Source organism: Plantibacter flavus, assembly GCF_051487245.1.
In the GTDB taxonomy this organism is placed as follows: domain Bacteria; phylum Actinomycetota; class Actinomycetes; order Actinomycetales; family Microbacteriaceae; genus Plantibacter; species Plantibacter flavus_B.
Map to the genome: position 1 here is coordinate 285,260 of NZ_JAHVDH010000002.1, position 230,686 is coordinate 515,945.

Here is a 230,686-nt window from a genome sequence, read left to right on the forward strand (position 1 = left end):
CGCGGGCGTACATCCAGGACGCCTGACGGTCAGGCTCGTTGACGGCCCGCTTGGCTTCAGCGGAGAGCACCTCGGCGAGGGTCTGCTGGCGGACGTCGGCCTGGTACAGGAGGTCGAGGGCGCGCTTGCGCGCCTTGGTACGAGCGCTCACTCGTTGACGCGACCGAGGTAGTCACCCGTGCGGGTGTCGACCTTGACCTTGGTGCCGGTCTCGAGGAACAGCGGGACCTGGATCTCGTAGCCGGTCTCGACGGTCGCAGGCTTCGTGCCACCGGTCGAGCGGTCGCCCTGGAGCCCAGGCTCGGTGTAGGTGACCTCGAGGATGACCGAGGCCGGGAGCTCGACGTAGAGCGGGTTGCCGTTGTTGAGGGCGACCGTGACGTCCTGGTTCTCGAGGAGGAAGTTCTTCGTGTCGCCCACGATCACCGCGGGGATCGTGATCTGGTCGTAGTCGCTCTTGTCCATGAAGACGAAGGCGTCGCCGTCGGCGTACAGGTACGTGAAGTCGCGGCGGTCGACGTTCTCGACGTCGATCTTGGTACCGGCGTTGTACGTCTTGTCGACGACCTTGCCGGTCATGATGTTCTTCATCTTCGTGCGGACGAACGCGCCACCCTTGCCCGGCTTCACGTGCTGGAACTCGATCACCGTCCAGAGCTGCCCGTCGATGTTGAGGACGATGCCGTTCTTGATGTCAGCGGTAGAAGCCATGCGCGAAAGTGTCCGTTCGTGGAAAAGTGTGCGGCCGGATGCGACCCAACGAACGAGTGTAACCGCTGCAGCCGTAGCTCACCAACGCGACCGCTGTGAGCAGGCTGTCCTGGACGGGTTCAGATCGTCGTGCGGCGGACGATGAGGTCGAGCGCCAGCCGGTAGGAATCGAAGCCGAAACCGGCGATGACGCCCGTAGCCACGGCTGAGATGACACTCGTGTGCCGGAACTCCTCGCGCGCATGCGGATTCGAGAGGTGCACCTCGACGAGGAGGAGGCCCGCCTTCGTGACGAGTGCTGCTGCGTCCCGCAGCCCGTAGCTGTAGTGCGTGAACGCCGCAGGGTTCAGGATGACCGGTGTGCCGGCGTCCACCGCGCCGTGCAACCAGCCGATGAGCTCGCCCTCATCGTCGGTCTGGCGCAGGTCGATCGTCGTACCGGAGGGTGCCGCCGCCTCGAGCGTCGTGCGCAGTGCCGCGAGGTCGGCGGAGCCGTAGACGTCTGGTTCTCGGCTGCCGAGGCGTCCGAGGTTCGGTCCGTTGAGGACGAGCACGGTGGTCATGGTGTCGAGGGTATCCGTTCGGGACGGGTGCGCGTCAGGCGCACCGGCATCGGTCAGGAGCCGATCTCCTGGTACGCGGCGAACAGCAGTGAGGTCTCTGGGCCCTGCAGCACGGTGGGCTTCGCGATGTCGTCGAGGACGATGAATCGGAGCATGGACCCGCGCGTCTTCTTGTCGCGCTGCATGGTGGCGAGCAGGGTGTTCCACCGACCGACCGGGTAGGCGGTCGGCAGGCTGAGCAGTTCGAGCACCCGGCGATGACGGTCGACGACATCGTCCGACAGGCGTCCGGCGAGACGGGACAGCTCGGCGACGTACATCATGCCGATGGCCACCGCGGCGCCATGGCGCCACTGGTAACGTTCGGCGTGTTCGATGGCGTGGCCGAGGGTGTGGCCGTAGTTCAGGATCTCGCGGAGGCCCTGCTCGGTGAAGTCCTCGCTCACGACGTCCGCTTTCATGCGGATGGCGAGCTCGATGCACCGGCGGAATTCGGCAGTCGTCGGATCGGTCGCACGGTCCACGTCGGCCTCGATGAGGTCGAGGATCTCCGGGTAACGGATGAAGCCGGCCTTCGCCACCTCGGCGAAGCCTGCCAGAATCTCGTTCTTCGGCAGGGTGTCGAGCGAGTCGAGGTCGGCGATCACGGCGGCCGGAGCGTAGAAGGCGCCGACCAAGTTCTTACCCTCCGCGGTGTTGATGCCGGTCTTGCCTCCGACAGCGGCGTCGACCATGCCCAGGACGGTGGTCGGAACCTGGACGAGGCGGACGCCACGCAGCCAGGTGGCGGCGACGAAGCCCGCGAGGTCGGTGACGGCGCCTCCGCCGAAGCCGATGACGGCATCCGACCGCGTGAAGTCGGCCTGGCCCATGACGCCCCAGCAGAACGCGGCGACCTCGACCCGCTTCCCGGCCTCGGCGTCCGGGACTTCGGCGAGGAGGACCTCGTACCGGTCGATGAGTGACTCGCGGAGCTTCGCCGCTTTGTCGCCGAGCGTCGACGGGTGCACGATGAGGACGCGCTGCACACCGGTGCCCAAGGCGTCGACGAGTTCGGCGTGCAGTCCGCGTCCGATCGTGATCGTGTACGGCGAGGTGCCGGTGACCTCGATCGATGTGCGGTCGGGTGCGGTCTCGGTCGGTTCGGTGCTCATGCTGGCTCCTTCACCCAGGCGACGAGCTCGTCGACGATGCCTGAGATGGGTCGATGCGAGGTGTCGAAGTCGACATCCGCGAGTCGTTCGTAGATCGGGCGTCGGGCGGTCGCGATGCGGGCCCAAGCGCCGGGGTCGTCACGCAGCAGCGGACGTTTGTCGAGGTTGGCCCGTGCAAGCACAGCCTCCTCCGTGACGGTCAGCAGGACGACGCGCACCGCCAGGAGGTCCGCCTGGGTGTCGGTGTCCAGCACCGCTCCCCCGCCGAGCGACACGATCGCCGGCTCAGCGAGTGCTGCGACGACGGCGGCGCGCTCCAGGGCACGGAAGTGCGGCTCACCGTGCTCGTCGAAGATCGCTGCGATCGGGCCGTGTTCGGCCGACACCACGTTGTCGGTGTCGATGAACCGGACGCCGAGGCGTTTCGCGAGCTGCTTGCCGACCCGCGACTTCCCTGAACCCATCGGGCCGATCAACACGACCGGGAGGCGCAGTGGCGTCTCAGCGTCAGGCATCGGTGCTCGAGGCGTCGTCACCCCTGGTGCGGAGGTTCGCGGGAATGGCCGCGAGGTAGCCGTCGAGGTTGCGCTTCGTCTCCTGGACGGAGTCGCCACCGAACTTCTCCAGCACGGCCTCCGCCAGCACGAGCGCCACCATCGCCTCGGCGACGACGCCGGAGGCCGGCACCGCGCAGACGTCGGAACGCTGGTGGTGGGCCGTGGCCGCCTCGCTCGTCGCGACGTCCACCGTGCGGAGTGAACGGGGCACGGTGGCGATGGGCTTCATGCCGGCACGGACACGCAGGACGGTGCCCGTGGTCATGCCGCCCTCGGTTCCACCGGCGCGGTCGCTCTGGCGGGCGATGCCGTCGACCTCCTGAACGAGCTCGTCGTGCGCGGCGGAACCGCGACGGGTGGTCGTCAGGAAGCCGTCGCCGACCTCGACACCCTTGATGGCCTGGATGCCCATGAGCGCCGCAGCGAGTCGGGCGTCGAGGCGGCGGTCCCAGTGCACGTAGGAGCCGAGGCCCGGCGGCAGACCGTAGGCGAGGACCTCCACGACGCCGCCGAGGGTGTCGCCGTCCTTCTTGGCGGCGTCCACCTCCGCCACCATGAGCTCTGAGGTGGCAGGGTCGAAACAGCGCAACGGATCGGCGTCGAGCGTGTCGACGTCGGACGGCACGGGGAGTGCGCTGTCTTCCGGGACGCGGACCGGACCGATCGCGAGCGTGTGGCTCACGAGCGTGATACCCAGCTCGCTGAGGAACGCGCGAGCGACCGCACCGAGAGCGACCCTGGCGGCCGTCTCACGAGCGCTCGCCCGCTCGAGGACGGGACGGGCCTCGTCGAAACCGTACTTCTGCATGCCTGCGAGGTCGGCGTGTCCGGGGCGCGGTCGAGTGAGGGCTGCGCTCCGGCCGCGTGACTTGTCGGAGATCTCCGCGGGCTCTGGGCTCATCACCTCGACCCACTTCGGCCACTCGGTGTTGCCGATGCGGATCGCGACGGGGCTGCCCATCGAGAAACCGTGACGAACGCCGCCTGACAGGTTGAGCTCGTCCTGTTCGAACTTCATCCGCGATCCGCGACCATAGCCCAGCTTTCGGCGGGCGAGGTCGGCACGGATGCCGTCCATGGAGATGGGGACGCCGGACGGGAGTCCCTCTATGACGGCGATGAGTTCCGGGCCGTGAGACTCTCCGGCAGTGAGCCAACGAAGCATGGTCCTATCCTTCCATAGTGCTGGGGCGCGCTCGCGCGCGGGCAGAGCGCCGTCCGACGGACGGCGTCGAGACGTGGGTCAGCGGTGGGCACCCGATCGGTCGAGGCCGACGGCGTCGAGCATCGCGTCGAGGACCGCCTCCTCGTCGTCGAGGGGGACGACGGGATCGCCGCTGACGAAGATCCGCACCTGGAGCAGCGCCTGGTGCACCAGCATCGCGAGGCCGCTGAGCACCTGACCACCCTCCGAAGTCCATTCGGTCGCGAGGACGCTCGGCCAAGGGTCGTACGCCACGTCGAGGAGGAGCGCCTGCCGAGTGAGCGCCAGCACCGGGCCAGGTTCAGGGAGGGATCCGCCGGGGAGGGTGCTGATGACGAGTTGCGCCTCAGGCACCGTCTCGTCGAGACGTCCGACCACGAGTCGGAGACCGAGTCGCGTCGCGAGCGGTCCGAGGTGGGCGGCTCTCGCTGGCGTCCGGACGGCTACGTGCACGTCTTCCGCGCCGAGTTCGGCGGCCGCCATCAGAGCGGACGACGCCGTCGCTCCCCCGCCGAGCACCACGACATGGCGTACGCGTTCGAGCCCGCGGGCCCCGACCGCCCGGACGATCCCGCCGACGTCGGTGTTGAATCCGTCCAACCGTTGGGAGCCGTCAGGGGTGTTGTGCAGTCGCAGGGTGTTCACCGCTCCGGTCTCGACCGCCGTGCGATCGAGCGTGTCGGCGAGTTCGAGCGCACGCTGCTTGAGTGGCATCGTGAGCGAGAGACCGCGCCACTCGGACCCGAGCCCGTCGAGCACGGCGTCCAGAGCTGCAGCGTCCACCTGCTGTCGACCGTACTCCCAGTCGAGGCCGAGCACGCGGTACGCGGCCGCGTGCAACGCCGGTGACTTCGAGTGCTCGATGGGGTCGCCGAACACCGCGAGGCGTTGGCGCTGTCGGGGTCCGGTCACCTTGGGATCCGTGCTCGCTTACTGGTACTCGGGGTGGTCGTCCATCCAGGACAGCCACTGTTCGACGGCGGCCTCGTGTTCGGCCTGGGTGGTGGAGAAGATCGTCTCACCGGAGTCGAGGTTCCAGGTGACGAAGTACAGCCACGGTCCGTCGGCCGGGTGGAGGGCGGCGTCGATGGCGAGGTCGCCGGGGTTCGAGATCGGACGGACGACCATGCCCGGGTGGACGTACGTGTTGTACGGGTTGGACGCGTCCGCGCGCTCGGCGTCGGTCGTGGACACCCGGTGCGTGTTGCCCGTCCCGTAGGCCACCGTGGCGTCGGACTGCAGCAGGCCGCTCTCCCATTTCGCCGGATCGAGGCGGTTGAGGAAGACGCGCGAGACTTTGTAGTAGTCGTCCTTGAGGCCGGCTTCCTTCTGGATGAGGGATGCGAGCACGATCGTGCTCCAGCGGTTCTCGGGGGCGACCCCGGCTTCGTCGAGTGCCTGGAAGGAGCGGTCGACGAGGGTCTGGAGGACAGCGTGGGCATCCCCGCCATCGGGCAGGCTGTACGTCGCAGGGAAGAGGAAGCCCTCGAGCGAGGTCGCCTCGGCGGGCAGACCGAAGGAGGCGACGTCGGCTGCCGCCGCCTGCAGTTCCTCGAGCGGGATGCCCGTGCCCTCGGCGATCGCGGGGAGTGCGTCCTGCTCTGCGGTGCCTTCGGGGATGACGAACGTGTCCTCCATGCGGTTCGCCTCGTCGGTCAGGGCCGCGAGGGCGGACTTGGCGCTCATACCCAGCTTCAACTTGTACGCACCGGGGAAGAACTCCGGCTGGGTGCTCTGCGCCAGGAGGAGGTCGTAGAACGCCTCGAACGACTTCGTCACGCCGGCCTCGTGCAGTGTGGTGGCGATGTCCTCGCCGATGTCGCCCTCGTGGATCATGACGACGGCCTCGCCGGTACCGGTGCCCTCGAAGTCGTTGGGCTCCTCCCAGCCCAGCACCTTGCGGATCTGCGGCTCGTAGCTCGTCCAGACCACACCGGCACAGGCGACCAGTCCGCCGACGACGACCAGCGAGACGATGAGGGCGATGAGACCGCGGCGACGGCGACGTGGTTTCGGAGGCTCTCCACCGGCGAGGGATCGTCGTCTGCCCCGGTGGATCGGCTGCGGCCCGCTGTCGCCCTCGTGGTCGTCGGAGGCCATGAGGTCCTCGAACGCGGGGATCGTCATCGTGCGGGCGGGCGTCGCTGCCTGCTCGGCTGCGGCCGGGGTGTCCGCTGCGGGCTGCTCGGCTGCTGCCGGCGCGTCCGCTGCGGGCTGCGGTGGAGGAGCGGAAGCGCTCGGCGGCTCTGTTGGGACGGGTCGACCAGGCGCGGGAGTATCAGCCCCTGTCTCGGCGGCTGCGGCAGCCTCCCGTTGCTCACGCGCCTCGCGACGGGACAGCGGCGCAGGAGGCTCGGGCTCGACCGTGCCACGCTCCGAGGTGAAGAGCTCGGAGAACGGATCGTCTTCTGGGCTGTTCTGGGGTGTCAGATTCGACACAGGCACGTCCTGTTCACGGTTCGACGGGGGTTCCGGGGGGACGCCCCGAACCGCGTTCGGCGTCGAGGGCGTACTGCAACAGTATGACGGCAGCGACCTGATCGACAATCGAACGCGTCTGCTTCTGTCGTTTCCCAGCGGACCGCAAGGCGCTGTGAGCCGTCACCGTCGTCAGCCGTTCGTCGACGAGCCTGGCCGGGAGCGCGGTCGCCGTGGCGAGCCGCCGCGCGAAATCCCTGGCATCCTGCGTCGACGCGGTGTCCTTGCCGGAGAGCGCGATCGGCAGGCCGACGACGAGTTCCACAGCACCGAGCTCCGACGCGATCGCGCCGATGACTGCGATGTCCGAGTCGCCACCGAGGTCGCGCGGCACGGTCTCGACCGGGGTCGCCAGGAGGCCGTCGGGGTCACTCCTCGCGACCCCGACCCTGGCCTTGCCGACATCGATGCCGAGCCGGACGCCGCGGCGGAAACCCTCCGACATGTCAGCCGATCTCGCGAGCGATGGCGGCGAGGGCATCGCCGAGCGCAGCGGCATCCACGCCGCCGCCCTGGGCCATGTCGTCCTTGCCTCCACCGTTGCCGCCGAGCACACCGGCGGCGATGCGCACGAGCGCACCCGCCTTCTGTCCGGCGTCGCGTGCACCCTGGTTCGTGGCCACGACGATCGCGGGCTTGCCTGCGACCACCGCACCGAGCGCGACGACCGCAGGAGCAGCGCCGAGTCGCTCGCGCAACTGGGTGACGAGGGTGCGGACGTCGTTCGGCGAAGCCAGCTCCCCCAGCTGCTCAGCGACGAGGGAGACGGGGCCCACCTGGTGCGCTGTCTGGACGAGCGCCGGAATCCGGTCGCTGAGGCCGCGCGCCTCGAACGCCGCGATCTTCTTCTCGGCTGCCTTCAAGTTGGCGACCAACTCCGCGATGCGTTCCGGCAGCTGTTCCTTCGGCGTCTTCAGGCTGCCCGAGAGCTGCGACACGAGCGCGCGCTCGGCGGTCAGATCGCGGAACGCCTCGAGGCCGACGAGCGACTCGACGCGTCGGTTGGTGGAGCCGACCGAGGACTCGCTGATGAGGTTGATCATGCCGATCTCGGCGCTCGAGCCGACGTGGGTGCCGGCGCACAGCTCACGCGACCAGGGACCGCCGATGTCGACCACTCGGACGGTCTCACCGTACTTCTCACCGAAGAGCGCCATGGCGCCGAGGGCTTTCGCGTCGTCGAGGGCCATCTCCCGCGTGTTCACGAGCAGGTTGTCGCGGATCGCGTTGTTGGAGATCTCCTCGATCTCGGACTTCGTCGCCGTCGAAAGCGCCTGGTTCCAGGTGAAGTCGAGGCGCAGGTAGCCCGCCTTGTTCGAGGAGCCGGACTGGTGCGCGCTCTCCCCGAGCACCTGCCGCAGCGCGGCGTGGATGATGTGGGTTCCGGAGTGCGCCTGCTGCGCACCACGACGGTAGCTCGCGTCGACGATCGTGGTCGCCGGCGAATCGACGCCGACCTCCCCCTGGCTCACCTGCACCTTGTGTGCGATCAGACCCTTGACCGGCTTCTGGACGTCGAGGACCTCGAGTTCGTAGCCGGGACCGACGATGACGCCCTGGTCGGCCTCTTGTCCGCCGGACTCGGCGTACAGCGAGGTCTCGGCGAGGATCACCTCCGCGATGTCGCCGGCGACGGCCCGTTGGACCGGGTGACCGTCGACGATGATGCCGAGGATCCGCGACTCCGTCTCGAGGTCGGTGTAGCCCGTGAAGACCGTCTCGCCCTTGGCGCGGATGTCGCTGTAGACGGAGAGGTCCGCGAGGACGCTCTTCTTCGCCTTCGCGTCGGCCTTCGCCCGTGTCCGCTGAGCGGTCATGAGCTCGTCGAACGCGACGCGGTCGACGGCGAGTCCTGCCTCCTCGGCGATCTCGAGCGTCAGGTCGATCGGGAAGCCGTAGGTGTCGTGCAGAAGGAATGCGGAGTCGCCAGGCAACTTGTCCTGGCCGGTCTCCTTCGTCTTGTTCAGCGCGAGGTCGAGGATGGTCGTGCCGCTCGCGAGCGTGCGGAGGAAGGTCTCCTCCTCGGCGAACGCACTCTGTGAGATGCGTCCGTAGTCCGTCTCCACCTCCGGGTATGCCGCCTTCATCGCGTCACGCGAGGCGGCGAAGAGCTCGGGGAACGTGGCCGTGTCGACGCCCAGCAGACGCATCGCTCGCACCGACCGGCGAAGCAGGCGACGGAGGATGTAGCCCCGGCCTTCGTTCGACGGCGTGATGCCGTCGCTCATGAGCATGAGTGAGGAGCGGACGTGGTCTGCGATGACGCGCATCCGGACGTCGTCCTCGTGGTCGGCGCCGTACCGTCGGCCGCTCAGCTCGGAGGCACGATCGAGGACCGGACGGACCTGGTCGATCTCGTACATGTTCTCGACGCCCTGCTTGAGGAAGGCGACCCGCTCGAGCCCCATCCCGGTGTCGATGTTCTTCTTCGGCAGTTCGCCGACGATGTCGAAGTCGACCTTGCTCGTCACGTTCTGGATCAGGTACTGCATGAAGACGAGGTTCCAGATCTCGACGTAGCGGTCGTCGTCGGTCGCGGGACCGCCGTCGATGCCGTATGACGGGCCTCGGTCGAAGAAGATCTCCGAACATGGGCCGGCGGGGCCCGGCTGACCGGTGGACCAGTAGTTCGTGTCCTTGTCGAGACGCTGGATGCGGTGCTCTGGCAGGCCTGCGACGCGCTTCCACAGGTCGATCGCCTCGTCATCGTCCTTGTAGACGGTGACCCACAGGTCCTTTTCGTCGAAGCCGAGGCCGCCGGTGGACTCACTGCCGGTGAGGAGCTCCCACGCGTACGTGATGGCGCCCTCCTTGAAGTAGTCGCCGAAGGAGAAGTTGCCGTTCATCTGGAAGAACGTGCCGTGACGCGGCGTCTTGCCGACCTCTTCGATGTCGTTGGTGCGGATGCACTTCTGCACACTCGTCGCGCGATCGAAGGGCGCAGGGACGACCCCGGTGAGGTACGGCACGAAGGGCACCATGCCGGCGACGGTGAAGAGCAGAGACGGATCGTCGCTCACGAGGGAGGCGGAGGGGACGACGGTGTGCCCCCGATCGCCGAAGAAGGTGAGCCAGCGGGAGCGGATGTCAGCGGTGTCCATGGTGTCCGTACGTCGGGGGTGTGCGTGTGTCGGTGTGCGTGTTGCGGTGTCGCGCTCGGCGACGGGTTACTTCGTGAGGTCGTCGATGACGTCCTCGGCGCGCTCGGCCACGGCCTCGGCGGTGTCGCGGAGCTGGGCTTCGCGTTCCTTGTAGGCGTCACCGACCGTGTCGGTGAACTCCTTGATCCGCGAGTCGAGTTCGGTGAAGAACCGCTTGCCGGACTGCGTCTTGTTGACCTCGTGCGCGACGACGAAGCCGGCGCCGATTCCGACGATCAGCCAGAACACGTTCTTCATGGGGACTCCTCATCTCCGATGCGACCGCCCGAGCACTGCAGACCGGGCCAAGCACCCATCGTAGTCGAGCGCAGTGGTCGCACGCCGCTCCGGAGCCGCCCGACGGAACGACGAAGGGGCACCGGCGTAAGCCGATGCCCCTTCGTGCTGCGCCCGGAATCGGGCAGAGTGCTAGCGGGCCGCGTAGTACTCGACGACGAGCTGCACTTCACAGGTCACGGGGACCTCGGCGCGCTTCGGACGACGCTCGAGACGAGCCTGGAGCTTGTCGAGCTCGACCGAGAGGTACGCGGGCACCTTCGGCAGAACGTCGACGTGCCCGCCGGCAGCAGCGACCTGGAAGGGCTCGGTGCCCTCGGAGCGTGCCTTGACGTGGATGAGCTGACCCGGCTTCACGCGGAAGGACGGGCGGTCGACGAGCTGGCCGTCGACGAGGATGTGACGGTGCACGACCATCTGACGAGCCTGCGCCGTGGTGCGGGCGAAGCCGGCACGCAGGACGAGTGCGTCGAGACGGGTCTCGAGGATCTCGACCAGGTTCTCACCGGTTAGGCCCTGGGTGCGACGTGCCTCCTGGAAGGCGATCTTGAGCTGAGCCTCGCGGATGCCGTACTGGGCGCGCAGGCGCTGCTTCTCGCGAAGACGGACGGCGTAGTCGCTGTCTGCCTTGCGCTTGGTGCGGCCGTGCTCACCGGGAGCGTAGGGACGCTTCTCGAGGTACTTGGCAGCCTTCGGGGTGAGGGCGATGCCGAGGGCCCGCGAGAGGCGGGTCTTGCTGCGGGTACGTGACTTGGTAGACACGGTTTCCTTTCAAATGAAGTCTCAAACGATGAATGACCGGCGAGAGAACACGCCGGTGATCCGGAATCACACCGGACAAAGTCAGAGGGGTCTGCCGGGGCTGTTCGGCTACAGAACACGCCCGTCGAACCCGGTGATCGAGCAGCCGCGCAGTCACACCGGTTCTAGGCGGATCAATACTAGCACGACAGGCGGTGCGCGGCCGGTCTGGGCCGTGGCCGCATCACTCGCCGCGCACGATCTTCCGGAGCTTGTCGAGGCGAGCGGAGATGTCGCGCTCGTTCCCGTGGTCCGTCGGCTCGTAGTAGCGGACGTCGCGGAGTTCGTCCGGCAGATACTGCTGGGCGACGACGCCGATCGGGTGATCGTGCGGATACCGGTAGCCCTTGCCGTGCCCGAGTCGCTTGGCGCCGGCGTAGTGCGCGTCCCGCATGGGCTTCGGGACGCGCCCGAAGGCGCCAGCTCGGACGTCCGCGATCGCTCTGTCGATCGCGGTGTAGGCGGCGTTCGACTTCGCGGCCGTCGCGAGGTAGACGACGGCCTCGGCGAGCGGGATCCGCCCCTCCGGCATTCCGATGAACTGGACGGCGTCCGCGGCGGCGACCGCGATCGGGAGCGCCTGGGGATCCGCGATGCCGATGTCTTCTGCTGCCGAGATGATGATGCGACGGGCGATGAACCGTGGGTCTTCGCCTGCTTCGATCATGCGTGCGAGATAGTGCAGGGCGGCGTCGACGTCGGACCCTCGGATGCTCTTGATGAACGCGCTGATGACGTCGTAGTGCTCGTCGCCGTTCCGGTCGTAGCGGAGCAGTGCACGGTCGACGGCCTGTGACACCAGTTCGTCGGTGATGACGGGTCCGCGCGGAGTGGTCTGCCCGTGCGATGCGTCGTCATCATCTCCGTCGCCGGTGTCGTCCTCCGCCTCCGGATCGTCGTCCTCGTCCGCGCCGAGGTCGAGCAGACCGGAGTCGTCGAGGTCGAGCTCGCCGTCTGCGACTCCCCGGCCGGTGCCGAGGTCGGCGTCGGCCGCGATCGCCGCGGCCTCGAGGGCGGTGAGCGCGCGCCGGGCGTCGCCCGACGAGAGCTGGATGAGAGCTGCCCGCGCCTCGGGCGTGATGGTGAACCGCCCGCCGAGCCCTCGTGGGTCGGTCGCAGCACGGTCGAGGAGGACGCCGAGGTCGTCGTCGCTCAGCTGCTCGAGCGTGAGCAGCAGGGAACGCGACAGGAGTGGCGAGATGACCGAGAAGGACGGGTTCTCAGTAGTGGCGGCGACGAGGATCACCCAGCCGTTCTCGACGCCGGGAAGCAGGGCGTCCTGCTGTGCTTTCGTGAAGCGGTGGATCTCATCGAGGAAGAGCACGGTCGAGCTGCCGTAGAGGTCGCGGCTCGACATCGCCTCGTCCATGACCTGTCGAACGTCCTTCACGCCGGCCGTCACTGCGGAGAGCTCGACGAACCGACGGCCTGAGCTGTGGGCGATCGCCTGTGCGAGCGTGGTCTTGCCGGTGCCCGGTGGACCCCACAGGATGACGGACACGGCCGCCTGGGTGCCCTCGCGGTCGCTTGCGAGGCGCACCAGCGGTGAACCCGGCCGCAGGAGATGCCGCTGTCCTGCCACCTCCTCGAGGCTGCGAGGGCGCATGCGCACGGCGAGCGGTACCGGTGCGCCGGCGATGCCGGGTCCTCGACTGAACATTCCTCCAGGCTAGCCGCAGCGTGTGACACCGCACGCCCTGCGGAAGGACTGCGAACGGTGGCGAGCCGTTTGCCGCCGGTCGAGCCGTCCCCGTAAGGTTCTCCTTGGTCGTCCGCTTCGATGCGGGGCGGCTATGACAGCGCGATGCCGCCGCTCACGGGCCGCGGCACCTGGAGGGAACGACGTGGCAACGAGCAAGGGTCCGGACAAAGAGGCGCGCGCGGCGCGCGCGCGGCTGCGCGGCTACAACGCCAGGCGCACCGTGCACGAGCACCGCGCGAAGCGCCGTGTCCGCGACAACGTGATCGCCGCAGCCGCGCTCGTCGTGATCCTCGCCGGAGCGACCGCCGCGCAGGTCTTCTACTTCTCAGGGGGCCCTGGCACTCCCGTCGCCACGCCGACCGCGACGGCTGAGGCCGGTGCCTGTGGGATCACGGGAGCCACGGACGGCGCCAACACCGGCGACGTTCCCGCGACGACCGTGGCCGAGGACCGCGACTGGACCGGCGAACTCACGATCAACGACGTGGTCATGAACCTCACGCTCGACGGGGCGTGCGCACCACAGGGCGTCTCCTCCTTCATCTCGCTCGCGCAGTCGGGCTTCTACGACGGCGTGACCTGCCACCGTCTCACCACGAGCGGCATCTACGTGCTGCAGTGCGGCGACCCCGACGGCACCGGAACGGGCGGACCGGGCTACAGCTACGGCCCGGTCGAGAACGCCCCGACCGACGACGTCTACCCGGCGGGAACGATCGCGATGGCGCGACAGGGTGGGAACGGGTACAGCAATGGCTCGCAGTTCTTCCTGGTCTACCAGGAGTCCACCATCCCGTCGGACGCTGCGGGCGGCTACACCGTGCTCGGTCAGATCACGAGCGGCCTCGACGGTCTCCTGTCCTCGGTCGTCGCCGGCGGCGTGGCCGACGGCTCGGGCGATGGCAAGCCGGCGGTGCCCGCGACGATCACCTCGGTGACGGTGCAGTAGGGGCGTGCAGTAACCTGCACCAGACGGATACGACCGAAGCAAGCCGTCTCCCGTGCTGAGCCACGGGGTAATAGGCTTGTGGATCGATCACGATCGCCGTGAGAGGCGATCAACACACAGCAAGGGTGATGCGCGTGACGAGTTCAGAGATCGAGCCGTGGGGCCGAGTGGACGACGACGGAACCGTCTACGTCCGCGAGGCGGACGGTGAACGAGCGGTCGGGCAGTATCCCGACGGCTCGAAAGAGGAGGCGCTCGCCTACTTCGAACGCAAGTTCACGGATCTGGCAGGTCAGGTCACGCTCCTCGAGCAGCGCGCGAAGCGCGGCGCACCGGCGTCAGACGTCGCCAAGGCGGTCAAGTCGATCACTCGCCAGGTCGAGTCGGCGAACGCCGTGGGCGACCTGCAGGCGCTCCTGACCCGTCTCGGCAAGCTCGACGGAGCGGTGAGCGAGCTCACCGAGGCGCAGACGCAGGAGGCGAAGGCAGCGCTCGACGAGGCCGTCCGCTCACGCGTCGCGATCGTCGAGGAAGCCGAACAACTCGCTCAGCAGGACCCGGCCAGGGTGCAGTGGAAGCAGACCTCGACTCGTCTCGACGAGCTGTTCGCAGAATGGCAGCGCCAGCAGCACGACGGTCCTCGACTGCCGAAGAACGACGCGAACGAACTGTGGAAGCGATTCCGCACCGCACGCGCCACGATCGAGCAGCACCGCCGGGCCTTCTACACCGAGCTCGACTCCGTGCACAAGGAAGCCCGTGGCATCAAGCAGAAGCTGGTTGAGCGCGCAGAGGCGCTCATCCCGAAGGGAGCCGACGGTGTGCCCGCTTACCGCAGCCTGCTCGACGAGTGGAAGCACTCGCCGCGCGCCGGCAAGCGGCAGGACGACGCGCTGTGGGCGAAGTTCAAGGCGGCAGGCGACGCGATCTACGGCGCGAAGGCCGAGATCGACGCTCGCGACAACGAGGAGTTCCAGGGCAACCTGGAGCTGAAGCTCGCCGTCCTCGCCGACGCCGAGCCGATCCTCGCCGACACGAACCGCGATTCGGCACGGAAGTCCCTTTCGGACATCCAGCGCCGCTGGGACGAGATCGGCAAGGTGCCGCGTGAGCAGGTCCGCGTCGTCGAAGACCGCCTCCGCAAGATCGAGACGCATGTGAAGCAACTCGAGGACGAGCACTGGAAGCGCAACAACCCGGAGACCAAGGCCCGGACCGAGGGGCTCGCGAGCCAACTGGCAGACGCCATCGCGAAGCTCGAGGACGAGGTCGAGGCAGCCCGGGCGTCCGGTGACGCCGACCGCCTCACCGCGGCGGTCGAGGCGCTCGACGCGCGGAAGGCCTGGCTCGGAGCGATCCGCTAGCCGACCGTCCTCCACCCGCGGTCCGACGACCGCGTTTCTCCACAGATCCGACGAACGATCCTCCTGGGGCCGCTGGCTGCAGGAGGATCGTCGTATGTCCAGCCCCTCGTACCGATACGCTCCCCCGGCGGCGGATGCCACCCCGCCGACACCCCACCGACTCCCCGCATACCTGCAGCCGCCGCAGCTCTCGATCGCGGAGTTCGCGGCCGCGCGGCTCGACGGTGAGGTCTTCGCGTACGAGGACGGCTACTGCAGCGTCGACGAACCCGACACGGTGAGGTTGCGTCGCGATGTCCTCGCGAACCTGCCCGGACTCAGACGGGCCACCATCGCCGAGATGAGCGCAGCCTGGCTGTACGGCGCGGTGCTGCTCGCGCCGCGAATCCATACCGGATACGTCGCTGCGACCGGGCGCAGCGCCAACTCGCCGCGGCTCCGACTCAGACAGGTGGGGCTGCGCACGGACGACACCGAGGACTGCGGCGGCCTCCAGGTCACGACGCCGACGCGCACCGTCGCAGATCTCGCGCGACGTACCGGGTCCGACGCGGGGCCGGCGCTCGAGGCGATCCGAGGCCTCTTCGTCCTCGGGCTCTCGTCTCCCCGGGAAGTCATCACCTGGGTCGACGACCGGCGACGGGTGATCGGCGGTTCGCGCATCCGCCGAGTCGTGGAGTCCGCCGCCGAGGTTCCGCTCCCAGGTCTCGAACCCGGTCGCAGCGAACTGGAATCGTGGGCGCTGCCGCTCAGCCGCCGTTGACGCGGTACACGTCGTACACCGTGTCGATCCGCCGCACCGCGTTCAGCACGCGGTCGAGGTGCGTCGTGTCTCCCATCTCGAAGACGAACCGGCTGATCGCGAGCCGATCGCTCGAGGTGTTGACCGTTGCCGAGAGGATGTTCACGTGGTACTCGGACAGCACACGGGTCACGTCGGACAGCAGTCCTGCACGGTCGAGTGCTTCGACCTGGATCTGCACGAGGAACACACTCTTCGATGAGGGCGCCCACTCGACGTCGATCATGCGCTCGGGCTCCTGGAGGAGGCTCTGCACGTTGTGGCAGTCGGAACGGTGCACGGAGACACCGGAGCCTCTGGTCACGAATCCGACGATCTCGTCGCCAGGCACCGGTGTGCAGCATTTCGCGAGCTTCACGAGGATGTCGGGAGCCCCGAGCACGAGGACGCCCGAGTCGCTGTTCTGCAGACGTTCGCGACGACCGCCGCGGACGGGCAGCGTGAACTCCGTGTGCTCGCTGTCGGCGTCCTTCTGGAGCAGGGCGACGACCTTCTCGAGCACCGACTGCGTCGAGACATGTCCCTCGCCGACGGCGGCGTAGAGCGCCGTGACGTCCTCGTAGCGCAGCTGAGCTGCGACCTCCGCGAACGAATCCTGGTTCATGAGCTTCTGCAGCGGCAGGTTCTGCTTGCGCATGGCGCGCGCGATCGCGTCACGGCCCTGCTCGATGGCCTCGTCGCGTCGCTCCTTCGTGAACCACTGCCGGATCTTGTTCCGGGCTCTCGGGCTCTTGACGAAGTTCAACCAGTCCTGGCTCGGACCGGAGTCAGGGTTCTTCGAGGTGAACACCTCGACGACGTCGCCAGTGTTCAGCGAGCTCTCGAGGGGCACGAGGCGTCCGTTGACGCGCGCACCCATCGTGCGGTGACCGACCTCGGTGTGCACGGCATACGCGAAGTCGACCGGGGTGGCACCGGCGGGCAGGCCGACGACCCGACCCTTCGGAGTGAAGACGTAGACCTCCTTCGCGCCGATCTCGAAGCGAAGGGAATCGAGGAACTCCCCGGGATCGGCCGTCTCGGCCTGCCAGTCGGAGATGTGGGCGAGCCAGGCCATCGAACCGTCGGGCTCTGCTGACGACGTGGCCTTCCCGCCGTTCATCCGCTCCTTGTACTTCCAGTGCGCGGCCACGCCGAACTCGGCACGCTGGTGCATCTCGTTGGTGCGGATCTGGATCTCGACCGGTTTCCCACCCGGGCCGACGACCGTCGTGTGCAGTGACTGGTACAGGTTGAACTTCGGCGTCGCGATGTAGTCCTTGAAGCGTCCGGGTACGGGTGTCCAGCGCGCATGGATCGAACCGAGCACGGCGTAGCAGTCACGAAGCGAGTTCACGAGGACGCGGATGCCGACGAGGTCGTAGATATCGTCGAACTCGCGTCCGCGGACGACCATCTTCTGGTAGATCGAGTAGTACTGCTTCGGCCGCCCGGCGACCTTGCCGCGGATCTTCTGAGCCTTGAGGTCCTCGTTGACCGAGTCGATCACCTGCTGCACGTACTCTTCGCGTTGCGGCGTGCGCTGCTTCACGAGCGACTCGATCTCCGCGTAGAGCTTCGGGTAGAGCACGGCGAAGGAGAGGTCCTCGAGTTCCCACTTGATCGCCTGGATGCCGAGGCGGTGGGCGAGCGGAGCGTAGATCTCGAGCGTCTCGGTCGCCTTCTTCGCGGCCTTCTCGGCCGGCACGAACCCCCAGGTGCGGGCGTTGTGCAGACGGTCGGCCAGCTTGATGATGAGTACTCGGATGTCCTTCGACATCGCGACGATCATCTTGCGGACGGTCTCAGCCTGCGCGCTGTCGCCGTACTTGACCTTGTCGAGTTTCGTGACGCCGTCGACGAGCATCGCGACCTCGTCGCCGAAGTCGGCGTGCAACTGATCGAGGGAGTAGTCGGTGTCCTCAACGGTGTCGTGGAGAAGGGCTGCGACGATCGTCTTGGGGCCGATACCGAGATCCGCGAGGATCTGCGCGACGGCCACCGGATGCGTGATGTAGGGCTCGCCGCTTTGACGCTTCTGGCCGGAGTGAGCCCGTTCAGCCACCGTGTAGGCGCGCTCGATGAGCGCGAGGTCTGCTTTCGGGTGATGCTGCCGCACCGTCCGCATGAGGGTGTCGACCGCCCCCGCGGGCTGGGCCTTCGAGAAGATCCGAGGCACCAGACGGCGCAGGGAGGCCGTCGAGGATGTCGTGGTGTCCGCCATCTCAGGCCTCCCTGCGTTCGTGCACGCGGTTGTTCGTCTCTATCGGGTCAACGCGCCAGGGGCGCGTCTGCTTCCGTGAGTTCGCCGTCGGCGTCATCCGAGCCCTGAGCCCGCTCACGGGTCTGGAGGACGCGCTTGTCGTGCTTGGCGATCCGAGGCTCGCTCTGACGGAAGTTCGCGTACAGCGGTGCCGCAACGAAGATCGTGGAGTACGTGCCGACGAGGATACCCACGAGGAGCGCGAGCGAGATGTCACGGAGTGTGTCGGCGCCGAGGACGAAGGCGCCGAAGAACAGGATGGCCGCGACGGGCAGTGCCGCGACGACTCCCGTGTTGATCGACCGGACGAGCGTCTGGTTCACCGCGAGGTTCACCGACTCACCGAAGGTACGCGAGGCACCGTCGGCGTCGAGCGTGGTGTTCTCACGGATCTTGTCGAAGACCACGACGGTGTCGTACAGGGAGAACCCGAGGATCGTCAGGAATCCGATCATCGCGGCAGGCGTGATCTCCCAGCCGGTCGCAGCGTAGACACCCGCGGTGATCAGGAGGTCGTGGACGAGCGCGAGGAGCGCCGCGACCGACATTTTCCAGGTGCGGAAGTACAGCGCCATGAGGATCGCCGCGAGGATCAGGAAGACGACGAGGCCGATGATGGCCTGTTTCGACACGTCCTGACCCCAGGACGGACCGATGAACGAACTCGTGATGTCGGACTGCTGGACGCCGTACGCCTTGGCGAGGGCGGCCGAGACCTCCTGGGTGACCTTGTCGTTCTCGAGCTGGTCCGTCTGGACACGCACCGAGCTCCCACCGACCACGGTGACGTGGGTCGTCGCGCCGGGGACGACTGAGGAGACGGCCTGCTCGGCGAGAGCCTGGTCGGTGCTCTGCACGTCCGCGATCTGGAACTGCGAACCGCCGCGGAACTCGATGCCGAAGTTGAAGCCGCCCTTGACCACGGGGATCAGGATGGAGAGCGCGATCGCGACGATGGCGATCGTGTACCAGATCTTGCGCTTGCCGACGAAGTCGTAGGAGCGCTTACCGGTGTAGAGCTCGTTTCCGAACCGTGCGAACGCACCCATCAGGAGTCCTTCCCATCGGTCGGCAGATCGTCTGATCTGGTGTCGGAGCTGCCGCCCACGAGGGCCGCCTGCTTGCGTTCTGCGATCGTCTGACGCTTGGCCGCCTCACGGCTGCTGGAGGCCGCCTTGCTGCCGGCTGCCGCAGACGGCTTCCGGAACTCGGCCCGGCCGCGGTAGATGGCTCCGAGCGCCGACGGGTCGAGGCCGGTGAACGGCTTGCCGCTGTTGAAGAGCTTGGTCTGGCCGAGCAGCTGCATCATCGGGTGGGTGAACAGGAGCACGACGATGACGTCGATGATCGTCGTCACGCCGAGGGTGAGCGCGAACCCGCGCACGTTGCCGATCGCGAGCACGTAGAGCACGACAGCCGAGAGCAGGTTGACGCCCTTCGCCGCATAGATCGTGCGCTTCGCACGCTTCCAGCCGGCCTCGACGGCGGACTCGAGGCCACGGCCGTCGCGGAGCTCGTCCTTGATGCGCTCGAAGTACACGATGAACGAGTCGGCTGTGAATCCGATCGCCACGATCAGGCCGGCGATGCCGGCGAGCGACAGTCTGAACCCCTGTCTCCAGGACATCAGCAGGATCACGATGTAGGTCAGGACGGCGGCCGCCACGAGCGACGCGATCGTCACGGTACCCAGCAGCCGGTACTGGAACAGCGTGTAGATGACCACGAGGATGAGTCCGATGAGACCGGCGATCAGGCCGCTCTCCAGCTGGGTCGAGCCGAGGGTCGCTGAGATCGTGTCCTGGCTCTGCACCACGAAGCTGATCGGCAGTGCGCCGAACTTCAACTGGTCGGCGAGCGTCTTGGCCGAGTCCTGCGTGAAGGAGCCGCTGATCTCGGGCTTGCCGTCGGAGATGACGGCGAGCGACTGCGGAGCGGAGATGACGTTGCCGTCGAGCACGATCGCGAACTGGTTCTGTGGGCTCTGCAGCGAGGTCAGGCGACCGGTGACGTCTGCGAAGAGCTTGGTGCCCTTCTCGTTGAAGACCGGGTAGACGGCCCACTCGCCTGTGCTGGCTCCGGAGCTGGTCGTCTTGATGCCGGCGCTGGCGTCGGAGAGGTCCTCGCCGGACACCTCGACCGGGCCGAGGATGTACTTGAAGCTGCCGTCGACCTCACACGTGATGAGCGGTTCAGCGGCAGGCGCAGCGGTTGCGTCGAGCGAGTCCGCCTCTGCCGCGCAGTCGTACGCCTGGAACGCGGCGTAGAGCGCAGGGGTGACCTGCGACAGGTCGCTGGCGTCGGTGGGTGCTGCGGTCGGCGTGCTCTCGAGGCCCGGATCGGGCGTCGGGTACGGTGTGGACGAACCGTCTTCACCGATGAAGGTGTTCGAGGGCTGCCCCGGGGTCAGCTGCTGCGAGGTGAGCACCGGGCGGAACTCGAGCTTCGCGGACGACTGGATGCGGTTCAGCGTCGCCTCGTCGGGCGTGCCCGGGATCGCGACGACCACGTTCTGGCCCTGCGTCGTGATCTCGGCTTCGGAGACACCGGAGGCGTCGACGCGCTGGCGGATGATCGCCACAGCCTGGTTCAGCTGTTCGTTGGAGACCGTCTGCCCGGATTCGAGCTTGGGAGCCAGGATGATCTGGGTCCCGCCTTCGAGGTCGAGAGCGAGTTTCGGCGTCCAGGAGCTGTTCCCCCAGAGGACTCCGGCCGCGTTGATCGCGAACAAACCGATGAGGATTACGCCAAGCCAGGTGAGCGAACGCCACGCTTTCTTGACCGGAGTCGACTTTGCCAAACTCGGAACTCAGCTTTCTCTGCCGGTGATGGCGGCGACGCCATCACCCGGGAAGGGGTTGGGACTAGTCGTCGCTCTTCTTGGGCTTCGAGGAGTCCTCGACCCGCTGACCGAACTCAGGCTCTGCGTCGAGCGCCGAGGCGTCTTCCGGGATGGACTCGACCGCGGGTGCCTCGTCGACCGTCTCAGCGACGACCGGCGGCACGACGGCGCCTGCGTAGCGGGGGTCGATGGTCACGATGACGCCGGGAGCGATCTCGACGTCGGCCTTGCGGGCGTCGCGGTCCATCGAGATGAGCGTGCCGTACACACCGAAGCCGGTGAGCACCTCAGCACCCGGTACGAGCTTCTGCTCGGTCACCGCAGCCTGCTTCTTCCGCTTGTTGTTGCTGACCATCATGAACACGATCATGACGCCGGCGAGGCCGAACAGGACGAGGGTCATTGCATCCACGATGGGAACCTTCCAGAGGAGATTGGGGACGGGAGACGTTCAGAACGCACCGCCAAAGGGAAATTATAGGCCATCGAGGGTGGAACCATGCTGAGAAGGTGTCCGCCCGAAGTGTCGCCAGGCAGCCGGCGTCGCGATCCGTCCGCGAGGGGTGCGGGTGATCAGGCCGATCCTGACCAGGAACGGCTCCACGACCGACTCGATCGTCTCCGGCTCCTCGCCCACCGAGACGGCGAGCGTGCTGAGTCCGACAGGACCCCCGGCGAACCGGTCGAGCATGCCCTCCATGACGGAGCGGTCGAGCCGATCGAGCCCGAGGGCGTCCACGTCGTACAGGTCGAGTGCAGCTCGGACCGTGTCGAGATCGGCGCGGCCGCCGTGGACGAGCGCGTAGTCGCGCACGCGGCGCAGGAGCCGGTTCGCGATGCGGGGCGTTCCTCGACAGCGACCGGCGATCTCGGCGACGGCGCGACCGTCGATGTCGAGCCCGAGCAGATCCGCGGTGCGGTGCAGCACCTGCTCCAGCTCCGCCTCGTCGTAGAACTCGAGGTGGGCGGTGAAGCCGAATCGGTCGCGCAACGGGTTCGGGAGCAGACCGGAACGGGTCGTCGCGCCGACGAGCGTGAACGGTGCCAGCTCGAGCGGGATGCTGGTCGCACCGGCGCCTTTGCCCACCATGATGTCGATCCGGAAGTCCTCCATGGCCAGGTACAGCATCTCCTCCGCCGGCCGGGCCATGCGGTGGATCTCGTCGATGAAGAGCACCTCCCCCGGTGTCAGCGAGGACAGCACGGCCGCGAGGTCTCCGGCGTGCTGGATCGCCGGGCCACTCGTGAGCCGCAACGGTTTGCCGGTCTCGTGGGCGATGATCATCGCGAGGGTCGTCTTGCCGAGCCCGGGAGGACCCGCGAGCAGGATGTGGTCGGGCGTGCGGTTCTGCATGCCCGCTGCGGTGATGAGGAGCTGCAGCTGCCCTCGGGCTTTGGACTGCCCGACGAACTCGGACAGGGAACGGGGACGCAGCGCACCCTCGAAGGCCAGCTCCGAGTCCGACTCGGAGGCCGGGTTGGTGAGGTCGTCGGAGAAGTCGGTCACGAGGTGCGGCCTCCGGCGTGTGCCGGGCCGAGCCTGCCGAGGGCGAGACGGATGAGGGAAGGCACCGTCGAGAGGTCGGCGGATGTCGCGTCGGCGGACGCCTCGACCACGGCCTGGGTGGCCGTCTTCTCAGGCCAGCCGAGCCCGATGAGCGCCGTGACGACCTGGTCGGCGATCGCAGCGGCGTTGACGGTGGTGGCGGGAGCCTCGGGGCTCGTCCTCGTCACCTTCAGCTTGCCGGCGAGTGAGACGGTGATGAGCTTCGCCGTCTTCGGACCGATCCCCGACACCTTGCGGAAGGGTGCGTCGTCCTCAGCCGAGATCGCTGCGGCGATCTGCTCGGGCGTCAGGGCCTCGAGCACTCCGAGCGCCGACTTGGGACCGACCCCGGTGACGCTCGTGAGGAGTTCGAAGACCGAGAGTTCCTCTGTGGAGCGGAAGCCGAACAGCGACAGCGAGTCCTCGCGGACGATCAGGATCGTGGAGAGGCGCGCCTCCTCGCCGACACGGAGCGACAGGGCCATCGCTGGCGTCACCTGGACGGAGAAGCCGACACCGCCGACCTCGATGACGACGTGGCTGCCGACGGCGCTCAGGACCGTGCCGCGGAGGGAGGAGATCATGCTTCCAGCCTAGGGCTCTGCGCAGCGCGCCCTCGTCCGGCGGAAGCGCGTGAGGCGCCCCCGCGTTCGGCGGCGGCCCAGGCTCGCTGGGCGGGCGTGAGGCCGGCGCTGTCCTGCTTCGACGGCTGGGAGGGGGCGACGGCGGTCGACACCGTCGGCCGCCACGCGTGGCAGATCGCGAGGGCGAGCGCGTCCGCCGCGTCAGCGGGTTTCGGGAGTTCCGTGAGGCCGAGGATGCGGGCGACCATCGTCTGGACCTGGAGCTTGTCGGCGCGGCCGTATCCGGTGACGGCGGCCTTCACCTCACTCGGCGTGTGCAGCCCGACGGGGATCCCGTTGGCTGCGGCCGCATGCAGCGCGAGGCCGCTGGCCTGTGCCGTGCCCATGACCGTGCGGACGTTGTGCTGGGCGAACACGCGCTCGACGGCCATCGCGGTCGGCGACGTCCGATCGATGGCTGCGGAGATCCCTTGAGCGATCTCAAGGAGCCGTTGTTCGAGCGGTGCGTGCGCGTGGGTCGTGATGACGCTGTACTCGACAAGTGTCGCTTGGCGCCCCGGAAGGACGTCGACGACGCCGACACCGCATCTGGTGAGGCCGGGATCGATGCCGAGGACGCGCAGAGTCATGATCCGACCCTAGGCGCGTCCTTGTCGACGGCACCGCGCGCCGTGCGGAGTGTCGTACATTCGTTCGAACCGATGTCGCTCCGCAGCGCAGGGGCGACTACTCGTCGTCGGCTTCGAGTTCCGCCTGCACCTCGGGAGACAGATCGAAGTTGCTGTAGATGTTCTGCACGTCGTCGTTGTCCTCGAGGGCGTCGATGAGCTTGAACACCTTGCGCGCGGTCTCGGCGTCGATCTCGACCTTGAGGCTCGGCACGAATGCCACGTCGGCGGAGTCGTAGTCGATGCCCGCCTCCTGGAGCGCCGAACGCGTCGCGACCATGTCGCTCGGCTCGGTGAGGACCTCGAAGGTGTCACCCTCGGTGTTGACCTCCTCGGCGCCGGCTTCGAGGACCGCAGCGAGGATGTCGTCCTCGCTGGTGCCCTCCGCCTGGACGACGATGAGGCCCTTCCGGTGGAAGTTGTACGCGACGGAGCCCGGATCGGCCATCGTGCCGCCGTTCCGCGACATGAGCGTGCGGACGTCGGCTGCTGCGCGGTTCTTGTTGTCGGTGAGGCACTCGACCAGCAGCGCCACGCCGTTGGGGCCGTAACCCTCGTACATGATCGTGGTGTAGTCGACGACCTCGCCTGTGAGGCCGGCACCGCGCTTGACCGCGCGGTCGATGTTGTCGTTCGGGACCGAGGTCTTCTTCGCCTTCTGGATGGCGTCCTGCAGGGTCGGGTTGCCCGCGAGATCTGCACCGCCCATCTTGGCGGCGACCTCGATGTTCTTGATGAGCTTGGCGAACGACTTCGCGCGGCGACCGTCGATGACGGCCTTCTTGTGCTTGGTCGTTGCCCACTTGGAGTGTCCGGACATGTGCTCCCTAACTGCGTGAAAAGAACCTGACCAGTCTAGGCCAGAGCTCGCATGCTCGCGATCGAGACTGGGCGGTCGTGTCAGGGCGGGTCAGAGCGCCATTCGGACCTTGTCCAGGAAGTAGGCGTGGAAGCGGGTGTCCCCCGTCACTTCCGGGTGGAACGAGGTGCCGAGCAGGTTGCCCTGCTCGACCGCGACGAGGCGTCCATCGTCGAGCGTCGCCAGCGCGGTGACCGCGGTACCGGCGCGCTCCACCACGGGAGCACGGATGAACACGGCGTGGACCGGCGGATCGCCGAGGACCGGGATCGCGAGGTCGGTCTCGAAGGAGTCGAGCTGCGAGCCGAAGGCGTTCCGCCGCACGGTCACGTCCAATCCCCCGAGGCTCTCCTGTCCGGCGATGCCGTCGACGATGTGGTCCGCGAGCATGATGAGCCCGGCGCAGGTCCCGTAGACGGGCAGTCCGTCGCGGATGGCGGATCGCAGCGGATCAGCGAGGTCGAACGCGCGCGCCAGTTTGTCCATCACGCTCGACTCTCCGCCCGGCAGGACCAGTCCGTCGACGGCTTCGAGCTCCGCCGGCCGTCGGACGAGGGTGACCTCCGCGCCGAGCTGAGCGAGGACCGCGGCGTGCTCGCGGAAGTCCCCCTGGAGTGCAAGCACCCCGACGCGGGTCCGGCCGGTCATGAGTCGACCGGCCGGAGCACGTGGGTGACGGTGCGGTGGCTACCAGCCACGCTCGGCGAGCCGGTGCGGGGCGGCGAGGTCTGCGACGTTGATGCCCACCATGGCCTCCCCGAGGCCGCGCGACACCTCCGCGATCACCGACGGGTCGTCGTAGAACGTCGTCGCCTTGACGACGGCGGCGGCACGCTGGGCCGGGTTGCCGGACTTGAAGATACCTGAGCCGACGAAGACGCCGTCGGCGCCGAGCTGCATCATCATCGCGGCGTCGGCCGGGGTCGCGACGCCACCGGCCGTGAACAGGACGACCGGCAGCTTGCCCGTCTCGGCGATCTCGACGACGAGGTCGTACGGAGCCTGGAGCTCCTTGGCGGCGACGTACAGCTCGTCCTTCGACATCGAGGACAGGGCGGCGATCTCGGAACGGATCTTCCGGATGTGCTTGGTCGCCTCGGAGACGTCGCCGGTGCCGGCCTCGCCCTTCGAACGGATCATCGCGGCGCCCTCGTTGATGCGGCGGAGTGCCTCACCCAGGTTGGTCGCGCCGCAGACGAAGGGCACGTCGAAGCCCCACTTGTCGATGTGGTTCACGTAGTCGGCGGGGCTCAGCACCTCGGACTCGTCGATGTAGTCGACGTCGAGCGCCTGCAGGACCTGGGCTTCGACGAAGTGTCCGATGCGGGCCTTCGCCATCACCGGGATCGACACCTCGGCGATGATCGACTCGATGAGGTCGGGGTCGCTCATGCGGGCGACGCCGCCCTGCGAACGGATGTCGGCGGGGACGCGCTCGAGTGCCATCACGGCGACGGCTCCTGCGTCCTCGGCGATACGGGCCTGCTCGGCGGTGACGACGTCCATGATGACACCGCCCTTGAGCATCTCGGCGAGTCCGCGCTTCACACGGTTCGAGCCGTGTTCTCCAGTGGTGGTGCTGCGTTCGGTCATGGGCGCGAGCCTAGTTCCGAGCACCCTCGCCCTGCTCCGTCCACAGGCCAGAAATTGGACTTGTGGTCTGCGGACGAAGGACGGGGCCGAGCCGGGTCAGGCCGGTTCGGGCCAGGCGTCGGCGATGGCCTTGCGAACGTCTCCGAGGAGCTGTGGCAGTGCCTTGGTCTGCGCGATGATCGGGAAGAAGTTCGCGTCCGTCGCCCACCGCGGCACGATGTGCTGGTGGAGGTGTGCAGCGATCCCCGCCCCGGCAACGGCTCCCTGGTTCATGCCGAGGTTGAATCCGTCGTTCCGAGAGACGCCGCGGACGACCTTCATCGCCGTCTGCGTGAGACTGCCGATCTCCGCGACCTCCTCCGGCGTCGCGTCGTCGTACATCGCGACGTGACGGTACGGGCAGACCAGCAGGTGTCCCGAGTTGTACGGGAACAGGTTGAGGAGCACGAAGGCGTGTCGACCGCGGTGCACGATCAGCGCCGCCTCGTCGTCGAGCGTCGGGGCGATGCAGAACGGGCAGCCGTCGTCCGACGGCTGGCCCTGCGTGATGTAGACCATCCGGTGGGGCGTCCACAGACGCTGGAACGCATCAGGGACGCCCACCAGATGAGAGCTGTCGATCGACTCGATCGACTCCGGCTCAGTGCCCGAGGTCATGCGGGCAGATCCGTTGCTGTGTTCACCTGCACCTTGGCGGCGATCGCAGCCTGGATGCGACGGACCGCGTCAGCCGCGGGCACGCCGTTCTCCTGCGTGCCGTCACGGAAGCGGAAGCTGACCGCGCCATTGGCCTGGTCCTCTTCGCCGACGATCAGCTGCACGGGCACTTTCGCCTTGGTGTGGTTGCGGATCTTCTTCTGCATGCGATCGTCGGAGGCGTCGAGTTCTGCTCGGACGCCGTTCGACCGCAGTTGCTCGACGACCGTGCCGAGGAAGTCCTCGTACTGTTCGGACACCGGGATACCGACGACCTGGACCGGTGCGAGCCACACGGGGAAGGCACCGGCGTAGTGCTCGAGGAGGATCGCGAAGAACCGCTCGATCGAGCCGAGGAGCGCGCGGTGGATCATCGCCGGACGCTTGTGCGTGCCGTCCGAGGCCGTGTACTCGAGCTCGAAGAGCTCGGGCAGGTTGAAGTCGAGCTGCACCGTGGAGAGCTGCCACGTGCGACCGATCGCGTCGCGTGCCTGCACGGAGATCTTCGGGCCGTAGAAGGCTGCACCGGCGGGGTCGAGGACGAGCTCGAGGCCGGAGTCGATCGCGACCTGGCGCAGGGTCTCGGTCGCCTCGTCCCACACCTCGTCGGTGCCGACGTACTTGTCGGGGTCCTTCGTGGACAGCTCGAGGTAGAAGTCGTCGAGCCCGTAGCCCCGCAACGTCTCCAGGACGAACTGCAGCTGACGGGCGACCTCGTCCTTGACCTGCTCGTCGGTGACGTAGATGTGTGCGTCGTCCTGCGTCAGCCCGCGGACGCGGGTGAGCCCGGACAGCGTGCCGCTCTTCTCGTAGCGGTAGACCGTACCGAATTCCGCGAGGCGGAGGGGCAGCTCGCGGTAGCTGCGTCCGCGCGCGCGGTAGATCAGGTTGTGCATCGGGCAGTTCATGGGCTTCAGGTAGTAGTCCTGGCCCTGGCGCGTGACGTGACCGTCGGCGTCGACCTCCTGGTCGAGGTGCATGGCCGGGAACATTCCGTCCTTGTACCAGGCCAGGTGCTGGCTGACCTCGAACAGGTGCCCCTTGGTGATGTGCGGGGTGTTGACGAGTTCGTATCCCGAGGCGAGCAGTCGCTGGCGCATGTAGTTCTCGATCTCGTTGCGGATGATGCCACCCTTCGGGTGGAACACCGCGAGACCGGAACCGATCTCCTCGGGGAAGCTGAAGAGGTCGAGCTCGGCGCCGAGTTTGCGGTGGTCGCGCTTCGCGGCCTCCTCGATCCGGGTCTGGTACTCGCGCAGCTCGTCCTTCGTGGGCCACGCCGTGCCGTAGATGCGCTGCAGCTGCGGGTTCTTCTCGCTGCCCCGCCAGTAGGCGGCAGCGAGCCGTGTCAGCGCCCAGCCGTTGCCGATCATGCGGGTGTTGGGCAGGTGCGGCCCGCGGCAGAGGTCCTTCCAGACCGTCTCGCCGGTCTTCGGGTCGACGTTGTCGTAGATCGTGAGCTCGGCGCCACCGACCTCGACGCTCTCACCATCGGCTCCCGAGCCACCCTTGAGCCCGATGAGTTCGAGCTTGTAGGGCTCGCCGGCGAGTTCCGCACGGGCCTCCTCCTCGGTGACCACACGTCGCACGAAGCGCTGCCCCTGGCGGATGATCCGTTCCATCGCCTTCTGGAGCACCTTGAGCGCTTCGGGGGTGAACGGTGCGGCGACGTCGAAGTCGTAGTAGAAACCGTCGGTGACCGGGGGGCCGATGCCCAGGTTGGCATGCGGGTCGACCTGCTGCACGGCCTGCGCGAGGACGTGGGCTGCCGAGTGGCGAAGGATGCTGAGACCGTCGGGTGAATCGAGGTGGACCGGCTCGACGGTGTCGGTCTCCGTCACCGTGGCGGCGAGGTCCTTCAGTTCGCCGTTGACGCGCATGGCGACAACGGATCGATCGGTGAACAGTGCGAACCCGTCACTCACGGATGATCCCTCTTTCTCAGCTGAAACCTAACCGTGCAAGCCTACCGTCGTCGGCAGCTCGCGGCACTGCGCGCAGTACGCACGACGATGGATCATCCGGAAGCCGCTCGGTAGAGTTGACGGCACACGACGCTCCGGGGGTGGCGGCATGACGACGGTACGCAGATCCACAGCCGCGACGGCACTGTTCGCCGCGTTCCCGGCCATCGCCGTCGTGCACATCTCCGCGCTGGCGCTGGACGTGGAGTGGTTGTCGCTGGCGACGAAGCCCTTCCTGATGCTGATCCTGGCCCTCGCGCTGCTCTGGTCGATCCACCGGTTGAGCACCGCCGCAGTGACCGCACTGGTGGCAATCCTGTTCAGCTGGCTCGGCGACGTCGTCCTGATGGTCCCGGGCGGGGTGCCCTTCGCGATCGGGATCCTCTGCTTCATGCTCGCCCAGGCGGCCTATGTGGTCCTCTTCCTCCGTCGGCTGCGGACGCGACGCCGCCCGCCGTGGTGGGCCCTCGTCTACCTCGTCTGGCTCGTGGCCGGCATCGCGCTTCTGAGCCGGCAGGACATGGGTGCGTTGTACCCGGCAGTCGTCCTCTACGGCGTGGTCATCGGTGCGATGGCCACCTCGGCGACGATGACCACGCCGACCATCGCGGTCGGTGGGGCGCTGTTCCTCATCTCCGACTCGCTGATCGCGATCGATCGATTCGTCCCAGCGGTCAGCGTGTGGGCCGCCGACGAGATCATCATGGCGAGCTACGCGCTCGGCCAGGGGTTGATCGTGTGGGGTGTCACCGAGGTGCTTCGTCGGCCTCAGCCGGTCGCGGTCGGCATGTGAGCGTTCGAGCACCTGCGCCGGAACGACGAAGGGCCCGAGCTGTACGCTCGGGCCCTTCGTGTTTCTGGTGGGCGATACTGGGATCGAACCAGTGACCTCTTCCGTGTCAGGGAAGCGCGCTACCGCTGCGCCAATCGCCCAGATGAGTGGTGTCCTTGCGAGGTGGCGACGGGATTCGAACCCGTGTGGACGGCTTTGCAGGCCGCTGCCTAGCCTCTCGGCCACGCCACCACGTGTGAAGAAACACACGGTCGAATGGGCCATCGTGCTGCTGACCCATCGACACTCGAGCGGATGACGAGATTCGAACTCGCGACCCTCACCTTGGCAAGGTGATGCGCTACCACTGCGCCACATCCGCATTCGTACCCGTTTCCGGGTGCTTGGAAACTCTAGCCGATGTTCCGATGAGATGTTGACACGCTGCGGTGCGTTCCCGCCGCGAACCCTTGACGTTCCGCGGAAAAACCGCCTGAAAATGATTCTTCCCGGGCGCGTCGCCGACTCGAGGGCGGTGTGGATGGAAACGAGAAAAGCCCCGGACGGTCTCGTCCGGGGCTTTCAACGTGGTGTAGAACGTGGGCGATACTGGGATCGAACCAGTGACCTCTTCCGTGTCAGGGAAGCGCGCTACCGCTGCGCCAATCGCCCGGGTCGGCATCTGTGGAGACACTCCGCCGGGATGTTGCTGTGATGCTGAGTGGAGGTGGCGACGGGATTCGAACCCGTGTGGACGGCTTTGCAGGCCGCTGCCTAGCCTCTCGGCCACGCCACCACGTGTGAAGAACACACTGCCGCGCGAAACTGCCGTAGAGACAGTGTCACTGACACTCGAGCGGATGACGAGATTCGAACTCGCGACCCTCACCTTGGCAAGGTGATGCGCTACCACTGCGCCACATCCGCATTGTTGCCCGCATTGCTGCGTGCTCGAACGACTCTAGCCGATAACCGGACCGATGTTCAAACCGGCGTGTCGACGGCGTGGCACATCGGCTCGATGTGCGTTCGGCCCCCGCGATCGGCTAGTATCGTGACTCGCGGCTGTTCGACACCTTCGAGGTTCGGATGTCCTGCGGGCGATTGGCGCAGTTGGTAGCGCGCTTCCTTCACACGGAAGAGGTCATCGGTTCGAGTCCGGTATCGCCCACTCCACTCCCCCGAGCCAGCTCGGGGGTTTTTCCATGTTCGGACCTGACGAGGAGCGCGGTGGGAGAGATCGACGGCGAGTTCGGCCGCGTCCGCGACGCGCTCGAACGCCCGGCGATCCGGCTGCTGAGCAGGCCGACGGCACCGGCGGTCGTCGCGATCTTCCGCACGACGTTCGGACGTGAGGTCCAGTTCGTCGCCGCAGACCGCTTCCACCTGCAGGTCGAGGAGTACCTCGCCGAACTCGCCGCGCGCGGAGCCCGCATCCCCGCCGGTGGGGACGAGCGCGGCGGTGGTCGGACACTCTGCCGCGAGTGGGTGCACGACCAGTGGCTCGTCCGGACGAGCACCGACGACGGTGAGGAGCAGTACTCGCTGACCTCGCACGCGCTCGAAGCGGTCTCGCTCGTCGATGGACTCGCGCACGACCGTGCGCTCATCAGCGAGTCGCGCCTGACGATGATCCTCGACTCCGTGCGCCGCTGGGCGCTGCAGGCCGATCCGGATCCCGACGAGCACCTCCGCAGGATCGACGCCCAGATCGCGGAGCTCACAGCGGAGCGCGAACGCGTCGCGCGCGGTGGGGTCGTCGCCGCGGCGAGTGACGACCGCATGCATGACGGGTACGCGAACATCGCAGATCTGATCCGCCAGCTGCCGAGTGACTTCCGGCGCGTCGAGGAATCGGTCATCGCGATGCACCGGCGCATCGTCGAGGACTTCCGCAACGACACCCGGCCGATCGGTGAGATCCTCGACGACTATCTGCGGCGAACCGACGAGCTCATGACGGCGACGGCCGAAGGACGGGCGTTCGAGGGTGCGTTCGAGCTCCTGCGGAACGACGCGCTCCTCCAAGACCTGAAACACGACCTCTCGACGATCCTCGACCACCCCTTCGCCTCGCGTCTCGGTGCGAACGAGCTCCGCGGTTTCCGTGGGGCCGTCGGCATCATCCGGCAGGGCATCGACGACGTCCTCGCACAGCGTCGACGCCTGACCTCGACGCTCCGCGATCACATCGTGCACCACGACGTGGTGCAGGACCGCGAACTCGACACCACCCTCCGAGCGCTGAACCAACGCCTCGGTATCTGGATGCGCACCGCAGGTCCGCGGACGACCGTGGACGTCCAGCTCCTGCCGGCGTCCATCGACATCGAGCACCTGCGCGAGCGCTTCCACGATCCGGACGTCGACACCGCTCCCCCGCCCATCTCGAGTGCGGCGACCCGTGCCGACGGCCCCGCGATGTCGCTCGACTCCCTCCGCTCCCAGGGCGGTCCGCTGCTCGAGGAACTCCGGGCAGGGCTGATCGCCGGCACAGCTGCCGGCGCATCGGACGCGCACACGGTCTTCTCCGGGCTCGATGAGGAACTGCGCCGCCCGGTCGAACTCTTCGGCCTGGTGCACCTGATGTCCGGGCTCGGCGCCTACGACGAAGCCGCTCCCCGCCGGCGCTACGAGACGGTCCGCCCGGACGGTACGACCGCGGCGTTCGAGCTGCCGGCCTTCCCGCTCGCGGGGGCCGCGCTCGAGAGACTGTCGCAGACCGCCGCCAGCAGCACAGCAACCGGCCACAGGCCAGACAACGGAACGGAATGACATGACTGCAGAACAGGACATGGTCGCCGAACAGGACGCCGCCCTCGCAGCCGGGGCACACATCCCGACGCTCGTCGATCCATCCGGGGCGGCGGCATCGGACGGACCGGCCGATACCGCTGGTCAGGACCGCGCGGCGGGCGCCGATGCGGACGAGCTCGACGATCGTGAGTCCTTCGCGCTCTTCGAAGGCGACACGGGCCGTCTCGACGGCGCACAACGACGCGCGCTCCTCGCCCTCCTCAAACACCGCTATGTGAGCCCCGCCCTGCACCCGACCGAATGGCGCACCATCCTCGACGCCGAGGATCTGCTGCGTTCGCGGCTCAACGACCTCTTCCTCGAACTGGCGGTCGACCGCACGGCCGAGGTTGCGTTCAAACGGCAGGCGAGCTCGGAGAGCGGCCGTCGCCCGTTCCCCACCCTGCTGCACGACACGGCCTACACGCGAGAGGAGACGATCCTGCTGGTCTACCTGCGGACGCGTTTGCGAACGGAGCAGGCCAACGGCGCGCGCGCCGCGATCGTCGAACACGATGAACTGCTCGGCTTCGTCGCCAGTTTCCGTCCGGAGCACGCCACGGACCGAGCGCGTGACGACGGCCGGGTCGAGCGTGCCATCGAGAAGCTGTTGACGGCACGCGTCCTCCTTCGGACGAAGGACCAGCGTCGCCACCGCATCGCGTCGGTGGTCGAGACGCTGCTGCCACTCGAACGTCTGCAGGAGCTCCTCGAGTGGCTCGAGACGCAGACGGCCGTGGAGCCGGCGACCGACGCGCTTCCGCCAGAGCTGCTCGACGACGACTCAGACGAGGTGGCGACGGCCGAACCCACGCCGTCGACACCAGCAGCGGAGGATGAGCGATGAGCCGCACCATCGAGACGGACACCCTCCTCGACGTGGTCGAGCAGTGGCGCGTCGAGCGCATGCAGCTCATCAACTGGGGTGGCTTCGACGGATATCGCAGTGTCGACTTCGCCTCCCGAGCGACCCTCATCTCCGGTGCGTCCGGCACGGGCAAGAGCTCGCTCATGGACGCCTACCTCGCCGTCATGATGCCGTCGGACGTGCCGTTCAACGGAGCGTCGAACGATGCGACGGTCGGCCGTGCCCGAAACCCCGACCAGCGCAACCTGCTCACGTACCTGCGAGGCAAGGTCGACTCGACCCGCGACCCGCAGACCGGCGCGATGCGCGACATCAACCTCCGCGGTTCGGACCAGCTGACCTGGGGCGCCGTCGCCGTCACGTTCGTGAACGACGACGAGCGCAGGTTCACCGTCGTCCGCGCCTATCTCGTGCCGCGGCGCGCCATGCGCACCGGCGACCTCTCCATGACCATGGCGACCGTCGACGGTCCCTTCGAACTCACCGAGCTGGAGGCGTTCGTCCCGAAGCGCTTCGACGCCGGCGAACTCCAGGGCCGGATCCCCGGCTTCGTGGTCCGCGACACCTACGCGGAACTCTCCTACACGCTCCACACCCGTCTCGGGATCGGCGCCGGTGGCGACGGTGGTCGTGCGATGCGTCTCCTCGCGAGGATCCAGGCCGGACAGCACCTGCCGACGGTCGACGGTCTCTACAAGTCGATGGTGCTCGAGCGCCCTGCCACCTACGACGCCGCAGACCGCGCACTCGCGCATTTCGAGGCCCTGGACGAGGCCTATCTCGCAATGGAGACCGAGAGCCGGAAGGCCCGGGTGCTCGATCGCCTCGGCGAGCTGCACAGCGACTACGAACAGGGACACCGGGCCGCTGCGGAGCTCGAGCGTCTCGGTTTCGCCGAGGATGGCGCGACCCCGTTCAACGTGTGGCGCAGCCGCGCGCACGAGACCCTGCTCGACGAGGCGGTCACGCGCAACCGGCGCGAGAAGTCGGAAGCGAGTGCGACGCTCGAAGCGGCGCGGGCGCGGGCGGCAGCAGCCGGCGTCAGGCTCCGCGAACTGGAGCGCCAGGTCTCCGAACAGGGCGGCAGCGCGCTTCGACGGGCCGAGGAACGCCGAGAGGCCGCGGACGTCGCGCACAGCGAGGCGCTCCGTGCCCGGGCCCTGTTCGACGAGCGCACCGAGGACCTCGGCGACGTGATCGACGACGAGGACGCGTTCACTGCTGCCCGCAGCGACAGTGAGGCCTTCCTCGAGGCGTACGAGACGGCGCTCGAGACGATCGAGGAGGAACGCTCGGAACTGCACCGTGAGGCGTACCCCCTCGAGGAGCGGAACACCGAACTGCGCCTCGAGCTCCAATCGCTCCGCGGCCGTGACGGTGCGGTCCCTGACCGGCTCCACCGGGCCAGACTCGCCCTCGCCGAGGCCGTCGGTCTGGATGCGGAGCAGCTGCCGTTCGTCGCCGAGCTCATCGAGGTGCCACCGGCGCACAGCGCCTGGCGTCCGGCGATCGAGATCACGCTGCACGGGCTCGCCCGCACCCTGCTGGTCGACGAGGCGCACCTCGACGCGTTCGGCAGGGCGATCGACGACGTCCGTATCCCGGTGCGCCTGCAGTTCGAAGGCGTCGCGCTCAGTGCCAGTACGGTCCCGGCGGCCGGGGATCCGGCATTCGTCTCCGGTCGTATCGCCTACAAGGCCTCTCCGTTCAGCGCTTGGATTCAGGAGAGGGTCTCCTCCGATCGCATCGACGCACGGTGCGTGGACTCGGCCGCCGAGCTCTCCGGCCCCGGCCGGCGTGTCACGGCGAGCGGGCAGCTCCGTGACGGACGTAGAGGCTCGCACGGTGATCCGGGCGGCGCGTCCATCCTCGGGTTCACGAACGATGCGCGGATCGCCTCGATCGAGCAGGAGATGGCCGAGTTGCGCGGACGACTCGAGCGGATCGCCGGACGTCAGGCGGTCGTCCAGGACCGCTTGGCGCGTCTGGAGTCGGAACGTCTCGCGCACCGGTTCCGCCTCGACACCGAGTGGTCGAAAGTCGACGTCGTCGGTGCCGCAGAACGACTCACCACGGCTGGAGCCGAGCTGGAACGACTGCTCGACTCGAACGACGTCCTCCAGGAGCTCCAAGGGTCCGTCGCGGCTGCCCAGCGCGAGCTGGATGCAGCGAACGCTGAGCGGTTCCCCGCCGAGGACCGGGTCAGGCGGCTCGACGAGCAACACGGCACCCTCGTCGACGAGCAGGATGCCGCGACGACGGTGATCGACGACTTCGAACGATCGGATGCGGCTGAGGCGCTTCCGTCGGACGTCGAGCGCATCGAAGCTGCACTCGCCGCCGTCGGTGGCGCGGATTCGTTGGGTGGCTTCACCGATGCCGTGAAGCGCGTGCGGGCCCGGCTCGCTGAGGAGCTCGCTGGCGCGCTGCGGCAGGCCGAACAGGCCGCGCTGGCGCAGGTGCACATCTTCGAGAGCTACCAGTCGATCTGGCACGACCCGAACCTGGGAACGACGCTCGAGTCCTACCCGGACTACCGCGCGATCCTCGACGGGATCCTCGGTACCGGTCTGCCCGAGCGGCGCCAGGAGTGGCGTCGGCGCCTCTCCCAGTGGAGTGGCGAGGACCTCGTCCCGCTCAGCAGCGCGTTCGAGAGTGCGGTCGAGGAGATCGAGGACCGCCTCGTCCCGGTCAACGACATCCTGCGCGACCTGCCGTTCGGACCCGATCACGACCGTCTGAAGATCGTCCTGCGTCGAGGGAGCCGCGAAGAGCTGTCCGCGTTCCGCCGCGAGCTGCGGGCGCTGTCGGGCCAGGTCTCGGCTGAGCTCGACGACAGTGCGCTCGAGGCGAGGTTCCAGCGCCTCCGTCGGTTCATGGACTCCATCCGCGACACCGCCGGCTCCGGCGCGGCCACCTCGGCCCGCGACCAGCTGCTCGATGTCCGCCGCCATGTCGAGATCACCGCGGTCCGCTACGACACGCAGGGACGCGACGTGAGCGTGTACTCGTCGCTCGGTGACAAGAGCGGTGGTGAGACGCAGGAACTCGTCGCGTTCATCGTCGGCGCCGCCCTCCGTTACCAGCTCGGTGACGAAGCCCGCCCACGTCCGCGGTTCGCGCCCGTGCTGCTGGACGAGGGGTTCATCAAGGCCGACTCCGAGTTCGCTGGACGCGCCGTGGTCGCCTGGTTGCGGCTTGGTTTCCAGCTCGTGATCGGTGCCCCGCTCGACAAGGTCACCGCGCTCGAACCGTATATGGATCGACTGCTCTCGATCCGGAAGGATCCAGAGACGCGCCACGCCTGGGTCGCCGAGATCGAACGCGTCACAGAGCCCGAGCGGATTCCTGAGCCGACGCGCTAGCATCGAGCCAGTTGCGGCCGGGCGGCCGTCGGAGGGGATGGACATGTTTGCAGGCAACGGGTCCGGTCGGGGACGCACCGCAGCCTTCGGTGTCATGGGCGCAGCGCTGCTCGTGCTCGCCCTCTCGGGATGCGCGTCAGGAGCCGATGGCGGTGCAGGCGCCTCGACCACGGCACCAGCCGCCGAGTCCGGCGACGCGGTCGGCATCGTCGGTGTCTGGGGTGATCCCGACACCCAGGACGCCCCGTCGCTGGTGTTCGCGGAGGACGGCAAGGTGACGGGGACCGACGGGTGCAACCGCCTCATGGGCTCCTGGACGGCCGACGGCGACACGGTCGAGTTCGCACCGCTCGCCTCCACGCGGATGGCCTGCGAGGGTGTCGACACCTGGTTGTCGCTCGGCGCGTCCGGCACGTGGACGGACACGAGCCTCGTGGTCCTCGACGAGAGCGGCGCGGAGATCGGCACGCTCGAGCGTTCGGAGTGAGGAAACCCACGGCCGAGGTCTGGTCGCCGGTTCTGCCGATCGAGACGGATCGGCTCATCCTCCGCGGTCACCTCCTGACCGATCTCGACGACCTCGTCATCTTCCACGGTGATCCGGAGGTCACCCGCTACATCCCGTGGCCGGTGCGCACCCGAGAGCAGACCGCGGCGGCGCTCGAGCTGAAGCTCGCCCAGACGGTGGTCACTTCGGAAGGAGGCTGGATCGTGCTCGCGGTCGAGGAGCGTTCTTCGGCAACGGTCATCGGTGAGGTGCTTCTGAAGCGCGCTGATGACGCTGCACGCACCGGTGAGGTCGGCTACGCCTTCGCGAGGTCTGCGCAGGGCCGGGGTCTGGCGAGCGAGGCCGTCCGGGCGATACTGGAGCTCGGGTTCGCGACGTTCGGGCTGCGGACGATCGTGGCGCAGGTGGAACTCGGCAATGCGGCGTCAGCGCGCCTCCTGGCACGCCTGGGCTTCGTGCGCGATGCCGAAACCGTCAACGCAGCGGACGGCATCGAGCTCGCGGTGTTCCGGCGCACGATCCCGACTTGACGCGCATCGCGTTCGAACATATGTTCGATACATGTCCGATCGTGCCGTATCCCCGCCGATCCGCATCGGCGAAGCCGAGTGGATCGTCATGCGAGCTGCGGTCGATCGACCGGCGGCCGTCGTGCGGTACTTCGCGCCCAGCGGAGCGCCCGCCTACTTCCGCTGCGTGAGCTGGGCGCCTCGCTCTGAGGACCGCCGACTCATCGGCCGCTTCGCGACGCTCGCCGAAGCCGAGCGCGCGGTACCGGCGAGCGATGCCGCTCCCCCGCCCGGCTCGACCAGGCAGGGCGGCGCTGCGCCCCCAGCAGATGCCTGGGAGCGCGGCCAGATGCCCTGGGACGCCGCTCCGCGCCGCAGCAACCGATACGACGGGGCTCAGCGCCAGCCGTAGCGCGCACGGAGGGCGGCGGCAACCGGGCTGAACCGCTCCGTCGGCAGCTGGGCGGCTTCGCGTCGCATGCCGGCGGGGTGCACCCGGAACACCCGGTCGAGGTTGGCCCAGCTCGGTCGCCCGGCACTGTCCCATGTTCCGGTACCGAGCGGCACGAAGTCGCCCTCGTGCGAGTGGTCCTTGCTCGTGAGCTGGACGACGAGCACCCATGCGTCGTCTGCGCGAGCGACGACGAGGACGGGACGGTCCTTGCCGCGACCGTCGCGTTCCTCGAAGGGCACCCAGGTCCATACGATCTCTCCCGGGTCGGGATCGCCGTCGACGACCGGGTTGTAGCTGAGGGACACCGCGCCGACGCGTCGTGGGTCGACCTCGATCGTCGCTGTCGCGCCATACTGCCCTGGGGAGCCGCCGCTGGCCGACGGACCGGCGGTCGGCGCGGACCGGACGGTCGGGGGTCCTGTCGGATCCTTCGTCGAACTGAGGAACGCGTTCGCGACGCGACGGAGGATCGAGGTGAAGGTTGCCACGTCGCCACCCTACCGCCGTCCGTGCACGACGAACGGGCGCCGTCCAGTGGACGACGCCCGTTCGGGAGATCTGGTCGACGCTCGGGTCAGTCGACCAGGGCGTAGCCCTCCTCGCCGTGGACCGTGGTGTCCACGCCGGCGATCTCGTCTTCGTTCTTGATGCGGAAACCGATCGTCTTCTCGATCGCGAAGCCGATGACGAAGGCGACGATGAAGGAGTAGATGAGGACGGCGAAGGCTGCGATCGCCTGGACTGCGAGCTGCTCGATGCCGCCACCGACGAAGAGGCCGGTCTCGGTGGCGAAGAAGCCGAGGTACAGGGTGCCGATGAGGCCACCGACGAGGTGGATGCCCACGACGTCGAGCGAGTCGTCGAAGCCGAGCTTGAACTTCAGTTCCACGGCGATCGCGCAGACGGCACCGGCGACGATACCGAGGAGGAGTGCCCAACCGGGCGTCAGGTTGGCACACGCCGGGGTGATGGCGACGAGACCGGCGACGGCACCCGATGCGGCGCCGACCGAGGTGGCCTTGCCGTCCTTGAACTTCTCGACGACGATCCAGCCGATGATGGCCGCGGCGGTCGCGCCGAGCGTGTTGACGACGATGAGGCCGACGTTCGCCATCTCATTGAGCCACTCGGCACCGGCGTTGAAGCCGAACCAGCCGAACCACAGGATGGCGGCACCGAGGAGCGTGAGCGGCACGTTGTGCGGCTTCGTGATGCCCTTCTGGAAGCCGATGCGCTTGCCGAGGACGAGTGCGAGCGCGAGTGCTGCCGCACCGGCGTTGATGTGGACGGCGGTACCACCGGCGTAGTCGATGACGCCGATGCCGGCCTCCTCGCCGAAGAGCGTGGTGCCGAGGTTCATGATCCAGCCGCCGCCCCAGACCCATGCGGCGATCGGGAAGTACGCGATCGTCGCGAAGAGACCCGCGAAGATCATCCACGAACCGAACTTCGCACGGTCGGCGATGGCACCGGAGATGAGCGCGATCGTGATGATGGCGAACGTCGCGCCGTAGGTCACGCCGACGAGGTCGGTGTTCGCCGTGTCACCGCCCGCGAGTGCGGTGAGGCCGAAGTCGGAGAACGGGTTGCCGGCGAACTCCATCGGGCCGCTGACGGCGGACATGTTGAAGCCGTAGAGGATCCACAGCACGCTGATGAGGCCGAGCGCACCGAAGCTCATCATCATCATGCTGACGACGCTCTTGGCCTTGACCAGACCGCCATAGAAGAATGCGACGCCGGGGGTCATGAACAGCACCAGAGCGGTGGCTGTGATTCCCCAAGCAATACTGCCTGTGTCCATTGGGTTTTCCTCACACATCGTGATCTTGCAAAGGATGTCCGAGGTGGTGAGGACTCGCGGAGCTAGGGCTCGCCGTCCGACTCGGTACAGCGACCAGTCTGGGGAGTGGACGTTTCAGCGCGACTGTTTGCGTGTTTCCGGGGTGTTACGCGAGTGGCTCCCAGGTAAAAAGCGTGTTTCGTGACGCAGGATCGATGCGTCAGGCCATCGCGGTCAGCGCGATCATGCGTGACATCGCGCGCAGGTACTTCTTTCGATACCCGCCGTTCAGCATGTCGCCACCGAACACCTCGTCGAGTGCGGTCCCTGTCGTGACGACCGGGATCTGGGCGTCGTACACGCGATCGATGAACGCGACGAGCCGCAACGCCTCGCTCTGCCCGGTGAGTTCGTGCACATCACGCAGGGCGATCATGTCGACGCCCGCGATGAGACCGAGGAAGCGGGACGGGTGGACGAGCGCGAGGTGCGCGATGAGGGCGTCGAACCCGTCGACGGTGACCGTGTCCCCCGAGGCGAGTCTGGCCGCTGTCCGCTCCTCGAACTGAGCGTCCGTGCTGACGACGGCGTGCCCCTCGATACTGCGGCGACGGTAGTCGGTGCCGTCGATGCGCAGCGTCTCGAAGTGGGCGCTCATCGCGTGGATCTCGCGGAGGAAGTCCGCGGCGGCGAAACGGCCCTCGCCGAGCGCGTTCGGCGGAGTGTTCGACGTCGCCGCGATCTTGGTGCCGGTTGCGACGAGTTCGCTGAGCAGTCGCGTCATCATCATCGTGTCGCCCGGGTCGTCGAGCTCGAACTCGTCGATGCAGATGAGGGATGACCCCTTCAACTGTTCGACGGTCGCTGCATAGCCGAGTGCGCCGACGAGTGCCGTGTACTCGATGAACGTCCCGAAGTACTTCTTCCGGCCCGGAGCCGCGTGCCAGAGCGACGCGAGCAGGTGCGTCTTGCCGACGCCGAAACCGCCGTCGAGGTAGACGCCGGGCTTCGCGGCTTCCACCTTCGGCTTGCGACGACCGAAGAAGCCGCCGCCTCCGCCCGCGGTGGGCGCGAAGAACCCTCGGAGTTTCTCGACGGCCGCAGCCTGCCCCGGGAAGTCCGGGTCCGGGCGATAGGAGTCGAAGCTTGCCTCGTGGAACTGGCGAGGCGGTGTGAGGCTTGCGACGATCTCTGCGCCGCTCACCGTCGGCACCCGATCGGTGAGGCTCGAGAATCCGGTCGGGACGGAAGACGTGGACACGGCGATACCTCTGGCTCGGGGGTGGGCTCTCAGATGACGGAGTCTGACACGACGGTGCAGTGTCGCGGCGCGGACCGCGTACATTCGAAGGACAGGCTTCCAGCCTAGATGCACGACACCCGAGCCCCATCGCAGCCTGCTGCACAACCGGAGGTATCCATGACCGTCGACGCCGATTCGACCTCTTCCAAGTTCACCGCCTACGCCCACCCCGAGCGCCTGGTCACGGCCGAGTGGCTCGAAGCGCACCTCGGCGAACCGGGCCTCGTGGTCGTCGAATCCGATGAGGACGTGCTGCTGTACGAGACCGGCCACATCCCGGGTGCGGTCAAGGTGGACTGGCACACCGATCTGAACGACCCGGTGCAGCGCGACTACATCGACGGAGCCGGTTTCGCCGCGCTGCTCGGTTCGAAGGGCATCTCGCGCGATGACACCGTCGTGATCTACGGCGACAAGAACAATTGGTGGGCGGCCTACGCACTCTGGGTGTTCAGCCTCTTCGGTCATGAAGACGTCCGCCTCCTCGACGGCGGACGCGACAAGTGGATCGCCGACGGACGCAGCGTCACCCGCGACGAGACCGATGTCACCCCCGTCGAGTACCCCGTCGTCGAACGCGACGACAGCGTGCTCCGCGCCTACAAGGACGACGTTCTCGCGCATCTCGGCAAGCCGCTCATCGACGTGCGCTCCCCCGAGGAGTACAGCGGTGAGCGGACCACCGCGCCCGCCTATCCCGAGGAGGGTGCACTGCGGGCCGGACACATCCCGAGTGCGCAGAGCGTCCCGTGGGGCAAGGCCGTGGCCGAGGACGGCACGTTCCGACCCGCCGAGGAACTCGACGCGATCTATCGCGCCGGAGCGGGCCTCGCCGAGGGTGACGAGGTGATCGCGTACTGCCGCATCGGTGAGCGTTCGAGCCACACCTGGTTCGTCCTGCAGCACCTGCTCGGCTTCGAGAACGTGCGGAACTACGACGGCTCGTGGACGGAGTGGGGCAGCGCGGTCCGCGTCCCGATCGTGCAGGGCGCAGAACCGGGTGAGGTCCCGGCGCGCTGACCGCAGCATCGTCGATGATCGCCTCCGTGCACGGTCCACGGGGGCGATCCTGCGTCTGGCGGCTGCGATACTGGAGGCATCATGACCGATGCCCCCCTCGCCCCGAACCTCGCTGACATCCGCGACGAATTCCTCGCCGTCGAGGAACGCGCCAGACTGCAGCTGCTGCTCGAGTTCAGTGACGAGCTGCCTGAGCTCCCGGAGCGCTACCGCGACCATCCCGACCTCATGGAGCGCGTCCTCGAGTGCCAGGCGCCGGTGTTCTTCTTCGTGGAGGTCGACGGCGGCGGCATCGTGCACCTCTTCGCCACCGCTCCGGAGGAGGCACCGACCACGCGCGGGTTCGCGAGCATCCTGGTGCAGGGGCTCGCCGGCCTCACCGTCGACGAGGTGCTGGCCGTGCCGGACGACTTCCCGCAGATGATCGGCCTCTCCCGCGCCGTGTCCCCCCTGCGCCTGCGCGGGATGTCCGCCCTCCTCGGACGGGCGAAGCGCCGCCTGCGAGAGTTGGGCTGACGCCGGGCGGACACCGTCGGCCGACGACCGGATCAGTGCCCGGGTGGCAGCGGGACGAGTTCTTCGAGCCAGTCGGACACCGCAGCGGTCCACCGCTCGGGGTCGTAGTTCCACAGTTTGGTGTGGCGGGCGACCGTGAACGGGACGAAGGTCACGATGTCCGGCCTCGCGAGGGCGAGCGCTCTCGACGGGCCGGCCGGAACGTAGCCGTCGTCGTCGCTGTGCATCAGCAGGATGGGCAACGCGAGGTCGGCTGCGTTCGCCACGTAGTCGAGCCGTGCGAGGTCGATACTCGTCGCCTGCCCGGTGAGCAGGCGACCCCATCGACGGCTGATCGCAAGCAGCGCGACGCGGCCGACGAGTCCGGGGATCCGGTTCTCTCGCGCCTGGTGTTGCAGCACGTCGACCCAGTCGATCACCGGCGAATCGAGCGCGATCGCACGGAGGAGTTCGGGGTGACTGGTGCGGCGAGAGGCCTGCAGCACGATCGCACCGCCCATGGACCAGCCCATGAGCACGACGTCGGCTGCACCCTGCTCGCGGACCCACCCGATGGCGGCGTCGACATCGCGCCACTCCTCGTCGCCGAGCGCGTAGCGGAAGTCCGCGGCCGGCGGCGCGTCTCCGTCGTTGCGGTAGGACACGAGGAGACAGGAGTACCCGGCGTTCCGGAAGCTCGGAACCGCTCGGAGGGCCTCGGAGCGCGTCGTCCCCCGGCCGTGGACGAGCACGGCCCAGCGCGACGACTGGCCGGCCTCAGGATGGATGGCCCAGGCGGGAGCCGGACCGAGCGGTGTCGGGACGAGGACCTCCTCCGAGGGCAACCCCAGCTCCTCGGGCCTGCGGAAGAACCATCCGCTGAACTCCGCCTCTTGGCCGACGCGCAGCGCCTCGATGTCGCCGCCGAGGAGCGTGCGGACGACCGTGCGCTCGCGGACCTCGACGATGTCCCCCAGTTGCACGTACGCTGCTCGCCGGGTCACCCAACTGCCGTAGCGGCCGGGCACGATCGTGTCGGGGGTCGAGATGAGTTCGATCGTCCCGGCTGAGCGGTCGATCCGGACGATCCGTGCCTCGCTCGGGCGGTCCCGTGCCGGGACGACGACCTTGCGGGCGACCGTCGCGACCACGGCGAGGCCGAGCGCTCCCACTGCAGCGGCGCCGACACCGGCGATCATCGCCGCATCGGCGAGCGTCGATCCCCGTGTTCCGACTCCGCGTCCACTCCCGGCGTGCCTCTGCGCTTTCATCGGGATGTAACTCTAGTCTTCACACGTGGTAGAGAGTCCGACGACGGCCAAGGTTCCCGAAGAGTTCGCCCGCGCGGTGGACGCTGTTCGTGCTGCGGCCGTGCGGCCAGATCTCAGAGTCACCGAGATCCCGGCCCCGAGCAACCTCGCGCCCTATGCGATCGCGCTGGCGGCCGATGTCTCGCCGAGCCGTCACGACGCGGATTCCGAGCTCGGCACCGGACGTTTCGTCCTGCTCTACGACCCTGAGGGGTCTGACGCGTGGGGTGGCCGCTTCCGGGTGGTCTGCTTCGCGCAGGCACCGCTCGAGACGGAGATCGGTCTCGACCCCTTCCTCGCCGAAGTGGCCTGGTCGTGGCTCGTCGATGCGCTCGACGCGCGGGGTGCGGAGTACGACGCCGCCTCCGGCACCGCCACGAAGATCATCTCGAGCGGATTCGGCGAACTCGCCAGACAGGGCGATGGGGCGCAGATCGAGCTTCGGGCGTCCTGGACCCCGCTCGAGAGCGACGTCGCGGCGCACGTGGAAGGATGGGGAGAGCTGCTGTGCATGCTCGCCGGCCTGCCTCCGACCACCGAAGGGGTGACCCTGTTGTCCGTCAAACGAGCTCATCGTGAGTGAGCCGGGCGCCGAAGCCGCTCCACTGACCTCGCCGCCCGCCCCCGCTCAGCCGCGAGTCGTCACCGACACCCGTGAGGCGTACCTCGCTTCGCTCGAGGTCCTCGCCGCCGGCCACGGCCCGTTCGCACTCGATGCCGAGCGCGCCTCCGGGTACCGCTACTCGCAGCGCGCCTACCTGATCCAGGTCTTCCGTCGCGGAGCCGGCGTGTTCCTCTACGACCCGCCGGCGATCGGCTCGATGAGCGAGCTCGGCGAGCTGATCCAGGGCGAGCAGTCCATCCTGCACGCAGCCAGTCAAGACCTCGCCTGCCTCCGTGAGGTCGGCATCGACCCGAGCGAGCTCTTCGACACCGAGCTCGGAGCGCGCCTCCTCGGTCTCCCCCGCGTCGGGCTGGGAGCCGTCGTCGAGGAACTGCTCGGTATCCACCTCGCGAAGGAGCACTCCGCCGCCGACTGGTCGACGCGGCCACTGCCGGCAGCCTGGCTGGAGTACGCGGCGCTCGACGTCGAGCTGCTCGTCGACACCGCGGAGCGACTCGCCGAGCGCATCGAGGAGGCAGGGAAGACGGACATCGTCCGCCAGGAGTTCCAGGCCACACTCGACCGCGAGGCGAAGGCCCCTCGTGCCGAACCGTGGCGACGACTCTCCGGACTGCATGCGGTGCGGGGCCAGCGCAACCTCGCCGTGGCCCGTGAGCTGTGGCGAGCGCGGGACGAGCTCGCGCAGCGACGTGACACCGCGCCCGGCCGCCTCATCCCAGACGCCTCGATCACCGCCGCTGCCAGGGTCAACCCCGCGACGAAGCGCGACCTCGCCTCCATCTCCGACTTCCGCGGGCGTGCAAGCCGCACGGAACTCGACCTGTGGTGGGCCGCCATCCAGACCGGCCAGACGACCGACGACCTCCCCGGGGCTCGTCCGAGCAGTGACACGCTGCCGCCCCCGCGCAGCTGGGTCGACAAGAACCCGGACGCGCACGCGCGGTACACCGCTGCCCGCACCCGGATCCTCGCGACGGCCGAATTCCTGACGATGCCCGTCGAGAACCTCCTGACGCCTGAGACGCTGCGCCGTCTCGCCTGGACGCCGCCGCAACCGCTCACGGTGGAGACGGTCTCCGCTGCCCTCGAACAGCACGATGCGCGCCGATGGCAGATCGATGCGACGGCGACGGCCATCGTCGACGCCTTTGTGGAGTCCGCCCAAACGTCGGAGGACACTCCCCCCGACGCTTCGTAGGAAGCGCTGCACCCCGGCCGGTGCCACACCTCGCCGCCTAGGATCGGGGCGTACCCCGAGAATGAGGAGGCAACGTGGCCGAACAAGCCGACGTCGTATTCGTTGATGGAGTCCGGACACCGTTCGGACGCGCCGGCGAGAAGGGCATGTACTGGAACACTCGAGCCGATGATCTGATCGTCAAGGCGATCATCGGACTCCTGGAACGGCACCCCGGCCTCCCGCTCGAGCGCATCGACGAGGTCGCCATCGCGGCGACGACCCAGCAGGGTGACCAGGGGCTCACCCTGGGCCGGACGGCCGCACTCCTCGCGGGACTCCCGAAGTCCGTCCCCGGGTTCGCGATCGACCGCATGTGTGCCGGTGCGATGACCTCGGTCACGACGCTCGGCAGCGGCATCGCCTTCGGTGCGTACGACCTGGCCCTCGCCGGCGGCGTCGAACACATGGGTCGTCACCCGATGGGTCTCGACGCAGACCCCAACCCGCGCTTCCTGGCGGAGCGCCTCGTCAGTGAGGACGCGCTCAACATGGGCAAGACGGCCGAGCGCATCCATGATCGCTTCCCGCAGCTCACGAAGGAACGCTCCGACCGCTTCGGTATGCGGAGCCAGCAGAAGGTCGCCGCCGCCTATGAGGCCGGACGGATCCAGCCGGACCTCGTGCCGGTCGCCCTGCGCAGTGACAGCGGCTGGGGACTCGCCACAGGTGATGAGGGACTCCGCCCCGAGACGACGATGGAGGGCCTCGCGGGCCTGAAGACGCCGTTCCGTCCGCACGGCCGAGTCACCGCCGGAAACGCGTCCCCGCTCACCGACGGTGCGACGGTCAGTCTCCTCGCCAGCGCCTCGACGGCCAAGGAGCTCGGACTCGCCCCGAAGATGCGGATGGTGAGCTTCGCCTTCGCCGGCGTCGAACCGGAGATCATGGGCATCGGGCCTGTGCCCTCCACCGAGAAGGCCCTCCGCAAGGCCGGCCTCACCATCGAGGACATCGGGCTGTTCGAGCTCAACGAGGCGTTCGCCGTCCAGGTGCTCTCCTTCCTCGACCACTTCGGGATCGACGACGAGGACCCCCGCGTCAATCCGTGGGGCGGCGCGATCGCCATCGGTCACCCGCTTGCGGCTTCCGGCGTGCGGCTCATGATCCAGCTCGCGGCGCAGTTCGCTGAGCACCCCGAGGTCCGTTACGGCCTCACCGCGATGTGCGTCGGACTCGGCCAGGGCGGCACCGTGATCTGGGAGAACCCACACTTCACCGGCAAGAAAGGGCGCAAGTAGATGACCGACTACACGACCATCGACTTCTCCGAGCTCGTCGCGATCAGCGGCGACGACGAGGTCGTCACGCACTGCTTCGTGAAGGATGCGAAGCTCGCCAGCGGCCGCACCATCGCGCTCATCACGCTCGACAACGGTCGCGACCACACCCGTCCGAACACGTTCGGGCCGGTGACCTTGCTCGAGCTCGACGGTGTGCTCGAAGCCCAACGGGCTCGTGCGGCTGCGGGCGAGATCGACGGTGTCGCGATCACCGGCAAGCCGTTCATCCTCGCGGCGGGTGCCGACCTCAGCAAGGTGGGCGACATCCCGTCCCACGCGGTCGCCACGAAACTCGCGCAGCTCGGGCACCATGTGCTCGGCAAGCTGGAGGACCTCGGCGTCCCGACGTTCGTGTTCATCAACGGGCTCGCGCTCGGTGGCGGTCTCGAGATCGGCCTCAACGCGAACTACCGGACGATCGACGCGTCCGCGCCGGCGATCGCGCTTCCCGAGGTCTTCCTCGGACTCATCCCCGGGTGGGGCGGTGCCTACCTGCTGCCGAACCTCATCGGGATCGAGAACGCCCTGAACGTCGTCATCTCGAACCCGCTGAAGAACAACCGCATGATGAAGGCCCCCGATGCGCTCGGTTACGGCATCGCCGACGTGATGTTCCCCTCGGCCAACTTCCTCGAGGACTCGCTCCGCTGGGCGGACGGTGTGCTCGGCGGCACGGTGAAGGTCGAGCGCAAGAACGTGCCAGGCAAGATCGAACGCACCATCAAGTGGCCGGTCGCGATCAACACCGCGCGCAAGATGCTCGAGAGCCGGATCGGCACGGTCGCGAAGTCGCCGTACACTGCACTCGCCCTCCTCGAGGCCGCGCGCAGCGGCACGAAGGCGGAGGGTTTCGAGCGGGAGGACACGGCCCTCGCGGAGCTCATCGTCGGGGACCAGTTCCAGGCCAGCATGTACGCATTCGACCTCGTGCAGAAGCGTGCCAAGCGTCCTGCCGGAGCGCCGGACAAGCAGCTCGCGCGCCGGGTCACGAAGGTCGGCATCATCGGCGCCGGCCTCATGGCGAGCCAGTTCGCCCTGCTGTTCCTTCGTCGTCTCCAGGTCCCCGTGGTCATCACCGACCTCGACCAGGGCCACGTGGACGCGGGTGTTGCGCGTATCCGTGGCGAGATCGACGCCCTGCTCGGCAAGGGGCGCATCTCCCCCGACGAGTCGAACCGGCTGAAGGCACTCCTGTCGGGCACGACCGACAAGGCGGACTTCTCGGATTGCGATTGGGTGATCGAGGCCGTGTTCGAGGAGGTCGGCGTGAAGCAGACCGTCTTCGCGGACGTCGAGCAGTACGTGTCAGCCGAGACGGTGTTGGCCACCAACACCTCGTCGCTCTCCGTCGAGGAGATCGGCGCGAAGCTCGCCCACCCTGAGCGTCTCGTCGGTTTCCACTTCTTCAATCCGGTGGCGGTCATGCCGCTGCTCGAGGTGGTCAGGACGCCGTTCACCGATGACGCGACGCTCGCGACGGCGTTCGCGACCGCGGCGAAGCTCAAGAAGAGTGCCATCCTCACCGCAGACGCCCCGGGATTCATCGTCAACCGCCTGCTGGCGAAGGTCATGGGTGAGGCCGCTCACGCGCTCGATGCCGGTACGCCACTGTTGACGGTGGAACGCGCCTTCGCGCCGATCGGGCTCCCGATGACGCCGTTCCAGCTCATCGACCTCGTCGGCTGGAAGGTCGCAGCCCACGTCCAGGACACGATGGTCGGGAAGTTCCCGGAGCGCTTCTTCGCTTCGGAGAACCTTCACCGGCTTGCGGCGCTCGACGCCGTCGTCGAGAAGGACAAGGGTGGCAAGGTCACGGGGTTCACGAAGCAGGCGCAGAAGGTCCTCGCCACGGGCGACACACCGCTGACCGAGGCAGAGATCCTCCGTCGCGTCGAGGACGGCCTCGCCTCCGAGATCAAACTCATGCTCGACGAGGGCGTGGTGTCCGCCGCGGAGGACATCGACCTCGGGCTCATCCTCGGCGCCGGCTGGCCGTTCCAGGACGGTGGGGCCACTCCGTACCTCGACCGCGTCGGCGCGAGCGAACGTGCCTTCGGTGACACGTTCCACCACCCGCCGATCCGTGGCGTGCAGGCCTAGTCAGCGCCGCTCAACGATGCAGGGGCGTCCTCCACCTCGGGGTGGAGGACGCCCCTGCATCGTGTGTTCAGCGGTTCACGCTGCTCATGTCCGGGTAGCGGTCACCGGCCGGCACCCGGAGCGCATCCAGTCGCGAGAGCGCCTCGGCGGACAGGACGAGATCGTCGGCGCCCAGGTTCTCCTCGAGGTACGTGATGCGCTTGGTGCCGGGGATCGGTGCGACGTCGTCTCCCTGTGCGAGCAACCACGCGAGCGCGACCTGCGCCGGTGTCGCGTCGAGGGATGCGGCGATCTTGTCCACTTCCTCGACGATCGCGATGTTCTCACGCAGGTTGTCTCCCGCGAACCGGGGATTCGCCCGTCTGAAGTCGCTCTCATCGAGCGCGTCGAGCGACCTGATCGACCCGGTGAGGAAGCCTCGACCGAGCGGCGAGTACGGCACGAAGCCGATACCCAGCTCCCTGACGGTCGGCAGGATCTCGGCTTCGGGATCACGGCTCCACAGCGAGTACTCGGTCTGCAGGGCGGTGATCGGGTGCACGGCGTGTGCCCGGCGGATCGTCTCCGGCGCTGCCTCCGACAACCCGATATGACGGATCTTCCCCTCGGCGACGAGCTCGGACAGTGCACCGACGGTCTCCTCGATGGGCACCCCCGGGTCCACCCGGTGGAGGTAGTACAGGTCGACGACGTCGGTCCCGAGTCGTCGCAGCGACCCTTCGATGGACAGCCGGACGTTCGCGGCACTCCCGTCGGGACCGTACTTCCCGTCGCTCGTGTTGCGGATGGTGCCGAACTTCGTGGCGAGCGTCACCTCGTCCCTGCGAGACCCGAGTGCCTTCCCGAGGAGCTCCTCGTTGAGGTACGGACCGTACATCTCCGCGGTGTCGAAGAAGGTGACGCCGAGGTCGAGCGCGCGGTGGATGGTGGCGATCGATCCGGCGTCGTCGAGCGCCGCCCCGGTGTAGAACGCCGACATCCCCATGCAGCCGAGGCCGATGCGGGCGATGTCCGGTCCGTGTGTTCCGAGCGTGATGTGCTTCATCGTGTTGCCACCTGTTCTGTGTAGAGTTCGATCTTGCGATCGATGACCTCCAGCGAACGCTGCATCTCCTCGAGGCGCGCCACGAACGTGATCCGATGGCGGAGCAGCAGCTCGAGCCTCGCCTCAGCCGTGTCGTCGCCGCGCTGCACGAGCTCCGTGTATTCACGGAGGGTCGCGATCGGCATCCCCGTCGACCGGAGTCGGGTCAGGAAGACGACCCAGTTCACGTCGCCGTCGCTGTACCGGCGGTGCGTTGACGAACTGCGGTCGATCGGGCGGGGCATGAGTCCTGCGCGCTCGTAGTAGCGAAGCGTGTGGACGCTCACTCCGGTCCGGATCGACACGTCTGAGATGGCGTAGCCCTCGTGGAGAGTGGTCATGGCCTCACGATACGACTTCGAGTGCACTCGAGGTCAAGCGCCTCGCAGCCGGCGTTCAGCCGCCGTGCGAACCCGTTGTCGTGGGTTCTGAGGCCGAGGCATCTTCCGACGTCTCGCCGGGCAGCGGGCGCGCAACCGGAATGCGGCTGCCGAGCACCTGGGCGACCACGTCGCGGGCGATCTGTTGCGCAGTGAGACCCGCGTCTTCGAGGATCTGCTCTCGCGACGCGTGCGGGATGAACTCGTCCGGGACGCCGAGCTCGTCGACCGCGGTGTCCACGCCCGATTCGCGCAGCGTCTGCCGAATCCGTGTGCCGATGCCGCCGACGCGGATGCCGTCCTCGATGGTGATCACCAGGCGATGCTCTGCGGCGAGGCGCACGACGGATTCTGCCACCGGGACGACCCAGCGCGGGTCGATCACGGTCGCGCCGATCCCCTGCCGCTCGAGTCGTTCCGCGACGTCGAGCGCGATGGGTGCCATGGGACCGACCGCGACGAGGAGGACGTCTCGGCGCTCCGCCGCTCTGAGGACGTCGACGCCGTCGATGAGTCGTTCGACCGCGGGAAGCGGTTCGGGGGCGTTCCCCTTCGGGAAGCGGATGACCGTGGGAGCGTCGTCGATCTGCACCGCCTCCCGGAGTTCCTCGCGGAGTCGTTCGCCGTCTCGGGGCGCAGCGATCCGGATACCAGGGACCACCTGCAGGATCGCGAGGTCCCAGATGCCGTGGTGGCTCGGACCGTCGGGCCCGGTGACACCCGCACGGTCTAGCACGACGGTGACGCCGGCGCGGTGCAGCGCGACATCCATCAGCAGCTGGTCGAACGCTCGGTTCACGAACGTCGCGTAGACGGCGACCACCGGATGCAGTCCGCCGAAGGCGAGGCCCGCCGCCGACGTGAACGCGTGCTGTTCGGCGATGCCGACATCGTGGACGCGCTCGGGATACTTCTCCGCGAACGCGTGCAATCCGACGGGGCGGAGCATGGCGGCGGTGATTCCGACCACGCGCGCGTCGGCGTCGGCGACCGCGACCATCTCCTCGCTGAAGACCCCGGTCCAGGACTGACTCGTCGGGCCACCGACGGGTTCACCCGTCTCCGGGTCGATGCGACCGACCGCATGGAACTGGTCCGCCACATCGTCTCGCGCCGGCTGGAAGCCTCGACCCTTCTCGGTGATCGCGTGCACGATGACCGGCGCACCGAAGTGCTTGGCCTGCGTGAGCGCCTCCTCCATCGCGTGGAGGTCGTGGCCGTCGACCGGGCCGATGTACTTGATGTCGAGGTTCGAGTAGAGCGCTTCGTTGTTCGTCAGCCGGGACAGGAACCCATGGGTGCCTCCGCGAACGCCGCGGTAGAGCGCGCGACCGGGCGCCCCGAGCAGGTTGAACGCCCGCTGGCTCCGCTCACGGAGGTCGCGATAACTGCGGCGGGTGCGGACACCGCTCAGAAACCTCGCCATACCGCCGATCGTCGGTGCGTAGGAGCGGCCGTTGTCGTTCACGATGATGATCAGCCGACGGGTGTTGTCGTCGCTGATGTTGTTGAGCGCCTCCCATGTCATGCCGCCCGTCAAGGCGCCGTCGCCGACGACGGCCACCACATGGCGTTCGTCCTGGCCCGTCATCTGGAAGGCTCTCGAGATGCCGTCGGCCCAACTCAGAGAGCTCGACGCGTGGGAGCTCTCGACGATGTCGTGCGGCGACTCGGAGCGCTGGGGATAGCCGGCGAGTCCGTCACGCGTCCGAAGCTGCGAGAAGTCCTGCCGGCCGGTGAGGAGCTTGTGGACGTAGGACTGGTGCCCGGTGTCGAAGACCATCGGGTCGTTCGGCGAGTCGAAGACCCGGTGCATCGCGATCGTCAGCTCGACGACGCCGAGGTTCGGGCCGAGGTGCCCACCCGTCTTGGAGACGTTCGCGATGAGGAAGCCGCGGATGTCTCCCGCAAGTTCGACCAGCTCCGCCTCGGAGAGGGCATCGAGATCACGCGGGCCGTTCAGGTGCTCGAGTACGGTCATGCTGTCGTCCCTCCACGGTGCTCCGGCACCGATCGCTCGGCGCCTGTCATCGAGTCTACGCGCCGTGGTCCGAACGTCGCCCGAACGGCTTCGGCCGGTCCCAGCACGTTCTGCTGGAACCGGCCGAGCGGTCGTGCGTGAGCCCTAGACGAGGCTCCGGAGCACGTACTGCAGGATGCCGCCGTTGCGGTAGTAGTCGGCTTCACCCGGCGTGTCGATGCGGACGACCGCGTCGAACTCGATCGGTGCCTTGCCCGCGGCGGAGTGCTCGCTCGGGACCGCCGTGACACGGACCGTCTTCGGGGTCGTGCCCGCGTTCAGTTCCTCGAGGCCCGCGATCGACACGATCTCGGTTCCATCGAGGCCGAGCGACGCCCAGCTCTCGCCGGCCGGGAACTGCAGCGGGACGACGCCCATGCCGATGAGGTTCGAGCGGTGGATCCGCTCGAAGCTCTCGGTGATGACCGCCTTGACGCCGAGCAGGCTCGTGCCCTTCGCCGCCCAGTCGCGGGACGAACCGGAACCGTACTCCTTGCCACCGAAGATGACGAGGGGGGTGCCCGCCGCCTGGTAGTTCTGCGATGCGTCGTAGATGAACGACTGCGGAGCGTCGGCCTGGGTGAAGTCGCGCGTGTAGCCGCCCTCGACACCGTCGAGGAGCTGGTTCTTCAGACGGATGTTCGCGAAGGTACCGCGGATCATGACCTCGTGGTTACCGCGACGCGAGCCGTAGGAGTTGTAATCCTTGCGCTCGACACCGTGCTCATCCAGGTAGCGACCCGCGGGCGAGTCCGCCTTGATGTTGCCGGCCGGGCTGATGTGGTCGGTCGTGACCGAGTCACCGAGCTTCGCGAGGACGCGGGCTCCGGCGATGTCCGAGACCGGCGTGGTCTCCATGGTCATGCCGTCGAAGTACGGGGGCTTCCGGACGTAGGTGGACTGCTCGTCCCACTCGAAGGTCGAGCCTTCGGGAGTCTGCAGCGAACGCCACCGCTCGTCGCCGTCGAAGACGCCGCTGTACTCGTGGTCGAACATCTCCTTGTTGATGGAGGAGTCGATCGTGTCCTGCACCTCTGCGGCGTCGGGCCAGATGTCCTTCAAGAAGATGTCGTTGCCGTCGGCGTCGACACCGAGCGCGTCGACCTCGAAGTCGAAGTTCATCGATCCGGCGAGAGCGTAGGCGATGACGAGCGGCGGGCTCGCGAGGTAGTTCATCTTCACATCGGGGTTGATGCGACCCTCGAAGTTGCGGTTACCCGAGAGCACCGCGGTGACAGCCAGGTCGTTGTCCTGCACAGCGGTCGAGATCTCGTCGAGCAGCGGGCCCGAGTTGCCGATGCAGGTGGTGCACCCGTAGCCGACCGTGTAGAAGCCGAGGTCCTCGAGGTACTCGGTGAGACCGGCCTTCGCGTAGTAGTCGGTGACGACCTTGGAACCCGGTGCCAGTGTCGTCTTGACCCACGGCTTGGCCTTGAGGCCCTTCTTGCTGGCGTTCCTCGCGAGCAGCCCGGCTGCGAGCATGACCGAGGGGTTCGACGTGTTCGTGCACGAGGTGATCGCGGCGATCGCGACGGCACCGTGGTCGAGCGTGAAGTCGACACCGTTCTCGGCGAGCGTCACCGGAGTGGGCTTCGACGCCGTCTTCGGTGCGTGGCTCCGGTGCGTGTGGTGGTGGTGGTTGTTCTCGTCCTCGTCCTGCGGCGTCGTGCCGGCCGGGTCGGAGGCGGGGAACGACCCGGCGCCGACGAGGTCGACGATGTCGTGCTCGACCGTGGTGTAGTCGTTGAGGTCGCGCTCGAACTGCGTCTTCGCGTCGCTCAGCTCGATGCGGTCCTGTGGACGCTTCGGGCCGGCGATCGACGGGACGACGGTTGCGAGGTCGAGCTCGAGGTACTCGCTGAACACCGGCTCGGTGTCGGCGTCGTGCCACAGCTTCTGGGTCTTCGCGTAAGCCTCGACGAGGGCGATCTGCTCCTCGCTGCGACCGGTGAGGCGCAGGTAGTCGAGGGTGACGTCGTCGATGGGGAACATGGCGGCGGTCGAGCCGAACTCGGGGCTCATGTTGCCGATCGTGGCACGGTTCGCGAGCGGGACCTCGGCGACGCCGGCTCCGTAGAACTCGACGAACTTGCCGACGACGCCGTGCTTGCGAAGCATCTGGGTGATGGTGAGGACCACGTCGGTTGCGGTGACGCCGGTCGGGATCGAGCCGTTGAGCTTGAACCCGACGACCTTCGGGATGAGCATCGAGACGGGCTGGCCGAGCATGGCGGCCTCTGCCTCGATACCGCCGACGCCCCAGCCGAGCACGCCGAGGCCGTTGACCATCGTCGTGTGGGAGTCGGTGCCGACGCAGGTGTCGGGGTAGGCGCGGAGCACGCCGTCGACCTCACGGGTCATGGTGACGCGCGCCAGGTACTCGATGTTCACCTGGTGCACGATGCCGGTTCCCGGCGGGACGACCTTGAAGTCGTCGAAGGCCGTCTGGCCCCAGCGCAGGAACTGGTAGCGCTCACCGTTGCGCTCGTACTCGAGCTCGACGTTGCGCTCGAGGGCGTTCTCGCTGCCGAAGAGGTCGGCGATGACGGAGTGGTCGATGACCATCTCTGCGGGTGCGAGCGGGTTGATCTTGTCGGCGGAGCCGCCGAGCGCTTCGACGGCTTCACGCATGGTGGCGAGGTCGACGATGCAAGGGACGCCGGTGAAGTCCTGCATGACCACGCGCGCGGGCGTGAACTGGATCTCGGTGTCGGGATCGGCCGTCGGGACCCAGTCGCCCAGTGCGCGGATGTGCGCCTCGGTGATGTTCGCGCCGTCCTCGGTGCGAAGCAGGTTCTCGAGGAGCACCTTCAGGCTGAACGGCAGCTTCTCGTGGCCCTCCACCGTGTCGATGCGATAGATCTCGTAGTCGGTCGTCCCGACAGTCAGGGTGTCTTTCGCCCCGAAGCTGTTCACGGTGGACATAACGTCTTCTCCTTCATTGGCGCCGGCGGATTCTCACGTGCGTTCGGACCAATCTTGCTGCGGCCGGGTACTCCGCGGCTAGCAAGGCTTGCCTAACTACATGTCGGAAGACGTCGTGTCATCTCGACGGTGCGCATGTATCTTGATGTCGAGACAATTCTAGCACTGCGAACACCGTGCTCCCGCCATGCGACGAACCCGGTGCGGCGCCGTTCGGCACCGCACCGGGCTCGAGGTGTCGATCAGGCCGAAGCCTGCTGGAGCGGTTTCGGGAAGACGGCTCGGACGACCAGCCAACTGAGGACGAGGAGGGGCGCGTAGAGCGGAATACCCATGAGGAGCCGCAGCGTGCCGAGCATCTCGACGTTGCCGCTGAAGTAGAGCGGCAACTGGACGATGAGCCTCGCCGCGAACATGGCGACCCAGACCAGTGTGAGCCAGCGCATCGCGCGGCGCTGGCCGGGGTGACTGCGCCAGCTCGTGCCCGATCCCATGAGGTAGCCGGCGATCAGCCCGATGATGGGCCAGCCGACGACGACCGAGACGAGCAGTGCTGCTGCGTAGGCGCCGTTCGTCCAGAACCCGACCACGTAGTAGTCCTCTGCGCGCCCGGACAGCAGGGCGAGCACTGCGGAGAGCGCGATTCCGAACAGTCCACCGACGGCCTGGGTCACCGGCTGCCGCTGCACGAGCCTGGCGACGGACAGGATCACGCCGAGTGCCACCGGGGCGATGATCGACGGGATCACGTCGAGCGTGATCGTGTAGACGACGAGGAACAGCAGGCCGGGCAGGATCGCCTCGACGAGCCCTCGGACGCCACCCATGGCGCTGAGCAGGGCCTTCCCCGTCGGTGCGTCCCCGTCCGCCACGGCGCCGAGGCCGGACTTGCGTGCGGCAGCGCCGAACGCCGCGCTCACCGAGTCTCCGAGGGACTGCCTGTCGTCCACGCTGGGCGTCTCTTGGCCCGTCACGCCTGCACCGGACGCTGCAGGGGTCGGCTCAGACGCCTCGTCGTGTCCTCGTGGATCGGTCATCGATCAGACGCTCGTGGCCGTCGGCATGCGCAGCGGGATGAGGTCGCGCGGAGGCATCGGGGTGCTCCCGCGGACCACGACGAGGCTGCGGAAGAGGTCGTCGATGAGGGCTGCCGCGTCGGGCTTCGAAGCCCCTTCGCCGGCGACGACGCCGCGAAGGAACCAGCGAGGACCGTCGACACCGATGAACCTGGCGAGGTGGGTCGCCTCAGTTCCGGCCGCACCCCCGGTGGGCACCTCTGCGACGAGCTCGGGTCCGAACTCGCCCTCGCGCTCGGTGACGGTACCTCCCTGCTGCGCGATCTGCTCAGCGATCTGCGCGCGTGTCTCGTTCCAGAGGCCGGTGGAACGCGGTGCGGCGAACGGCTGGACCTGGAGGGTGGAGCCCGCGTAGTCGAGACCGACGGCGACGACGCGCTTGGTCGCCTCTTCGACCTCGAGGCGAAGGTTCAGGCCCTCACGAGGCAGCACCTTGACCCCGCCGAGGTCGATGTACGGCCGCACCGGGTTCGCCTCGCTCTCGTCGAACGGGCCGGCGGACTCGCGGTCCTCCGGTGCGGACTTCGCGTCGTCGGGCAGCTCTGCGTCGAGGTCGAGGTCTGGGAGGTCTTCGAGTTCACTCATGCGAGGGTTCCTGTCTGGGCGGTTGAGTCGGAGGCTGCCGGCGCCGAGCCGATGCCCGTGGAGCCGAAGCCCCCGGCACCTCTCGCGCTGCCGGGGAGCTTCTCGACCGGGATGAAGTTGGCACGGGCGACCGGCATGACGATCATCTGGGCGATGCGGTCGCCGGGGGCGATCGTGAACGCCGCAGTGCGGTCCGTGTTGAGGAGGGTGACCTTGACCTCGCCGCGGTAGCCCGCGTCGACGGTGCCCGGTGCGTTCACGACGGTGATGCCGTGCTTCGCCGCGAGCCCGCTCCGTGGGACGACGAAGGCGGCGTACCCGTCGGGCAGCGCGATGGAGACGCCCGTGCCGACGAGGGCTCGCTCCCCTGGCTCCAGCACGACGTGCTCTGAGGACACCAGATCGGCGCCGGCGTCGCCGGGGTGTGCATAGCCGGGAAGATCCGGCGCGATAATGAGTACGTCAACGCTTTCGGTCACGAATCGAGGGTAGTGCAGTTCTCTGAGACAAGGCAGACATGCAGCCGTACCGTGAAACACTCTGGCCAGCCCTCTGGGTGGTCATCGCCCTCGCCCTCGTGGTGCCGGCGACCCTGCTCGTCCTCGCACCCGTGTCGCTCGCGGCCGGGATCATCGGGGCCGTCGTCCTGTACGGCGGGTGCCTCGCGCTCGCCTTCGGTGGCGCGCCGCGGATCGAAGTGGCGCAGGGTCGGCTCTCTGCGGGGAAGGCCTCGATCCCGCTGGAACTCATCGGTGAGGTGACGGTCTTCGAGGCGGACGAGGCGACTGCGCAGCTGCGCACGAAGCTCGACGCCCGTGCCTGGCTCCTGATCCGCGGCTGGGTGCACACGCTCGTCAAGGTGGAGATCGTGGACCCGGCCGACCCGACGCCGTACTGGTTGCTGTCGTCGCGCCGTCCGCACGCGCTGGCCGATGCCATCGCCGCGGCTCGCGCAACGGCGTGAGCGAGCGCAGCAGGACATGAAGAAGCCCTCCGGATCTCGATCCGGAGGGCTTCTGTGCTGAGGTTCTCAGCAGGTTGTCAGGCGGCGCATTCCGCGCAGATCGGACCGATCTTGCCTTCGTGGTCGAGCTGCGAGCGGTGCTTCACGAGGAAGCACTCCATGCAGGTGAACTCGTCGGCCTGGGGCGGGAGCACGACGACGTCGAGATCGAGGTCCGAGAGGTCGGAGCCACCGAGGTTGTAGTCGCCGGGGTTGTCGGCATCCTCGGAGTCGACGACTCCGGACAGCTTGTCTGGAACGCGCTCCTTCAGTGCCTCGATCGACTCGGAATCGTCGTCGGTCTTGCGGGGAGCGTCGTAATCAGTTGCCATGCCTATCCACTTCTCGATGCCGCCGGAACAAAATCGGCGGGCACAGTTTGCATCAGTTCCGCATGAATTGCAAACCGCATTCGGGATGGTGTGCGGAACCTCCCCGTGCAACTGACGGCACGCCCGGTGTATTCCCTCGATCCGCGAGGGATCCATGAGAACGTGGACCAATCACGTGGCGCGCTGAGAGGCATTCATCATGCAGGAACTGAAGGTAGTCGGAGCGGAGCTCGGAGCTCTGATCGTTGCAGATCGGAACGAGGAGGAGTACCGCCTCATCGTCGACGACTCGTTCCATGTGCACCTGCGGCGCGCGAAGCCTGCGGGTGCTCCGATCGCGGGCTCGGCGAAGATCAGTCCTCGCGAGGTCCAGGCGCACATCCGAGGCGGACTGTCCGCGGAAGACGTCGCTGCCGTGACGGGCGCCTCGCTCGAGTACGTCCAGCGCTTCGAGGGACCCGTGATCGCCGAACGGGAGCACATCGTCGGCACAGCGCTCGGCGTCGCCGTGCTCCCGACCACGGACACTGGCGCGGACGACATCGAGGCGACCTTCGGGAACGTCATCCGGGCCCGCCTCGAGAAGCTCGGTGCGACGGACGAGCGCTGGACCAGCTGGAAGGAACCGGAGGGCGGCTGGATCGTCAAACTCGCCTTCACGGCCGACCAGGTCGACCACGATGCACGCTGGGCCTTCGAGCCGAAGAAACTCGCACTCACACCGATCGGCAGCGAGGCGACCACGTTGTCCCGTCAGGGAGACCTCCCCGCGGCACTCATCCCGCGCCTCCGAGCCGTCGGGCCGGACGACTCCCCCGACACCTCGCGGTTCGACAGTGGTGCGTTCTCGTTGGATCGGGGGTCGAACGAGGCTCAGCCCGAGGCTCCTCGACTCGCGGAGACCCGACCGATCGATCCTCTCCCGTTCGCCAGCGACACCGGCTTCGGACGCGCGCCGTCGTCGAAGGCCGCCACGCAAGCAGCCATCAACCGTGAGGCGGCGAGCCCTGAGCAGCCGAACCAGACAGCGGACCTCCTCGAGGCGCTCCGGAAGCGCCGCGGTGAGCGCGAGGCCGCGCCCACCGAGCCGGAGCCGGTCGAGCAGCCTGCGGCGCCGCAGGCCGTCCCCGACCAGCAGACGCCGCTCGCGGTGTTCGACACCGGCGAATTCGAAGCCGCTCAGCAGCGGCGGAATGACGCCGGACCGTCTTCGTCAGACGCGACGCCTGCGGGCGCCAAGGCACGGAAGGGACGAGCCTCCATGCCGTCCTGGGACGAGATCGTCTTCGGCGCGAAGTCGGACGACGATCCGGTCTGATCCGGACGGCTGCACTCGGACCGAGGTCAGCGCTCGTAGCGGCCGAGAGTGATCAGGGGGATGCGGCGCTCGTCATCGGTGAGCGAACCATGCTGTCCGATCATGCCGCGCGCGCTCTGATCGCTGGGCCGTGAGTCGTAGTAGGCGATCCGCTTGCGCGCCGCCACGATGACGTCACCGATCCGCGGCAGGACCTCGTCGTCCACGGGCCCAAACCACCCGTGGTCGATGGCCTGTTCGCGGGTGGCGATCCATGCTCTGGTCCCCTCGTGCTGCATCCACGCTGCAGCCAGTGCCTCACGGTCGTCCGCACCGGCATCCGCATCCAGATAGAGATGCAGGCAGCGCGGTTCCCCACCGACGTGCCGGACACCTGCGACGAGGGCGGGCTCGTGATCGAACAGGACGTGCTGGTGGTGCGGGACGTCGATGACGCCGTGGTCGGCGGTGACGAGCACGCCGGCGGTCGACGGGAGCCGGTCGGACCAGCGCTTCAGATCGCCGTCGAGTTCCTCCAGCAGTGCCGCCCAGCGTCCGGACTCCCAGCCGTACTCGTGCGCGGTCTGATCGAGCTCCGGTACGTAGACGTAGCTGAGGGTCGGGCCGGAGCTCGACGACGCGACAGCCCGGGCGGCCTCGAGTCGATCAGCCATCGTCCGGCCGGCGCGGTACTCGGCGCCGCGGAGTACCGCTCGGGTGAACCCTGAGCCGCGATAGCGCTCCTGGCCGATCACCGTCGTCGTGATCCCCTGAGCCCGAGCCTGCTCGAAGACCGTCGGCAGGCGCTGCCACGTCTCCGGCACCATCGCGTCGTCCCAACCGCTCAGCTGATTCACGATGCGGTCGCCGGCGAGGTCGCGGACCTTGTAACTGACGAGGCCATGCCGACCAGGCAGTGCACCAGTGGTCAGCGTGGCGATGCCTGCGGCCGTCGTGGAGGGGAACGCCGACGTGGTCGTCGTCCGTGGGCCGAGGCGGGGTGCGAGGAATCGGGCGTGCGCCGCAGCGCCGCGGAGGTTCGCCGCCCCGAGTCCGTCGACGAGGACGACGATCGCGTGGCCGGCCGCGGGCAGGTTGCCGCCGGCCGTGGTCAGGGATTCGAGGCAATCCGGGAGGACATCGGCAAGGCTGCGCGACTCCGGATTCACCGTCGGTAGCATGGTGGTCATCGGGCACAGTCTCGCACAGCGCGGACGACGACGCCCGGCGATCCCCGTCGGGCCCAGGCTCGGCGTCCCACAGCAGAGACACGGAATGACCCGCCAACAGCACAACCCGCCGATCGATTCCACTGGCGAGCGCATCGAGGACATCGATGTCTCGTCGGAGATGCAGACCTCGTTCCTCGAGTACGCCTACTCGGTCATCTACGCACGCGCGCTCCCTGACGCCCGTGACGGACTGAAGCCCGTCCAGCGACGCATCCTCTACCAGATGAGCGAGATGGGTCTGCGGCCCGACCGAGGGCACGTGAAGTCCGCGCGCGTCGTCGGCGAGGTCATGGGAAAGCTGCACCCCCACGGCGACACCGCGATCTACGACGCCCTCGTCCGACTCGCGCAACCGTTCACCCTCCGTGTGCCGCTCATCGACGGGCACGGCAACTTCGGCTCCCTCGACGACGGACCCGCAGCGCCCCGATACACCGAGGCGCGACTCGACGCGGCCGCGCTCGCCCTCACGAGCGACCTGGACGAGGACGTCGTCGACTTCGTCCCTAACTACGACAACCAGTTCATGCAGCCGGAAGTGCTGCCGGCAGCCTTCCCGAACCTGCTCGTGAACGGTGCGAGTGGCATCGCCGTCGGCATGGCGACGAACATGGCGCCGCACAACCTCGTCGAGGTCATCGGCGCCGCACGTCATCTGATCGCGCACCCGCAGGCCACGCTCGAAGACCTCATGGAGTTCGTGCCTGGCCCCGATCTTCCCTCCGGCGGCACGATCGTGGGGCTCGACGGCGTCAAGGACGCCTACGCGACCGGACGCGGCTCGTTCAAGACGCGCGCGAAGGTCGCGGTCGAGTCGGTGACCGCCCGCAAGACCGGGCTCGTCGTCACGGAACTGCCCTACCTCGTCGGCCCAGAGAAGATCATCGAGAAGATCAAGGACGGCGTCAGCTCGAAGAAGTTGAGCGGGATCTCGGACGTCACCGACCTCACCGACCGCATCCACGGCCTTCGCCTGGTCATCGGGATCAAGACGGGCTTCTCCCCCGAGGCGGTCCTCGAGCAGCTCTACCGCTATACCCCGCTCGAGGACTCCTTCAGCATCAACAACGTCGCACTCGTCGACGGCGGACCCCAGACGCTCGGACTGCGCGAGCTGCTGCAGGTCTACGTCGACCACCGGATCAGCGTCGTCACCCGCCGGAGCCAGTTCCGTCTCGCCCGCCGCAAGGAGCGCCTGCACCTCGTCGAAGGTCTGCTCATCGCGATCCTCGACATCGACGAGGTCATCCAGGTCATCCGGGCGAGCGACGACTCGGAGCAGGCGCGTGCGAAGCTCATCGACGTCTTCGACCTCTCCCAGCTGCAGGCCGAGTACATCCTCGAACTCCGTTTGCGCCGCCTGACGAAGTTCTCTCGGATCGAACTCGAGACCGAGCGTGACAAGCTCCAGGCCGAGATCGCCGAGCTCGAACGGCTCCTGGGCAGCCAACGCCTCATCCGCGCTGCGGTGTCGAGCGAGCTCGCCGAGGCCGCCGACCGGTTCGGCACCCCCCGTCGCACGATGCTCACCAATGCCAAGCCGAGCGTCGCGACCACCGGCCGAGGGAAGAACGCTCCCGTCCTGGAACTCGCGGACACGCCGTGCCGCGTGTATCTGAGCACGACCGGCCGTGCGCTGCGGGTCGACCTCGGGGAAGACGCTCCGGCGCCCCGCGCTGGTCGTCGCAGCAAACACGACGCGATCCTGAGTGCGATCGACACGACGAGCCGGACGGAACTCGGCGCGGTGACGAGCACGGGACGCCTCATCCGCTTCACCGCGCTCGACCTTCCGGCCGTCCCGTCGGCGTCGATCCAACTCGCGGCCGGGGTGCGCATGGGCGAGTACCTCTCGCTGCCGAACCGCGAGGAGCGTGTGCTCGCGATCGTGTCACTCACCACCGACGAGCCGATCGTCCTCGGGACCGCGGCCGGAGTCGTCAAACGGGTGATCCCCGGCGATCTCCCGAACAAGCCCGACTTCGAGGTGATCACGCTGAAGCCCGGCGACCAGGTGATCGGTGCGACCCAGGTCGGCGACGAGGCCGAGCTCGTCTTCGTCGCGTCCGACGCGCAGCTCCTCCGATTCCCGGCGACCTCTGTGCGCCCGCAGGGGCGTGCCGCCGGCGGCATGGCGGGCATCAACCTCGCGGCGGGCGCGAAGGTCATCTCGTTCACTGCCGTGCGACCAGGCGAGGACGTCGTGGTCGTGACGATCGCGACCTCGTCGCTCACCCTCGCAGGGACCGACAGTGGCAGTGCGAAGGTGTCGGAGTTCGCGGAGTTCCCGGCGAAGGGACGCGCAACCGGCGGTGTCCGTGCGCAGCGCTTCCTGAAGGGCGAGGACCAGTTGGCCGTCGCCTGGGTGGGCGCGTCGCCCGCGCACGCCGTTGGAACCGACGGCAGCCCACGAACCCTCCCGGACGTCGGAGCGAAGCGCGACGCCTCCGGCACGCCGCTGGACGCACCGATCGGCTCGGTGGGCAGGCCCATCGTTGCTCCGGTCGCCGAAGCGACGCCGACTGCCGACGATGCCGGGACTGAGGAGACCACCGACTAGCGCGTCAAGCGCACCGACGGCGATGGCCCGGATCGAGCACCATGCTCGGTCCGGGCCATCGCCGTGTGTTGTGCGGAGCCGACTCAGACGTCGATGCTCTCCCGCGAGAGGCGGTCGGAGCTCTCGACGATGAACTCCTTGCGTGGGGCGACGTCGTTGCCCATGAGCAGTTCGAAGATCCGACCAGCGGACTCCGCGTCCTCCACCCGCACGCGGCGAAGTGTCCGGTGACGGCGGTCCATCGTGGTGGTCGCGAGCTGATCCGCGTCCATCTCACCGAGACCCTTGTACCGCTGGATCGGTTCCTGGTGCTTCCTGCCGCTCCGCTTGAGGTCGCTCAGCACGGCGTGGAGCTCGGCTTCCGAATAGGTGTAGATCGTCTCGTTGGGCTTCGACCCCGGGTTGATGACGATGACACGATGCAGTGGTGGCACCGCGGCGAACACCCGACCGGCCTCGATGAGAGGTCGCATGTAGCGGAAGAACAGGGTGAGCAACAGCGTGCGGATATGGGCCCCGTCGACGTCGGCATCGCTCATCAGGATGATCTTGCCGTAGCGCGCAGCGTCGAGGTCGAACGACCGACCCGATCCAGCACCGATCACCTGGATGATCGAGGCGCACTCGGCGTTCGAGAGCATGTCCGAGACGGATGCCTTCTGCACGTTGAGGATCTTGCCCCGGATGGGCAGTAGGGCTTGGTAGGAGCTGTCGCGGGCGAGCTTCGCTGTCCCGAGAGCCGAATCGCCCTCGACGATGAACAGCTCACTCGCCTCGAGGTTTCCGGAACGGCAGTCGACCAACTTGGCCGGGAGGGACGAGTTCTCGAGTGCGTTCTTCCGACGCTGCGTCTCCTTGTGCGTGCGTGCGGAGATGCGTGACTTCATCTCGGCGACGATCTTCTCGAGCACGAGAGCGGTCTGCGCCTTGTCGTCGCGCTTGGTGGACGCGAAGCGCTCCTTGAGTTCCTTCGTGACGACGTTCGCGACGATCGCGCGGACGGCCGGCGTACCCAGGATCTCCTTCGTCTGACCCTCGAACTGCGGTTCGGCGAGGCGGACCGTGAGCACGGCGGTGAGCCCGGCCAGCACGTCGTCCTTCTCGAGTTTGTCGGACCCGACCTTCAGACGGCGTGCGTTCTGCTCGACCTGGGCGCGCAGGAACCGCAGCAGACCCTGATCGAAGCCGAGCTGGTGTGTTCCGCCCTTCGGCGTCGCGATGATGTTGACGAAGCTGCGCATGACCGTCTCGTAGCCGGTCCCCCAGCGCAGGGCGATGTCGACCTCGGCCTCGCGCTCGACCTCGGTCGCCACCATGGTTCCGGTCGGCGAGAGCACCGGGACCGTCTCGGTGAAGGTCCCGCTGCCGGTGAGCCTCCAGGTGTCGGTCAGGGCGGTGTCGCCGGCGAGGTAGTCGACGAACTCGGAGATGCCGCCCTCGTAGCGGAAGGTGGCCTCCGTGGGCTCGTCGACCGTCTCGTCGCGGATGACGATGCCGAGGCCCTTGATCAGGAAGGCCGTCTGGCGCGCACGGCCGAGGAGCTCCTCGGCTTGGAACTGGGCGCCCTTCGTGAAGATCTGGCGGTCCGCCCAGTACCGGATACGCGTCCCGGTCACGCCCTTGCGCGTCTTGCCGATGACACGGAGTTCGCTCTGCTTCTCGAACGGTGTGAACGGCGCGTCCGGCGTCGGCTCACCCGTGTCGGCGAAGATGCCGGGCTCTCCGCGATGGAAGGACATCGCGTACGTCTTGCCCCCACGGTCGACCTCGACGTCGAGCCGCTCCGAGAGCGCGTTCACCACCGATGCACCGACTCCGTGCAGACCGCCGGAAGCCGCATAGGACCCGCCGCCGAACTTGCCGCCGGCGTGGAGCTTCGTGAACACGACCTCGACACCCGACAGGCCGGTCTTCGGCTCGATGTCGACCGGGATGCCTCGGGCATGGTCGCGCACCTCGACGCTCTGATCGGCGTGCAGGACGACCTCGATCTGATCGCCGAACCCGCCGAGGGCCTCATCGACCGAGTTGTCGATGATCTCCCACAGGCAGTGCATGAGGCCCCGCGAGTCGGTCGAGCCGATGTACATGCCGGGACGCTTGCGCACCGCCTCGAGGCCTTCGAGGACGGAGAGATGTCGGGCGGAGTAGTCGCTGCTCACAGCTCAAGCGTAGTCGGCACGACCGACGCGGCCCCGGTGACACTCGGCGCTCGACGCGCCCGGGCACGCATCGTCGCGAAGATCGTCACCCGGACCCATCTCCTTGGCGTTCCGGTCCGAATTATCTACGCGCACAGCGAAAACGGTGCACAATGGCACTCCGTTGTAACAAACGCGTGCTTTCATAAGTACTACGAGTTTCGTAGCCGCAGAGTCAGGAGGAGCACATGTCACAGACTGCCACCGAGAGCACCCCCAGTGACCTCGACGCCCAGCAACTGACGGCCGCCGATCGCTGCGATCTGTGCGGTGCCCAGGCCTACATCCGAGTGCAGATGAACAGCGGCGAGCTGCTGTTCTGCGCGCACCACGGCAAGAAGTACCAGGAGAAGCTGACGCAGGTCGCGACCAACTGGCACGACGAGTCCAGCCGTCTCTTCGACGAGCAGCGCGCGTAGTCACTGAGATTCCACGACGGGCCCCGGATCATCGATCCGGGGCCCGTCGTCGTGTGCCGTGCGCGATGACACTCAGCCGAGCGAGGCGAGGACGGCGTCCCGTGCGTTCGCGGCGATCTCGTCGAGGCGATGGAGCGCGGGGGCCTCGTCGAGCATGATCGTGCCGCCGGCGAGTTGGATCGCCTGGAGCAGCAGGCGGTCGGCGAGCTCGGGGTTCTTCGCGAGGACGGGACCATGCAAGTGCGTGCCGACGAACGGCCCGACGAGGGCGCCTTCAGTACCGTCGCCGTTGCCGCGTCCGTGCTGAGTCACGCCGAGCGTCTGCACGCCGGTGCCGGGTCGGAAGTCGCGGGCGTGGTTCTCATAGCCGACGAGGAGCGGCGTCTCGAGCTCGAGTCCGCGCGTCGGCACGACCACGAGGTCGTCACTCGCCCGCGCCATGCGGAGCGGAGCGTCCCCCTCGATGATCGAGAGCCCGTCGATCCATTCCCCGGGCTCGAGTTCGAAGCGTCGGCCGAGGAGTTTCCAGCCGTTCGCGACCGCGAGCACCGGGACCCCTCGCTGCAACCACGCGGCCAGTGCGTCGTGGAACGGTCGCAGTTCGTCGAGGGTGTCGAGGAGTGACGGATCGTCGCAGGAGCCGAGCACGACAGCGTGGACCGTCTCCGGCAATGCGTCGACGGAGTCGACGAGCACGAGGTCGACCGAGAGCCCGCGGGCCGTCGCACGTCGCGCGAGCACCGCACCGTTCTCCGCGTCTCCGTTCACATTGCAGCGGGATGGCAGCAGGACGGCGATGGTGAGGGTCGGCTCGATGGTCATGAGGCGTCCTGATCGTTCGTGGCGAGGCCGAGATGTGCTCGCGTACGGCGCATCGAATCCGCCGTGAAGACGACGGTCTTGCGGCCGCTCTGCGGGGCCGGCAGCGCGAGGAAGTCGTCGAGGGCTGTTGCGAGGTCTGGTTCGACGCGGTCGACCTCGACACCGTCGTACCCCAGCAGGAGCGCCGCCTCCCACGCCTTCGATCCGGAGACGATCGCCACACGCCCGAGGCGCGAGGTGTCGACAGGCCAGAGGTAGGAGGGGTCGCGCACGTCGCTCCCGATGGCCACGAGGAGCTGCTCGGTGTCGGCGTCGAGGCTGTCGACGTTCAGCTGGAAACTCGCCGGGTTCTGCACGAGCACGAACTCGACCTCCTGGCCACGCACCGTCGTCACCTCGCCACGTCCGAACACCGGCGTGAGGGCCGCGAAGGATTCGGCGGCCACTGGGAGCCGGAACTCCGGGCCCAGGATCGACGCGGCGCCGGCGATCGCCGCTGCGGCGTCGACGGCGTAGTGCACACCGCGTGCAGGCAGCCGGAAGGTGGCCTGGTCGCCGTGATGCGTGATCGTGACGTCGGCGCCGTCGAGACGTTCGACCACCGTGCCGTTTGCCGCGTCGACGCGTGCGGTGCCGGTGCGGCTGTATCCGAGTCCGCGCGGGCTTGCGGAGAGCACGTCGGCCGAGACGCCGTAGCGTCGGCGCAGCGCAGCGCTTGACGGCGCCAGAGCGTCGATCAGTGCATCGTCGCCGTTCAGGACGAGCGAACCGGTCGAGCGATCGGCGATGGTGCCGAGCATCCGCTCCACCATCGCCGCGTCATGGAACCGGTCGATCTGGTCGACGGACACGTTCGTGAGGATGACGTGGGCGGGCGTCAAGCGCGGCGCGATGAGCGCACCGTGTCCCTCGTCCATTTCCAGGACACCGAGGTCGGCGTCGATCCGACCACGCAGATCCGCCCGCTCGAGCAGGGCCGAAGTGAGTCCCTGCGAGATGTTGGCGGTCGACGGGTTGGTGAACACCGAGACGCCGTGCGCACGCAGGATGCCCACGAGCATCTTCGTGGTCGTCGACTTGCCGCTCGAGCCGCTGACGATCACGAGGCCACGCGGGAAGGCGTTCAGCGTGTCAGGCAGGAAGCCGGGCGCGATGCGGTTGACGACCAGGCCGGGGACGGCCGAACCCCCGCCCGGCTTGCGCAGCCGGGCGAGGAAACGGACGAAACGACCGGCGAGGATGGCCGGGGCGTAGCGCATGCTCCTACTCGAGGTAGTCGCGGAGCGACTGGGATCGGCTCGGGTGGCGGAGCTTCGCCATCGTCTTCGACTCGATCTGCCGGATCCGCTCGCGCGTCACGCCGAAGGTGTCGCCGATCTGGTCGAGGGTCTTCGGCATGCCGTCGCCGAGACCGAAACGCATGCGGATGACGCCGGCTTCGCGCTCGGACAGCGAATCGAGCAGCGACTCGAGCTGCTTCTGCAGCATCGTGAAGCTCACGGCGTCCGCCGGGACGACAGCCTCGGTGTCCTCGATGAGGTCACCGAACTCGCTGTCGCCGTCTTCACCGAGCGGCGTGTGCAGGGAGATCGGCTCGCGACCGTACTTCTGCACCTCGATGACCTTCTCCGGGGTCATGTCGAGTTCGCGGCTCAGCTCTTCCGGCGTCGGTTCGCGACCGAGGTCCTGGAGCATCTGTCGCTGCACACGAGCGAGCTTGTTGATGACCTCGACCATGTGCACCGGGATGCGGATGGTGCGGGCCTGGTCCGCCATGGCACGCGTGATGGCCTGACGGATCCACCAGGTGGCGTAGGTGGAGAACTTGAAGCCCTTCGTGTAGTCGAACTTCTCGACAGCACGGATGAGGCCCAGGTTGCCCTCCTGGATGAGATCGAGGAACTGCATCCCTCGGCCCGTGTAGCGCTTCGCGAGGCTCACGACGAGTCGGAGGTTCGCCCCGAGCAGGTGGCTCTTCGCCCGGGCACCGTCCTTCGCGACCCACTGGAGCTCGCGGCCGACCTGCGAGCGCTTCTCGAGGTCGCTGAGTGCGGACAGCTTGTCCTCGGCGAAGAGACCCGCCTCGATGCGCATCGCGAGCTCGACCTCTTCGGCCGCGTTCAGGAGGGCGACCTTGCCGATCTGCTTCAGGTAGTCCTTGACCGGGTCTGCCGTCGCACCGGTGATCGCAGCCGAGTAGACCGGGATCTCGTCGTCGTCACTGTTGGACAGCACGAGGGCGTCGGTCGGGAGGGTGATCTCTGGGACGGACTTGTCGTCCTCTTCCTCGGTGGTCTCCGTGGCGTCCTCGACCGGAGTCTCGGCGACGGTGTCGTCAGTGGGCGTCTCCACGGGCTCGTCGTCGTCCTCCTCGCCCTCATCCGGGGTGGAGCTCGACTTCGTGCCGGCCTTCGCGCGGGTCGCCTTCGCCTTCGGGGCGGCCTTCGCGCGGGTCGTGGTGGCCTTGGTGGTCCGAGCCTTCGCTGCGGGAGCCTCCGTGGCCTCGTCTGCCGGCGCTGCTTCGTCTGCGCGAGCGGTCTTGGTGGCCATAAGGTGCACCTTCCTGTTCGGACCCGGGAACGGTGAGCCCCGGATCGTCCGTGATTTCGGACATTACGAGGACCCATGTCAAGTCTTGGTGCTGTACAACCCACAGGGGGTCGTCGACATTCCGAAGAGGTGAACGGGTCCGGTCTCCATTATAGCGCGGCCGGGAAGGCTGGAGAGCCACAGGCCGTTTGTCAAGACCTGGAACAGCGGACCAGGCGAACGCTCAGCGACGTCGACCGAGCCGTGCACGGACGGCGATCCACAGCGGGCCGACCGCGATACCCTCGTCCTCCGCGTAGCGCTTCCTCGTGCGAGAACGGGCGAGCAGCAGCATCGCCACCCCGAAGCCGATGACGAGGTACTGGACGGAGAACGCGATCCGGAAGCTGTCCATCGAGTAGACAGCCCGGGAACCACCGCTGACCGCGTCGATGATCACACCGATCAGGAACATGATCACGAAGCTCGCGAGGAATCCGCCGACGTTCACGATGCCGTTCGCACCGCCCAGTGAACGAATGGGGTTGAAGGTGCGGGCGAAGTCGAAGCCGATGAGCGAGCCAGGACCACCGACGCCGACCACGACGAAGAGCGCGATGACGAGCCACATGGGCGGGACACCGGGCCACAGCAGCAGGACCGCCCACGCAACACCCATGACCGTCACGATCAGGAGGACGAGGTTGCTGCGTCGGTACGGGAAACGCGCCGTCAGGATGCCGATGATCGGCCCGGAGACCATGCCGGACACCACGATGACGATCAGGAGCGAGGCTGCCAGCGGTTGCGAGTAGCCGAGGGCGTAGACCATGAACGGGAAGCCCCAGAGCAGGGTCAGCACCGTGCCGGAGGACTGCGTGACGAAGTGCGACCAGAAGCCGAGGCGAGTTCCTGGACGGCGCAGGCTCACGGCGACCTCGCGCACCACGTGTCCCCAGGTCTCCGGACGGGGAGGTTCCTCAGAACCGACCGGGCGGTCGCGCACGACGATGAGGACGCCGACGAGTGCGAGGAGGACGAGGCCGGCTGCGCTCAGGAACGCCTGGGACCAGCCGAAGGCGTGCAGCACGAACGAGAACGGCACCGCCGAGAGGATCTGTCCGACCTGGCCGATGTTGCCGACCCATTGCGAGACGATCGGGACCCGCCTCGTCGGGAACCAGGAGTTCACGAGCCGGAGGACCGAGGTGAAGACCGCTGCGTCGCCGAGGCCGACGAGCATGCGCCCGACGATCGCTCCGCCGAGTTCGGTCGTGAGTCCGAGCCAGATCTGTCCGCCCATGACGACCGTGAGGCCACCGGCGATCAGGATGCGGGGCCCGAGCCGGTCGATCAGGACGCCGACGGGTACCTGCATGGCCGCGTACACGACCAACTGTGCGACGGCGAGCGTCGACAGGGCGGCAGCGTCGATCTGGAATCGTTCGGTCGCATCGACTGCGGCGACCCCGAGGGTCGATCGCTGCATGACCGTGATCAGATAGGCGAACACTCCGACGCCGAAGACCCACCAGACGCGTCGAGATTGCACCGGACCAGTTTAGGTGCTGGAACGATCGTCGTCGCCGTGCCGTCGACTGGCCAGGAACTTCTCGAGCTCGGCGGCGATCTCGTCGGCCGACGGAAGCTCGCCGTCGATGTCGGTGAGTGGCGATCGGGGGGTGTTGTCGGCCATGTAGGCGTCGTATCGCTCTTCGAGCGTCGACACGAGCTTGCCGAGTTCGTGGTTCGTCCCGAGCTGCTCGTCGATCTTGCCGATGAAGTCGCGGCCCTCCTCGCGGAGGCGGTCGGTGGGGAAGATCAGCCCTGTCGCGGCACTCAGGCTCTCGATCGAGGCGATCGCCGCCGACGGGAACTCTGTGTCGGCGAGGTAGTGCGGCACGAGCAGGACGAACCCTGCGACACTGTCACCCCGCTCGTACAGGCGGTACTCCAGAAGATGGAGCACGTTGGACGGGACCTGGGTGTGCGGCCTCCAGACGGACAGCGATTCGATGAGGTCGAACCGGTTCCCGCTCACGGTCACCCCGATGGGCCTCGTGTGCGGGACAGGCATGGGGATCGAATGGACCCACGTGGTGTCGCTCACCTGGAAGCGCTCCACGAGGTCGAGCACCGCCGCGACGAAGCGCCCCCACAGGAAGTCGGGTTCGAAACCCGTGAGCAACAGGAAGGGGGAACCGAGTTCGTCCCGCGCGAGGGACAGTGTGAGCCGCGGCGGTCGGTACTCGGTCAGGTGGTCCTGGTCGAAGGAGATGATCGGACGTCGGGCTCGGTAGTCGAGCAGGATGTCGGCGTCGAACTCGGCGACGACCGTGGTGTCGAGCATCTCGTTCAAGTGATCGTTCAGTTGCCCGACGGCACCGCCGGCATCCGAGAAACCGGTGAGGCCCGCGACCAGATGGAGGCCGGCGGGGACGTCGATCTCCGGGTGCACCTCGTAGAGGTCGTCAGGGGTAGGCATGCTTCAACTCTAAAGGTGGGCACCCCGGGCGCCTTCCCCCTGGGAGCGCCACCGTGCCGCCGAGAGCGAACAGCCGGGAGGCCGGAGTCGGTCGTCTCCTGTCGATGCCTACGATGGAAGCATGTCGATCCCTGATCTGTCCGTCCTGTCCGCAGCCATCGAGGAGGTCGAGACCGACCTGGTCGTCCTGGCCGTCCGGAAAGGCACGGACGGGCCCGAACTGCTCGCACCGGCGGCCTACTCAGGCCTCGCGGAGGAGTTGCTCGCGTCAGGTGTCACGGGCGCAGCCGACGAGGTGCGCAGGCTGCCGGACCACGTCGGCGCGGCAGGCGGCCTCGTGCTCGTCGGACTCGGCTCCGACAGCGACGAGGCGTCCTTCAGACGCGCGGCCGGGGCCGTGACCCGCACGGTGACCGGACAGCCGTCGATCGCGTTCGCACTCACCGAGGAGACGGCCGGTCATGCCGAGGCGGTCCTCGAGGGTGCCGCCATCGGCGCCTACCGCTACACCGCTTCGCGCGGCACCGGGTCGACCCCGGCCCCCGCTCCCGCCGACCGCGTCCGTGTCGTGCTCCCCCTCGCCGACGAACACACGCCGGACGACGAGGCGACCGAGGCGTTCGCCGCCCACGCCGCAGCCGTCGCCGAGGCGATCGCCCTCGTCAAGGACCTCGTGAACACCCCGCCGAACGAGCTCTACCCCGCGACGTTCGCCGACGCGGCCCGCGCGGCCGTCGACGGGCTCGACGTCGAGGTGCAGGAGTGGGACGAGGCCCAGCTGGCCGCCGACGGGTTCGGCGGCATCCTCGGCGTCGGGCAGGGTTCGTCGCGACCGCCCCGGCTCGTCAAGCTCAGCTACCGTCCGGTCGAGTCGAGCGCTCACCTCGCGCTCGTCGGCAAGGGCATCACCTTCGACAGCGGCGGCCTCTCGCTGAAGCCCCCGGCCTCGATGGTCGGCATGAAGTACGACATGACCGGTGCGGCCACGGTGCTCGCCGTCGTCGCCGCCGCGGCGAGACTTCGCATACCCACGCGGCTCACGGCCTGGCTCTGCCTCGCCGAGAACATGCCCTCCGGCACGGCCACCCGCCCCAACGACGTGCTGACGATCCGCGGCGGACGCACGGTCGAGGTCACCAACACCGATGCCGAGGGCCGCCTGGTCCTCGCCGACGGCCTCGTCGCGGCAGGCGAGGAGGAGCCGGACGCGATCATCGACGTCGCCACGCTGACGGGCGCCGCCGTCGTCGCCCTCGGCAACCGCTACACGGGCGTCATGGGTGACCCGTCGTTCGTCACCGACCTCATCGCGACAGGTACTGGGACGGACGAGCTGTTCTGGCCGATGCCGTTGCCGACAGAACTCCGGCGCGTGCTCGACTCCGACGTCGCCGACCTCGCCAACGCGAAGCCCGGCAGTCCGGCGGGCGGCATGCTCGTCGCCGGGCTCTTCCTCCAGGAGTTCATCGCCGAACGCCGCGACGAGGACGGGAACGCGGGACGCATCCCCTGGGCCCACCTCGACATCGCAGGCAGCGCCATGAACGGCGACGCCCCGTACGGCTTCACCGCGAAGGGCCCGACCGGTGTCGCCGTCCGCACCCTCCTCGCAATGGCCGAGGAATTTAGTGGCGCGTAGTAAGGTCGATGAGGGCAGCTCGACCTGCCTCGACACCGCCGACCACACCACGACGGTTACCGATCGCCCACGAAGCACACACAAGGAGCAACGGAGTGTCCGAGCAGAATTTTGACCTGGTAGTCCTGGGAGGCGGGAGCGGCGGATACGCCGCAGCGCTGCGTGCTTCGCAGCTCGGCCTCACCGTCGGCATGATCGAGAAGGACAAGGTCGGCGGCACCTGCCTCCACCGCGGCTGCATCCCGACCAAGGCGCTGCTGCACTCCGCCGAGGTCGCGGACGTCTCGCGCGAGTCCGAGAAGTACGGCGTGAAGACGACCTTCGAGGGCGTCGACATCCAGGGTGTGACCACGTACCGCGAAGGCATCGTCGCGAAGAAGTACAAGGGCCTGCAGGGCCTCGTGAAGGCTCGTGGCATCACCACGATCGAGGGCGAGGGCCGTCTGGTCTCCCCCACGAGCGTGCAGGTCGGCGACGACCTCATCACGGGCAAGAACGTGATCCTCGCGACCGGCTCCTACAGCCGCTCACTTCCCGGGCTTGAGATCGGTGGCCGGGTCATCACGAGTGAGCAGGCACTGCAGCTCGACTTCATCCCCAAGAAGGTCGCCGTGCTCGGCGGCGGCGTCATCGGCGTCGAGTTCGCGAGCGTCTGGAAGTCCTTCGGCACCGAGGTCACCATCATCGAGGCACTGCCGCACCTCGTCCCGAACGAGGACGAGTCGATCAGCAAGGCCCTCGAGCGCGCCTTCCGCAAGCGCGGTATCGAGTACTCGCTCGGCGTCCGCTTCCAGGGCGTGACCCAGGACGAGTCAGGTGTGCACATCACGCTTGAGGACGGCAAGGCCATCGACGCGGAGCTGCTGCTCGTCGCCGTCGGTCGTGGCCCGTCCACGGCCGGACTCGGCTTCGAAGAGGTGGGCGTCACGATCGACCGCGGTTTCGTCATCACCAACGACCGCCTCGAGACGAGCGTCCCCGGCGTCTACGCCGTCGGCGACATCGTCCCCGGCCTGCAGCTCGCGCACCGCGGCTTCCAGCAGGGCATCTTCGTCGCCGAGGAGATCGCAGGACTGAAGCCCGTCATCATCGAGGACATCAACATCCCGAAGGTCACCTACTGCGACCCCGAGATCGCGTCCGTCGGTCTCAGCGAGGCGAAGGCCGCTGAGCAGTACGGTGCCGAGAACATCTCGAGCTACGACTTCAACCTCGCCGGCAACGGCAAGAGCGAGATCATCGGCACGAGCGGCAACGTCAAGGTCATCCGTGTCAACGACGGCCCGGTCATCGGTGTCCACATGATCGGCGCTCGCGTCGGCGAACTCATCGCCGAAGGCCAGCTCGCCGTGAACTGGGAGGCCTACCCCGAGGACATCGCACCGCTCATCCACGCGCACCCCACGCAGAACGAAGCGCTCGGCGAAGCATTCCTCGCCCTTGCAGGCAAGCCCCTGCACGCGCTGTGACGCGCCCGGAACACCCCAATAAGCTAGTGAACACACAACAGGTTTCAAAGGAGACAAGGTCATGAGCGAATCCGTCAGCCTTCCGGCACTCGGCGAGAGTGTCACCGAGGGTACGGTCACCCGCTGGCTGAAGAATGTCGGCGACACCGTGGAGGTCGACGAGCCGCTGCTCGAAGTGTCGACCGACAAGGTCGACACCGAGATCCCTTCGCCGATCGCCGGTGTCATCGAGGCGATCCTCGTCCAGGAGGACGAGACGGTCGAGGTGGGTACCGCCCTCGTCACCATCGGTGACGGCTCTGCCGCCGCCGCGCCCGCAGCCGAGGCTCCCGCGCCCGCCGCCGAGCCCGAGCCGGCTCCCGCCCCCGTGCCCGAACCAGCCGCTGCTCCGGCGCCTGCCGCTGCTCCGGCGCCTGCCGCTGCTCCGGCACCGGCACCCGCTGCTACTCCGGCGCCTGCTGCTGCGCCGGCACCGGCACCTGCTGCTGCTCCCGCACCTGCTGCTGCTCCGGCACCTGCTGCTGCTCCGGCACCTGCTGCTGCTCCGGCACCCGCTGCTGCTGCACCGGCACCCGCTGCCGCATCGGCTCAGCCGGCTGCCGGCGTCGTCAACTCCGGGTACGTCACCCCGCTCGTCCGCCGCCTGGCGAACCAGCACGGTGTCGACCTGACCACGGTCACCGGCACGGGTGTCGGCGGTCGTATCCGCAAGGAAGACGTCCTCCAGGCGCAGACGAGCGGCGAGACCGCTGCGGCTGCGCCGGCCGTCGAGGTCTCGGCGCTGCGTGGCACGAGCAAGGCCATGTCGCGTCTGCGCAAGGTCGTCGCCGAGCGCGCCGTCGCCTCGATGCAGGGCACCGCCCAGCTCACGAGCGTCGTCGAGGTCGACGTCACCAAGGTCGCCGCGCTCCGCACGGCGGTCAAGGACGAGTTCCTCGCGAAGACCGGCAACAAGCTGTCCTTCCTGCCGTTCTTCGCCCTCGCGGCGAGCGAGGCGCTCCAGACCTACCCGATCATCAACGCCACGGTTGACGGCGACCAGATCGTGTACCCGGAGACCGAGAACCTCGCGATCGCGGTCGACACCGAGCGCGGCCTGCTCACGCCGGTCATCCGCAACTCGGGTTCCAAGTCGATCGCCGAGCTCGGCGCGGAGATCGCCGACCTGGCGCAGCGCACTCGCGACAACAAGCTGCAGCCCGACGAGTTGTCCGGCGGCACGTTCACGCTGACCAACACCGGCTCGCGTGGTGCACTGTTCGACACCCCGATCGTGTTCCTTCCGCAGTCGGCCATCCTCGGCACAGGCATCGTGACGAAGAAGCCGGTGGTCGTGACCGTCGACGGAGCAGACGCCATCGCGATCCGTTCCACGGTGTACCTGGCGCTCAGCTACGACCACCGCATCATCGACGGCGCGGACGCGGCACGCTTCCTCGTCCAGGTGAAGAACCGCCTCGAGGCCGGCGACTTCCGGGGATCACTCGGAATCTGACGCGCTGCCGAGCGCTGCTCGGCAGTCACCGCGGCCTCAACCGGCCGTGAAGACCTCTCGCAGACGCCAGCCCGTCTCGCCCCTCAACACGAGGAGCGTGACGGGCTGGCGTTCGTCGTCGACGAGGGCGCCCGGAGCTGACGCCAGTCCTCTCAAGATCGCCGCATCACCCTGACGGTCGACGAGCTGCAGACCGTCGACCTCGATGTGACCGACCAACCCGCCGACGAGCTCTGACTCGTGAAAGGGTGACGACGCTTCGGCGTACGTGAGGACGCAGTCGTGAGTCGGCTCTGTCGCAGAACAGTCACTCCGAAGGGTCACCAGGCGTGCCGCGGCCAGGACCGGGTCCGGCCCCGTCAACGGGTCGTCGTCGCCCGCATCGGGCCCTGGCCCCCCTGTGCCGGCAGACGGTGCGACGGTCGTCTCGACGGGCTGCTCCACCGGTGCCTCGACGCTGGACTCGGCGAAGCCCGCCGGTTGCGAATCCACTGCTTCGTCGCCTGGTGGCAGCAGCACGGTCACTGTCGTGGCGAGTGCCCCCGCCGCAGCAACAGCTCCGATCGCGAGTCGCCGGCGCGACGGTCGCGCGCGCCCGGAACCTTTGGCGCGCATGCCACCAGCACCCTGGCCCTCGGTGGTCCCGCCACCAGCGCGACCCCGGCGGGTGAGCGTGCTCCACGCTCGCGAGAGCACGACGGTGGTCGGCCCGGTTGCGCCGCCGGGCGCACGATGGCGTCGATGGCCGTCGCGTGCGGCGCGCCGTGTCGTCGGCACTTCGGAACCCGGCGCCGCTTCACTCATCGCGTCGAGCACGGAACGGACCGCCACCGTGCTCCGCAGCTGGCGGTCGTCGACGGGTCCGAGCAGGACCGGCAACGGCCGCGCACGTGCGTGGAGCCGCTGCTGGAAGCGGTTCGCCAGCTCGTGCTCCACTGCCCCACTCCCCAGGTGGGCGACCCAGGTGGTGAAGGATGGCGTCGGGCCGTGAGGCGTCGCCTGGAACACCGCGTCGGCCACCGCCGCCAAGGCTTCCCAATCCGCCAGGAACGACTCCCCCGAGGCCGTGTTCGGTATTGCCGCGCGAACGCCGCCTCCGTCGCCGACGTGGGTGGCGTCCGACCAACCGGCGAGCACGGGCCGACCGTCAGACGCGAAGACGATGGTCTTCGGTGAGATCGACCCGTGGCGGACACCGGCGAGATGCGCCGCCTGCACCGCCTCGGCGATCGGGGCGAGGATCGTGACGGCTTCGCCCGGGGCAAGTGTCTCGCGCCGGCGGAGGAGGTCGGCGAGGGTTCCGCCGCTCAATCGTTCGACGAGCAGGCACGGCATGCCGTGGACGTCCTCGGCCACGTCGAGCAGACGGAGGACGTGGGGGTGCTCGAGCCGCGACAGGATCGCGGCTCGTCGCCAGAGGCCACGCTCGGCCGCATCCGCCGTCGCCCGCAACAGCACCGCATCGCTCGCCAACGTCGGGCGCGCCGGGTGCGCGCCGAGCGAAGGTGCATCGTCATCGACGAGCACGGTGCTGAAGGCCGTCCAACGATGGCCACTCCCCAGGCGACGAACGAGGCGGCGGCCTGCCACGCGGGCCAGAGGATCACAGGGGTCGAGCACGGCTTCCATGTCTCGATCCTCATGCGTCAGGCACCCGCGCGGCGCCCGGATCAGGCTGCCGTGGACAACTCGGGGAGGCATCGCCCCTGTGGAGGACATCGCCGCATCGACATCCTCCAGCACCAGCTATCCTTGGACCATGGCTCAGAAGGACGCGCCCCCGGCGGCGCAGAAGGAACCAGGGCGACTCAAGCAGCTCTGGCAGGTGTTGCAGCTCACGCGTCGTCACGACAAGTCAGCGCAGTGGTTGATGCTCGGAGGCTTCCTGCTGCCCGTGCTGATCGGCGTCGCCGTCGCGCTGCTGTTCTCGGCCGGGAACATCTTCGCGCTCGTCATGTGGATCATCGCCGGGGTGCTCGCGGGCATCCTCGCTGCGCTGTTCATCCTCACGCGTCGTGCCGACAAGGTCGTCTACACGCAGATCGAAGGACGCCCGGGCGCCGTCGGTCAGGTGCTCCGCGCGGCCCCGCGGTCGTGGCAGACGAGCGAGATGCCCGTCGCGGTGAACCCGAAGACGCAGGACGCGATCTACCGCGCCGTCGGCCGTGGCGGCGTCGCCCTCATCGCCGAGGGACCGCGCTCGCGCACCGCCCGTCTCCTCGAGGATGAGAGGCGCAAGGTCACCCGCATCCTGCCGAACGTCCCCGTCACGGTCTTCCACGTCGGACCCGACGCGGACTCGGTGCCGCTGCGCCAGCTGTCCGGCGCCCTCAAGAAGGTCAAGAAGTCCCTGACGAACCCCGAGGTCCTCGCCGTCAGCAACCGCCTCTCGTCGTTCGGCACGCAGCTGCCCATCCCCAAGGGCGTCGACCCGATGAAGGTTCGCCCGCAGCGCGTGCGCTGAGCACCCGAATCAGCTGAACCCGGCGGGACACCTGCCGACGCGAACGGCCGCCCTCGATCGAGAGGGCGGCCGTTCTTCGCGTGCAGCGCGGGCGTCAGCGGACGCGCAGGAGCACCGTCCCCGCGACCTTGTCGTGGAAGCCGCGCTGGTCGGAATCCCAGACGAGGGCCGGGACCACGACGCAGAGGAGCACCGTCCGCACCGCCGGACGCCAGATCCCGACCCAGCCGCCCGTGAGCGGCATGAGGCGCATGCCGCACAGTCGGTGGCCGATGCTGCCGCCGATGGTCGGGATGAACACGAGCTGCATGACGGCGAAGATCACGAGGGTCGCCGTGGCGTCGTACGAGAAGAACGCGACGCTCAGCACGACCGCGAGGGCCCAGTCGATGACCAGGGCGGCGATCCTGCGCCCGACGCGGGCGACCGACCGCGGTCCGCTCACCGGGAGTCCGAGGCGTTCGCCGGGGAAGGTACTGGGAGGAAGCTCTCCGAAGGTGCGGGGATTCTGCGGGGTCTGTGGCACTGTGCCATTCTATTCGGGCGGGGATTCTCGTAACATCCACGAAACATGGGTGTCATAGCGGGGTAACCCCCTCCCCGTAGTCTCACAGGTGGCTGCGCTGTGCAGCCTCCCTGTACCAACCCCATTTGGAGCCATTCACATGTTCAGTGATTCTTCCGAAGTGCTCAAGTTCATCAAGGACACCGATGTCAAGTTCCTTGACATCCGCTTCACCGACCTCCCCGGCGTGCAGCAGCACTTCAACATCCCGGCCAGCACCGTCGACGAGGAGTTCTTCACCGTCGGCCAGCTCTTCGATGGCTCGTCCATCCGTGGCTTCGCCAACATCCACGAGTCGGACATGCAGCTCATCCCGGATGTCTCCACCGCGTACATCGACGCCTTCCGCGCCGAGCGCACGCTCATCATGGTCTTCGACATCTACAACCCGCGCAACGGCGAGATCTACTCGAAGGACCCGCGTCAGGTCGCGAAGAAGGCCGAGAAGTACCTCGCCTCCACCGGCATCGCAGACACCGCGTTCTTCGCCCCGGAGGCGGAGTTCTACATCTTCGACGACGTGCGCTACGAGGTCAACCAGCACTCGAGCTTCTACTCGGTCGACTCCGAAGAGGGCGCCTGGAACACCGGTCGTGCGGAAGAGGGCGGAAACCTCGCCAACAAGACCCCGTACAAGGGTGGCTACTTCCCCGTCAGCCCTGTCGACAAGCAGGCCGACCTCCGCGACGACATCAGCCTCAAGCTGATCGACGCCGGCCTCATCCTCGAGCGCGCTCACCACGAGGTGGGTACCGGCGGCCAGGCCGAGATCAACTACCGCTTCGACACGATGGTCGCCGCTGCCGACGACATCCTGAAGTTCAAGTACATCGTGAAGAACACGGCCGAGCAGTGGGGCAAGACCGCCACGTTCATGCCGAAGCCGCTCTTCGGCGACAACGGCTCGGGCATGCACACCCACCAGTCGCTCTGGAGCGAGGGCAAGCCGCTCTTCTACGACGAGAACGGCTACGGCGGTCTCTCCGACCTCGCGCGCTGGTACATCGGTGGTCTCCTGAAGCACGCCCCCGCGGTGCTCGCCTTCACGAACCCGACGGTGAACTCCTACCACCGCCTCGTCCCCGGCTTCGAGGCTCCGGTCAACCTGGTCTACTCGGCCGGTAACCGTTCCGCCTCGATCCGTATCCCGATCACGGGCACGAACCCGAAGGCCAAGCGCATCGAGTTCCGCGCGCCCGACGCCTCCGGCAACCCGTACCTGGCGTTCGCCGCTCAGCTCATGGCTGGCCTCGACGGCATCAAGAACCGCATCGAGCCGCACGAGCCCGTCGACAAGGACCTCTACGAGCTGCCGCCCGAAGAGGCCAAGAACATCCCCCAGGTGCCGGCTTCGCTCGGCGCAGCGCTCGAGGCGCTCGAGGCGGACCACGAGTTCCTCCTCGCCGGCAACGTGTTCACGCCGGAGCTCATCGAGACCTGGATCCAGTACAAGCGCGAGAACGAGATCAAGCCGCTGGCCCAGCGTCCGCACCCGTTCGAGTTCGAGCTGTACTACGGCGTCTGATTCGTCCACGGCAACACGGAACCGCCCGTCATCCCCTCAGGATGGCGGGCGGTTCCGCGTTACCGCAGACGTGGCGACTCAGCGTGTGATGAGTTCCGCTTGACGCGCCGCGAGCAGGCGGGCTGCCTGTGCGACGGCTGCCGGCGGGGCCGCTTGCCCGAGACCGGTGTACGACCAGCCGGCAGCCGACCATGCGGCCGGGTCGAGGCAGTTGCGGGCGTCGACGATCACGCGACTCGTCACGAGCTCACCGAGTGCAGCGGGGCTCTGCCGCTGGAACTCCGGCCACTCCGTGAGGACGAGCACCGCATCGGCACCGGACACCGCCGATTCGACGCCGTCGGCGTAGGTGAGGGTCGGGAACATGGCTCGAGCCGTCTCCCCCGCCTCGGGGTCGTACACCACGACGTGGGCCCCGCGCAGGTGCAGCGCTGCGGCGACGTTCAGCGCTGGCGAGTCGCGGACGTCATCGGTGTCGGGCTTGAAGGCCGCGCCGAGGACTCCGATGCGCCGGTTGAGGACCGTGCCACCGCACGCCTCGATGGTGCGGTCGATCACCCGCTGGCGCTGCCCCATGTTGATCTCATCGACCTGTTGCAGGAGACCTGCGGCCGCGTAGGCGCCCAGCTCGCTCGACCGGTGCATGAGTGCCCGGATGTCCTTCGGCAGACAGCCGCCGCCGAACCCGAGGCCGGCGTTCAGGAACTGTCGACCGATGCGCACGTCGTGGCCGAGGGCGTCGGCAAGCTGCGAGACATCCGCACCGGCCGCCTCGCACACCTCGGCGATCGCGTTGATGAACGAGATCTTCGTCGCGAGGAAGGCGTTCGCGCTCACCTTCACCAGTTCCGCTGTCGGGAGGTCGCAGACCAGGACAGGCGTGCCGTTCTGGATCGGCAGCTCGTAGACGGCGCGGAGGACGGCCTCGGAGCGCGGGCTCGTCCCGCCGAACACGATCCGGTCGGGCCGGAGGGTGTCGTCGACGGCTTTGCCCTCCCGGAGGAACTCGGGGTTCCAGACGAGTTCGACGTCGATGCCGTCGGGCACGAGGTCGGCGATCAGGCTCCGGAGACGTGCCGCCGTGCCCACGGGAACCGTCGACTTGCCGACGATGACACCGTCATGCGTCAGGTTGCTCGCCACAGCACTGGTCGCGGCCTCCACGTAACTCAGGTTCGCTGCGAAACTCGCCTTCTGCTGCGGCGTCCCGACGCAGATGAAGTGCACGTCGGAGATCGCCGTCGCCTCCGCCAGGTCGGTGGTGAACCGGAGGCGCCCGGATGACACGTGCTTGAGGATGAGTTCGGGGAGGCCCGGTTCGAAGAACGGCACCCGCCCCTCGCTCAAGGCGGCGACCTTTGCCGGATCGGTGTCGACCCCGATCACCTCGAACCCCATCTCCGCCATGGCGGCGGCGTGCGTCGCGCCGAGGTATCCGGTGCCGATGACGCTGATCCTCGGTCGGTTCTGGGCACGGGCCTTGATCTCGTTGCCGCTGGTGCTCTGCTTCTTGTCCATGAGGTGCTCCTTGCTGCTGGATGGGCCGTACGGAAGGGATGCCCGGTGGGCGAAGCGGGTGCGCTCCGCCCACCGGGCCGGATCAGGTCGGGATGAGGGTGAAGTTCGCCTCCGGTCTCGTGAGTCCGGTGATGAACGCCGCGAGACTGTCGGCTCTGGAGTCGATCCTCCAGTCATTGGTCGTCCGCTCGCCCTCGACGTAGGTGGTGATCGCGAGGCTGAACCAGACGAGCCCGATCACATCCGCGTTCTTCGGTTGGCTGAGCGCCTCGAACATCGATGCGAGCCAGGCCGCCTTGTGCCCACCGGTCTCCGAAGCGCCCACCTCCGCGAGGATGATCGGCTTGGTCGTGAGCGCCCGCAGCGCGTCGAGCGAACGGTCGAACGTGTACCCGAAGGTGAAGTCGTTGTCCGGCTTGTAGGCGGGACGCAGATAGCCGGAGAGTCCTATCCAGTCGACGTAGTCGTCACCCGGGTAGAGGCTCGCGAGGTACTCGGGCGTCTGGTGGTGCTTCGGCAGGTTGTTGATGATGTTCGGTGCCCACACCCACATGACGAGGGCGTTCGCACCCTCTTGCTCGAAGATGTCGTGCACGTGCTGCCACACCTTCACGTAGTCACCCGGGCGGTTCCCGTTGATCGGCTTGCCCTGACCGTCCATCTCCGCCCACGGGTACCAGATGCCGTTCATCTCGTGGTTGAACCGCAGGGCGAGCGGGAGTCCGGTGGCGACGATGTCCTTCGCGTACTGGCGGATGTACTCGTCGTACGCGCCCGGCACGCCGGTCGCCGCGTCTCCGAGGATCTTCGGGAGCGTGTACTCGGGCTCGTTCACCACGTCGTTGCCCGAAGTGATGGGTCGTGACTCCCAGGTCACCATGGGCAGCATGCCGCGAGCCCAGGCCCGAGTGACCGCGTCGCCCCGGAACGCCTGGTCCCAGCCCTGGAAGTAGCCGACGAGTCCGGGGGTGACACCGAGTTTGGCCGCAGTGTTGTCGAGCGAGGCCCAACTGAACGGCGCCTGTTCGGTGTACATGCCGAAGTATCGTGAGCTCGGCGAGACGAGCTCGGACACGCTCGGCGCCGTGACGGGCGTGGTCGTCTGTCCGCCGTCCCCGGAACCCCCACCACCGCCAGCGCCCGAACCGCCCGCACCGCCGCCATCGGAACCACCACCGCCTGGTGTACTCGGTGTGGCACGCTTCGCCTCGGCCAATGCGCGCTCCGCCGCTGCCACCTGCTGCTGGGCCGTTGCGAGTTGCTTCGCCTGTGCGGCGAGCTGCTGCGTGTAGGACGTTCGCTCCTGCGAGAGCGTCGTCTTCTGGCCGGCGAGGGTGGTTTCGAGCTCCGCGACCTGCTTCGCCAAGTCCTCGTTCTCCTCCACGAGCGGGTTGATCGTCTTGATGGCGCTGGCAGCGGTGTCGGAGAGAGCCTGTTCGACCTTCTCCGGCGACACCCACACGATCCCCGTGATGACGACGAGGGTGCTGGCGAGGACGGCGGCAGCGGCGAAGGTGGCCCGCGAGTTCCGCTTGCTACTCGCCCACCAGTTGTTGAATTGACTAGACAATGAACATCGCCTCCACTGCGAAGATCGCGATACCGATGACGTACGGCCAGGCGGCCTTGGGGTTCAACCGACGACGCTGCGCTCGGCGCGGTTCGCGTCGTGCGGCAGCGCGGCGGGTCGTCGCCGCGATCTCGGTGCGCTCCAGCACCGCGGTCCCGCCGGCTCCGGTCGACGCGCCCCCGGACTCGGAGTCGAACATCGATGTGATCACTTCCAGGTCACCGTCGGGTCCTCCGGCGGCGTCGGCGGCCTGGACGATCCGAGGGGTCGGGCCAGGCTGTGACGCCTCGAGCGCGAGTTCGTCGTCCTGAGCCCCTCCGGCGTACGCCCCGGCCCGTGTCCCCCAGCCGCTCGCGTGGCCCATCCGGAAGAAGCCGATGAGCCGGATCGGCATGAGGAAGAAGGTCGACACGATGATGAACGCGGGAAGTCGGAGGAAGTCGGTGGGCTTCTCCGACAGGTGACGCATCTGTCGGATCGCCATGCTGATCACCGAGGAGAGGACCATGAGCCCGAGGACGAACGCGAGCCCGACCTGGATGCCGTATTGCGCAAGGAAGCCCTCGTACAGGTTGTAGCCCTGACCGGTGAGCGCCCGGTACACCCAGCCGCCGATCACGCCCGCCAGGAGGAACGGCAGAATGATGTCCATCACGAAGAAGAACGCGAGAACGGGTGCATGTCCGAGCATCCACGGCAGCATGCGGAGGGTGTTGTACTGGCTCCCCCGAGCCCAGCGCAGCTGCTGCTTGAAGAGCTTCTTCACCTGGAGCGGCGCATCGGTGTACACGAGGCTCGTGTACTGGTAGACGGTGCGGTATCCCTCCTTGAGGGTGAGGTTCGTGAGGGTGCGGTCGTCCGAGACCTCGAGGAACACACCCATGAAGCGCTCGGTCATGAACTTGTCCATGACCTTCTCGAGGATGCTCCGCCGGAACGCGATGGTGCGGCCGGGCAGGCAACCGATCTGTCCGAGCACGCTCTGGGCCGGCATCGAGTACAGCGCCCTCGAGTTCTCCAGCCAGTCCGCCCACCGCGTGATCCAGCTGCGTTCCGGCTCGAGGATGCGCTGGCGGGTCGTGACGCCACCGACCCGTGCGTCCGCGAACGGCTTGACGAGCTCGCTGAGGGTGTTCTCGGTCCAGACGGTGTCCGAGTCGACGAGCACCGTGATGTCGCCGGTGGAGAGCTCCGTGCCGATCATGACCGCGTTGCGCTTGCCCGGAATGGGCGTGTGCACCCATCGGACGGCCGGCGCGAACTCCTCGCACACCCCCTCGAGCGCGTGGTTGGGTGCGCCGTTGATGACGACGATGATCTCATCGGGTCGCTGCTCGACCATGCGCTGGAGCACGTCACGGAAGAGGTCGAGTGGCTCGTCGACCACGGGCACGACGACGCTCGTCGTGACCGTCGGGGTGTCGGTGTAGGGCTTGTAGCGTGCCGACAGGACGACTTTGAGGATCCACAGGACCCAGATGAGCGCCGAGTAGATCGCGAACATGTACAGCTCCGGATGGCCTCCGAGCATATGCCTGATCTGCAGGATGAAGATGAACACTGGCCAGTCCCTTCGTGGATGCGAGGTCGGTCTTGGACGTCCACGTCGTTGGGAACGGAGGTAGCAGGTGCGTTCGCTGGCTCATTCTTCACACACCCCCGAACAGGGGGCAATGACGTGTGATCTGCCGGAAACAATCCGGCAACACCGCGCTCGTCCCCCTCGTGGAGGACCTGTGTCGGTAGCTCGGGGGACGGTGTCCCCCGAGCTACCGACACCCGTCAGAGGCGCTCCGGAGCAGCGTTCGATGACGGTTCCCTGTCCTCCTCAGGGTGGACAGCCCTCGCGTGAATCCGCAGATGTGCAGCGATGCGCAGGGCATGCTGAAGCTTGCTGACACGCGCCCGCGAGGGCGTTCCGCACGCTGAGAGGGAGGTCGCCCCGACCGGGCTCAGCGGGCTCGGGAATGGCCGGGAGAATTTACACAGGACGTGCGGAGAACCCTCACCCGGCGCACAGGGGTCATCCCGCCTGTGGCGGTTCGATGCCGTAGAACGCGTGCTCGAAGACGGTCCGCGCACGTCTCGTGACGGCGAGATAATCCTGCTCCAGGAGACTCGCCGAACCCGGTGGGTACTCGAGGAGACGCGCGACACCCTCGAGCTGTTGACGATCGCTCGGCAGGACGTCCTGGGTCTTGTTCAGCCAGAGCGTCATGGCGGAGCGCGCACGGGATGCGAAGAGCCAGGCGTCCCGGAGGCGCGCTGCGGCATCCTCCTCGACCAGACCCGCAGTCACAGCCGCGTCGAGCGCACGGAGCGTCGATGTCGTCCGGAGCGCTGGCACGGCCGCACCATGTTCGAGCTGGAGCAACTGCACGAACCACTCGACGTCGCTGAGCGACCCTCGACCGAGCTTCAGATGTCGGGTCGGGTCGGCTCCCTGTGGGAGCCGCTCGTTCTCCACCCTCGCTTTGATCCGCTTGACCTCACGGACCGACTGGTCACTGATGGACTCGGGATACCGGACGGTGTCGGCCACCTCTGTGAATGCATCGATGAGCGACACGTCCCCGACCACTCCTGCGGCGCGGAGCAGCGCCTGGGCCTCCCAGGTGAGCGACCATCGGGCGTAGTAGTTCCGGTAGGAGTCGAGCGAGCGCACGAGCGGGCCGTTCTTGCCCTCCGGGCGCAGGTCGAGGTCGAGGTCGAGCGGGAGACGGGCGTCCTCGCTCAACCGCTTGAGCTCTGATGCGATCGACCCCGCCTGGCGTTGCGCCTCCTGTGAGTCGACGTCCTCTGCCGCTCGGAACACGTAGAGCACGTCGAGGTCCGAACCGAGGCCGAGTTCGGCTCCCCCGTAGCGACCCATGGCGATGATCGCGAACTCGATGTCGCCCCCCGCGCCACCGACGCCCCTGATGGCGCCGAGGAGACCGGTGAGCGTCGCAGAGGAGACGTCGGTGAGGCCGGCCGCGAGTCCTTGGACGTCGAGGATGCCGACCGTCGAGGACACGGCGAGACGGAGCACCTCACGTCGCCGCACGGCCCGGATGGCCGCCGCGGCGCTGTCGGTCGTGTCGTGTCTGCGGAGGATCGCGGCGATCTCCTCGTCGAGGGCGGCTCGCGAACGCGGGAGCAGGTCCTCGTCGCCGGCGAGCCACGCGGCCGACTCCGGAATGCGGTCCATGAGCTCACCGATGAAGCGGGAGCCCGACAGGACCCGCGTCAACCGCTCTGCCGCACCGGACGAGTCGCGCAGCATGCGCAGGAACCAGTGCGATTCACCGAGTGACTCGCTCAGCCGGCGGAACGCGAGCAGACCGTAGTCGGGGTCGGCGCCGTCGGCGAACCACCCCAGCATGACCGGCAGGAGGTGGCGCTGGATGTTCGCCCGGCGGGACACTCCAGCGGTGAGCGCGCCGATGTGTGCGAGGGCACCGCGGGGGTCGACGAAACCGATGGCCGCGAGACGCGCCTCCGCCTGTCCACTCGTCAGGCTCAGACCGCCCTCGGGCAGCGCGGCGACCGCTGAGAGGAGCGGGCGGTAGAACAGACGTTCGTGCAGCTGCCGCACCTCGTGTTTGGTCGCCTCCCAGCGGGTGACGAGGGCCTGTGCGGTCGTTGCGAGCGTGCTCGACCTGGCCAGTGCGCGCAGTGACGGCTCATCGCGCGGCATCATGTGCGTGCGGTGCAGCTTCGTCAGCTGCAACCGGTGCTCCAACACCCGGAGCAGGCGATAGTCGTTCGCGAACTCCTGCGCCTCGGTCCGCCCGATGTAGCCGGCGGTCGCAAGCCCGTCGAGGGCGCCCAGGGTGTTGCGCTGGTGCACGGTGTCGTCGAGCTGTCCGTGCACGAGCTGGAGCAGCTGCACGGTGAACTCGATGTCACGCAGGCCGCCCGGACCGAGCTTCAGCTGGTAGTGGACGTCCTCCGCCGGGATGTTCTCGGTGACGCGTTCGCGCATCCGTTGCACGGACTCGACGAACCCCTCGCGGGAAGCGCTCCCCCAGACCTTCGGCTGGACGGCCTCGATGTAGCGGGCACCGAGTTCGAGGTCGCCGGCGAAGGCGCGCGCTTTGAGCAACGCCTGGAACTCCCAGCTCTTCGCCCAGCGGTCGTAGTAGACGAGATGCGATTCGAGCGTCCTGACGAGGGCGCCGGCCTTGCCCTCCGGGCGCAGGTTCGGGTCGACCTCCCACAGCCCGGGTTCGAAACCGGCCTGACTCAGACCGCGCATCGTGAGCACGGCGAGGCGCGTCGCGATCTCGACTGCTCGTCCGTTCTCGAGACCTCCGTCACCCGGTTCGACGCTCGTGCCCTCGCCGACGAAGATGACGTCGACGTCCGACACGTAGTTGAGCTCGCGGGCGCCGGCCTTGCCCATGCCGATGATGGCGAAGCGGGTGGCCGCGACCTCGTCGCGCGGATACACACCGGGACCGCGGGGGCCGCTCGACTGAGCCCGGGCGACCGCGATCGACGCCTCGAGCGCCCCGGCGGCGAGGTCGGCGAGCGCACCGGCCACGCGGTCGAGGACGGCGACGGGGTCGGGTGCGCAGAGATCGAACAATGCGACCTCCGCGAGGAGGCGTCGATACACGACCCGGATCGCATCCCACGCGGGTTCCTCGACGATCGATGCGAACCCTTCCACCGCGCCGACGCTCGCAAGGAGCTCCGTGCGTGCCTCCTCGAGTGTCGGCACGCGGGTGACCGGAAGCTCGAAGACCGTCAATTGGTCGGGGTGCCTCAAGAAGAAGTCGATGAACCCCTGCGAAGCACCGAAGAGTCGCAGCAGCCGCTCGGTCCGGTCCGTGTCGCCCAACAGTGAGCCCAGCTCTGACGGGGACTTCCGGCCGACCATGAGCACGCCGACGAGTGCGGCGTCCGGATCTGCGGCGACCGCGAAGGACGGCGCGATCTCAGCCGGATCCACCGACACGAGCGCGCCGAGCTCGTCCAGGCGCTCCCTGGCAGCGCCGAGCTCGGCGAACCCGAGTCGCGCGAGCGTACTGAGCGAGAGGTGCTCCCGGACCATGACCGACCGCGCCCGTGCCTAGAGCATCTCCAGATTGCTCGACAGCTCGAACGGTGTCACCTGGGCGCGGTACTCCTGCCACTCCTGACGCTTGTTCAGCAGGACGTAGTTGAACACCTGCTCACCGAGGGTCTGCGCGACGAGTTCGGAGCCCTCCATGAGGCTGACGGCACGGTCGAGGCTTGCCGGGAGGGCGTTGTAGCCGAGTGCACGGCGCTCGGTGTCCGACAGGGTCCAGACGTTGTCTTCGGCCTCCGGAGGAAGCTCGTAGCCCTCCTCGATGCCCTTGAGGCCCGCGGCGAGCATGAGCGAGAAGGCGAGATAGGGGTTCGCGGCCGAATCGATGGCGCGGTACTCCACGCGCGCGCTCTGCCCCTTGTTCGGCTTGTACAGCGGGACCCGGACGAGAGCCGAGCGGTTGTTGTGACCCCAGCAGACGAAGCTCGGTGCCTCGGCCAGCTTGTTCGGGCCGACGCCGCCCCAGAGACGCTTGTAGGAGTTCACGAACTGGTTCGTGACGGCGGTGATCTCGGGCGCGTGCGTGAGCAGGCCGGCGATGAACTGACGACCCGTCTTCGAGAGCTGGTACTGCGCACCGGCCTCGTAGAACGCGTTCGCGTCCCCTTCGAACAGCGACATGTGCGTGTGCATACCGCTGCCGGGCTGGTGCACGAGCGGCTTCGGCATGAACGTGGCGTACACGCCCTGCTCGATCGCGACCTCCTTGACGACGGTACGGAAGGTCATGATGTTGTCGGCCGTGGTGAGGGCGTCGGCGTACCGGAGGTCGATCTCGTTCTGGCCGGGGCCGGCCTCGTGGTGACTGAACTCCACGGAGATGCCGAGATCTTCCAGCATGCGGACGGAGCGACGGCGGAAGTCGTGGGCCGTGCCGCCGGGAACGTTGTCGAAGTAGCCTGCGGAGTCGACGGGCTCCGGGCCGTTCACGCCGTACTGCGAGGACTTGAGCAGGTAGAACTCGATCTCCGGGTGCGTGTAGAAGGTGAAGCCCATGTCTGCCGCTTTGGCGAGCGTGCGCTTCAGCACGTTGCGGGGATCGGCGACGGCGGGCTGGCCGTCCGGCGTGGTGATGTCGCAGAACATCCGGGCGGTCGGATCGATCTCGCCCCGCCACGGCAGGATCTGGAAGGTCGTCGGGTCCGGATGGGCCAGCAGGTCCGACTCGTAGGATCGGCTGAGGCCTTCAATGGCCGAACCGTCGAAACCGAGACCCTCGCTGAACGCCCCCTCGACCTCGGCCGGGGCGATGGCCACGGACTTCAGGGTGCCGACGACGTCGGTGAACCACAGCCGGACGAACTTGACGCCCCGCTCCTCGATCGTGCGGAGAACGAAGTCGCGCTGCTTATCCATCTGCCCCTCTTTCTTCGGCCGGCGGCCCGTCTCTAGGCTACTGGCTCGGGGACGGTTCCGCGCTCATCGGCGCGGGCCGGGGTCGCCCTCGCCGCACTCACCACCAGCCGAGGACGTACACGATGTTCCACACCGCCGTCGCCCCCCAGAGCAGGGAGACCGCCGTGATCCGGAGACGCGATCCGCGGTGAGCGCCCTGCCAGACGGGGATGAGCCCGATGCAGCTCACGAGGAGTGCGATCGACAGCCAGGGAAGCGCTGCGGGGAGGCCGAGTAGATGTGTGGCAGGGCTCGTCTCGGCCGAGCGCACCAGGATGACCGCACCGGCGATCGCCCAGCTCGCGCCGAACACCGGCGCGATGCCGAGCGTGAGACCCGCCTGCACGGGCTCCCGCCGCAGCGCCTGGGCGATGAGCCGGTACGCCCAGGCGATCGACCAGGCGAGAGCGACGATCCCGAAGAGGGCCGGCAGCACCAGCAGGAGCCACCAACCACCGGTCCCTGTCGTCGTCTGCTGGACCCAGCGAGGGCTCGCGGACACGTCGCCGGCGCCGACCACGGCGACCGCCGCATCATCGACGGCGCAGAGCGCCGCGCGGTACGACGCAGGATCGGACAACCAGTTGGCCACCGCGATGACGGCGCATCCGCTCGACGCGGTCGGAACCGCGCCGGCCCCTGGGAACGAGGCCGCGGTCGCCTGGGGCAGCGACGCGCTCGCGGAGCCGAGGACGGCGGCGTCCTGTTCCGGGGCGGAGAGGACGAGGGCTGGGAGGTCGACCGCGGCGGGGGCCGGCGTGGGCGCGATCCCGAGCGCAGTGCAGGTCCCCGCCGAGACGTCCTCGAGCAACGTCGTCGTGGTTGCCTCGGTGTCGGCGGTCTCGGGGGCGGCGGTCTCGGTCGTTCCAGGCCAGCCGACCGTGGAACAGGCGAGCGCCCAGTCCTGTACCGGGCCCGACTCGCGGATCGACGACAGCACCTCGTCGGTGAGCGCGTCCACGGCGTCCTGACGTCCGTCCACGACGGAAGCGAGGGCCAGCGGCAGAGCGGCCTGGGTCGTCGGGTCTGCGAGCGCGCGGGCGGCGATCGCGAGGAACGCATCCGCACCGACGGTGACGCCACCCGGTCCGGCTGTCGTGTGCGGCTCACCCTCGAACACCGCTGCGGCTTCGGCGAGCGTCGTGGCCGATCGGTCGAGCGCGCTCGCCGCCGCGACCGCTTCGGCGTCGCCGGACTCCCGGGGCGCTCCGCCCTCGGCGCCCGCGGCTTGGGCCGCACTGGTCGCAGGTGCGGGCGCACCGGTCGACACGTCGGCATCCGTCATCGCCGGGTCGTCACCGCGGCCCTGCACGACCGCCAGCGCCGCAGCGACGCCGCTGGCGGAGACGATCCCTGGAGCGCCGAGGTCAGGACCGTCGACGACGATGCCCACGACCCCTTCCGGATCGACGCCGGGTGCGGCAAGGGCGATACCCGCTGACGTCCCGACCGCCATGACCGTCCATGAGCGGTAGCCGAGCTGCTCGCGGAGGGCTCTGAGGTCGAACGCGGATGGTGCGACACCGAAGTCGCTCGCGGTCACCCCGTCCTCCTGCCAGGTGGCGGAGCACGACGTCAGCGCCGTCGTGATCGACTCGACTGCCGCAGCACGGTCTTCAGCAGTGCTCAACGCCGCGACGAAGGCGTCGACCGCTGGCGCGCACTCGAGTGAGGGACTCGCATCCGCACCACCCCTGCGCTCGACGAACACGACGTCCCGGTCGGCTGCGAGACCGCGCTGGACGGCGAGGGCCGTGACGTCGACGTCGGAGAGCGGCACGCCGCCCGACAGATAGACGATGGGCGGTCGGCCGGTGTCGAGCGCGGCCGGCACGATCACGTAGGGCAGCGTCGCCGTCGGCGAGTCGGGCACCCCTCTGGACACCGGCACGGTGAGTTCACCGCAGCGGGACCCGCCGGGCACGTCGACGACGCATTCCGCCGGGTCGACAGCCGTCCGTGCTGCGCCGGACGCGGCGATGACAGAGCCGGGCGCCACCATGCCGAACAGTACGGCTGCCATACCGGCTGCGATCAACAGACGTCTCCGTTGACGGTCGATCCTGCGCATGCGTCCCCCCGCTCGAGCTCCCCTGAACGCCATCCTGGCGGATCAGCACGCACCCGCGGAAGGGGGTCATCCCGGCAAATCGTCGGATGAGGGGAGCGTGGCTCGTCCCGGATCAGTCCTCTGCGGCCTCTTCAGCGGCCCATTTGTCGCTGTTCGCGCGAAGGCGTTCGAGCGCGTGCGAGGCTTCAGCAGCGGTCTCGAACGGGCCGACCCGGTCGACGACGCTGGACTCGAAGCCGAACTCTACCTGGCCGGTCTTCGTGTTGTACCAGTACTGTTCGGATGGTTCTTTCGCCACGGCGCGTCTCCCCTGCTCGGTTAGGCTTGATCCTATGCCTTTCGACACCGCAGGTCACCTGATCCCCGGCCGAATCGGCCGCCCACGCGCGGTGCCCGCCGACATCGTGCGGCCCGAGTACGTGGGTCGTGTCGCCCCCGCCGAGGACACCCGCGGCGACCTCTACTCCCCGGGGGAGGTCGAGCGCATCCGCGTCGCCGGCACGATCGCCGCGAACGCGATCCAGGCCGTCGGCGCTGCGGTCCGAGCCGGCGTGACCACCGACGAACTCGACGCCATCGGCCACGCCGCGGTGATCAGTGCGGGAGCCTATCCGTCGACTCTCGGCTACCGCGGATACCCGAAGTCGATCTGCAGCTCCGTGAACGAGGTCATCTGTCACGGCATCCCCGATGACACCGTCCTCCGCGACGGGGACCTGATCAACATCGACATCACGGCCTACCTCGACGGCGTACATGGCGACAGCAACGTCACCTTCCTCGTCGGAGACGCCGCCGAGGAGACTCGGCTGCTCGTGGAGCGCACCCGAGAGGCGCTGAACCGTGGCATCAAGGCGGTGGCGCCGGGCCGACAGATCAACGTCATCGGACGAGCCATCGAGTCGTACGCGAAACGGTTCGGCTACGGCGTCGTCCGCGACTTCACCGGCCACGGCGTCGGCCGGTCCTTCCACTCCGGCCTGATCGTCCCGCACTACGACGCGGCACCGGCCCATGACACGGTCATGGAACCGGGGATGGTGTTCACCATCGAACCGATGCTCACGATCGGCAGCCAGGACTGGCAGCAGTGGGACGACGACTGGACCGTGACCACGCGCGACCGCTCGTGGACAGCGCAATTCGAGCACACGCTCGTCGTGACGGAGCGTGGCGCCGACATCCTGACGCTTCCGAGCGCTGTCGACTCCCCGGTCGATGCCGTGGCGCTCTAGGCTGGGTCCATGACGAATGCAGCTCCCCGGTCCGCGGTCGGCATCGATATCGGAGGGACCGGCATCAAGGGCGCGGTCGTCGATCTCACGACCGGCGAACTCATCACCGATCGTGTGAAGATCCCGACACCGAAGGGTGGCGAGCCGAAGGACATCGTCGGAACCGTCCGCGAGGTCCTCGAGCGGCTCGCCCCGGCATCGGACGGGCTGCCGCTCGGTGTCTGCTTCCCGGCCATCGTGCGCAACGGTGTCACGATGTCGGCCGCCAACGTGTCGGACGCCTGGATCGGGCTCGAGGCCGAGAAGCTCTTCGAGGAGGGACTCGGTCGCGACATCACCTTCGTGAACGACGCCGACGCCGCGGGCTACGCCGAGACCGAGTTCGGAGCGGCCAAGGACGCCAAGGGCCTCACGATCCTCACCACACTCGGCACGGGCATCGGCTCGGCCCTCATCTACAACCACACCCTGATCCCGAACGCCGAGCTCGGCCACCTCGAGATCGACGGCAAGGACGCCGAGACCCGGGCCTCGTACGCTGCGAAGGAGCGCGAGGAGCTGAGCTGGGAGAAGTGGGCGAAGCGCCTGCAGAAGTACTACGAGCGCGTCGAGTTCCTCTTCTCGCCCGACCAGTTCGTCGTCGGCGGCGGCGTCTCGAAGCACGCCGACCAGTTCCTGCCACTCCTGAAGCTGAACACGCCGATCATCCCGGCCGTGCACCGCAACAATGCCGGAATCCTGGGCGCTGCCGCGCTGGCAGCGGGGCCGGCCGACCGCATCGCCTGAGCAGGCGACGCGGGCCGAAGGTGTGAACGGGTCGACCGGTACGCCGGGTTCTGTCCCACGCTTGCGCGCTTGGACGGCCATCTCTCTCGGGACGACGTTGCCGCAGCCCTCTAGCGGTCTACCCGGGAACTTGGCGAGCAGCCTCAGCGTTCCCTGTTGACCTTGCTCCGGACGAGGTTTACCGAGCCGACCGGGTCACCCCGGTCGCTGGTGGGCTCTTACCCCACCGTTTCACCCTGACCGTGGTCGCCCACGGCGGTCTGTTCTCTGTGGCACTGTCTCGCGGGTTGCCCCGGGTGGGTGTTACCCACCGCCCTGCTCTGTGGAGCCCGGACGTTCCTCGGCACCATCCTCCCGAAGGAGGACGGTGACGCGACCGTCTAGCCGGCCCGTTCACGAGAATCGAGTCTACCGGTGCTGGGGCCTGCCGCGTGCATGCGGCAGGCGTGAGCGGTGCGCTCGCTCAGATGAGGCCGGACTCATCCGTCCGGACGACGATCGCACTGCACTCCGGGCACTGTACGACGTCTTCCGATGGAGCGGACCGGACCGCCTGCAGGTCGTTGCCCGTCAGCGACATCTTGCACGCACCGCAGGTTCCCGCGCGGAACAGCGCGGCACCGATGCCACCGCGAGCTCGGCGCTGCTCATAGAGGGCGAGCAGGTCCTCGGGGATACCGGGTGTCAGCGAGTCGCGGTCAGCGGTGAGACGGGTGCGCTCGGCATCGAGCTCCACCAGCTGGGCGTCGCGTTTCGCAGCGACCTCGTCGAGCAGCTCCTGCAGACCCGCACGCTCCGCATCCACCTGCGCGACAGCCTCCTCGGCGTCCTCGACGCGCTGCATGACGTTGAGCTCGATCTCCTCGAGGTTGTTCTGGCGGGTTTTCAGGGAGGCGAGCTCGCTCTGCAGCGCTTCGACGTCCTTGACGGAGGTCGACTGCAGCAGGCGGGCGTCGTCGCGCTTGATCCGTGCCTCGACGACCGCGACGTCGGACTCGATCCGGCCGAGCTCGGTGCGGGCGTCGTCGCGCACACCGACCTTCTCGAGGCGACGCAGGCGCACACCCTCGATCTCCCTCTGGAGCTCGCTGATGCGGGCGGCCTCGGGGAGGTTCGCCGCTCGATGGGTGGTGCGCTGCACTCCGGTGTCGATGCTCTGCAGGGTGAGCAACGTCTTCTGGTCTGCTGGGCTGGCTTTCACGTCTGTTCCAAACTCTCGACTCATCACCCTACCGGCCGCGCCACCTCCTGGGTGACGACGAAATCCCACGGATCGGTGCGCAACTCGCTCACCGACACGTCGAGTCCCGGCAGCGCTTCCACCAGTGCCGCAGCGGCCGCATCGAGCCACAGCCACTCGCTGGCCCAGTGGGACACGTCGATGAGTGCCGGCCCGTCGCCGAGCAGCGCCTGTTCCCGCGCTTCGGACGCGGGATGATGGCGGAGGTCGGCGGTCACGTAGAGGTCGGCCGCGCGCACGGCGGGGTGGGACAACAGAGAGTCGCCTGCTCCCCCGCAGACCGCGATGCGGCGTACGGGCTGCTCGCCGTCACCTGAGGCTCGTACCCCGGTCGCCGTGGCAGGGAGGATGCCCGCGAGGGACCGCGCGATGTCTCCGAGCGACTGCGGCTCGGCCAGCTCGCCCACTCGGCCGAGACCGGTCGAGCCGTCCGCCGCCGGCACGATGGGCGTCACGTCGTGCAGTCCGAGGCGCTGCGCCAGGACGTCGGAGGTGCCGTCTCGGACCACGTCCGCGTTCGTGTGAGCGGCGACGAGCGCTGCACCGCCTCGGATGAGCCGGGCGATCAATGCGCCCTTGTACCGGTCCTCGGCGACCGTCGTGACCCCGCGCATCAACAGCGGATGGTGGACGAGCAGCAGCCCGGCGGGCCTCGCCAGGACCTCGTCGATCGTCGCTCGCACGGCGTCGACGGCGAGCAGGACGTGCTCGACGGGCTGTTCGGGATCGCCGACGAGCAGCCCGGGAGCGTCCCAGTCCTCCGCTCCGGTGAGCGGCCAGAGTCGTTCGATGACGTCGTTGACGTCGCGCAGGGTTCGGGTCACCCGGCCAGCCTAGCGACGCGTGCGCGGACGGACCTGCTCACTCCCGGACGAGCAGCAGGACGGCGAGCAGGATCATGACGACGGCGATCGAGGCATCGAGCACGCGCCAGGCGACGGGCTTCGCGAAGAGGCCCCGCAGGAGCCGAGCGCCGTAGCCGAGCGCGGTGAACCAGACGAAGCTGCCGAGGACGGCGCCGAGTGCGAACCACCACCGACCGACCTCGCCGTGCGTGTTCGCGATCGATCCGAGGAGCAGCACCGTGTCGAGGTACACGTGGGGGTTCAGCCAGGTCAGCCCGAGGACGGTCAGGACGGCGCTCCGGAGCGACAGTGCGCTCCCGCCACGGTCGGTCGTCAGCCCGCCGGGCGCGAAGGCGCGGCGGGCGGCGAGGAGACCGTAGGCGAACAGGAACGCTGCGCCCGCCCAGCGGAGCACGACGAGGATCACCGGGAAACGTTCGACGACGAAGCCGATGCCGCTCACTCCGGCGATGATCAACACGGCGTCGGACAGGGCGCACACGAGCACGACGGGCATGACGTGCTCCCGACGGATCCCCTGTCGCAGCACGAACGCGTTCTGCGCGCCGATCGCGACGATGAGCGACAGGCCGAGGCCGAGACCGGCGAGCGCGGCGTTGAGTGCGATGGGCATGCTCTCGACCGTAGGCGGCAGGGTCTCATCAATCCAGTTCAGGTTTTTGATGAATCATGAGATTCTCTCATCATGGAACTCCAGCTCGACCACCTCGACGCCTTCGTGACCGCGGTCGATCGCGGCACCTTCGAAGCGGCTGCGCGGGAGCTCTCGGTGACGCCGTCGGCCGTGAGCCTGCGCATCAAGGCACTGGAGGAGCGGGTCGGTCGGATCCTCCTGCTCCGGACCAAGCCGATCACGACGACCGAGTCCGGGGAGACCATCCTGCGCCTCGCGAGAGCCGTTCGGCTCCTCGGCCAGGACGCAGCGCTCGAGCTGCACGCTGCGGACGGACTCGCGCCCGCAGCTCCGGCGACCATCCCCGTGGTCGTGAACGCCGATTCGCTGGCCACCTGGATCCTGCCCGTGTTCGCCGAGGTCGCGGCACACCATCCTGTGGCGTTCGACCTGTCGAGGGAGGATCAGGACCACTCGGTCCAGCTGCTGCGGGACGGCACGGTGATGGCGGCGGTGACATCGAGCCGTGAACCGGTGCAGGGCTGTACGGTGCAGCCGCTCGGAAGCATGCGATACCGGCCGACGGCGTCTCCGGCGTTCGCAGCGCGCTGGTTGAGCGGCGGCCGAGCGACGGAGTTCGCCACGGCCCCCGTCGTGGTCTTCGACCGCAAGGACGACCTGCAGGACGCCTACCTCCGTCGACGAGGAGTCGATCCTGCGGCTCCACCGCGCCACCACGTCCCTGCGTCGGCCGACTTCGCGGTGGCCGTCGGGCTCGGGCTCGGCTGGGGCATGCTGCCCGACGCCCAGGCGGCGCGGGCTGTGGCCGACGGCACGCTCGTCGTGCTCGACGAGACAGGCTCGGTCGATGTCCCGTTGTACTGGCAGCAGTGGCGCCTGCACTCCCGGCTGCTCGACGTCGTGGCTCGAGCGGTCGTGTCCGGCGCACGGCGTGAGCTGCATGGCCAGGGCACGACAGGCGCGCGCTGAGGGCGGCGGAGTCGCCGGACGGTGGGAGGATGGACGGATGGATATCGCGTACACAGCAGTTGCCCATGCCACCGGAGGCGGACGAGACGGTCACGTCCGCAGTGAGGACGACCTCCTCGACTTCGACACCCGCCCGCCGAAGGAACTCGGCGGCAGTGGTGAGGGCACCAACCCGGAACAGCTCTTCGCCGCCGGCTTCGCCGCCTGTTTCCTCAGTGCATTGCACGCGGTCGGACGCACCGCGAAGCTCGACACCACGGACGCCGCAGTGTCGGCGAGCGTCGGCATCGGTTCGAACGGTGAGGGCGGCTTCGGACTCGCCGTCGAACTCGACGTCTACGTGCCGAACGTCTCGCACGACGAGGCGCAGCAGCTCGCAGACCAGGCGCACCACGTGTGCCCCTACTCCAACGCCACCCGCGGCAACATCGAGGTCACGGTGTCGATCGTCGACTGACCGCCGTCTCCACCCTTCGGAGACACCCCTGTCGATCGTCGTACCCGCTGGCTACGCTGTCGGGTACGACGATCGAGAGGATGGCACCATGTCGAACTTCGGAGCAGTCGAGGGAATCCGCGACGAAGGCGCAGCAGCCATGCTGCAAGGCCTGCCCAAGGACGCTGTCGACGAGGACAGCCTCGTCGAGGACGACCCGGACGTCGTGGCTGACGAGGACACCGGGGACTGAAGCACCGGTTCTCCGCGGACCGTCTCAGCGCAGAAGCGACGCGACGACCACACCGACGAGGCCGAGTTGCAGCGCGAGCGTCAGGCCGACCGCGATGAACGCGGTGCTCCACAGCACGACGTTGCCGAGGATGACGCCGATGAAGGCCGCCATGCGGCCTCGCTCCGCGCGACCGGCACGACCTGCGGACACCCGCTCCGCGGCGCTCGTGTGCAGGGTCGGCAGCGAGAAGACGGTGGGACTCGTGTCGAGGTGCGTGGTCATGCCCTCAGTCTCAGTCCTCGGGACCGCTCAGGACATCGGACGCCAGACCGATCCTGGGAGGCGTCGCGTCATCCTGCGAGCTGACTCGCATCGTCCATGAGGCGCGCCTCGCCCGGACCGACGGACGTCAGGCGAGGTCGAGTCGGATCCCCCAGGACAGCGTCCACCGCTCCTCCGGCTCGAGCCAGCGGAGCCCGGTCCCGCTGTTGAGCGCATCCGCGGGGGCGGTCATCGGTTCGATCGCCACCGCGACGCCTGGTCCACCAGCCTTCGGGAAGTTCGACGGCGTGTAGACCTGTACGTAGCGGAACGACTCGTCGGCCCAGAGTTCGACCACGTCGCCGACGGGCGACGTGAGCCGGTGGTGGAACCGGCCGTCCGTCCCCGCGGTGAGCGCGCCGAGGCCGACGTCGAGGCTGAGCCCGCCGACGTCTGCGCCGGAACGGAGGTCGTTCGGCGTGCCGTCGACGGGGTGCTCGGCCACCGGGATGCGCTGCGCATCGGTCTCGAACCAGGTGTCAGCAGCCACCGTCAGGGTCAGTTCCTCGCTCGGTACCCCTCCGAGGGCGAGGTACGGGTGTGCTCCGACCGCGACGGGTGCCGGGCGGTTCGAGCGGTTGACCACCTCGTGCGTGACGGTCACGCCGTCGTCGACGAGCGAGTACCGGACGCTCGTGTCGAGGCGGAACGGGTAGCCGTGCTGCGGGAACACCGAGGCTGCGAGCGTGACCGAGGCGGCGGTCACCTCGTCTGCGCGGTACCCGGTGTTCCGGAGCAGCCCGTGCGAGGCGTTGCCGGTCGCCGCTTCCGTCACGTCCAGCTGTTGCGGTGCGCCGTCGAGCGTCCACCGAGCGCCGCGGACCCGGTTCGGCCACGGGACGAGCACCATGCCGCAGCCCATCGGCGCGACGACCTCCTCACCGAACGCCTCGACGAGGGTCCGGCCTCCGACCGTCAGCTCCCGGAGGCCGGCGGCGAGTTCGGTGACGGTCGCGCGCACCTCACCCGCTCGGCCGGTGTGGGCGAGTCGGTACTGGATTCCGGAGGCTGCAGGCATGAGAGCAGCCTACGGCTGTCGGGCAGTGGCTCGCGCGAGTGCTTCGGCGACCGCCTCGAGTCCCGCCTCGAGGTCCACGAACCCCGAGCTGAGCGGCGACAGGCCGATGCGCAGGCCGTTCGGCCGGCGGAAGTCCGGGATCACCCCCTGCGACCAGAGATCGGCGGTCACCGCCTCGAACTCGGCGTGACCGAGCGTGACGTGGCCGCCGCGTCGCGCTGGATCCCGTGGGGTCAGGAGGGTGACGCCCGATGCGTCGAGGTGCTCGTCGCACCAGTCGACGACGAACGCGGTGAGCAGTTCCGACTTCTCCCGGATCGCCTGCACTCCGGCCGACTCGATCACGGTGAGGGAGTCTTCGAGCGGCAACATCCCGACGATGGGCGGTGTCCCACTGAGGAAGCGGCGCATGCCCGTCGCCGGGCGATAGACATCGGCCATCGCGAACACGTCCTGCGCTCCCATCCAGCCCTGGATCGGTTGCAGCAGCTCCTCCTGGAGCCCAGCGGCGACATAGGCGAACGCCGGAGCTCCCGGCCCGCCACCGAGGTATTTGTAGCTGCAGCCCACCGCGAGATCGACACCCCAGGCATCGAGATGGATCGGCAGCACACCCGCCGAGTGGCAGAGGTCCCACAGGACGAGGGCGCCCGCGGCGTGGACGAGCTCGGTCACGGCTTCGACGTCGAGGAGGGCGCCCGACCGGTAGTCGACCTGGCTGAGGACGACGAGTGCCGTGCGGTCGCCGACCGCAGCGGCGAGCTGATCCGTGGAGACGCCGGTGACCGGGTCCGCGCTGATCCAGCGCACCTGCAGCCCTCGCTCGGCAGCGATGCCCTCGATGACGAAGCGGTCGGTCGGGAAGTTCCCGTCGTCGATGACGATCTCGGTGCGCGTGCCATGCTCCGCGGACGGCCGATCGACGGCGGCCCGGACGAGCTTGTACAACAGGACGGTCGTCGAGTCCGCGACGACCGTCTGACCGGTCGCCGCCCCGAGGACGATCCGGCCGAGGCGATCGCCCAAGGCGAGCGGAAGATCGAACCAGCGTTCGTCCCACGAGCGGATCAGCTCCGTGCCCCACTCCCCTGCGATGAACTCCTGCAGGCGGTGGGCGGTCGCTCGCAACGGTCGGCCGAGTGAGTTCCCGTCCAGGTAGGCGAGCACACCCGGCGCGGGGACGAAGGCCTCGCGGTGCCGAGCGAGCGGATCCAGCTGGTCGAGCGTCGCTGCGTCACGGCGCCGTCGGGTGGTCTGTGCAGCTTCGGTGGACATGGTGCGACGCTAACGGCGCGTCGGCGTGCTGCGCAAGCGAGCGGATGGGGCACGTTGCTAGCGTTGCACCCATGCCAACGCTCCTGCATCTCGACTCGTCCGCCGACCTCACCACCTCTCGATCGCGCCGCCTGTCGCAAGCGGTCGTCGACGCCTGGCTCACGGCCGACCCCACCGGCGTGGTCGTGCGCCGCGACCTCCACCGCGACCCGGTGCCGCACCTGGCAGACTCGAGCCTCCACTGGGCACCGGCGGACCGGGTCGAGGGATCGAACCCACCGGCGGAGGCGGAGGAACTGCAGCGCGAACTGGTCGATGAACTCCTCGCCGCCGACATCGTCGTCATCGGCGCGCCACTGTACAACTTCTCGATCCCGTCATCCCTCAAGGCGTGGATCGACCACATCCATGTGCCGGGGGTCACCTCCGCCGACACGGGGTCCCTCGTCGGGCGGCCGGTCGTCATCACGACGAGTCGGGGTATCGCGTACGACATCGGCAGTCCGACCGAGGGCTGGGACCACGAGGTCCCCGCGCTTCGCACCCTCTTCGGCGGTGCGCTGGGTATGGACGTGCACGTGATCACGACGAGCCTCACCCTGGCTGAGCGCGAAGCCGCGCTCGCACCGCAGATCGGGCGCAGCGAGCAGGAGCTCGCGGAAGCCCTCTCGCTGGCCACGGAGACAGGCCTGCGGCTGGCGGTGGCGACCGCCTGAGCTCACGTCGACCCGTCCGAACCGACGACGGCTCCGAACTCCCCTCGAACCACGACCAGGGAGTTCACATGTCATCGAAGCAACGCAGCAGCACGAGACGACCCGGGCGACGCCTCGCCTGGGTCGCAGCCGCTCTCTCCGGGATCGTCGCAGCTGCGGGATTCCTCGCCGTCGCCGAACTCGCCGCGCTCCTGTTCTCACGAGGCAGCAGCCCGTTGCTGACCGTCGGCTCCTTCGTGATCGACATCGTCCCGCGTTGGGCGAAGGAGTTCGCGATCGAGGTGTTCGGGGAGAACGACAAGCTGTTCCTGCTCGTGAGCCTCGGAGTGGCAGTGCTGGTCGCTGCGGCCGTCGCGGGTGTGCTCCAGTACCTCCGTCCGCCGCTCGGCGTCGTGCTCCTCGCCGCCGCCGGTGTGTTCGCCGGAGCGACGACCGTCACGCGAGCCGGTGCCACGCCGCTGTCGGTCATCCCCGTCGTGCTCGGCACAGCCACCGGCATCGTGCTACTGGTCCTGTTGCGGCGCCGCCTGCCGAGCCGGCCGCGACGCGCCAGCGCAGCAGACGAGCAGTCCGCTGCGTTCGATCGCCGTGGATTCTTCCGCCTGGCCGGCATCGCCGCCGCCGGCGCGGTCGTCGTCGGCGTCGGCGCCCGCATCATCAACGTGACGACATCGTCGATCACGGCCATCCGCGACGCCCTGAAGCTTCCGAGCCCGAAGTCGATGGTCACCGTTCCGGACGGTGCGGAGCTCGACATCCCCGGCCTCAGCTCGTTGTACACCCCGAACGAGAAGTTCTACCGCGTCGACACCGCGCTGACGGTCCCGTCCGTCGATCCGGCGACCTGGTCGCTCACCGTCGACGGCATGGTGGGGAAACCGGTGCAGATCAGCTTCGAGGAGTTGGTGGCCATGGGCCTCGACGAGTACTCCATCACGATGACCTGCGTGTCGAACGAGGTCGGCGGCAACCTCCTCGGTACGGCGAAGTGGCTCGGCGTCCCCGTGCGCGACGTCCTGAAGCGGGCGATGCCGGAGTCCGACGCCGACATGGTGCTCTCGACGAGCGTCGACGGTTTCACCGCGAGCACCCCGCTCGAAGCGCTGACGGACACCAACCGGGACGCGATCCTCGCCGTCGCGATGAACGGCGAACCGCTGCCGCTGGAACACGGGTTCCCGGTGCGCATGGTCGTCCCGGGCCTCTACGGCTACGTCTCAGCGACGAAGTGGCTCACCAAGCTCACCGTCACGACCTTCGCGAAGGACGAGGCCTACTGGACGCCGCGCGGCTACGACGCGAAGGCGCCGATCAAACTCTCCTCCCGCATCGACACGCCACGCATCGACAAGCAGATCGAGGCCGGATCCGCGAAGATCGCGGGCGTCGCCTGGGCGCAGACGGTCGGGATCGAGAAGGTCGAAGTCAGTATCGACAACGGCGAGTGGCAGAGCGTGAACCTCTCGACACCGGTGAACGACGACACGTGGGTGCAGTGGTGGATGGACTGGGACGCCACGTCCGGAACCCACTACGTCGCCGTGCGCGCGACCGACAAGGCCGGCAACCTCCAGATCGAGGAGCAGGCTCCGATCGCCCCCAACGGCTCGTCCGGCTGGCAGCGGACGCTCGTGCGCGTCGCCTAGCGTCAGGACACCGCACCGGACGGGTCGACTCGCTGCAGCGAACCGATCTTCGCCTCTCGGCCGTCGCCGGAGGATCGACCGGTCAGCCGGCGACCGATCCAGGGCAGGACGTGCTCACGGTAGTAGCTCGCCGTCCTCCGCTGAGCGGGTCCCGGCGGGGCATCCGCGACCTCCTCGATCCCCCATTCCGGCGGCACCGGGACCCCGAGCGCTGTCAGGACGTTGCTCGCGACCCGTGCATGACCGAGACCGTTGAGGTGCAACCGGTCCACCGACCAGTACCGGAGGTCGGCGAGCGTCGCATCGGCCCAGTTGTCGACGAACGTCACGCCGTCCCGCGGGAATCGGACCCGCACCGCCTCAGCGAGCTGCTCTCCCCGGCGCTGCAGCACGGCGCCCATCGGAATGTGCGCCGACGGATTCGCTCCGCTGAGCAGCAGCACGTGTGCACCGCTGGCACGCAACCGATCGACCGCGGCGTCGATCCGCTCGGCCACCGACGCGATCGTGACCCGCGGACGCATGATGTCGTTGCCGCCACCGTTGAAGCTCACGAGGTCGGGCGACATCGAGAGGGCGCGCTCCAGCTGCTCGTCCAGGATCGGCGAGAGCTTGCGCCCGCGGATGGCGAGATTCGCATACGTGACGTCCCGGTCACTCGACTGGGCGAGCCCGAGAGCGACGAAGTCGGCCCAGCCTCGGAGTGTGCCGTCCTCGCGGACATCTCCGTATCCCTCGCTGAAGCTGTCGCCGATCGCGACGTACCGTTCGAACCCGTTGTGCGTCATACCGTCACTGTACGCGCCGTCTGGAACCGGCCATCCTCGGCTGTTGCGTCAGCGCCACCTCACGCCGGCCGGCCCTCCGGTGCGGACGACGGACTCCAGCCGAGCAGGGGTGCGAGGCTGCCCGCGATGTCCGTGAGCAGCTGGGTGTAGTCCTCCGGTTCGAGCGTGAACGGGAGCGCGAACGCGACCTCGTCCACCTCCCGGAAACCGGCATGGTTCTGAAGGCGATCGGCGATCTCGGCGCTCGATCCGACGAGATCCTCGGCGAACAGCAGCCCCCGGGGGCCGTGGGCGACGCCGATCCGGTGCCGCCGTGATTCGACGTACTCGCGGTACCGCGCGCGTTGCGTCGCAGTCGTCGAATCGGTCGGGATAACGACGAGGCCCTGGGAGACTCTGGCGCGCTCTCCTGCAGGGTGACGGTCGCGGAACAGTCGGATCTGCGCAGCCTGGTTCGCCGCGAAGTCAGTCGTGCCGTCCTCGGACGCGATCACGCTGCTCGTCAGCAGGTTGAAACCGTGCTCCCCTGCCCAACTCGCCGAACGGAGGCTCGCTGCGCCGTACCAGAGGCGGTCCGCGAGCCCCACGGCGTGCGGTTCCACGCGCGACGAGTAGTCCTCCTGCCCGACACGTCCTGGCTGGTCGCTGACCTGTGCGCCGCTGATGAACGAGCGCAGCCGCAGCAACCGGTCGTAGCCCAGGTCCTCGTGCTCCAGGGTTCCGGGGTAGATCGCATCCTTGAACGCGTCGAACCGCATGGGCTCACCCGTACTGAGCCCGGGCAGCAGCCGGCCGCCTGCGAGCACGTCCACGGTGCCGAGGTCCTCTGCCAGACGGAACGGGTTCTCGGCACCGAGCGGGGTCACCGCCGTGCCGAGCGCGATGCGACGGGTGCGCTGTGACGCTGCGGCGAGGACGGCGACCGGAGACGAGATCCCGAACTGGAGGTGACGATGGCGCAGCCACGCACTGTCGAACCCCAATCGTTCGCCGAGTTCGATGAGCTGCAGTGTCGTCTCGTGCCCGGCGGCGGGGTCGGCGGGATCGAACAAACCCATCGTGAGGAAACCGAGTCGGCGGAGCGGTCGCTGGGCTGAGCGTGCAGGCATGCTCCGACCCTACGGCGTCGTCGAGGTCTCCCGCGGGAGACGGGGCCACCAGCACCGGACCGTTCGGCGGTACCGCTCGAACGACTCGCCGAACCTGGCGGCGAGGTCGGACTCCTCGAGTGGCCGGATCGCCGCGTTCCAGACGAACGAACCGATGATCGCGTAAGCGACCACCAACCACGACGACAGCATCACGCCGACCGCCACCCCCTGCGCGATTCCCGCAACCGCCATCGGATTCCGGACGAAACGATAGGGCCCGGCGACGACGAGCTCGTTCGGCATCGACGACGGCAGCGGTGTGCCGCCTCCGAGGAGCGACATCGTGACGCTCGACCAGAGACCGAGTGCCGCGGCGACGATGAACAACACCAGGCCGACCGGCCATGTCCAGGCGGGCACGTCGACCGCCAGCTGCCACCGCCGTTCCACAGCGGAGATCACCAGTGGGAGTACAGCGAGGAACACCAGCCAGAACACCACGATCTGCAGAGCCGTCCGACGAAGCACGGCCTTCAGTGCACGCCCTGGGGGCGTCGGTCGGAAGCGGAACGGACCGATCAGCAGCCAGTGCCGGGGCAGACCGCCGGTGAGGACGACGAGCAGCGCGACGATGGACGCGCCCGCCGCGGCGATCATGATCAGCGCGCCCCAACCGGCCTCCACCGTCACGGTGGCGTAGAGCCCCATCGCGAGAGCGACGAGGCTCGTCCAGGCGGTCGTGACGATCGCAGCAGCCCGCGAGCCGAACGCCGCCATGGCTGAAGCGCCGACGAAGAGCGGGAGGTCGAACGCCGCGACCAGCGGTGCGTCGAGGCCGCCGAGCGTCGCCACCCGGATGACGGGCGAGAGCGCGACGCCGATCCACCACGCGGCACCCGCCGCGGCTTGCGCGGCGAAGTACCCCCGTGCCCAGCGCATCTCCGAACGATAACAGGTGCGCCGGCCGGCGGACCGATCGCAGGACAGGCGTCGCCGGCTAGCTCGGGGAGCCGAGCAACACGGCGAACACGGCACCCGCGCTGCCGAGGATGAAGAGCATCGTCCCCAGCTGCATCGTGAGCGACTTGTTCCGGGCCGCGGTCGGCACGTCGATCTCGAGCACGGGACAACCTGACCAGCCCAGCAGTCCGATGCTCAGGACGACGATGGTGGCGCAGCACCACCACAGCACGCGCAGTCCCTCTGCGAGGACGGCGGGTCGCCAACCCGATGCAAGGAGGAGGCCCAGGGTGACGGCGGAGCTGCCGACGGCGACACCGAACCAGACGGTTCCGGTGCGCATGATGCGCTTGACGATGCTGTCTGGGGCCATGAGGTCTTGAGTCACGTGATGAGGCTTTCTCGCGAATCCGGTTGCGGTTGGGAGTCGGATCGCCCGTGTCTGCGGGCGTCGTCCCCTCTCGGAGCCTAGACCTGCGCGCGTGACAGGCGTGACTTTGCCGCGGTGATTCCGAGCACGCTCGCAGCGGAGCTCGTCGGCCGATCGGATGATGCGTCGCGGATCGAGCCAACGGATGGAATCGGAATAGATCCATAGCCAGGCGATGTTCATGTATACGTACGCATGAACAACGAGGTCGGTCGGTTCACTCCGCCGGCGGAAGAGAGATGGTCCACATGGGCAAGTTCGACAACAGGGTAGCGCTCGTCACCGGCGGCGGAAGCGGGATCGGTGCGGAGATCTCCCGATCGCTCGGGGCCGCAGGCGCTTCGGTCGTCGTCACCGACATCAACCTCGACGCAGCCCAGTCGGTCGCAGCCGAGATCGTCTCAGCCGGCGGATCGGCGGTCGCGTTCGCGCAGAACACCGCGAAGTGGGAGGACTCGCAGGCCGCAGTCGAGTTCGCACAGACGACCTACGGGGCGCTGCACCTCGCCGTCAACAACGCCGGCATCGGTGCACCGGCGCAGACCATCGGTGACTACGACGTCGCAGCCTGGGACCGGGTGCGGGCGGTCGACTTGGACGGGGTCTTCTACGGACTGAAGTTCCAGCTGCCCGCGATCGTCGCCGCCGGCGGTGGCGCCGTCGTCAACATGGCCTCGGTCCTCGGCTCGGTCGGCATCGCGCAGAACGCCGCCTACGTGGCCAGCAAGCACGCACTGGTCGGCCTCACCAAGGTCGCCGCCCTCGAGTACACGGCCCAGGGCGTGCGCACGAACGCCGTCGGCCCCGGCTTCATCGACACGCCACTCGTGCGGTCCAGCCTCTCCCCCGAGGCGCTCGCCGGACTCGAAGCGGAGCACGCCACCGGCCGTCTCGGCACCGACACGGAGGTCGCGGCTCTCACCCTCTTCCTGTTGAGCGACGACGCCAGCTTCATCTCCGGCAGCTACCACCTGGTCGACGGTGGCTACTCGGCCCACTAGCCTCCGGCGAGCCCTCTGAGTCGCCCTGGAATGCACGATATTCGCTCCATTTCGTGCCGTTCAGGGCGACTCGGTGCTCGGCGGTGCGCACCGATTGTTGCGCAGCGTGTCGCCGGGGAGCACGGCGCCGGGACCGGACACGTACAGTACCGGTACCCCGGAGCCACCTCTGGACCGGGGCCCTGGACCAGGAGGAGAGGGACGACACGATGAGCGAGACGCAGCGCAGCGGACGCCGTCGCGGCTTCACGACGAGGCAGTTGCACGACGGTGCCGGCGCCGGTGGCTGGCCGAACGCTCGCGCCCTCCCCATCTACGCCAGTGCAGGCTTCACCTTCGCCGACTTCGACGAGGCGGAGCACCGCTTCGGGCCGGAAGCCGACGGCTACAGCTACAGCCGCGTGGGCAACCCGACGGTCGACGCGGTCGAACGGCGGATCGCGGCCCTCGAGGGTGGAACGGACGCGATCCTGCTCGGGTCGGGCCAGGCCGCAGTGAGCGTCGCGCTCCTGTCGCTGCTCGGCACAGGCGATCACCTCGTCATCTCGCCGAGCATCTATGAGGGATCGCGCGGACTCTTCACCGAGAACTTCGCCCGGCTGGGCATCGAGACGACCGAGGTCGTCGAACCGCTCGACGCAGCGTCGTGGGCGGCGTCGTTCCGCCCGAACACCCGGGCGGTGTTCGTCGAGTCGATCCCGAACCCCCGCAACGACCTGACGGACCTGCGGCTCGTCGCCGACGTCGCGCACGCCCACGGCATCCCGCTCGTCGTCGACAACACCTTCGCCACCCCGTATCTGCTCCGCCCCATCGAGCACGGTGCGGACATCGTCGTGCACTCCGCGAGCAAGTTCCTGTCCGGCCACGGCACCGTCCTCGGTGGTGTCATCGTCGACGGTGGTGTGTTCGATTGGGACGCCAACACCGACCGATACCCGCATCTGCTGGAGTCGGCGCCTGGACGCACGAGGTTCGGCGGATTCGCCAGGAACAGTGTCGCCATGCGTCTCGGCCCGACCCCGTCGCCGTTCAACGCCTTCCTGCTCGACCAGGGCATCGAGACGCTGTCCCTCCGCGTGCAGCGGCAGAGCGACAACGCCCTGGCCCTCGCGACCTGGCTGGAGGGACGCCCGGAGGTCAGCTCGGTCGACTACTCCGGGCTGCCGGGCAACGCCTACCACCGCCTTGCGGAGACCTACCTCCCGCACGGCCAGGGTGCGGTGTTCTCGTTCACGCTTCGCGGGGGCCGCGCTGCTGCACGCACCGTGATCGACGCCGTCGACCTGTTCACACGCATGACCAACCTCGGCGATGTCCGATCGCTCATCATCCACCCGACCTCGACGACGCACGTCCAGCGCACACCGGAACAACTCGCTGCGGCCGGGATCACCGACGGCCTGATCCGGGTCTCGGTTGGCATCGAGGACGTCGACGACCTGATCGACGACCTGGGGCAAGCCTTCGCCCGGCTGGAACGCGAACAGCCGAACGCGCACGTCGCGGGTGCCGAGCCGACACCCCTCAGCCTCGAGGAGGTCGCGGCGTGACGAAGCGACAGCACTTCGGATGGTTCCTCTCGCGCGGATTCGGCCCGCACGGGTGGGGCCATCCGTACCTCGACTGGGACTACCGGTGGCAGGAGCCGAAGCTCTACCAGCAGGCGATCCGTGAGCTCGAACAGGCGGGACTCGACCTCGTCATCATCGAGGACGCCCTCTCGCTCGGCAACCCGCAGACCCTCGACCTTCGAGTACGCGGCGCCTATGGGGGTCCGAAGCACGACCCGCTGAGCCTCACCCCGTTCCTGTTCGCGGCCACCGAGCACATCGGGATCGTCCCGACGGTCAACCCGCTGCAGTTCCCGCCGTACCAGGCTGCGAGACAGTTCGCGAGTCTGCAGCATCTGAGCTCGGGTCGCCTCGGGCTCAACGTCGTCACGGACGTCGGAGCCAGTCGGCATTTCGGCGTGCCGGACGTCGCGCACGACGTGGCCTACGACCGCGCAGAGGAATGGCTCGGCGGCGTGGAGGACCTGTGGCGCACCTGGCGGCCGGGAGCCTACGTCGGCGACCGCTCGACCGGGGTCTTCGCCGACGGCTCCCACTTGGACGCGATCGAACATCGCGGCGAGCACTACAGCTTCGACGGGCCACTGAACGCGCTCCCGTTCGAGGACGACCTCGGCGGCGAACCGATCGTGATCTCCCCCGGATCCTCCCCGCGCGGTCTCGCGTTCACCGGCCGCCACTCGGCCGTCCAGCTCGCGCTCGCACCGCTCGACCTCGACAGCCTGCAGGCCTATCGCACGAGAGTGCTGTCCGCCGCCGAAGCCGTCGGACGGACGGTGCCCCCGAAGATCCTCTTCGTCTTCAAGCCGGTGATCGTCCCCAGCAGCCACGAAGCAGATCGGCTCGTGCACGCCTCAGGGGAACCCGACGACGCCATCCTGCGGACCGTCGCCCTCGGTTGGTCGAGCGACCTGGAGACCGATCTCACGAGCCTCGACCTCGACCGCCCGGTCGACCCGGGGATCTTCGGAGACCACGTGTCTCGCGGCAGCCTGAACGCCCTCCTGGGAGGTGTGCCCGACTTCGGTGCGGCGACGCTCCGCGAGCTCCTCGCGCCGAAGGCCCGACTGGGACGCATCACCGACGGCACGGGGGTCGTCGGCACCGCAGAGGAGGTCGCCGACTACATCGAGCGTGCCGGCGAGGAGGCCGACAACGACGGGTTCATCTTCTCGGGAGATCTGCATCCCGCGACGATCCATCGGAACCTCGACGAGCTCGTCCCCATCCTGCGCCGCCGAGGACTGCTGCGCCGCTCCTATGCCGGCGGAGGGCTGCGCGGGAACCTGCAGGACGACTGAACCCTGTCAGCCGCACAAGCGGGTGCGGAGCACCGCAGACGTGCGCGCAGATCAGGGCGGTCGGGCACGGACTCAGTCCGCGGTCGGACGCCTGCGCTGCTGCTTCGTCGCGGAGCGCTGCTGTTTCGCGGCGGCGTGCCGCCTGGCCGACCCACGCGTCGGGCGAGTCGGTCGCCGAGGGGGCCCGGCCGGCGTGAAGGCCTCCCGGAGCAGCGACGCCAGCTGGTCGAGCGCGATCTCCCGGTTCCTGAGCTGCGACCGCTCCTGAGCGACGGTCACCGTGATGGAACCGGACACCAGCCGACGAGCGAGGCGTTCGAGGAGCAGTGTCCGTTGCTCCTCGTCGACGGCCGGCGATTCGACGATGCTCCAGGTCAACTGCACGCGGCTGTCCGAGGTGTTGACGTGCTGGCCTCCCGGTCCCGAGGAGCGCGAGAACTTCCATCGGAGTTCGGTCGCCGGGATCGTGAGCGCAGACGACACCTCGAGATCCATCCCGCAAGCGTCTCACGCCTGCCCCGCTGAGTCGCCCGAGAGTGTTCGAACGGCACCGTTTTTCGCACAGGTTCGGGCGACTCAGCGCACGGCTCACTCCCAGCGCGGGTCGTCCGGGTCTGGTGAGTCGGTGCCGTCGGCATCGGTCATGATCGCCGCGCCACCGATCCACGCGGTGAGCTCCTCACCGTGCAGGAGGTGCGGAATCGGCTCACCGAGGAGTTCCGGATGCGCGGCGATGTCCAGCGGGCGGTGACTGGCGAAGACGAGGACGTTCCCGAGCGGTCCCTCGTCGTCCTCGGGCTCCGCGTCGAGGACGACGGCGACGTGCTCGAACACGGCGCCGAGCGTCGCCGCCTGCCGGCGTGAGTACTCGAACGGATGCCCGTCGAGGAGGTTGACCGCGATGACGCCGTCGTCCGCCGACCGCGCAGCCACTCGCAGGTAGAACTCGTGACTCGCGACGCGTCGGTGGATGAGCGCGGCGTCCCAGAGGTCGACCACGGTGAAGCGCGCGTTCGTCCACTGCGTATCCGGAGACGTACGGATGAGCGCCGTGCGCTCCCCTGGGTCAGATGAGCGCGGCGGTCGCGCAGCCGTGCTGTCTGCAGACGGCAGTGGAGCATCGGCGACCTCGCGCGCATCGCCGAAGATCGCGCGCAGCTCCGTGCCGGCCGCCAAGGGCAGCGCGGTCACGACCGCAGCATAGAGGGCGGGCTCGAACTCGACCACGAGCTGGGACGAACCGGGCCTCGTGGCCTCGACGTACCGGGGCAGCGTCAGTGCGCCGGCACCCAGATGGACGGTGAACAGCTGGTCACCGGCGGGCGCCACCGCATCGATGGCTCGAGCGATGTGTCGGATGTAGGCGTACTTCAGCCGAGTGGGATCCCCCATGGACACGACCGATTGGGGGACGCCATCCACGTCCAGTTGATAGCGCGCGGGATGGCGCTTCGATTCGGACAGCGTCGACGTCCGACCGCCGAGCTCCAGGGTGAACAGTCTGCGGCGTTTTGACACTGCACCAGTGTAGGTCTGTCGCCGAGAGCTCCTTGACAGTGCCGGGACATCCACGGGACGGCCAGGAATGACTGACGCGTCGTGTGCGCCCATCGTCGATGGACGCACACGACGCGTCAGTGGGGACGGACCGACGAGGGCCGGTCCGAGTTCCTCGGAGGCTAGAGCGTCTGCGCGAACGGGTCGAAGTCGACCGGAACCGCCGGCACCGGTGCAGAGATGGAGCTCGACACGGGGACGAACTCACCGCTCGCCACGGACTCCTGCGCGGAGAGCAGGACGTCCAGCACGTGGAAGCCCAGCTCGCCGGTGGCGACGTGCGGCCGATCCTCAGCGATGGCACGGACCATGTCGAGCAAGCCGAGTCCGCGGCCGACGACCACGCCCTGCTGCTCGATCTCGATCCACTCCTGCTCGCCCCAGGCGCCATCGGTAATCGAGGTGCGGGCCTTCACGTAGGCGTTGCGACCCTCGAACTGGTTCGGGTCGGGGATGATCAACGAACCCTCGGTGCCGTGGATCTCGAACACACCGTGGCGCTCGAGGGCCGAGTCGAAGCTCAGCAGGCTCGACGCCTGCTGGCCCGCCGCGAACGAGGTCAGCACCTGGAGCGACGTGGGCACCTCGACCGGGAAGGTCGTCCCCGCGTTCGGACCGGTCGCGATGACTCGCTCCTCGAACTTCTTCCGACCGAGCGCTGCCACGCGGTCGACCGAGCCGAAGAGGCTCACGAGACCGGTGAAGTAGTACGGGCCCATGTCGAGCAGCGGTCCAGCGCCCTCCGCGAAGAGGAAGGCCGGGCTCGGGTGCCACACGTCCGGACCGATGGTCTGGAACGTGGTGGACGCGAACATCGGCTCCCCGATGACGCCCTCGGCCACGGCTCGCTTGGCGGTCTGGAAGCCTGGGCCGAGCACGGTGTCGGGTGCCGAGCCGACGCGGAGCCCCTTCGCAGCGGCGTCGCGCAGGAGCTGCGCGGCACCGTCGCGGTCGAGGCCCAGTGGCTTCTCGGTCCAGACGTGCTTCCCGGCGGCGATCGCGGCGGCGGAGACCTCGATGTGGGCGGCGGGGATCGTCAGGTTGACGACGACCTGCACGTCGGGGTGGGCGAGGACGTCCTCAGCGGAGCCCCACGCGGGCACGCCGTGCTTCTCGGCCTGGCTCTTCGCCCGGTCGAGCAGGAGATCACCGACGATGAGCACCTCCACGTCCGGGAACGACGCGAGGTTCTCCAGGTAGGTGTCGCTGATGACGCCGACGCCGATGACGCCGATACCGACGGGGCCGGTCATGCGACGAACCCGCCCTTGACGAGGAAGTCGTAGCTGGCCTGGATGTCCTCGAACACGTCGCCCGGGGCGTTGTCGTACTCGATGACGGCGTACTTGATCGCGCCTTCGCCGGCCTTGAGCGCCGCGGCGAGCGGCACCTGGCCGTCGCCGGGGTGACGCTGGTCGAGGGTCTCGGAGCCGAAGGCGGGCGCGTCGGGTGCGAACGGGTTGCTCGCCGGGGCGATGCCGTCCTTGACGTGCACGGCGATGAGGCGCGAGCCGAGCTTCGTGACGAGCTCAGTGGCGTCCTGTCCGCCGGTCAGCGCCCAGAACAGGTCGAGCTCGATCGCGACGCGCTCGTCGGTGCTCGCGACGAAACGCTCGTACGCGGTCTGGCCGTCGAAGGACGCCAGGAACTCCTGCGCGTGGTTGTGGTAGCCGACCTGCAGACCGAAGGTCGCCGCGACCTCCGCGGCGCGGTTGAGGCGGTCGGCGATGTCTGCGACGCCTTCCTCGGTCAACCAGCGGTCGGCGGAGACGAACGGATCGATGACGGTCGTGATGCCGATCTCGGCTGCGGCGGCGAACACGACCTCGGGCGACGGGGTCGGAATGGACCCGTCCGGAGTCCACAGCTCATCGGACAGCAGCGGCGCGTGCCCGGTGGGCGAGGCCAGGCCGCTCGCGTCGAGTGCGGCGCGGATCTCGGCGGGACGGCGCACGAAGTCGAACGCCTCGACGTTCTTCAGGCCGATGGCTGCGAGCTTGTCGAGCGACCCGTTCGGGTCGGCCGTGAATTCTTTCGCCAGCGTGTAGAGCTGGACGGACGCTACGGGGAGGGACATGGTCGATTCACCTTCGATTTCGTTGATTGGGACTGCATTGGAGGAAGGCGAGGACGGCCGATGGTCCCGCGAGGCGCTGGGAGGTCGGCCGTCCTCCCCTATCTGACGCTCTTGATGGGGAAGATCGCCACCGCTCCGAGGATGGCGGCGACCGCGCAGACCGAGAACCACAGTCCGTAATTGTTGCCGGTCGGATCGCTCACGTAGACGAGGATGCCACCGATGAGCGGCGCGAACGTCTGCGGAAGTGCGTTGGCGATGTTGAACACACCGAGGTCCTTGCCGGCGTTCTCCTGGTCGGGCAGGACGTCCACCACGAGGGCGAGGTCGACGCCGACGTAGATGCCGTACGCGATGCCGAGGATGGCCTCCAGCACATAGAACGATCCGATGTCCTGCACGAAGATGAGCGCGAAGGTTCCGACGGCGAAGAGCGCGGTGGAGCTCCATACGAACACCTTGCGGCGACCGATCTTGTCCGACAGCCAGCCGGCGAAGTAGCTCGCACCGATGAGCGTCACCGTGTAGATCAGGACGCTGGTCGAGATGATCGCGGGGATGTCCGCTTCAGGCGCACCGACGTGGTTGAGCAGGTAGAAGAAACGGAACGTCGTGAAGCCGAAGCTCGCGAAGGTGATGAGGAAGCGCGACCACCAGGCGAGGGCGTAGTCGGGGTGCTTGCGAGGGCTGACCCAGAAGGTCTCGGCCCAGTCGCGCAGTGTGGCTCGCGGTGGCGCGAGCGGGAGGCGGCGGTCGGGAAGCACGACGGCGAAGATGACCATTGCGGCGATGGCGAGGATCGCCGGGCCGACGAACATGATGACGAGCTGATCCTGGAATGCTTGCGCGACATACGTTCCGCCGAGGATGCCGACGTTCTGGGAGATGCCGAGTGCAGCGGTGATCTTGCCGCGCTGGAACCGGGGTACCTGATCGGCGATCGTCGCGATGAACGGCGCGAGTGCCATGTTGGCCCCGAGCTGCGCGAGCGACCAGCCGATCGTCGCGACGAGGAGCGTCGGAGCGAGTGCCATGATCGCGAAGGCGACGGTCATGATGACCGTGCCGGACACGATCCAGATCCGCCTGCGACCCCAGCGACTCGTCGTGCGGTCGGACAGTCGACCGAACACGACGTTCGCGATGGTGGCGAAGAGGGCGCCGAAACCGCCGAGGACGGCGGCAGCGCCGGTCGCGCCGTTCTGGTCGATGACACCGGCGTCGACGAAGGACTGGATCTTGATGCCGATGCCGACGATCGCGGGCCCGAGCAGGGCGATGAAGAAGACCAACTGGGCGAGGAGCAGCCAGACGATGTAGCTGCGCTTCGCCGGTTGCGTCGGCTCCTCGAACGCGGAACCCCGTCCCGCCGTGGCTGTCGAAGTCGTCATGCCCGATGGCATCCCTGCAGCGGAACCGCTCGCTGTCGTCATTCCCTGGCCCTCTCATCGTTGAGTCGGCTCGGGCAGCTGCGCCGAAAACCGAGTAGTCGTTCGGGAATCGAGTATGCATCGTCGGCGGCGGGACCGCAAGCCGTGTGACGAAAAACCGTTCATTGGACGGTATCCGTCGACGCTTCCTCAGCCGCGAACGGCACCGTCGGGGATCCTCCCAGCTGGGAACGGGTCCCGGGACCGTACGATTGCCGTATGCCCTCGACCTCGATGCCGGATCGGGCTTCGTCGTCTCCCGGCCTTCGCCACCTCCTGGCGTTCGTCGTCCTCGTCACGACGATCGCGCTGGGTCTGGTCACCGGGCATACCGCTCCATCCTCCGCCACGGGCACCGCCGTCCAGCAGGGCACGACCTCCATTGCGCCCATCGCTGCCGACGTACCGCTGAGCGGTTGCGCGTTCGACGGACACGGGCAGCACACCGATGAGGCATCCGGCTGCGTCGTCGCCGTCCCGGCCGCGATGCACGGCGCAGGCGATCGCCCGCTCCCCCACGTGACCCCGCGGACCACGCCCGTCTCGACGGTCGCCGTCGGAGAGCTGGGCCGACGTGACGGTTCCCCGGTCTCGCTGACGGAACTCTCGATCAGCCGGACCTGATCGCGGCAGCTCCGCGCCCGCGTCGATGCGTCGACTCCGCGGGCGCCCTCACGCGCGCACCCGTCGTCACTGACCGCTCGCTCGGTGACGACGGAACCGTGCAGCACCCTGCCCACGAACACCGCCGCTCCTCAGCGAAGGAACACACTCATGCAGACCAGTACCAAGTGGACCATCGGGTCCCTCATCGCCGTCGTCGTCCTCGTCGCTTCGATCGCGATCTCCACCGCCGTCGCGCCGTCCTCCGAACAGCCGGCCGCCGACGGTGCCGACACACCGTCCGCGGTCGCCGACACCAGCCACCGCCTGACCGAACCGGAGGGCAGTACCGTCACGCTCGTCGAGTTCCTCGACTTCGAATGCGAGGTGTGCGGCGCCGTGTACCCGGTGATCGAACAGCTGCGCGCCGAGTACGGAGATCGCGTCACGTTCGTGGTCCGATACTTCCCCATCCCCTCCCACCTCAACTCGATGAACGCCGCCGTCGCCGTTGAAGCGGCTGCCCAGCAGGGACAGTTCGAGGCGATGTACAGCCGCATGTTCGAAACACAGGCCGAATGGGGCGAACAGCAGGACTCCAAGGCTTCCCTGTTCCGCAGCTTCGCCGAGGAGCTCGGGCTCGACATGGCCGCCTACGATGCCGCGGTGACGGACCCTGCGACCCGGGAACGCGTCTCCTCCGACTTCGAAGCCGGGCGGCAGCTGGGCGTCAGCGCGACCCCGACGATCTTCGTGAACGACGAACAGATCGAGTTGCGCTCCGAGGCCGACATCCGCAACGCGCTCAACGCGGCCCTCGCACGGTGATCGGCTCGCACCACGGCAGTCGGCCGGACGAGTCGTCGACTCGCCGTCTGCGCGGCAAGCGCTCCCGTGCGGCTCTCGCGGCGGCGTTCGTCGGAGCCCTCGTCGTGGCGACCTCTCTCCCGGCGGCTGTCCTGTTCCCCGACCCGCACGCCGTCTCGCAGGACACCGCGACGGCGCGTGAGAGCCAAAGCCTGCGCGTCGCGGACGGTGCAGGAGAAGTCATGAAGCGAGATGGCTATTCGGCGACGTCCGCGGAGGAGGTCGAACGGCGCCGGAGCGCGGTGCCGCCCGCGCGAACGGCGACCACGTTCATCAACAACGCGGCTTCGCCGGTCCAGTGGCCTTTCGTCACGGGCGTGCCGCTCAGCGACGACTTCGGGCCCCGCGCCGCACCGTGCGGCGGGTGCTCGACGTTCCACAAGGGTCTGGACCTCACCCCGGGCGAGGGCACCCAGATCCAAGCGATCGCCGACGGCATCGTCCGTGAAACCGGTTCGTCGGACTCAGGTCTCGGTGTGTACGCGATGATCGACCACGTCGTCGACGGCGAGCGCTACACGAGTGTCTACGCGCACATGCGGTTCGGTTCCCTGAAGCTCCAGGAAGGCGAACGGGTCGGGGTCGGCCAAGCTGTCGGGAACGTCGGCAACACCGGCCAGAGCACCGGGCCGCATCTGCACCTGGAGCTGCTGCGGAACGGCACGGATCCGATCGATCCGTTCTCCTGGTTGCAGGCGAACGTGCAACTGTCCTGACCAGCTCAGTCGGCCTGCGGGTTCAGCGTGCGGTGGTGGCGAAGGACGGGGTCGAGAGGAGCCCCCGCCTCTCGTGCAGGCGAGGGCGTCGATCGCGAAGCGGTCGGTCAGCTCGTCGAGTGCGGTCGGACCGCCCGCGAGGATCGCCGTGGCGAGGACGTCGGCGGTGACGATGTCGGCGGCCGCGACCGTCACCTGGACGAGCTCGTCGGCACCGGGCACCTCGCGCCGCCAGATGTGTTCGCCGCGCTCGCCCGTACCAGAGGTCGCGAGCGCACGCCGCAGCCCTGACAGCTCGACCGAGGTCAGCAGGACGGTGCGATCGAATGCGTCAACGATGCCCGCACGCCATGGAACTCCGTCGTCATCGCCGCGTACCAGGATGTCGCCCCCCACGTTCAGCAACCACTGCTCGAGGCCGGCGGCGTCGAGGACCTCGCCGGCCGCTGCGATGGCGGCGGCCTTGACGACGCCGGACAGGTCGACGACGCCGTCCGGTCGGTGCGGCGTGAACGATCCTCGGGTGGCATCCCGCCACTCGAGAGCCGTGGCGTACATGTCGCGCATCGATTCGCTCGACACCGTCAGCGCGAGCGTCCCCGCTGCGATCCGCGACGCCTCGCTCTGCGGACGGTACAGGCTGAATCGTTCGTCCAGCTCGGCGAACACCTGTCGAACGGCAGGCATGGTCTTGGCGAGCGTCGCTGCGGCCGACGCGGGGGTCCGCAGACTCGCGACCGTTCCCATCGTCTCGAAGGTGCGGATCATCAGAGCCCCGCCTGGTCGATCGCTGACTGGACCGAGGAGAGATAGCCGTCGGTCGTGTACGTCGCACCGCTCACGGTCTGCACCTGCGACGACTGCGCCGCGATGACCTCCTCCCGAAGGATCGGCGCTGCGCGGTTGGAGATGGAGACCGAACGCCCATCGTGGTCGGTGAGGTGGAGCGCGACGACGTCGGTGATCGCACCGCCACTCACCGTGATCTGCACCTGGACGTCACCGAAACGGGTGCTCTCCACGGACCCGGTGTAGGTGCCGTCCGTCGCGCTGTTCGGTGCTGCGGCGGAGGGCGTGGGCGTGGCGGTCTGCGACGGCGAGGCATCCGTGCCGGTCCCGGATGTCGTGCCCGTGGATGCGCCGATACCGGATGACGCACCGGTGCCCGCCGTGGTGGAGGTCGTCGTGGTGGGCATCCCCGCCGTGCCGAGTTGCCACCCGCCGAGGAGGACGGCACCCGACGCGAGGATGCTTGCGATGGTCGCTCGTGTTCTCACCAGTCGAACCTCTCTGTGTGGATCTGCTGATCGGGAAGGCCTGCTGCCCGCGCGTCGCGGACGACGAGATCCGTCCATGCCGCGGGACCGCAGACGTACAGGTCGGAGCGGAGGAGGTCGGGGAAGACCGATTCGATGGTGACCCCGCGACTGATCGACTCCGCCGACATCCACGTCGCGATTCCTGAGGGGCGTCGACCGAGCATCGTGTACAGGGAGCTGCGGCTCCGATGGGCGAGTTCCTCCATCTCATCCCACAGGTACGCCTGCGAGTGGTCGGTCCCGCGCAGGAGCACCGTGGCTTCGCCAGGAACGACCTCGGAGTGCTCCAGGAGGGCCCTGGCCGGTGTGACCCCGATCCCCGCGGTGATGATCGCGAGCTTCGGGGCGGTCCTGGCGAAGGAGGTGAAGATGCCGTACGGGCCCTCGATGGAGACGGCGGTCCCCGGTGCCAGTCGGGCGAGTCGACCGGTGCCGGCCCCGAGTTCGCGGACGGTGATGCGCGCGAACTCGTCCGACGGCACCGCCGAGAAGGAGATGGGGTGGGCGTGCCACCACGTCCCAGCGCTCCAGAAGCGCCAGATGGCGTACTGTCCGCCGTGGGCACCGAGCCGACGCAGGTCACGACCGCGGAGGTGGATCGAGTACACACCCGGAGCGACCGCCTCGACAGCTTCGACGCGGATGCGGTGGCGCAGTGTCCTGAAGACCGGAACGAGGAAGCGGAACCAGATGATCGAACCGAACGCCACGACGTACAGTGCGATCCAGTAGAAACGTTCGACCCCGCCCTCGGCGAGGACCTGCCCGGTTGAGAGCTGGTGGGGAACCGCGACAAGGACCGCCACGTAGCTCAGAAGGTGGATGGCATGCCAGGCCTCGTAGGGGAAGCGGCGACGCACCGCGACCACCGAGGTGACGACGACGGTGACGAGCAGCGCCGTACCGAGCAGTGCCAGCAGGAGGTCGCCTCCGCTCATGAGTGAGACGGCCTCGGCGATCAGCGAGGAGCCGTCGGTCAGCGCGTACCCGACGAGGAGGAGGACGCCGTGACCGAGGATCAGGTACAAGGCCGGTTTCCCGAGCCGGCGATGCAGGGCCATGGCCGCATCCTGCCCGACCGTGCGATCGATGACCGGGACACGCGCGGCCAGGACGAGCATGACGAGGATCAGGTCCGTTCCGACGAGCCCGGCGACGATGCCCAGCGCGGTGACGACGGCCCCGGGGCTGCTGAGGTCGCGGACGCCGCCGCTCGCGAGCAGCAGGGAGACCGCCGCTGCGCCGGAGGTCCAGCAGAGCACCGCGAGCAGATCGGCGCGCCGGAGTCGGCGACGGAGCGCGCGGCGGCGGTCGGGGCCCACTGACGGCCTCGCCTGGGAAACCTGGCGGTCGATGCGCTGCGTGGTCACGTCGGCATCCTCTCGGTCGGATCGACCGGCGGGTGCCGGTCATCTCGCTCCAGCGTGCCGACTGCAACTCGACGGGACCCGGGAGATCGACCGGTTTCGTGTTCGAGGTCTCACATGTTCGCGCGCGAGGAGGCCGTGTCGGGGGCGTTCCCGTGTGTCGGAAGCGTCACGGTCACCGCAGCACCTCCGCTGTCACCGTTCGCGATGCGGGCCTCGCCCCCAGCCCCGCGGATGATGGCGTCGACGAGGGCCAGCCCCAGGCCGCTCCCACCGCTCGCGACATCCCGGGCCTCGCCCGGGCGGCTGAACCGCTCGAACGCACGAGGGATGAACTCCTCCGGGAGACCTCGCCCGGTGTCCGTGACCGTGAGGACGAGTTCATCGTCGAGCTGTCGCAGCTCGAGCCGGACGGTACCCGTCTGGGGTGTCGCCGCGAGGGCGTTCGCCAACAGGTTGTCGAGCACCCGGGAGAACGACGTCGAGGAGACCCCGAAGCTCGTCGCGTCGTCCTGCAGCGCGACCGAGAACTCGATCGCCGGCCCGCCAGCTCCGGCGAGGAGCCGTCCGCGGTCGACGGCCTCCATGAGCTCGGATTCGAGCGCGCGCGCCGTCGTCGTCCGGTCGTCCGTCGGGTTCGCATCAAGCCGAGACAGTTCGAGCAGGTTGGAGGCGAGTCGTGCGAGCCGGTGCAGTGATCCTTCCGCCTCGCGGACGACGCGTTCGAGAGCGTCGGCGTCGCCGAACGACCGGTGCGCCAGTTCGAGCTGGGTCGTCATCACTGCGATGGGCGTCCGGAGTTCATGACTCGCGGCCGAGACCATCTCCCGTTCGCGCTCGGCCGCCGACCTCGTCCTGACGATGAAGTCGTTGAGGGTGCGCGCGAGATCCGCGAGCTCGTCCTCGGCCGGACCGACGGGCAGCAGACCCCCATCCTCGCGCTGTTCGTCACCCGAGTGCGATGACGTGCCCAGTGATTCGGCAGTGCGCCGCATGAGGTTCACGGGGCGCAGCGCCGCCGTCGCGAGCAACCAGGCGGTGGCACCGAACGCGAGCACGAGCACCACCGCGCCGATGAGGAGCGCGCGATCGAGCGCTTCGACCGTGAGGTCACTGCCCGCGCCGCTGCGCGCAGCCCAGAGCTGCCACTCGCCCTCGGCGGTCGAGACCGTCTCGCCGACCACGGTGAAGCGAACCCGCTCGTCCGTCACCACGGTCGAGGTCCCCTGTGGGTCGAGTCGCTCGCCGGTGCGCGAGCCACGATCCTCGCCGTCGGTCGCCAGGACGACCTCTCGAATGTCGTGGGGCATCGTGTCGACCGGAATCGAGCCGTCGGGCGCTTGCACGGACACGAGGATCCCTGCCGCCGGCTGGTCCGGCGGTTCGGTCGGGTTGGCGCGGATGTCCGCCGCGAACGAGCTGAGGTCCCCCTGCGCGAGCGTGACCTCCGAGTCATGCACGATCTGCTCGAGCCGCTGATGCATCGCCAAGGACGCAGCCGTCACCAGGACGACCGCGACCAACACACTCCCGAGGGTGATCCGAGCGCGGATGGACAGTCTGCGGAGCCAGGTCACGCGCTGACTCCCGCGCGGTCATCGAGCGGATCAAGGCGATACCCCGATCCTCGGACGGTCGTGATGCCGAGGCCGACCTGCGCGCTCTCCAGCTTGCGCCGCAGATAGCTGACGTACTGGTCGACGATCGTCGTCTCGAAGTTCTCCGCGGAACCCCAGACCTCCTCGAGGATCTCGTTCCGCGAGCGGACCGTGCCGACGTGAGCGGCGAGATCGCGGAGCAGTGTGAACTCCTTCACACTCAGGGCGAACGGCGCGCCCCGCACCGTCGCGCGGACGGCGAGCGCGTCCAGGCGCAGATCGCCGACCTGGACGATCGGCTGCGGGCTCGCGGTCTGGCGGCGGATCTGCGCGCGGATCCTTGCACTGAGTTCGCCGAAATGGAACGGTTTCGTCACGTAGTCGTCTGCGCCGGCGTCGAGCCCGAAGATGCGGTCCTCCACAGCATCCCGAGCGGTGATGACGATCACCGGCAGCAGGCTGCCAGACTCACGGATGCGACGACAGACCTCGAAGCCGCTCATCTGCGGCAGCATCACGTCCACCACGGCGACATCGAGCTGCTCGTTCGCGAAGGCGATGAGCGCGTCGACGCCGTTGTCGACGAGGGTCACGGCATAGCCCTCCTCCGTGAGCCCACGGCGGACGAGTTCACCCATCGTCGGGTCGTCCTCCACGACCAGGACCCGCGCCATCAGACGACGCCGCTCGTTCCGAGCAGCGTGCCGATCACGAAGGTCGCGACGAGGGCGAGGGCACCACCGAGCACGACCCTGATCGTGGGTCTCGCGGCGGGGTTGCCGCCGATCCTGGCACCGGTGAAGCCGGTGAGCGCGAGGGCGATGAGGACGACGGCGAAGGTGATCGGGACGCGGACCTCCTGCGGCGGAAGCAGGATGGCGAGTAGCGGCAGGATCGCTCCGAGGGTGAACGCGAGGGCCGAGGCACCGGCTGCTGCCCACGGGCTGACGACATCATCCTCGGTGATCCCGAGCTCGGCCTCGAGGTGTGCGGTGAGCGGATCATGCGCCGTCAATTCCTCGGCGACCTGGCGCGCGGTGGCAGGTCGCAGTCCCTTCGCCTCGTAGATGCCGGCGAGTTCGGCCAGCTCGGCTGTCGGGTCATCGGTGAGCTCGCGACGCTCCTTCGCGATCAGCGCACGCTGACTGTCTCGTTGGCTGCTCACCGAGACGTACTCTCCGAGGGCCATGGAGATCGCACCGCCGACGAGACCGGCCACACCGGCCGCGAGGAGCGGGGCGTTGTCCGTCGTCGCCCCTGCGACACCGACGACGAGCGACGCGACGGAGACGATCCCGTCGTTCGCACCGAGGACTCCCGCACGGAGCCAGTTCAGGCGCCCGGCGAGGTCTCCGCGGTGCGGTTCGTGCGGGTGCGACCCGGGGGGCAGCTGGGAGGAGGAGGTCATGAGTGCATCCAAGCACGCCGCCAGGCCGAGAGGTACCGGGACACTGTGAGTCGACGATGTTCTCCGACGCGCGCCGCGCCGTTTCGGGGTCGTCGTCCGGAGAGTCCAGCGTCGTCGTGTCGAGCTCCGCGTCGACTTCCTCTGGGGTGTCGCCACCGCCGGCCACCAGATCGAGGGCGGCAATCGCGACAGCGACCCGTCATACCGAGCACACACCGCCGGTGCGTGCTCACTGACCCCTATCGGGCCGACGGCACCAGTCCCGCACTCCGACGGGCGCGGTCGAGGATCCGCATGACCTGGACGCTCTGATCGACGGGGACCATCCGACTCTGCAGCCGCCCCTCACGGAACGCCGAGGACGCCTCCTCGAGTAGGCGAGTGCCCTCCGATGGCGGCGGACGAACCGTCCGCACCGGTCAGGAGGAGCGCCGACGCTTCGTCGACTCCCTCGACGGCGACGTGAGCGGCGGCCGACACCGTTGCCGGCTCCCAGAGCGACAGCATCAGCCAACACGAACTTCGCTGCAACGTTCGCCTCCGAGAAGATCAGCTGGACCGGCGGGTTCGCGGTTGTCCACTGAGGTCTCCCCCACCGCGCAGAACGCTCCCGAGGCCACGATTCGGGAGCGTTCTGCGTGAAGTCGCAGGGACACCCTGCAGGAAGAGCGCCCAGAGTCGACGGGGAGCGGCTCAGCCGAGGAGGCCTTCCGGGGCGATCCACACCGTCGTCTCGCCCGGCACCGAGCGATCCTCCGCGGTGCCGAGTACGACACGATCCGCCTCCTCCGCCTCCAGCGGGAAGGCATCCGTGCCGAAGTTGGCCACGACCTGCCAGCCGTTCGGTCGGACCAGGCGCAGCACGTCGGTCCGGCCGGTCTCGATCCAGTCGAGGCGTTCCTCGGTCTGCAGCAGACGACGGATCCCGAGGGCCTCGCGGTACAACGACAGTGTCGACTCGGGGTCAGCAGTCTCGACGTCGACCGCGTGGTCTGCGAACCAGGCGGGCTGCGGCAAGTGCGCGGCGGCGTCACCGAAGCCGAAGGACGCCCCGTCCGCCGACCACGGCAACGGGACACGGCACCCGTCCCTGCCCAGTCCGTCGAACTCACCGCCGCGGAAGAAGGCCGGGTCCTGCCGCTGCTCCGCGGCGATCTCAGCGACCTCCTGCAGTCCGAGCTCCTCCCCCTGGTACAGGTAGGTGCTGCCCGGGAGCCCGAGGAGCAGCAGCGTCGCGGCTCTCGCCCGCCGCAAGCCTCGCCCGCGGTCGATGGCATCGTCGGGTCCACCTGCGGCCACCCATTCCGTGCCCTGCTTCACGGGGCGACCTGCCAATGCGGGCAGGCCGTACCGCGTGGCATGACGCGTCACGTCGTGGTTCGACAGCACCCAGGTCGTCGACGATCCGGTCGCCTGCGCCTGCGCAAGGTTGTCTGCGATGATCGTGCGGAACGCCGCTGCATCGAAGTCGGCCTCGAGCAGGTCGAAGTTGAACGCCTGGCCGAGCCCTTCGGCCGAGGCGTATTTCGCCCGGCGCTCGGACGTACTCACCCACGCCTCGGCGACAGCGGTGCGTGGCGGGTCGTACTCGTCGAACACCCGACGCCACTCGGCGTAGACCTCGTGCACGTCGTCCCGGTCGATCAGCGGGTGGTTGCCGTCCTGCGGGATCAGTTCGAGCTCGGCCCGACTCGGCAGCGGCTCGCTGAGATCCTTCGTGAGCATGTGCGCGACGTCGATCCGGAAGCCGTCGACCCCGCGATCCGACCAGAACCGCAGGGTCCGGAGGAAGTCCTCCCGGACCTCCGGGTGATCCCAGTTGAGATCCGGCTGCTCGGTGGCGAAGTTGTGGAAGTACCACTGGCCATCCTCGACCCGTTCCCAAGCAGGACCGCCGAAGACCGACTCCCAATCGGTCGGCGGCTCCTCGCCCCCATCGCCCGTGCCGTCGCGGAAGATGTACCGCTCCCGCGCCGCAGAACCGCGACCCGCTGCCAGCGCCTCACCGAACCACTCGTGCAGGTTCGAGGTGTGGTTCGGGACGATGTCGACGATCACCCGGATGCCCCGCTCGTGCAGGGCGGCGATCAACTTGTCGAAGTCGTCCAGCGTCCCGAGCCGTGGATCGACGTCGCGGTAGTCCGCGACGTCGTAGCCGCCGTCGGCGAGCGCTGAAGGGTAAAACGGGCTGAGCCAGATCGCGTCGATGCTGAGCGAGGCGAGGTAGTCGACCCGCGAGAGGATGCCCGGGAGGTCGCCGAGCCCGTCTCCGTCCGCGTCGGCGAAGCTCCGGGGATAGATCTGGTAGACGGCTGCCTGGCGCCACCAGCTGGCGTCGGTGGCTTGCTCAGCCTCGATGGCCTGCCGGGTGTCGTCGGATCGTACGTCGGTCATGTCGGTGTGGTCCCTCGGTCTCTCAGGTGAGTACGGATCTGTGGTGACGCGCTGGGGCGGGCGCCAGGGTCATCCCTTGACCGCCCCCTGGGTGACGCCGGACATCACCCAGCGCTGCGCGAACAGGTAGGCGATGATCGCGGGCGCCATCGCCATCAGGTACGACGCGAACGCGACGTTGTAGTTGCTGCTGAACTGCGTCTGGAAGAGGTTCTGCCGCACCGGGAGGGTCTGCAGGCTCGCGTCCGAGATGATCAGCGAGGGCATCATGAAGTCGTTCCAGGCATAGAGGAACGCGAAGATGCCGACCGTCGCGCTCATCGGTGCGAGGAGCGGGAAGATGATCGTCCAGAACGTCTGCCAGGTGCTTGCGCCGTCGATGCGCGCGCTCTCCTCCAGTTCGAGCGGGATCGACCTCAGGAACGCCGTGAACAACAGCACGCTGAAGCTGAGCTGGAACATCGTCGCGAGGATGATCACCCCGAACGGGTTGTCGAGTCCGACACGGCCGGTGAGCTGGATCTGCGGGAGCGCCACCACCGGGAACGGGATGAACATCGCCGCGAGCAGGTAGAAGAACGAGAACCGGAACAGTCGGCGATCCCAGTTGCGCACGATCGCGTACGCGGCGAAGGATGCCAGGATGATCGTCGCGACCACCGTTCCGGCGGTGACGAGCAGTGACATCGCGAAGCCGACGGGGAACTTCGTGAGCGTCCACGCCTGGACGAATCCGTCGATGCTGAACGGGGCCGGCAGGGAGAAGGCGTTGCCGTCGACCGACTGGGTGTCGGTCTTGAACGCCATCGAGATCGTCACGTAGAGCGGCAGGAGCACGGTCACGGCGCACAGCATGAGGATGAGCGTCGTGGACCAGCTCACCCGCTCCCCCCTGGTGCGCTCCTTCGTGCTCGCCGTCGCGGTCGTGATGGACTGGGTGGAGAGTGCGGTCTGCGTAGCCATCAGAGTGCGTTCCTTCCGCGAGTCGCCGAGAGTTGCAGGAGGGCGATGATGATGGTGATGATGAAGAACAGGGTCGCGGTGGCCATCTGGTAGGCGTAGTCACCGGTTTGGAACCCACGGATGATCGTCATCGAGATGCTCCGGGTGGACGTGCCGGGACCGCCGTTGGTCAGGCCGACGATGATGTCGTAGGCGTTCAGGTAGTTCTTGAAGCCCAGGATCACGTTGATCACGACGTATCCCATCACCAGCGGCAACGTGATCCGCAGCAGCTGCTGCCGCTTGTTCGCGCCATCGAGGGACGCCGCCTCGTACACGTCGCCGGGCACCGCGAGCAGGCCGGCGATGTAGATGAGCAGCGTGCCCGGGATCGACTGCCAGGCCGTGACGATCACGATGCCGACCCAGGCGAGATCCGGGTTCGAGAGGATGCTCGTCTCGAGGAACGGGATTCCGAGTGCGGAGCCTGCCGCCGGCACGGAGTTCATGAACAGGAACTGGAACACGTAGGCGATGATGATGCCCGAGATGACCATCGGGATGACGAAGATCCCACGAAGGCCCATCTTGAAGCGGATCTTCGCAGTCAGGCCGACAGCGAGCAGGAACGCGACGACGTTCACGAGGATGACCGTCACGAGTGAGAACCCGAAGGTGAACAGGAAGCTGGTGAGGATGGCCGGGTCGCTGAACGCGGCGATGTAGTTCGTGAAGCCGATGAACGAGTAGTCGCCGATCCCGATCGAGTCGGTGAAGCTGAAGACGATGCCGACGACCCCGGGGACCGTGATGGCGAGGGTGAACAGGACGACGACAGGGAGGAGGAAGACGTAGTAGATCGGCTCGACCCGCTTCCGGCTGCGCCGGACCTTCGGGTCCCCTCCGGTCACGATCGATGTTGTGGCGCTCATTCGGATCCCTCCTTCGTCGACACGGGCGGCTGTCGGAACGCGAGGCGTGCCCAGTCCGCGTCCATGGTGCTGAGCATCGAGGCCGCGTCGGTGCCGAGGACCAGCGATTGTGCGTAGTTCTCGGTCGGGATCGCGCGCGGGTTGAGCACGCCAGGTCCCTGATAGAACGCGCCGGCGTCGTAGAAGGGGATCATGCCGGCGACACGCGGGTCGTCCGGAGCCTTGCCGTCGTCCGTCGGGACGAATCCGAGCTGAGACTCGTTGTAGGCCTGGATGACCTCCGGCTGGAACAGGTACTCGAGGAAGTCTCGCGCACCCTCGGGGTTCTTCGCCTCCTGAGGGATGATGGTGACGAGGTCGAGGTTCACGCGGACCTTGAGATCCTTCGGGTCCTCGGTCATCGGCAATGGGAACGTACCGAGGTCGAGGTCGGGTGCGGTGAGCTCGATCTGGCTGAACGCCCACGGCCCCTGGAGGTACATGGCGCCCTTGCCCTCGGCGAAGCCGACGTTGCCGGCGTCGTAGGTGCGGCTCGGCGCGTCGGCCTGGGTGTACTCCTTGGCCAGCAGCTGCATCTTCTCGACGGGTTCGAGGAAATCCTTCTCGAAGGAGACCGGAGCGTCCGGTCCCACCTCCGTTCCTTCCTGAGCCATGCGGTCGTAGAACTCCGGGATGTCGACGGCGCCGCCGACCGAGTAGTCGAACCACCCCTGATTGGCGGTCCAGGCGTCGGCGAACGTCGCGTAGAACGGCGCCACACCCGCTGCTTTCAAGGTGTCGGAGACGGCGATGAGTTCGCTCCAGGTGGTCGGCACCTCGAGGCCGTACTGGGCGAAGATCGTCTTGTTGTAGATGACTGAGGCGGCCATCACGGAGTAGGGCAGCGCGCTCGTACGCCCCTCGCAGACGCCGTACTGGTCGAGGAGCGGTTGGAGGTCGTCGCGGATGGTGGCGGCGGCCTTCGTGTCGGACAGGTCGGAGAGCGCGCATCGCTCGACGAAACGCGAGACCTCGTGGTTGTAGTTCGAGAGCATGAGGTCCGGTGGCGTGCCGCGCACGAAGCTCGCCGCGAGCGGGTCGGGACCGGAGGTGTCCATGACGACCTCGTACCGCTGCTGCGAGGCGTTGTAGTCGGCGACGGCCTGGTTCATGAAGGTGAACGCTTCGCGCTTGCTGAACGTGAAGTGCACGGTCTCCCGTCCGTCGCTCGAGCAGGCGACGAGCACGCTGGCGAGGAGCGTCACGCTCGCCACTGCCGCCGTGGCGCGTATCGCGCGTTTCAGTGGGTTCGACATCATTGTCCTTCCGCGGATTCCTCGACGGATCCGTTGACTAAATACAGAGAGTAAATCAACTGCTCACGGAAACTCTGCCATCCGTTCGCCGCCCGGTCAAGCACCGGTTCGATCACACGTTTCCGAGCCCGGACTCCGTGACCGTTCACGGCCCGCCCGGCGGCGCAGCCCCGTTGAACCGTCGGCGTCGTCGCGCCGGCCACGATGGTGGGTATCCTTGTCGGTCATGGATGCAACGACGTCGACGGCGGGGTCGGAGCCGCGTTCCTCCAGCATCGAAGCCGTCCTCGGGCATGCGTGGGCCACCTCCGCGTTCACCGCCGCCGACGTCATGTCGGCGACCGGACTCTCCCGATCGACCGCGATCGTGCTCTCCGACGAACTGGTCGAGCTGGGATGGCTGGCGGAACTCGACGATGCGCGTCAGGCGGGTGCCGAATACCGCAAGGGTCGCCCAGCCCGGCGCTACGCGCTGCGCGTCGAAGCCGGCGTCGTCGTCGGCGTCGATGCCGGAGCCCACTCGATCACCACGATCGTCACCGACCTCCGCGGACACGAGGTGGCGAGATCGAACTGCACCGTCGACCCCGCGGCAGACAGCGGGGAGCGCGTCGCCGCCGTCGACGCGGCCATCGAGGACGGCCTGCGCCGCGCAGGCGCGGTGAGGCCACTGTGCATCGTGCTCGGCGTGCCGGCGCCCGTCGATGCGCAGGGGCACTCACCCGAGGGCAACGTGTTCTGGGAGCGCATGAACCCACGGCTCGGCGAGCACCTCCGCGACCACGGCTGTGCGGTGCTCACCGACAACGACGCGAACCTCGCCGCGCTCGCAGAGGGTGCGCGCGGCGCGGGCGTCGGCGTCGACTCGTACATCACGGTGGTGACCGGTGAACGGCTCGGTGCCGGCTACGTGGTGGATGGACGCCTGGTGCGCGGCCGCGGCCGCGCAGGCGAACTGCACCTCCTCGATCTCGTCGACGGGGTGGGTTCGGCACGAGGCATTGCCGCGCTGCTCCGTGACTGGGGCCGTGAGCACCGAGAGAGCGGCGGACTCCCTGAGAGCAGCCCCCTCAGCCGGCTGCCGGTCGACGAGGTCGATGCGCTCGCAATCCTGGCCGCAGCCGACGGCGGCGACGCGGTGGCGCTCGACATGGTGCGACGGATGGCCGACCGCGTGGCTCGGATGAGCGCGGTGCTCGGCGGACTCCTGGATGTCGAACGCATCGTCTTCGCGGGCGGGATCGCCCCGTCGATGTCGCTCATGCTCGACATCGCGTCAGGGATCATCCCCGGATACATGAGCGCGGAACCACCCCTGCTCGTCGCTTCGAGTCTCGGTGCCGACATGGTGGCGTTGGGGGCGATGGCGACGGCGATCGATCACGTGCGCCGGAACGCGTTGCGGATCGAACCCTCACGGTGAGCGCCGCCGTGCGTTCGGCGCCGCGCCCTGCGAACGATGCAGGACGGTCGGGGTCAGCGGTACCGCGGCGGGACGGCGAGCGGCGCTGACACGAGCGCGGCGCCGCGCGGGACCTCTCCCCCGGCGAACGGGATCGGTTCGCGGAGCGCGAGGACGATCCGGAGGTCGTGAGCTGCTCCGAAGACGTCGTCCCGAGGGCGGAACGAGAAGGCGGGTGGATCCTCGTCGGCGGTGAAGCTCAGCAGGATGATCGCGCTCGCCCCCGACGCGCGCAGCGGCGGCCTGGAGAGCAACAGTGTGGGCGAGCGTACGGTGAGCACTTCGTCGCGATGGAGCACACGCTCGACCGCACCGCTGTGAACGCCCACCTGCGGTCCAGCGAACCCGACGATCGAGTGGCCCATGCCGTCGTGGGCGGCGATCGTGCCGGTCGCGTCGCGGAGCTCGACGAGGCGGAGCTGCCAGCGGACGCGACCGTGGGTGTCGACGCTCGTCCAGATGTCGCGGATACTGCCGCGTCCTCGGTCGAGGGGTTGACGCACGAGGTCCGCGAACTGGATGAGCCTGAGCGGCACATCTCGTCCATCGTGACGGTCGGGTGTCCGTGAACCGACGTCGACGAGGACGAGAGGTGCGGGAGCTGCGGCGGGGTGGGCCGCAGCTGCCGCGTACATCTCGTCCCCGTCGGGTCGGGTCAGGGCTTGGCGTCGGTGAGGACGTAGCCCTCTTCGCCGTGCACGACGGTGTCGATGCCCGCGATCTCGTCCTCGTTCTTGATTCGGAAGCCGATCGTCTTCTCGATCGCGAACCCGATGATGAAGGCGAGCACGAAGGAGTAGATCAGCACGGAGAACGCTGCGATCGCCTGAACCAGCAGCTGTGAACCATCGCCGCCCATGAAGAGCCCGGTGTTGTTCGCGAAGAACCCGAGGTAGAGGGTTCCGATGAGGCCGCCGACGAGGTGGATGCCCACGACGTCGAGGGAGTCGTCGAAGCCCAACTTGAACTTCAGTTCGATCGCCAGGGCGCAGACCACACCGGCGACGACGCCGAGCACGATGGCCCAGATCGGGTGCAGCGAACCGCAGGCGGGGGTGATCGCGACGAGGCCCGCGACAGCACCGGACGCCGCACCGACAGAGGTGGGCTTGCCGTCCTTGATCTTCTCGACGACGAGCCAGGCGAGGAGTGCCGCGGCGGGAGCTGCGATCGTGTTGACGAACACCAGGGATGCTGTGCCATCCGCCGCGAGCTCGGAGCCGGCGTTGAAGCCGAACCAGCCGAACCAGAGCAGTCCGGCGCCGAGCAGGACGAAGGGTGGGTTGTGCGGGACGTAGGCGCCCTTCTTGAATCCGACCCGGCGACCGAGCACGAGCGCGAGGGCGAGGGCGGCCGCACCGGCGTTGATGTGGACGGCGGTACCGCCGGCGAAGTCGATGACGCCGACGCCGAAGACGTCCTGCAGGCCGTGCGTGATCCAACCGCCGTACGCGAAGCTGCCGTCGTCGGCGAGGCCGAAGTTGAAGACCCAGCTGGCGACCGGGAAGTAGACGACCGTGGCCCAGATGCCCGCGAAGATCAACCAGGAGCCGAACTTCGCGCGATCGGCGATGGCTCCGGAGACGAGCGCGACCGTGATGATCGCGAAGGTGGCTTGGAACGCGACGAACGCCATCGGCGGGTAGGCCGCACCGTCAGGTGTCTCCAGCGCGGCCGTCAAGCCGATGTTGGAGGTGTCGATCGCCCAGGGTGCCACGGTCCCCTCCGCGCCGGGGAACGCGATGGCATACCCGTAGAGCACCCACAGCACCCCGATGAGGCCGAGTGCGCCGAAGCTCATCATCATCATGCTGATGACGCTCTTGGCCTTGACGAGACCGCCGTAGAAGAACGCGAGTCCTGGGGTCATGAGCAGCACGAGCGCCGCTGCCAGCAGGATGAACGCGGTGTTTCCTTGATCCATTCGAGGTGCCTCTCCGCAGGGACGCCGCAAAAGCGCGTCGGGTAGCACCAGCGTGCCACTCGTGTGTTTCACCCCCGCACACGGCATGTTTCGAGCAGATTGCAGTCGGAGCGTGAGTGACGGTGGGTGCGCCGTCCTCGGCCGCCGCTGCGCCGCGTTCAGTCCCGAGCGACCGACGTCTCGCCGGCGAGATGCCCGACGAGGTCGCCCAGACGGCCGAGCAGTGCGTGTCGGGCGTGGGTGGGCGGTTCCTGATGACCATGACGGAACCGGATGAAGCGGACCTGGAGAGCGTCGGCGATCTCCTCGTCGTGGTTCGTGTCCCCGATCATGACCACGTGTCCGGGGTCGTGGCCCGATGCCGTCAACCAGCTCTCGACGACGTGTTCCTTCGAAGCCGCGTAGACGTCGGTGATGCCGTGGATGCGGGCGAAATGGTGCTCGATCGCGTGGGGTGCCAACTGGCGTGCGAGGGTGTCCGCCGGGGTTGCGGAGATGAGGACCTGTTCGACGCCGAGTCGGTCCACCGCGGCCAGCGTCGAACGTGCTTCGGGGTGCAGCGACGCTGAACGGACACCGGCGGCGAACAGCGCGAGGTACTCATCTGCTGCTGCAGGGAAGTCCGCTCCGTCGACGCCGAGCCGTTCGTAGAAAGCGCGGATGGGGAACCCGAAGACGCGACGGTAGGCGTCCTGATCTGGTATCTCCGCCAGGTGGCGCTGCCGAAGGACCGTGTTCATCGCGGTGCGAGCCACTTCGACGTCGTTCAGGAGTGTCCCGTTCCAGTCCCAGCAGACTGCGTGGATGGTCCTGTTCCCGATGTCCGCCATGTCGTCGAGTGTCACACGATCGGCCGACACTCCTGCGCGCGCCTGATGACGAGGTGCTCCGGCAGGTCGACCCGGTCGGCGTCCCGCCGCGGGCCTCCCGCTAGGCTCGGTTGCAGAATTGGGGGATTCATCGATGCCGAACCAGCGGAGACGTCCGATCGTCGTCGGCCTGGCGATCGTCGTCGCCCTCCTCGTCGGCGGCGTCCTGGTGTTCCGGGCCTGCGCGCCGATGACGGTGGCGTCGTGGGGCGCGACGTCCGAGCTCGAAGCCGTCGTCGGCGACCGCGCGACGGTCAGGGCGTTCGCCGTCGATCAGAGCTTCACCTCCCCGGAGCGGTGCGAACTCCGGGTGTCCGTCCGCGAGGAGACCACCGTCGACGACCTCGGCGGCCTGCTGACGGACATCGCGCCCGCCGATCGGTACGCGCCGTGCACGGTCACGACGGTGGAGCTCGGCAACCGCTCGCTGCTGTTCATCGAGGGTCTGCCCCGGTTCAGCCGCGAGCAGTGGACGGCGATCGCGGATCACCTCACGCGTGGACCCGGGGTGATCTCGGTCGGCACTGAGCTGTCGCCGTCAGTGGTCAGCCCCGACCTCTCAGGCTCGGACGTCGAGGGCTACATCGCATCGCTCCGCGCGTCGCTGGCAGGCGAGCGCCTGGAGGAATCGATCGGCCCGATCCGGTGGAGCTCCTCGTGGAAGCTCAACGGCCCGCCCTACCACTCCGTCGACATCGAATCCACCGGGACGCCTCCAGCGGAGCTCGTCGCCTTCCTCGAGGCGATGGTCCCGTCGCTCGAGGCTTCGGATCGGTCGATCGGCATCCACGTCGACGGCACCGGCACCGCTCCCCTCACCCGTGTCGAACTCCCCGAACCGGATGCGGCGCTCGAAGCGGACATCGCTGCTGCGTTCGCGGCGAGTGGCATGCCCGGCGAGCTCGTGACCGACTCGGGCGACGACGCCAGCAGCGGCTGACGTCGGCCCGACGCGAGGATGTGGTCTCCAGCGTCTGTGCGGCGAGGAGGTTCCTGGCGACGAACCCTCGGCACACGGGACGAGCCCGCTCACGTCACCCGTGCGGCACGCGCAGCGAATCCGCCAGGATTCGTTACGGTTGACCTCGACGATGAGCGCAGGACGAGGTGAGACATGAGTTCCAATGGCGGATCCGTGACGATGCAGGACGTCGCGTCCCTTGCGAAGGTCTCGGTGAAGACCGTGTCCAACGTCCTCGCCGACTACGAGCACGTGTCGGAGAAGATGCGTGAACGGGTCCTCGCCGCCGTCGCGGAGCTGAACTACGAGATCAACGTGTCGGCACGGAACCTCCGCACCGGGCGCACACAGGTGATCGGACTCGCCGTTCCCGAGCTCAGCCAGGCGTACTTCGCCGAGCTCGCCGATGCGGTGATCCGGGCCGCCCAGGAACGGAACTACACGGTCCTCATCGAGCAGACGACCACCGGCGGCCCCGATGAGATCGCGACGGTCGCCGCGATGCGTCGACACGCGATCGACGGCGTGATCTTCAGCCCGTTCGCCCTGGAGGCGGGCGACCTCGGCAGCCTCGACGTCGACTTCCCCGTGGTCGTCCTCGCCGATCGCGATGCAGGGAGCCCGGCCGATCACGTGACGATGTCGAACCGTGAAGCGATCAAGGCGACCACGAACCACCTGATCGACTCGGGACGCTCGCGGATCGCCGTGATCGGGGCGAACCCCCACGATCCGATCGGCACTGCGGCGATGCGATTCCGAGGATACGCCGACGCCCTCGGCGAGCACGGCCGCCAGGTCGACGACGCCCTCGTGTGCTCGGTACCGCTCTGGCACCGAGCGGACGGCGCTGCAGCGATCGAGGCGCTCATCGAACAGGGCACCCCGTTCGACGCCGTCGTCTGCTTCAACGACGCGCTCGCACTCGGCGCCATGGCGAGCTTGCAGCGCCTCGGCCGTCGGGTGCCGGAGGATGTCGCCGTCGTCGGATTCGACGACATCGAGGACTCGCGGTTCTCGACGCCGACCCTCACCACCATCTCGCCGGGGCGGGAAGCGACGGCCCGCACGGCCGTCGACTCCCTGGTGCGTCGCATCGAGCAGCCCGAGCTTCGAGGCGAGCCGGTCGACACCGCCATCGACTTCCAGCTCGTCGTCCGGAACTCCTCGCGATCAACCAGCCCGCTCCCCTGACCAAAGCTTCCCCCGATCTGCGCTTGCTCCCGATCTGCGCTTGCTCCCGACCTGCGCTTGCTCACGATCTGCGCTTGCTCCCGATCAGGGCTTGACGTCACCGATTCCATCGATTACCGTCACTTTTACATCGATGTAAAAATGTCCTCGAAACACCAACCTCAGCCTCCGCGACAACGACGTCGGAGCAGATTGCGGGTACACAGTGAAGAAGCTGATGGTCACGGCGGCAACCGCCGGACTCGTCCTGGCGGGGCTCTCCGGATGCTCTGCCGACACCGCCGGGAACTCCTCCGGCCCCATCGAACTCACCTTCTGGCACGGCTACACCGAAGCCGACGGTGACGTGCTCGATTCCATCGTGAAGGACTTCAACGAGTCGCAGGACGACGTGAGGATCAGCACCGAGACCAAGACCTGGGCCGTCATCGACGACACGCTCCTCCCCGCACTGTCGTCCGACACCGGGCCGCAACTCGTCGCCATGCCGGCCGAGCGACTCCCCGTCTACGCGTCGAAGAAGGCTCTCGTCAGCCTCGACGACTTCTACGCCTCCGACACCAGCAACACCTCGGAGCTCAACCCCGAAGCCGTCGCGATGGAGACCGTCGGAGGCTCGATCTACGGTGTTCCGACCGGGTTCGTCCCCCTCTCCGTCTTCTACAACAAGGCTCTGTTCACGGCAGCTGGCATCACCGAGTTCCCGAGCACCTGGGACGAATGGGTCGACGCCGCAAAGCGGATGACCATCGATGAGGACGGAGACGGCACACCCGAGCAGTACGGCCTCGTCCTCCCCGACCATGGCACCGTCGGGAACGGACTGTGGGCGAGCCTCTTCGAGGGCAACGGCGGCTCGATCACGAGCGACGACGGCACGAAGGCCACCGTCGACTCGCCGGAGAACATCGAGACCCTCGAGTACTGGTCGTCGGCCATCAACACCGACAAGATCTCCCCCACCGGCGTCGACGGCATCGGTGCCGACAAGCTCTTCACCTCGGGGAAGGCCGCCATGCACGTCGGTGGGCCGTGGATGGCTTCCGTTTCGAAGGACGCCGGCATCGACTACGGCATCGCAGGGATCCCGGCAGGACCCGAGGCTCAGGCCGCCTCCGCCATCGGCGTCTCGATGGCGGTCACGGCGCAGGCCAGCGACGCCGAGCAGGCCGCCGCCGAGAAGTTCCTCGCCTACTTCAACGAGAAGTCCGTCGCCACCGACTGGTCGCTCGGCTCGGGCTGGCCGCCCCTCCGCACGGACATCACCGCTGCGGACGTCTCCTCGAACCCGACCGTCGCTGCGCTCACCGAGCACGCCGACACGAGTCGTGCGCTGCTTCCCGGCGTCGTGCAGAGCACAGACGTGCTTGCCGCCGTGGATGAGGCCACGCAGAAGGCCGTCGCCGGCGGGAACGCCGAGGAACTGCTCAAGGCGGCCCAGGACAAGGTCACAGCGGCGCTCGGCGAATAGCTCCATCCCCGGGCACCTGGTCGCGAAACCGACCAGGTGCCCGCCTCCTCACGAACTGCGGGCTGCGGCCCGCCGCGGAAAGCTGAATCCATGTCTACCTCGACCCTCAAGTCACCCCGGCGGTATCGCCCGCCAGCGCAACTCGGTGGGCGCACGCCGCTCGGCGCCTCGTTCAAGCGTCGTGCGATCATCGTCGGCTTCCTTGGACCGGCCATCCTCATCCTCGGGGTGTTCGTCGGCTGGCCGATGATCTCAGCACTCCGGCTGTCCTTCACCGACGCGAGCGGATTCGGCCAGGAGGAATGGGTTGGCCTCGACAACTACATCCGGGTCTTCGCGGACTCCGACATCCTCCGGTCCATCGGGAACACCGCGGTGTACGCGGTGATGTTCACCCCTGTCGCGATCATCGCGGCCCTCGCGCTGGCTCTCCTCGTGAACCACCCGAGGCTTCCACTGCGCGGATTCTTCCGGACGACGCTGTTCCTCCCGTTCATCGTGTCGCTCGCGGTCGCGGCCTTCGCCTGGTCCTACCTCCTCGATCCGCAGATCGGTCTGCTCAACTATTGGCTCCAGGCGATCGGCATCCGGATCGGGAACGTCCTGCAGGATCCCGTGCTCGCCATGCCGACGGTCGTCCTCGTGGCCGTCTGGAAGAGCTTCGGCTTCTACATGGTGATCTTCCTCGCCGGTCTGCAGGAGATCCCCACGAGTCTCTACGAGGCCGCCAAACTCGACGGCGCCGGGGCGTGGCAGCGCTTCAGGAACGTGACCCTGCCCATGCTCGGCAACACGATGGCGTTCGTCGTGATCGTCGCCCTCATCGCGGCGCTGCAGGCGTTCGACCAGATCTACGTGCTCACCGGCGGTGGCCCCTACCGGAGTACGCAGACGATCGTCATGGAGATCTACAGCTCGGGCTTCAAGGACCTGGAGCTCGGGTTCGCATCCGCCCTCTCGTACGTGCTCCTCATCGCCACGCTCCTGCTGAGTCTCGTGCAGTACCTGTTCCTCGGACGCAAGACGGAGGCGGTCTCATGAGCGCGACACTCGAGCGACCACAGACCGCCAGCCCACGAGGCACGCGACGACACCCTCGGCCGCGACCGAAGCGCCGCATCGATGTCACTCGCTGGCTGTTCTTCGGGGCGTTCCTGGTCGTCACGCTCGCCATCATGCTGCCGATCATCATCATCGTGCTCACCGCGTTCAAACCGGTGGCCGAGGTGAACGCCTACCCGCCGACCCTGCTCCCGGCGGAGTGGACGTTCGACAACTTCACCCGGATCTTCTCCGACCTGCCGTTCCTGCGCTTGATCGGGAACAGCATCGTCTTCGCCGGCGGGGTCACGGTGCTCGCGCTGGTGTTCGACTCGCTCGCCGCGTACGCGCTGGCCCGACTCGACTTCCGCGGTAGCAACGTCCTCCTCATCGTGATCATCGCGAGCCTGATGATCCCGTTCCAGGCGACGCTCATCCCGATCTACCAGCTCGTCTCGGACCTCGGTTGGGTGAACACCTTCTGGGGTCTCATCCTCCCGCGAGCGGCCGATGCGTTCGGCATCTTCTTCCTCCGGCAGTTCTTCGTCTCACTCCCCCGCGACCTCGACAACGCGGCGCGCATCGACGGCGCGTCGGAGTGGCGCATCTTCCGGAGCGTCATCCTCCCGAACGCGGTGCCCGCGCTCCTCACGCTCGCGATCTTCACGTTCGTGAACAACTGGAACGACCTGCTGTGGCCGCTGGTGTTCACGACGGAGTCCGAGATGGGCACCATCACCTCCGGTCTGACCCTCCTGACCGGGCCCGGCGGCATCATCCCGCAGGGCGTGATGATGGCCGGATCGCTCATCGCGGTGCTCCCGCTCGCCATCATGTTCCTCCTGGTCCAGCGCCGATTCATCGAGAGCGTTGCGAGCACCGGGCTGAAATGACCTGCGGCGCCCCGCATCCTCGACCTCCCGCGTCCACGACAAGAAATGAGCACCGATGAGCTGGTTCGACGACGGCCGACTGCACTTCGCACTCGGCATCGAGGACACCTTCGTCCCGCAATCCCGACCGGGTGAGCGCGCGATCGACGAGTACGAACTGACCGAGCACTACGAGCAGTACAGCGGGGACCTCGCACTCGCGAAGGGCGTGGGTGCGGAGATGATCCGGTGGGGCGTTCCCTGGTACCGCGTGGCGCCCGAGCAGGGCGTGTGGGACTGGTCCTGGGTGGACGGGGTCATGGAGCGCTTCGCCGAACTGGAACTGCGACCGCTCGTCGACCTGCTGCACTACGGCACGCCGCTGTGGTTGGATCGACAGTTCGCGAACCGCGACTACGCCGAACACGTCGCCGAGTACGGGCACCGCTTCGCCGAGCGCTACCGCCACGTCGCGACCGACTACACCCCGGTGAACGAGCCGACGATCCACGCGCTGTTCTCTGGTGAGTACGCGTACTGGCCGCCGTACCTCTCGGGTGCTGAGGGCTTCACGACCATCGCGGACGCCCTGGCGACGGGGTTCATCAAGACGCAACGCGCGATCAGCGACGCGCTCGGCTCTGCGGCGACCTTCATCCACGTCGACGCCGGCATGCGGTACAGCGGTGACGTCGATGCACCAGAGCACCGCGCGACCGTCACCCGGCTGCGCGAGCAGTCGTTCCTCGTCGAGGACCTCGTCACCGGTCGGGTCGACGATCGCCACCCGTTGTTCGAGCAGCTGACGCGGGGCGGCATGCCGGAGTCGTCGCTCGCCTGGTTCGCGGAGCACCGTGTGCAACCCGACGTCATGGGCGTGAACTACTATCCGCGTCACTCCACGGAGGTGTTCGAGGCGGGCGTCCACCACGGCGGAGGGTTCGCGGACCCTCGCCCGTATGAGGATGCGGGGACGGAGGGACTCGCGGAGGTGCTGCTCTCCTACGCTGCGCGCTATGGCGCACCCGTCATGCTGACGGAGACCTGCGTGACCGGGACGGTCGACGAGCGGGTGGAGTGGATGGATGCATCCGTCGCGGAGGTCGAGCGCCTTCGTGAGCAGGGGCACGACGTCGTCGGATACACCTGGTGGCCGCTCTTCGACATGTACGAATGGACCTACCGGCACAGCGAGGCGCCACGCGCGGACCACCTGCTGACGATGGGCCTCTACGACCTCGTCGAACGACCGGGCGGACCACTGGAGCGCCGACGGAACGCTGTCGCCGACCGCTACGCCAGGCACGCCTCGCGGCAGCTGGTGCGCGCGGACTGAGGGGGTCGCTCAGCGCAGCGCCAGGCGGGTCTGCGTGTGGGTCGCGCCCCCGTCGTTCTTGAAGCTGCGGAGGAGCCGGTCGAGCGCAGAGGTGCCCGCCACGCGAACGTGCACCAGGTAGTCGTAACCACCCGTGACGTGGACGGCATCCCTGACCTCCGGGATGCGCTGGGTCCACGCGAGGAACTCCTCGGAGTCGCGCCCCGGGTCCAATCGCACGTCGATGAACACTTCGAGCCCCTCGGCAGGCTCATCCGCGTCGGCGCCCAGAATGACGCGGTAGCCGAGGATCACCCCGGCAGCCTCGAGCCGACGCACACGGGTCGCCGTCGCATTGGTGCTCAACCCGATGCGACGGCCGATCTCGCTGAACGAAGCTCGGCCGTTCAGCCGCAGAACCTCGATGATCTCACTGTCTTTCGCATCCATACGAGCAATTGTCTCGCACAACTGACGGATCGCACTGTCGCCGCGGACTGCGTGCTCCAGAGTGTTCCGCATGGACATGCACGTCGCGCTCATCTCGGGCATCATCGCCGGCCTCGCCCTCGCGGCACCCCTCGGAGCGATCGGCGTCCTCCTGGTGCAGGAGGGCGTCACACGAGGACTGCGCGGCGGCATTGCCAGCGCCGCCGCTGTGGCCACCGTGGATGTGTTGTATTGCACCGCCGCCGTCACGGCGGGAGCGCTGGCCGGTCCGATCGTCCGAGGATGGTCACCATGGCCACAGCTCGTGGGTGGCGGCGTGCTCTGTGCAATGGGCCTGCGCAGCATCCTGAAGGTAGGACGCGCGAGCGGGCACGCCGTCGACCAACCCGTGCGACGGCGTCGGTCCGCGCTCGGACGCTACACGCTCTTCCTCGGCTTGACGGCGCTGAACCCCGCCACCCTCGTCTACTTCGCGGCGATCCTCACCGCGCTCGGCACGATCACCGGCTCGCCGGCGACCGCCATCGTCTTCACCGCTGGCGTGGGGGTCGCGTCATTCGCGTGGCAGGCCCTGCTCGTCGCCCTCGGCGCACTGCTCGGACGGATCACCGGAACGTCGTTCCAGAGGTGGACAGCGATCATCGGGAACGGCCTGGTCATCGTGCTCGGCGCACTGCTGATCGTGCACGGCCTCGGGTCAGACTGGTGACGCTCGATTTCGACGACCCGCCAACGCGTCGAAGCTCATCAGGTGCCGGGTGTCCGGATCGGTTGGGCCGTTCCGCTCACGGTGATGCCGCCGGTCGAGGGAACATCGACGATCAGCAGACTGGGCGCCCCGACGTGGCGACCCTGCTTCACGAGGATGCGTGCCGGAGGGTGGACCTCCCCGAGCGTGCGCAGATGGGCGCCGAGCGAGGCGGCGGCCGATCCCGTCGCCGGGTCCTCGGTGATGTCGCCGACCGGGAACAGATTGCGCGCCTCGACGACGAGGACGCCGGATTCTGCATCACTCTGCCGACACACGACGGTGACCGTCCCCGCCCAACCCTGCTCATCCATCAAGGCGCGCACCGCCGCCGGTTCGAACGCGAATGCGTCGAAGACAGCTTGCTCTCGGACAGCGACAACCGGATGCCAGTTGCCGGCGAACGCCTCGCGGAGTGGCCAGCGCTCGTCGAGATCTGCCGGTTCGAGCCCGAGCAACCGCAGGAGACGATCGGCGACGCCGGTGTCGAGGTCGCGAACAGCGGGCTCGACGCTGGTGAACGACGCGATCACCCGGTCCGCGCCATCCGTGTCGATGGCGGTGGTGTCCGTGCGTGCCGTGTGGATCGCGACGACGCCGACCGGGGTCTCGACCGCGAACGCTCCGACCCCGCGCAGCTCAGCGAGCGCGACCGCCGTCGCAATGGTGGCGTGACCGCAGAACGGCACTTCGGCCCCTGGCGAGAAATACCTCACGCGCACATGGCGATCATCACCGTCAATGGCCGGGTCCACGACGAACGCCGTCTCCGCGTACCCCACATCAGCCGCGGTGCGCTGCATCTCCTCGTCCGTCATCGCCGACGCGTCGAGCACCACGCCCGCAGGGTTGCCGCCGCCCTCCTCCGCGGCGAAAGCGCTGAGCCGAAGCACCTCGGGAGCGACGGCTGAGCTCCGCGCGTTCGATGATCGGCGGTGTTCTGTCATGACGACAGTCTCGCGCACCGGGCCGTCGCGCCGCTCGGGCCAAACCGACCCGGCCGGCCCACGTCGACCGCGGCGCTCCGCAAGCGGCGATCAACGGGGCAGGCATGAACGTCGCGCTGCGGGTGTCGGAGCCTCTCAGACCTGCATCATCCGCATGACCGTGAGCACCCCGTCGGTGACGATGAGCTCGCGCAGTTCTGAATAAGCGTGTCGGAAGCGCGGCTCGACCGCCAGTTCGGCGAACACGTCCGCGACGCGAAGGAGCGAGCCGGGGAGGTCACGTTCTTCGCCGGCCGCAAACCGGAGCACGTCGGCCTGGTGGTCGACGACGACGACCGGCGCACCGGTCTCGTCCACCCCATCGAGCAACACACTCCAGGCGGCGACGACGAACGCGGCGTGGCGCACCGACCCTCGCGAGGCGCACTGCGACCGTATCGTCGGGACGAATCGCCGGGCGACAACGTCGGACGCATGGACAAGGTGTCGCGCGAGCAGATCGGCCGAGGTCACCGTCGCGCACCGAGCGAGAACCTCCTCCGCCCTCGATCGAACATCGATCGACAGGTCTCGGGCACCGGGCGAGTCCACGCCAGCACCGTCGGTACGGCGGAGGCTCGGCACGATCTCTTCGAGGAGCAGTCCTCGGAGAAAGCCCATCACCGCGGGTCAGCGAGACATGTCAGCGACCGAACGGCGCCCCGCGAGGACGCCAATGGTCGCCAGAGAGAACCCGACCGCGTCGAGCATTCCGAACTCGAGATCCAGGAGGTGGCCGGTCGACGTCTCGGGCGCGATGCCCCCAGGCTCTCCCCCGACGTCGGCTCCAGCCCGCGCCATGCTGCAGGTTTCGTTCATCATGGTCCTTCCGAACCTTCTGGCTCCCAGCGGACACCGGCCTGACCGCCGAGGATCCGAGCCCCGGAGGGGGCCGGGACTCGGATCGGCTTCGATCATGCTGCGGTCAGCACTCGTCCTTGTAGAAGTACTTCGAGATCTCCGGGTCACCCGCGTTGGCTGTCGTCGCGATGACGTTCTCGAGCTCCGTGTTCCGGACGATCTCGTCGTCCTTGCCGGTGAGCGCCGCGTAGGCGTACTGGACAGCGAGTTTGCCCTCGGTGGCGAAGTCCTGCACCACCAGGATCTCAATGCTGCCGTCCTCGAGGAGCTTCACCGTCGCGGGTTCCGCGTCGTATCCGGCAACGTGGATGCTGCCCTGTTTGCCGGCCGTGTCGATCGCGTTGGCGGCACCGGTCGCGGAGTTGCCATTCACTCCGAAGACACCGGAGAGGTCCGGGTTCGCGAGCATGAGTGCGTCGACCTGCGAAGCGGCGGTCGCGACGACGGACTTCGAGTACTGCGGCTCAAGCACCTTCACGTCCGGGAAGCTCTTGGCCATCTCCTCCTGGAAGCCCTTCATGCGGGCATTGTCCGTGCTCGCGCCCGGCGCTCCGCTGATGATCGCAACGCTGCCGGTGCCGCCGATCGACTCCCCGAGCGCCTTGGCCGCAGCCGCGCCACCCTGCTCGTTGCTCGAGGTGATTTCGGCGGTGAGCTTCGACGGGTCGGTCAGAGTCGTGTCGAGGGCGAGCACCGGAATGCCGGCCGCGACGTACTGGTCGACGACTGGCGCGAGCGCGGTGCCGTCGGTGGGGGTGAGGAGCAACGCCGACGGATTCTTCGCGAGCAACGACTGCACGATCGGCAGCTGCAGGGCGGGATCCCACGTGGTGGCACCCTGGTACTCGAGTTTCACGCCCAGCGAGTCGGCCTCGGCGAGCGCGCCGCAGTACATCGTCCGGTACGCGGGGTGGGTGGTGAGGCCGGGAACCATGTAGATGGTGTAGTCCCCGTCAGCGGCGGCGCTGCCGCCAGCAGCTGCGGGAGCGCTGCCGGGCGTCTGCACGCAGGCGGCGAGGGATGCCAGAAGCCCGGCTGACAGGACGAGCGCGCCGACCGTGCGGAGCGTTCGGATGGTGGGGGTGGTGGGGGTCATGATGCTGTTCCGTTCTGGAGCCGCCGTTGGCTCCGTCGAGAGTGCTGCAGTGGTGGGGTGGTGATGGGTCGGGCAGGGACGTGGGACCGGAGGCCTGGTTCAGCGGTTGGAGGCTTTGACGCGAAGTTGGTCGCCGTAGACCGCGAGCACGATGATCACGCCGATCGCGATGGTCTGCCAGAACGATGCGACACCCGCGAGGATGAGGCCGATCTGAAGGGTGGCCGTGATGGCCGCACCGACGACGGTGCCGATGATGGAGCCGCGGCCGCCGACGAGACTCGCCCCACCGATGACCGCGGCAGCGATGGCTGCGAGCTCGGTGTTGACCCCTGCGAGCGGCGAAGCGCCGACGAACCGGGACATGAGCAGGAAGCCTGCGACACTCGCGAGGACACCAGCGAGCACGTAGACACGGACGAGCTGCGCATCGACGGCGATGCCCGCCCGGCGCGCTGCGGCCGGGTTGCTCCCGATCGCATAGGTGCGCATGCCGAACCGTGTGCGGGCGAGGAACAGTCCTGCGATCACCGCGATCACGATGGTGACCGCGACGGGGACGGTGAGCCATCCGCCGAACAGCGTCGTGTTGCCGATGATCGTCAGCTCAGGCGGAAGCGTCACGATTTCGGTACCGCCGCTCAGGACGTTCGTCGTGCCGGAAGCGACACCGAGCATGCCGAGCGTCGCGATGAACGGCGTGATCTTGAGCTTCGTGATGACCAGGCCGTTGACCAGGCCCATGACGCCGCCGCTCCCCAGGGCGACGACGAGACCGGTGAGGATGACCGGCACGCCGCTCGAACCGCCGTCGATCATCGCCCGCATGGCGACCGCGGAGATCATCGCCGAGCATCCCAGGACGGCGCCGACGGAGAGGTCGATACCGCCGGTGATGATGACGAAGGTCTGTCCGATCGCGAGAAGGACGATGACGGTGGCGGACTGCGAGGTCGCGATCCAGCTCGCCTGTGTGAGGAAGGACGGGGCGATGATGCCGAGCACCACGACCATGGCGGCAAGGATGAGGACGCGCGCCACATCCCCGTCGCCACGCCCGAGAAGCTGACCGAATCGGCCGAGCGGGGTGGTCGGACGACGGACGGTGGTCTGGATGCTCGTCGTCGCAGGAATGGTGGCCATCTCGGCGAGCGGCGTCGCGGCTGTCTTGGTCTGCATGGTGTCTCCTCGGCGGGTGGGTCGGTCGTCGGTCCGGTGCGCCGGCGTCGTGAGGTCACTGGACATCTGCGCGCTCCCGATCGGTCGCCTGCTGCTTCGCGGCATCCGGGGCCTGTTGCTCGACGACTGCCGCCCCGGTGATCCAGCGGATGATCTCCTCGACGCCATGTTGCTTGGGGTCGAGATCTGCGACGATCCGGCCGCCGAAGAGGACGAGCACGCGGTCGCAGATCTCCTGCACCTGAGGCAGGTTGTGGCTGATGAGGAGCACAGGGAGCCCGGTCGAGGCGACGTTCTGGATGAGCTCGCCGACGCGTTGCTGCTGCTCGACGCCGAGAGCGGCAGTCGGTTCGTCCATGAGGACGAGGTGGGATCCCCAGGACACTGCACGGGCGACGGCGATGGCCTGTCGCTGGCCGCCGGAGAGTGCGCCGGCTCGCGTGGTCGTCGCACCGATGCGAATCTTCGTGGCCGTGAGCTGCTGCTCCGCCTCGGCGACCATCGCGTCCCGGTCGAGCCATCCGAAGAGCTTGCCCAACAGACCCGTCGTGACCTGCTCCCGACCGAGGAAGAGGTTCGACCAGATGGGCAGGTCCGGAGCGAGGGCGAGGTCTTGGTAGACGGTCTCAATGCCGAGCCGGCGTGCCTCCACCGGGCTCGCGAGTTCGACGGGCTCACCGAGGAACTCGACGCTGCCGGAGGACGGCGCGACGGCACCGGACAGGATGCCGATGAGTGTGGACTTGCCCGCTCCGTTGTCGCCGACCAGGCCGACGATCTCGCCGGGTCGGATGTCCAGGTCGACGCCACGCAGTGCCTGGACGTGGCCGTAGTGCTTGGTCACCCCGCGGACCCGAAGGACGGGCGTGCTCTCGTTCGATGACATGGTCGGGACCTCCATTGGTTCCGCTCGTTTGAGCGCTTGCCGCTCGTATGTGATTGAAGAATACGTCGTTCGGATCCGCCGCACAAGCGCCAAGTCCTGCGTCGTCCCGGCGGATGTGCGCGCGACGAAGGGACCGCCTGGAGGCGATCGGTGATGTCCGCGTGCGGGTCGGTGCTGCGTCAGACCCAGGGGATGATGCGGTCGGCCCGCCCCCTGGTTGACGCGACGAACTCCGCGTTCGCCTGGTCGGTGCTCCCCGCCCAGGCGACGGCCTGATCCCGCGTCATCCCCGAAGCGATGTGGCGCTCGATCAGCCGGGGCACCCGCAGCGAGTCAGGCGTGTCCAGGTACCAGACCTCGTCCAGCAGGTCACGAACCTGCGCCCACGCTCCCTCCTCTGCCAGCAGGTAGTTGCCCTCCGTGATGATCACCTCGGCCGCGCGCGGGACGGCGATCGATGCGGCGATCGGATCCTCCAACCCCCGGCGATAGGAGGGCGCGTAGACGATCGGCTCCTTGCGCGCTCTGATGCGGGAGAGCAAGGACAGGTATCCGTGCACGTCGAAGGTGTCGATCGCCCCCTTCCGCGCCCGGAGTGGTGTGCCCTCCGTGATGGCGTCGGCGAGGTGGAAGCCGTCCATCGGCACGACGACGCATCGGTCGGTGCCGAGCCCGGCCTGAAGCAGCTGGGCAAGTGTCGTCTTCCCGGTTCCCGGGGCTCCGACGAGTCCGAGGATCCGGCGTGGTCGCTCCGGGCCCGCCTCGCGCCCCAGCTCCTCGACGAGCGCCGCGACATCGGCGGCGACGGTCACGTCCGTGGTGTCCACAGCGTTCCTCTCCTCGCGGGCCACCATGCCCGCCTCACCCGACCCCGCAAGCACGAGCGCGCACCAGTTGGGTCATACTCTGCACGACGACGGACAGGCCGGCAATCGTCGCGGCTCCGCTGGTCATTCACCATCACAGCCAGCCCGCGCTGATCTGTTCGAACTCCTCGGCTGACACCTCGGTGATGGGATCGATGAGCATCGCCTCGAGCACCGGCACGTCGGCGGTGATGTGCGCGACGCCGTGTAGGGCGAGGGTCGCGGCGGCATTCGGCGAGCGGACGCTTGCCACGAGCACCTTCGTCTTCGTGGGTGCAAGGATGCGGTTCATGCGGGTGACCTTCGAGAGCCCGTCCTCTCCGGAGTCGACGATACGCCCGAAGTACGGCGCGATGTAGTCGGCGCCGATCGATGCGGCGGAGGTCGACTGGGCCAAGCTGTAGACGGCCGTCAGCAGCACCCGCACGTCGCGATCGATCAACTGAGACGCGACTCGGAAGCCGTCCGGTGTCGCCGGGACCTTGACGATGACCCGGTCACCGAAGTCTGCGATCCGCGAGGCGGCTTCCAGCATCTCGTTGCGGCTTCCACCGGTCGCCTGCATGAAGATCTCGCGTGCGCCCGCCGACGCGAACCGCTGATACAGCCGTGGGAGGTCACTGTTGGTCAGCCCGTCACGCGCGATGATCTTGGGGTTGGAGGTCACGCCGTGCACGAGGCCGTCCTCCAGCAGCGGGATGACCGCGTCGACGAGGGCACTGTCGGCGTAGAGCTTCACGCGAGCACCGCGCTCTGCCCCGCAGCGACGAACGCCAGTTCACCCTGAGCGAGGCGCTCGAAGTTCTCCACCGCGGCAGCCGTGACATCGTCCTCGAAGAGGAGATCCCACACCGCCGGGCCGAGGGTGAGGTGCTGCACGCCGGCTGAGGCGAGGGCGAGCATCTGCGCCGGCGTCCGCAGGCTTCCCGCGAGGATGCGCAGCGGCGAACCAGTGGCGGTGACCACCGCTTGCATCGCAATCGTCTCTGCGAGGCCGTCACGGCCGGACGCGATCATCCGACCGACGAACGGTGCGAGGAACCCCGCCCCGGACGCCATGATCGGCAGTAGCTGTGCGGCGGAGTGGACGGCTGTGACGAGCACCTCTCCCCCCACCGACAACCGGGCCGCCGCTTCGACGCCGGCACGTGACGCGGGCACCTTCACGACCACGTTGGACGCGAGCGCCCGCAGTGTCTCGCCGCGGTCGGCGATCTCGGCTGCCTCGGCCCCCCACGACTGCACGAACACCCGGCGGGCGCCGGCGTCGTTCGCCCACGCCACGAGGTCTGGGAGGTCTGAACTGCCGAGCCCGGCCCTCTCGAGGATCGCAGGGTTCGTCGTGACGCCGCCGAAGAGGCCGGTGGCGAGCAGACGGGTGACGTCCTCGCGAGACGCGCTGTCGATGTAGAACGTGACCATCAGATACCCCGCGCGCTCTCGTCGAGGGTGCCGTCGGCGCCTGGACCCTCCTGGGCGACGTGGCCGACGAGCGGGACGATCCGGTTGTGGACGGCGTCGATGATGTCGGCCGGGGTGACGAAGAACTCCCACTCGAGTTCGGCCGGGGGCGCGATCCAGTTGCGGGCGCCGAGCACGACGACGGGTGCATCGAGGGCGTCGAACGCCTCGACCCCGACCTTCGCCGCGACGGTGTTGAGCCAGCTGCCGCGGAGGTTGGCGTCGGAGACGCAGATCAGGCGACCGGTCTTCTCGACGGACGCGAGGAGGTCGGTGTAGTCGAACGGGACGAGCGTGCGTGCGTCGATGACCTCGGCTCGCAGGCCGTAGCGCTCCTCCAACTCCTGTGCGGCGTCGAGCGCCCGGTACAGCGCGGCCCCGACGGTGAGGATCGTGAGGTCTCCGCCCTCGCGCACGATGTTCGGCGTGCCGATCTCGGTGACGTAGTCCTCAGCCGGAACGCCGTCCTGATGCACGGTCTCCGGCAGGTCGTACAGGCGTTGGCTCTCGAAGAACAGCACCGGGTCGTTGCCGATGAGGGCCGATGCGAGCAGGCCCTTGGCATCGCGTGCCGTCGCGGGGAAGACCACCTTCAGACCGGGGACGGTCGCGACCATCGAGCTCCAGTCCTGAGAGTGCTGCGCACCGTACTTCGCGCCGACCGAGACCCGCAACACCATTGGTACCTCGATGAGACCGCCGGACATCGCCTGCCATTTCGCCATCTGGTTGAAGATCTCGTCACCGGCTCGACCGATGAAGTCGGCGTACATGAGTTCGACGAGTGGCCGACCACCGCTCAGCGCGAAACCGACCCCGGCGCCGACGATCGCCGCCTCGGAGATGGGCGAATTGAACAGGCGGTGTCGCGGTAGGAATTCGGTGAGCCCGCGGTACACACCGAACGAGCCACCCCAGTCGCGGTTCTCCTCACCCCAGAGCGTGATGCGGTCGTCCTTCGCGGTGGCGGAGGTGATCGCCTCGAAGAGGGCGTCGCGGAAGGTCACGGCCTTCGCACCGCTGAGGATCTTGCCGTCGACCACCCCGACGCGGGACTTCTTCGCGATGGACAGCCGGTGGGGCAATTCGTCGAGCGGCACGGTCGTCTCGCCGGCCGGTGTCGTCAGCGGATCGACGACCGTGTTGTTGAACGTGAGGTCGGCCATCACTTCGGGATCGCGGCGGAGGTTGAGCCGCGGAGAGACCGAGCCGTCGATCGCGACCTCGAGGGCCGCCCTGACCGTCTGTTCCGCCCAGCTCTTCAGCTCGTCGTGACGTCCGGCCGCGATGACGCCGCCGTCCACCAGGCGGGCGAAGTAGCTCGTGATCGGATCGATCGCACTCCACAGGTCGACCTCGTCCTTGGTGCGGTAGGAGGATGCGTCGCTTGGGGAGTGCCCGGACAGACGGTAGGTCTGGCAGTCGATCAGGACGGGGCCTTCGCCCTCCTCGATGTGCCGGCGAGCGGACTCCATGGCGTCGATGACGGCGAAGGGGTTGTTGCCGTCGATCGTCTGGGCGTGCATGTTGTGGGCGTTGATGCCGGCACCGATCCTCGCGAGACGCTCATACGCCATCGTCTCGCCGATCGTCTGGCCGCCCATGCCGTAGAAGTTGTTGACGATGAAGAACACGACGGGCAACCCGCCTCGATGCCGCTCGTCCATGAGCCGGTCGAGCTGTGCCATGCCGGCGAAGTTGAACGACTCCCACACCGGCCCGGTGCCCGTCGAGGCGTCGCCGATGCTCGCCACGACGATGCCAGGCTGCGCGCGCAGCCGATTGTAGAGCGCCGCGCCGGTGGCGAGCGGGGCGGACCCGCCGACGATCGCGTTGTTCGGGTAGATGCCGAGGGGCGGGAAGAACGCGTGCATACTGCCGCCGAGTCCACGGTTGAAGCCTGTGCGGCGGCCGAAGGTCTCCGCCGTCATCCCGTACATGAGGTAGTTGATCGCCTGCTGTTCGAAGTCCGCCGCCGCGAGGCGGTCCTGCACGACGTTCCAGATCGCTCCGTCCGACCACGCCTCGAGAGCACCGTTCAGTGATTCCGCGGTGGAGCGGCTGATCGCGGACAGGCCCTTCGCGACGACCTCACCGTGGCTCCGGTGCGACCCGAAGACCTTGTCGTCGACGTCGAGGGTGAACGCCTGGCCGACCGCTGTGGCCTCCTGACCGATGGAGAGGTGCGCAGGCCCGGCATGGACGTACTCCACGCCGAGGTACGCGCCTTCGCGCTTGATGGCGTTCAGCATGAGTTCGAACTCTCGCACGAGCAGCATGTCACGACCGATGCGCTCGACAGCTGCAGCACCGTGCTGCGCAACCTCGCGCTGCAGATCGGGTTCGTAGGCGTTGACGGCGATCGAGCCGAGCGAGGTCTCGGACCGACGACGCACGTCGGCCGGGTCGATGAGGATTTCTTTGGCCATGATTCGTGTCCTTCGTACGGAGTGGTCGTTTGGTGTCGGGGTGGCCGGGTTCAGAACGCTGCGAGGACGTCGATGGTCTCGATGGCGCCCGCGATGTCGGCGAGTAGCGCGGCGGCGGCGGCACCGTCGATCGCCCGGTGGTCGAAGGTGAGCGACAGCGGCAGCAGCGCCGGAGCGTCCGGATGGCTCCGGTGCGTGGTTCCGACGCCGAGGATCCCGGTCTGCGGCGGGTTGAGCACCGGCGTGAACCAGTGCACGCCGAGGCCTCCGAGGTTCGAGACGGTGAAGGTGCCGCCCTCCATCTGCTGTGCCGCGAGTCGGCCGGCGCGTGCAGTGTCGATGAGCGACCGGGATGCCTCCGCGACACCTGCGAGGGTGAGCGTGTCCGCGGCGGGGATGACCGGGACGAGCAAGGCCTGCGGGGTGTCGACGGCGAAACCGAGGTTGACGTGTGAGAACTGACTGATGCCGTCCCAGTCGAACCAGGAGTTCGCAGCCGGATGCTTCACGACGGCGCGCGCGGTGGCGAAGAGCAACAGGTCGTTGACGCCGATCTTCGGCCGGCCTGTTGCCACGGTGACCGTCCTCAGCCGGCCTGCATAGGCGAGCAGCGCGTCGGCCTCTGCGTAGCGGGTGATGGTGAGTTGCGCGGTCTGCTGCAGCGAGGCGTGCATCCGCTGTGCGGTCACTTTGCGAGCTCCACGCACGGGCACCACCGTTGCTGCATGAGCGGGCGGCAGGAGGGCGGTCGATGAAGCGGGTGCCGAGGTGGACGGCGGACCGGACACGGCCGCCGCGGCGGTGGGTACCGCTTCCGTCGCCGCGTGACGCTTGGCAGTCAGCACATCCTGGATGATGATCCTGCCGCCCGGACCACTCCCGGTGAGCCCGGCGAGATCGATGCTGTTGCGCTCGGCGAGCAGCCGGGCCCGCGGCGAGGCGGGCACGCGCTCGCTCACCCCGGACCGGGCGTGGCGCTGCGCTGCTGCGACGGTTCCGCCGGAGGATGGCGCCGTCGGCGCACCCTCGGTCGGCGTGTCGGGGGCCGGACTCGTGTCGGCGACGACCTCACCGGCCTGACCGAGGATTGCGAGGACACCGTGCTCCGGGGCGTCCTCGCCCTCGTCGAACAGGATCTTGAGGACGACCCCGTCGGCCGGCGCATCGACTTCGATGACGGCCTTCGCGGTCTCCAGGGTGACGAGGATGTCGCCGGCGTTCACGGTGGAACCGACAGCGACATTCCAGTCCAAGACGACAGCGTCTTCCCCCGCGTTCCCGGTGGTGGGGACTCGAACGTCCATTGACATGAACTCTCCGCTCATACGTGCATGATGCGCTCATTCGAGCGATGGTGCTACCGTACACTAGCGGGGTGGAGGCGTCAAAGGATGAATCCGCCCATGAACACGCAGCAGTGGAGGCGGAACCGTGACCGATCTCGAACAGCGCCGAGCGCGCCCGCAGGTGTCGCTGGAAGCTGCCCTCGTGGCTCGGCGGTATTACATCGACGACCGTCAGAAGAGCGAGATCGCCGAGGAACTCGGTCTCTCCCGGTTCAAGGTCGCTCGCCTCCTCGATGAGGCGAAGGCCAGCGGCATCGTGCGCATCTCCATCGACATGCCCGCCGAGATCGACGTCCCGCTCGGAGAAGAGCTCGCCGCGGCCTTCTCCCTCTCGCGCGCGATCGTGGTCCGCACCTTCGGCGACGACGCCTCACGTGGCCCGGTACTGGGCGCTGCTGCAGCGGACTACCTCGCCACGGCCATCGGCCCGGAAGACGTCCTCGGCATCTCCTGGGGCTCCACACTGACCTACACCGTCGACGCGGTCTCGAGTATCGCCGCCGCTGCCGTCGTGCAACTCGTCGGCGGCGTCCGCGCGGGAAGACTGCAGGCGAGCGGGGTCGATCTCGTCCGCCGCCTGTCCGAGAAGACCGGCGGAGGCGCCTACCCCCTCCACGCGCCACTCCTCGTCCGGACGCCTGAGATGGCCCAGCAGCTCCGCACCGACCCGAGCCTCGCCGAGGCGATCGGCCGCTTCCCGACCCTGACGAAGGCCCTCGTCGGCATCGGTTCCTGGCAGCCGCCGAAGTCGTCGTTGTTCGAGGAGTTCGATGCGGACGAGCGCGAGACGCTCCTCGCCGACGGTGCCGCAGCCGACATCTGCACACTCGTCTTCGACGAGAACGGGACTGCGCTCGATTCGACCCCGTTGAGCCGTTCGGTCGGCATCACGCTCGACGAGCTGCGTCGCTTGCCCGAGGTCATCGCCGTCGCCGGCGGCCCGGCGAAGGCGAACGCCATCGCCGCGGCCCTGCGAAGCGGCACGGTCGACACGATCGTCACCGACATCGAGACCGTCGAGCACATTCTCGGGCGCTGAACCAGCGCGGACGACGAGTTCCCACCAGCCCCAGGCTGCGTCCGGCCCGATTCTCCCGCCGCTTCGGAACGCGCTGGCGGCCACTGGAGGACGAGAGCTGAGCACACTCGCGATGTCCTCAGGAGCGCCGATCCGCGCGAGCGGGACGACGCCACGTACGACGGCGTCGACGTCCTCGGCCCCTGCGCCGATCTCAGCACGTACGACGTCGTGATCGCCCCGCTCCTGTACCTCGTATCCACCGAGACCGCCGAGAATCTGACCACGTTCGTCGAACGAGGTGGCCGTCTGCTCGCTTCCACCTTCACCGACGTCGTCGACGAGACCGACTCCTTCCGCCCCGGCGGATATCTGCGCACACTCGGAGACGTGTTCGGCATCAGCGTCGAGGAGTACGACGCGCTCGGCCGGTTCGTCGACGGTCCGATCGCAGGTGCGCCCGCGTTCACCGCGAACCGCTTCGGCGACGGCGTCGGCTACTACCTCGCCACGATCCCGGACGATGACGGCATGCGCTCCGTGATCGAGTGGGTGGCGGACCAGGCAGGGGTCAGGGCAGAGATCGCCGGCCTTCCCGAGTTCGTCGAAGCGAGCAGGCGAGGCGAACACGTGCTGCTCATCAACCACGGTCCGGAGGCGGTATCACTCGTGATTCCGCCCGCTGATGGCGCCGACACCACGGCCGGCGTGCGCCTGGAGCTCGGGACGCAGGAATGGGTGTGGATGCACCGTCCGTGACGGTCGGCGAGGGCATCGTCGTCCTTCTGAGGTGTCGTGGATGCGACCGCAGCAGTCCGCAGCCACGATAGAGAGGGCGATTGCCGACCGCGCTGTCATTGCGCAAAACTCTGCACCGGCCGAGCACCGGCGTGCCTGCCGGAATAGGGTTGCCGGGCACCCGTTGGCGCAACCGCGGACGGGTCCGACTCACTGACGAGGAACCAGCCGACATGCGCACCATCTCCCCGCGAACCAAAGCCGACGCAGCGCTCTTCGAGCCCTCCGCAGAACAGGCGATCCGTGAGATCGCCCCACAGGTCTACGACTCGCCGATGGTGCGGACGCTGGGTGACTTCCCGCTCCAGGCGCTGCTGAACCTGATCCTCAACGGAGACGAGCCGCTCGTAGCTCGGATCATGGGCGCGATCGCCGAGTTCCCCGATCTGAGTCCTCAGGCACCCGTCGAACCGGTCATCGTTCCGTCCGCCGACTACGAGTCGGCCTCGGTACCGGTAGGGAGTGCCCGGATCCGGTCCGTCCGCGGCGGTGGCGCCCGACGCCGCTCCGAGATCGTCATCGACGGCCCATCGCACGGCAACCCGTTCGTCGACGTCGACCTGACTGCCACCTTCCAACTCGACGATATCGCGGTCCACGCCGGCGGGTTCTACGACGGCGACGGCACCTACCGCATCCGGTTCCTTCCGCCGACGGCCGGCACCTGGCGATTCCGCACCTCGTCGAACGCGCGCTCGCTCGACGGGCTGACCGGGGAGATCCTCGTCGACGAGACCAACGATCGAGGCCCCGTCCGTGCGGGCGCCACGCACTTCGCCTACGCGGACGGTTCTCCCTTCACACCCATCGGGACCACTGCATACGTGTGGACGCACCAGCCCCAGGAACTCCAGGACCAGACCGTCCAGTCCCTCGCCGGGGCACCGTTCAACAAGCTGCGCATGGGCCTGTTCCCGAAGTCCTTCCTCTACAACGAGAACGAGCCAGACCGCTTCGTCTTCGAGCGGGGCGAGAGCGGTGACTGGGACCTGACCCGGTTCGACATCGCGTACTTCGCGAACCTGGAGCGCCGACTCGACGAGCTCGAAGCCCTCGGCATCGAAGCCGACCTGATCCTCTTCCACCCGTACGACCGGTGGGGGTTCGCGGCGATGGGAGCGACCGCCGACGACCGCTACGTGACGTATGTCACTCGGCGTCTGTCCGCATTCCGGAACGTCTGGTGGTCGATGGCGAACGAGTACGACCTCCTGCTCACCAAGGACACCGCTGACTGGAACCGACTCGCCGGCCTCGTGCGCTCGAACGACCCGGTCGGTCACCCGCTGTCGATTCACAACTGGGTCGAACTGTTCGACTACTCGGTCGATTGGGCGACGCACAGCAGCATCCAGCGCGGCGACCACGCCATCGGAGGCATGATCAGCCAATGGCAACGGCAATGGGGCAAGCCGGTCGTCGTGGATGAGTTCGGCTACGAAGGCGACATCGATCAGGGGTGGGGGAACCTCACGGCGGAGGAGGTCGTCCGGAGGTTCTGGGACGGGGTCCTGCACGGTGGAGCGCTCACCCATGGCGAGACGTTCCGAAGCGCCGACGACGTCCTCTGGTGGTCGAAGGGTGGACCGTTGCGTGGCGAGTCCCCCGAGCGACTGCGATTCCTCCGCGAGATCATCGAGGCCTCCCCGAGTGGACGGATCGAACCCGTCGCGAGCGACTGGGACTTCCCCTCCGGGGGCGTCGCGGGCCGCTACATCGTCACGTACTACGGCGCGAGCAGACCCGGATTCCGTGACGTCACCATCCCCGACGGTATGACCGCCCGGATCGAGGTCATCGACACCTGGAACATGACGGTCGACGCGGTACCCGGAATCCACACCGGGGTCACACGCGTCGAGCTCCCGGCTCGCCCGTACATCGCCTTGCGGCTCACGGCGGTCGACGAAACAGACTGAGGCGATGGTGGGTCGCGCCTCTCCTCGCGACCCGCCATCACCTTTTGCGCAAGAGTTGCGCGTTGTCGGCCACGTGCTGGCAGCGTGTTCGCAGGGTCCTTTGCACCCGGCCGGTTCCGTCCCGGAAATGCTGTCCACTTCCAGGAAGGGCACTCCGTGCCGAACCGCAATCTCATCGCGCCGACGACGCCATGTGTCTCAACCCGGTTGATCGTCGTCCTCGGTCTCCTCGCTGTCCTCGGCCCACTCACCATCGATCTGTACCTCCCGGCGTTCCCCCAGTTGCAGGAGGAGCTCGGTACGTCCGCCGCCCAGGTGCAGCTCACCCTGTCGGCCGCGACGCTCGGCTTCGCTCTCGGACAGCTCGTCGTCGGCCCGTGGAGCGACAGCATCGGACGACGACGACCATTGCTCATCGCCACCGCCGTGCACATCGCAGCAAGTCTTGCGATCGCCCTCGCCCCGGACATCAGCTGGGTGCTCGCCTTGCGAGTCGTGCAGGGCGCGGGCGCCGCCGGCGGTGGCGTCGTGGCCATGGCGATGATCCGAGACGTCGCGGAAGGTCGGCAGTTGCTTCGGGGGCTTGCACGCGTGGCCCTGTTCACCGGCATCGCCCCGGTGGTCGCACCATTCGTCGGAGCGCAACTGATGGTGGTGCTCGATTGGCGAGGCATCTTCGGAGTCGTCGCCGCGTACGGCGTCGCCGTGCTCGCCATCTCGATCGTCTGGGTGCCGGAGACGCTGGCGCCTGAGCGGCGCTTCGACCGCTCCGACCGCTCCGCCGTCTGGCACAGCTATCGGACGCTCCTCACCAACCGGCGGTTCGTCGGCATCTCGCTCATCGGCGGGATGATGGTCTCCTCGGTCTTCGCGTACCTGTCCTCCTCCTCGTTCCTCTTCCAGGAGCAGTACGGACTGACGCCGCAGCTGTATGGACTGATCTCCGCCGGGAACGCCGTCGCGTTCGTGATCGGCACGCAGACCTCGGCCGTCATCGCACAACGCCTCTCACCGTGGCGCGTCCTCACGATCGTGCTCCCCGCGATGGCCGTCACCGGCTTCTCGCTCGGTCTCATCGCACAGGCGTCCGCAGGGCTCGCCCCCGTCATCGCCGCGATGCTCGTGTTCATGATGTTCGCGGGGGCCTGCGGGCCCTGCCTCGGCGCGCTGGGACTCGCCGATCACGCTGCGCGGGCGGGCACCGCCGCGGCGCTGATGGGCGCAGCGAACTTCGGTCTCGCCGGGCTCGCATCGCCGATCGTCGGTGCGATCGGCATCAGCACCATGACCCCGCTCGGGGTGGTGATGGGGATGGCGATGACCGTGGCAACCGCAGCGCTGTGGCTGCTCGTCCGCCGGACCCGCTCAGGAGACCAGGTCGCACCTGGACAGACAACAACAGCAACCGCAACGCCGCGGTCCCCAAGGAGGACTCGATGAACAGCAGCAGACACCTCGACAGCGCACTCGCGCCAGAGACCCGGGCTCGCGCACTGCTCGAGCAGATGACCCTTCGTGAGAAGGCGCACCAACTGACCTCGGTGCCCGTGTGGTGGCTCGTGAAGCCGGACGGCTCGACACCGCTGGAGCAGGCCGACACGCTCGCCAAAGGCCCGGGTCACATCGCGAACTTCGGGGTCGACAGCCCCACCACGATGGCCGACGTCATCGGGAGGCTGCAACGCACGGTGGTCGAGGGGACGAGGCTCGGCATCCCGATGCTCGTCCACACGGAGGCGCTGAACGGCTTCCTGGCCGGCGGCCACATGGTGTTCCCCACTCCCACCGGCCTCGCCGCGACCTGGAGTCCCGAATTGGTGCGGGAAATGGCAGAGACCATCCGCGGACAGATGAAGCGCGTCGGCGTCCGCCAGGCGCTCTCGCCGAACATGGACATCGCTCTCGACCCCCGCTGGGGCCGCATGCACGAGACTTACGGCGAGGACCCGTATCTCGCTGCCGCGCTCAGTGTCGCCTTCACCCGCGGCATGCAGGGCGCCGACCTCCGAGAGGGCGTGCTGGCAACCGCGAAGCACTTCGTCGGTTACAGCATGCCCGAGGGCGGGGTCAACCTGTCCGCCTACGAGGGCGGGCGACGTCGCACGCGCGACCTGTTCGCTTTCCCGGTCGAGGCAGCGATCCAGGAGGCCGGTCTCGGGTCGGTCATGAACGCGTACTCCGACGTGGACGGCGTACCTACGGCGGCTTCGAGGGAAACGCTCACCGAGCTCCTCCGCGACACTCTGGGATTCCGCGGATTCGTCTCCTCGGACTACATGACGCTCGAGCACATCGTCACCCGGCAGCATGCAGCGAAGACCCCCGGTGAAGCCGCCGCCCTGACGATCCGCGCGGGACTCGACACCGAGTTCCCGACCCCGTTCGGATACGGCGACCCGCTGGTCTCCGAGGTCGAGGCGGGGCGGGCGGACATCGCCGACGTCGACACCGCGGTGCATCGCGTGCTGGAGATGAAGTTCCGTCTGGGGCTGTTCGAACAGCCGTATCCGACCGAGCACATCGATCTGCCGCGCGTCGCGGCGGAGGGACGGGAGCTCTCCGAAGAGTTGGCCCGACGGTCCGTCGTCCTCCTGCAGAACGACGGCATCCTCCCGCTCACACCCGGGACGCAGTCCGTCGCCGTCATCGGACCGCACGCCGACTCGGTGACCTACCAGTTCGCAACCTACAGCTATCCGGCGTTCCGGGAGATGACCCAGCACATGACGTCAGGCGGCATGGGCAACATGGTCGGGATCGACCCGGGCATGGCCGCATGGAACACCCAGGTGTTCACCGCCACCCCTGTCGATCAGTACGTGCGGGAAGAGCTCGGCGCCAGGTCGCTCGCAGACGCCGTCGCCGACCACGCGCGTGACGTGCAGCTCGCCCCCGGGAGCTCGCTCACCCGCGCACTGCCAGGTGCTGCGCTCGCTGAAGCGGTCGCGGCGGCGGAGGCGTCCGACGTCGTCATTCTCGCCCTCGGTGGCGCGAGCCTGTGGTTCAACGGTGAACGCACCGAAGGGGAAGCGAGCGACTCCGCAGACATCGCACTCCCGGCGGCGCAGGCCGAGCTCGCCGAAGCGATCGCCGCAACCGGCAAGCCCGTCATCGCGGTCCTCGTGCAGGGTCGCCCATACACGCTGCCCGAGGTGGTCCAGGAGATGTCGGCCATCGTCGTGACGTCGTACAACGGGCCGTTCGGTCCGCTCGCCGTCGCGGACGTCCTGTTCGGCGAACGTGCTCCGGAGGGCCGACTGCCGTACAGCATCCCGCGCCACACCGGCCAGATCCCTGTCTACCACCACCAACGAGCCGGCACCGGCTATCGAAACCCCCTGCCGCCCGACGTGGCGGAACTGTATCTCGACATGCCGGCGACACCCCTCTATACGTTCGGGTACGGGCTCACCTACACGACCTTCAGCATGTCGGACCTGTCCGCGCCGTCCGAGCTCGCCATCGACGGCGCCATGGAGGTCTCCGCCACGGTGACGAACACCGGGGCCCGGGCCGGGGTGCTGGTCCCGCAGCTCTACCTGCGCGCCGAGGCGGTCGGCGTCACCCGTCCGGCGCAGCAACTCGCGGGCTTCACCCGACTCGAGCTCGCGCCGGGCGAACACGCACGACTGGTGTTCACCGTCTCCGCAGCGCAGCTCGGATACACGGATCTGGCCGGCGACTTCGTCGTGGATCCCGGCCGACTCGAGCTCTGGGTGGCGCAGGACGCCGCCGACGAGACTGATCGGGTCGAGGTGCAGGTCGTCGGAACCAAGCGCCCCCTCGCCTCAGCGGAGCGGGCGTTCTTCTCGACGGTCGACGTCCAGGCCTGACACCCGACGAGTCCGGGTCTCCCCCGTGCGCTTGCACAGGACAGACCCGGACTTCTTGGTGCTCAAGGCCGTTCAGTCCCGGTGTCGACAGTCCAACCGTTCAGCGCGGCGTGTAGGCGACGGAAAGCAGACGGCCGCCCTCCGCTGTCGCTCCGACCGCGAGCATACGACCGGTGAATCCGCCGGCCACCTCCGTTGAGACGTACCTGCCATCCATGCGTCCCAGCTCGTGCTCGACACGGTCCTCATCGACGACGGAGAGGACGATGTCGTCTGGGCCGGAGAAGTACAGGGGCGCCGGCTGTCGTCGCGGGTCGACGGCTTCGATGCGCACGGTGACGCTCGCCCCGCCCAGCGCGATGGAGCCGAGTTCGTGGGTGATGTCCCCGAGTTGCGCGACTGCTCGCACCGCCCCCTCGTCGACGATCAGTCCGTACCAGTGACGATCGTCGAGACGCAGCAGGAACCGCCCAGCGGCCTCGACAACGGCCTCCGCGGACCAGCGCAGATCACGCACACGCACGCACAGCAGCCCTGACGAATCCTCCACGTTCGCCAAGTCGACCCCACCCCGGGGGCTCAGCGCGGCCGCGTGCTGCGGTTCGCCTCCCGGCGTCACCCATCTGTCGTGCAATCGCTCAGCGTCGAAGTCGTCGACGAACGCCGTGACGGCACGCGGGACGTCGTAGGCGCCGACGTCGAACGACGGCCAGCCGTCCACCCAGTCGATTCCGGCCAGGAAGGTCTCTCGACCGATCACATGGAAACCCGGAGTCGACCCACGTGCGCGGACGCCGAGATAGACGGCGGACCATCTGCCGTCAGGACCTTCGACGAGGTCGGCATGGCCGACGTTCTGGACCGGCGAGGAGACCAAGCTCCGCCGGGAGAAGACCGGGTTCTCCGGGTGCGGCTCGAACGGCCCGGCCGGATGACTCGACCTGGCGATGGTCACCGCGTGGCCGCGTTCGGTTCCTCCCTCGGCGAGCATGAGGTACCACGTGCCGGAGATCTCGTACAGGTGCGGCCCTTCGGGTGCGTCGAGGCCGCTCCCCTGCCAGACCGGGTACGGGTCGTCCAGCAGTTCCCCCGAGTCGAGGTCGAGCCGGGACTGGAGGATGCCGTCGATCGCGAAGTCCTTCCAGGTGAGATAGCAGGTCCCCTCATCGTCCCAAGCGAGGTCCGGATCGATGCCGAGGGCTCCCGGCACGAAGATCGGATCGGTCCAGGGGCCGACCGGTTCCTCAGCCGAGACGATGAGCTGGCCACCGAAGTAGTCACTCATGTTCGTGGTGATGTACCAGAAGCGGCCTGCGTGATGGCGGAGGGTGCCGGCGTAGATCCCGAGCGATGCGGACGGGTCCCCACGGCGGAACTGGTTCCGCCGCGAGAGCACGTGCCCGATCTGGGTCCAGGAGACGAGATCCGTGCTGTGGAACAGCGGCACTCCGGGGAAGTACTCGAAGCTCGACGTCGCCAGGTAGTAGTCGTGTCCCACTCGGCAGATCGACGGGTCCGGGTGGAAACCGGGGAGGATCGGCTCGCTCGCCCCGCTCCCCATGCGCGTACCGACCATGGTTGTGGCTGTGATCGAGGCCGAGGCCGCGCGAGCGTCGGGAGTGTTCGTCGTCATGACGCGATCGTATGGGTCGCACCGCTTGCCCGACCTGATATTTGCGCAATAAGATTGGCGAACGTGAAGGCGGTCCGCCCAGCACGTCCATCGAAGGAGTCGCCGTCTTGGAAACACCGCCAGACTCCCCCTCGATGGCGTCCGTCGCTGAGGCCGCAGGGGTTTCCATCTCGACCGTGTCCCGTGCATTGTCCGGCCGCGGGGACCTTCCCGCCGAGACGCGAGCGAGGATTCAGGCGATCGCGACGGAGCTCGGATATCGACGCAGCCCGACGCCCCGTGGTCGGCCCTCCACCACCGACCCACGCATGATCGACCTCGTCCTCACGGTCTTCGACGACCCCTGGACGGACGAGGTCGCGAACGGTGCGCGGAACGCCGCAGCGCGACTCGGCTACGACCTGGTGTTGACCGTCGAACGCGACGACCCCTCCGACGACTGGCCGGTCCGCGTTGCCGCACGGCGTTCGGGTGGCGTCATCCTCGGCTTGATCCGCCCGACTCAACGGCAACTGGCGCAACTCCGTGGCTTGAACATCCCCGTGGTCCTCCTCGACCCGCGATCAGACCAGTACGCGACGCTTGCGAGCATCGGGACGACCGACCACGCCGGCGGATATTCCGCAGGCAGCCATCTCGTCGACCTCGGGCTCACGCAGTTCATCGTCATCGTCGGCCATCCGCCGTTCCGGTTCGGACGAGCGCGCGCGGAAGGATTCCGTCAAGCGATCCGAGACCGTCTCCCGGGGTCCGACGTGACCACCGTCCGCGGCTCCTGGACCGACGCCGATCTCACTCCCGCACTGCGGCCGGTGGTCGAGAGGCTGACCGGGTCCATCGGCGTCTTCGCGTGCAACGACGCCATGGCGGCCGGGGTGTATCGCGCCGCGAAGACCCTCGGCCTGCGCATCCCGGAGGACCTCGCCGTCGTCGGTTTCGACGACACACCGCTCGCGTCGACCCTCTCCCCCAGCCTCACGACCGTTCGCCAGCCGATTCGCGCCATGGCTGCACGCGCCGTCGAGCTGATCCATGAGCTGCGCGACCATTCCGCCGTCGCCGGCCAACGCATCGCACTTCCGACCTCGCTCATCGTCCGCCAGTCCACGTCCGCGCCGCGCAGCTGAGAGCGAACGTTCGAGGTCCGCGAGGACCAGGCCGGACGGGCACCGTCACTCGACGACGGACACCCGCCTGGACGTCGAGCGGCGCGGGACCAGGGTGGGTTCCAGGATCCGGGTCACCGCTTCAGTGCGACCCTCGAGGCGCTCGAGGAGCAGTTGGACCGCCACGGCACCGACCTCGGCGCCGGCCTGGTCGACGGTCGTGAGCGAGATCGCCTCGAGCGCGGCGACCGGGGTGTCGTCGTATCCGACCACCGACACCTGCCCGGCGGGCACCCCGGCCCGCTGTAGCACGTCGAGGAGTCCGAACGCGGCGATGTCTGCGCCTGCGAACACCGCCGTCGGCAGCGTCTCGCGCCTCAGCAGCTGCTCACCGGCCGCTCGGCCGCCCGCATTGGACCACTCGGCCTCGACGATGTCAGCCGCCAGACCGTGCCGCTTCGCTGCCGCGAGGTAACCTCCACGTCGCACGGCGTGAGGCGTTCCCGCATCCATCTCGGCATCGATCTGACCGACGAACGCGATCTCGCGATGCCCCAGTCTCACGAGGTGGTCCATGACGAGCGAGGCACCGAGGCGGTCGTCTCCGGCTACCACGTCGAACGTCTCGTACTCGCCGTGGCGCGCGATGACGACCAGTGGGATCTCGCGACTGACGCGCTCGAACTGAGCATGCATGTCGCGGGGGGCAATGAGAATGATCCCCGCCACCTGCTGATCGACCAAGAGACCCAGGGTTCGCTCCTGCGACGCGCGATCGAGTCCCGTCGCACTGATGAACATGGTGAACCCGGCAGCCGCGAGCGGCACACGCATGGCGTCCAAGATCAGCGCGAGATACGGGTTGGTGACGTCGTTCACCATGACACCGATCGTTGCAGTGCTCCCCCGGAGCGCACGCGCGGAGGCGAGTGGGCGGAAATCGAGGGCCTCGACCGCTGCCTCGACGCGCTCGCGCATCGCATCACTGACCCCGTACGCGTTGCGAATTACCTTCGAGACCGCCGCTGTGGATACGCCGGCGTGCGCGGCGACGTCTCGGATCGTCGCCCGTCTCGACCGCTGCATCGCGGACCTCTCATTCCCAGCTCGCCCGTCTCCTCCCAGGGAGGGAGAACGACGAATCCTGCATCTGACTCACGATAGCGGAACATGCGCGCTGTACCGAGCACGCATCGCCACGCTTTCGATAACGTTATACACAGCTACTTGACGGATCAAAGGGCATCAGATTATGGTCCCGTGTAGAACGTAGTACGAACCTGATGCGAACCGACGTCGGCAGCTCGGGCCAAGACTGCCCTGCTCTTCCTGTCACCCGTCAGGCACGAGCGCCTCTACATACAAAGGAGTAAGTACATGCGACGCACGTCTATCGGCATCGTCGCCTCTCTCGCGACGGCCGCCCTCCTGCTCACCGGATGCTCCGGTGGCAGTGGCGCATCGTCCGGCGAGAAGGGCGACACGCTCACGATCGGGGCCACCCTCGACATGTATGGCTGGTCACCGGTCGACCAGCCGGGCTACCAGAACTGGGCCACCGACGCCGTCTACGAGCGTCTCGTGCGCTGCAACTCGGTCGGTGAACTCGAACCTGCTGTCGCAGAGTCGTGGGAGATCTCAGCGGGCAACGACTCGATCACCGCGAAGATCCGCAGCGGCGAGAAGTTCTCCGACGGCACGCCGGTCGACTCCGCTGCCGTCAAAGCGTCATTCGAATACAACGTGAACAACGGCGGCGCCACTGCCGACTACAAGGGCATCACCATCGACACGCCCGATGCATCGACGGTGACGATCACCTGGCCGGAGCCCCAGGCAACGCTCCGCAGCAAGCTGTGCAACCCGTACATCGTCTCTCCGAAGTGGTTGAGCGCCGGCAAGTTCGACTCGCCGGTCGGGTCTGGCCCCTACACGCTTGACACGAAGGGCACGACGACTGGGTCGGTCTACGCGTTCACCAAGAACGAGCAGTACTGGGACACGACGTCGTTCCCGTTCAAGAAGGTCGTCGTCAAGGTGCTCGAAAACGACGCAGCCGCCGTCTCAGCGCTGAAGACGGGTCAGATCGACGCGACCCTCGTCGGCAACACGAGCGTTGCCGAGGTCAAGGGTTCGAACATGGACATCAAGGCCTTCAAGGGTCAGACGACCCGCCTCATCCTCTCCGACCACCTCGGTGCCGTCATCCCCGCACTCGGCGATCTGCGGGTGCGTCAGGCGATGAACATGGTGTTCGACAAAGAGGCCATGGTGAAGAGCCTCTATCTCGGCAACGGCGAGCCTGCAGCGCAGGTCTTCCGCGAGGGAACTCCGGCGTTCATCGACGATCTCAAGGATCCGTATCCATTCGACGTCGACAAGGCGAAGGCCCTCATGGCCGAAGCGGGATACGCCGACGGCTTCGCCCTCGAGTTGCCCACGATGGACGGCCAGAACTTCGAGACACTCATGCCGTACGTGAAGCAGCAGCTGGCGCTGATCAACATCTCCGTCACTGAGGCGCCACTGTCCGGCGCAAATGCGATCGGAGACCTGCTCAGCGGCAAGTACCCCGTCGTCCTGTGGCAGCTCGGCAACCTCGGTGACTCCGTGCAGCAGATCTACGTCGAGTCGACCCCGGACGGCTATTGGGATCTTCAGCACCAGCCTGACGAGTACGTCGACTCCCGCTACGCGAAGCTGGCGACGGCGACGCCGGAGGAGTCGAAGCAGCTCCAGCAGGAGATCAATCAGTACATCGTCGACCAGGCCTGGTTCGCGCCGATGGTGTTCACCGGATCGAACTTCGCATTCAACCCCGACAAGGTGTCGATCCCGACGGAGTCCGACCCTGAAGCGCTGACGCCCCGCCTGCGCGACTTCAAGTAGCCGACACCGGCCGATCGAGATCGAGACATGCTTTCCACCATCACCAAGAACCTCTTCAGGTCTGTCGCGACGTTCCTGATCGTGACGCTCCTCACCTTCTCGCTCATGTACGGCAACCCACAAGGGATCGCCAGAGCGACGCTGGGACTGAGCGCCACACCAGAGGACGTCACCACGAAGATGGCGCAGCTCGGTCTCGATCGGCCGGTCCTCCTGCAATACCTCGACTGGTTGCGGGGGGTCTTCACGGGCGACCTCGGCAGCTCCTTCTACACGAGCGAGCCCGTCTCCTCTGCACTGTCGAACCGCGTGCCGGTCACGCTCACCATCGTCGTCCTCGCCCTCGTCCTCACCGCCGTGATCAGCGTCCTCCTGGGCGTCACTGCGGCGGTCAAGGGAGGCTGGATCGATCGGGTCGTGCAGTTCCTGTCCGTCCTCGGAACGGCGATTCCCGCGTTCATCGTCGCGATCGCCCTCGTCTTCACCTTCGCCATCTTCTTCCGAATCCTCCCGGCAACCGGGTACGTACCGCCGCAGGACGGCATCGACCTGTGGCTCAAATCCCTCGTCCTCCCCGTACTGGCCCTGCTCATCGGCTCTGTCGCCAGTGCGGCGCAGCAGTTCCGCACCGCGATCCTCGACACATTGAGTCGTGACTACGTCCGCACCCTGCGCACGCGAGGCATCCCTGAGCGCGAGATCATCTTCCGGAACGTCCTGCGCAACTCGGCTGCGCCCGGCCTGACGGTCCTCAGTCTCCAGACCTTCGGACTGCTCGGCGGCGCCGTGTTCATCGAGCAGGTCTTCGCCCTCGCCGGCATGGGGCAGCTCGCGGCATCGTCCGCGCAGATCCAGGACGTCCCCATGGTCATGGGCACGGTCCTCGTCACCATCATCATCGTCCTCGTCGTGAACTTCGTCGGAGACCTCCTCATCACACTGCTCAACCCGAAAGCGAGGACCCGATGACCGCCGCCGTCGACCCGACGCCCACCGTTGCACTGGCGCTCGAGGGCGAACGAGATCGCCGGAGCGTCCTCGCGCGACTCCTGCGAAGCCCGCAGGCGGTCCTCTGCTCCCTCTGGATCCTGCTCGTCGTGATCTGCGCGGTCTTCGCGCCGGTGCTCGCCCCGTACTCCATCAACGCGACCGACCTCGACATCGCGAACCTTCCGCCGTTCAGTCCCGGGCACCTGCTCGGGGGCGACGTGGCCGGGTACGACATTCTGTCCCGCCTGATCTGGGGCAGCCGGCAGACGCTGATCGCGGTCGTGCTCGTCACCGTCGTGTCGGTGGCACTCGGCGTGACCTCCGGTCTCATCGCCGGGTTCTACCGCGGTCGCTTCGAAGCGGTTGCGGGCTTCGTCTCGGACATCATCCTGTCGCTGCCCGGCATCGTGCTCCTCATCGCCCTGTACGCGCTCACCGGTCCGAACCTAGCCGCCGCCATGAGCGTCTTCGGTGTGATCGTGGCACCGAACTACTACCGTCTCGTCCGCTCCATCGTCATCGGCGTCCGTGGCGAGCTGTACGTCGACGCCGCACGGGTCGTCGGGTTGTCGGACGTCCGCATCGTCGGTCGACACATCCTGTGGGCCGTTCAAGCGCCGGTGATCATCCAGACGGCGTTCATCATGGCGGCCGGCATCGGCATCGAGGCGGGCGTCTCGTTCATCGGGCTCGGCGATCCGACCCAGGCCTCCTGGGGCCAGACGCTACAGACGTCGTTCCGGTCGATCTACTTCAACCCTGCCGGCGTCCTCTGGCCGTCGCTCGTGATCAGCATCTCCATCCTCGCGTTCATCCTGCTCGGCAACGCGCTGAGCGACGTGCTCCAGGAGTCAGCTCGGGTGAAGGCTCCGACGCGCCGTCAGCGAGCCAAACTCATCACGGCAGCGATCGCCGAGCTGGGTGAGGACACCGCTTCCGCGAGCGGCACCGAGCAGGACCTCTCCCCCGACGTCGTCCTGTCCGTCCGGGGTCTTCGGATCGGCTACCCCACACCGGCGGGTGGCGTCGTCGAGGTCGTCCACGGTGTCGACCTCGACCTCCGCCGCGGCGAGATCCACGGCCTCGTCGGCGAATCCGGCTCCGGGAAGTCACAGATCGCCTTCTCCATGCTCGGGATCCTGCCGCGCGATGCGCTCACCCTCGGTGGAACCGTCCTCCTGGACGGACACGACCTCCTCGAGGACGACCAGTCCATGGCTCGGGCACGCGGCCGACGGATCGCGTACGTGCCTCAGGAGCCGATGTCCAACCTCGACCCGTCGTTCACCATCGGAGCCCAGCTCCTCCGGGGTGTCCGAGCATCGCGCCAGATGTCGAAAGCAGCAGCGACCGAGCACCTCCTCGTGCTCCTTGGTCGGGTGGGCATCAACGACCCGGAACGCGTCATGGGCCTCTACCCGCATGAGATCTCAGGCGGCATGGCGCAACGCGTCCTGATCTGCGGCGCAGTGGCCTCCGACCCGGACATCATCGTCGCAGACGAGCCGACGACCGCCCTCGACGTCACCGTCCAGGCCGAAGTCCTCGAGCTCCTCCGCGAACTCTGCGCCGAACGCGGTCTCGCGATGCTGCTCGTCACGCACAACCTCGGCGTCGTCGCCGACGTCTGCCAGACGGTCAGCGTCATGCGCAGCGGACTGATCGTCGAGCACGCAGACGTCGATGACCTGTTCGAGCGGCCTCGCGAGGCGTACACCCGCAAGCTGTTGGCATCGTCGCTGAGCGTCGGCTTGGCAGGAGAGTGACCCATGAGTGAACCGCTATTGAGCGTCCGAGACCTGATCGTCCGATTCCCGGGCCGACGGGGCACGTCCACCGAGGTGATCCACGGGGTGTCCTTCGATCTCGAGGCCGGAGAGACCTTGAGTCTCGTCGGCGAATCCGGGTCGGGCAAGACCACCATCGGGCGCGCCATCCTCGGCCTCGCGCCGGTCAGTGAGGGTGAGATCCGCTTCCGGGGAGAGGTAATCAGCAACGTCGATCGTGCCACGAGACGGAAGATCGCGGCCGAGATCCAGGTCGTCTTCCAGGACCCGTACTCCTCGCTGAACCCGTCGATGACCGTCGAGAGCATCCTGGTCGAACCGTTGCTCGCCATCGGGGTCGACAATGCTCGGACGAGGGTGCGGGAGCTGCTCGATGCGGTGCAACTGCCTGCGGGCAGTGGCAAGCGCTACCCGCGCGAGTTCTCCGGTGGGCAACGGCAACGCATCGCGATCGCCCGCGCGATCGCGCTGCGCCCAGCGGTGATCGTCTGCGACGAACCGACGAGCGCGCTCGACGTCACCACGCAGGCCGCAGTCCTCGAACTGTTCGCGGAGATCCAGCGGGAGACCGGTGTCGCCTACCTCCTCATCAGCCATGACCTCGGCGTCGTCAACTCCGTGAGCAACCGCATCGGCGTGCTCCGGCAGGGAGCGATCGTCGAGATCGGCGAGGCTGCACAGGTGGCGACCCATCCGAACCACCCGTACACGCGACGCCTGCAGATGGCGGCACCGATCGCGAATCCGAGACTGCAGCGCGAGCGCCGTGCGACCCGTCTGGCGCTGCTCGACGCCGACGACGACGACCAGACGTAGCGACGACCTCATCCAGACAACCGCAAGATGACACGTGAGCGTCGCTCACTTCCACGGAGACACCATGATTCCCACGACCATGCCAGTCACCCCCGGCGCGCCCCGTTTCGAGCGACAGATCGGCGGCGATGTCGTCGGCACATCGCGTCCCCGACTGTCCTGGCGCGGCTCGCCCGACGTCGACGCCTACGAGGTTGAAGTGACGTCGGCCGACGGCGAGGCTGTCTGGCGTGAGACCGTTCCTGCATCGGCGCACCTCGGCACAGCGTGGGTCGGACCGGAGCTGCAGTCGCGCGAGGTACGGAACGTTCGCGTCCGGAGCGTCGCAGGATCGGTGCCGAGCGCGTGGAGCGAGGCCGCACGAGTCGAAGCCGGCCTGCTGCACCGGACGGACTGGGAGGCGCTCGTCGTGGCTGCTCCGATCTCCGACGACGGCCGACCGATCCTCCGCCGGCGGTTCGACGTTCCCGGTCCGATCCGGCATGCACGCCTCTACGTGACCTACTTCGGTATCGGCACCCTGACGATCAACGGGCGGGCTGTCACCCCGGACGTCCTCGCACCAGGGTGGCAGTCCTACACGCATCGGATCGCCGTGTCCACGTACGACGTGGCAGAACTCCTGACGCCGGGCGAGAATGTCCTGGAGATCCGACTCGGTGACGGCTGGTGGGCGGGCCGACTCGGGTTCACCGATTCCCGAACGATTTACGGGACCGACCTCGGCGCCATCGCTCAACTCGAGATCACCACCGCCGCCGCGGAACCCCTCGTGATTCGGACCGACGAGCAGTGGCGTTGGACGCACGGCCCGACGCTGGCAGCTGACCTCTACGACGGCGAGCACTACGACGCACGCCGCGAACTCGCTCCCGGCTCGGACCTGGTCACCCCAGAACGGTGGTATCAGGTCACTGTCAGACAGCTCCCCGAGGCCCAGCTGCTCCCGATCGGGCTGCCGCCCACCCGGCGCGTGAGCGAGCTCCAGGTGCAGCAGGTGCTCCAGACGCCGGCCGGCAAGACCATCCTCGACTTCGGCGAGAACCTCGTCGGATGGCTGCGACTCACCGCGCGAGGACCCGCCGGCACGACCATCACCCTGCGCCACGCCGAAGTCCTCGAGGACGGCGAACTGGGCGTTCGGCCGCTCCGCTCTGCTGCTGCGACGGATCGCTGGATCCTCGCGGGCACCGGCGAGGAGAGCTGGGAGCCGTCGTTCACCTTCCACGGCTTCCGCTATGCCGAAGTCGAGGGGTGGCCGGAAGACGCCCTGGACCCCTCGGACGTCACCGCGATCGTCGTCTCGACGGCCCTTCCGCGCACCGGCTGGTTCGCGTCCGCCAACCGGGAGATCGATCAGCTGCACGGCAATGTCGTCCGCAGCATGCGAGGCAACTTCCTCTCGATCCCGATGGACTGCCCGCAGCGCGACGAGCGTTTGGGGTGGACGGGCGACATCGCCGTTTTCGCCCCGACAGCCGGGTTCCTCAGCGACACTGCCGCGTTCCTCCAGTCCTGGCTGCAGGACGTCGAGGCCGAGCAGCACGAGGACGGCCTCATCCCGTACTTCGTCCCCGAACTGCCCTTCCCCGAGGAACTGCAGCACAACCCCATCTTCAACCACCATCACACGGCGGTGTGGGGAGACGTCGCCACCCTCGTTCCGTTCGCGATCTACGAGGCCACCGGCGACGTCGACGTCCTCCGACGCTCGTGGGCGCTCATGCAGCGCTGGGTGGACGGTGTGGAGCGTCTCGCGGGTCCGAGCAGGGTCTGGGACGAGGGGTTCCAGTACGGCGACTGGCTCGATCCGACGGCACCGCCCGAGGAACCGGCTCGCGGGGCCACCGAGACGGCACTCGTCGCCACCGGGTACTTCGCGCATTCCTCCGGACTCCTCGCGCGGGCAGCAGCTTTGCTCGGCGACGAAGCGGCTCACGCCCGGTACGCCGCACTCCGTGCGGAGATCGTGACGGCGTTCCGCGAGCGATTCGTCCTGCCCGACGGCACGCTGTCGAGTGACTCTCAGACCGCGTACGCGATCGCGTTGCAGCTCGACCTCGTCGACGATGCGACCCGGGCCGTCGCCGGCGATCGCCTCCGGCGACTCGTGCGGGATGGCGGGTTCCACGTGGGAACCGGGTTCGTGGGAACACCGTTGATCCTCGACGCACTTGTGGCCGCCGGGGCGACGGACGAGGCGTACGAGTTGCTCCTGCAGCGCGAGGCACCGTCGTGGCTCTACGCCGTCTCCATGGGGGCGACGACGATCTGGGAACGCTGGGACAGCATGCTGCCGGACGGATCGATCCATCCCGGCGGCATGACCTCGTTCAACCACTACGCGTTCGGGGCTGTTGCGGACTGGCTGCATGGCACGGTCGCCGGGCTGCGGTCCGCAGCGCCAGGCTGGACGGCGATCCGTATCGCGCCGCTGCCGCACCGGGCGATCGGAGCGGCATCTGCCAGCCGTGAGACGCCGTTCGGACGAGCGTCGGTCGCGTGGCGTCTGGACGATTCCGGCATCCTCGAACTCGACATCGAGGTCCCGGACGGCGTCTCCGCAGTGCTCGAACTCGATGGCCACGAACCGGAACGGCTCACCGGCGGCCGCCACACGGTTCGCCGCAGCTGGCCGTCCACCGCTGATGCGGTGCGCGAGACTGTACTCTCGACCTCTGGAGTCGACCGATGACGATGTCTCTCTTCAACGACGGCTGGACCGTCCGTCGCAAGGTGAGCGGCTTCGTCGACCTCCTCGGCGGTGATGACGCCGCGACGCCCGTCACGCTCCCCCACGACGCCATGCGGGATCTGCCGCGGTCGGCCCGTGATGGCGACGGACCCTCCACGGCGTTCTTCCCGGGTGGCGAGGTCGAATACACCAAGCGCTTCCAGGTTCCCCTTGCATGGCGACAGCAGCGTGTCTCGGTGGAGTTCGAGGGCGTGTATCGGGACGCCATGATCTACGTCAACGGCGAGTTCGCGGGACAATGGCGCTACGGGTACTCCGTCTTCCGCATCTCGCTGGATGCGCATCTGCGCTACGGGCAGGAGAACACCGTCAGCGTCGAGGCACGAGCACATTGGGATTCGCGATGGTACTCGGGGCTCGGCATCTATCGCGACGTCCGGCTGGTCGTGGCACCGCTCGCGCACCTCGCCGACGATCGCGTGCGCATCACGACGCCCGACGTCGATGCGGAACGAGCCGTGGTCGAGTCTGCGGTGATCGTGAAGAACGAGGACATCAGTACTCGCCGGCTGACGCTCGAGGTGGCCGTCCACGATGGGGATGGGGCGCTCGTCGCCTCGGACCGCGGGCCGGTGACGATCGTGTCGGGTCGCGAGGCGATCGTCCGGAACCGGTTGTTCGTGGAGGCGCCGCGTCGCTGGAGTGTCGACCATCCGAACCTGTACCACTTCTCCGCCCGACTCCTCGACGAGGATGGCGCTGCCCTGGACGCCGTCGAGGTGGCGTTCGGCATCCGGACCATCCGACTCGACCCCCGGCGTGGACTCCGCATCAACGACGAGACCGTGAAACTCCGCGGCGCATGCGTCCACCACGACAACGGTCCGCTCGGCGCCGCGACCATCCGTCGCGCCGAGGAGCGGCGTGTCGAGCTCCTCAAGGAGGCGGGCTTCAATGCGATCCGCAGCTCACACAACCCGCTGAGTCCAGCGATGCTCGACGCGTGCGACCGCCTGGGAATGCTCGTCTTCGACGAGGCGTTTGACGCGTGGACGGAGATGAACAAGCCGTTCGACTACACGCTCGACTTCACCGAGTGGTGGGAGCGGGACGTCGACGCGATGGTGCGGAAGGACTTCAACCACCCGAGCGTCATCCTCTACAGCATCGGCAACGAGATCCACGAGTATGGAAGCGGGGCAGGCGCCGTCATCGCCCGGGACATCGCCGAACGGATCAGAGCCCAGGACTCGACCCGGTTCGTCACGACCGCGATCAGCGGATTCTGGGCCGTAGCAGCAGACGTCATCGACGACCTTCGCGGACGCCTCGACGATGCAGCTGCGCGCGGAGTGAACGACGTCATGAACGAGATGACGGAGTTCTTCGATGCGGTCACCGTCTCGGATGTCGTCGGAGAGAAAACGGCTGAAGCACACGGCGTCGCAGACGTCGCCGGCCTCAACTACGCCGAGGCGCGGTACGCGGATGACGGTGTCCGCTTCCCCAACCGAGTCGTCCTCGGCACAGAGACGAACCCGCGCGACACCGCCGTGTCCTGGTCGCGGACGCTCGAACACGACCACGTCATCGGCGGCTTCACCTGGACCGGCTGGGACTACCTCGGCGAAGTCGGCCTCGGCAGGACCGACTACACGGACGACCCGACGGAACGCGGTGGCGGAGATCCGGCGTACCCCTGGCTGACGTCCTGGTCGGGCGACATCGACATCACCGGCGTCCGCAGACCGCAGTCCTACTTCCGAGAGATCGTCTACGGACTCCGGAAGGAACCGTACATGGCGGTCCGGCGTCCGATGGCCCCGGGAGTGCGTCGACTGGAGATGCAATGGGCTTGGAGCGACGCCGTCTCGAGTTGGACGTGGGACGTCGAATCCGGAACGGAGATGGAAGTCGAGGTGTACAGCGACGCTGCCGAGATCGAACTCGAGCTGAACGGCATCACCGTCGACCGACGACCGTCCGGTCGCGACAGCGGCTTCCGCACTGTGTTCACGATCCCGTACGAACGTGGGACGCTTGCAGCGGTGGGTATCGGTGCCGACGGCGGACGACAGCGAACCGAGCTGCACACCGCTGGGACCAGCGCACTGGTGGTGACCGCAGACCGGAGGACTCTCCGCGCCGACGACGGAGACCTGGCGTACGTCGGCATCGAGCTTCGAGACGAGCTCGGCATCCTCGACACAGCACGTGAGGTGACGGTGACCGTCCGCGTCGACGGCGCGGGAGTGCTCCAAGCGCTTGCAAGCGGTCGTCCGTCGACCGACGAGTCGTTCACCCAGGAGTCGTGGAGGACGTACGACGGTCGTGCACTCGCGATCGTTCGCCCCACGGCGGTCGGCTCCATCTCGATGCAGGTCTCGGCCGAGGGCCTCCCGGCGGTCACCATCGACCTCACCACGTCGGCAGTGTGACCAGGCCCCACAGGCTCTTCTGTGTCGTTCCCGACGGTGCTCGGGTCTCGGTCAATCGGTTCGGCGCGACGTCAGGGATGACCGATCGGCGATCAGACCGAGCGCGGTGAGCAGATACGTCATGCGACTCCGGACGTCGATGCTCGGATCGTACAGCCACTGGGTACGCAGGCCGTCCCAGCTGGCGTACACCAGGGACGCGACATTCTCGGCGTCGACCTCCTCCCCCAGCTCGCCGCGCGCGTGCAGTTCGTCGACGGCTCCCACGATGATGCGTCTGATGGCGTTATTGCGGTAGCGGAAGAACTCGTGCGCGGGGTGCTGCGGCTCTGTCGCTTCGTTTCCGAGCCGCAACGTGAGCTGGGTCATGCCTGGCGACGCCTGCTCCACGTCGACCGCCGTGAGAATCCGTTCGACGAGGTCGGATGCGAAATCACTGTGCTCAGGGTCGACATCGATGGCGATCCGTTCGTCGTAATGTTGCAGGATCTGCGTGAAGAGCGCGTCTTTCGAGCCGAAGTGATGCAGGAGCCCGTTCTGGCTGAGTCCGACAGCATCGGCGAGTTGGCGAACGGTCGCACCGGAGTAGCCTTCGCGCGAGATGACATCGAGCGCCATGTCCAGGATCTCGGCCTTCTTCGCTCGGCCTTTTGCGTATGGTCCCCGTGCGTTCATGACACGAGCGTATCCGGCCTGGCGACCAGGGATGCTCAGCGGTGGCGCCTGAAGAAGGGTGCTCCCCGCTCCTTGCGGACCACGCGGATCGCTTCGGTTCCGCTCAACGGTGCGCCCGGAATCACGGCGGTCTCGACGTCGACTGCGCGGCGTGCGAGCACCTCAGCGCTGATCAGCTTGATCTGCCCTTCGAGGCGGTGGTAGTAGAGAGCGACGAATCCGACCAGGATCGCGAAGATCGCCGGGACCCAGCTGCTGAGCCCGATGATCGCGTTCTGCGCGGCACCGCCCTGCACGTCGACGGTTCCGTCGTATCCCGACGCTGCGAGCACGAACCCGCCGATGGCGGCGGCGACAGCCTGACCCAGGGTCGTGGCGAACGAGAACAACGCTCCGCCCACGCTCTCGAGCCGCCTGTTCCCCTTCCATTCGTTGTAGGTCGAGTTGTCGATGATCAGGATCGGCCCGAGGAAGCTGACCGGCAGCGCTGCGAGGGCGGTCATGACCGAGGAGATCATGATGATCACGAGGTTGCCGTTCGCGAACATCATGACGATGAACCCGAGGGCACCGATGAAGCTCGACACGGCGATCATCCGGGACACGGAGAACCTCCGGATGAGCACCGGGAAGAAGATCATCAGCGGGATCAGGGCAACGAACGAGATCGACACGACCGACTGCAGCGCGAGGTCACCGACGATGTACCGGAAGTAGTAACTCAGCGCGACGTTCGCGGAGTAGATGCCGACGAGGAACGACATCGCTGACAGCACCCAGATGTAGGGGTTGGTGCGGAGGACGAGGAGGATGTCCGCCATCCGGACGCGTTCTGCGCCGACCTCCGCCGCATCGGGCGATTCACGGAAGACCCAGAACCGGATCATGCCGATGAACATGAAGGGCACCGCGACGCAGACCGCCACGAGCGACCACGCTGCAGGGTCCTTGCCGGCAGCGCCGACGGCGATCGGCATGCCGATCGTGATGACGATGGCCACCAACACCGTGATGAGGCCCGTCTTGGCGGCCACATCGCCGTATTGCTCTCGACGTGGGAAGACCCGCGCTGTGTAGAGCGCGTTGTTGGCGTTGTACAGAGGCATGAAGAGCGCGGTCAAGAGCACGTACGAGGCGAAGATCCAGATGTACTTCGCGACGTCGCCCAGCGTGCCGGGGGTGGAGAACATGAACGCCGTCGCCGCCCAGCAAGCGATGATGATGAGGTCGAACGGCCGCGCCTTCCCGAAGCGGGTCTCCGGCGCCCGGTCGATGATCAAACCGCTCAGCAAGGCGCCGACCGCGTCGAGCACTTTCGCGACGACGAGGAGACCGCCGACGATCGCCGGGTTGAGGGCGAGCGTGTCGGTGGCGTAGATCGTGAAGTACGCGGTCAACACGATCAGGGCGTTCATCGAGAACGAGTGCGTCGACCACGGGATCACCTTCCAGATCGACACCCGGTCGTGCTGTTTCAGCGCTTTCGTGGCCGCCCGCTCCTCAGCGGTCGGCTTCGAGCGGGCCGCTGTCTTCTGTGTTGACGTCATCGTCAGTCCTCTTGCGTTCGGGAGTCCGCGATCGTTGCGGAATGCGAACACAGTATGCCATGCGGGTTTCGCGTGCAAGACCCCTGAGCGAGATGCCTCTTCAACATGCAACGACCGCGTCTCCGAGCGCGACCATAGCGAATCCGAAAACGGTATGGCATGCTGTATTCACCGAAAGGCGAACCTGCCTGCGTTCGGGCGCACGCATCACTGACGATGGGAACACCGATGAGCGACACCGCCACCGATCTGAACCGGCTCTTGGACGAGACGTGGGTCTTCGAATCCGGAGACGAACTCTTCACTGATCCCTACATCGACATCGACGAGCCGCGAACACTCCCCTCGCCGCATCGCTACGTCCACGGCGGATTCCGCGGAACCGATACCCGCTTCTCGCTCTACCTCCCCGAAGCAGGCGCCTACCAGGGTCGCTTCTTCCAGCACGTCACGCCGTTCCCGCAGAGCGAGCACCTGGCGCAGCTCGCACCAGCGGAACACAACAAGATCACGTTCGCGAACAGCAGTGGAGCGTACTTCGTGGAGACGAACGGCGGCGGGGCGCTCGCCGGCGACCCGACCGGCGGGGTCGACCCGACGATCGCCGCATACCGAGCCAATGCGGCGGTCGCGCGCTTCTCGCGACTGGTCGCGAACCGGATCTTCGGTCCCGGTCGCGTGTACGGCTACTTGTACGGCGGCTCAGGTGGTGGCTATCGGTCGATCGGTGCGGCGGAGAACACCGAGGGTGCGTGGGACGGCTACGTCCCCCACGTGATCGGTAGCGACATGGCCATCCCCAACGTCTTCTGCATCCGCATGCACGCCATGCGAGTGCTCGAGAGCCGGCTCCCGGATATCGTCGACGCGTACGACGTGGGAGGTGACCCGAGCAGCCTCCAACTCGACGAGGAGCAGCGCGCCGCACTCGACGAGGTCACGCGCATGGGCTTCCCGCTGCGTTCCTGGTTCGGCTGGAGGACGATGGGCCTGCACGGTTTCAGCGCCCTGTACCCGGGCGTCATGATGACCGACCCCGGCTACGCCGACGACTTCTGGACGGTCTCCGGGTACCTCGGCGCCGATCCCACCGCATCGATCCACCAGGCTCGCGTCCAGCTGTCGACCTCCGTGGTCGAGGTCATCTCCACTGCCGTGGAGCAAGCGTCCGGCGGTGTCGACGAGTCCTTCAAGCACATTGCCTCGAGCGACGCTACGCACGTGACGGCGCTGCGCCTGGCCGAGGCCCCCACGAACTGGATCATCGGCGCACAGCTCGAGGTCCGCTCAGGAGCCGAAGCCGGATCCGTGCTCCGTCTGGCAGGCGTCGAGGGTGACGTCGCCGTCCTCGAGGGGTGGGGCCAGGAGGACGCGGCGCGCGGTATCGCCGTCGGCGACGAGGTCGTCCTGGACAACTCCAACTTCCTCGCGGTCCAGACCTACCACCGACACCAGGTTCCCGGTCCTGAGTACCACGTCTGGGACCAGTTCCGCGCGAGCGACGGAACGCCACGGTTCCCGCAGCGTCCGTTCATCATCGGCCCGCTGATGTCCAAGGGTGCAACCGGCACCGAGATCACGGGGCGCATCCACGGCAAGATGATCGTCGCCGCCAGCCTGCTCGACCGCGAAGCGTTCCCCTGGCAGGCCGACTGGTACCGCCGCAAGGTCGCCGAACACCTGGGCGCACGAACCGACGAACACTTCCGGCTCTGGTACACCGACAACGCGCTGCACGGCGACGAGGATCCCCAGGAGTTCCCCGCACGCAGCGTGTCGTACATCGGTGTGCTCGAGACCGCACTGCGCCAGCTCGCGGCTTGGGTGGAGGACGGCGTCGAGCCCTCGGCGTCCTCGAACTACGACGTGATCGACGGTCAGGTCGTCATTCCCACCACGGTCACCGAGCGCGGCGGGGTGCAGCCGACGGTCTCGCTCACGGTCGACGGCGGCCCGGTTGCGCGGGTACGCGTCGGCGATCAGGTCAGGGTCGACATCGAGGCCGAAGCAGCCTGCGACGGCGTCATCGTCGAGCTCGTCGAGCTCCTCACCGCGGTCGACGGCACGGAATCGGTGGGCTCAGCGTTCGACATCACCGCCGCACCCTCGGTTGCGCTCGTGACGACTCGGACGTTCTCGACCCCTGGTACGCATTTCCTCGCGGTGCGCGTGACCGCACAGACGGCCGGGGCCACGGACGATCCGCACGCCACCGTTCAGAACCTCTCGCGTGCCCGGGTCATCGTGACGCCGACCGCTTCGTAGCGCCTGCCAGCAAGCTGGTGCGCTAGCTGCTCGACGCCGATGCGCATGGCGCCCACCCGCCTCGGACGGTCAGCCCGTGCCAGACTGGATCGATGAAGACCGCCGCAGGCCGTATGCCGACGATGAAGGACATCGCGGAACACGTCGGCGTTTCTCGGCAGCTCGTCTCCCTCGTCCTCCGGAACGGCCCTGGCCCGAGCGCAGAGTCGCGCGACCGGATTCTGCAGGCTGCCGCGGAGCTCGGCTACCGCCCGAACACCTCGGCCCGCCTGTTGCGTCAACGCCGCACTCACCTCATCGGGGTCGGATTCGTCATGGAGAGCCCCTTCCAGGTGAGCTTCGTCGAGCGCCTCTTCGTGCGGGCTGCGGAGCACGGATTCGCCCTCGCGCTCGGCCCCATCACCCCAGAGCGCTCGACCGACGCCGTCGTCGCCGAACTGATGGAGCAACGGGTCGAGGCGCTCGTCGTGTTCAACCCCGCCCGTGACGCCGCTGTGCTCGCCGAGGCACGCGAACTGGTCCCGGTCGCCGTCCTCGGCGAGTGGATGGACTCGGCCGATACCGACAACATCCACGTTGACGAGGCGGCGGGACTCCGCCAAGCCGTCGAGCATCTCGTCGGGCTCGGCCACACCGACATCGCCTACGCGGGTGGCCTCGGCGGCCCACTCGGCATCGACCGGGTCGAGGCGTATCGTGCAGCGATGACGCTCGTCGGCCTCTCCGAGCATGTCGACATCGTCCAGGTCGGATTCACCGAGGAGGACGGCGCCACGGCCGCGCGCATCCTCTTGGCTCGGGACGAGCTGCCCACCGCGGTCGTCTGCGGTGGCGACCAGTGCGCGGTCGGTCTCCTCGCGGTCCTGCGCGGTCAGGGTGTGCTGGTCCCGGAATCCATCTCGGTCGTCGGTTTCGACGACAGCACGGTGGCCGCACTGTCGTACAACCAGCTCACCTCCGTGCACCAGGACGTCGACGCGACCGTCGACGCCACCTGGGAGACGATCACGTCTCGCATCGACGGAGACACCGGCCACCGACGAGTCGTGGCCACCCCGACGAGCTTGACGGTCCGCGCGACGACCGGGCCCGCCGCCGCCCGATAGGCACGCCCATGCGGGAGCTGAAGCCGCCCGGTTCGACGTCGCCGTGTTCGACCGCTTCGATCCTGACGGCGGTGAGCGCTCGACCACGTTCGACGAATCGTCACAGATACCCAGCCGAAGAGGCAGCCGTTCGCAGGCACGACTTCAGGCGTGCGGGATCCCGGCTGTGAGGCCACCGTCGATCACGAACTCCGCGCCCGTCGAGTAACTGGACTCATCGCTCGCCAAGAACAGGACGAGCTGCGAGACCTCGTCCGGTTCGGCGGCCCTGCCCATCGGGATCTGCAGCCGTTCCGCGGAGATCCCCGAGGTCATGGGCGTCGTGATGAACCCCGGGTGGATGGAGTTCACGCGAACCCCTGCTGCCGCGACCTCGACCGCAACCGACTTCGTCAATCCGCGGAGACCGAACTTCGTCGCGACATAGGCGTGCAGATTGGGGCTGCCTCGGAGCCCCTCGACCGAGGAGACGTTGATGATGGACCCCGAACGCTGCGCGATCAGATGCGGGACGACCGTTCTGATGCCGAGGAAGGCTCCGGTCAGGTTGATGTCGAGCGTTCGCTGCCAGACGTCGACCGAGAACTCGGAGATCGGTGCCCCGTTCGCGATACCGGCGTTGTTGACGAGGATGTCGATCCGACCGAATCGTTCGATCGTCTGGTCCACTGCCGCGGCCCAGTCAGCGGGGCTGGTCACGTCCAGATGGGTGAACAGGACCCGTTCACCGAGCTTGGCGGCCAAGGCCCGCCCCTCGACGTCGAGCACATCGCCGACGACCACCGACGCTCCCTCTGCGAGCAGCCAATGAGCGTGCGCCGCACCCATACCTCGGGCTCCTCCACTGATGAACGCGACTTTTCCGCTGACTCGATCCATGACGACCCACATTCTCGAGGCGAACGCCTCACCTCCTCATCCTGAACGGCCGGGAACAGGCGGAGGGGGCAGAAGGTCCCGAGACGGTCCTCCTGCACTCCAGGTCCCCGAACACCTCGAGCGCGACACGGCAGCGGACGCTGCCGGAACACGACACCGGGACGTTCGCCCCTGCCGGGCAAGGCGTCGTGTCGACAGGCTGAGAGGAGCGCGTCGACCATGCCGGTCGGCCCTCTCAGTGAAGGAGCGGGACATGATCGACCACACCGTCGTCGGCTGGAACGGAACCGAGGCATCTCGGCGGGCGGCTGACTGGGCGATCGCCCGCGCAGCCTCCACCGGCGATGTGGTCCGTCTCGTGCACGTGTTCCCCGGGGAACCGGAAGAGCCCGGCGATGTCGAGGTCGCGGATGCCGTCGCAGCGACCGAGACCGAAGTGGCACGCCTCGGCGACGTAGCTCCTCACGTCTCGGTCAGCGCGGAGGTCGTCATCGGCAGCCCGGCGGATGAACTCCGCGGCCTGTCCGACGAGAGCTGTCTCATCGTGGTGGGCACAGACGAACGCGGTACGCCGACGAGGACCTCCGGGTGGTCGCTCGGCTCCAGACTCGCCGGGACCTGTCCCGGGCCGGTGGCGGTCGTCCCCGATCCCGGTACCGGAGAGCGACACGGCGTGGTCGTCGGCGTGGGCCGCTCGGAGCGCGACGAAGCGGCACTGGACTTCGCTGCGTTGGAAGCGATCGCCCGCGTGGAGCCACTCCACCTCGTGCACAGCTGGCAGCGCCCGCCGACGGCGGGTCTGAACGGACTGAACACGGAGTTCGTCGATTGGTTCCGTGCCACGCATCAGGAGTACCTGAGTGGCTGCGCCGCGGAACTTCTGCGCCGCTATCCGCCACTCTCGGTGCAAGAGCACTTCACGGAGGCATCGGCCGCAGTGGTGTTGCACGAGTTCGGAGCTTCGGCGAGTCTGCTCGTCGTCGGGACCCGGGGCTTCGGTCCCGTGCGTCGGTTCCTGCTCGGTTCGACGAGCCATGCGCTGCTGCTGTCGATCGACGCACCGACCGTCGTCGTGCCGCCCGGAACCGACGCCTGAGTCGACGGCGTCACGACAGGCGTCCTCCGAGCGAGCACCGTGAATCGAATCGTCCACGTGACGTTCGTCCCGAAATCGGCCAGCACTCGGTGCGACGCTCCGAGGATGAACACGACGACCGCGCCACAGCACGCCAAGGCAGCCGCCGACCGCACAGTTCAGCGATGAGCCGCGCTGTGCCACGGAACTGGCACCGTCGACACCTCGCTTCGCTCACTCGTGGGGAACGGGCCGCGGACAGGTTGTGCAATGTGATGGGGAGTTGGGGCTTCGTCGGTGGGTTCATCGGGTTCGGAACTCCAAGAGATCCTTCGCCGACTCGACGCTGTCCGCGCTGCGCAGGCTGAGGACGCGCAGCCGACTGGGTCGCAGCCTCGACACCGAGACGAGCATCCAGCGTCACTCGGGTAGCCCCCACACACCTTCGTGCGTGCCCGACCGAACGCTCACGGTGGCTACGGGCGCACGATGACCTTGGCGGCGATCTCCGTGTGGTTGATCAGCGTGTGGGACCATCGTCGACGAGACGATCCAACGGACCCCGCGTTGGCACATCTGCCGCCCGAAGCGACTCCGGTGAAGCCGGTCTGCCACAATGGGAACATGTCGTCCGCCCGCTCGACCCGCACACTTCGTGGTGTGGTCGCTGCGGCGTTCTCGACGTTCGTCGCACTGCTGTCGCATGTGGCCGGTGGGGGTTCGATGCCCGGCGTGCTCGGTCTCGTCGTGCCGCTCATGTTCTCGACGCTCGTCTGCGTGCTGCTCGCTGGCAGGCGTCTGTCGATCGTCCGACTGTCACTCTCCGTCGCGGTGAGTCAGGTTCTGTTCCACACGCTCTTCGTCCTCGGCGCCGCCCAGGGCTCCGCATCGACAGCGATGCCGAGCGGCCATGCCGCGCACGGAGCGCACGTGACGCTCGATGCGTCGTCGATGCCGATGATGCACGACGGACACGCCGGTGCCGGCATGTGGTTCGCCCACGTGATCGCCGGGCTCGTGACCATCGCCGCGCTCCATCGTGCCGAGACGCTGCTGTCGACGGTGGCAGCCGTCAAGGAGTTCGTCCTCGCGCGACTGGTGCCCACGGTCCTCGCAGCTCTGGCCGCTCCGGTGCGTCCCGCTCGGGTGAGGCTGCAGAGCGATGTTCCGACCCTGCGCACGCTCGGCGTGTATCCGGCGACGACCGCCTTGCGCGGACCTCCGGCGCTCACCTCCCTCTGAGATCACGGCGCGACCTCGCTGAGCTGCACGCTCGGTTGACGGTCACTGCCGCGTGCGCGTAGGCCGCTTCCTCGACGACCGTCCTCGAAACGTCGTCATCCCGATGCGCCGCGCACCGGTGGAGTGCCACCATTTCTGCCGCTCGGTCCTGCCCCGGCGCCCATGAGGGCTCGGGGCGCCGAGTGAGCTGTGTGCCGTAGCGCTCGAGTCTGCTCGACGCCTGCGGGGAAGGAGCCACCTCCCGTGGCCGAATCAATCATTCCGACGAATGCGCCCGACGCTAATCTGAACAGCCAGCGCGATCCGTCGCCAGTGCTCGTGCCGTTGCGCGGGCCGGAGGTCGTCATGCTGGCCTCGTTGCCGGTGGCGGTTGTCGTCGCGCTGTTCGCGTTGCAGTTCACCGGTGCGTTCACGGCCGGCACGCTGCTTTCGGACCCGGGGGTCATCGTCACCCGCGGACTCCCGATCGCGAGGGTCGTCCACGATGCGGCGGCATCGGTGACGATCGGTCTCCTGGTCGCTGCGACCTTCCTGCTCCCGGGGCAGCGGATCCTCCCCGGCGTCGTCTCCTTCTCGCAGTCGAAGGCGATCCGATGGGCAGCCTGGGCGGCCTCTGTCTGGCTCGCGGCGGGAATCGCGGTCCTCGTGTTCACTGCTGCGAACTCGATCGGTGTGCCGGTGTCCTCGCCGACCTTCGCGAACACCTTCCTGTTCTACGCGACAGAGCTGGAGCTCGGGCAGACGCTGGTGTTCTCCCTCGCCTGCATACTCGTGGTGTTCTGCATCGTCGTGGTGGCGCGACGTCTGGCCTGGATCGCGGCGGCGAACGTGATCGCTGTCTTCGCGTTGCTTCCGCTGTCGTTGTCGGGTCATGCTGCAGGCTCTGACGAGCACGGCAACGCGGTCAACTCGCTCGCGATCCACCTCATCGGTGTCACCGTCTGGGTGGGTGGTCTCGTCGCGGTGATCCTGCTCCGGCGGAAGGTCGGCGACCAGGTCGGCGCCGTCGTCGCACGGTACTCCGTGCTCGCGGGATGGGCGTTCGGCGCGGTCGCGTTCTCCGGCGTCGTGAACGCCTCCCTGCGACTCGCGGGCCCCGCAGACCTCCTCACTCCGTACGGGCTGCTCCTCGTCGCGAAGACCGTCGCACTCGTGCTGCTCGGCCTGGCCGGCGCGTGGCATCGACTCCGGCTCATCCCGCGGCTGCACGCCGACCCCGGGAAGCGGTCGACGTTCGTCCGACTCGCTGTCGTCGAGGTCGTCATCATGGCCGTGACGATGGGCGTCTCCGTCGCGCTGTCGCGCAGCCAACCGCCGGTGTCGCAGGAGCCGGTCGCGGACGACGTCCGCCGACGGCTCCTCGGCTTCGCCTACCCGCCAGAGGTGACCCCACTGCGAATGTTCACCGAATGGCACGTCGACTGGATGTGGGCCGGCCTCGCGGTCGTCGGCGCGGCCTGGTATCTGTGGGCGTTCCGCACGCTCCGTGCCCGCGGCGACGCCTGGCCCGTCGTCCGCCTGATCGCCTGGCTGGCCGGGTGCGCCGCGCTGGTGTACGCGACCAGCGGTGGCCTCGCCGTCTACGGGCAGATCCACTTCAGCACGCACATGCTGCAGCACATGGCACTCATGATGATCGTGCCGACGCTGCTCGTGCTGGGCGGCCCGATCCTCCTCGCCCTGCGAACCCTGCCGAGTCGCACCGACGGCGGCCGTGGCCTCCGGGAGTGGATCCTCGCCGTCGTGCACTCCCGCTACCTGCGGCTGCTGTCCAAACCGGCCGTCGCAGGAGTGCTCTTCGCCGGGAGTCTGGTGGTGTTCTACTACACCGGTTGGTTCGAATGGGCGATGATCGCCCACCAGGGCCACATTCTGATGACGGTGCACTTCCTCGCCACCGGGTACCTGTTCTTCTGGGTGCTCATCGGCATCGACCCGGGTCCGAACCGTCCCGGATACCCGTTCCGCATCATCCTGCTGCTTGCGACGCTCGCCTTCCATGCGTTCTTCGGACTCGCGATCATGTCCAGCGCCTCCGTGCTCGCCGAAGGGTGGTGGACGGCGCTGGGGTACACCGACACCGCGGCCCTCCTCGCCGATCAGGCGGTTGGCGGTGGCATCGCGTGGAGCGTCGGCGAGATCCCCGCCGTCCTCGTCGCCCTCATCGTCGTCTCCCAGTGGGTGCGCAGTGACGAGCGTGCCGCGAAACGCTACGACCGCCGTGCAGACCGCGACGGGGATGCGGAACTCACCGACTACAACGCCCGCCTCGCGCGCATCAACGACCAGGCCCCGCGAAAGGACCACCCGTGACCACACACCCACCGACCCCACTCCGACGCATCACGCTGCTCCTGGCTGCGTGCGTGCTGGCCATCGCAGGTGCGCTCACCTTCGGTGCGAGTCCGGCTTCCGCGCACGACCAGCTCCTCGCGAGCACTCCTGATGACGGTGCGGCGCTCGACGCGTCGCCGCCGGAGGTGACGTTGCAGTACTCGGAGAGTGTCCTGACGATCGGCGCGATCGTGCTGCTCGTCGACCAGGACGAACGGAACTGGATCACCGGTGAACCGATCCTCAACGGCTCCGACGTCACCGCGCGCGTCGACGACGCTCTCCCGACCGGGGCCTACGAAGTCCGCTGGCGTGTCGTCTCCGCAGACGGCCATCCCATCAGCGGAGTCATCCCCTTCACCGTCGGCGGTGCAGCACCAGCCGAACGCGCCCGCGCGACGTCGACGCCCGTTCCGAGCGAGGCAGTCTCCGGCGACGCGAAGGGCCCCACAGCGGAGGTCTCGGCGTTTCGCCCGGTCCTGATCGGTGTCGGCGGAGCAGTGATCGCCGTCGTCGTGTTCTGGATCGTCGGCGCCTGGCGCAGACGCCGCCCGTCGGCCGCTTCCGGGACGAGGCCCCGTTGACCACGACCCCACCACACCTCCACCCTCCCATCCGGCAGCACCACACCAGGAAAGGCACCACCATGCACGCACGAACCACCAGCAAGCTCCTCGCCCTCACCGCAGCGGTCGTCATCGCGCTCACCGGCTGCAGCACCGCCGCCGGGACCGCCGCGGAGACCAAGCCGGCGGGTGAATCCGTCACCATCGAGAACGGATGGGTCAAAGCCGCTGACGAGGGCATGTCCGCAGCATTCGGCGAACTCGTGAACAACAGCGACCAAGACGTCACGGTCGTCTCGGCCACCACGACCGCGTCGAACATGATCGAGCTGCACGAGACGGTCGAGAACGAGTCCGGCGAGATGGTCATGCGCGAGAAGTCCGGGGGCTTCACCATCCCCGCCGGCACGAGCCTCACGCTCGCGCCCGGCGGCAACCACATCATGCTCATGGACCTCGTGAACCCGATCAAGGCGGGCGACGAGGTCACCTTCACCCTCACCTTCTCCGACGACTCCACCACCGAGTTCACCGTCCCGGCCAAGGACTACTCCGGGGCGAACGAGAACTACGAGGGCGGCGACATGGACATGGGCGGCGACAGCAAGTGACCGAACTCCAGACACCCGAACCGGGCAGGTCTGGCGTCAGCCGGCGAGGGCTCCTCTTCGGAGGAGCCGTCGCCGGACTCGGCGCCGCAGCGGCCATCGGCGCCGATGCCCTCCTCAACCGTGGAGGCGACACACCCGCGTCCACCGAGACCGAAGCCGCGCTGAACGGCGAGGAGACCGTCGCGTTCTATGGTCCCCACCAGGCCGGCATCGCGACCACCCCTCAGGCCCACGCCACCTTCATCGCCCTGGACCTGCTCCCGGAGACCGGCCGTGACGCCCTGCGGCGCATGATGCAGATCCTCACCGACGACGCCGCCCGACTCACCCAGGGCCTCCCGGCGCTGGCCGACTCCGAGCCCGAACTCGGCACCGTCCCGGCGCGTCTCACGGTCACGTTCGGCTTCGGACCGGAGTTCGTCACCCGCGCCGCCGACGCGTCAGCGAAGCCCGCCTGGCTCGGCCCGTTGCCGGCGTTCACGATCGACCAGCTCGATCCCGCCTGGAACGACGGCGACCTGCTGCTGCAGATCGCCGCTGACGACGCCTTCACCGTCGCCCACGCGACCCGGATGTTACTGAAGGACACCCGCAGCTTCGCGACGCTCCGCTGGACGCAGACCGGGTTCCGCCGGGCACACGGCTCGGAGAAGCCCGGCACCACCATGCGGAACCTCTTCGGCCAGGTCGACGGCACCACCAATCCCTCGCCCGACGGCGACGACTTCGCCGGACTCGTCTGGAACACCGAGGGCTGGCTCGCCGGAGGCACGAGCTTCGTGCTGCGCCGCACCCGCATGAACCTCGACAAGTGGGACCGTCTCGACCGCGGCGGCCGCGAGCAGTCCGTCGGGCGCACGCTCGCCAACGGCGCACCGCTCACCGGAACGAACGAACACGACGAACCCGACTTCGACGCCAAGACGAGCATCGGCTTCCCCGTGATCCCTGAGTTCTCCCACATCCGCAGGGCCCGCTCCGAGAACACCGCCGAGCGCATCTACCGTCGCGGCTACAACTACGACCACGCGCCCACCGGCTCCGAGATCTCCAACAGCGGTCTGCTGTTCGTCTCGTACCAGGCCGACGTGACCACACAGTTCGTGCCGATCCAACGTCGCCTCGACGAACTCGACCTCCTCAACGAGTGGACCACCCCGATCGGTTCCGCCGTCTTCGCGATCCCACCCGGGTGCGCCGACGGCGGCTACATCGGCGACACCCTCCTCACCTGATCCCCACTGTCTTCTCCCCCACACCAGCATCCGCAGAACAGGACACCGCATGACCACCATGACCCGGCCACCCGTGGACGAACCCCACGCCGACGGCCCACCCCCGAAACCGAATCGCAGCCGAGGTTGGTTCCCCCAGATGCTCCTGCGCCTCCATTTCATCGCCGCGATCTTCGTCGGCCCGTTCATCCTCGTTGCGGCGACCAGCGGTGCACTCTACGCCCTCGCCCCGCAGATCGAGCAGCTCGTCTACGCCGAACAGCTTCACTCCCCCGAAGCTGACGAGTACCTGCCGCTCGCGGACCAGATCGAAGCCGCGAACGCGTATACCAAGGACCAGGACACCATCGTCGCCGTGCGCCCAGCGCCGAACCCCGGCGACACGACACGGGTGATGTACACCGGTGACGGGCTGGGTGCGAGCGAGACCCGTGCCGTGTTCGTCGACCCGGCCACCGCCGAGATCCGTGGTGAGCTCACCGCCTACGGCACCAGCGGTGCGCTCCCTGTGCGAACCTGGATCTCCGACCTCCATCGCACCCTGCACCTCGGCGAGGTCGGTCGCCTCTACAGCGAACTCGCCGCCTCCTGGCTCGGCATCATCGCCCTCGCTGGCCTCGGGCTCTGGATCGCCCGCATCCGCAAGGCGCGCGCCAAGAAGGACTTCGTCCGCCCGAACAACCAGGCCAAGGGGTACCGACGCATCCTCTCCTGGCACGCCTCCACCGGCATCTGGCTCCTCGTCGGCGCCCTGTTCCTCTCCGCGACCGGGATCACCTGGTCGCAGTACGGCGGCGGCAACGTCGGCACCGTCCGCGCCGCCTTCGACTGGTCCACCCCATCGGTCACCACCGACCTCAGCGGCGAAGCGGCACCGGCAGACGAACACGCCGGCCACGGCGGTACAGCCGCTCCCGCCACGGATGCCGCAGCGGGGACGGCGAACCCGGCGACCTTCGACGCCGTCCTCTCCATCGCGCGCGAGGTCAACGTCAACACCGGCCTCGTCGAGATCAAGCCACCGGCCGCCGCCGGCACCGCCTGGGTGGTGCAGGAGATCCAGCGCACCTTCCCGACCGAAGTCGACGCCGTCGCGATCGACGGCCAGACCATGCAGGTCACCGACCGGGTCGACTTCACGGACTTCACCCTCGCCGCGAAACTCACCCGCTGGGGCATCGACACCCACATGGGCTCCATGTTCGGCCTCCCGAACCAACTGCTGCTCTTCGTCCTCGCGTCCGGGATCATCGCCATGGTCGTCTGGGGCTACGTCATGTGGTGGCAACGCCGGCCCACCCGCGAACCCGGGCGCATCGTCGGCCGCACCCCGGCGCGCGGGGCGCTGCGCCGTGCGCCGTGGTGGGGCATCGCCGCGGTCCTCGTGGTCGCGGCCGGAATCGGTACGCTCCTGCCACTCGTCGGGCTGAGCCTCGCCGCCTTCGTCATCATCGACGTTCTGCTCGGGCTTCGAAGCCGTGTCGGAATGGACACAACCAGCCCATGACTCACCGTCTCTGAGCAGTCTCCGCAGTCCACACGCACGAGCAGGCGGGTCGTCGACAAGGCACCCGCCTGCAACGCGATCAGATGACTCACCGAGACCACCGAAACGACGCTAACGACGCTGACGACGCTGTCCCAGGTAACGAGTCTGAAGCCGAGGCCGCTCGGACGCCGGGAGCGAGGAGCTGTCATCGTGCGTTCGTCCAGGATCCTCGTCGGAATCGGTATTCCACGGCCGCCGATGGAGCCGCGACACTGCTGTGATGCCTTTGCACAACGAATCCGTGCCTCTGCCCGTCGACCTCAGTGGTCGGTGGACCGCCATCCTGGACCCACTCGGCCAGGGCGAACGGGAGGGCTGGTACACACGGGACCTCTCGGGCGCACCTGGACAGACCTCCGTCCAGCTTCCGGGATCGGTGCAGTCGCAGGGACTCGGTGATCGACCCGACATCGCCACCGAGTGGGTCGGCGCGGCCGTGGACCACCCGTTCTTCTCAGACGAGCGCTACGCGCGCTACCGGACGACCGAGAACTTCAGCGTGCCGTTCTTCCTCCAGCCCGAGCGAGTGTACGTCGGCGCGGTGTGGTACCAGCGCACCGTCGAGGTCCCGGAGCGCGACATGGCGCTCGATCTGCGGCTCGAGCTCGAACGGGTCCACTGGGAGTCGACCGTCTGGCTCGACGACGACCGCGTCGGCTCGGACCGCAGTCTGTCGGCACCGCATCGGTTCACCCTGCGAGACGTCCGTCCGGGCACCCATCGCCTCACCATCCGAGTGGACAACTCGATGATCGTCGACGTCGGGACGAACGCGCACAGCGTCTCCGACCACACGCAGGGCGGGTGGAACGGCATCATCGGCGCGATGACCCTGACACCGGTCGCCGCTGCGCGCATCTCGACCCTCTCGGTCCACCCCGACGCCGAAGCGTGTACTGCGACGGTTCGGATGTCACTCATCGCGGACACGCTCGATGGCATCACGGGAACGCTCACCGTCCGCGCGCAACCGCTCGACGAAACGATGGGCGTCGGCCCGCAGTCGGTCGTCGTCGACATCGATGTCCCCGCCGAACGCTTCCGCCGTGGCCGCGGTACGTCAGGAACGCACCTCGACGTGATCGTGCCGCTCGGCGGCGCCGCGCGCTTGTGGGACGAGTTCGATCCTGCGCTGTACGACGTGACGGCGACTCTCGAGGCGACCACGGAACACGGTCGCTCCGTCGACCGACGATCGACGACGTTCGGCTTGCGGACGGTCTCGGCAGTCGGCACCCGCATCGAGGTGAACGGTCGACCCGTCTTCCTGCGCGGCGCCCTCGAATGCTGCGTGTTCCCCCTCACCGGATATCCGCCGACCGACCGACCGAGCTGGTCGAGGCTCATCGAGACCTGCCAGGCCTACGGCCTCAACCACCTGCGCTTCCACTCCTGGTGCCCGCCACGCGCCGCGTTCGAAGCCGCTGACGCCGCCGGCATGTACCTGCAGATCGAGTCACCTGTCTGGGCGAACCAGGGCGCCGCGATCGGCGAGGGCCGCGACGTCGACGCCTACATCCTCGAGGAGACCCAGCGCATCATCGACGAGTACGGGAACCACCCGTCCTTCCTCCTCATGGCCCACGGCAATGAACCGGCCGGTCGCGACGTGCAGTTCCTCACGAACTGGGTGACACAGTGGCGACGGCGGGACCCGCGACGGCTCTACACCACCGCAGGGGGCTGGCCGTCGATTCCCGAGAGCGACTTCGACTGCATCCCGGAACCACGTGTGCAGGCCTGGGGCGAAGGACTCGCCTCACGCATCAACGCGACGGCTCCGGCGACCGTTGCCGACTACTCCGACTGGGTCGAGCGCACACCGCGACCGATCGTCACCCACGAAGCCGGACAGTGGTGCGTTTACCCGAACCTCGACGAGATGTCGAAGTACACGGGGATCATGCAGCCGAAGAACTTCGGAATCGCCCGCGACTTCCTGGCCGATGCGGGTCTGCTCGACCAGGCGGACGACTTCCTCCACGCCAGTGGACGCCTGCAACTGCTCTGCTACAAGGAGGAGATGGAAGCGGCGCTACGGACACCCGGGTTCGCTGGCATCCAGTTGCTCGGGCTGGCTGACTTCCCTGGGCAGGGCACCGCGCCCATCGGCGTGCTCGACGCGTTCTGGGAGCCGAAACCCTATGTCGACGCCGCCGAGTACGCTCGGTTCTGTGCGTCCACGGTTCCGCTCGCGCTCCTCTCTCGTCGTGTCTGGACGTCGGCGGACGACCTCGTCGCCGAGGTCCGGATCGCGCACTTCGGTCCCGCGGCGATGACCGCTGAGGTGGTCTGGCGCCTCGAGGCAGATGGGGGCGACATCCTCGACTCCGGCACCTTGCCTGTGTCGACCGTCGTCATCGGCAACGAGGCGGCGTACGGCACGATCACGGCACCGCTCGGGCACATCGACCGGGCACAGCACGTGCGTCTGGTCATCGCCGTACAGGGCGAGTCCGAACGGTTCGAGAACGACTGGGACCTCTGGGTGTACCCGGTCGAGCCCAGCGGGACGGCAGCGCTGCCGGAGGCACCGTCCGCCGGGCTGCTCGTGACCGACGACCTGGACACAGCGCTCCACGCTCTCGGTCAGGGTGGCACGGTGATCCTGTCGCCACGGGCCGAGAGCATCCACTCACCGGTGGAGTTCGGGTTCTCACCGGTGTTCTGGAACACCTCCTGGACGAACGGTCAGGCACCGCACACCCTCGGCATCCTGTGCGACCCGGAGCATCCGGCGTTCTCGGAGTTCCCCACGGGAACCCACACGGACTGGCAGTGGTGGGAGCTCCTGCACGGGGCGAAGACGCTCGACCTGACCGCACTGGGCTCCTCCGCACGACCGATCGTGCAGGTGATCGACAGCTGGTTCGACGCCCGACGTCTGGCGCTCGTCGTCGAAGCGCGAGTCGGGACCGGACGTCTCCTCCTGTCGACGATCGACCTGCTGTCCGACCTCGGTCGTCGGCCCGTGGCCGCGCAACTGGACCGGAGCCTTCGTCGCTACCTCGCGAGTGAGGCGTTCTCACCCGACCTGGAGCTCACGTCGACGCAGCTGCGGGCTGCCCTGGCAGGATCGCTCGATTGAGCACTGCCGGAGCGCCGGGCGCGGCTCGAGTGGAGAATCGCATCACAGCGACGCGAAGAGTCGCTCCACGAGGCGCTCTGTGACGGCACGGGATCAGAGGAATGTCCAGGCGCCTCGTCTCATGCGCCATTCCGCTCGGCCAGGACGGGTTTCTACGCTTGCTGCATGACCACTCGCACTGACGCGCCAGATCTGATCCTCCCCGACGCTCCCGGTCCTCTCCGAGCACGACTCGACGACGGCGGCGCCGTCGCGTGGAGTGCGCCGGTGACGATGCCCACGTATCGGCCGCAACCGGCGAGCGAGTTCCCGATGTACCTCGACCGGCGGGTCTACCAGGGCTCGAGCGGACGAGTCTATCCGCTCCCATTCGTCGAACGGATCGATGCCGCTCCGACCGACACCGAGTGGCAGGCCGTGCATCTCGAGAACCGCTACCTCCGGGTGATGGTGCTGCCCGAGCTCGGAGGGCGGATCCACATCGGCTTCGACAAAACCACCGGATACGACTTCTTCTATCGCAACTCCGTGATCAAGCCGGCGCTCGTCGGCTTGACCGGCCCCTGGATCAGCGGCGGCGTCGAGTTCAACTGGCCGCAGCACCACCGGCCGGCCACGTTCCTGCCCGTCGAGACGACGATCGAGGAGGGTGAGGACGGCAGCGTCACGGTGTGGTGCAGCGATCACGACCCGTTCGCCCGGATGAAGGGGATGCACGGCGTTCGTCTGCACCCGGACCGTTCGACGATCGAGCTGGTGGTCCGTCTGCACAACCGCACCAGTGAGCGACAGAGCTTCCTCTGGTGGGCGAACGTCGCGGCTCGTGTGGGCGACGACTACCAGTCGTTCTTCCCTCAGGACGTGCACCACGTCGCCGACCATGCGCGACGCGCCATCTCGGCGTTCCCCGAGGCGGACCGCGAGTACTACGGTGTCGACTACCCGGCTCGGGCCGCCTCCACTCCGGGTGCCGACCGGATCGACTGGTACCGCAACATCCCCGTGCCGACGTCCTACATGATCGTCGATTCGCAGGAGGGCTTCTTCGGTGGCTATGACCACGCACGACGAGCCGGGTTCGTCCACTGGGCCGACCGGCGGATCTCCCCCGGGAAGAAGCAATGGACGTGGGGCGACGCCCCGTTCGGTCACGCCTGGGATGCGCTGTTGACCGACGAGGACGGGCCGTACGTCGAGCTGATGGCCGGCGTCTTCACCGACAACCAGCCGGACTTCTCCTGGCTCCGCCCCGGTGAAGTGAAGACCTTCTCGCAGTACTGGTACCCGATCCCTGCGATCGGCATCGCCCATCAGGCGAACCGTGACGCCGCGCTGCACGTCGAGGTGGCAGCCGGACACGTCTCCGTCGACCTCGCCGTCACGCGCCCCGTCGAGGACGCGACCGTCCGCCTCCGGACGACGGACGGAGTCGTGCTCGTGGAGGAGACCATGACCCTCAGCCCGGGAACCGCCCACACGATTCGCGCTGAACGGCCCAGCACGCTCGACTCGGACACACTGGTCGTCGAGATCATCGAGCGCGACGGGCGACGCCTGATCTCGTGGACTCCGCCGCAGCCGGCGTCCGACGAACCAGCGGTCGCCGTCGAGCCCCCGAGTCCCGCGGACACCGCCTCGGTCGACGAGCTCTACCTGACCGGTGCGCACCTCGACCAGTACCGGCACCCGACCCGTTCACCCCTGCCGTACTGGGACGAGGCGCTCCGCCGCGATCCGGGCGACTGGCGGGTGAACCTGGCGTTCGCAGATCGCGCGTACCGCACCGGCGACTACCAGCGCGCGCTCGGCTACGCCCGCACGGCACTCCAGCGGTTGACCGCCCGGAACAGCAATCCAGCCGACACGGAGGCGTTCTACACCGCTGGCCTGATCCTCGACCGGCTGGGGGCGACGACGGAGGCCGTTCAGTCGTTCGCGAAGGCCTCCTGGGACGGCTCATGGGCAGCCGCAGCCGGGTACGAGATGGCCAGGATCGCAGCGAGGCACGGTGAGACCGCAGAGGCGCTCGCCGACCTCGACGCCCTCGCAGCGGTCACAGGAGAGGACTCACGGCGCCGCGCGCTCCGTATCGTGCTCCTGCGCCGCCTGGGACGGCACGATGAGGCGGCTCACGACGTCGACCTCGCACTGGTCATCGATCCGCTCGACGTGCTCATCCGGTTCCTCGCAGACGGCCGACTGCCGTCCGATCCCGGCCTGCTGACCGACCTCGCGATCGCCCTCCGAAACCTGGCCGAAGACGACGACGCTGCCACGGTGTTCAGCGCTGCAGCCGACGCCTCCTCGACCGGGGGTGCGTCCGCCGGACCGATCGCGCACTACCTCCGGGCAGAGCTGCTCGACAGCATCGGGCGCGGGGACGATGCGGCAGAAGCGCGTCGCTCGGCCCGCCAGGCGGACCGACGCTGGGCATTCCCACAGGGGCTCGACGCACATGACGCGCTCGTGGCGGCGATCGCGGCGGAAGCCGATGACGCCGTCGCCGCGCACCTGCTCGGCATGCTCCTCTATGACAACGGGCGCCGTGACGAGGCGGTCGAGCTCTGGGACCGCGCGATCGCGCTCGGCCTCGACGACATCGTGCTGCTGCGCAACGCGGGGCTGGCCGCCTACAACGTCCTCGGCGACCACTCACGCGCATGGGAGTTGTACAGCAGGGCCTCGGCGCTGGCACCCACGAATGCACGTCTCCTCTACGAGCTCGACCAGCTGGCACAACGCCTCGGCCACCCGTCCGACGAGCGCCTGGCACGCCTCGAGGGCGCACTGCAGACCGTCCTCGAACGGGACGACCTGACGATCGTCTATCTCGGCTTGCTCGTCGACGCCGGTCGGGCGGACGACGCCGTCGAAGTGCTCGACTCGCGATCGTTCCAACCGTGGGAAGGCGGCGAAGGCCTCGTCCTCGGCACCTGGGAGCGGGCACGGACCGCAGCCGGTCTGCCGACAGACGTCGTGCCCGCCAACCTGGGCGAAGGACGCCCGGTCGCCACGCCGCCGGCACCGGTGCGTGAGGACGGCACCACGGACTACTTCGCCACGAGCCTGCCCGAACAGCTCCTCTTCTACGACCGCGTATGAGCGGTCAGCGGGTCTCCCTTCGCTCCCGCGATGCCCGCACCAGCGCCCTGGTCGAGGCAGTCGTCTCGACCAGGGCGGCAGCGCTGCTGGGGCTGCGTGTGGACGGTCGCGACCTCGTCGTGTCCGACGACACCGACGGCGCACCCCTCACCGCAGCCGGTGCGATCCTCGCCCCCTGGCCGAACCGAGTCGAAGCGGGGCAGTGGTCGCTCGACGGCGCGGTGCAGGTCCTCGAGCACACCGAGGTCGACACCGGGCACGCCCTGCACGGACTGCTCCTTCGCCAGGATGCCGAGTTGCTCTCGTCGGACGAGCATTCGGTCATGCTTCGCTCCGCCATTACGCCGGTGCCCGGCTATCCCTTCCGGGTCGACCTCGATACGCGATACCAGCTCGAAGCGGACGGTCTGCTGGTCACCCACGTCGTACACAACCGCTCAGCGGGCCGGGCTCCTTTCGCCCTGGGTGCTCACCCGTACCTCCGAGCAGGCACGACACCGATCCTCGAGTCGACATTGGTCGTGCAGACATCGGCCGTACTGGAGCTCGACGCGGCACACATCCCGCGCGGTGCTTCCGCCGTCGCCGGCACCACGCTGGATCTGCGCGCGGGGCGCCCCGTCGGTCAGACCGCAGCCCACGCCTGCTTCGTCTCCGTGCGCAGTGCAGACGGCCATCACCGACACCGCCTGGCGGGGTACGACGGAGCCATCACCGAGCTGTGGGCGGACGAGGCGTTCGGATGGGTGCAGATCTATCGAGCGGAGGCAGATGGATCTGCGGCAGCGGCCCTCGCGGTGGAACCGATGACGGCGCCACCCAATGCCCTCCGCACGGGCGAGGGCCTGCGTTGGCTCGCCCCCGGTGAGACCTGGGAGCTGCGCTGGGGGGTGCGACGCGCATGAGCACCGGTCACACGATGAGACATGGCCCAAGGTTGTCGTCGTCTGGTGCCCCGTGGACATCGTCGTATCATCGGGACGGACGCGTCGCCGACGCCGAGGGTGGAGGAGCGAACGCAGTGGAACTCGTCGGAGAAGGCTTCCCCGGCCAACGCATGCTCGTGCTCCCCCGGCCACAGGTCGAACTGGCGCTCCAGCGACCCGTCACCCGCAACCTCATCGTGACCGACTGCGGCTACTTCCCCCACGCCGAGCACCACGGCTGGATCCGAACGCGCCCGATCCGTCAGCTCGTCGTCATCCTGTGTCTGCGAGGACAGGGCTGGTGCGAGACATCGGCTGGTCGCTTCCCGGTTCGCGCCGGACAGGCGCTCCTGCTCCCCCCTGGCCTCCCGCACGCCTACGGTGCGGACGCAGACGACCCGTGGACCGTCTGGTGGGTGCACGTCGATGGCGCGAGTGTGGAGGACTTCCTCCGCGTCACCGGTGCGACGATCGACTCTGTGGTGCGCGAGATCCCCGACATCTACGGCAGCGCGGCGCTGATGGAGGAGATCGTGCGGTGGATGGAGCGTGACACCACCGAGGCGAGCCTCGTCGGTGCCTCCGGCACCGCCTGGCACCTGCTCACCTCACTCGCGTTCTCGCGCGCTCCGAGCGCCGGCAACGCCCAGGACATGGTCGAACGAGCAGCAGACTATCTGCGCAGCCACATCAACCGACGGGTCAACGTGTCCGACCTCGCGGACATGGCGGGGATGAGCGCCTCCCACTTCGCCGCGATGTTCAAGAAGTACACCGGCGTCCCAGCGATGACCTACCAGACGCAGCTGCGCATGGCGAGCGCCCGCGAACTCCTCGACACGACCCAGCAGTCGGTCGAGGAGGTCGCGAACGCGGTGGGCTACGACGACTCGTTCTACTTCTCGCGCCAGTTCAAGAAGCTCCACGGGATGTCGCCGACAGCGTATCGACGCCACGACGCGAACTGAACGCGGCGTTCGTGCGACGCTGGAATCCGACGTTGTTCCAACCCGGGTGGTGCGGTGCGGAGTTGGAGCCGACGACCGTGCCCCAGTAGCCGAGGTCGGCACAGCGCCGGACCGCGTATGATGCGAGTTCCTGACCGACGGGGCCGTCTTCGAACTCCGCGTCGAGCGGGGTGTAGCCGATCCAGCCCTCTCCGACGGCCGCTGGAATCCCCCGGTGCCGTGCCCAGGTCGCCACGGCCATCAGCCGGGCGTCGATCGCCTGCTCCATCGCGACTGCGTGAGCGCCGAACTCGCGGTACAACCAGGCGTCCCATTTGACCGTGTCGACCCAGTCGTAGGCGTAGAACATGCTGGTGCTGATCCCGGTCGCCTGCAGCCTCCAGGGTTCGATCGACGTCGTCCAGGTGTCGAAGTCCGGTGCGTCCTCGCGGAGCAGCGAGCTGAGTTCCGCCGTGGGGAAGACCGGAGGGTCCACGCGGACTCGAGCCCAGGATTCGAGCGCAGCGAGGACGCCGTAGACGTAGAAGTGGACGTGCGCCACCTGCGCGTTCTCCGGGAAGGCATCGAGGTCGAGGTAGGGCGGGACGCCGTAGCAGACGGTGGAGAGCACGTCCGGGTGGTCGTGCTGCAAGATGTCCAGGGCGGCGGTGAGGTAGGGCTTCTGCGCCCAGAAGGTGTCCTTCCCTTCCGAGGGCACCTCGTCGAGTCGTGACAGGTCGACCTCGTTGTGGACTTCGACGTAGGCGATCCGGTGCCCGTATCCCGCATCCTGGATGCAAGTGACCAGTCGGGACTCGGCTCTGGCCAGTGCGGCGTGGCGTTCAGTCGGCTCGATCGACATCACGTGTTCGTACCAGGACGGGTCCGCGAGGAAGGCCGGACTCTGTTGGTACTCCCACGACGAGACGATGACGGACACGTCGTGCCGGTCGGCCGCGGCGAACAACGCGATCAGATGGGCACGGCCGTCGAGGACCGCTCCTCCCTGCACGTCGTACCACCGGGTCCGCTGCCCCGTGTCGCCACCCATGTTCACGAAGTGCAAGCGGCTCGTGTCGATCGAGTGGTCACCGAACAGCAGGAGCGGCGCTGCACAGATGCGCACGGTGTTGTACCCGCGCTCGACGGCCTCGGCGAATGCCCGGTCGAGGTCGTCGAACGGCTCCCCCGGCATGGTCTGCGTGTACCAGGTGAAGTCCCAGAGGGAGATGGTGAGCCGGTCGGGAAGGTTGCTGCGCAGGCGTGCGAAATCGGTCGGCATGCTGGTGCTTTCTGTTGAGGGTGGAGCAGAGGAGACGTCGGGGTCGACGGATTCCGAAGGGGGCGGTCGCGCGGTCAGCCTTTGACGCTGCCCTCCGTCAGCCCGGCTCGCCAGAATCGCTGCAAGCTGACGATCGCGACCATGATCGGGATGACGGACAGGAACGCGCCGCCGATCGCGAGCTGGTAGAGCTCGGGGTTGCGGTCGGCCACGCTCTGCCAGCTGACCAGCCCGAGGGTGATCGGATACAGATCGGGGCTCGAGAGCATGACGAGCGGGAGGAAGTAGTTGTTCCAGATGCCGATGAACTGGAACAGGAACACCGTGACCGCGGCCGGCATCATGAGCCGCAGGACGAGCGTGAAGAAGATGCGCGCTTCACCTGCGCCGTCGAGGCGAGACGCCTCCAGCAGGCTGTCGGGTACAGCCGCGGTGGCGTAGATCCGTCCGAGGTACACCCCGAACGGGCTCACGAGCGACGGAATCAGCACCGACCAGTAGGTGTTCACCAGGCCCACCTGGCTCATCAGCAGGAACAACGGCAGGGCGAGGGCGGTGCCGGGGATCATCACTCCGGCGAGGATGATGTTGAACCACACCTCGCGTCCGGCGAACACGAACTTCGCCAGGCAGTAGCCGGCCGACATCGACAGGATCGTCGCCACAAGGGCACCGACGCCTGAGTACAGGACGCTGTTCGCACCCCAGCGGAGGAAGATGCCGCCGCTGTACCCGAGGACGTTCTGGATGTTCTGGAACAGCTGCGGATCGCTCAGCAGGAATCCGGAGGAACCGAACAGGTTCCCGGTGGATTTCGTCGCGGCGATGACGAGCCAGTAGACGGGGAACAGGAAGTAGATCGCGGCAACCGCGAGGCCGACGGGGAGCAGGATCCTGGCCGGTCGGACGGGCGCCTTGACGGTCGAGGTCTTCCCGGTGCGAGGCGCGGCTGTCGAGGGGGCCTTGGTGATGCTCATTCGGGCTTCTTCCGGTTGACGAACTTCAGGAAGCCGAACGAGAACGCGCATGCGAGAAGCGCGAGGATCACCGATTCGGCGGCAGCGAGGCTGTAGTTGTTGTTGGTGAACGCCTGGTTGTAGGCAGCCATGTTCGGGGTGTAACTCGACGTGATCGCTGCGGACAACGGCTTGAGCACGAGCGGTTCGGCGAAGAGCTGGAGGGTGCCGATGATCGTGAACACCGTCGTCAGGACGATGGCGGGGGCGATGAGCGGCAGCTTGATCCGTGTCACCACTTGCCAGGCACTCGCCCCGTCGATCGCGGCTGCTTCGAAGAGATCCTGGTCGATCGACTTGAGCTGCGCGACGATGACGAGCATGTTGTAGCCCGCGTACTGCCAGATGACGATGTTCGCGATGGACCACAGGACCGTTGTCGGTCCGAGGAAGTCGAGTTGCACGCCGAGCGCACGACCGAGGTCGATGATCGGGCTGAGGCCGGGTGTGTACAAGAACCCCCAGAGCAGCGAGGCGATCACACCCGGGACACCGTAGGGCAGGAAGTAGGACGAGCGGAAGAATCGTACGAAGCGTGCAGAGGCGGCGTCGAGCATGAGGGCCAGGGCCGTGGCGAGCACGATCATGACGGGCACCTGGACGACGGCGAACAACACCACCCGACCGAGGCTGCCGACGAACGCCGGGTCGTTGAGGGCGGCGATGTAATTCTGTAGGCCGACGAAGACGGTGCTCGCGCCACCCTCCCCGAACGCTCCAGAGCGTTCCGTCGTCGTCACGCTCTGGAACAGGGCATAGCCGATGGGCAAGATGATTGTCGCGATGAACAGGACCAGGAAGGGCCCGAGGAACCCGAGGACCGCAAGACGGGTCCGGCTGCGTTGTGTGGTCATGGGACCGCTTTCGTCAGGGAGAGGCAGACTGATGCAGGGTGTGAGCGGGGCCGGAGATCCGACCCCGCCCGCTGGGTCACTTCCCAGCGCGAGCCTTCAGGCCCTTGTCCTGCAGGTCCTTGATCGTGGCCGTCTGCGCTGCCTTGACCGCGTCGACGAACGTGCCGTTACCGGCGATCGCCGCGGAGAACCCGTCGTTCAGGTGGGTGTATGTGGCCGCGGTCGTGGGGATCCAGCCCCAGTCGACGTCGACCGCTGCCTCCGACGCCTCGAACACATCGGCGTTCACGTTCTGACCGCCGAAGAAGGGGTCTGGCTGGTTCAAGGCTTTGCTGCTCGTGACGGCGTCCTTGGTCGCCGGCCATCCGTACCCACCGTCGACAAGGAGGTCGATGCTGTCCGGATCGCTGTTCAGCCAGATCGCGAACTTCGCTGCGGCCGCCGCATTGTCCGTCCCCTGCAGGACGGCGGTCGTCGAACCACCCCAGTTCGCCGAGGCGAACGGTGCGTCGGCGCTCCACTGCGGGAGTGGCGCGACGGCCCACTTCCCGGCCGTGTCCGGCGCGTTCCCGGAGATGATCTCGCCACCCCACTGCGCGGACGGCCAGGCGACGATGTTGCCGTTCTGCAGCTCGCTGTACCACTCGTTCGCGAAGTCAGGGATGGTCGCGATGAGACCCTGCTCGCGGAGACCGTCCCAATACTCGGCGACCTTGAGGGTCTCCGGGGAGTCGATGTCGACCGTCCAGGTGTCGCCGTCGAGCCCGAACCAGTTGGCACCGGCCTGCCAAGCGAGCGATGCGAACCAGGCGGAGTTCTGCGGCGGGAAGGTGTTGATGTACTGAGCGGGGTTCGCATCATGGATGGTCTTCGCCGCAGCAGCGTACTCATCCCAGGTGGTCGGCGGCGCGATCCCGAGCGAGGCGAACACGTCGGAGCGGTAGTAGAGCCCCATCGGCCCTGAGGCCTGGGGGACGGCGTAGATCTTGTCGTTGAACGTCGACTGCGACACTTGCCAGTCGGAGAACTGGTCTGCGACGTCGTCCATCCCGAGCGGGCCGAGATCGACCAGGCCTCCCTCGAGGATGAACCCGGGCAGCTCCTGGTACTCGATCTGGGCAAGGTCTGGGGCACCCTTCCCGGACTTCAGCGCGGCGTACATCTTGGCGTACGTGCCCGAACTGCCGGCTGGCGTCTTCTCGAGCGTCACGTGGATGTCAGGGTTCTCCGAGTTCCAGAGGTCGACGGCCTTGTCCACGCCGGGAACCCAGGACCAGAAGGTCAGGTCGGCTTTGCCGCCGCTGCTGCTCGTCTCGCCGGGTGCACCCGAGCTGCACGCTGCGGTGCCGAGCACTGCGGCGACGAGCGCGATGCCGGCGACTGTTCTACGAAGCTTCATGTCTTCTCCTCGTTGAGATGCGTGTGATTGCTTCGAGGAACGTTACGACCGGCGTTCCCAACCGAGCAGCAGTGTTCCGATGCTCTATCTGGACGAAACGACTGAACTCCGCTGCGACGCCGAAAGGGCCGTCCAGACCAACTCCAGACGGCCCCTTCTCGAACGTCGCGCGTCAAGGCTCGAGAATGCTCTTCACCACGGGGACGAGCGCCAAGCCGAGGTCGCGGTTGTTGTTCTCCGTCAAATGGATCCCATCGGCTCCATCGGTGGAGATGACCGAGCCGGCGTCGAAGTACGGGATCCCCAGAAACGTCGCCAGCGCGCGGTAGCGATCCGAGAGCTCAGCCGACTTCTCCCGAGCTCCTTCGAAGACCTGATGGAACCATGGGTTCGGGATCTCACCGAGTTCAGGCGGAGCGACCAGCAACACGGCCGGCGCCGGGTATGCGGTACCGACTCCCCCCGCCGAACCGAGGATCTGCCCGACGAGGACGGAGACGCCTGTGACGATGTCGAGTGGTGAACGATTGAAGTAGGCCTTCGTGTCGTTCGTACCGAGCATCAGGATGACCAGGTCGAGTGGAAGGTGCGACGCAAGCGCCGCGGGCAGGTAATCGGCTCCGTTCAACCGGGGATCAGTCGGGTCGTCCAGGGTCGTGGTCCGCCCGCTGAGCCCTTCCGAGACCAACTCGTAGTCCGTTCCCAATTCGTCCGCGAGGACTCCGGTCCACCTGACCGAGGCTGGATAGCGCTCGGTCGGAACGGCGTGCTCCTTCGGAATCCAGCCCCAGGTGAGCGAGTCGCCGAACGCGAGAATCTTCTTCGTCATGCTGTCTTTCTCCTTGTGATCATTCTTCAAGCGGCGATGATTTCAGACGGCGTCGCCGTCTCTGGTGTGGGGAGCGCAGTGGTGCCGCGCTTCAGCAGCACGAGCGCGACATACACAGCTCCGATCGCGGCGGCTCCGAGCAGGAGCGCTCCGAGACCCGAGACCTCGCCGAGCATCGGGGCGAGCGGCGCGATGACCAACCAGAGGATGAGCAGAGCCACTGATGGCGGGTCGATCGCGGTGTCTCCGTGGTATTGGAAGACACATGCCACAATCTCGCCGATCAGCGCACCGCATATCCCGACCGCAGCTCCCCAGAAGAAGTCACCCAGGAGCAGGACGCCGATCGCGGCTCCCAAGGTCGCGTGATGAGCGACCGGTGTCTTGAAACCGAAGGTCAAGAACAGGAGCCAAGTCGCCGAGATTGCGAGCGGGAGATCGAAACCCAGACTCGGCACCGTTGAAACGAGATAGGCGACAGGAAGCGCCATAGCGATGCCGATAACCAACACTTGCGTCGGTCGCTCTTGCCAGGGCACCCAATTGCGGGTCAGGGTCGGCTGCCACCTGCTGACGCCGCTCTCGGGCTTCCCGAACAGTCCCGTTCGGCCGAAGACGAGCCGGGTGGTCAGGTTGCTCACGACGATCGCAGTGACCACTGGGGTGAACAGGATCGTTCCCGCGATCGTCGGCGAGAAGGCGGTGCATACCCACTCGACGGCATAGCCGAAAGCACCGAATAGCCCTCCGACCAGGAGGACATCTGGCCGCTGGAGCCCAGCGAGCGACGACACAGTGTCGTTTCCGGATCCGTGGCGCCCGATTCGCGCTGCGTACGCTGCCGCCGCCACACCGCCTGCGAAAGCGATGTTGGGGCTGAGCCACGGGCCGAAGGGCCCGAGCCCGGACAACGGTGTGAGCCCGAGATCGGGCTGCGTGCCGGTGATGGTGGAAAAGGCAAACGTTCCTGCGGCGGCGACACCGGCGAGCACGAATGCAGGCACCGCTCCAACCGCGGCTCCGAACATCCCCCCACCGAAAGCAGCTATGAGGTATAACCAGCTGAATTCCATTCGATCTCCTTCGATCAATAAACTGCTGAAACCGTAGCGATGCGGAATACCGGACTTCGAAAAGCGACCAAAGACGAGAAAACGTGCACACGCGATTCCGCTATATTCATCGACTTTCTTCGACAGAACTGTGCCGAACTGATCCCATCTGCACGAACGACCGGAGAATCGCCGCGCGGAACAGCGATGCCCATCCGATGCCAGGTGATGACGTCGAGTGACGTCCCTGCCCTGGGACCCTGGGACCACCGGTATCACTGTCACCACTCAGCGCGTTGGCAGGTCGATCGGTGTCACGGCTCACGAGAACGATGCTGCTGGCGGGCGGCAGAGGCCCGCTCCTGGTACATGTGCACGGCTCCGGTGAGCGCGAGGAGGACGAGAAGCCCCACCGCGAGGGCGAGACCGGCAGCCGCACCGTACTGTTGCACGACCAGACCGTTCACTCCGGTTCCGAGTGACTGACCCAGGATGCTCCCACTTCCGACGATCGTCATGACCGTGGTCTTTCGCCCGATCGGGGCGAGTCGGGCTGCAACGGTGAACAGCGTCACGAGCACCGGGCCGACACCCATGCCAATCCCGAAGTAGACGAGACCGACCCACACGGGGCCGTGGACCACAAGCAAGGGCAGGGAGAGCAGGACGGCAACGCCTGCGCCGCCGACCCAACGCATCGCAAGTGACACCCGTGCGGGGATCCAGCCAGCAGCAAGTGCTGTGGCTGAAGCGGTGATGCCCATCGCGCCATAGATGAGCCCGCCCGCTCCCGGAACGCCGGCTTCGTCCGAGAGCGCGGTGACCGACGTGAGCGACACTCCCCAGAACATGCCGACGAGCGCCATGCCCAGCACGACGAGCATGAGCGGTCGGGTGGCTTCATCGAACGATCCCACGGGACCGTCCGACCCGGTGCGTGCCGACGCCTGCAGTGGGTGCAGAGCGAAACCGCCGGCGAATGTGAGCACGATGGCTGCAGCTCCGATCAACGGTGCAGCCGGGTGGATCAACGTGGTGAGCATCGCCACGAGGAGTGGGCCGACGATGAAACTGACTTCGTCGGTCATCGACTCCCAGCTCATCGCCGCGTCCAGTTGGCGTCCCGAGCGGTCGAGCTTCAGCATGCCGATCCAGCGTGCGCGGCCCATCGCTCCGATCTGAGGCGACGTCGTACCGATGGCGACCGACAGCAGGAGCAGGATCCACGCGGGAACGCCCGCGACGACTGCCGCGAGGAAGACGAGGAGAGCCACTCCATTGACGATCACGATCGGGAAGAGCAGCCGTCGCTGGCCCCAGCGATCGGCGGCCAGACCGATGAGTGGCGCGCCGAGTCCCGAGGCGAGGCCGAGCACACCCGAGACGATCCCGGCCTCAGCGATCGAACCTCGGTACACGGTGACGACAGTGAGCACTCCCACCAGCGTCATGGCGAGTGGCAACTTCGCGAGGAACTCGACCAAGAAGTAGGCGGGCCCGGCGCGCTGGACCAGGCTGCGGAACGGACGCGCGCCGATCGTCGTCGGTGCGGTCATCATCGAGCAGTGGTGGAGGGCGCCACATGCCGGCGATCGACGAGCAAGGCTTCGACATCCGTTGCGAGCTGTCGGGCACGTCGCGCAGCGCGGGCGAGGCGCTCGGCGCCCGATGAGGCGCTGAGGTCACGCACGTCGACATACGCCTTCAGCTTCGGTTCTGTTCCAGACGGTCGGACGATCACGCGCGATCCGCTCTCGAGCGTGTACCGGATCATGTCCGTCGTCGAAGCTCCCTCCTCCCCTTCCATGAAATCGTCCGTCGCGCGCACCGGTTCGTCGCCGACCCGCATCGGCTGTTGCTGCCGCAGGGACGCCATCAAGAGGTCGATCTCCGCGACGGCGTCGACGCGGAGCGAGACCTGCTCGGATGCGAACCCGCCGATCTGTTCGGCGATGGCGACGAGCTGTCCCTCGATGCTGCTTCCGTTGTCACGGAGCTCGGCGACCAGCGAGAGGAACTCGACCGCAGCGGAGATCCCGTCCTTGTCGTGGACGACCTCCGGGTCGACAAGATATCCGAGCGCCTCCTCGAATCCGAACACCAGATCGGGGACTCTCGAGATGTGTTTGAAGCCGGTCAACGTCTCCACCGCGCGCAGACCGAAACACCCGGCGATCTGGGCCAATGCCGGTGAGCTGACGAGCGATGCCGCCAGCACGCCGCCCGATGCGCCCGTCGACGATCGTGCTGCGAAGCGCGCGGCGATGCGCCAGCCCAGCAGCATCCCGATCTCGTTCCCCGAAAGCCGCCGCCACCCCGGGCGAGTCGGGATCGCGACAGCGAGGCGATCGGCATCCGGGTCATTCGCGATGATCAATGCTGCGTCCGTCGCGTCGGCGGTTTCGATCGCGCGATCGAGCGCGCCCGGCTCTTCAGGGTTCGGGTACTCGACGGTGGGAAACGCCGGATCCGGCTCCTGTTGGCTCACAACTGAGATCGGCTCGCCGAATCCCGCAGAGACGAACACGCTTCGCGCTGTCTCCCACCCGACACCGTGGAGAGCGGTGTACACGAACCGGGTGGATCTGCTGGTCGGGACACCGAGTGCAGCAGTGGCTCGCACATAGGCGTCGACGACGCTCTCGTCGGCGATCGTGTACTGCGACGACCGCGGGTGGTCCCCGATCGGCCTGCGCGCCGCACGCTCGATCGCTTCGGCGATCTCCGTATCCTGCGGCGCGACGATCTGGGCTCCCCCGTCGATCCCGCCCAGGTACACCTTGTAGCCGTTGTCCTGTGCGGGATTGTGGCTGGCAGTCACCATGACACCCGCCGAAGTGTGCAGATGCCGCACTGCGAACGCGAGCACAGGCGTCGGAAGCTCCCGCGGAAGCAGCGTCGTGCGGACGCCGGCACCCGTCATGATCCGCGCGGTATCCTCCGCGAAGACCCGCGAGTTCGTGCGAGCGTCGAAGCCGATGACGATGCTGGGCTGCCCTGAGGTCTGCAGCAGAACGTCGGCGAGACCGGCAGCCGTCTGCGCCACGAGTACTCGGTTCATCCGCATCGGACCGGGTCCGAGCGCGCCCCGCAGGCCTGCTGTGCCGAACTGCAGCCGACCGGCGAACAGGTCTGTCAACCGTTCCAGGGACGCACCGTCCGTTCGGGCGTGTTCGACGAGCGCTTCCAGCTGCGCGGCGGTCTGCGGATCCGGATCCTGCGCCAACCAGGCCTCCGCGTGGTCGAGGACGGCCGCGGCGGTTGGCGGGACGCTCATGCGCCAGCCTCCGTGATCCGGTTCACGATACGTGCGAGCAATGGACCCAATCGATCCTCAGCAGCGAGGCCTGCCTCAAGCACCTCGGAATGGTTCAACGGCGTCTTCTGAATGCCCGCAGCCAGGTTCGTGATGAGCGACATCCCGAGCACCTCGAGCCCGGCTTGACGGGCGGCGATCGCTTCCAGGGCCGTCGACATGCCGACGATGTCACCACCGAGCGCTCGGACCATCCGGACCTCGGCGGGGGTCTCGTAGTGCGGCCCGGGCAGCTGTGTGTAGATGCCGTCGTCGAGGAACGGATCCACTTCATGGGCCAGCGCCCGCAAACGCGCCGAGTACAGGTCGGTGAGATCGACGAATGTCGGCCCGACGATGGGCGAGCGGGCGGTGAGGTTCAGGTGGTCCCGGATCAGGACCGGTTGGCCGGCGCGCCACTCACGGTTCAGGCCGCCCGCGCCGTTGGTGAGGACCATGACCTCTGCTCCCGCAGCGGCAGCGGTTCGGACGCCGTGGACCACGGCGTCCACACCGTGGCCTTCGTAGAGATGCGTGCGCGCGCCGATGATGAGCGCGTACTCACCGGAGCTCATCCGGACGGAGCGCAGGACACCCGTATGTCCGGCCACGCCGGACACCGTGAAACCGGGGACGTCTGGCGCCGACACCTCCGCGACGGTCTCCCCCAGATGGTCGGCCGCGGCCTTCCAGCCGCTGCCGAGGGTGATCGCGATCCGGTGCCGGGTGATCCCGGTCCGGGTGGCGATGACATCGGCGGCTGCCTGTGCGAGTGCGAACGGATCGCTGTTCTGAGCGTGCATGGCGCGTTACCGGAGGATCTCGACGAGACCGGTGGCGAGCATCTGATTGATCTCCTCCGGTACGGATTCCACGCCGACGAACGCGGCCCGGCCAAGAGCGATCGCGCCGAGGCTGGCCGCTTGGAGGGACAGCCCGAGGTCCATGGCTTCGATCGGATTGCCCTTCGCCGCGGTGAGGTTGACCATCTTCGTGCCGTGGAGCACGATGATCTCCTTCCCCGAGTCGAGACGGTAGGCGATACGCGCGTCGGCATCGGTCGATGATGCGAGGTTGACCGTCTCAGTGGCGTTCGCCGCCAACCCGGCGATGTCCGCCTCGTCCGGTTGGTGACCGACACCGGCGATGATCGCGCCGTCCGGGAGCAGACGGAGGTCCTCCAACGAGAGGACGCCGGGGCGCCCGGTGGACAGGAAGACCGCTTCCGCTTGAGGCAGCGCCTCGATGATCGACTCGACCCGATGCCCACTCATGATGGCTTCGAGCGCTCGGAACGGATCGCGCTCGATGACGGTCACGCGCGCACCGAGCGCCCGGAGCGTGTCCGCGACCCCCTTGCCGCATGGTCCGAACCCGATCACGACGGCCCTGAGAGCAGGGAGCATGCGATTCGTGGCGTTCATGAAGCCCTGCACGATGCTCTGTCCGACGCCGTACTCGTTCTCGACGAGGAGTTTCAACGGACTGTCGTTGATCACGATCACCGGGAAGTCGGGCTGGTTCCGCAGCCCCCGCACCCGAGTACCCCCGGTGGTCGTCTCCTCGGTCGCGCCGAGGAAACCGAAGGAGCGAACAGCCCCCTCCGTCAAGCGTTCGATGAGTTCGCCCCCGTTGTCGAGGATCAGATCCGGTCGCCGCTCGACGACGGCGTCCAGATTGCGCGCATGCGCCTGTTCGTCGTCGTCTCGACCGCCGATGACATGCGCCCCCTGCGCGGCGAGGAGTTCTGCGGTGCGCGGGTCCGTCGTCCCGAGGTTGCCCGTGATGGTGACGGTTGCGCCGTACGCGAGCAGCCATTGACACAGGACCGCGGTCTTCGGTTCGAGATGGAGGCAGATGCCGAGATGGAGTCCGGCGAACGCCGGCCCGAACTCGTTCATCGTCCGGGCGAGCAACGGCATCGAGCGCGCGGCCCAGTCCGTGTCGGGGTCGCCGGAGCGTGGGAGCGCCGTCTGCTGGGGAGTCGTGATGGTCATGCGATGGTTCCTTCTTCTGTGTGTCGTGCCGGACCGGCCCGGGCGACGCGCACCCGGTGTCCGAGGGAGTCAGTAGTCGATTCGGTCGGTCTTCGAACGCCAGGCGTCGAAGGGCGTCGTGCGGTCTTCGACCGGGCCGGCGAGCACGCTCGTCTCCCACGTGTCGCGGTCGCGCGCGAACAGTTCGTAGAACTCGAGGTCGTCGAACCCCCCACGCGCGGCGTCGTGCCGGTCCGCCGCGTACACGACCCGGTCGACACGCGCCCAGAGCGCACTGGCCATGCACATCGGGCATGGTTCGCACGAGGAGTACAGGGTGAGGCCCGACAGATCGAAGTCTCCGAGCCGGGCACCCGCGCCCCGGAGCGCGACCACCTCGGCGTGAGCGGTGGGGTCGCTGTCTCGCGTCACACGGTTCTGACCGGTCGCGACGACCTCGCCGGACGCATCGACGAGGAGCGCACCGAACGGGCCACCACCGGCAGCGACGTTCTCGCTCGCCAGACGAATGGTGCTCTGCAGATGGGTACGGTCGATCTCGGTGAGGGGGAGGTTCATGATGTCTGCCTGTTCTGTGGGGAGTGAGCGGAGGAGAGGGGTGGTCTGCGGGATCGGGCCCAATCGACCTGGTCTCATGACGTGGTGTACGGCTTCCCGACGGCCGCTGGTCCACGGCTCCTGCCGATGAGTCCGGCAAGCGCGACCATGGTCACCAGGTACGGGAGCATCAGCAGGAACTGGGTGGGTACTGGAGAGGGCACGGCGAGTTGGCCGAGGACGTACTGCAGATTGGTCGCGAAGCCGAACAGCAGTGCGGCGAGTGCGGCGCGGAGGGGATTCCACTGGCCGAAGATCACCGCCGCGAGCGCGATGAACCCGGCACCACTCGTGATGTCCTTCGAGAACGCCCCGACCGATCCGAGCGTGAAGTATGCACCGCCGAACCCTGCGACGGCGCCTGCCAGCAACACGTTCCAGAATCGGGTGCCGTTGACGTTGATACCGACGGTGTCCGCCGCTTGGGGATGCTCACCCACGGCGCGCACCCGAAGACCCCATCGGGTCTGGTACAGGCAGAAGAAGACCACGAGCACAGCGAGGTACATCGCGTAGACGATCACCGTCTGGTTGAACAGCACCGGTCCGATGACCGGGATCGCACTCAACAGGGGAATGGCGATCGGCAGGAACTGTGGCGGGGAGTTCAGTGCCGCCGCGTTGGCAGCGAGCAGATTCGAGTACAGGAAGCTGGTCAGCCCGAGGACGAGCACGTTCACCACGACGCCGACGATGACCTGGTCCACCAGGTACTTGATCGAGAACGCCGCGAGCACGAAGGACACGAGTGCGCCCGCGACGAGCGCCGCCAGCAACCCGGCGAAGAGGTTCTGGGTCACTGAGGCCACGAGCGCGGAGACGAACGCCCCGGCGAGGAGCTGGCCTTCGATGGCGACGTTGACCACGCCGACCCGTTCTGAGATGACACCACCCAGCGCTCCGAAGATGAGCGGCACGCTGAGCGCCAAGGAGCCGGCGAGGAGTCCGGCGACCGGAACGGTGTTGCCCGCGGTCGCCCATGTGAGGAACCCGAAGAGCACGACGACGATGAATGCGCCCACCATCCAGAGCGGGGTCTTTCGTCCTGTCCTCGTGAGGATCGCGCTCGTCGATGCGATGAGGGCCGCGATGAGGGCGACACCCACGCCGACGGCGCGCACGCCGACGACGACGGGTGGGAGCACGATCGAATCGGTGTCACCCGTGCGCAGCGCGTAGACGACCTGGCCGTCTCTCCCGAAAGCGACGAGCAGCACGACCGCGATGATCGCGACGATACCGATACCGATCGGAGTGCGCCATGAGCGGGTGATGACGCTCGTTCGGGCCTGCGCGGACAGAGTGGTCATTTCGCTGCTCCTTGACGGACGGGGCTGACGTTCGCGCGGCGGATACCCGGCTGCGGGAGGTGGAAGATGCTGCGGACGAGCGGTGGCGCCGCGATGAAGAGCACGATGATGACCTGGATGACCGAGACGAGGTCGATGTCGATGTTCTGGGCTGCCTGCATCGTGTATCCCCCCGCCTGGAAGATCCCGAACACGACGCCTGCGATCAGGACGCCGAGCGGTTTCGAGCGTCCGAGGAGTGCGACGGTGATGGCCGTGAAGCCGATGCCCGCGTCCAAGGTGTTCGTGAAGCCGGACGTGACCTGCCCGAGTACCTGGTACGCGCCCGCGAAACCGAGGAATCCGCCGGAGATCAACATCGCCACGACGTAGGTGCGTTTCACCTCGATGCCCGCCACGCGTGCCGCCCGTGGGTTGATGCCGACAGCGCGCACCCTGAACCCCAGGGCGGAACGCGTCAGCAACCACCAGAACAGCCCGGCGCCGAGGATCGCGACGAGGAGCCCGACGTTCACGGCGAAGCCGGATCCGAGCAGCGGCGGGAGGACGGCTGTCGGCAGTGCCGGAGCTGAGACGGGGTTGTTTCCGTTCGGCGCTTGCAGGACGGGCGTGGTGAGCAGGAAGCTCACGAGATAGAACGCGATGTAGTTGAGCATGATGGTCGAGATCACCTCATGTGCTCCCGTCAGCGCCTTGAGCAGGCCGGCGATGCCGGCCCACGCAGCACCGGCGGCGACCGCAGCAGCGACGGCGACGACCACATGCACGACGGGAGGAAGCTGCAATGCGAACGAAACGTAGCCGGCGGCGGCCGCGGCGATGAGGATCTGCCCCTGCCCGCCGATGTTGAACAGCCCGGCTCGGAATCCGAAAGCGATCCCGAGACCCGCCGCGATCAGCGGTGTCGCGAACCCCAGGCTGGTGAGCAGTGGAGCGATCCCACCGACGAAGTCCGGTGCCGTGATGTCGTACACGCCGCCTTGGAAGAGCGCCGCATATCCGCCGAAGACGGCATCCCAGATGGCTGCGAACGTGTCGGACGGGCGGCTGAAGAAGTATCCGGCCGCACGCTGCACCTCTGGGTTGACCGCCGCGATGAGCACCGCACCGATGACCAGGGCGAGGAGGACGGAGAGAGTGGAGACGATCGTGTTTCCGCGCAGGACGTCGTCGATCGCGGTACGGAGCGCCGACCGCTCCGTGCGTCGACGTGGCGCGAGCTGCTGCGCCGGGACATTGGTGGTCTCAATCGGCGAAACCTCGGTCTCGCTTCTGGTGACCTCGTTGCCGGCGATCATGCCGCTACCTCCATTCCGGCCGGGATCTCGCCGGCCATCATGAGCCCGAGGACGTCGCGGGGCGTGTCGCCCCGCACGATTCCCACGATCCGACCTCGGTACATCACGGCGATCCGGTCGGCGAGTGCTGTGACCTCGTCGAGTTCCGTGGAGATCACGATGACCGGCACGCCTGCGTCCCGGGTCTGAACGATGCGTTCGTGGACGAACTCGATGGAACCGACGTCGAGCCCGCGTGTCGGCTGTGCAGCAACGAACAGTCGGAGCGGGCGGCTGAGTTCCCTCGCGAGCACGACCTTCTGGGCGTTCCCGCCGGACAGACGCGCGACATGGGTCTGCGTGCCCTGCGCACGGACATCGAATTCACGGATCTTCTCCTGGGCGAAGCGCTCGAGGTAGGCCAGTTGCAGCGTGCCGTGTTTCACGAACGGCGCCTGGGTGCTGCGGTCCAGCATGAGGTTCTCCGAGATGGAGAACTCGCCCACGAGTCCGTCCTCGTTTCGGTCTTCGGGGATGAATCCTGCGCCGGCGCCGAGGATGTCGCCGATGCTCGCCCCCCGCAGCGACGTGCCATCAAGCGTGATCGTCCCGCTGACGTTGGTTTGGAGTCCGAAGATCGCTTCGGTGAGTTCGGTCTGTCCGTTTCCCTGGACACCGGCGATCGCGAGGATCTCCCCCGTCCGGACGGTGAAGGTGACGGAGTCGACGACGCACCGGCCGGAGCGGTCGAGGACGGACACGTCCCGGAGGACGAGCGCATCCCTGCCCGGCTGGGCCGCGGTCTTCGCCACGGTGAGTTCCACGCTGCGACCCACCATCAGTGACGCGAGTTCCGCGTTCGACGCCGTCGGAGCCGCTGTCCCGACGATCTTGCCGAGGCGCACGACCGTGATCCGGTCAGCGACCTCACGGACCTCGCGCAGCTTGTGCGTGATGAACACGATCGCTGCGCCTGACGCGCGGAGCTGGCGCATGATCTCGATGAGTTCGTCCGTCTCCTGCGGGGTGAGGACGGCGGTCGGCTCGTCGAAGACCAGCACACCCGCGTCCTGCGACAGCGCTTTGATGATCTCCACGCGCTGCTGCACCCCCACCGGCAGGTCTCCGACGATCGCATCCGGATCGACGTCGAAGCCGAACCGGGCGGAGATTTCTCGGACACGTGCGCGAGCGGCGTCCAGGTCGAGTCGACCGAAGGAACTCTGCTCGTGGCCGAGCACCACGTTCTCTGCGACGGTGAAGACCGGCACGAGCATGAAGTGCTGATGGACCATGCCGATCCCGGCCCGCATGGCGTCGCCGGGGCCGGCGAACCGCTGCTCGACGTCGTCGAGCAGGATCGCTCCCTCATCCGCCTGGTACAGGCCGTAGAGCACGTTCATGAGTGTGGACTTGCCAGCACCGTTCTCACCCAGCAGGCAATGGATCTCTCCAGGGAGGACGGTCAGATCGATGTGGTCGTTGGCGATCAGGGCGCCGAAGCGCTTGGTGATGCCTCGGAGTTCGAGTTTCACGATGGTCTCCTCAGGATGGGGCTACTTGTCGGCGCCGTCGACGGAGATCGTCCCGTCGACGATTCCCTTGGTGACCTCCTGAAGCGCGGCGGCCAGCTTGGGGTCGACCTTGTCCGCGAAGTCGTGGAACGGTGCCAGACCGACACCGTCGTTTTCGAGCGTGCCGACGTACGGAGCGTTGTCGAAGGTGTCGGCCTGCCCGGCATTGAGCACGACGGCTTTCACGGTCGGCCGCACGTTCTTGAGCATCGAGGTCAGGATGCGGTCCTGGAGGCCGTTGGTGTCGGTCTCGTATGTGTCGGCATCGACGCCGACGAGCACTGCATCCTTCGCGGAGGACGTGATCGCGGCGCCGGCGCCCTGGTAGAGCGATCCGGCGATGGGCAGGATCACGTCGGCGTCGCTGTTGAGGAAGTTGGTGGCGATGGTCTTGGAGGCGTTCTGGTCGGTGAAGCTGCCGACGAAGGTGCCCTGTTGCGTCGCTCGATCCCAGCCGAGCAGCGTGACGTCCGCCGTGTTCTGCGCGTTGTAGTAGGCGATGCCGTCAGAGATTCCATCCATGAACGTCGTGACGGGCGGGATGGACTCTCCGCCATACGTGGCGACGACACCGGTCTTGGAGTAGGCGGCCGCGGCGTAGCCCCCGAGGAAACCTGCTTGTGCCGTGTCGAACACGACGGGCTTGACGTTCGGTGCGACGATCGAGCCGTCGTCGACCATCGCGAAGTCAGTGTCAGGGTATTTGGCTGCCGCCTCAGTGATCGGCGCGACGAGTCCGAAACCGGAACCCACGATGAGGTTGCAACGCTGACTCACCAGCGCCGCGATGTTCGACGCGTAGTCGTTCGGGGACTTCGACTGCACGGACTTGAACGTCCCACCGAGCTCTTTCGCAGCATCCTGCACGCCCTCGTACGCGAGCTGGTTGAACGACCGGTCGTCGAACCCTCCCTGGTCGGAGAGGATGCATGGCAAGAAGTCGGAAGCAGCGCCGCTGGCTGCGGGCGCTGGTGCGGTCGCGCATCCGGCCAGCGCCAGCATGGCGGTTCCGGTGAGTGCTGCGGCGATCATGCGTTTCGTCGTGGACATCTTCGTTCCTTTCGCGGCCGTACGGCCGTCGTGCTCGTCGTTGAGTCGGTAGTGGTTGGACGTCGAACACCGGCGCGGGGGCGGCACGGGTCGATCTGGTGCGATGGAGCGCAGTCAGTATGCACGATCGTTAAGCGCTTGACAAGCGAAACTTCGAAGCACAGCGGAGAATCTCCAATCCGCTCCACGCATGACGTCGAGCGCTTAACACCCGAGCTGCTGCACATCGGCCGCTTTGCGCGGGACGTGAGACCACGCTGGGGCGCGGAGCGGCTGCAGACGAGGCTGGCGGACTAAGCTTCGAGATGACCCTCCGGCCCTTCGGCGCCGGACGACGAGATGAAGGACTGCCGTGACCGACACGACCATCGGAGGCACCACGTGGCTCGTGTGACACTCGCGGACGTCGCCCGACGCGCCGGCTGCTCGGGCGCAGCCGTGTCCCTGTGGGTCAACGGCAAGAGCGACGGACGCCTGACCGACGAGAGTGCAGCCCGCATCGAAGCCGCCGTCCGCGAGCTCGGCTACGTGCCCAATCGCGCAGCACAACAGCTCGCCCTCGGAACCTCCCAATCGGTGGCTTTCCTCTTCCCCGGCGCCCTCTACGGCGACTTCTTCGCCAGCATCGTCGACGGCGTCACCGGCCACCTCGGACCGGAGTGGGAGATGTCGTTCGTGGACGCCAAGCCTCCGACCAACGCGCATCCGACCACGTCGCCGCTCGAGCGGGCGCTGCGTGGCAATCCAGCAGCCCTCGTCGCGGCCGCCCCTTCAGCAGCGATCCTCGACGAACTCCGCCAGGTACAGGTGCCCACAGTCGTCATCGACGCGCCGTCCGCGCCGCCTCACGTCTCCCTGATCTCACTCGACCTGGAGTCGAGCGTGAGCGACCTCGCCGCCCACCTGCAGCAACTCGGGCACCACCGGGTCGCGTACGTGTCGTTCCTCGCAGAGTCCCTCAGTCTCGCCTCGCGCCGCAAGCTGGTTCGCAAACAGCTCGCGGCGCACGACGTCGAACTGATCGACGAGGACCTCCTCCTCGGCGCACTCGAGCTGCAGGCCACGAAGCAGGCCTTCCTGGAGATCTGGCCGACGTGGGAAGCGGCCGGCGTGACGGCGGTCATCTGCGCCGACGACCGCCACGCCTACGGCATCCTCGCCGCGGCACGCTCCGCGGGCATCGACATCCCCAGACAACTCTCCGTGGCCGGCTTCAACGACCTCGACCCGAACACTCTCCTGGACCCGCCGCTCTCAGCAATCTGGCTCCCCGCGTTCAGCATGGGCGAATTGGCAGCCGACGCGCTGGCCGAACACATCCGGACCGGCCAACCCGTCCGGCACCGCATGGCGACGCGATACGTACCCCGAGCATCGATGACGCAGCGCCGATAGCCGCCGTGGCGCTCGAAGTCCGTTCGTGCTAGCGTCCGTTAAGCGCTTGATGCGCCTCTCGATCGAAAGCGAACGCACTGATGAACATCCCGCAGCGCACCCCTGCACGTCCACCCGGAATCGGCGTCATCGGCGCGGGATTCCACGCGAGCACCAACCTTCTCCCCGCCCTGCGCATCGCCTCGGTCCCAGTCCGGGCCGTCGCGACCCGGAACGCCACCCAAGCCGCTCGTGCGGCTGCCGCGATCGGTCCGGACGTCCGCTCCTACGGCACGGCCACGGAACTCCTCCACGACCCTGAGGTCGACGGCGTCATCATCTCCGCCCAGCCGCGGGATCAGGTGGCGCTCGTCGAGCAGGCGATCCGCGAGCGACGACACGTCCTCGCAGAGAAGCCACTCGGCCTGAGCAGCGCCGAAGCCCGCCGTCTCGCGCGCTTGGCCGATCAGTTCGATGTGACACTCACTGCGGCGTTCATGAAACGGCATGCGCCGCTCTATCGACAGGTCGCCGACCTCCTCGAAGGACGACGACTCGGCCGGGTGCACTCGTTCCAACTGACCTTCGCGTGCGACAGCACCGCGTTCGCGCATACTCCTGCGGAATTCCTCCTCTTCGCGGCGATCCACGTCGTCGACCTCACGCGGTGGCTGTTCGGCGAGGTGAGTTCCGTCGTCGCGGAGCGGACAGTCGACGGACCCGCCACCACGATCAGTGCGACACTCCTCTTCGGTTCCGGGGTCGTCGGTTCGCTCCAGCTCACGGGGCTTCCGAGTCACGACTCCGAGATCGAGCGTCTCCTCGTCTCCGGTGACCGCGGGTGGCTGGAGACGGACGGTGCACGCAGACTCTCCGTGCACGACGCCCCGAACAGCGCCGCGTCCCCGGGCGACCTGACCACGGTGACCACCGAGCACACACCGAGTGAGAGCACCATGTCCGGCGGGACCGCGGATCTGCTACTGCGTGGTTTCGTCGGCGAGATGACGCACTTCGCAGAGCTCCTGGCCGATCCCCGCTCAGCGGCGGGAGCAGCCTGGGACAACGTGCGAACGATGGAACTGTGCGAGCGGATCCTCCAGGCATCCGAACCGATCCCCGCCGGCGACACCGTCGTCTGGGAGCTCGGAGCCGCTGGCCCCGTTCGCGACCGGTTCCTCACGGACATCCTCGATGGCAGGAAGTCCGGCTCGACATCGCTCCGCATCGCCTACGAGCATCGCGCTGAGCCCGTTCCAACGGTCGGGTCGCGTCGCTGGGTGCTCGACTCCAACGGACTTCCCGCTGCTCTGATCGAGTACACGGCGGTCTTCGAGGGTCGCCTGGACGAGGTTCCGGATGACGTCGCCAGACATGACGGTGCCGATCTTGCGCGGTTCATCGACGATCACCTCTCGTACTTCGCGTCGCTCAGCTCCGACATGCGGACGTACCTCGGGGATCCCTCGTGGACGCCGACCCCCGCATCGAACGTCGTGGCCACCACCTTCCGCCTCGTCGGAGTCGCCTGAACCGGAGACGGCAGCCGCGACGTTCCCACGCGGCCTCGGCCGTGGGGGTTCGGGCCAGCGTGCACGACAGTCGCCGAGATCCGCGCGACGTCGCCGTGCTCGTACGGTGGGCCCTGCCGGGATCGAACCGACGACATCCACGGTGTAAAGGCTCACAGGACGGGTCGTACTGGTCAGGTGCACTGCGCAGGCGTTGCTGACGCAAGCACATTGAGGCCGAGGTTGCACCGCGCAGGGACGTCACAGGGACCAATTTGAGCATCTGATGTCCGCGCTCCGCGACCGAACCGAAACAACTGACCGATCGCCGCGCGGCGCGTCAAGAATAGGTTGAATGACCAACTCGCGGTAGCCTCCGACTATGTCCCTTGCTGAGTCAGACAGGCGCGTGTCCTTCGTCTCCACAGGCGTTGCGGCGCAGTTTCTCGGACTCGATTCTGGCACCGTGCGCGCGATGATCGAGACTGGTACCTTGCCTACCCCACAATGGATGACCCTCGGACATCGAATCGAGCGAATCTATTCCATCGAATGGCTACGACTCGCTGGCGAGGCAATCGACGTCCAACGACTCGCGGGCCTCGAGCTCGGCTTCGAGTCGAACGAGTCGGTGCAGTTCGTCGTCCGCTTCAACCGCGCGGAGTGGTCGCTCTCGGATGTGGCGTCCACACTTACTGGCGTGAACGAGTTGTGGGCTCTCTGTGGTTCCACGCTTGACCCCGAAGCCGGACCGCTGCCCGAACTCAACGTACGTCGCCTGTCCGCCGGCTCTCCAATGGACCTGTACGCCTGGGTTCAGGCCGGATGGGGCGCGCTCGGCACGGGCGTCGTTGCGGCGTTATTTACCTACGTCATCAAGAACCCGGACAAAGTAGCAGAAGCACTTCCGCGCATGGTGGCAGGCTGGCGGGAGCAGTGGACCCGCGCAGACGAAGCTCGGATCGCGCAACTCATGGCCCGGAGCCGCCGAAAAACATTCGAAGAGCAGGCACGGTCGGTAATCGAGCTGTTTCCCACAGTGACCGCCACGTCGTTGTCAGGCGACGGCACATCTAACCTCGATCTCGCTGCACCACGGTCAGTCTCTACTCAACCAGGGCTTGCACGAGACCCAGATGCTCCCCCGATCCCGGAGATGTTCGACCTGGATCAGTAACTCCGCACCTGACCGATACGACACACGGGTCATGATCGATTGAGCGGATCCAGGCAGCACGTCCTCAGAGCATCGCCTGAGCCATGGCGAGCAGCGTGCGGTCCGACCAGGCTCGGCCGAGCATCTCGACACCGAATGGCAAGCCGTCAACCGCTCGTCCGGCCGGGAGCGACAGCGCAGGAAGCCCCGTGGCAGCCGCAAGATCACTGTTGGCGCGCGGCGGCGCTTCACCCAGCAGCGGGGCGGTCTGCCTGGTCGTCGGGTAGAGCACGGCGTCAGCGCCCGATGTCGCGAACAGCTCGTCGACCGCTGTCGAAACCGTGTATCTGGCCGCAATCGCACGTCGGTGGGCGGTCGCCTTGGCTTCCGGGTCGGTGAGGTAACCGCGCAGCCAACCGTCGATGGGTTCGACGACCGAGTCGGTGTCGAGCAGCGACTCCAGCGTCGGCACGGGCTCAGCTGGCGTGGTGTGCTGAGCGAAGAAGTCGTTCAGGGCATCACGCATTTCGAACGTCGTGATGTAGGCGTCCGCGATGTCGTCGAGCAGAGCTTCCGGAAGCTCGATCTCATCGACGACGACCCCACGTGCCTTGAGCCTGTCGACGAACGCGTGCACGACGGCGGTGACGGGCGAGACGACCGAACCGAGCCCGATGACGGTTGGATTCGTGATCAGCAGCACCCGGCGTCCGAGCAGCGCGTCAGGCTCGTGGAGGACCGCAGTCGGAGCTCCCTCACCGAGAATGGCATCGAGCACGAAAGCCGTGTCGGTCGCGTCGTGCGTCACCGCACCGAGCGTGTCCATCGACGGCGACATGGGAACGACGCCCGACCGGTCGAGGAGCCCGGCAGTTGGTCGCAGTCCGACGAGGCCGCTGTGGGCCGCCGGGATCCGAATGGATCCGCACGTGTCCGTCCCGAAAGCGACGGGGGCGAACCCAGCGGCCACAGCCGCTGCCGATCCACCACTGCTGCCGTCGGGTGACCGGTCGAGCGCCAGCGGGTTCTTGGTCCCCCCGAGCCGCGAGCTGTTCCCGACGACCCACATCCCGAGGTCGTCGAGGTTGGACTTTCCGAGCAGGACCGCGCCTGCCGCCCGGAGTCGTGTGACGATCCAGGCATCACCGACGGACTGCCAGGCGGCCAGAGCGGACAGGCCGGCACTCGCCGGCAGGTCCTCGGTCGTGTAGTTGTCTTTCACGAGCACCGGAATCCCATGCAGCGCACCACGTCGCCGTCCGTCGCGAAGCTCATCGTCAGGTTCCTGGGCCACGGCGATCGCGCGTGGGTCGAGCGTGATGCTGCTGTGCACCCCTGCGTCGTACGCGTCGATGCGTGAGAGATAGTCTCTGACGAGTTCGACGGACGTCGTCCGGCCGGAGTCGAGGCGGTCGCGGAGAGCGACTACCCCGATACCGATCAGCTCCGCGCACACGCTGTCCGGCCCGAGCAGGTGTTCAACCGTGGTGGTCGTTTGCACGGCGGCAGCCTCAGTCGACGAGGCGGAAGTCTGGGACATAGTTCTTCGGTGAGAAGACCGTGAGGTGTTGCACGATACACGCTAGCGGGCTGAGGCTTCAACAACAGCTCGGCCAACACTTCGCTGGTGCAGATCCAGCATCGATCAGGCGTTCTAGGAGACGTCAAGGACTCCGGCCACTCTTGCGGTGATTTCCATGGCGCGAACGGCGATACCGAGGTGGACCAAGTCGACACCCACGTCAGGGTAGTGAGGGGCGAGCGCCTGCGAGCAGTAATGGACCTGCGTCGTTCGCGGCCGTCGCCACTCCGGCTGGATCCAGCATGCCGACAACGAAGACCATGACTAGTCCGACCCCAGGAGAGCGTCACGGGTCCGGCGCGGCCGTCACTCGGTTGCAACGAAGACCCGCCCGTCCGTGGACACGGGAACCGGGTCCGAGCCCGGAGAGACGAACGCGGCCGCCCCTCGCTCGAGCAGCAGCAGATCAGCCCCGTGTTGCACTCGCGCTATACCGTTGGTCACGACGATCACTGTCGCCTTGCCCGGGCAAGGTCAGTTGCCGGCCCGGGCCCGATCCGGACGAGCTGGAAGCCATCGACCGGCACCGGGTAGACAACCCCGCCATCGGCGCGCGTGACCGGCTCGACAAGCGGTACCGGCGACGATTCGCAATCGAGCACGGTGAGCTGTCCTGGATTGCGGTGAAAGGCGATCCCCGAGAAGTAGTGATATGCACCACTGCACTGTCCCCGGCGGTCGTTCGACGGGCGGGCGTTGCCGTTCGAACAGCGATGAGAGCGGGATGAGGTTCTCGTAAGTCGCTCGCCGCTTGGGCATCAGGGAGGATGAGGTGCGCCAGGCGTTGCTCGATGAAGGGAGGCCTGATTCGTCCGCGGGGCCGCCGTCCTCAGTCGACGTCATAGCGATCCAGTGTGTCGACAACTAAGCAGCTACACGCGCGCTGTCGCCCTGGGCGCCTGCTCGCTGTCAAGGATCGCGAGGCGCACTCGCGGTGCCGTACTTCAGACCGCGTACAGTGCGCCCGCGTTCGCCCAGACACGGCGGAGCGCTGCGCGGATTTCGAAGGTGGCATCGCTGCTGTCCCGGGCCGGGTCACGCTCGAACTGGAGATCAGCGAGCGCCACTGCGTATCCGGTAAAAGCAATCTCGTAGCAGAGACGTCGGAAGGTCGCCTCGTCGTCGGGCAACACCTTTGCGGCCTTGACGACCGGGTGATCGAGGTTGATAGTGATCCGTCGCCCTTCGGGGTCCCAACGGTAGCGATCGTAGTCGCCGCCGTAGTGGTCGAAATCCACGGAGAGTCCACCGCGGCGACGACTGTGCCCGGTGCCTGCCGCGGTGACGTTCGTGTCTCCCGCCGAGTCCGCGATGCCCGCAGGAGAGGCGTTCTCTCCACCCGGCGCGTCAGGGCCTGGTGGAGCGGGTGTTCGCGGCGTCGGGTCGGGATTGGGAACGGGGTCGTGGACGTTCTCGCCGCCGACGCCATCCTCGCGACCCTTCTCCTCGCCGTTCGGATCGACGACCTTCTCACTTGGGTCTTCGTCGGCACCTCCGGCAACGCCGTCGAGCGGTGTGCGACGACGCGTCGTGTTGCCGAGCCCTTCCACTCGTTCCCGGAAGTCCTTGAGGTCGGCGTTGAGGATCTCCTCGATCTTGTTGGTCGTTTCTTTGAGTCGCTTGGCATCAGCATCGGCCTTGGCCCGACGGCCAACCTGAACGAGCTCTTGGCGCACCTGCTCGAGGCTCGCGCCAATGAAAGCGATCAGAGCAAGAGCAACCGGATGCGCAGCGTTCAACTTCATGCTGCGATCATTCGTGTACGCCGCCTGGGGTTCGTACTTGGGATTGTCGAGCTCCGGGCAGTCAACGTGGCCGAAGAGGTTCTTGCCGTACTCCTTCGTGTCGACACCAGAGGCTTCGACTGCGATGAGGTTGTCAGTTCCGATCGTAATTTGTACTCCGCGATGGATGTCGTCGAGCGGTGCGGTCGAGGCGGAGACCCGGAGTTCGATGTCGCCGAGGAGCACCACCTGCTCGACCGTCGGCTTGAACACGCGGGTGAGCGTCGCCGTCGGTCGAACAATCTCGCACACGCGGCCGTTAACGGTGACAACCGGTGACCCCTGAAACGCCGACAGGTGCCGCTCGATGAGGGCGACAATCGGCTCCTTCGCGAGACGAACGCTGATACCCGTGATCTCGACAGTTGTGCCGTTGGGCTCGCCTGCCACGTCAGCTTCCTGCTCGATGAACGTGACTGGCACCTGAGCACCCTCAGAGGCCTCGATGGCAACGCGGTCCAGCTTGACCGTCTGGCGCTTGCCCCCCTTCGTGGTTGACACTGTGAGGCCAGTGCCGATGCCAAACGCCGCGGACTTCCCGGTGCCGAATTTGCCGCGCCCAGGCACACCCTTGCGTCGTTCTCTGTTCTCGCCGTGCATCGTGAAGAAGTGCTGAAGCCCGTCGAGGTCCATTCCGGACCCGTTGTCCTCGATTTTGATCTTCTTGGCCGGAATGTCGACGGTGACATTGATGTGCGCGACCGTCCCCGGATCGAGGTACTGAAGCGAGTTGACGACGTATTCCCAGACTGCGGCTTCCGGGGTTCTAAAAAGCTGGGCCGACTGGATGATGTCGCGACCGACGTGAGTAGTGACTTTGAGCTGATTCATTAGTTTCCCTCCTCCTGGCGACCGGTCGGTGCGCGCAGAGCGAGTGCAGCCGGTATCGCTTCTTTGATAAATGCGTAGATCTCGTCGTCGCCGCGCGCAAGCTCCTGGAGTTGCGCGGCCTTCCGAGTCCGATCTTTGACAGGCGTGTACTCGTCAATACGGAACACATCGGCCGCCTGACGTGGCGTGAACGCTTTGCCCTGGGACCAGAGCCGGAATGCCTCCGATGTTGCAATGCGAGTGGTCGCGGCGCCCGATTCACGGGTCTCGACCCTCCAGCGCCGCGTTGCAGCGGAGGTCGGCGCGACGGTTATGTCTAAGTCATCAAGCAGGGATGGGTTCTCCTCGATCCACTCCACGCCGCGCGGCGTAAGGTGCCAGCCTTTCTGTATTGACCCTTCGATTCGAGGTTCCCTGCCCTCACCTTCATGGCGAAGAGTCGTGCGCACTGCGTCGAGGTCGACTCGATCGCGGTACTTCTTCCACCCGAAGGCAACTGCGTCGATGGCGTGGGCGGCGATGGCCGCGTCCTCGGTGTCGATCACCTGCGTGGCACCACCGAGCTGTGCCAACGCCACGACGGTTACATCCTTCTTCGTCAACCTCACGCGAGAGGCTCCCTTCGCACACTTACTACTTATCTGAGCGTCGCACACTTGCTACCGTGTGTCAAGATAGCCGTATGGAGCAAGTGGATAAGGAAGGATTCGAACCCCTGCAACTTGCTGCGCGAGCCGCGCTCCGCGGCTGGTCTCCCGCAAGAGCGTCGATGGCGCTGCGGGCAGCAGGCCTGGATGGCCGCGAGCGCGCGAGCCTCGATTCCATTGCAGTGGACAGTGGCGTTTCCCGCGAGACGGTACGGCGCGCTCGGAACGAGTTGCTAGCAGCGATCGACGCTCGATCGCGCGATCTCAACTCCCCGCCTCCGTATTCCAACCCGGCCCGAAGCGGGCGCGTTACCTCCGGTGCCCCGGTGTCCGCCCGCGCGCTCCGACGCCTCCTCACCATGACGGGGCCACTCGCATGGGACGAGATCCTTACCGCATGGGCGCGGGCGGGTGGGAAGCCGCCGTACACGCCACTCCCGAAGGACGTCAGATCGATGCGCCGCTGGATCGAGTCCGTGGATGGTCTAGTTGTCAGCACCGAGGTAGGCATGAGCAGTCCGGTGTCCATCAACGTCGCCAGGGCGGAAAAGCTCGACCAAGTTGGTCAGTTCCTCTACGAGGCGCTACACGGACACTCGAGTGGCGTTGATCGGGCAGACCTGCTCGCGATGGCCGAGGGCGCGGGTCTCAAGCCGACGACGATCGCGACGGCCCTGAGCCAGCATCCGGCGGTCATTCGACTGGGGCGCGGCACTTGGGCGCTCCGGGGGCGAAGTGATCCGCTACAGAGAGGTAGCGACGCGCTTGTCACCCAACGAAAGGCGAAACACGCACGGCCGACAACCTTCTCGTGGGGCAGCGACGGGTCGTTGAATATTGAGTTCTCGGTACCGCGAGGGCCGAGCCCGGTTGTCGCTGTTCCAAAAGCGGTCGCCCAGTTTGTTGAGGGTAGGGCGTTTGTCGTTGAGGACGTGAACCGACCCGCCCGCATATCGATCGGAAACGCGCGTCTTTGGGGATTCGGGCCGCTAGTTTCGGAGTTGGGACTCGCCGCGGGTCAGCGTGCGCGCATCTCGCTACGCCTGATCGCGAGTACCGCCATTTTTCAGGACGCCGAGCCGAAGGGCATATGAGAGTGTACGGACCGACGCTTGAGGATGAATTCGAAGACCTCCTCGCCAGGGCGTACAAGGCGGCCTCTGGCAAGGATCCGAGCACGGGCTGGCTGACGGCGCTCGCGATGCGAGCCGGGACTCGCGGTTCAGTTGCTACCCTCGACCAGGCTGCAGATACCCTCGGGGTGACGCGGGAACGCGTGCGGCAGGTAATGACCAGGATCACGCCTTTCCTCAACGGGGCCGCAGTTGGCAATCTGCGAGAGATCGCCCAGACGATCGCCGCACGTTCACCCGTGCCGGAACCCGTCGGTCGCCGCCTTGCGCGGACAGGCCTGACGCGACCGACGATGACTGGTGAGGGGTTCCTCAACGTCCTGAAATTGCTCGGGACATCTCCAAAGGAGCTGATCGGCACCGACCTAGTGAGGGTCGATGAATGGCTCGTCGAGGAGTCAGAGGTGTCGGTGATGAAGTCGCTCTCGATGGCGAGTAAGCACACTAGTGCCTTCGGTCTGACCACGGTGGAGGAGATTCGGCAGGCGTTAGCAACGCCGGACCGCCCGCTTGACGCCGCCGACATTCGCCGTGTCCTGAAGAAGGCGCCTGCCGTGAGGTGGGCGGGTGACTGGCTCTGGGTCGAGAAAGAGACTGATGGCCTGCACGCAAACCGACTGGTGAACACGGCGCGGTCCGTTCTTTCCGTGAACTCGCCGCAAACGGTGCCATCGATCCACGAGGGTGCTCGACGCATGTGGAAGTTCCGCCGTCTTGACATCCTCGCTCCGATCGACGCGATGCAAGCCTTCTTCGAGGCAAGCCCGCACTTCGTCGTCGAAGGAGAACTCGTAAGTCCAGTCGAACCACTCGACTATCGCGAGACCCTTGGCGGCGTAACGGCCACAATGATCGACATCCTCAAGACATCGCCGTATCAGGTCATGGATCGCCAGTCACTCAGCGAGGCGTGCAGCGATGCAGGGATCGCTCGCGGAACTTACGGCATTTGGACAACATACGCCGAATGGATGCAAAGATTTGCACCTAACGTCTGGGGGCTGCGAGGCAGCAATCCCAACCCCGCGGCGGTGGAGGCTGTCCGCCTGGCCGCACTTGCGCGCTCAAAGGCAGAGCCACGCAGAAGATCCTGGACGTGGGCTCCTGACGGAAGCGCCGTGCAGACGATGGACGTGACTACGTCGCTCCTGGGGAGCGGCGTCCTTTCGTTTGAACAGGACATCCACGCGCTTCTCGCCGGTCAATCGTTAACCGTCGTGAGAAATGGGCAGTTCCTCGCCACGGCAAAGCTCGGTGCCGACCACTCCTTCAGCTGGGGATGGCACCCCGTACTTGACGCGCTCGGCGCAAAGCAAGGCGACGTCCTCCAGATCCGCATCAACATGGCTGCGCGCACGGCGGACGTGAGAAACGGAAGCCAGGAACTGTGGGACTGACTCACTGTTGCAGGGTTGTCCCGAATCGAGGCCGCGCATTCCGGAGTCGGGGCCAGCTTTACCACGGATAGGACCATTCGAATCGAAAGGAGGGATAACGCCCGCAGCACGTGCGAGTTCTCCTGCCTGCCTCAGAGTGGACATTCCCGGCGGCTCAAACAACCAGTCCGGCGCGGAGAACGTTGACACGTCGTGTTCTCAGGGCTTCTGAGGGGCGTCGCCCGCAAGTGCGGGCGCCTTATCACGATACGCGAGGGCCGGTGACGAAGAAACGGGTCCAACCTCGGACACGGCTGCGCCGAATCTGCAACCAAGCGTCTTTCGGCCGCATCAACGTCCACGTGGTCGCGGACATCGACACCGTGGCCGTCGACCGCGGCCAGCCCTTCGACATTCTGTTCGACCCGGCGCTGCACGCCGACGCACTGACCTACGATGCGGTGGCACAGCAGGGCATGGACGCTGAACCCGCTGATGTCGCGGATTTGCACATCCAACATTCGGTAGGCCCTACCTGGATCGAACCGGCGACATTGACGACCTAAGGCGCTCCCGGGATGGGGATTTCCTCGTGTCTCGGGCCGCAGATATTGCCTGGGGTTTCCTCTCTGCGGCTCGCATTGCACCTCCCGGGACGCCGCGGGCGCGGGGCGACGATGCCGATAAAGCAACTCGTCGCGTGTTGGCCCGCCCCTCTCATGGCGGCAGCAACGCAGACCATCGATCATGTCTATATGTAGTAATAGTACCGCGGTGGAAGCGGGATCGGATGGCGCTGCGGTGGCCGCGCAGCGCCGCGCAAACATGTCCCGACCAGCGCGCCACAGCAACGTCGATTAGCAAAGCAATAAGCTCGCGACCCCGGCCGTCATCGATCCGGTGATGGTGACGTCGCCGGACGACCGACGGACTTAGTCGAAATCGTTGTCCCATTGGCGCACGGACGCCATCCCAACGAACTCCACTTCACCTCACCGAGTGGCGGGCGCTTGAACGGTCCGAACTGGAAGCGCGCTGTCCACTGGACGGCGAACTGCGACGGCCGACGAGTCCAGGACCTCCGCCACACCGCCGCGACCTTGTGGCTCACCAACGGGGTCGACCCGAAGACCGTCCAAGCATGGCTGGGCCACTCGACAGCCACGCTGACTCTCGACACCTACTCGCACTGGATCGGCACTGATGGCGACGCGACTGCGGTCGCCCGCATCAACGCGTTACTGGACCATCCCACCCATCCACCCAGACCCCAGGCCCGACCCGGCGGCGACTTCTCGCTATGCGCCTCCAAGGGAGCGTCAGACGCGGTGCGCGCCAGGCAAGACCAGGCGCTCTCCGACGGGCGGAGAAACCTGAGAATGACTCTCGGCGGGGACGCCACGGGGACGCGAGGCACCGAGAACGTCCGTTCCTGAGAACGGCGACCGGAACCCCGAGATCCACGGGATCTCGGGGTTCTTGATCGGTGGGCCCTGCCGGGATCGAACCGACGACATCCACGGTGTAAACGTGGCGCTCTACCAGCTGAGCTAAAGGCCCGTTGCCGGACCGGATCGGTCGCAGCGACCCGTCGAGTCTAGCGGACACGGCATGCGGAGGGAGCGCAGGGTCGGTGGCACGTCGTACCATCGTCGTGATGGAAACGACGATCGCAACCCCGTACGAAGACCTCCTGCGCGACACGCTCGAGAACGGCGCCGTCAAGGGCGACCGCACCGGCACCGGCACGCGCAGCGTGTTCGGCCGCCAGCTCCGTTTCGACCTCTCCGAAGGCTTCCCGCTCATCACCACGAAGCGGGTGCACTGGAAGTCCATCGCGTACGAGCTCCTCTGGTTCCTCCGTGGCGACGGCAACGTCCGCTGGTTGCAGGAGCACGGCGTCTCCATCTGGGACGAGTGGGCAGACGAACAGGGCGAGCTCGGCCCGGTGTACGGCGTCCAGTGGCGTTCGTGGCCCACGCCCGACGGCTCCCACATCGACCAGATCTCGCAGGTCATCGAGCAGCTGCGAACCGACCCGAACTCTCGTCGCATCATCGTCTCCGCCTGGAACGTCGCCGACATCCCGAACATGGCGCTCGCGCCCTGCCACGCCTTCTTCCAGTTCTACGTCGCCGACGGCAAGCTCTCCTGCCAGCTCTACCAGCGCAGCGCAGACCTCTTCCTCGGCGTGCCGTTCAACATCGCCAGCTACGCGCTCCTCACCCACATGGTCGCCGAGCAGGTCGGACTCGAGGTCGGCGACTTCATCTGGACTGGCGGCGATTGCCACATCTACGACAACCACGTCGAGCAGGTCACCGAACAGCTCACGCGCGCACCCTTCCCGTCGCCGCAGCTACGCTTCACCACCAAGCGAGACAGCATCTTCGACGTCGAATACGACGACCTCGAGATCGTCGACTACCAGCACCACCCCGCCATCCGCGCAGCCGTCGCCGTATGAGCCTCGCGCTGATCTGGGCTCAGGCGTACGGCAGCGTCATCGGCGCCGACGGCGACATGCCCTGGCACGTCCCCGAAGACCTCGCGCATTTCAAGGCGCTCACAGGATCCGACGCCGTCATCATGGGCCGGCGCACCTGGGACTCGCTCCCCCCGCGGTTCCGACCGCTCCCCGGCAGACGCAACGTCGTCGTCACCCGCGACAGCGGCTGGTCCGCGGAAGGCGCCGTCGTCGCTCATTCACTGACCGAGGCGATCGACGCAGCCGGCGCGTCCGACGACACCACGGTCTGGGTCACAGGCGGCGCGGGCCTCTTCACCGAGGCGCTCCCCCTCGCAGACCGTCTGGAGGTCACAGAACTCGACCTCGACGTCGCCGGTGACACCTTCGCCCCGACGGTCGGCGAGCAGTGGGTGCCCGTCACGATCGATCCAGCACACGGCTGGTCCGAGTCACGGACGGGTGTCCCGTACCGCTTCATCCGCTACGAGCGCGCCCCTGAGGTGGCCGTCACCGAATGACCCGGGCGCAGGTGATCCAGGATCAGGCGGGCTGACGCAGCTCTTCGAGGGCGGCGCGGTACGCCGACAGCGAGCGGGCCTCGCCGGGCGCGGTGATGAAGCTCTCGCGGATGATGCCCTGCTGATCGATGAGGAACGTCGCGCGGTTCGCGAAGCCCTTCTCCGGCAGGAACACGCCGTACTCCTTCGCGACCTGGCCGTGCGGCCAGAAGTCCGCGAGCAGCTGGAAGTCGTACTGCTCGTGCTCGGCGTAGGCGCGGAGCGTGTGCTTCGAGTCGACGGAGATGCCGAGGAGCTCGACGTGGTCGTCCGTGAACAGGCTGAGGTTGTCGCGCAGCTCGCACAGCTCGTTCGTGCAGGTGCCGGAGAATGCCAGCGGGAAGAAGACGAGCGCG

194 protein-coding genes, 8 tRNA genes, 1 other RNA gene and 2 pseudogenes (2 of these 205 cut by a window edge) are annotated in these 230,686 nt (G+C 67.6%); 80 read left to right on the top strand and 125 right to left on the bottom strand.

The window, feature by feature from the left end; translation table 11 throughout:
• The 13 genes from nusB to KXS11_RS05220 all read right to left on the bottom strand — a co-directional run.
• Positions 1-151, bottom strand: the 5' end (the start) of a protein-coding gene (gene nusB / locus KXS11_RS05160; protein ID WP_437384455.1) for a transcription antitermination factor NusB. Its footprint begins 266 nt before the window's first position; the window shows 151 of its 417 coding nt (coding positions 1-151); the start codon lies at positions 149-151; its stop codon lies beyond the left edge, outside the window.
• A complete protein-coding gene (efp, locus tag KXS11_RS05165) occupies positions 148-711 on the bottom strand; it encodes an elongation factor P (protein ID WP_437384457.1) in 564 nt (187 codons plus the stop codon). The genes nusB and efp overlap by 4 nt, the downstream gene beginning before the upstream one ends.
• 119 nt (positions 712-830) lie before the next feature.
• On the bottom strand, positions 831-1,274 hold the full coding sequence (locus KXS11_RS05170; RefSeq protein WP_437384458.1) for a type II 3-dehydroquinate dehydratase: 444 nt from the start codon (positions 1,272-1,274) through the stop codon (positions 831-833).
• A 53-nt stretch (positions 1,275-1,327) separates the two neighbouring features.
• Positions 1,328-2,428, bottom strand: a complete 1,101-nt coding sequence (gene aroB / locus KXS11_RS05175) for a 3-dehydroquinate synthase (RefSeq protein WP_437384460.1) — start codon at positions 2,426-2,428, stop codon at positions 1,328-1,330.
• Positions 2,425-2,943 (bottom strand): shikimate kinase, encoded by a 519-nt coding sequence (locus KXS11_RS05180; protein ID WP_437384462.1) that lies wholly within the window; start codon positions 2,941-2,943, stop codon positions 2,425-2,427. The genes aroB and KXS11_RS05180 overlap by 4 nt, the downstream gene beginning before the upstream one ends.
• Positions 2,936-4,150 carry a chorismate synthase gene (gene aroC / locus KXS11_RS05185; protein WP_437384463.1) on the bottom strand — a complete coding sequence of 405 codons (1,215 nt, stop codon included), beginning with the start codon at positions 4,148-4,150 and terminating at the stop codon, positions 2,936-2,938. The genes KXS11_RS05180 and aroC overlap by 8 nt, the downstream gene beginning before the upstream one ends.
• Before the next feature lie 78 nt (positions 4,151-4,228).
• Positions 4,229-5,101 carry a shikimate dehydrogenase gene (locus KXS11_RS05190; RefSeq protein WP_437384465.1) on the bottom strand — a complete coding sequence of 291 codons (873 nt, stop codon included), beginning with the start codon at positions 5,099-5,101 and terminating at the stop codon, positions 4,229-4,231.
• An 18-nt stretch (positions 5,102-5,119) separates the two neighbouring features.
• The gene (mltG, locus tag KXS11_RS05195) at positions 5,120-6,628 is read right to left on the bottom strand and encodes an endolytic transglycosylase MltG (protein WP_437384467.1); all 1,509 of its coding nucleotides are present in this window, start codon (positions 6,626-6,628) and stop codon (positions 5,120-5,122) included.
• A gap of 13 nt (positions 6,629-6,641) precedes the next feature.
• On the bottom strand, positions 6,642-7,112 hold the full coding sequence (gene ruvX / locus KXS11_RS05200) for a Holliday junction resolvase RuvX (RefSeq protein WP_437384469.1): 471 nt from the start codon (positions 7,110-7,112) through the stop codon (positions 6,642-6,644).
• A gap of 1 nt (position 7,113) precedes the next feature.
• On the bottom strand, positions 7,114-9,768 hold the full coding sequence (gene alaS, locus KXS11_RS05205; protein ID WP_437384470.1) for an alanine--tRNA ligase: 2,655 nt from the start codon (positions 9,766-9,768) through the stop codon (positions 7,114-7,116).
• 66 nt (positions 9,769-9,834) lie between these two features.
• Positions 9,835-10,065, bottom strand: a complete 231-nt coding sequence (locus tag KXS11_RS05210) for a hypothetical protein (protein ID WP_437384472.1) — start codon at positions 10,063-10,065, stop codon at positions 9,835-9,837.
• 171 nt (positions 10,066-10,236) lie between these two features.
• Positions 10,237-10,866, bottom strand: a complete 630-nt coding sequence (gene rpsD, locus KXS11_RS05215) for a 30S ribosomal protein S4 (protein ID WP_347868815.1) — start codon at positions 10,864-10,866, stop codon at positions 10,237-10,239.
• A 223-nt stretch (positions 10,867-11,089) separates the two neighbouring features.
• A complete protein-coding gene (locus KXS11_RS05220) occupies positions 11,090-12,565 on the bottom strand; it encodes a replication-associated recombination protein A (protein ID WP_437384474.1) in 1,476 nt (491 codons plus the stop codon).
• 184 nt (positions 12,566-12,749) lie between these two features.
• On the opposite strand from KXS11_RS05220, the gene KXS11_RS05225 reads away from it, so the two are divergent.
• The 3 genes from KXS11_RS05225 (at position 12,750) to KXS11_RS05235 (ending at position 15,683) form a co-directional block, all read left to right on the top strand.
• The gene (locus KXS11_RS05225) at positions 12,750-13,556 is read left to right on the top strand and encodes a peptidylprolyl isomerase (protein WP_437384475.1); all 807 of its coding nucleotides are present in this window, start codon (positions 12,750-12,752) and stop codon (positions 13,554-13,556) included.
• Positions 13,557-13,690: 134 nt separating this feature from the next.
• Entirely contained in the window at positions 13,691-14,920 is a 1,230-nt protein-coding gene (locus KXS11_RS05230) for a DUF349 domain-containing protein (protein WP_437384477.1), read from the top strand.
• A gap of 94 nt (positions 14,921-15,014) precedes the next feature.
• A complete protein-coding gene (locus KXS11_RS05235) occupies positions 15,015-15,683 on the top strand; it encodes a hypothetical protein (protein ID WP_437384479.1) in 669 nt (222 codons plus the stop codon).
• On the opposite strand, the gene KXS11_RS05240 is transcribed toward KXS11_RS05235, so the two are convergent.
• The 12 genes from KXS11_RS05240 to thrS form a co-directional block, all read right to left on the bottom strand.
• The gene (locus tag KXS11_RS05240) at positions 15,670-17,925 is read right to left on the bottom strand and encodes a RelA/SpoT family protein (protein ID WP_437384481.1); all 2,256 of its coding nucleotides are present in this window, start codon (positions 17,923-17,925) and stop codon (positions 15,670-15,672) included. The genes KXS11_RS05235 and KXS11_RS05240 overlap by 14 nt on opposite strands.
• Positions 17,926-17,972: 47 nt before the next feature.
• Complete coding sequence (secF, locus tag KXS11_RS05245) at positions 17,973-19,013, bottom strand: protein translocase subunit SecF (protein WP_437384483.1); 1,041 nt, start codon at positions 19,011-19,013, stop codon at positions 17,973-17,975.
• Positions 19,013-20,764 (bottom strand): protein translocase subunit SecD, encoded by a 1,752-nt coding sequence (gene secD, locus KXS11_RS05250; protein WP_437384485.1) that lies wholly within the window; start codon positions 20,762-20,764, stop codon positions 19,013-19,015. Before secD ends, secF begins: the two co-directional genes overlap by 1 nt.
• A gap of 64 nt (positions 20,765-20,828) precedes the next feature.
• Positions 20,829-21,209 (bottom strand): preprotein translocase subunit YajC, encoded by a 381-nt coding sequence (locus KXS11_RS05255; RefSeq protein ID WP_437384865.1) that lies wholly within the window; start codon positions 21,207-21,209, stop codon positions 20,829-20,831.
• 72 nt (positions 21,210-21,281) lie between these two features.
• Complete coding sequence (ruvB, locus tag KXS11_RS05260) at positions 21,282-22,313, bottom strand: Holliday junction branch migration DNA helicase RuvB (RefSeq protein WP_437384487.1); 1,032 nt, start codon at positions 22,311-22,313, stop codon at positions 21,282-21,284.
• The gene (ruvA, locus tag KXS11_RS05265) at positions 22,310-22,936 is read right to left on the bottom strand and encodes a Holliday junction branch migration protein RuvA (protein WP_437384489.1); all 627 of its coding nucleotides are present in this window, start codon (positions 22,934-22,936) and stop codon (positions 22,310-22,312) included. Before ruvA ends, ruvB begins: the two co-directional genes overlap by 4 nt.
• Positions 22,933-23,565, bottom strand: a complete 633-nt coding sequence (ruvC, locus tag KXS11_RS05270; protein ID WP_437384490.1) for a crossover junction endodeoxyribonuclease RuvC — start codon at positions 23,563-23,565, stop codon at positions 22,933-22,935. The genes ruvA and ruvC overlap by 4 nt, the downstream gene beginning before the upstream one ends.
• A 97-nt stretch (positions 23,566-23,662) precedes the next feature.
• Positions 23,663-24,424, bottom strand: coding sequence for a YebC/PmpR family DNA-binding transcriptional regulator (locus KXS11_RS05275; protein WP_437384492.1), 762 nt, complete (start codon positions 24,422-24,424; stop codon positions 23,663-23,665).
• 90 nt (positions 24,425-24,514) lie between these two features.
• Positions 24,515-25,111, bottom strand: coding sequence for a pyridoxal 5'-phosphate synthase glutaminase subunit PdxT (pdxT, locus tag KXS11_RS05280; protein ID WP_437384493.1), 597 nt, complete (start codon positions 25,109-25,111; stop codon positions 24,515-24,517).
• 39 nt (positions 25,112-25,150) lie between these two features.
• A complete protein-coding gene (pdxS, locus tag KXS11_RS05285; RefSeq protein WP_437384494.1) occupies positions 25,151-26,056 on the bottom strand; it encodes a pyridoxal 5'-phosphate synthase lyase subunit PdxS in 906 nt (301 codons plus the stop codon).
• Positions 26,057-26,152: 96 nt separating this feature from the next.
• On the bottom strand, positions 26,153-26,713 hold the full coding sequence (locus tag KXS11_RS05290; RefSeq protein WP_437384496.1) for an HIT family protein: 561 nt from the start codon (positions 26,711-26,713) through the stop codon (positions 26,153-26,155).
• The gene (gene thrS, locus KXS11_RS05295) at positions 26,710-28,677 is read right to left on the bottom strand and encodes a threonine--tRNA ligase (RefSeq protein WP_437384498.1); all 1,968 of its coding nucleotides are present in this window, start codon (positions 28,675-28,677) and stop codon (positions 26,710-26,712) included. Before thrS ends, KXS11_RS05290 begins: the two co-directional genes overlap by 4 nt.
• Before the next feature lie 148 nt (positions 28,678-28,825).
• On the opposite strand from thrS, the gene KXS11_RS05300 reads away from it, so the two are divergent.
• Entirely contained in the window at positions 28,826-29,509 is a 684-nt protein-coding gene (locus tag KXS11_RS05300) for a lysoplasmalogenase (RefSeq protein ID WP_437384499.1), read from the top strand.
• A 65-nt stretch (positions 29,510-29,574) separates the two neighbouring features.
• Here KXS11_RS05300 and KXS11_RS05305 read toward each other — a convergent pair.
• The 6 genes from KXS11_RS05305 to KXS11_RS05330 form a co-directional block, all read right to left on the bottom strand.
• A tRNA-Val gene (locus KXS11_RS05305) sits at positions 29,575-29,649 on the bottom strand.
• A gap of 20 nt (positions 29,650-29,669) precedes the next feature.
• Positions 29,670-29,740 (bottom strand) — tRNA-Cys (locus tag KXS11_RS05310).
• A 58-nt stretch (positions 29,741-29,798) separates the two neighbouring features.
• Positions 29,799-29,870, bottom strand: a tRNA-Gly gene (locus KXS11_RS05315).
• 218 nt (positions 29,871-30,088) lie between these two features.
• Positions 30,089-30,160 (bottom strand) — tRNA-Val (locus KXS11_RS05320).
• A 50-nt stretch (positions 30,161-30,210) separates the two neighbouring features.
• Positions 30,211-30,284 (bottom strand) — tRNA-Cys (locus KXS11_RS05325).
• A 59-nt stretch (positions 30,285-30,343) separates the two neighbouring features.
• Positions 30,344-30,415 (bottom strand) — tRNA-Gly (locus KXS11_RS05330).
• A 171-nt stretch (positions 30,416-30,586) separates the two neighbouring features.
• Between KXS11_RS05330 and KXS11_RS05335 the strand changes: the two genes are divergently transcribed.
• The 7 genes from KXS11_RS05335 (at position 30,587) to KXS11_RS05365 (ending at position 37,946) form a co-directional block, all read left to right on the top strand.
• A tRNA-Val gene (locus KXS11_RS05335) sits at positions 30,587-30,659 on the top strand.
• Between the two features lie 59 nt (positions 30,660-30,718).
• The gene (locus KXS11_RS05340) at positions 30,719-32,263 is read left to right on the top strand and encodes a DUF3375 domain-containing protein (protein WP_437384501.1); all 1,545 of its coding nucleotides are present in this window, start codon (positions 30,719-30,721) and stop codon (positions 32,261-32,263) included.
• Between the two features lies 1 nt (position 32,264).
• Positions 32,265-33,131, top strand: coding sequence for a DUF4194 domain-containing protein (locus tag KXS11_RS05345; protein ID WP_437384503.1), 867 nt, complete (start codon positions 32,265-32,267; stop codon positions 33,129-33,131).
• Positions 33,128-36,517: an ATP-binding protein gene (locus KXS11_RS05350; protein ID WP_437384505.1), complete on the top strand. Its 3,390-nt coding sequence runs from the start codon at positions 33,128-33,130 to the stop codon at positions 36,515-36,517. Before KXS11_RS05345 ends, KXS11_RS05350 begins: the two co-directional genes overlap by 4 nt.
• A gap of 43 nt (positions 36,518-36,560) precedes the next feature.
• On the top strand, positions 36,561-37,004 hold the full coding sequence (locus KXS11_RS05355) for an META domain-containing protein (protein ID WP_437384506.1): 444 nt from the start codon (positions 36,561-36,563) through the stop codon (positions 37,002-37,004).
• The gene (locus KXS11_RS05360; RefSeq protein WP_437384508.1) at positions 37,001-37,555 is read left to right on the top strand and encodes a GNAT family N-acetyltransferase; all 555 of its coding nucleotides are present in this window, start codon (positions 37,001-37,003) and stop codon (positions 37,553-37,555) included. The genes KXS11_RS05355 and KXS11_RS05360 overlap by 4 nt, the downstream gene beginning before the upstream one ends.
• 31 nt (positions 37,556-37,586) lie before the next feature.
• The gene (locus KXS11_RS05365) at positions 37,587-37,946 is read left to right on the top strand and encodes a hypothetical protein (protein ID WP_437384510.1); all 360 of its coding nucleotides are present in this window, start codon (positions 37,587-37,589) and stop codon (positions 37,944-37,946) included.
• Here the strand turns inward: KXS11_RS05365 and KXS11_RS05370 are convergent.
• The 3 genes from KXS11_RS05370 to zapE form a co-directional block, all read right to left on the bottom strand.
• A complete protein-coding gene (locus KXS11_RS05370) occupies positions 37,931-38,476 on the bottom strand; it encodes a type II toxin-antitoxin system PemK/MazF family toxin (protein WP_437384512.1) in 546 nt (181 codons plus the stop codon). The genes KXS11_RS05365 and KXS11_RS05370 overlap by 16 nt on opposite strands.
• Positions 38,477-38,562: 86 nt before the next feature.
• Positions 38,563-39,792: an ammonium transporter gene (locus KXS11_RS05375; protein ID WP_437384514.1), complete on the bottom strand. Its 1,230-nt coding sequence runs from the start codon at positions 39,790-39,792 to the stop codon at positions 38,563-38,565.
• A gap of 199 nt (positions 39,793-39,991) precedes the next feature.
• Positions 39,992-41,032, bottom strand: a complete 1,041-nt coding sequence (zapE, locus tag KXS11_RS05380; RefSeq protein ID WP_437384515.1) for a cell division protein ZapE — start codon at positions 41,030-41,032, stop codon at positions 39,992-39,994.
• Between the two features lie 159 nt (positions 41,033-41,191).
• Between zapE and KXS11_RS05385 the strand changes: the two genes are divergently transcribed.
• Together KXS11_RS05385 and KXS11_RS05390 are read left to right on the top strand one after the other, a co-directional pair.
• The gene (locus tag KXS11_RS05385) at positions 41,192-42,094 is read left to right on the top strand and encodes a sulfurtransferase (RefSeq protein ID WP_437384516.1); all 903 of its coding nucleotides are present in this window, start codon (positions 41,192-41,194) and stop codon (positions 42,092-42,094) included.
• An 81-nt stretch (positions 42,095-42,175) separates the two neighbouring features.
• Positions 42,176-42,610, top strand: a complete 435-nt coding sequence (locus KXS11_RS05390) for a SufE family protein (protein ID WP_437384518.1) — start codon at positions 42,176-42,178, stop codon at positions 42,608-42,610.
• A gap of 32 nt (positions 42,611-42,642) precedes the next feature.
• On the opposite strand, the gene KXS11_RS05395 is transcribed toward KXS11_RS05390, so the two are convergent.
• Positions 42,643-43,860, bottom strand: a complete 1,218-nt coding sequence (locus KXS11_RS05395; protein ID WP_437384519.1) for an alpha/beta hydrolase family protein — start codon at positions 43,858-43,860, stop codon at positions 42,643-42,645.
• Positions 43,861-43,885: 25 nt separating this feature from the next.
• Between KXS11_RS05395 and KXS11_RS05400 the strand changes: the two genes are divergently transcribed.
• The 4 genes from KXS11_RS05400 (at position 43,886) to KXS11_RS05415 (ending at position 49,144) form a co-directional block, all read left to right on the top strand.
• The gene (locus KXS11_RS05400; RefSeq protein ID WP_437384521.1) at positions 43,886-44,482 is read left to right on the top strand and encodes a DUF3000 domain-containing protein; all 597 of its coding nucleotides are present in this window, start codon (positions 43,886-43,888) and stop codon (positions 44,480-44,482) included.
• A complete protein-coding gene (locus tag KXS11_RS05405) occupies positions 44,475-45,722 on the top strand; it encodes an HRDC domain-containing protein (protein WP_437384523.1) in 1,248 nt (415 codons plus the stop codon). Before KXS11_RS05400 ends, KXS11_RS05405 begins: the two co-directional genes overlap by 8 nt.
• Positions 45,723-45,796: 74 nt before the next feature.
• On the top strand, positions 45,797-47,002 hold the full coding sequence (locus tag KXS11_RS05410) for a thiolase family protein (RefSeq protein WP_437384525.1): 1,206 nt from the start codon (positions 45,797-45,799) through the stop codon (positions 47,000-47,002).
• Entirely contained in the window at positions 47,003-49,144 is a 2,142-nt protein-coding gene (locus tag KXS11_RS05415; RefSeq protein WP_437384527.1) for a 3-hydroxyacyl-CoA dehydrogenase NAD-binding domain-containing protein, read from the top strand.
• Positions 49,145-49,211: 67 nt separating this feature from the next.
• Here KXS11_RS05415 and KXS11_RS05420 read toward each other — a convergent pair whose 3' ends face one another.
• From KXS11_RS05420 to dut, 7 genes are all read right to left on the bottom strand, one after another.
• A complete protein-coding gene (locus KXS11_RS05420; RefSeq protein ID WP_437384529.1) occupies positions 49,212-50,189 on the bottom strand; it encodes an aldo/keto reductase in 978 nt (325 codons plus the stop codon).
• Positions 50,186-50,569, bottom strand: a complete 384-nt coding sequence (locus tag KXS11_RS05425) for a MerR family transcriptional regulator (protein ID WP_437384531.1) — start codon at positions 50,567-50,569, stop codon at positions 50,186-50,188. The genes KXS11_RS05420 and KXS11_RS05425 overlap by 4 nt, the downstream gene beginning before the upstream one ends.
• A gap of 55 nt (positions 50,570-50,624) precedes the next feature.
• Complete coding sequence (gene dxs, locus KXS11_RS05430; protein ID WP_437384532.1) at positions 50,625-52,589, bottom strand: 1-deoxy-D-xylulose-5-phosphate synthase; 1,965 nt, start codon at positions 52,587-52,589, stop codon at positions 50,625-50,627.
• Between the two features lie 144 nt (positions 52,590-52,733).
• The gene (gene acnA, locus KXS11_RS05435) at positions 52,734-55,553 is read right to left on the bottom strand and encodes an aconitate hydratase AcnA (protein WP_437384533.1); all 2,820 of its coding nucleotides are present in this window, start codon (positions 55,551-55,553) and stop codon (positions 52,734-52,736) included.
• A gap of 242 nt (positions 55,554-55,795) precedes the next feature.
• The gene (locus KXS11_RS05440) at positions 55,796-56,590 is read right to left on the bottom strand and encodes a DUF3159 domain-containing protein (RefSeq protein WP_437384534.1); all 795 of its coding nucleotides are present in this window, start codon (positions 56,588-56,590) and stop codon (positions 55,796-55,798) included.
• Between the two features lie 3 nt (positions 56,591-56,593).
• Entirely contained in the window at positions 56,594-57,214 is a 621-nt protein-coding gene (locus tag KXS11_RS05445) for a DUF3710 domain-containing protein (RefSeq protein ID WP_437384535.1), read from the bottom strand.
• Entirely contained in the window at positions 57,211-57,693 is a 483-nt protein-coding gene (gene dut, locus KXS11_RS05450) for a dUTP diphosphatase (RefSeq protein ID WP_437384536.1), read from the bottom strand. Before dut ends, KXS11_RS05445 begins: the two co-directional genes overlap by 4 nt.
• 38 nt (positions 57,694-57,731) lie before the next feature.
• Here dut and KXS11_RS05455 point away from each other — a divergent pair, with 38 nt between their 5' ends.
• The gene (locus tag KXS11_RS05455; RefSeq protein ID WP_437384537.1) at positions 57,732-58,178 is read left to right on the top strand and encodes a DUF3093 domain-containing protein; all 447 of its coding nucleotides are present in this window, start codon (positions 57,732-57,734) and stop codon (positions 58,176-58,178) included.
• Positions 58,179-58,255: 77 nt separating this feature from the next.
• Here the strand turns inward: KXS11_RS05455 and KXS11_RS05460 are convergent, their stop codons facing one another.
• Positions 58,256-58,549 (bottom strand): DUF4193 domain-containing protein, encoded by a 294-nt coding sequence (locus tag KXS11_RS05460; protein ID WP_437384538.1) that lies wholly within the window; start codon positions 58,547-58,549, stop codon positions 58,256-58,258.
• Positions 58,550-58,748: 199 nt separating this feature from the next.
• On the opposite strand from KXS11_RS05460, the gene sepH reads away from it, so the two are divergent.
• Positions 58,749-59,867 carry a septation protein SepH gene (sepH, locus tag KXS11_RS05465; RefSeq protein WP_437384539.1) on the top strand — a complete coding sequence of 373 codons (1,119 nt, stop codon included), beginning with the start codon at positions 58,749-58,751 and terminating at the stop codon, positions 59,865-59,867.
• Between the two features lie 26 nt (positions 59,868-59,893).
• Here sepH and KXS11_RS05470 read toward each other — a convergent pair whose 3' ends face one another.
• Positions 59,894-61,036 carry an alkaline phosphatase family protein gene (locus tag KXS11_RS05470; protein ID WP_437384540.1) on the bottom strand — a complete coding sequence of 381 codons (1,143 nt, stop codon included), beginning with the start codon at positions 61,034-61,036 and terminating at the stop codon, positions 59,894-59,896.
• An 85-nt stretch (positions 61,037-61,121) separates the two neighbouring features.
• Here KXS11_RS05470 and KXS11_RS05475 point away from each other — a divergent pair, with 85 nt between their 5' ends.
• Positions 61,122-63,638 carry a DNA gyrase/topoisomerase IV subunit A gene (locus KXS11_RS05475; protein ID WP_437384541.1) on the top strand — a complete coding sequence of 839 codons (2,517 nt, stop codon included), beginning with the start codon at positions 61,122-61,124 and terminating at the stop codon, positions 63,636-63,638.
• Positions 63,639-63,721: 83 nt separating this feature from the next.
• Here KXS11_RS05475 and KXS11_RS05480 read toward each other — a convergent pair whose 3' ends face one another.
• Positions 63,722-65,800 (bottom strand): DNA gyrase/topoisomerase IV subunit B, encoded by a 2,079-nt coding sequence (locus KXS11_RS05480; protein ID WP_437384542.1) that lies wholly within the window; start codon positions 65,798-65,800, stop codon positions 63,722-63,724.
• Between the two features lie 227 nt (positions 65,801-66,027).
• Here KXS11_RS05480 and KXS11_RS05485 point away from each other — a divergent pair, with 227 nt between their 5' ends.
• Positions 66,028-66,258 carry a DUF7455 domain-containing protein gene (locus KXS11_RS05485; RefSeq protein WP_437384543.1) on the top strand — a complete coding sequence of 77 codons (231 nt, stop codon included), beginning with the start codon at positions 66,028-66,030 and terminating at the stop codon, positions 66,256-66,258.
• Positions 66,259-66,330: 72 nt separating this feature from the next.
• Here KXS11_RS05485 and KXS11_RS05490 read toward each other — a convergent pair whose 3' ends face one another.
• From KXS11_RS05490 to KXS11_RS05510, 5 genes are all read right to left on the bottom strand, one after another.
• Positions 66,331-67,080 carry a hypothetical protein gene (locus KXS11_RS05490; RefSeq protein WP_437384544.1) on the bottom strand — a complete coding sequence of 250 codons (750 nt, stop codon included), beginning with the start codon at positions 67,078-67,080 and terminating at the stop codon, positions 66,331-66,333.
• Positions 67,077-68,339 carry a MurT ligase domain-containing protein gene (locus KXS11_RS05495; RefSeq protein WP_437384545.1) on the bottom strand — a complete coding sequence of 421 codons (1,263 nt, stop codon included), beginning with the start codon at positions 68,337-68,339 and terminating at the stop codon, positions 67,077-67,079. Before KXS11_RS05495 ends, KXS11_RS05490 begins: the two co-directional genes overlap by 4 nt.
• Positions 68,340-68,343: 4 nt before the next feature.
• Entirely contained in the window at positions 68,344-69,630 is a 1,287-nt protein-coding gene (locus tag KXS11_RS05500; protein WP_437384546.1) for an RNA polymerase sigma factor, read from the bottom strand.
• Positions 69,631-69,853: 223 nt separating this feature from the next.
• Positions 69,854-71,161: an MFS transporter gene (locus KXS11_RS05505; RefSeq protein ID WP_437384547.1), complete on the bottom strand. Its 1,308-nt coding sequence runs from the start codon at positions 71,159-71,161 to the stop codon at positions 69,854-69,856.
• A gap of 9 nt (positions 71,162-71,170) precedes the next feature.
• Positions 71,171-72,094 carry a proteasome assembly chaperone family protein gene (locus tag KXS11_RS05510; protein ID WP_437384548.1) on the bottom strand — a complete coding sequence of 308 codons (924 nt, stop codon included), beginning with the start codon at positions 72,092-72,094 and terminating at the stop codon, positions 71,171-71,173.
• A 121-nt stretch (positions 72,095-72,215) separates the two neighbouring features.
• Between KXS11_RS05510 and KXS11_RS05515 the strand changes: the two genes are divergently transcribed.
• The 3 genes from KXS11_RS05515 to KXS11_RS05525 all read left to right on the top strand — a co-directional run bounded on the left by KXS11_RS05515 (position 72,216) and on the right by KXS11_RS05525 (position 76,697).
• A complete protein-coding gene (locus KXS11_RS05515; RefSeq protein ID WP_437384549.1) occupies positions 72,216-73,733 on the top strand; it encodes a leucyl aminopeptidase in 1,518 nt (505 codons plus the stop codon).
• A gap of 95 nt (positions 73,734-73,828) precedes the next feature.
• Positions 73,829-75,202 (top strand): dihydrolipoyl dehydrogenase, encoded by a 1,374-nt coding sequence (gene lpdA / locus KXS11_RS05520; RefSeq protein ID WP_437384550.1) that lies wholly within the window; start codon positions 73,829-73,831, stop codon positions 75,200-75,202.
• 61 nt (positions 75,203-75,263) lie between these two features.
• The gene (locus tag KXS11_RS05525; RefSeq protein ID WP_437384551.1) at positions 75,264-76,697 is read left to right on the top strand and encodes a 2-oxo acid dehydrogenase subunit E2; all 1,434 of its coding nucleotides are present in this window, start codon (positions 75,264-75,266) and stop codon (positions 76,695-76,697) included.
• Between the two features lie 36 nt (positions 76,698-76,733).
• Here the strand turns inward: KXS11_RS05525 and KXS11_RS05530 are convergent, their stop codons facing one another.
• Entirely contained in the window at positions 76,734-78,326 is a 1,593-nt protein-coding gene (locus KXS11_RS05530) for a protein kinase domain-containing protein (protein ID WP_437384552.1), read from the bottom strand.
• Between the two features lie 130 nt (positions 78,327-78,456).
• Between KXS11_RS05530 and KXS11_RS05535 the strand changes: the two genes are divergently transcribed.
• Positions 78,457-79,161, top strand: coding sequence for a DUF4191 domain-containing protein (locus KXS11_RS05535; protein WP_437384553.1), 705 nt, complete (start codon positions 78,457-78,459; stop codon positions 79,159-79,161).
• A gap of 94 nt (positions 79,162-79,255) precedes the next feature.
• On the opposite strand, the gene KXS11_RS05540 is transcribed toward KXS11_RS05535, so the two are convergent.
• Positions 79,256-79,687, bottom strand: a complete 432-nt coding sequence (locus KXS11_RS05540; protein ID WP_437384554.1) for an RDD family protein — start codon at positions 79,685-79,687, stop codon at positions 79,256-79,258.
• Positions 79,688-79,826: 139 nt separating this feature from the next.
• On the opposite strand from KXS11_RS05540, the gene glnA reads away from it, so the two are divergent.
• On the top strand, positions 79,827-81,251 hold the full coding sequence (gene glnA, locus KXS11_RS05545; protein WP_437384555.1) for a type I glutamate--ammonia ligase: 1,425 nt from the start codon (positions 79,827-79,829) through the stop codon (positions 81,249-81,251).
• Positions 81,252-81,329: 78 nt separating this feature from the next.
• Here glnA and KXS11_RS05550 read toward each other — a convergent pair whose 3' ends face one another.
• From KXS11_RS05550 to KXS11_RS05580, 7 genes are all read right to left on the bottom strand, one after another.
• A complete protein-coding gene (locus tag KXS11_RS05550; protein WP_437384556.1) occupies positions 81,330-82,769 on the bottom strand; it encodes a UDP-glucose dehydrogenase family protein in 1,440 nt (479 codons plus the stop codon).
• Positions 82,770-82,851: 82 nt separating this feature from the next.
• A complete protein-coding gene (locus tag KXS11_RS05555; RefSeq protein WP_437384557.1) occupies positions 82,852-84,339 on the bottom strand; it encodes a glycoside hydrolase family 26 protein in 1,488 nt (495 codons plus the stop codon).
• The gene (locus tag KXS11_RS05560) at positions 84,332-85,900 is read right to left on the bottom strand and encodes a glycosyltransferase (protein WP_437384558.1); all 1,569 of its coding nucleotides are present in this window, start codon (positions 85,898-85,900) and stop codon (positions 84,332-84,334) included. The genes KXS11_RS05555 and KXS11_RS05560 overlap by 8 nt, the downstream gene beginning before the upstream one ends.
• A gap of 462 nt (positions 85,901-86,362) precedes the next feature.
• A complete protein-coding gene (locus KXS11_RS05565) occupies positions 86,363-89,380 on the bottom strand; it encodes a bifunctional [glutamine synthetase] adenylyltransferase/[glutamine synthetase]-adenylyl-L-tyrosine phosphorylase (RefSeq protein ID WP_437384559.1) in 3,018 nt (1,005 codons plus the stop codon).
• A gap of 18 nt (positions 89,381-89,398) precedes the next feature.
• Positions 89,399-90,754, bottom strand: a complete 1,356-nt coding sequence (locus KXS11_RS05570; protein ID WP_437384560.1) for a glutamine synthetase family protein — start codon at positions 90,752-90,754, stop codon at positions 89,399-89,401.
• Between the two features lie 97 nt (positions 90,755-90,851).
• Positions 90,852-92,816 (bottom strand): hypothetical protein, encoded by a 1,965-nt coding sequence (locus KXS11_RS05575; RefSeq protein ID WP_437384561.1) that lies wholly within the window; start codon positions 92,814-92,816, stop codon positions 90,852-90,854.
• 160 nt (positions 92,817-92,976) lie between these two features.
• Entirely contained in the window at positions 92,977-93,162 is a 186-nt protein-coding gene (locus KXS11_RS05580; protein WP_437384562.1) for an SPOR domain-containing protein, read from the bottom strand.
• A gap of 34 nt (positions 93,163-93,196) precedes the next feature.
• Between KXS11_RS05580 and map the strand changes: the two genes are divergently transcribed.
• Both map and ppgK read left to right on the top strand, forming a co-directional pair.
• On the top strand, positions 93,197-94,099 hold the full coding sequence (map, locus tag KXS11_RS05585) for a type I methionyl aminopeptidase (RefSeq protein WP_437384563.1): 903 nt from the start codon (positions 93,197-93,199) through the stop codon (positions 94,097-94,099).
• A 9-nt stretch (positions 94,100-94,108) separates the two neighbouring features.
• A complete protein-coding gene (gene ppgK / locus KXS11_RS05590) occupies positions 94,109-94,885 on the top strand; it encodes a polyphosphate--glucose phosphotransferase (protein WP_437384564.1) in 777 nt (258 codons plus the stop codon).
• Positions 94,886-94,908: 23 nt separating this feature from the next.
• Here ppgK and rnpB read toward each other — a convergent pair.
• The 4 genes from rnpB to KXS11_RS05610 form a co-directional block, all read right to left on the bottom strand.
• Positions 94,909-95,277, bottom strand: an RNA gene (gene rnpB, locus KXS11_RS05595) — RNase P RNA component class A.
• 71 nt (positions 95,278-95,348) lie between these two features.
• Positions 95,349-96,086, bottom strand: coding sequence for a zinc ribbon domain-containing protein (locus KXS11_RS05600; protein WP_437384565.1), 738 nt, complete (start codon positions 96,084-96,086; stop codon positions 95,349-95,351).
• A 23-nt stretch (positions 96,087-96,109) separates the two neighbouring features.
• The gene (locus tag KXS11_RS05605) at positions 96,110-96,949 is read right to left on the bottom strand and encodes a Nif3-like dinuclear metal center hexameric protein (RefSeq protein WP_437384566.1); all 840 of its coding nucleotides are present in this window, start codon (positions 96,947-96,949) and stop codon (positions 96,110-96,112) included.
• Between the two features lie 37 nt (positions 96,950-96,986).
• The gene (locus tag KXS11_RS05610) at positions 96,987-97,604 is read right to left on the bottom strand and encodes a LysE/ArgO family amino acid transporter (RefSeq protein ID WP_437384567.1); all 618 of its coding nucleotides are present in this window, start codon (positions 97,602-97,604) and stop codon (positions 96,987-96,989) included.
• Between the two features lie 72 nt (positions 97,605-97,676).
• On the opposite strand from KXS11_RS05610, the gene KXS11_RS05615 reads away from it, so the two are divergent.
• From KXS11_RS05615 to KXS11_RS05625, 3 genes are all read left to right on the top strand, one after another.
• Positions 97,677-98,594, top strand: coding sequence for a LysR family transcriptional regulator ArgP (locus tag KXS11_RS05615; protein WP_437384568.1), 918 nt, complete (start codon positions 97,677-97,679; stop codon positions 98,592-98,594).
• A gap of 37 nt (positions 98,595-98,631) precedes the next feature.
• The gene (locus KXS11_RS05620) at positions 98,632-99,051 is read left to right on the top strand and encodes an organic hydroperoxide resistance protein (RefSeq protein ID WP_437384569.1); all 420 of its coding nucleotides are present in this window, start codon (positions 98,632-98,634) and stop codon (positions 99,049-99,051) included.
• Between the two features lie 88 nt (positions 99,052-99,139).
• Positions 99,140-99,283 carry a hypothetical protein gene (locus tag KXS11_RS05625; protein ID WP_437384570.1) on the top strand — a complete coding sequence of 48 codons (144 nt, stop codon included), beginning with the start codon at positions 99,140-99,142 and terminating at the stop codon, positions 99,281-99,283.
• Between the two features lie 24 nt (positions 99,284-99,307).
• Here KXS11_RS05625 and KXS11_RS05630 read toward each other — a convergent pair whose 3' ends face one another.
• The 3 genes from KXS11_RS05630 to KXS11_RS05640 all read right to left on the bottom strand — a co-directional run bounded on the left by KXS11_RS05630 (position 99,308) and on the right by KXS11_RS05640 (position 101,879).
• The gene (locus tag KXS11_RS05630) at positions 99,308-99,547 is read right to left on the bottom strand and encodes a hypothetical protein (RefSeq protein WP_437384571.1); all 240 of its coding nucleotides are present in this window, start codon (positions 99,545-99,547) and stop codon (positions 99,308-99,310) included.
• A 127-nt stretch (positions 99,548-99,674) separates the two neighbouring features.
• Positions 99,675-100,604 (bottom strand): aldose 1-epimerase family protein, encoded by a 930-nt coding sequence (locus tag KXS11_RS05635; RefSeq protein ID WP_437384572.1) that lies wholly within the window; start codon positions 100,602-100,604, stop codon positions 99,675-99,677.
• Between the two features lie 9 nt (positions 100,605-100,613).
• A complete protein-coding gene (locus tag KXS11_RS05640) occupies positions 100,614-101,879 on the bottom strand; it encodes a kynureninase (protein ID WP_437384573.1) in 1,266 nt (421 codons plus the stop codon).
• Positions 101,880-101,950: 71 nt separating this feature from the next.
• Here KXS11_RS05640 and KXS11_RS05645 point away from each other — a divergent pair, with 71 nt between their 5' ends.
• A complete protein-coding gene (locus KXS11_RS05645) occupies positions 101,951-102,595 on the top strand; it encodes an FMN-dependent NADH-azoreductase (protein ID WP_437384574.1) in 645 nt (214 codons plus the stop codon).
• A 68-nt stretch (positions 102,596-102,663) separates the two neighbouring features.
• The gene (locus KXS11_RS05650) at positions 102,664-104,241 is read left to right on the top strand and encodes a molybdopterin-dependent oxidoreductase (protein ID WP_437384575.1); all 1,578 of its coding nucleotides are present in this window, start codon (positions 102,664-102,666) and stop codon (positions 104,239-104,241) included.
• 2 nt (positions 104,242-104,243) lie between these two features.
• Here the strand turns inward: KXS11_RS05650 and KXS11_RS05655 are convergent, their stop codons facing one another.
• Genes KXS11_RS05655 through KXS11_RS05670 form a run of 4 tightly spaced genes read right to left on the bottom strand, consistent with a single transcriptional unit; the run spans position 104,244 to position 107,468 of the window.
• Positions 104,244-105,029, bottom strand: coding sequence for an SGNH/GDSL hydrolase family protein (locus KXS11_RS05655; RefSeq protein ID WP_437384576.1), 786 nt, complete (start codon positions 105,027-105,029; stop codon positions 104,244-104,246).
• 59 nt (positions 105,030-105,088) lie between these two features.
• On the bottom strand, positions 105,089-106,138 hold the full coding sequence (locus KXS11_RS05660; RefSeq protein WP_437384577.1) for an LLM class flavin-dependent oxidoreductase: 1,050 nt from the start codon (positions 106,136-106,138) through the stop codon (positions 105,089-105,091).
• A 9-nt stretch (positions 106,139-106,147) separates the two neighbouring features.
• Positions 106,148-107,059, bottom strand: a complete 912-nt coding sequence (locus KXS11_RS05665) for a methyltransferase family protein (RefSeq protein WP_437384578.1) — start codon at positions 107,057-107,059, stop codon at positions 106,148-106,150.
• A gap of 58 nt (positions 107,060-107,117) precedes the next feature.
• On the bottom strand, positions 107,118-107,468 hold the full coding sequence (locus KXS11_RS05670; protein WP_437384579.1) for a hypothetical protein: 351 nt from the start codon (positions 107,466-107,468) through the stop codon (positions 107,118-107,120).
• Between the two features lie 290 nt (positions 107,469-107,758).
• On the opposite strand from KXS11_RS05670, the gene KXS11_RS05675 reads away from it, so the two are divergent.
• The 3 genes from KXS11_RS05675 to KXS11_RS05685 all read left to right on the top strand — a co-directional run bounded on the left by KXS11_RS05675 (position 107,759) and on the right by KXS11_RS05685 (position 111,386).
• Positions 107,759-108,511 carry an SDR family NAD(P)-dependent oxidoreductase gene (locus tag KXS11_RS05675; protein WP_437384580.1) on the top strand — a complete coding sequence of 251 codons (753 nt, stop codon included), beginning with the start codon at positions 107,759-107,761 and terminating at the stop codon, positions 108,509-108,511.
• A 209-nt stretch (positions 108,512-108,720) separates the two neighbouring features.
• Positions 108,721-110,064, top strand: a complete 1,344-nt coding sequence (locus KXS11_RS05680) for an O-acetylhomoserine aminocarboxypropyltransferase/cysteine synthase family protein (protein ID WP_437384581.1) — start codon at positions 108,721-108,723, stop codon at positions 110,062-110,064.
• Positions 110,061-111,386: an LLM class flavin-dependent oxidoreductase gene (locus KXS11_RS05685; protein WP_437384582.1), complete on the top strand. Its 1,326-nt coding sequence runs from the start codon at positions 110,061-110,063 to the stop codon at positions 111,384-111,386. Before KXS11_RS05680 ends, KXS11_RS05685 begins: the two co-directional genes overlap by 4 nt.
• Before the next feature lie 72 nt (positions 111,387-111,458).
• On the opposite strand, the gene arfB is transcribed toward KXS11_RS05685, so the two are convergent.
• The 5 genes from arfB to KXS11_RS05710 form a co-directional block, all read right to left on the bottom strand.
• Positions 111,459-111,881, bottom strand: coding sequence for an alternative ribosome rescue aminoacyl-tRNA hydrolase ArfB (arfB, locus tag KXS11_RS05690; protein WP_437384583.1), 423 nt, complete (start codon positions 111,879-111,881; stop codon positions 111,459-111,461).
• Between the two features lie 93 nt (positions 111,882-111,974).
• Positions 111,975-112,904, bottom strand: coding sequence for a spermidine synthase (locus KXS11_RS05695; protein ID WP_437384584.1), 930 nt, complete (start codon positions 112,902-112,904; stop codon positions 111,975-111,977).
• Positions 112,905-113,065: 161 nt separating this feature from the next.
• Positions 113,066-114,196 carry a Gfo/Idh/MocA family protein gene (locus KXS11_RS05700; RefSeq protein WP_437384585.1) on the bottom strand — a complete coding sequence of 377 codons (1,131 nt, stop codon included), beginning with the start codon at positions 114,194-114,196 and terminating at the stop codon, positions 113,066-113,068.
• A complete protein-coding gene (locus KXS11_RS05705; RefSeq protein WP_437384586.1) occupies positions 114,193-115,020 on the bottom strand; it encodes a sugar phosphate isomerase/epimerase family protein in 828 nt (275 codons plus the stop codon). The genes KXS11_RS05700 and KXS11_RS05705 overlap by 4 nt, the downstream gene beginning before the upstream one ends.
• A 98-nt stretch (positions 115,021-115,118) precedes the next feature.
• Positions 115,119-116,411, bottom strand: coding sequence for an MFS transporter (locus tag KXS11_RS05710; RefSeq protein WP_437384587.1), 1,293 nt, complete (start codon positions 116,409-116,411; stop codon positions 115,119-115,121).
• Positions 116,412-116,669: 258 nt separating this feature from the next.
• Between KXS11_RS05710 and KXS11_RS05715 the strand changes: the two genes are divergently transcribed.
• The 3 genes from KXS11_RS05715 (at position 116,670) to KXS11_RS05725 (ending at position 118,636) form a co-directional block, all read left to right on the top strand.
• Complete coding sequence (locus tag KXS11_RS05715) at positions 116,670-117,074, top strand: hypothetical protein (RefSeq protein WP_437384588.1); 405 nt, start codon at positions 116,670-116,672, stop codon at positions 117,072-117,074.
• Between the two features lie 150 nt (positions 117,075-117,224).
• Complete coding sequence (locus KXS11_RS05720; RefSeq protein ID WP_437384589.1) at positions 117,225-117,881, top strand: DsbA family protein; 657 nt, start codon at positions 117,225-117,227, stop codon at positions 117,879-117,881.
• A gap of 221 nt (positions 117,882-118,102) precedes the next feature.
• Positions 118,103-118,636, top strand: coding sequence for a M23 family metallopeptidase (locus KXS11_RS05725; protein WP_437384866.1), 534 nt, complete (start codon positions 118,103-118,105; stop codon positions 118,634-118,636).
• Positions 118,637-118,792: 156 nt separating this feature from the next.
• Here the strand turns inward: KXS11_RS05725 and KXS11_RS05730 are convergent.
• The 11 genes and pseudogenes from KXS11_RS05730 to KXS11_RS05780 all read right to left on the bottom strand — a co-directional run.
• Positions 118,793-119,404, bottom strand: a pseudogene (locus KXS11_RS05730) (FAD:protein FMN transferase); the annotation flags it as partial.
• A complete protein-coding gene (locus KXS11_RS05735) occupies positions 119,404-119,913 on the bottom strand; it encodes an FMN-binding protein (RefSeq protein ID WP_437384590.1) in 510 nt (169 codons plus the stop codon). The gene KXS11_RS05735 and the pseudogene KXS11_RS05730, both read right to left, overlap by 1 nt.
• Positions 119,910-121,325: a ferredoxin reductase family protein gene (locus KXS11_RS05740; protein WP_437384591.1), complete on the bottom strand. Its 1,416-nt coding sequence runs from the start codon at positions 121,323-121,325 to the stop codon at positions 119,910-119,912. Before KXS11_RS05740 ends, KXS11_RS05735 begins: the two co-directional genes overlap by 4 nt.
• A 110-nt stretch (positions 121,326-121,435) precedes the next feature.
• On the bottom strand, positions 121,436-122,899 hold the full coding sequence (locus KXS11_RS05745) for a sensor histidine kinase (protein WP_437384592.1): 1,464 nt from the start codon (positions 122,897-122,899) through the stop codon (positions 121,436-121,438).
• Entirely contained in the window at positions 122,896-123,594 is a 699-nt protein-coding gene (locus tag KXS11_RS05750) for a response regulator transcription factor (protein ID WP_437384593.1), read from the bottom strand. The genes KXS11_RS05745 and KXS11_RS05750 overlap by 4 nt, the downstream gene beginning before the upstream one ends.
• Positions 123,594-124,328, bottom strand: a complete 735-nt coding sequence (locus KXS11_RS05755) for a VIT1/CCC1 transporter family protein (RefSeq protein ID WP_437384594.1) — start codon at positions 124,326-124,328, stop codon at positions 123,594-123,596. The genes KXS11_RS05750 and KXS11_RS05755 overlap by 1 nt, the downstream gene beginning before the upstream one ends.
• Positions 124,329-124,673: 345 nt before the next feature.
• Positions 124,674-124,835 carry a hypothetical protein gene (locus KXS11_RS05760; protein WP_437384595.1) on the bottom strand — a complete coding sequence of 54 codons (162 nt, stop codon included), beginning with the start codon at positions 124,833-124,835 and terminating at the stop codon, positions 124,674-124,676.
• A 186-nt stretch (positions 124,836-125,021) separates the two neighbouring features.
• Positions 125,022-126,722 (bottom strand): glycoside hydrolase family 13 protein, encoded by a 1,701-nt coding sequence (locus tag KXS11_RS05765; RefSeq protein WP_437384596.1) that lies wholly within the window; start codon positions 126,720-126,722, stop codon positions 125,022-125,024.
• 69 nt (positions 126,723-126,791) lie between these two features.
• Positions 126,792-127,685 carry a carbohydrate ABC transporter permease gene (locus tag KXS11_RS05770; protein ID WP_437384597.1) on the bottom strand — a complete coding sequence of 298 codons (894 nt, stop codon included), beginning with the start codon at positions 127,683-127,685 and terminating at the stop codon, positions 126,792-126,794.
• Positions 127,685-128,596 (bottom strand): carbohydrate ABC transporter permease, encoded by a 912-nt coding sequence (locus tag KXS11_RS05775; RefSeq protein ID WP_437384598.1) that lies wholly within the window; start codon positions 128,594-128,596, stop codon positions 127,685-127,687. Before KXS11_RS05775 ends, KXS11_RS05770 begins: the two co-directional genes overlap by 1 nt.
• Positions 128,593-129,891 carry an ABC transporter substrate-binding protein gene (locus tag KXS11_RS05780; protein ID WP_437384599.1) on the bottom strand — a complete coding sequence of 433 codons (1,299 nt, stop codon included), beginning with the start codon at positions 129,889-129,891 and terminating at the stop codon, positions 128,593-128,595. Before KXS11_RS05780 ends, KXS11_RS05775 begins: the two co-directional genes overlap by 4 nt.
• A 226-nt stretch (positions 129,892-130,117) precedes the next feature.
• On the opposite strand from KXS11_RS05780, the gene KXS11_RS05785 reads away from it, so the two are divergent.
• On the top strand, positions 130,118-131,314 hold the full coding sequence (locus tag KXS11_RS05785) for an ROK family protein (RefSeq protein ID WP_437384600.1): 1,197 nt from the start codon (positions 130,118-130,120) through the stop codon (positions 131,312-131,314).
• Positions 131,315-131,367: 53 nt separating this feature from the next.
• On the opposite strand, the gene KXS11_RS05790 is transcribed toward KXS11_RS05785, so the two are convergent.
• The 3 genes from KXS11_RS05790 to KXS11_RS05800 form a co-directional block, all read right to left on the bottom strand.
• On the bottom strand, positions 131,368-131,988 hold the full coding sequence (locus KXS11_RS05790; protein ID WP_437384601.1) for a hypothetical protein: 621 nt from the start codon (positions 131,986-131,988) through the stop codon (positions 131,368-131,370).
• Positions 131,989-132,008: 20 nt separating this feature from the next.
• Positions 132,009-133,277, bottom strand: a complete 1,269-nt coding sequence (locus KXS11_RS05795; protein ID WP_437384602.1) for an ammonium transporter — start codon at positions 133,275-133,277, stop codon at positions 132,009-132,011.
• Positions 133,278-133,435: 158 nt separating this feature from the next.
• Positions 133,436-134,107: an HAD family hydrolase gene (locus KXS11_RS05800; protein ID WP_437384603.1), complete on the bottom strand. Its 672-nt coding sequence runs from the start codon at positions 134,105-134,107 to the stop codon at positions 133,436-133,438.
• 133 nt (positions 134,108-134,240) lie between these two features.
• On the opposite strand from KXS11_RS05800, the gene KXS11_RS05805 reads away from it, so the two are divergent.
• The 6 genes from KXS11_RS05805 to KXS11_RS05830 all read left to right on the top strand — a co-directional run bounded on the left by KXS11_RS05805 (position 134,241) and on the right by KXS11_RS05830 (position 141,021).
• Positions 134,241-135,086, top strand: a complete 846-nt coding sequence (locus KXS11_RS05805) for a hypothetical protein (protein WP_437384604.1) — start codon at positions 134,241-134,243, stop codon at positions 135,084-135,086.
• 174 nt (positions 135,087-135,260) lie between these two features.
• On the top strand, positions 135,261-136,301 hold the full coding sequence (locus KXS11_RS05810; protein WP_437384605.1) for a LacI family DNA-binding transcriptional regulator: 1,041 nt from the start codon (positions 135,261-135,263) through the stop codon (positions 136,299-136,301).
• A gap of 217 nt (positions 136,302-136,518) precedes the next feature.
• Positions 136,519-137,772 carry an ABC transporter substrate-binding protein gene (locus tag KXS11_RS05815; RefSeq protein ID WP_437384606.1) on the top strand — a complete coding sequence of 418 codons (1,254 nt, stop codon included), beginning with the start codon at positions 136,519-136,521 and terminating at the stop codon, positions 137,770-137,772.
• 90 nt (positions 137,773-137,862) lie between these two features.
• Positions 137,863-138,813 carry a carbohydrate ABC transporter permease gene (locus KXS11_RS05820; protein ID WP_437384607.1) on the top strand — a complete coding sequence of 317 codons (951 nt, stop codon included), beginning with the start codon at positions 137,863-137,865 and terminating at the stop codon, positions 138,811-138,813.
• On the top strand, positions 138,810-139,706 hold the full coding sequence (locus tag KXS11_RS05825) for a carbohydrate ABC transporter permease (RefSeq protein ID WP_437384608.1): 897 nt from the start codon (positions 138,810-138,812) through the stop codon (positions 139,704-139,706). Before KXS11_RS05820 ends, KXS11_RS05825 begins: the two co-directional genes overlap by 4 nt.
• 55 nt (positions 139,707-139,761) lie before the next feature.
• Positions 139,762-141,021 (top strand): family 1 glycosylhydrolase, encoded by a 1,260-nt coding sequence (locus KXS11_RS05830; protein ID WP_437384609.1) that lies wholly within the window; start codon positions 139,762-139,764, stop codon positions 141,019-141,021.
• Between the two features lie 9 nt (positions 141,022-141,030).
• Here KXS11_RS05830 and KXS11_RS05835 read toward each other — a convergent pair whose 3' ends face one another.
• A complete protein-coding gene (locus KXS11_RS05835; RefSeq protein WP_437384610.1) occupies positions 141,031-141,450 on the bottom strand; it encodes an Lrp/AsnC family transcriptional regulator in 420 nt (139 codons plus the stop codon).
• A gap of 70 nt (positions 141,451-141,520) precedes the next feature.
• Between KXS11_RS05835 and KXS11_RS05840 the strand changes: the two genes are divergently transcribed.
• Entirely contained in the window at positions 141,521-142,159 is a 639-nt protein-coding gene (locus KXS11_RS05840) for a LysE family transporter (RefSeq protein WP_437384611.1), read from the top strand.
• Positions 142,160-142,197: 38 nt separating this feature from the next.
• On the opposite strand, the gene KXS11_RS05845 is transcribed toward KXS11_RS05840, so the two are convergent.
• The 10 genes from KXS11_RS05845 to KXS11_RS05890 all read right to left on the bottom strand — a co-directional run bounded on the left by KXS11_RS05845 (position 142,198) and on the right by KXS11_RS05890 (position 153,266).
• Entirely contained in the window at positions 142,198-143,145 is a 948-nt protein-coding gene (locus KXS11_RS05845; RefSeq protein ID WP_437384612.1) for a PhzF family phenazine biosynthesis protein, read from the bottom strand.
• A gap of 135 nt (positions 143,146-143,280) precedes the next feature.
• Positions 143,281-143,805: a hypothetical protein gene (locus KXS11_RS05850; RefSeq protein ID WP_437384613.1), complete on the bottom strand. Its 525-nt coding sequence runs from the start codon at positions 143,803-143,805 to the stop codon at positions 143,281-143,283.
• Between the two features lie 304 nt (positions 143,806-144,109).
• Positions 144,110-145,141, bottom strand: coding sequence for an ABC transporter substrate-binding protein (locus tag KXS11_RS05855; protein ID WP_437384614.1), 1,032 nt, complete (start codon positions 145,139-145,141; stop codon positions 144,110-144,112).
• Positions 145,142-145,240: 99 nt separating this feature from the next.
• Entirely contained in the window at positions 145,241-146,320 is a 1,080-nt protein-coding gene (locus KXS11_RS05860; RefSeq protein ID WP_437384615.1) for an ABC transporter permease, read from the bottom strand.
• 55 nt (positions 146,321-146,375) lie between these two features.
• The gene (locus KXS11_RS05865) at positions 146,376-147,206 is read right to left on the bottom strand and encodes an ATP-binding cassette domain-containing protein (RefSeq protein ID WP_437384616.1); all 831 of its coding nucleotides are present in this window, start codon (positions 147,204-147,206) and stop codon (positions 146,376-146,378) included.
• A gap of 179 nt (positions 147,207-147,385) precedes the next feature.
• The gene (locus KXS11_RS05870; protein WP_437384617.1) at positions 147,386-148,033 is read right to left on the bottom strand and encodes a nucleoside/nucleotide kinase family protein; all 648 of its coding nucleotides are present in this window, start codon (positions 148,031-148,033) and stop codon (positions 147,386-147,388) included.
• A 133-nt stretch (positions 148,034-148,166) separates the two neighbouring features.
• Complete coding sequence (locus KXS11_RS05875) at positions 148,167-148,811, bottom strand: transaldolase family protein (protein WP_437384618.1); 645 nt, start codon at positions 148,809-148,811, stop codon at positions 148,167-148,169.
• Complete coding sequence (locus tag KXS11_RS05880; protein WP_437384619.1) at positions 148,808-149,494, bottom strand: transaldolase family protein; 687 nt, start codon at positions 149,492-149,494, stop codon at positions 148,808-148,810. Before KXS11_RS05880 ends, KXS11_RS05875 begins: the two co-directional genes overlap by 4 nt.
• Positions 149,494-151,962, bottom strand: coding sequence for an alpha-ketoacid dehydrogenase subunit alpha/beta (locus KXS11_RS05885; protein WP_437384620.1), 2,469 nt, complete (start codon positions 151,960-151,962; stop codon positions 149,494-149,496). Before KXS11_RS05885 ends, KXS11_RS05880 begins: the two co-directional genes overlap by 1 nt.
• A gap of 50 nt (positions 151,963-152,012) precedes the next feature.
• Positions 152,013-153,266 (bottom strand): dihydrolipoamide acetyltransferase family protein, encoded by a 1,254-nt coding sequence (locus tag KXS11_RS05890; protein WP_437384621.1) that lies wholly within the window; start codon positions 153,264-153,266, stop codon positions 152,013-152,015.
• Between the two features lie 127 nt (positions 153,267-153,393).
• On the opposite strand from KXS11_RS05890, the gene KXS11_RS05895 reads away from it, so the two are divergent.
• The 5 genes and pseudogenes from KXS11_RS05895 (at position 153,394) to KXS11_RS05915 (ending at position 160,876) form a co-directional block, all read left to right on the top strand.
• Complete coding sequence (locus KXS11_RS05895) at positions 153,394-154,347, top strand: sugar-binding transcriptional regulator (protein ID WP_437384622.1); 954 nt, start codon at positions 153,394-153,396, stop codon at positions 154,345-154,347.
• 177 nt (positions 154,348-154,524) lie between these two features.
• Positions 154,525-155,085 (top strand): annotated as a pseudogene (locus KXS11_RS05900) (beta-galactosidase trimerization domain-containing protein); the annotation flags it as partial.
• Between the two features lie 212 nt (positions 155,086-155,297).
• Positions 155,298-157,043, top strand: a complete 1,746-nt coding sequence (locus KXS11_RS05905) for a DUF5605 domain-containing protein (RefSeq protein WP_437384623.1) — start codon at positions 155,298-155,300, stop codon at positions 157,041-157,043.
• Positions 157,044-157,199: 156 nt separating this feature from the next.
• On the top strand, positions 157,200-158,483 hold the full coding sequence (locus tag KXS11_RS05910; RefSeq protein ID WP_437384624.1) for a multidrug effflux MFS transporter: 1,284 nt from the start codon (positions 157,200-157,202) through the stop codon (positions 158,481-158,483).
• Positions 158,480-160,876, top strand: a complete 2,397-nt coding sequence (locus KXS11_RS05915; protein ID WP_437384625.1) for a glycoside hydrolase family 3 N-terminal domain-containing protein — start codon at positions 158,480-158,482, stop codon at positions 160,874-160,876. Before KXS11_RS05910 ends, KXS11_RS05915 begins: the two co-directional genes overlap by 4 nt.
• Positions 160,877-160,976: 100 nt before the next feature.
• Here the strand turns inward: KXS11_RS05915 and KXS11_RS05920 are convergent, their stop codons facing one another.
• Positions 160,977-162,509 carry a family 43 glycosylhydrolase gene (locus tag KXS11_RS05920; RefSeq protein ID WP_437384626.1) on the bottom strand — a complete coding sequence of 511 codons (1,533 nt, stop codon included), beginning with the start codon at positions 162,507-162,509 and terminating at the stop codon, positions 160,977-160,979.
• Between the two features lie 134 nt (positions 162,510-162,643).
• On the opposite strand from KXS11_RS05920, the gene KXS11_RS05925 reads away from it, so the two are divergent.
• Positions 162,644-163,636: a LacI family DNA-binding transcriptional regulator gene (locus KXS11_RS05925; protein ID WP_437384627.1), complete on the top strand. Its 993-nt coding sequence runs from the start codon at positions 162,644-162,646 to the stop codon at positions 163,634-163,636.
• A gap of 45 nt (positions 163,637-163,681) precedes the next feature.
• Here KXS11_RS05925 and KXS11_RS05930 read toward each other — a convergent pair whose 3' ends face one another.
• Positions 163,682-164,701: a LacI family DNA-binding transcriptional regulator gene (locus tag KXS11_RS05930; RefSeq protein WP_437384628.1), complete on the bottom strand. Its 1,020-nt coding sequence runs from the start codon at positions 164,699-164,701 to the stop codon at positions 163,682-163,684.
• Positions 164,702-164,992: 291 nt separating this feature from the next.
• Here KXS11_RS05930 and KXS11_RS05935 point away from each other — a divergent pair, with 291 nt between their 5' ends.
• From KXS11_RS05935 to KXS11_RS05960, 6 genes are all read left to right on the top strand, one after another.
• Positions 164,993-166,504 (top strand): ABC transporter substrate-binding protein, encoded by a 1,512-nt coding sequence (locus KXS11_RS05935; protein WP_437384629.1) that lies wholly within the window; start codon positions 164,993-164,995, stop codon positions 166,502-166,504.
• Between the two features lie 27 nt (positions 166,505-166,531).
• Positions 166,532-167,473 carry an ABC transporter permease gene (locus tag KXS11_RS05940; RefSeq protein WP_437384630.1) on the top strand — a complete coding sequence of 314 codons (942 nt, stop codon included), beginning with the start codon at positions 166,532-166,534 and terminating at the stop codon, positions 167,471-167,473.
• Positions 167,470-169,260 (top strand): dipeptide/oligopeptide/nickel ABC transporter permease/ATP-binding protein, encoded by a 1,791-nt coding sequence (locus KXS11_RS05945; protein ID WP_437384631.1) that lies wholly within the window; start codon positions 167,470-167,472, stop codon positions 169,258-169,260. The genes KXS11_RS05940 and KXS11_RS05945 overlap by 4 nt, the downstream gene beginning before the upstream one ends.
• A 3-nt stretch (positions 169,261-169,263) precedes the next feature.
• Complete coding sequence (locus KXS11_RS05950) at positions 169,264-170,097, top strand: ATP-binding cassette domain-containing protein (protein WP_437384632.1); 834 nt, start codon at positions 169,264-169,266, stop codon at positions 170,095-170,097.
• Positions 170,098-170,176: 79 nt separating this feature from the next.
• Positions 170,177-172,792, top strand: coding sequence for a family 78 glycoside hydrolase catalytic domain (locus tag KXS11_RS05955; RefSeq protein WP_437384633.1), 2,616 nt, complete (start codon positions 170,177-170,179; stop codon positions 172,790-172,792).
• Positions 172,789-175,230: a glycoside hydrolase family 2 TIM barrel-domain containing protein gene (locus KXS11_RS05960; RefSeq protein WP_437384634.1), complete on the top strand. Its 2,442-nt coding sequence runs from the start codon at positions 172,789-172,791 to the stop codon at positions 175,228-175,230. Before KXS11_RS05955 ends, KXS11_RS05960 begins: the two co-directional genes overlap by 4 nt.
• 51 nt (positions 175,231-175,281) lie before the next feature.
• On the opposite strand, the gene KXS11_RS05965 is transcribed toward KXS11_RS05960, so the two are convergent.
• Together KXS11_RS05965 and KXS11_RS05970 are read right to left on the bottom strand one after the other, a co-directional pair.
• Positions 175,282-175,905 carry a TetR/AcrR family transcriptional regulator gene (locus KXS11_RS05965; RefSeq protein ID WP_437384635.1) on the bottom strand — a complete coding sequence of 208 codons (624 nt, stop codon included), beginning with the start codon at positions 175,903-175,905 and terminating at the stop codon, positions 175,282-175,284.
• Between the two features lie 35 nt (positions 175,906-175,940).
• Entirely contained in the window at positions 175,941-177,452 is a 1,512-nt protein-coding gene (locus KXS11_RS05970; RefSeq protein WP_437384636.1) for an MFS transporter, read from the bottom strand.
• Positions 177,453-177,680: 228 nt separating this feature from the next.
• Here KXS11_RS05970 and KXS11_RS05975 point away from each other — a divergent pair, with 228 nt between their 5' ends.
• Positions 177,681-179,717, top strand: coding sequence for a hypothetical protein (locus KXS11_RS05975; RefSeq protein WP_437384637.1), 2,037 nt, complete (start codon positions 177,681-177,683; stop codon positions 179,715-179,717).
• A 92-nt stretch (positions 179,718-179,809) separates the two neighbouring features.
• On the top strand, positions 179,810-180,823 hold the full coding sequence (locus KXS11_RS05980) for a LacI family DNA-binding transcriptional regulator (protein WP_437384638.1): 1,014 nt from the start codon (positions 179,810-179,812) through the stop codon (positions 180,821-180,823).
• 144 nt (positions 180,824-180,967) lie between these two features.
• On the opposite strand, the gene KXS11_RS05985 is transcribed toward KXS11_RS05980, so the two are convergent.
• Positions 180,968-181,714: an SDR family oxidoreductase gene (locus tag KXS11_RS05985; protein WP_437384639.1), complete on the bottom strand. Its 747-nt coding sequence runs from the start codon at positions 181,712-181,714 to the stop codon at positions 180,968-180,970.
• A 241-nt stretch (positions 181,715-181,955) separates the two neighbouring features.
• Between KXS11_RS05985 and KXS11_RS05990 the strand changes: the two genes are divergently transcribed.
• The 11 genes from KXS11_RS05990 (at position 181,956) to KXS11_RS06040 (ending at position 198,398) form a co-directional block, all read left to right on the top strand.
• The gene (locus tag KXS11_RS05990; RefSeq protein ID WP_437384640.1) at positions 181,956-182,798 is read left to right on the top strand and encodes a universal stress protein; all 843 of its coding nucleotides are present in this window, start codon (positions 181,956-181,958) and stop codon (positions 182,796-182,798) included.
• A 603-nt stretch (positions 182,799-183,401) separates the two neighbouring features.
• The gene (locus tag KXS11_RS05995; protein ID WP_437384641.1) at positions 183,402-184,019 is read left to right on the top strand and encodes a hypothetical protein; all 618 of its coding nucleotides are present in this window, start codon (positions 183,402-183,404) and stop codon (positions 184,017-184,019) included.
• 243 nt (positions 184,020-184,262) lie between these two features.
• Positions 184,263-186,332 carry a cytochrome c oxidase assembly protein gene (locus tag KXS11_RS06000; RefSeq protein ID WP_437384642.1) on the top strand — a complete coding sequence of 690 codons (2,070 nt, stop codon included), beginning with the start codon at positions 184,263-184,265 and terminating at the stop codon, positions 186,330-186,332.
• On the top strand, positions 186,329-186,937 hold the full coding sequence (locus KXS11_RS06005) for a copper resistance CopC family protein (protein WP_437384643.1): 609 nt from the start codon (positions 186,329-186,331) through the stop codon (positions 186,935-186,937). The genes KXS11_RS06000 and KXS11_RS06005 overlap by 4 nt, the downstream gene beginning before the upstream one ends.
• A gap of 62 nt (positions 186,938-186,999) precedes the next feature.
• The gene (locus KXS11_RS06010; RefSeq protein ID WP_437384644.1) at positions 187,000-187,530 is read left to right on the top strand and encodes a copper chaperone PCu(A)C; all 531 of its coding nucleotides are present in this window, start codon (positions 187,000-187,002) and stop codon (positions 187,528-187,530) included.
• A complete protein-coding gene (locus KXS11_RS06015; RefSeq protein WP_437384645.1) occupies positions 187,527-188,765 on the top strand; it encodes a Dyp-type peroxidase in 1,239 nt (412 codons plus the stop codon). Before KXS11_RS06010 ends, KXS11_RS06015 begins: the two co-directional genes overlap by 4 nt.
• 49 nt (positions 188,766-188,814) lie before the next feature.
• The gene (locus KXS11_RS06020) at positions 188,815-190,272 is read left to right on the top strand and encodes a PepSY-associated TM helix domain-containing protein (protein ID WP_437384646.1); all 1,458 of its coding nucleotides are present in this window, start codon (positions 188,815-188,817) and stop codon (positions 190,270-190,272) included.
• A 262-nt stretch (positions 190,273-190,534) separates the two neighbouring features.
• Positions 190,535-193,402, top strand: coding sequence for a sugar-binding domain-containing protein (locus KXS11_RS06025; RefSeq protein WP_437384647.1), 2,868 nt, complete (start codon positions 190,535-190,537; stop codon positions 193,400-193,402).
• Between the two features lie 165 nt (positions 193,403-193,567).
• Complete coding sequence (locus KXS11_RS06030; protein WP_437384648.1) at positions 193,568-196,504, top strand: DUF5107 domain-containing protein; 2,937 nt, start codon at positions 193,568-193,570, stop codon at positions 196,502-196,504.
• Positions 196,501-197,409 carry a hypothetical protein gene (locus tag KXS11_RS06035; RefSeq protein ID WP_437384649.1) on the top strand — a complete coding sequence of 303 codons (909 nt, stop codon included), beginning with the start codon at positions 196,501-196,503 and terminating at the stop codon, positions 197,407-197,409. The genes KXS11_RS06030 and KXS11_RS06035 overlap by 4 nt, the downstream gene beginning before the upstream one ends.
• Before the next feature lie 116 nt (positions 197,410-197,525).
• Positions 197,526-198,398, top strand: coding sequence for an AraC family transcriptional regulator (locus KXS11_RS06040; protein WP_437384650.1), 873 nt, complete (start codon positions 197,526-197,528; stop codon positions 198,396-198,398).
• Here the strand turns inward: KXS11_RS06040 and KXS11_RS06045 are convergent.
• The 15 genes from KXS11_RS06045 to KXS11_RS06115 all read right to left on the bottom strand — a co-directional run bounded on the left by KXS11_RS06045 (position 198,343) and on the right by KXS11_RS06115 (position 215,909).
• Entirely contained in the window at positions 198,343-199,659 is a 1,317-nt protein-coding gene (locus tag KXS11_RS06045; RefSeq protein ID WP_437384651.1) for a cellulase-like family protein, read from the bottom strand. The genes KXS11_RS06040 and KXS11_RS06045 overlap by 56 nt on opposite strands.
• 74 nt (positions 199,660-199,733) lie before the next feature.
• A complete protein-coding gene (locus tag KXS11_RS06050; RefSeq protein ID WP_437384652.1) occupies positions 199,734-200,636 on the bottom strand; it encodes a carbohydrate ABC transporter permease in 903 nt (300 codons plus the stop codon).
• Complete coding sequence (locus KXS11_RS06055) at positions 200,633-201,529, bottom strand: carbohydrate ABC transporter permease (protein ID WP_437384653.1); 897 nt, start codon at positions 201,527-201,529, stop codon at positions 200,633-200,635. The genes KXS11_RS06050 and KXS11_RS06055 overlap by 4 nt, the downstream gene beginning before the upstream one ends.
• A 76-nt stretch (positions 201,530-201,605) precedes the next feature.
• Positions 201,606-202,928, bottom strand: coding sequence for an ABC transporter substrate-binding protein (locus KXS11_RS06060; RefSeq protein ID WP_437384654.1), 1,323 nt, complete (start codon positions 202,926-202,928; stop codon positions 201,606-201,608).
• A gap of 172 nt (positions 202,929-203,100) precedes the next feature.
• Positions 203,101-203,757, bottom strand: a complete 657-nt coding sequence (locus KXS11_RS06065) for an SGNH/GDSL hydrolase family protein (RefSeq protein ID WP_437384655.1) — start codon at positions 203,755-203,757, stop codon at positions 203,101-203,103.
• Between the two features lie 26 nt (positions 203,758-203,783).
• Positions 203,784-204,830 carry a hypothetical protein gene (locus tag KXS11_RS06070; RefSeq protein WP_437384656.1) on the bottom strand — a complete coding sequence of 349 codons (1,047 nt, stop codon included), beginning with the start codon at positions 204,828-204,830 and terminating at the stop codon, positions 203,784-203,786.
• A gap of 293 nt (positions 204,831-205,123) precedes the next feature.
• Positions 205,124-206,368 (bottom strand): MFS transporter, encoded by a 1,245-nt coding sequence (locus KXS11_RS06075; protein WP_437384657.1) that lies wholly within the window; start codon positions 206,366-206,368, stop codon positions 205,124-205,126.
• A complete protein-coding gene (locus KXS11_RS06080; RefSeq protein WP_437384658.1) occupies positions 206,365-208,086 on the bottom strand; it encodes a phospho-sugar mutase in 1,722 nt (573 codons plus the stop codon). The genes KXS11_RS06075 and KXS11_RS06080 overlap by 4 nt, the downstream gene beginning before the upstream one ends.
• A complete protein-coding gene (locus KXS11_RS06085) occupies positions 208,083-208,907 on the bottom strand; it encodes a purine-nucleoside phosphorylase (protein WP_437384659.1) in 825 nt (274 codons plus the stop codon). The genes KXS11_RS06080 and KXS11_RS06085 overlap by 4 nt, the downstream gene beginning before the upstream one ends.
• 6 nt (positions 208,908-208,913) lie before the next feature.
• Positions 208,914-210,101 carry an adenosylhomocysteinase gene (locus KXS11_RS06090; protein WP_437384660.1) on the bottom strand — a complete coding sequence of 396 codons (1,188 nt, stop codon included), beginning with the start codon at positions 210,099-210,101 and terminating at the stop codon, positions 208,914-208,916.
• 69 nt (positions 210,102-210,170) lie between these two features.
• Positions 210,171-210,659 (bottom strand): nucleoside deaminase, encoded by a 489-nt coding sequence (locus KXS11_RS06095; RefSeq protein ID WP_437384661.1) that lies wholly within the window; start codon positions 210,657-210,659, stop codon positions 210,171-210,173.
• A 74-nt stretch (positions 210,660-210,733) separates the two neighbouring features.
• Complete coding sequence (locus tag KXS11_RS06100) at positions 210,734-212,008, bottom strand: ABC transporter permease (RefSeq protein WP_437384662.1); 1,275 nt, start codon at positions 212,006-212,008, stop codon at positions 210,734-210,736.
• On the bottom strand, positions 212,005-213,306 hold the full coding sequence (locus KXS11_RS06105) for an ABC transporter permease (RefSeq protein ID WP_437384663.1): 1,302 nt from the start codon (positions 213,304-213,306) through the stop codon (positions 212,005-212,007). The genes KXS11_RS06100 and KXS11_RS06105 overlap by 4 nt, the downstream gene beginning before the upstream one ends.
• On the bottom strand, positions 213,303-214,820 hold the full coding sequence (locus KXS11_RS06110; protein ID WP_437384664.1) for an ABC transporter ATP-binding protein: 1,518 nt from the start codon (positions 214,818-214,820) through the stop codon (positions 213,303-213,305). The genes KXS11_RS06105 and KXS11_RS06110 overlap by 4 nt, the downstream gene beginning before the upstream one ends.
• Positions 214,821-214,841: 21 nt before the next feature.
• Complete coding sequence (locus KXS11_RS06115; protein ID WP_437384665.1) at positions 214,842-215,909, bottom strand: BMP family lipoprotein; 1,068 nt, start codon at positions 215,907-215,909, stop codon at positions 214,842-214,844.
• 381 nt (positions 215,910-216,290) lie between these two features.
• Between KXS11_RS06115 and KXS11_RS06120 the strand changes: the two genes are divergently transcribed.
• The 3 genes from KXS11_RS06120 to KXS11_RS06130 all read left to right on the top strand — a co-directional run bounded on the left by KXS11_RS06120 (position 216,291) and on the right by KXS11_RS06130 (position 219,971).
• On the top strand, positions 216,291-217,304 hold the full coding sequence (locus KXS11_RS06120) for a LacI family DNA-binding transcriptional regulator (protein WP_437384666.1): 1,014 nt from the start codon (positions 216,291-216,293) through the stop codon (positions 217,302-217,304).
• 80 nt (positions 217,305-217,384) lie between these two features.
• Positions 217,385-218,815, top strand: a complete 1,431-nt coding sequence (locus tag KXS11_RS06125; protein ID WP_437384667.1) for a Gfo/Idh/MocA family oxidoreductase — start codon at positions 217,385-217,387, stop codon at positions 218,813-218,815.
• Between the two features lie 361 nt (positions 218,816-219,176).
• The gene (locus KXS11_RS06130) at positions 219,177-219,971 is read left to right on the top strand and encodes a hypothetical protein (RefSeq protein ID WP_437384668.1); all 795 of its coding nucleotides are present in this window, start codon (positions 219,177-219,179) and stop codon (positions 219,969-219,971) included.
• A 64-nt stretch (positions 219,972-220,035) separates the two neighbouring features.
• Here KXS11_RS06130 and KXS11_RS06135 read toward each other — a convergent pair whose 3' ends face one another.
• From KXS11_RS06135 to KXS11_RS06145, 3 genes are all read right to left on the bottom strand, one after another.
• Complete coding sequence (locus tag KXS11_RS06135; RefSeq protein WP_437384669.1) at positions 220,036-221,451, bottom strand: amidase; 1,416 nt, start codon at positions 221,449-221,451, stop codon at positions 220,036-220,038.
• A 1,025-nt stretch (positions 221,452-222,476) separates the two neighbouring features.
• Complete coding sequence (locus KXS11_RS06140; protein WP_437384670.1) at positions 222,477-224,147, bottom strand: ATP-binding protein; 1,671 nt, start codon at positions 224,145-224,147, stop codon at positions 222,477-222,479.
• Complete coding sequence (locus tag KXS11_RS06145; RefSeq protein WP_437384671.1) at positions 224,147-224,749, bottom strand: hypothetical protein; 603 nt, start codon at positions 224,747-224,749, stop codon at positions 224,147-224,149. Before KXS11_RS06145 ends, KXS11_RS06140 begins: the two co-directional genes overlap by 1 nt.
• Positions 224,750-225,249: 500 nt before the next feature.
• Here KXS11_RS06145 and KXS11_RS06150 point away from each other — a divergent pair, with 500 nt between their 5' ends.
• The 3 genes from KXS11_RS06150 (at position 225,250) to KXS11_RS06160 (ending at position 227,869) form a co-directional block, all read left to right on the top strand.
• Positions 225,250-225,888 carry a hypothetical protein gene (locus KXS11_RS06150; RefSeq protein ID WP_437384672.1) on the top strand — a complete coding sequence of 213 codons (639 nt, stop codon included), beginning with the start codon at positions 225,250-225,252 and terminating at the stop codon, positions 225,886-225,888.
• A 2-nt stretch (positions 225,889-225,890) separates the two neighbouring features.
• A complete protein-coding gene (locus KXS11_RS06155; protein WP_437384673.1) occupies positions 225,891-227,324 on the top strand; it encodes a hypothetical protein in 1,434 nt (477 codons plus the stop codon).
• 260 nt (positions 227,325-227,584) lie between these two features.
• On the top strand, positions 227,585-227,869 hold the full coding sequence (locus KXS11_RS06160; protein WP_437384674.1) for a hypothetical protein: 285 nt from the start codon (positions 227,585-227,587) through the stop codon (positions 227,867-227,869).
• Positions 227,870-228,790: 921 nt separating this feature from the next.
• Here the strand turns inward: KXS11_RS06160 and KXS11_RS06165 are convergent.
• A tRNA-Val gene (locus tag KXS11_RS06165) sits at positions 228,791-228,863 on the bottom strand.
• 97 nt (positions 228,864-228,960) lie between these two features.
• Here KXS11_RS06165 and KXS11_RS06170 point away from each other — a divergent pair.
• Together KXS11_RS06170 and KXS11_RS06175 are read left to right on the top strand one after the other, a co-directional pair.
• Complete coding sequence (locus KXS11_RS06170) at positions 228,961-229,770, top strand: thymidylate synthase (RefSeq protein ID WP_437384675.1); 810 nt, start codon at positions 228,961-228,963, stop codon at positions 229,768-229,770.
• The gene (locus KXS11_RS06175; RefSeq protein ID WP_437384676.1) at positions 229,767-230,291 is read left to right on the top strand and encodes a dihydrofolate reductase; all 525 of its coding nucleotides are present in this window, start codon (positions 229,767-229,769) and stop codon (positions 230,289-230,291) included. Before KXS11_RS06170 ends, KXS11_RS06175 begins: the two co-directional genes overlap by 4 nt.
• Positions 230,292-230,313: 22 nt before the next feature.
• On the opposite strand, the gene KXS11_RS06180 is transcribed toward KXS11_RS06175, so the two are convergent.
• On the bottom strand, positions 230,314-230,686 hold the 3' portion of the coding sequence (locus KXS11_RS06180; protein ID WP_437384677.1) for a peroxiredoxin. Its footprint extends 98 nt past the window's final position; only the last 373 of its 471 coding nucleotides appear in the window; its start codon lies off the right edge, out of view; its stop codon occupies positions 230,314-230,316.

What these genes read in the sequence shown, in the direction of transcription:
- efp (WP_437384457.1), bottom strand. Translation starts at nt 711, where the DNA reads ATGGCTTCTACCGCTGACATCAAGAACGGCATCGTCCTCAACATCGAC.
- KXS11_RS05170 (WP_437384458.1), bottom strand. Translation starts at nt 1,274, where the DNA reads ATGACCACCGTGCTCGTCCTCAACGGACCGAACCTCGGACGCCTCGGC.
- aroB (WP_437384460.1), bottom strand. Translation starts at nt 2,428, where the DNA reads ATGAGCACCGAACCGACCGAGACCGCACCCGACCGCACATCGATCGAG.
- KXS11_RS05180 (WP_437384462.1), bottom strand. Translation starts at nt 2,943, where the DNA reads ATGCCTGACGCTGAGACGCCACTGCGCCTCCCGGTCGTGTTGATCGGC.
- aroC (WP_437384463.1), bottom strand. Translation starts at nt 4,150, where the DNA reads ATGCTTCGTTGGCTCACTGCCGGAGAGTCTCACGGCCCGGAACTCATC.
- ruvX (WP_437384469.1), bottom strand. Translation starts at nt 7,112, where the DNA reads ATGTCGGAGGGTTTCCGCCGCGGCGTCCGGCTCGGCATCGATGTCGGC.
- alaS (WP_437384470.1), bottom strand. Translation starts at nt 9,768, where the DNA reads ATGGACACCGCTGACATCCGCTCCCGCTGGCTCACCTTCTTCGGCGAT.
- KXS11_RS05210 (WP_437384472.1), bottom strand. Translation starts at nt 10,065, where the DNA reads ATGAAGAACGTGTTCTGGCTGATCGTCGGAATCGGCGCCGGCTTCGTC.
- KXS11_RS05220 (WP_437384474.1), bottom strand. Translation starts at nt 12,565, where the DNA reads ATGTTCAGTCGAGGACCCGGCATCGCCGGCGCACCGGTACCGCTCGCC.
- KXS11_RS05235 (WP_437384479.1), top strand. Translation starts at nt 15,015, where the DNA reads ATGTCCAGCCCCTCGTACCGATACGCTCCCCCGGCGGCGGATGCCACC.
- KXS11_RS05240 (WP_437384481.1), bottom strand. Translation starts at nt 17,925, where the DNA reads ATGGCGGACACCACGACATCCTCGACGGCCTCCCTGCGCCGTCTGGTG.
- secF (WP_437384483.1), bottom strand. Translation starts at nt 19,013, where the DNA reads ATGGGTGCGTTCGCACGGTTCGGAAACGAGCTCTACACCGGTAAGCGC.
- KXS11_RS05255 (WP_437384865.1), bottom strand. Translation starts at nt 21,209, where the DNA reads ATGACCCTCGTCCTGTTCGGCCTCGCCGGCGTCATGATCGTGTTCATG.
- ruvA (WP_437384489.1), bottom strand. Translation starts at nt 22,936, where the DNA reads ATGATCTCCTCCCTCCGCGGCACGGTCCTGAGCGCCGTCGGCAGCCAC.
- ruvC (WP_437384490.1), bottom strand. Translation starts at nt 23,565, where the DNA reads ATGACTCTGCGCGTCCTCGGCATCGATCCCGGCCTCACCAGATGCGGT.
- KXS11_RS05275 (WP_437384492.1), bottom strand. Translation starts at nt 24,424, where the DNA reads ATGTCCGGACACTCCAAGTGGGCAACGACCAAGCACAAGAAGGCCGTC.
- pdxT (WP_437384493.1), bottom strand. Translation starts at nt 25,111, where the DNA reads ATGACCGGCCGGACCCGCGTCGGGGTGCTTGCACTCCAGGGGGACTTC.
- pdxS (WP_437384494.1), bottom strand. Translation starts at nt 26,056, where the DNA reads ATGACCGAACGCAGCACCACCACTGGAGAACACGGCTCGAACCGTGTG.
- KXS11_RS05290 (WP_437384496.1), bottom strand. Translation starts at nt 26,713, where the DNA reads ATGACCTCGGGCACTGAGCCGGAGTCGATCGAGTCGATCGACAGCTCT.
- KXS11_RS05300 (WP_437384499.1), top strand. Translation starts at nt 28,826, where the DNA reads ATGACGACGGTACGCAGATCCACAGCCGCGACGGCACTGTTCGCCGCG.
- KXS11_RS05345 (WP_437384503.1), top strand. Translation starts at nt 32,265, where the DNA reads ATGACTGCAGAACAGGACATGGTCGCCGAACAGGACGCCGCCCTCGCA.
- KXS11_RS05350 (WP_437384505.1), top strand. Translation starts at nt 33,128, where the DNA reads ATGAGCCGCACCATCGAGACGGACACCCTCCTCGACGTGGTCGAGCAG.
- KXS11_RS05355 (WP_437384506.1), top strand. Translation starts at nt 36,561, where the DNA reads ATGTTTGCAGGCAACGGGTCCGGTCGGGGACGCACCGCAGCCTTCGGT.
- KXS11_RS05365 (WP_437384510.1), top strand. Translation starts at nt 37,587, where the DNA reads ATGTCCGATCGTGCCGTATCCCCGCCGATCCGCATCGGCGAAGCCGAG.
- KXS11_RS05375 (WP_437384514.1), bottom strand. Translation starts at nt 39,792, where the DNA reads ATGGACACAGGCAGTATTGCTTGGGGAATCACAGCCACCGCTCTGGTG.
- KXS11_RS05385 (WP_437384516.1), top strand. Translation starts at nt 41,192, where the DNA reads ATGACCGTCGACGCCGATTCGACCTCTTCCAAGTTCACCGCCTACGCC.
- KXS11_RS05390 (WP_437384518.1), top strand. Translation starts at nt 42,176, where the DNA reads ATGACCGATGCCCCCCTCGCCCCGAACCTCGCTGACATCCGCGACGAA.
- KXS11_RS05395 (WP_437384519.1), bottom strand. Translation starts at nt 43,860, where the DNA reads ATGAAAGCGCAGAGGCACGCCGGGAGTGGACGCGGAGTCGGAACACGG.
- KXS11_RS05415 (WP_437384527.1), top strand. Translation starts at nt 47,003, where the DNA reads ATGACCGACTACACGACCATCGACTTCTCCGAGCTCGTCGCGATCAGC.
- KXS11_RS05420 (WP_437384529.1), bottom strand. Translation starts at nt 50,189, where the DNA reads ATGAAGCACATCACGCTCGGAACACACGGACCGGACATCGCCCGCATC.
- KXS11_RS05425 (WP_437384531.1), bottom strand. Translation starts at nt 50,569, where the DNA reads ATGACCACTCTCCACGAGGGCTACGCCATCTCAGACGTGTCGATCCGG.
- dxs (WP_437384532.1), bottom strand. Translation starts at nt 52,589, where the DNA reads ATGACCGTACTCGAGCACCTGAACGGCCCGCGTGATCTCGATGCCCTC.
- acnA (WP_437384533.1), bottom strand. Translation starts at nt 55,553, where the DNA reads ATGTCCACCGTGAACAGCTTCGGGGCGAAAGACACCCTGACTGTCGGG.
- KXS11_RS05440 (WP_437384534.1), bottom strand. Translation starts at nt 56,590, where the DNA reads ATGACCGATCCACGAGGACACGACGAGGCGTCTGAGCCGACCCCTGCA.
- KXS11_RS05445 (WP_437384535.1), bottom strand. Translation starts at nt 57,214, where the DNA reads ATGAGTGAACTCGAAGACCTCCCAGACCTCGACCTCGACGCAGAGCTG.
- KXS11_RS05455 (WP_437384537.1), top strand. Translation starts at nt 57,732, where the DNA reads ATGCAGCCGTACCGTGAAACACTCTGGCCAGCCCTCTGGGTGGTCATC.
- KXS11_RS05460 (WP_437384538.1), bottom strand. Translation starts at nt 58,549, where the DNA reads ATGGCAACTGATTACGACGCTCCCCGCAAGACCGACGACGATTCCGAG.
- sepH (WP_437384539.1), top strand. Translation starts at nt 58,749, where the DNA reads ATGCAGGAACTGAAGGTAGTCGGAGCGGAGCTCGGAGCTCTGATCGTT.
- KXS11_RS05470 (WP_437384540.1), bottom strand. Translation starts at nt 61,036, where the DNA reads ATGACCACCATGCTACCGACGGTGAATCCGGAGTCGCGCAGCCTTGCC.
- KXS11_RS05475 (WP_437384541.1), top strand. Translation starts at nt 61,122, where the DNA reads ATGACCCGCCAACAGCACAACCCGCCGATCGATTCCACTGGCGAGCGC.
- KXS11_RS05485 (WP_437384543.1), top strand. Translation starts at nt 66,028, where the DNA reads ATGTCACAGACTGCCACCGAGAGCACCCCCAGTGACCTCGACGCCCAG.
- KXS11_RS05490 (WP_437384544.1), bottom strand. Translation starts at nt 67,080, where the DNA reads ATGACCATCGAGCCGACCCTCACCATCGCCGTCCTGCTGCCATCCCGC.
- KXS11_RS05495 (WP_437384545.1), bottom strand. Translation starts at nt 68,339, where the DNA reads ATGCGCTACGCCCCGGCCATCCTCGCCGGTCGTTTCGTCCGTTTCCTC.
- KXS11_RS05500 (WP_437384546.1), bottom strand. Translation starts at nt 69,630, where the DNA reads ATGGCCACCAAGACCGCTCGCGCAGACGAAGCAGCGCCGGCAGACGAG.
- KXS11_RS05510 (WP_437384548.1), bottom strand. Translation starts at nt 72,094, where the DNA reads ATGCCTACCCCTGACGACCTCTACGAGGTGCACCCGGAGATCGACGTC.
- KXS11_RS05515 (WP_437384549.1), top strand. Translation starts at nt 72,216, where the DNA reads ATGTCGATCCCTGATCTGTCCGTCCTGTCCGCAGCCATCGAGGAGGTC.
- KXS11_RS05525 (WP_437384551.1), top strand. Translation starts at nt 75,264, where the DNA reads ATGAGCGAATCCGTCAGCCTTCCGGCACTCGGCGAGAGTGTCACCGAG.
- KXS11_RS05530 (WP_437384552.1), bottom strand. Translation starts at nt 78,326, where the DNA reads ATGGAAGCCGTGCTCGACCCCTGTGATCCTCTGGCCCGCGTGGCAGGC.
- KXS11_RS05535 (WP_437384553.1), top strand. Translation starts at nt 78,457, where the DNA reads ATGGCTCAGAAGGACGCGCCCCCGGCGGCGCAGAAGGAACCAGGGCGA.
- glnA (WP_437384555.1), top strand. Translation starts at nt 79,827, where the DNA reads ATGTTCAGTGATTCTTCCGAAGTGCTCAAGTTCATCAAGGACACCGAT.
- KXS11_RS05550 (WP_437384556.1), bottom strand. Translation starts at nt 82,769, where the DNA reads ATGGACAAGAAGCAGAGCACCAGCGGCAACGAGATCAAGGCCCGTGCC.
- KXS11_RS05565 (WP_437384559.1), bottom strand. Translation starts at nt 89,380, where the DNA reads ATGGTCCGGGAGCACCTCTCGCTCAGTACGCTCGCGCGACTCGGGTTC.
- KXS11_RS05570 (WP_437384560.1), bottom strand. Translation starts at nt 90,754, where the DNA reads ATGGATAAGCAGCGCGACTTCGTTCTCCGCACGATCGAGGAGCGGGGC.
- KXS11_RS05575 (WP_437384561.1), bottom strand. Translation starts at nt 92,816, where the DNA reads ATGGCAGCCGTACTGTTCGGCATGGTGGCGCCCGGCTCTGTCATCGCC.
- map (WP_437384563.1), top strand. Translation starts at nt 93,197, where the DNA reads ATGCCTTTCGACACCGCAGGTCACCTGATCCCCGGCCGAATCGGCCGC.
- ppgK (WP_437384564.1), top strand. Translation starts at nt 94,109, where the DNA reads ATGACGAATGCAGCTCCCCGGTCCGCGGTCGGCATCGATATCGGAGGG.
- KXS11_RS05610 (WP_437384567.1), bottom strand. Translation starts at nt 97,604, where the DNA reads ATGCCCATCGCACTCAACGCCGCGCTCGCCGGTCTCGGCCTCGGCCTG.
- KXS11_RS05615 (WP_437384568.1), top strand. Translation starts at nt 97,677, where the DNA reads ATGGAACTCCAGCTCGACCACCTCGACGCCTTCGTGACCGCGGTCGAT.
- KXS11_RS05620 (WP_437384569.1), top strand. Translation starts at nt 98,632, where the DNA reads ATGGATATCGCGTACACAGCAGTTGCCCATGCCACCGGAGGCGGACGA.
- KXS11_RS05625 (WP_437384570.1), top strand. Translation starts at nt 99,140, where the DNA reads ATGTCGAACTTCGGAGCAGTCGAGGGAATCCGCGACGAAGGCGCAGCA.
- KXS11_RS05630 (WP_437384571.1), bottom strand. Translation starts at nt 99,547, where the DNA reads ATGACCACGCACCTCGACACGAGTCCCACCGTCTTCTCGCTGCCGACC.
- KXS11_RS05635 (WP_437384572.1), bottom strand. Translation starts at nt 100,604, where the DNA reads ATGCCTGCAGCCTCCGGAATCCAGTACCGACTCGCCCACACCGGCCGA.
- KXS11_RS05640 (WP_437384573.1), bottom strand. Translation starts at nt 101,879, where the DNA reads ATGTCCACCGAAGCTGCACAGACCACCCGACGGCGCCGTGACGCAGCG.
- KXS11_RS05645 (WP_437384574.1), top strand. Translation starts at nt 101,951, where the DNA reads ATGCCAACGCTCCTGCATCTCGACTCGTCCGCCGACCTCACCACCTCT.
- KXS11_RS05650 (WP_437384575.1), top strand. Translation starts at nt 102,664, where the DNA reads ATGTCATCGAAGCAACGCAGCAGCACGAGACGACCCGGGCGACGCCTC.
- KXS11_RS05655 (WP_437384576.1), bottom strand. Translation starts at nt 105,029, where the DNA reads ATGACGCACAACGGGTTCGAACGGTACGTCGCGATCGGCGACAGCTTC.
- KXS11_RS05660 (WP_437384577.1), bottom strand. Translation starts at nt 106,138, where the DNA reads ATGCCTGCACGCTCAGCCCAGCGACCGCTCCGCCGACTCGGTTTCCTC.
- KXS11_RS05665 (WP_437384578.1), bottom strand. Translation starts at nt 107,059, where the DNA reads ATGCGCTGGGCACGGGGGTACTTCGCCGCGCAAGCCGCGGCGGGTGCC.
- KXS11_RS05675 (WP_437384580.1), top strand. Translation starts at nt 107,759, where the DNA reads ATGGGCAAGTTCGACAACAGGGTAGCGCTCGTCACCGGCGGCGGAAGC.
- KXS11_RS05680 (WP_437384581.1), top strand. Translation starts at nt 108,721, where the DNA reads ATGAGCGAGACGCAGCGCAGCGGACGCCGTCGCGGCTTCACGACGAGG.
- arfB (WP_437384583.1), bottom strand. Translation starts at nt 111,881, where the DNA reads ATGGATCTCGAGGTGTCGTCTGCGCTCACGATCCCGGCGACCGAACTC.
- KXS11_RS05700 (WP_437384585.1), bottom strand. Translation starts at nt 114,196, where the DNA reads ATGACCGGCCCCGTCGGTATCGGCGTCATCGGCGTCGGCGTCATCAGC.
- KXS11_RS05705 (WP_437384586.1), bottom strand. Translation starts at nt 115,020, where the DNA reads ATGTCCCTCCCCGTAGCGTCCGTCCAGCTCTACACGCTGGCGAAAGAA.
- KXS11_RS05710 (WP_437384587.1), bottom strand. Translation starts at nt 116,411, where the DNA reads ATGACGACTTCGACAGCCACGGCGGGACGGGGTTCCGCGTTCGAGGAG.
- KXS11_RS05715 (WP_437384588.1), top strand. Translation starts at nt 116,670, where the DNA reads ATGCCCTCGACCTCGATGCCGGATCGGGCTTCGTCGTCTCCCGGCCTT.
- KXS11_RS05720 (WP_437384589.1), top strand. Translation starts at nt 117,225, where the DNA reads ATGCAGACCAGTACCAAGTGGACCATCGGGTCCCTCATCGCCGTCGTC.
- KXS11_RS05725 (WP_437384866.1), top strand. Translation starts at nt 118,103, where the DNA reads ATGAAGCGAGATGGCTATTCGGCGACGTCCGCGGAGGAGGTCGAACGG.
- KXS11_RS05750 (WP_437384593.1), bottom strand. Translation starts at nt 123,594, where the DNA reads ATGGCGCGGGTCCTGGTCGTGGAGGACGACCCGACGATGGGTGAACTC.
- KXS11_RS05755 (WP_437384594.1), bottom strand. Translation starts at nt 124,328, where the DNA reads ATGACCTCCTCCTCCCAGCTGCCCCCCGGGTCGCACCCGCACGAACCG.
- KXS11_RS05760 (WP_437384595.1), bottom strand. Translation starts at nt 124,835, where the DNA reads ATGCTGTCGCTCTGGGAGCCGGCAACGGTGTCGGCCGCCGCTCACGTC.
- KXS11_RS05765 (WP_437384596.1), bottom strand. Translation starts at nt 126,722, where the DNA reads ATGACCGACGTACGATCCGACGACACCCGGCAGGCCATCGAGGCTGAG.
- KXS11_RS05770 (WP_437384597.1), bottom strand. Translation starts at nt 127,685, where the DNA reads ATGGCTACGCAGACCGCACTCTCCACCCAGTCCATCACGACCGCGACG.
- KXS11_RS05775 (WP_437384598.1), bottom strand. Translation starts at nt 128,596, where the DNA reads ATGAGCGCCACAACATCGATCGTGACCGGAGGGGACCCGAAGGTCCGG.
- KXS11_RS05780 (WP_437384599.1), bottom strand. Translation starts at nt 129,891, where the DNA reads ATGTCGAACCCACTGAAACGCGCGATACGCGCCACGGCGGCAGTGGCG.
- KXS11_RS05785 (WP_437384600.1), top strand. Translation starts at nt 130,118, where the DNA reads ATGGATGCAACGACGTCGACGGCGGGGTCGGAGCCGCGTTCCTCCAGC.
- KXS11_RS05790 (WP_437384601.1), bottom strand. Translation starts at nt 131,988, where the DNA reads ATGTACGCGGCAGCTGCGGCCCACCCCGCCGCAGCTCCCGCACCTCTC.
- KXS11_RS05795 (WP_437384602.1), bottom strand. Translation starts at nt 133,277, where the DNA reads ATGGATCAAGGAAACACCGCGTTCATCCTGCTGGCAGCGGCGCTCGTG.
- KXS11_RS05800 (WP_437384603.1), bottom strand. Translation starts at nt 134,107, where the DNA reads ATGGCGGACATCGGGAACAGGACCATCCACGCAGTCTGCTGGGACTGG.
- KXS11_RS05805 (WP_437384604.1), top strand. Translation starts at nt 134,241, where the DNA reads ATGCCGAACCAGCGGAGACGTCCGATCGTCGTCGGCCTGGCGATCGTC.
- KXS11_RS05810 (WP_437384605.1), top strand. Translation starts at nt 135,261, where the DNA reads ATGAGTTCCAATGGCGGATCCGTGACGATGCAGGACGTCGCGTCCCTT.
- KXS11_RS05815 (WP_437384606.1), top strand. Translation starts at nt 136,519, where the DNA reads ATGGTCACGGCGGCAACCGCCGGACTCGTCCTGGCGGGGCTCTCCGGA.
- KXS11_RS05820 (WP_437384607.1), top strand. Translation starts at nt 137,863, where the DNA reads ATGTCTACCTCGACCCTCAAGTCACCCCGGCGGTATCGCCCGCCAGCG.
- KXS11_RS05825 (WP_437384608.1), top strand. Translation starts at nt 138,810, where the DNA reads ATGAGCGCGACACTCGAGCGACCACAGACCGCCAGCCCACGAGGCACG.
- KXS11_RS05830 (WP_437384609.1), top strand. Translation starts at nt 139,762, where the DNA reads ATGAGCTGGTTCGACGACGGCCGACTGCACTTCGCACTCGGCATCGAG.
- KXS11_RS05835 (WP_437384610.1), bottom strand. Translation starts at nt 141,450, where the DNA reads ATGGATGCGAAAGACAGTGAGATCATCGAGGTTCTGCGGCTGAACGGC.
- KXS11_RS05840 (WP_437384611.1), top strand. Translation starts at nt 141,521, where the DNA reads ATGGACATGCACGTCGCGCTCATCTCGGGCATCATCGCCGGCCTCGCC.
- KXS11_RS05845 (WP_437384612.1), bottom strand. Translation starts at nt 143,145, where the DNA reads ATGACAGAACACCGCCGATCATCGAACGCGCGGAGCTCAGCCGTCGCT.
- KXS11_RS05850 (WP_437384613.1), bottom strand. Translation starts at nt 143,805, where the DNA reads ATGGGCTTTCTCCGAGGACTGCTCCTCGAAGAGATCGTGCCGAGCCTC.
- KXS11_RS05855 (WP_437384614.1), bottom strand. Translation starts at nt 145,141, where the DNA reads ATGACCCCCACCACCCCCACCATCCGAACGCTCCGCACGGTCGGCGCG.
- KXS11_RS05860 (WP_437384615.1), bottom strand. Translation starts at nt 146,320, where the DNA reads ATGCAGACCAAGACAGCCGCGACGCCGCTCGCCGAGATGGCCACCATT.
- KXS11_RS05865 (WP_437384616.1), bottom strand. Translation starts at nt 147,206, where the DNA reads ATGTCATCGAACGAGAGCACGCCCGTCCTTCGGGTCCGCGGGGTGACC.
- KXS11_RS05880 (WP_437384619.1), bottom strand. Translation starts at nt 149,494, where the DNA reads ATGGTCACGTTCTACATCGACAGCGCGTCTCGCGAGGACGTCACCCGT.
- KXS11_RS05885 (WP_437384620.1), bottom strand. Translation starts at nt 151,962, where the DNA reads ATGGCCAAAGAAATCCTCATCGACCCGGCCGACGTGCGTCGTCGGTCC.
- KXS11_RS05890 (WP_437384621.1), bottom strand. Translation starts at nt 153,266, where the DNA reads ATGGACGTTCGAGTCCCCACCACCGGGAACGCGGGGGAAGACGCTGTC.
- KXS11_RS05905 (WP_437384623.1), top strand. Translation starts at nt 155,298, where the DNA reads ATGCGCACCATCTCCCCGCGAACCAAAGCCGACGCAGCGCTCTTCGAG.
- KXS11_RS05915 (WP_437384625.1), top strand. Translation starts at nt 158,480, where the DNA reads ATGAACAGCAGCAGACACCTCGACAGCGCACTCGCGCCAGAGACCCGG.
- KXS11_RS05920 (WP_437384626.1), bottom strand. Translation starts at nt 162,509, where the DNA reads ATGACGACGAACACTCCCGACGCTCGCGCGGCCTCGGCCTCGATCACA.
- KXS11_RS05925 (WP_437384627.1), top strand. Translation starts at nt 162,644, where the DNA reads ATGGCGTCCGTCGCTGAGGCCGCAGGGGTTTCCATCTCGACCGTGTCC.
- KXS11_RS05930 (WP_437384628.1), bottom strand. Translation starts at nt 164,701, where the DNA reads ATGCAGCGGTCGAGACGGGCGACGATCCGAGACGTCGCCGCGCACGCC.
- KXS11_RS05935 (WP_437384629.1), top strand. Translation starts at nt 164,993, where the DNA reads ATGCGACGCACGTCTATCGGCATCGTCGCCTCTCTCGCGACGGCCGCC.
- KXS11_RS05940 (WP_437384630.1), top strand. Translation starts at nt 166,532, where the DNA reads ATGCTTTCCACCATCACCAAGAACCTCTTCAGGTCTGTCGCGACGTTC.
- KXS11_RS05945 (WP_437384631.1), top strand. Translation starts at nt 167,470, where the DNA reads ATGACCGCCGCCGTCGACCCGACGCCCACCGTTGCACTGGCGCTCGAG.
- KXS11_RS05950 (WP_437384632.1), top strand. Translation starts at nt 169,264, where the DNA reads ATGAGTGAACCGCTATTGAGCGTCCGAGACCTGATCGTCCGATTCCCG.
- KXS11_RS05955 (WP_437384633.1), top strand. Translation starts at nt 170,177, where the DNA reads ATGCCAGTCACCCCCGGCGCGCCCCGTTTCGAGCGACAGATCGGCGGC.
- KXS11_RS05960 (WP_437384634.1), top strand. Translation starts at nt 172,789, where the DNA reads ATGACGATGTCTCTCTTCAACGACGGCTGGACCGTCCGTCGCAAGGTG.
- KXS11_RS05965 (WP_437384635.1), bottom strand. Translation starts at nt 175,905, where the DNA reads ATGAACGCACGGGGACCATACGCAAAAGGCCGAGCGAAGAAGGCCGAG.
- KXS11_RS05970 (WP_437384636.1), bottom strand. Translation starts at nt 177,452, where the DNA reads ATGACGTCAACACAGAAGACAGCGGCCCGCTCGAAGCCGACCGCTGAG.
- KXS11_RS05975 (WP_437384637.1), top strand. Translation starts at nt 177,681, where the DNA reads ATGAGCGACACCGCCACCGATCTGAACCGGCTCTTGGACGAGACGTGG.
- KXS11_RS05980 (WP_437384638.1), top strand. Translation starts at nt 179,810, where the DNA reads ATGAAGACCGCCGCAGGCCGTATGCCGACGATGAAGGACATCGCGGAA.
- KXS11_RS05985 (WP_437384639.1), bottom strand. Translation starts at nt 181,714, where the DNA reads ATGTGGGTCGTCATGGATCGAGTCAGCGGAAAAGTCGCGTTCATCAGT.
- KXS11_RS05990 (WP_437384640.1), top strand. Translation starts at nt 181,956, where the DNA reads ATGATCGACCACACCGTCGTCGGCTGGAACGGAACCGAGGCATCTCGG.
- KXS11_RS05995 (WP_437384641.1), top strand. Translation starts at nt 183,402, where the DNA reads ATGTCGTCCGCCCGCTCGACCCGCACACTTCGTGGTGTGGTCGCTGCG.
- KXS11_RS06010 (WP_437384644.1), top strand. Translation starts at nt 187,000, where the DNA reads ATGCACGCACGAACCACCAGCAAGCTCCTCGCCCTCACCGCAGCGGTC.
- KXS11_RS06020 (WP_437384646.1), top strand. Translation starts at nt 188,815, where the DNA reads ATGACCACCATGACCCGGCCACCCGTGGACGAACCCCACGCCGACGGC.
- KXS11_RS06025 (WP_437384647.1), top strand. Translation starts at nt 190,535, where the DNA reads ATGCCTTTGCACAACGAATCCGTGCCTCTGCCCGTCGACCTCAGTGGT.
- KXS11_RS06030 (WP_437384648.1), top strand. Translation starts at nt 193,568, where the DNA reads ATGACCACTCGCACTGACGCGCCAGATCTGATCCTCCCCGACGCTCCC.
- KXS11_RS06035 (WP_437384649.1), top strand. Translation starts at nt 196,501, where the DNA reads ATGAGCGGTCAGCGGGTCTCCCTTCGCTCCCGCGATGCCCGCACCAGC.
- KXS11_RS06045 (WP_437384651.1), bottom strand. Translation starts at nt 199,659, where the DNA reads ATGCCGACCGATTTCGCACGCCTGCGCAGCAACCTTCCCGACCGGCTC.
- KXS11_RS06050 (WP_437384652.1), bottom strand. Translation starts at nt 200,636, where the DNA reads ATGAGCATCACCAAGGCCCCCTCGACAGCCGCGCCTCGCACCGGGAAG.
- KXS11_RS06055 (WP_437384653.1), bottom strand. Translation starts at nt 201,529, where the DNA reads ATGACCACACAACGCAGCCGGACCCGTCTTGCGGTCCTCGGGTTCCTC.
- KXS11_RS06060 (WP_437384654.1), bottom strand. Translation starts at nt 202,928, where the DNA reads ATGAAGCTTCGTAGAACAGTCGCCGGCATCGCGCTCGTCGCCGCAGTG.
- KXS11_RS06065 (WP_437384655.1), bottom strand. Translation starts at nt 203,757, where the DNA reads ATGACGAAGAAGATTCTCGCGTTCGGCGACTCGCTCACCTGGGGCTGG.
- KXS11_RS06070 (WP_437384656.1), bottom strand. Translation starts at nt 204,830, where the DNA reads ATGGAATTCAGCTGGTTATACCTCATAGCTGCTTTCGGTGGGGGGATG.
- KXS11_RS06075 (WP_437384657.1), bottom strand. Translation starts at nt 206,368, where the DNA reads ATGATGACCGCACCGACGACGATCGGCGCGCGTCCGTTCCGCAGCCTG.
- KXS11_RS06080 (WP_437384658.1), bottom strand. Translation starts at nt 208,086, where the DNA reads ATGAGCGTCCCGCCAACCGCCGCGGCCGTCCTCGACCACGCGGAGGCC.
- KXS11_RS06085 (WP_437384659.1), bottom strand. Translation starts at nt 208,907, where the DNA reads ATGCACGCTCAGAACAGCGATCCGTTCGCACTCGCACAGGCAGCCGCC.
- KXS11_RS06090 (WP_437384660.1), bottom strand. Translation starts at nt 210,101, where the DNA reads ATGACCATCACGACTCCCCAGCAGACGGCGCTCCCACGCTCCGGCGAC.
- KXS11_RS06095 (WP_437384661.1), bottom strand. Translation starts at nt 210,659, where the DNA reads ATGAACCTCCCCCTCACCGAGATCGACCGTACCCATCTGCAGAGCACC.
- KXS11_RS06100 (WP_437384662.1), bottom strand. Translation starts at nt 212,008, where the DNA reads ATGACCACTCTGTCCGCGCAGGCCCGAACGAGCGTCATCACCCGCTCA.
- KXS11_RS06105 (WP_437384663.1), bottom strand. Translation starts at nt 213,306, where the DNA reads ATGATCGCCGGCAACGAGGTCACCAGAAGCGAGACCGAGGTTTCGCCG.
- KXS11_RS06115 (WP_437384665.1), bottom strand. Translation starts at nt 215,909, where the DNA reads ATGTCCACGACGAAACGCATGATCGCCGCAGCACTCACCGGAACCGCC.
- KXS11_RS06125 (WP_437384667.1), top strand. Translation starts at nt 217,385, where the DNA reads ATGAACATCCCGCAGCGCACCCCTGCACGTCCACCCGGAATCGGCGTC.
- KXS11_RS06130 (WP_437384668.1), top strand. Translation starts at nt 219,177, where the DNA reads ATGTCCCTTGCTGAGTCAGACAGGCGCGTGTCCTTCGTCTCCACAGGC.
- KXS11_RS06140 (WP_437384670.1), bottom strand. Translation starts at nt 224,147, where the DNA reads ATGAATCAGCTCAAAGTCACTACTCACGTCGGTCGCGACATCATCCAG.
- KXS11_RS06150 (WP_437384672.1), top strand. Translation starts at nt 225,250, where the DNA reads ATGCGCCGCTGGATCGAGTCCGTGGATGGTCTAGTTGTCAGCACCGAG.
- KXS11_RS06170 (WP_437384675.1), top strand. Translation starts at nt 228,961, where the DNA reads ATGGAAACGACGATCGCAACCCCGTACGAAGACCTCCTGCGCGACACG.
- KXS11_RS06175 (WP_437384676.1), top strand. Translation starts at nt 229,767, where the DNA reads ATGAGCCTCGCGCTGATCTGGGCTCAGGCGTACGGCAGCGTCATCGGC.